The organism is Vibrio sp. 11-4(1) (assembly GCF_013048625.1).
Classification (GTDB): Bacteria; Pseudomonadota; Gammaproteobacteria; order Enterobacterales; family Vibrionaceae; genus Vibrio; species Vibrio diabolicus.
This window is the reverse complement of record NZ_VHSY01000003.1, coordinates 57,672-288,357: the sequence shown is the minus strand read 5'-3', so window position 1 is coordinate 288,357 and position 230,686 is coordinate 57,672. Positions and strand designations below refer to the sequence as shown.

At 45.1% G+C, this 230,686-nt stretch carries 197 protein-coding genes, 1 tRNA gene, 1 other RNA gene, 1 pseudogene, 1 riboswitch and 1 other annotated feature (2 of these 202 only partly in view); of the genes and pseudogenes, 112 read left to right on the top strand and 88 right to left on the bottom strand.

The features are described 5' to 3' along the window. Both FKN16_RS07635 and cysC read left to right on the top strand, forming a co-directional pair. Nucleotides 1–884 carry the 3' portion of an SLC13 family permease gene (locus FKN16_RS07635; RefSeq protein ID WP_170902413.1) on the top strand. 841 nt of this gene lie to the left of the window's left edge, so the window shows 884 of its 1,725 coding nt (coding positions 842–1,725); the start codon falls outside the window, past its left edge; its stop codon occupies nucleotides 882–884. Nucleotides 885–908: 24 nt separating this feature from the next. Continuing rightward, nucleotides 909–1,526 (top strand): adenylyl-sulfate kinase, encoded by a 618-nt coding sequence (gene cysC, locus FKN16_RS07630; RefSeq protein WP_139060150.1) that lies wholly within the window; start codon nucleotides 909–911, stop codon nucleotides 1,524–1,526. A gap of 89 nt (nucleotides 1,527–1,615) precedes the next feature. Here cysC and FKN16_RS07625 read toward each other — a convergent pair whose 3' ends face one another. The 7 genes from FKN16_RS07625 to FKN16_RS07595 form a co-directional block, all read right to left on the bottom strand. After that, nucleotides 1,616–2,521 (bottom strand): TIGR03899 family protein, encoded by a 906-nt coding sequence (locus FKN16_RS07625; protein WP_170902412.1) that lies wholly within the window; start codon nucleotides 2,519–2,521, stop codon nucleotides 1,616–1,618. Between the two features lie 322 nt (nucleotides 2,522–2,843). Then, the gene (locus FKN16_RS07620) at nucleotides 2,844–3,338 is read right to left on the bottom strand and encodes a DUF3299 domain-containing protein (RefSeq protein ID WP_047009028.1); all 495 of its coding nucleotides are present in this window, start codon (nucleotides 3,336–3,338) and stop codon (nucleotides 2,844–2,846) included. Between the two features lie 4 nt (nucleotides 3,339–3,342). Then, nucleotides 3,343–4,602, bottom strand: coding sequence for an ABC transporter permease (locus tag FKN16_RS07615; RefSeq protein WP_047009029.1), 1,260 nt, complete (start codon nucleotides 4,600–4,602; stop codon nucleotides 3,343–3,345). Beyond that, nucleotides 4,599–5,327 carry an ABC transporter ATP-binding protein gene (locus FKN16_RS07610; protein WP_170902411.1) on the bottom strand — a complete coding sequence of 243 codons (729 nt, stop codon included), beginning with the start codon at nucleotides 5,325–5,327 and terminating at the stop codon, nucleotides 4,599–4,601. Before FKN16_RS07610 ends, FKN16_RS07615 begins: the two co-directional genes overlap by 4 nt. Nucleotides 5,328–5,379: 52 nt before the next feature. Then, entirely contained in the window at nucleotides 5,380–6,045 is a 666-nt protein-coding gene (locus FKN16_RS07605) for a DUF2796 domain-containing protein (protein WP_170902410.1), read from the bottom strand. A 134-nt stretch (nucleotides 6,046–6,179) separates the two neighbouring features. Next, nucleotides 6,180–6,479, bottom strand: a complete 300-nt coding sequence (locus FKN16_RS07600; protein WP_161442493.1) for a DUF2607 family protein — start codon at nucleotides 6,477–6,479, stop codon at nucleotides 6,180–6,182. A 236-nt stretch (nucleotides 6,480–6,715) separates the two neighbouring features. Next, entirely contained in the window at nucleotides 6,716–7,267 is a 552-nt protein-coding gene (locus tag FKN16_RS07595) for a YtfJ family protein (RefSeq protein ID WP_170902409.1), read from the bottom strand. A gap of 214 nt (nucleotides 7,268–7,481) precedes the next feature. Between FKN16_RS07595 and FKN16_RS07590 the strand changes: the two genes are divergently transcribed. After that, entirely contained in the window at nucleotides 7,482–7,682 is a 201-nt protein-coding gene (locus FKN16_RS07590) for a DUF1107 domain-containing protein (protein WP_012841164.1), read from the top strand. Nucleotides 7,683–7,768: 86 nt separating this feature from the next. On the opposite strand, the gene msrA is transcribed toward FKN16_RS07590, so the two are convergent. Beyond that, complete coding sequence (gene msrA / locus FKN16_RS07585) at nucleotides 7,769–8,407, bottom strand: peptide-methionine (S)-S-oxide reductase MsrA (RefSeq protein ID WP_005392333.1); 639 nt, start codon at nucleotides 8,405–8,407, stop codon at nucleotides 7,769–7,771. A gap of 167 nt (nucleotides 8,408–8,574) precedes the next feature. Here msrA and FKN16_RS07580 point away from each other — a divergent pair, with 167 nt between their 5' ends. From FKN16_RS07580 to FKN16_RS07565, 4 genes are read left to right on the top strand one after another with little or no spacing between them, the layout of a single operon-like run. Further along, complete coding sequence (locus FKN16_RS07580) at nucleotides 8,575–10,287, top strand: autotransporter assembly complex family protein (RefSeq protein WP_065644947.1); 1,713 nt, start codon at nucleotides 8,575–8,577, stop codon at nucleotides 10,285–10,287. After that, on the top strand, nucleotides 10,284–14,048 hold the full coding sequence (locus tag FKN16_RS07575; protein WP_170902408.1) for a translocation/assembly module TamB domain-containing protein: 3,765 nt from the start codon (nucleotides 10,284–10,286) through the stop codon (nucleotides 14,046–14,048). Before FKN16_RS07580 ends, FKN16_RS07575 begins: the two co-directional genes overlap by 4 nt. A gap of 45 nt (nucleotides 14,049–14,093) precedes the next feature. After that, on the top strand, nucleotides 14,094–14,441 hold the full coding sequence (locus FKN16_RS07570; RefSeq protein WP_012841162.1) for a gamma-glutamylcyclotransferase: 348 nt from the start codon (nucleotides 14,094–14,096) through the stop codon (nucleotides 14,439–14,441). 49 nt (nucleotides 14,442–14,490) lie between these two features. Further along, entirely contained in the window at nucleotides 14,491–14,853 is a 363-nt protein-coding gene (locus FKN16_RS07565; protein ID WP_170902407.1) for a DUF2799 domain-containing protein, read from the top strand. Nucleotides 14,854–14,930: 77 nt separating this feature from the next. On the opposite strand, the gene ppa is transcribed toward FKN16_RS07565, so the two are convergent. Further along, entirely contained in the window at nucleotides 14,931–15,461 is a 531-nt protein-coding gene (gene ppa, locus FKN16_RS07560) for an inorganic diphosphatase (protein WP_012841160.1), read from the bottom strand. Nucleotides 15,462–15,588: 127 nt separating this feature from the next. Further along, the gene (gene fbp, locus FKN16_RS07555; RefSeq protein ID WP_005392321.1) at nucleotides 15,589–16,605 is read right to left on the bottom strand and encodes a class 1 fructose-bisphosphatase; all 1,017 of its coding nucleotides are present in this window, start codon (nucleotides 16,603–16,605) and stop codon (nucleotides 15,589–15,591) included. A gap of 312 nt (nucleotides 16,606–16,917) precedes the next feature. On the opposite strand from fbp, the gene mpl reads away from it, so the two are divergent. The 5 genes from mpl to thiQ all read left to right on the top strand — a co-directional run bounded on the left by mpl (nucleotide 16,918) and on the right by thiQ (nucleotide 22,486). Next, entirely contained in the window at nucleotides 16,918–18,276 is a 1,359-nt protein-coding gene (gene mpl, locus FKN16_RS07550; RefSeq protein ID WP_170902406.1) for a UDP-N-acetylmuramate:L-alanyl-gamma-D-glutamyl-meso-diaminopimelate ligase, read from the top strand. A gap of 4 nt (nucleotides 18,277–18,280) precedes the next feature. Beyond that, entirely contained in the window at nucleotides 18,281–18,916 is a 636-nt protein-coding gene (locus FKN16_RS07545; RefSeq protein ID WP_046874042.1) for a flavin prenyltransferase UbiX, read from the top strand. Nucleotides 18,917–18,953: 37 nt separating this feature from the next. Beyond that, nucleotides 18,954–19,090: riboswitch (TPP riboswitch) on the top strand. Nucleotides 19,091–19,161: 71 nt separating this feature from the next. Beyond that, a complete protein-coding gene (thiB, locus tag FKN16_RS07540; RefSeq protein WP_170902405.1) occupies nucleotides 19,162–20,154 on the top strand; it encodes a thiamine ABC transporter substrate binding subunit in 993 nt (330 codons plus the stop codon). Nucleotides 20,155–20,195: 41 nt separating this feature from the next. Then, nucleotides 20,196–21,782, top strand: coding sequence for a thiamine/thiamine pyrophosphate ABC transporter permease ThiP (gene thiP, locus FKN16_RS07535; protein ID WP_170902404.1), 1,587 nt, complete (start codon nucleotides 20,196–20,198; stop codon nucleotides 21,780–21,782). Next, nucleotides 21,782–22,486: a thiamine ABC transporter ATP-binding protein gene (gene thiQ, locus FKN16_RS07530; protein WP_170902403.1), complete on the top strand. Its 705-nt coding sequence runs from the start codon at nucleotides 21,782–21,784 to the stop codon at nucleotides 22,484–22,486. Before thiP ends, thiQ begins: the two co-directional genes overlap by 1 nt. Before the next feature lie 18 nt (nucleotides 22,487–22,504). On the opposite strand, the gene FKN16_RS07525 is transcribed toward thiQ, so the two are convergent. Next, a complete protein-coding gene (locus tag FKN16_RS07525) occupies nucleotides 22,505–23,452 on the bottom strand; it encodes a LysR family transcriptional regulator (RefSeq protein WP_170902402.1) in 948 nt (315 codons plus the stop codon). A 92-nt stretch (nucleotides 23,453–23,544) separates the two neighbouring features. Here FKN16_RS07525 and FKN16_RS07520 point away from each other — a divergent pair, with 92 nt between their 5' ends. Continuing rightward, nucleotides 23,545–24,621: an alkene reductase gene (locus tag FKN16_RS07520; RefSeq protein ID WP_104971221.1), complete on the top strand. Its 1,077-nt coding sequence runs from the start codon at nucleotides 23,545–23,547 to the stop codon at nucleotides 24,619–24,621. Between the two features lie 63 nt (nucleotides 24,622–24,684). Here the strand turns inward: FKN16_RS07520 and FKN16_RS07515 are convergent, their stop codons facing one another. From FKN16_RS07515 to argR, 4 genes are all read right to left on the bottom strand, one after another. Further along, entirely contained in the window at nucleotides 24,685–25,122 is a 438-nt protein-coding gene (locus FKN16_RS07515; protein WP_005392306.1) for a universal stress protein, read from the bottom strand. Nucleotides 25,123–25,164: 42 nt separating this feature from the next. Continuing rightward, nucleotides 25,165–27,744 (bottom strand): TRAP transporter permease, encoded by a 2,580-nt coding sequence (locus FKN16_RS07510; protein WP_048626597.1) that lies wholly within the window; start codon nucleotides 27,742–27,744, stop codon nucleotides 25,165–25,167. A 295-nt stretch (nucleotides 27,745–28,039) separates the two neighbouring features. Next, entirely contained in the window at nucleotides 28,040–29,008 is a 969-nt protein-coding gene (locus FKN16_RS07505; protein ID WP_005392302.1) for a TAXI family TRAP transporter solute-binding subunit, read from the bottom strand. A 405-nt stretch (nucleotides 29,009–29,413) separates the two neighbouring features. Further along, on the bottom strand, nucleotides 29,414–29,884 hold the full coding sequence (argR, locus tag FKN16_RS07500) for a transcriptional regulator ArgR (protein ID WP_031780246.1): 471 nt from the start codon (nucleotides 29,882–29,884) through the stop codon (nucleotides 29,414–29,416). A gap of 359 nt (nucleotides 29,885–30,243) precedes the next feature. Here argR and mdh point away from each other — a divergent pair, with 359 nt between their 5' ends. Both mdh and FKN16_RS07490 read left to right on the top strand, forming a co-directional pair. Next, the gene (gene mdh, locus FKN16_RS07495; RefSeq protein WP_046874036.1) at nucleotides 30,244–31,179 is read left to right on the top strand and encodes a malate dehydrogenase; all 936 of its coding nucleotides are present in this window, start codon (nucleotides 30,244–30,246) and stop codon (nucleotides 31,177–31,179) included. 113 nt (nucleotides 31,180–31,292) lie between these two features. Continuing rightward, nucleotides 31,293–31,484 (top strand): hypothetical protein, encoded by a 192-nt coding sequence (locus FKN16_RS07490; protein WP_005392299.1) that lies wholly within the window; start codon nucleotides 31,293–31,295, stop codon nucleotides 31,482–31,484. 88 nt (nucleotides 31,485–31,572) lie between these two features. On the opposite strand, the gene ispB is transcribed toward FKN16_RS07490, so the two are convergent. Beyond that, nucleotides 31,573–32,544, bottom strand: coding sequence for an octaprenyl diphosphate synthase (gene ispB / locus FKN16_RS07485; protein WP_005392297.1), 972 nt, complete (start codon nucleotides 32,542–32,544; stop codon nucleotides 31,573–31,575). Between the two features lie 256 nt (nucleotides 32,545–32,800). On the opposite strand from ispB, the gene rplU reads away from it, so the two are divergent. The 6 genes from rplU (at nucleotide 32,801) to folA (ending at nucleotide 36,730) form a co-directional block, all read left to right on the top strand. Continuing rightward, the gene (rplU, locus tag FKN16_RS07480; RefSeq protein ID WP_005383096.1) at nucleotides 32,801–33,112 is read left to right on the top strand and encodes a 50S ribosomal protein L21; all 312 of its coding nucleotides are present in this window, start codon (nucleotides 32,801–32,803) and stop codon (nucleotides 33,110–33,112) included. Nucleotides 33,113–33,132: 20 nt separating this feature from the next. After that, nucleotides 33,133–33,390 (top strand): 50S ribosomal protein L27, encoded by a 258-nt coding sequence (gene rpmA / locus FKN16_RS07475; protein WP_005383095.1) that lies wholly within the window; start codon nucleotides 33,133–33,135, stop codon nucleotides 33,388–33,390. A 206-nt stretch (nucleotides 33,391–33,596) separates the two neighbouring features. Next, nucleotides 33,597–34,772: an Obg family GTPase CgtA gene (gene cgtA, locus FKN16_RS07470; protein WP_005383091.1), complete on the top strand. Its 1,176-nt coding sequence runs from the start codon at nucleotides 33,597–33,599 to the stop codon at nucleotides 34,770–34,772. A gap of 195 nt (nucleotides 34,773–34,967) precedes the next feature. Next, a complete protein-coding gene (locus FKN16_RS07465; protein WP_005392296.1) occupies nucleotides 34,968–35,768 on the top strand; it encodes a threonine/serine exporter family protein in 801 nt (266 codons plus the stop codon). Beyond that, nucleotides 35,768–36,241 (top strand): threonine/serine exporter family protein, encoded by a 474-nt coding sequence (locus tag FKN16_RS07460; protein WP_005392295.1) that lies wholly within the window; start codon nucleotides 35,768–35,770, stop codon nucleotides 36,239–36,241. Before FKN16_RS07465 ends, FKN16_RS07460 begins: the two co-directional genes overlap by 1 nt. A gap of 9 nt (nucleotides 36,242–36,250) precedes the next feature. Then, nucleotides 36,251–36,730, top strand: coding sequence for a type 3 dihydrofolate reductase (gene folA / locus FKN16_RS07455; RefSeq protein ID WP_170902401.1), 480 nt, complete (start codon nucleotides 36,251–36,253; stop codon nucleotides 36,728–36,730). Nucleotides 36,731–36,998: 268 nt separating this feature from the next. Here the strand turns inward: folA and FKN16_RS07450 are convergent, their stop codons facing one another. The 6 genes from FKN16_RS07450 to lptD all read right to left on the bottom strand — a co-directional run bounded on the left by FKN16_RS07450 (nucleotide 36,999) and on the right by lptD (nucleotide 43,760). Further along, nucleotides 36,999–37,805: a symmetrical bis(5'-nucleosyl)-tetraphosphatase gene (locus FKN16_RS07450; RefSeq protein WP_170902400.1), complete on the bottom strand. Its 807-nt coding sequence runs from the start codon at nucleotides 37,803–37,805 to the stop codon at nucleotides 36,999–37,001. A gap of 15 nt (nucleotides 37,806–37,820) precedes the next feature. Then, nucleotides 37,821–38,201 carry a Co2+/Mg2+ efflux protein ApaG gene (gene apaG, locus FKN16_RS07445; RefSeq protein WP_005379668.1) on the bottom strand — a complete coding sequence of 127 codons (381 nt, stop codon included), beginning with the start codon at nucleotides 38,199–38,201 and terminating at the stop codon, nucleotides 37,821–37,823. Nucleotides 38,202–38,276: 75 nt separating this feature from the next. Continuing rightward, the gene (gene rsmA / locus FKN16_RS07440) at nucleotides 38,277–39,086 is read right to left on the bottom strand and encodes a 16S rRNA (adenine(1518)-N(6)/adenine(1519)-N(6))-dimethyltransferase RsmA (protein ID WP_005379669.1); all 810 of its coding nucleotides are present in this window, start codon (nucleotides 39,084–39,086) and stop codon (nucleotides 38,277–38,279) included. Continuing rightward, complete coding sequence (gene pdxA / locus FKN16_RS07435; protein ID WP_170902399.1) at nucleotides 39,086–40,081, bottom strand: 4-hydroxythreonine-4-phosphate dehydrogenase PdxA; 996 nt, start codon at nucleotides 40,079–40,081, stop codon at nucleotides 39,086–39,088. Before pdxA ends, rsmA begins: the two co-directional genes overlap by 1 nt. Continuing rightward, a complete protein-coding gene (gene surA, locus FKN16_RS07430; RefSeq protein ID WP_006742728.1) occupies nucleotides 40,071–41,354 on the bottom strand; it encodes a peptidylprolyl isomerase SurA in 1,284 nt (427 codons plus the stop codon). Before surA ends, pdxA begins: the two co-directional genes overlap by 11 nt. A 60-nt stretch (nucleotides 41,355–41,414) precedes the next feature. Next, nucleotides 41,415–43,760, bottom strand: coding sequence for an LPS assembly protein LptD (gene lptD, locus FKN16_RS07425; protein WP_006742729.1), 2,346 nt, complete (start codon nucleotides 43,758–43,760; stop codon nucleotides 41,415–41,417). A gap of 266 nt (nucleotides 43,761–44,026) precedes the next feature. Here lptD and djlA point away from each other — a divergent pair, with 266 nt between their 5' ends. Continuing rightward, complete coding sequence (gene djlA / locus FKN16_RS07420; RefSeq protein ID WP_005383076.1) at nucleotides 44,027–44,881, top strand: co-chaperone DjlA; 855 nt, start codon at nucleotides 44,027–44,029, stop codon at nucleotides 44,879–44,881. Between the two features lie 100 nt (nucleotides 44,882–44,981). On the opposite strand, the gene FKN16_RS07415 is transcribed toward djlA, so the two are convergent. The 5 genes from FKN16_RS07415 to leuA form a co-directional block, all read right to left on the bottom strand. Next, entirely contained in the window at nucleotides 44,982–45,764 is a 783-nt protein-coding gene (locus FKN16_RS07415; protein WP_170902398.1) for a DUF547 domain-containing protein, read from the bottom strand. A 135-nt stretch (nucleotides 45,765–45,899) separates the two neighbouring features. Next, entirely contained in the window at nucleotides 45,900–46,502 is a 603-nt protein-coding gene (gene leuD / locus FKN16_RS07410) for a 3-isopropylmalate dehydratase small subunit (RefSeq protein WP_170902397.1), read from the bottom strand. A gap of 11 nt (nucleotides 46,503–46,513) precedes the next feature. Then, the gene (leuC, locus tag FKN16_RS07405; protein ID WP_039841408.1) at nucleotides 46,514–47,914 is read right to left on the bottom strand and encodes a 3-isopropylmalate dehydratase large subunit; all 1,401 of its coding nucleotides are present in this window, start codon (nucleotides 47,912–47,914) and stop codon (nucleotides 46,514–46,516) included. Between the two features lie 110 nt (nucleotides 47,915–48,024). Further along, nucleotides 48,025–49,116 (bottom strand): 3-isopropylmalate dehydrogenase, encoded by a 1,092-nt coding sequence (leuB, locus tag FKN16_RS07400; protein WP_170902396.1) that lies wholly within the window; start codon nucleotides 49,114–49,116, stop codon nucleotides 48,025–48,027. Nucleotides 49,117–49,198: 82 nt separating this feature from the next. Continuing rightward, a complete protein-coding gene (leuA, locus tag FKN16_RS07395; RefSeq protein ID WP_006742733.1) occupies nucleotides 49,199–50,746 on the bottom strand; it encodes a 2-isopropylmalate synthase in 1,548 nt (515 codons plus the stop codon). A 514-nt stretch (nucleotides 50,747–51,260) separates the two neighbouring features. On the opposite strand from leuA, the gene FKN16_RS07390 reads away from it, so the two are divergent. From FKN16_RS07390 to FKN16_RS07355, 8 genes are all read left to right on the top strand, one after another. After that, entirely contained in the window at nucleotides 51,261–52,058 is a 798-nt protein-coding gene (locus FKN16_RS07390; RefSeq protein WP_104974536.1) for an SH3 domain-containing protein, read from the top strand. A gap of 152 nt (nucleotides 52,059–52,210) precedes the next feature. Next, on the top strand, nucleotides 52,211–52,759 hold the full coding sequence (locus FKN16_RS07385) for a phosphatase PAP2 family protein (protein WP_005392260.1): 549 nt from the start codon (nucleotides 52,211–52,213) through the stop codon (nucleotides 52,757–52,759). Nucleotides 52,760–52,762: 3 nt separating this feature from the next. Beyond that, the gene (locus tag FKN16_RS07380) at nucleotides 52,763–53,809 is read left to right on the top strand and encodes an MJ1255/VC2487 family glycosyltransferase (RefSeq protein ID WP_005392259.1); all 1,047 of its coding nucleotides are present in this window, start codon (nucleotides 52,763–52,765) and stop codon (nucleotides 53,807–53,809) included. Nucleotides 53,810–54,365: 556 nt separating this feature from the next. After that, nucleotides 54,366–55,325, top strand: a complete 960-nt coding sequence (gene calR, locus FKN16_RS07375; RefSeq protein WP_170902395.1) for a LysR family transcriptional regulator CalR — start codon at nucleotides 54,366–54,368, stop codon at nucleotides 55,323–55,325. A 295-nt stretch (nucleotides 55,326–55,620) separates the two neighbouring features. Further along, a complete protein-coding gene (locus FKN16_RS07370; protein WP_170902394.1) occupies nucleotides 55,621–57,429 on the top strand; it encodes a long-chain fatty acid--CoA ligase in 1,809 nt (602 codons plus the stop codon). Between the two features lie 449 nt (nucleotides 57,430–57,878). Beyond that, nucleotides 57,879–59,603 carry an acetolactate synthase 3 large subunit gene (locus FKN16_RS07365; protein ID WP_005392255.1) on the top strand — a complete coding sequence of 575 codons (1,725 nt, stop codon included), beginning with the start codon at nucleotides 57,879–57,881 and terminating at the stop codon, nucleotides 59,601–59,603. 1 nt (nucleotide 59,604) lies between these two features. Next, complete coding sequence (gene ilvN, locus FKN16_RS07360; RefSeq protein WP_005392253.1) at nucleotides 59,605–60,099, top strand: acetolactate synthase small subunit; 495 nt, start codon at nucleotides 59,605–59,607, stop codon at nucleotides 60,097–60,099. A gap of 109 nt (nucleotides 60,100–60,208) precedes the next feature. After that, nucleotides 60,209–62,089, top strand: a complete 1,881-nt coding sequence (locus FKN16_RS07355) for a diguanylate cyclase (RefSeq protein ID WP_170902393.1) — start codon at nucleotides 60,209–60,211, stop codon at nucleotides 62,087–62,089. A gap of 64 nt (nucleotides 62,090–62,153) precedes the next feature. Here the strand turns inward: FKN16_RS07355 and FKN16_RS07350 are convergent, their stop codons facing one another. Together FKN16_RS07350 and pykF are read right to left on the bottom strand one after the other, a co-directional pair. Next, nucleotides 62,154–62,840: a GntR family transcriptional regulator gene (locus FKN16_RS07350; RefSeq protein ID WP_170902392.1), complete on the bottom strand. Its 687-nt coding sequence runs from the start codon at nucleotides 62,838–62,840 to the stop codon at nucleotides 62,154–62,156. Nucleotides 62,841–62,997: 157 nt separating this feature from the next. Further along, nucleotides 62,998–64,410, bottom strand: coding sequence for a pyruvate kinase PykF (pykF, locus tag FKN16_RS07345; protein WP_005392243.1), 1,413 nt, complete (start codon nucleotides 64,408–64,410; stop codon nucleotides 62,998–63,000). Nucleotides 64,411–64,843: 433 nt separating this feature from the next. Between pykF and FKN16_RS07340 the strand changes: the two genes are divergently transcribed. Together FKN16_RS07340 and glmS are read left to right on the top strand one after the other, a co-directional pair. Continuing rightward, nucleotides 64,844–65,605, top strand: a complete 762-nt coding sequence (locus FKN16_RS07340) for a DeoR family transcriptional regulator (RefSeq protein WP_005392240.1) — start codon at nucleotides 64,844–64,846, stop codon at nucleotides 65,603–65,605. Between the two features lie 114 nt (nucleotides 65,606–65,719). Next, nucleotides 65,720–67,552 (top strand): glutamine--fructose-6-phosphate transaminase (isomerizing), encoded by a 1,833-nt coding sequence (glmS, locus tag FKN16_RS07335; protein ID WP_005392238.1) that lies wholly within the window; start codon nucleotides 65,720–65,722, stop codon nucleotides 67,550–67,552. A gap of 84 nt (nucleotides 67,553–67,636) precedes the next feature. On the opposite strand, the gene FKN16_RS07330 is transcribed toward glmS, so the two are convergent. Continuing rightward, nucleotides 67,637–68,719: a glycerol dehydrogenase gene (locus tag FKN16_RS07330; RefSeq protein ID WP_006742744.1), complete on the bottom strand. Its 1,083-nt coding sequence runs from the start codon at nucleotides 68,717–68,719 to the stop codon at nucleotides 67,637–67,639. 353 nt (nucleotides 68,720–69,072) lie between these two features. Here FKN16_RS07330 and dhaK point away from each other — a divergent pair, with 353 nt between their 5' ends. The 3 genes from dhaK to ptsP are packed head-to-tail and all read left to right on the top strand — an operon-like array spanning nucleotide 69,073 to nucleotide 73,182. Then, nucleotides 69,073–70,131, top strand: a complete 1,059-nt coding sequence (dhaK, locus tag FKN16_RS07325; protein ID WP_170902391.1) for a dihydroxyacetone kinase subunit DhaK — start codon at nucleotides 69,073–69,075, stop codon at nucleotides 70,129–70,131. 14 nt (nucleotides 70,132–70,145) lie between these two features. After that, nucleotides 70,146–70,781 (top strand): dihydroxyacetone kinase subunit DhaL, encoded by a 636-nt coding sequence (gene dhaL, locus FKN16_RS07320; RefSeq protein WP_005379705.1) that lies wholly within the window; start codon nucleotides 70,146–70,148, stop codon nucleotides 70,779–70,781. 1 nt (nucleotide 70,782) lies between these two features. Then, nucleotides 70,783–73,182, top strand: coding sequence for a phosphoenolpyruvate--protein phosphotransferase (gene ptsP / locus FKN16_RS07315; protein WP_170902390.1), 2,400 nt, complete (start codon nucleotides 70,783–70,785; stop codon nucleotides 73,180–73,182). Nucleotides 73,183–73,262: 80 nt separating this feature from the next. Here the strand turns inward: ptsP and dhaR are convergent, their stop codons facing one another. From dhaR to FKN16_RS07285, 6 genes are all read right to left on the bottom strand, one after another. Then, entirely contained in the window at nucleotides 73,263–75,188 is a 1,926-nt protein-coding gene (dhaR, locus tag FKN16_RS07310; protein WP_170902389.1) for a dihydroxyacetone kinase operon transcriptional regulator DhaR, read from the bottom strand. Between the two features lie 148 nt (nucleotides 75,189–75,336). Beyond that, nucleotides 75,337–75,867 carry an MltR family transcriptional regulator gene (locus tag FKN16_RS07305; protein WP_012841150.1) on the bottom strand — a complete coding sequence of 177 codons (531 nt, stop codon included), beginning with the start codon at nucleotides 75,865–75,867 and terminating at the stop codon, nucleotides 75,337–75,339. 57 nt (nucleotides 75,868–75,924) lie between these two features. Continuing rightward, nucleotides 75,925–77,073: a mannitol-1-phosphate 5-dehydrogenase gene (locus FKN16_RS07300; RefSeq protein ID WP_170902388.1), complete on the bottom strand. Its 1,149-nt coding sequence runs from the start codon at nucleotides 77,071–77,073 to the stop codon at nucleotides 75,925–75,927. A gap of 112 nt (nucleotides 77,074–77,185) precedes the next feature. Beyond that, nucleotides 77,186–79,138 (bottom strand): PTS mannitol transporter subunit IICBA, encoded by a 1,953-nt coding sequence (locus FKN16_RS07295; protein ID WP_006742749.1) that lies wholly within the window; start codon nucleotides 79,136–79,138, stop codon nucleotides 77,186–77,188. A 604-nt stretch (nucleotides 79,139–79,742) separates the two neighbouring features. Next, nucleotides 79,743–81,491 (bottom strand): GNAT family N-acyltransferase, encoded by a 1,749-nt coding sequence (locus FKN16_RS07290; RefSeq protein ID WP_170902387.1) that lies wholly within the window; start codon nucleotides 81,489–81,491, stop codon nucleotides 79,743–79,745. Nucleotides 81,492–81,627: 136 nt separating this feature from the next. Then, entirely contained in the window at nucleotides 81,628–81,894 is a 267-nt protein-coding gene (locus FKN16_RS07285) for a hypothetical protein (RefSeq protein WP_041852999.1), read from the bottom strand. 163 nt (nucleotides 81,895–82,057) lie between these two features. On the opposite strand from FKN16_RS07285, the gene FKN16_RS07280 reads away from it, so the two are divergent. Then, nucleotides 82,058–82,777: an SIMPL domain-containing protein gene (locus tag FKN16_RS07280; protein WP_006742751.1), complete on the top strand. Its 720-nt coding sequence runs from the start codon at nucleotides 82,058–82,060 to the stop codon at nucleotides 82,775–82,777. A 53-nt stretch (nucleotides 82,778–82,830) separates the two neighbouring features. On the opposite strand, the gene FKN16_RS07275 is transcribed toward FKN16_RS07280, so the two are convergent. Then, nucleotides 82,831–83,880: a DUF4382 domain-containing protein gene (locus tag FKN16_RS07275; protein ID WP_170902386.1), complete on the bottom strand. Its 1,050-nt coding sequence runs from the start codon at nucleotides 83,878–83,880 to the stop codon at nucleotides 82,831–82,833. Nucleotides 83,881–84,109: 229 nt separating this feature from the next. On the opposite strand from FKN16_RS07275, the gene FKN16_RS07270 reads away from it, so the two are divergent. Next, on the top strand, nucleotides 84,110–84,385 hold the full coding sequence (locus FKN16_RS07270; RefSeq protein WP_012841145.1) for a hypothetical protein: 276 nt from the start codon (nucleotides 84,110–84,112) through the stop codon (nucleotides 84,383–84,385). Nucleotides 84,386–84,479: 94 nt separating this feature from the next. On the opposite strand, the gene FKN16_RS07265 is transcribed toward FKN16_RS07270, so the two are convergent. Then, nucleotides 84,480–85,283: a MetQ/NlpA family ABC transporter substrate-binding protein gene (locus FKN16_RS07265; RefSeq protein WP_170902385.1), complete on the bottom strand. Its 804-nt coding sequence runs from the start codon at nucleotides 85,281–85,283 to the stop codon at nucleotides 84,480–84,482. Nucleotides 85,284–85,857: 574 nt separating this feature from the next. Between FKN16_RS07265 and FKN16_RS07260 the strand changes: the two genes are divergently transcribed. Further along, on the top strand, nucleotides 85,858–87,225 hold the full coding sequence (locus FKN16_RS07260; RefSeq protein ID WP_170902384.1) for a site-specific integrase: 1,368 nt from the start codon (nucleotides 85,858–85,860) through the stop codon (nucleotides 87,223–87,225). 400 nt (nucleotides 87,226–87,625) lie between these two features. On the opposite strand, the gene FKN16_RS07255 is transcribed toward FKN16_RS07260, so the two are convergent. Next, nucleotides 87,626–88,012: a transcriptional regulator gene (locus FKN16_RS07255; RefSeq protein WP_170902383.1), complete on the bottom strand. Its 387-nt coding sequence runs from the start codon at nucleotides 88,010–88,012 to the stop codon at nucleotides 87,626–87,628. 643 nt (nucleotides 88,013–88,655) lie between these two features. Here FKN16_RS07255 and FKN16_RS07250 point away from each other — a divergent pair. The 3 genes and pseudogenes from FKN16_RS07250 (at nucleotide 88,656) to FKN16_RS07240 (ending at nucleotide 91,173) form a co-directional block, all read left to right on the top strand. After that, entirely contained in the window at nucleotides 88,656–89,369 is a 714-nt protein-coding gene (locus FKN16_RS07250) for an AraC family transcriptional regulator (protein WP_006071385.1), read from the top strand. Between the two features lie 109 nt (nucleotides 89,370–89,478). After that, nucleotides 89,479–90,294 (top strand): annotated as a pseudogene (locus FKN16_RS07245) (EamA family transporter); the annotation flags it as partial. A 282-nt stretch (nucleotides 90,295–90,576) separates the two neighbouring features. Then, on the top strand, nucleotides 90,577–91,173 hold the full coding sequence (locus FKN16_RS07240) for a tyrosine-type recombinase/integrase (RefSeq protein ID WP_170902381.1): 597 nt from the start codon (nucleotides 90,577–90,579) through the stop codon (nucleotides 91,171–91,173). A gap of 261 nt (nucleotides 91,174–91,434) precedes the next feature. Here FKN16_RS07240 and FKN16_RS07235 read toward each other — a convergent pair whose 3' ends face one another. Beyond that, nucleotides 91,435–92,427 (bottom strand): AraC family transcriptional regulator, encoded by a 993-nt coding sequence (locus FKN16_RS07235; protein ID WP_170902380.1) that lies wholly within the window; start codon nucleotides 92,425–92,427, stop codon nucleotides 91,435–91,437. 59 nt (nucleotides 92,428–92,486) lie between these two features. Next, nucleotides 92,487–93,269: an SDR family oxidoreductase gene (locus tag FKN16_RS07230; RefSeq protein WP_170902379.1), complete on the bottom strand. Its 783-nt coding sequence runs from the start codon at nucleotides 93,267–93,269 to the stop codon at nucleotides 92,487–92,489. 667 nt (nucleotides 93,270–93,936) lie between these two features. On the opposite strand from FKN16_RS07230, the gene FKN16_RS07225 reads away from it, so the two are divergent. Both FKN16_RS07225 and FKN16_RS07220 read left to right on the top strand, forming a co-directional pair. Further along, nucleotides 93,937–95,562: a DUF4041 domain-containing protein gene (locus tag FKN16_RS07225; RefSeq protein ID WP_170902378.1), complete on the top strand. Its 1,626-nt coding sequence runs from the start codon at nucleotides 93,937–93,939 to the stop codon at nucleotides 95,560–95,562. Then, nucleotides 95,555–95,944: a hypothetical protein gene (locus tag FKN16_RS07220; protein WP_170902377.1), complete on the top strand. Its 390-nt coding sequence runs from the start codon at nucleotides 95,555–95,557 to the stop codon at nucleotides 95,942–95,944. The genes FKN16_RS07225 and FKN16_RS07220 overlap by 8 nt, the downstream gene beginning before the upstream one ends. Before the next feature lie 335 nt (nucleotides 95,945–96,279). Here FKN16_RS07220 and FKN16_RS07215 read toward each other — a convergent pair whose 3' ends face one another. The 5 genes from FKN16_RS07215 to FKN16_RS07195 all read right to left on the bottom strand — a co-directional run bounded on the left by FKN16_RS07215 (nucleotide 96,280) and on the right by FKN16_RS07195 (nucleotide 101,661). Next, a complete protein-coding gene (locus tag FKN16_RS07215; protein WP_170902376.1) occupies nucleotides 96,280–97,359 on the bottom strand; it encodes a hypothetical protein in 1,080 nt (359 codons plus the stop codon). Between the two features lie 33 nt (nucleotides 97,360–97,392). Further along, nucleotides 97,393–98,004 carry a hypothetical protein gene (locus FKN16_RS07210; protein WP_170902375.1) on the bottom strand — a complete coding sequence of 204 codons (612 nt, stop codon included), beginning with the start codon at nucleotides 98,002–98,004 and terminating at the stop codon, nucleotides 97,393–97,395. Between the two features lie 62 nt (nucleotides 98,005–98,066). After that, nucleotides 98,067–99,386: a type II toxin-antitoxin system HipA family toxin gene (locus FKN16_RS07205; protein WP_170902374.1), complete on the bottom strand. Its 1,320-nt coding sequence runs from the start codon at nucleotides 99,384–99,386 to the stop codon at nucleotides 98,067–98,069. Between the two features lie 66 nt (nucleotides 99,387–99,452). Next, complete coding sequence (locus tag FKN16_RS07200) at nucleotides 99,453–99,959, bottom strand: hypothetical protein (RefSeq protein WP_170902373.1); 507 nt, start codon at nucleotides 99,957–99,959, stop codon at nucleotides 99,453–99,455. A gap of 544 nt (nucleotides 99,960–100,503) precedes the next feature. Next, complete coding sequence (locus FKN16_RS07195; RefSeq protein WP_031853610.1) at nucleotides 100,504–101,661, bottom strand: hypothetical protein; 1,158 nt, start codon at nucleotides 101,659–101,661, stop codon at nucleotides 100,504–100,506. A 99-nt stretch (nucleotides 101,662–101,760) separates the two neighbouring features. Between FKN16_RS07195 and FKN16_RS07190 the strand changes: the two genes are divergently transcribed. The 3 genes from FKN16_RS07190 to FKN16_RS07180 all read left to right on the top strand — a co-directional run bounded on the left by FKN16_RS07190 (nucleotide 101,761) and on the right by FKN16_RS07180 (nucleotide 104,375). Beyond that, the gene (locus FKN16_RS07190; protein ID WP_005480576.1) at nucleotides 101,761–101,925 is read left to right on the top strand and encodes a helix-turn-helix domain-containing protein; all 165 of its coding nucleotides are present in this window, start codon (nucleotides 101,761–101,763) and stop codon (nucleotides 101,923–101,925) included. A 393-nt stretch (nucleotides 101,926–102,318) separates the two neighbouring features. Beyond that, nucleotides 102,319–103,269 carry a retron St85 family effector protein gene (locus FKN16_RS07185; RefSeq protein ID WP_212756476.1) on the top strand — a complete coding sequence of 317 codons (951 nt, stop codon included), beginning with the start codon at nucleotides 102,319–102,321 and terminating at the stop codon, nucleotides 103,267–103,269. A gap of 122 nt (nucleotides 103,270–103,391) precedes the next feature. Beyond that, nucleotides 103,392–104,375, top strand: a complete 984-nt coding sequence (locus tag FKN16_RS07180) for a retron St85 family RNA-directed DNA polymerase (RefSeq protein ID WP_170902372.1) — start codon at nucleotides 103,392–103,394, stop codon at nucleotides 104,373–104,375. A gap of 91 nt (nucleotides 104,376–104,466) precedes the next feature. Here FKN16_RS07180 and FKN16_RS07175 read toward each other — a convergent pair whose 3' ends face one another. The 7 genes from FKN16_RS07175 to rpsU form a co-directional block, all read right to left on the bottom strand. Then, nucleotides 104,467–105,873 (bottom strand): HipA domain-containing protein, encoded by a 1,407-nt coding sequence (locus FKN16_RS07175; protein WP_170902371.1) that lies wholly within the window; start codon nucleotides 105,871–105,873, stop codon nucleotides 104,467–104,469. Continuing rightward, nucleotides 105,866–106,201, bottom strand: a complete 336-nt coding sequence (locus tag FKN16_RS07170) for a helix-turn-helix domain-containing protein (RefSeq protein WP_025508603.1) — start codon at nucleotides 106,199–106,201, stop codon at nucleotides 105,866–105,868. Before FKN16_RS07170 ends, FKN16_RS07175 begins: the two co-directional genes overlap by 8 nt. 335 nt (nucleotides 106,202–106,536) lie before the next feature. Then, nucleotides 106,537–106,612: transfer RNA gene (locus tag FKN16_RS07165), tRNA-Ile, on the bottom strand. 155 nt (nucleotides 106,613–106,767) lie between these two features. Next, the gene (gene rpoD, locus FKN16_RS07160) at nucleotides 106,768–108,630 is read right to left on the bottom strand and encodes an RNA polymerase sigma factor RpoD (protein WP_170902370.1); all 1,863 of its coding nucleotides are present in this window, start codon (nucleotides 108,628–108,630) and stop codon (nucleotides 106,768–106,770) included. 99 nt (nucleotides 108,631–108,729) lie between these two features. Then, complete coding sequence (gene dnaG, locus FKN16_RS07155) at nucleotides 108,730–110,496, bottom strand: DNA primase (RefSeq protein ID WP_170902369.1); 1,767 nt, start codon at nucleotides 110,494–110,496, stop codon at nucleotides 108,730–108,732. Nucleotides 110,497–110,645: 149 nt separating this feature from the next. After that, the gene (locus FKN16_RS07150; RefSeq protein WP_170902368.1) at nucleotides 110,646–111,089 is read right to left on the bottom strand and encodes a GatB/YqeY domain-containing protein; all 444 of its coding nucleotides are present in this window, start codon (nucleotides 111,087–111,089) and stop codon (nucleotides 110,646–110,648) included. Between the two features lie 27 nt (nucleotides 111,090–111,116). Next, the gene (gene rpsU / locus FKN16_RS07145; protein WP_001145625.1) at nucleotides 111,117–111,332 is read right to left on the bottom strand and encodes a 30S ribosomal protein S21; all 216 of its coding nucleotides are present in this window, start codon (nucleotides 111,330–111,332) and stop codon (nucleotides 111,117–111,119) included. 230 nt (nucleotides 111,333–111,562) lie between these two features. On the opposite strand from rpsU, the gene tsaD reads away from it, so the two are divergent. Further along, nucleotides 111,563–112,579 (top strand): tRNA (adenosine(37)-N6)-threonylcarbamoyltransferase complex transferase subunit TsaD, encoded by a 1,017-nt coding sequence (gene tsaD / locus FKN16_RS07140; protein ID WP_046874179.1) that lies wholly within the window; start codon nucleotides 111,563–111,565, stop codon nucleotides 112,577–112,579. Between the two features lie 173 nt (nucleotides 112,580–112,752). Beyond that, nucleotides 112,753–113,568 (top strand): alpha/beta fold hydrolase, encoded by an 816-nt coding sequence (locus FKN16_RS07135; RefSeq protein WP_104971245.1) that lies wholly within the window; start codon nucleotides 112,753–112,755, stop codon nucleotides 113,566–113,568. Between the two features lie 37 nt (nucleotides 113,569–113,605). Here the strand turns inward: FKN16_RS07135 and plsY are convergent, their stop codons facing one another. After that, a complete protein-coding gene (gene plsY, locus FKN16_RS07130; protein WP_005379857.1) occupies nucleotides 113,606–114,217 on the bottom strand; it encodes a glycerol-3-phosphate 1-O-acyltransferase PlsY in 612 nt (203 codons plus the stop codon). A gap of 250 nt (nucleotides 114,218–114,467) precedes the next feature. Between plsY and folB the strand changes: the two genes are divergently transcribed. Genes folB through FKN16_RS07115 form a run of 3 tightly spaced genes read left to right on the top strand, consistent with a single transcriptional unit; the run spans nucleotide 114,468 to nucleotide 116,125 of the window. Continuing rightward, the gene (gene folB, locus FKN16_RS07125) at nucleotides 114,468–114,827 is read left to right on the top strand and encodes a bifunctional dihydroneopterin aldolase/7,8-dihydroneopterin epimerase (protein ID WP_170902367.1); all 360 of its coding nucleotides are present in this window, start codon (nucleotides 114,468–114,470) and stop codon (nucleotides 114,825–114,827) included. Beyond that, nucleotides 114,824–115,312, top strand: coding sequence for a 2-amino-4-hydroxy-6-hydroxymethyldihydropteridine diphosphokinase (gene folK / locus FKN16_RS07120; RefSeq protein ID WP_005395976.1), 489 nt, complete (start codon nucleotides 114,824–114,826; stop codon nucleotides 115,310–115,312). The genes folB and folK overlap by 4 nt, the downstream gene beginning before the upstream one ends. 9 nt (nucleotides 115,313–115,321) lie before the next feature. Continuing rightward, the gene (locus FKN16_RS07115) at nucleotides 115,322–116,125 is read left to right on the top strand and encodes an undecaprenyl-diphosphate phosphatase (protein WP_006743204.1); all 804 of its coding nucleotides are present in this window, start codon (nucleotides 115,322–115,324) and stop codon (nucleotides 116,123–116,125) included. Nucleotides 116,126–116,353: 228 nt separating this feature from the next. Here FKN16_RS07115 and FKN16_RS07110 read toward each other — a convergent pair whose 3' ends face one another. Continuing rightward, entirely contained in the window at nucleotides 116,354–117,574 is a 1,221-nt protein-coding gene (locus tag FKN16_RS07110) for a multifunctional CCA addition/repair protein (RefSeq protein ID WP_170902366.1), read from the bottom strand. A 138-nt stretch (nucleotides 117,575–117,712) separates the two neighbouring features. Here FKN16_RS07110 and FKN16_RS07105 point away from each other — a divergent pair, with 138 nt between their 5' ends. From FKN16_RS07105 to ggt, 3 genes are all read left to right on the top strand, one after another. Continuing rightward, on the top strand, nucleotides 117,713–119,329 hold the full coding sequence (locus FKN16_RS07105; RefSeq protein WP_170902365.1) for an ExeA family protein: 1,617 nt from the start codon (nucleotides 117,713–117,715) through the stop codon (nucleotides 119,327–119,329). Next, nucleotides 119,329–120,012: a general secretion pathway protein GspB gene (locus FKN16_RS07100; protein ID WP_170902364.1), complete on the top strand. Its 684-nt coding sequence runs from the start codon at nucleotides 119,329–119,331 to the stop codon at nucleotides 120,010–120,012. Before FKN16_RS07105 ends, FKN16_RS07100 begins: the two co-directional genes overlap by 1 nt. A 279-nt stretch (nucleotides 120,013–120,291) precedes the next feature. Continuing rightward, on the top strand, nucleotides 120,292–122,022 hold the full coding sequence (gene ggt, locus FKN16_RS07095; RefSeq protein ID WP_170902363.1) for a gamma-glutamyltransferase: 1,731 nt from the start codon (nucleotides 120,292–120,294) through the stop codon (nucleotides 122,020–122,022). A 91-nt stretch (nucleotides 122,023–122,113) separates the two neighbouring features. Here ggt and FKN16_RS07090 read toward each other — a convergent pair whose 3' ends face one another. The 3 genes from FKN16_RS07090 to FKN16_RS07080 all read right to left on the bottom strand — a co-directional run bounded on the left by FKN16_RS07090 (nucleotide 122,114) and on the right by FKN16_RS07080 (nucleotide 124,975). Further along, on the bottom strand, nucleotides 122,114–122,725 hold the full coding sequence (locus FKN16_RS07090; RefSeq protein ID WP_031780509.1) for a TIGR04211 family SH3 domain-containing protein: 612 nt from the start codon (nucleotides 122,723–122,725) through the stop codon (nucleotides 122,114–122,116). A 178-nt stretch (nucleotides 122,726–122,903) separates the two neighbouring features. Next, nucleotides 122,904–124,163, bottom strand: a complete 1,260-nt coding sequence (locus FKN16_RS07085; RefSeq protein WP_005395948.1) for an inorganic phosphate transporter — start codon at nucleotides 124,161–124,163, stop codon at nucleotides 122,904–122,906. 131 nt (nucleotides 124,164–124,294) lie between these two features. Continuing rightward, complete coding sequence (locus FKN16_RS07080) at nucleotides 124,295–124,975, bottom strand: TIGR00153 family protein (RefSeq protein ID WP_031780508.1); 681 nt, start codon at nucleotides 124,973–124,975, stop codon at nucleotides 124,295–124,297. Nucleotides 124,976–125,187: 212 nt separating this feature from the next. Here FKN16_RS07080 and FKN16_RS07075 point away from each other — a divergent pair, with 212 nt between their 5' ends. Beyond that, nucleotides 125,188–126,720 (top strand): inorganic triphosphatase, encoded by a 1,533-nt coding sequence (locus FKN16_RS07075; protein WP_005395946.1) that lies wholly within the window; start codon nucleotides 125,188–125,190, stop codon nucleotides 126,718–126,720. A 40-nt stretch (nucleotides 126,721–126,760) separates the two neighbouring features. On the opposite strand, the gene FKN16_RS07070 is transcribed toward FKN16_RS07075, so the two are convergent. Further along, on the bottom strand, nucleotides 126,761–127,534 hold the full coding sequence (locus tag FKN16_RS07070) for a potassium channel family protein (RefSeq protein ID WP_170902362.1): 774 nt from the start codon (nucleotides 127,532–127,534) through the stop codon (nucleotides 126,761–126,763). 105 nt (nucleotides 127,535–127,639) lie between these two features. Here FKN16_RS07070 and FKN16_RS07065 point away from each other — a divergent pair, with 105 nt between their 5' ends. The 3 genes from FKN16_RS07065 to hldE all read left to right on the top strand — a co-directional run bounded on the left by FKN16_RS07065 (nucleotide 127,640) and on the right by hldE (nucleotide 133,351). Then, on the top strand, nucleotides 127,640–128,896 hold the full coding sequence (locus FKN16_RS07065; protein WP_170902361.1) for a methyl-accepting chemotaxis protein: 1,257 nt from the start codon (nucleotides 127,640–127,642) through the stop codon (nucleotides 128,894–128,896). Between the two features lie 113 nt (nucleotides 128,897–129,009). Further along, nucleotides 129,010–131,853, top strand: a complete 2,844-nt coding sequence (gene glnE / locus FKN16_RS07060) for a bifunctional [glutamate--ammonia ligase]-adenylyl-L-tyrosine phosphorylase/[glutamate--ammonia-ligase] adenylyltransferase (RefSeq protein ID WP_012842167.1) — start codon at nucleotides 129,010–129,012, stop codon at nucleotides 131,851–131,853. A gap of 67 nt (nucleotides 131,854–131,920) precedes the next feature. After that, a complete protein-coding gene (gene hldE / locus FKN16_RS07055; protein ID WP_012842166.1) occupies nucleotides 131,921–133,351 on the top strand; it encodes a bifunctional D-glycero-beta-D-manno-heptose-7-phosphate kinase/D-glycero-beta-D-manno-heptose 1-phosphate adenylyltransferase HldE in 1,431 nt (476 codons plus the stop codon). Nucleotides 133,352–133,529: 178 nt separating this feature from the next. Here hldE and tolC read toward each other — a convergent pair whose 3' ends face one another. After that, a complete protein-coding gene (gene tolC / locus FKN16_RS07050; protein ID WP_170902360.1) occupies nucleotides 133,530–134,858 on the bottom strand; it encodes an outer membrane channel protein TolC in 1,329 nt (442 codons plus the stop codon). A gap of 229 nt (nucleotides 134,859–135,087) precedes the next feature. Here tolC and nudF point away from each other — a divergent pair, with 229 nt between their 5' ends. The 6 genes from nudF to parC all read left to right on the top strand — a co-directional run bounded on the left by nudF (nucleotide 135,088) and on the right by parC (nucleotide 142,100). Next, on the top strand, nucleotides 135,088–135,738 hold the full coding sequence (gene nudF, locus FKN16_RS07045) for an ADP-ribose diphosphatase (RefSeq protein WP_170902359.1): 651 nt from the start codon (nucleotides 135,088–135,090) through the stop codon (nucleotides 135,736–135,738). Beyond that, entirely contained in the window at nucleotides 135,738–136,181 is a 444-nt protein-coding gene (locus tag FKN16_RS07040) for a DUF1249 family protein (protein ID WP_005395930.1), read from the top strand. The genes nudF and FKN16_RS07040 overlap by 1 nt, the downstream gene beginning before the upstream one ends. Before the next feature lie 61 nt (nucleotides 136,182–136,242). Continuing rightward, nucleotides 136,243–137,049: a 3',5'-cyclic-AMP phosphodiesterase gene (gene cpdA / locus FKN16_RS07035; RefSeq protein WP_170902358.1), complete on the top strand. Its 807-nt coding sequence runs from the start codon at nucleotides 136,243–136,245 to the stop codon at nucleotides 137,047–137,049. Between the two features lie 47 nt (nucleotides 137,050–137,096). Next, nucleotides 137,097–137,681 (top strand): esterase YqiA, encoded by a 585-nt coding sequence (gene yqiA, locus FKN16_RS07030; protein ID WP_170902357.1) that lies wholly within the window; start codon nucleotides 137,097–137,099, stop codon nucleotides 137,679–137,681. A 249-nt stretch (nucleotides 137,682–137,930) separates the two neighbouring features. Next, nucleotides 137,931–139,811, top strand: a complete 1,881-nt coding sequence (gene parE / locus FKN16_RS07025; RefSeq protein WP_006743361.1) for a DNA topoisomerase IV subunit B — start codon at nucleotides 137,931–137,933, stop codon at nucleotides 139,809–139,811. A 3-nt stretch (nucleotides 139,812–139,814) separates the two neighbouring features. Further along, nucleotides 139,815–142,100: a DNA topoisomerase IV subunit A gene (parC, locus tag FKN16_RS07020; RefSeq protein ID WP_006743360.1), complete on the top strand. Its 2,286-nt coding sequence runs from the start codon at nucleotides 139,815–139,817 to the stop codon at nucleotides 142,098–142,100. Nucleotides 142,101–142,138: 38 nt separating this feature from the next. Here the strand turns inward: parC and degS are convergent, their stop codons facing one another. From degS to zapG, 3 genes are all read right to left on the bottom strand, one after another. Beyond that, nucleotides 142,139–143,203: an outer membrane-stress sensor serine endopeptidase DegS gene (gene degS, locus FKN16_RS07015; protein ID WP_170902356.1), complete on the bottom strand. Its 1,065-nt coding sequence runs from the start codon at nucleotides 143,201–143,203 to the stop codon at nucleotides 142,139–142,141. A gap of 190 nt (nucleotides 143,204–143,393) precedes the next feature. Continuing rightward, nucleotides 143,394–144,761 carry a Do family serine endopeptidase gene (locus FKN16_RS07010; RefSeq protein WP_170902355.1) on the bottom strand — a complete coding sequence of 456 codons (1,368 nt, stop codon included), beginning with the start codon at nucleotides 144,759–144,761 and terminating at the stop codon, nucleotides 143,394–143,396. A gap of 203 nt (nucleotides 144,762–144,964) precedes the next feature. Then, the gene (zapG, locus tag FKN16_RS07005) at nucleotides 144,965–145,408 is read right to left on the bottom strand and encodes a Z-ring associated protein ZapG (RefSeq protein ID WP_005395919.1); all 444 of its coding nucleotides are present in this window, start codon (nucleotides 145,406–145,408) and stop codon (nucleotides 144,965–144,967) included. A gap of 195 nt (nucleotides 145,409–145,603) precedes the next feature. Here zapG and zapE point away from each other — a divergent pair, with 195 nt between their 5' ends. From zapE to sspB, 8 genes are all read left to right on the top strand, one after another. Then, entirely contained in the window at nucleotides 145,604–146,707 is a 1,104-nt protein-coding gene (gene zapE, locus FKN16_RS07000) for a cell division protein ZapE (protein ID WP_170902354.1), read from the top strand. 250 nt (nucleotides 146,708–146,957) lie between these two features. Then, nucleotides 146,958–147,386: a 50S ribosomal protein L13 gene (gene rplM, locus FKN16_RS06995; protein ID WP_012842158.1), complete on the top strand. Its 429-nt coding sequence runs from the start codon at nucleotides 146,958–146,960 to the stop codon at nucleotides 147,384–147,386. A 15-nt stretch (nucleotides 147,387–147,401) separates the two neighbouring features. Further along, nucleotides 147,402–147,794, top strand: a complete 393-nt coding sequence (rpsI, locus tag FKN16_RS06990) for a 30S ribosomal protein S9 (protein WP_005372876.1) — start codon at nucleotides 147,402–147,404, stop codon at nucleotides 147,792–147,794. A gap of 618 nt (nucleotides 147,795–148,412) precedes the next feature. Further along, nucleotides 148,413–149,003 (top strand): ubiquinol-cytochrome c reductase iron-sulfur subunit, encoded by a 591-nt coding sequence (gene petA, locus FKN16_RS06985; protein WP_005396462.1) that lies wholly within the window; start codon nucleotides 148,413–148,415, stop codon nucleotides 149,001–149,003. Next, complete coding sequence (locus FKN16_RS06980; protein ID WP_005372880.1) at nucleotides 149,003–150,268, top strand: cytochrome bc complex cytochrome b subunit; 1,266 nt, start codon at nucleotides 149,003–149,005, stop codon at nucleotides 150,266–150,268. The genes petA and FKN16_RS06980 overlap by 1 nt, the downstream gene beginning before the upstream one ends. Next, on the top strand, nucleotides 150,265–151,002 hold the full coding sequence (locus FKN16_RS06975; protein WP_104969053.1) for a cytochrome c1: 738 nt from the start codon (nucleotides 150,265–150,267) through the stop codon (nucleotides 151,000–151,002). The genes FKN16_RS06980 and FKN16_RS06975 overlap by 4 nt, the downstream gene beginning before the upstream one ends. A gap of 96 nt (nucleotides 151,003–151,098) precedes the next feature. Further along, nucleotides 151,099–151,734, top strand: coding sequence for a stringent starvation protein SspA (sspA, locus tag FKN16_RS06970; RefSeq protein ID WP_005372897.1), 636 nt, complete (start codon nucleotides 151,099–151,101; stop codon nucleotides 151,732–151,734). A 17-nt stretch (nucleotides 151,735–151,751) separates the two neighbouring features. Then, nucleotides 151,752–152,237: a ClpXP protease specificity-enhancing factor gene (sspB, locus tag FKN16_RS06965; protein WP_031780550.1), complete on the top strand. Its 486-nt coding sequence runs from the start codon at nucleotides 151,752–151,754 to the stop codon at nucleotides 152,235–152,237. A gap of 70 nt (nucleotides 152,238–152,307) precedes the next feature. Here sspB and FKN16_RS06960 read toward each other — a convergent pair whose 3' ends face one another. From FKN16_RS06960 to FKN16_RS06945, 4 genes are read right to left on the bottom strand one after another with little or no spacing between them, the layout of a single operon-like run. Continuing rightward, nucleotides 152,308–152,973, bottom strand: a complete 666-nt coding sequence (locus tag FKN16_RS06960; RefSeq protein ID WP_005396458.1) for a BON domain-containing protein — start codon at nucleotides 152,971–152,973, stop codon at nucleotides 152,308–152,310. A 21-nt stretch (nucleotides 152,974–152,994) separates the two neighbouring features. Then, nucleotides 152,995–153,585: a phosphoheptose isomerase gene (locus tag FKN16_RS06955; RefSeq protein WP_005372901.1), complete on the bottom strand. Its 591-nt coding sequence runs from the start codon at nucleotides 153,583–153,585 to the stop codon at nucleotides 152,995–152,997. Between the two features lie 3 nt (nucleotides 153,586–153,588). Further along, nucleotides 153,589–153,957, bottom strand: a complete 369-nt coding sequence (locus FKN16_RS06950) for a YraN family protein (protein WP_012842156.1) — start codon at nucleotides 153,955–153,957, stop codon at nucleotides 153,589–153,591. After that, nucleotides 153,944–155,755: a penicillin-binding protein activator gene (locus tag FKN16_RS06945; RefSeq protein WP_048626628.1), complete on the bottom strand. Its 1,812-nt coding sequence runs from the start codon at nucleotides 155,753–155,755 to the stop codon at nucleotides 153,944–153,946. Before FKN16_RS06945 ends, FKN16_RS06950 begins: the two co-directional genes overlap by 14 nt. Before the next feature lie 68 nt (nucleotides 155,756–155,823). Here FKN16_RS06945 and rsmI point away from each other — a divergent pair, with 68 nt between their 5' ends. The 16 genes from rsmI to lpxC all read left to right on the top strand — a co-directional run bounded on the left by rsmI (nucleotide 155,824) and on the right by lpxC (nucleotide 174,182). Beyond that, nucleotides 155,824–156,687 carry a 16S rRNA (cytidine(1402)-2'-O)-methyltransferase gene (gene rsmI, locus FKN16_RS06940; protein ID WP_170902353.1) on the top strand — a complete coding sequence of 288 codons (864 nt, stop codon included), beginning with the start codon at nucleotides 155,824–155,826 and terminating at the stop codon, nucleotides 156,685–156,687. A 167-nt stretch (nucleotides 156,688–156,854) separates the two neighbouring features. Next, nucleotides 156,855–157,282: RNase P RNA component class A (gene rnpB, locus FKN16_RS06935), an RNA gene on the top strand. A gap of 229 nt (nucleotides 157,283–157,511) precedes the next feature. Further along, nucleotides 157,512–158,462: a 16S rRNA (cytosine(1402)-N(4))-methyltransferase RsmH gene (gene rsmH, locus FKN16_RS06930; protein WP_006743238.1), complete on the top strand. Its 951-nt coding sequence runs from the start codon at nucleotides 157,512–157,514 to the stop codon at nucleotides 158,460–158,462. Nucleotides 158,463–158,467: 5 nt separating this feature from the next. Then, nucleotides 158,468–158,785: a cell division protein FtsL gene (ftsL, locus tag FKN16_RS06925; RefSeq protein ID WP_005396451.1), complete on the top strand. Its 318-nt coding sequence runs from the start codon at nucleotides 158,468–158,470 to the stop codon at nucleotides 158,783–158,785. After that, nucleotides 158,782–160,575, top strand: coding sequence for a penicillin-binding transpeptidase domain-containing protein (locus FKN16_RS06920; protein WP_170902352.1), 1,794 nt, complete (start codon nucleotides 158,782–158,784; stop codon nucleotides 160,573–160,575). Before ftsL ends, FKN16_RS06920 begins: the two co-directional genes overlap by 4 nt. A gap of 62 nt (nucleotides 160,576–160,637) precedes the next feature. Beyond that, nucleotides 160,638–162,119, top strand: coding sequence for a UDP-N-acetylmuramoyl-L-alanyl-D-glutamate--2,6-diaminopimelate ligase (gene murE, locus FKN16_RS06915; RefSeq protein ID WP_170902351.1), 1,482 nt, complete (start codon nucleotides 160,638–160,640; stop codon nucleotides 162,117–162,119). Next, nucleotides 162,116–163,480 (top strand): UDP-N-acetylmuramoyl-tripeptide--D-alanyl-D-alanine ligase, encoded by a 1,365-nt coding sequence (murF, locus tag FKN16_RS06910; protein WP_170902350.1) that lies wholly within the window; start codon nucleotides 162,116–162,118, stop codon nucleotides 163,478–163,480. Before murE ends, murF begins: the two co-directional genes overlap by 4 nt. Further along, the gene (gene mraY / locus FKN16_RS06905) at nucleotides 163,480–164,562 is read left to right on the top strand and encodes a phospho-N-acetylmuramoyl-pentapeptide-transferase (protein ID WP_005458164.1); all 1,083 of its coding nucleotides are present in this window, start codon (nucleotides 163,480–163,482) and stop codon (nucleotides 164,560–164,562) included. Before murF ends, mraY begins: the two co-directional genes overlap by 1 nt. Before the next feature lie 39 nt (nucleotides 164,563–164,601). Further along, the gene (murD, locus tag FKN16_RS06900; RefSeq protein WP_170902349.1) at nucleotides 164,602–165,915 is read left to right on the top strand and encodes a UDP-N-acetylmuramoyl-L-alanine--D-glutamate ligase; all 1,314 of its coding nucleotides are present in this window, start codon (nucleotides 164,602–164,604) and stop codon (nucleotides 165,913–165,915) included. A gap of 18 nt (nucleotides 165,916–165,933) precedes the next feature. Beyond that, nucleotides 165,934–167,130 (top strand): cell division protein FtsW, encoded by a 1,197-nt coding sequence (gene ftsW, locus FKN16_RS06895; RefSeq protein WP_005396444.1) that lies wholly within the window; start codon nucleotides 165,934–165,936, stop codon nucleotides 167,128–167,130. Further along, nucleotides 167,117–168,184, top strand: coding sequence for an undecaprenyldiphospho-muramoylpentapeptide beta-N-acetylglucosaminyltransferase (gene murG / locus FKN16_RS06890; protein ID WP_145533444.1), 1,068 nt, complete (start codon nucleotides 167,117–167,119; stop codon nucleotides 168,182–168,184). Before ftsW ends, murG begins: the two co-directional genes overlap by 14 nt. Nucleotides 168,185–168,206: 22 nt before the next feature. Next, complete coding sequence (gene murC, locus FKN16_RS06885) at nucleotides 168,207–169,664, top strand: UDP-N-acetylmuramate--L-alanine ligase (protein WP_170902348.1); 1,458 nt, start codon at nucleotides 168,207–168,209, stop codon at nucleotides 169,662–169,664. 192 nt (nucleotides 169,665–169,856) lie between these two features. Further along, nucleotides 169,857–170,639: a cell division protein FtsQ/DivIB gene (locus FKN16_RS06880; protein WP_170902347.1), complete on the top strand. Its 783-nt coding sequence runs from the start codon at nucleotides 169,857–169,859 to the stop codon at nucleotides 170,637–170,639. Next, the gene (ftsA, locus tag FKN16_RS06875) at nucleotides 170,632–171,894 is read left to right on the top strand and encodes a cell division protein FtsA (RefSeq protein WP_012842150.1); all 1,263 of its coding nucleotides are present in this window, start codon (nucleotides 170,632–170,634) and stop codon (nucleotides 171,892–171,894) included. Before FKN16_RS06880 ends, ftsA begins: the two co-directional genes overlap by 8 nt. Nucleotides 171,895–171,924: 30 nt before the next feature. Further along, nucleotides 171,925–173,163 carry a cell division protein FtsZ gene (ftsZ, locus tag FKN16_RS06870; protein ID WP_012842149.1) on the top strand — a complete coding sequence of 413 codons (1,239 nt, stop codon included), beginning with the start codon at nucleotides 171,925–171,927 and terminating at the stop codon, nucleotides 173,161–173,163. 101 nt (nucleotides 173,164–173,264) lie between these two features. Beyond that, nucleotides 173,265–174,182, top strand: a complete 918-nt coding sequence (gene lpxC, locus FKN16_RS06865) for a UDP-3-O-acyl-N-acetylglucosamine deacetylase (RefSeq protein ID WP_005381871.1) — start codon at nucleotides 173,265–173,267, stop codon at nucleotides 174,180–174,182. Nucleotides 174,183–174,295: 113 nt separating this feature from the next. Here the strand turns inward: lpxC and FKN16_RS06860 are convergent, their stop codons facing one another. After that, nucleotides 174,296–174,754, bottom strand: coding sequence for a DciA family protein (locus tag FKN16_RS06860; RefSeq protein ID WP_005396436.1), 459 nt, complete (start codon nucleotides 174,752–174,754; stop codon nucleotides 174,296–174,298). 409 nt (nucleotides 174,755–175,163) lie between these two features. Here FKN16_RS06860 and secA point away from each other — a divergent pair, with 409 nt between their 5' ends. From secA to dapB, 3 genes are all read left to right on the top strand, one after another. After that, a complete protein-coding gene (secA, locus tag FKN16_RS06855) occupies nucleotides 175,164–177,893 on the top strand; it encodes a preprotein translocase subunit SecA (protein WP_170902346.1) in 2,730 nt (909 codons plus the stop codon). Between the two features lie 166 nt (nucleotides 177,894–178,059). After that, the gene (mutT, locus tag FKN16_RS06850) at nucleotides 178,060–178,458 is read left to right on the top strand and encodes an 8-oxo-dGTP diphosphatase MutT (protein WP_005396433.1); all 399 of its coding nucleotides are present in this window, start codon (nucleotides 178,060–178,062) and stop codon (nucleotides 178,456–178,458) included. Between the two features lie 110 nt (nucleotides 178,459–178,568). After that, nucleotides 178,569–179,378: a 4-hydroxy-tetrahydrodipicolinate reductase gene (dapB, locus tag FKN16_RS06845; RefSeq protein WP_006742699.1), complete on the top strand. Its 810-nt coding sequence runs from the start codon at nucleotides 178,569–178,571 to the stop codon at nucleotides 179,376–179,378. A gap of 8 nt (nucleotides 179,379–179,386) precedes the next feature. Here dapB and FKN16_RS06840 read toward each other — a convergent pair whose 3' ends face one another. After that, the gene (locus FKN16_RS06840; protein ID WP_167394135.1) at nucleotides 179,387–179,614 is read right to left on the bottom strand and encodes a hypothetical protein; all 228 of its coding nucleotides are present in this window, start codon (nucleotides 179,612–179,614) and stop codon (nucleotides 179,387–179,389) included. Nucleotides 179,615–179,859: 245 nt separating this feature from the next. Here FKN16_RS06840 and carA point away from each other — a divergent pair, with 245 nt between their 5' ends. Beyond that, nucleotides 179,860–180,999, top strand: coding sequence for a glutamine-hydrolyzing carbamoyl-phosphate synthase small subunit (carA, locus tag FKN16_RS06835; RefSeq protein ID WP_104971266.1), 1,140 nt, complete (start codon nucleotides 179,860–179,862; stop codon nucleotides 180,997–180,999). A 16-nt stretch (nucleotides 181,000–181,015) separates the two neighbouring features. Beyond that, on the top strand, nucleotides 181,016–184,249 hold the full coding sequence (carB, locus tag FKN16_RS06830; protein ID WP_047009081.1) for a carbamoyl-phosphate synthase large subunit: 3,234 nt from the start codon (nucleotides 181,016–181,018) through the stop codon (nucleotides 184,247–184,249). Nucleotides 184,250–184,572: 323 nt separating this feature from the next. On the opposite strand, the gene FKN16_RS06825 is transcribed toward carB, so the two are convergent. Both FKN16_RS06825 and FKN16_RS06820 read right to left on the bottom strand, forming a co-directional pair. After that, nucleotides 184,573–184,998 carry a hypothetical protein gene (locus tag FKN16_RS06825; protein WP_145473186.1) on the bottom strand — a complete coding sequence of 142 codons (426 nt, stop codon included), beginning with the start codon at nucleotides 184,996–184,998 and terminating at the stop codon, nucleotides 184,573–184,575. After that, the gene (locus tag FKN16_RS06820) at nucleotides 184,995–185,864 is read right to left on the bottom strand and encodes a hypothetical protein (RefSeq protein ID WP_104974495.1); all 870 of its coding nucleotides are present in this window, start codon (nucleotides 185,862–185,864) and stop codon (nucleotides 184,995–184,997) included. The genes FKN16_RS06825 and FKN16_RS06820 overlap by 4 nt, the downstream gene beginning before the upstream one ends. Before the next feature lie 307 nt (nucleotides 185,865–186,171). Between FKN16_RS06820 and FKN16_RS06815 the strand changes: the two genes are divergently transcribed. After that, nucleotides 186,172–186,951: a TSUP family transporter gene (locus FKN16_RS06815; RefSeq protein ID WP_170902345.1), complete on the top strand. Its 780-nt coding sequence runs from the start codon at nucleotides 186,172–186,174 to the stop codon at nucleotides 186,949–186,951. Here FKN16_RS06815 and FKN16_RS06810 read toward each other — a convergent pair. The 10 genes from FKN16_RS06810 to gltB (FKN16_RS06765) all read right to left on the bottom strand — a co-directional run bounded on the left by FKN16_RS06810 (nucleotide 186,893) and on the right by gltB (FKN16_RS06765) (nucleotide 204,002). Continuing rightward, complete coding sequence (locus FKN16_RS06810; RefSeq protein ID WP_170902344.1) at nucleotides 186,893–187,747, bottom strand: LysR family transcriptional regulator; 855 nt, start codon at nucleotides 187,745–187,747, stop codon at nucleotides 186,893–186,895. The two genes, FKN16_RS06815 and FKN16_RS06810, sit on opposite strands and share 59 nt — an antisense overlap. 129 nt (nucleotides 187,748–187,876) lie before the next feature. Beyond that, entirely contained in the window at nucleotides 187,877–188,497 is a 621-nt protein-coding gene (locus FKN16_RS06805) for a TRIC cation channel family protein (RefSeq protein ID WP_005387377.1), read from the bottom strand. Nucleotides 188,498–188,566: 69 nt separating this feature from the next. Beyond that, nucleotides 188,567–189,391, bottom strand: a complete 825-nt coding sequence (btuF, locus tag FKN16_RS06800; protein ID WP_170902343.1) for a vitamin B12 ABC transporter substrate-binding protein BtuF — start codon at nucleotides 189,389–189,391, stop codon at nucleotides 188,567–188,569. Next, nucleotides 189,391–190,344: a cobalamin biosynthesis family protein gene (locus FKN16_RS06795; RefSeq protein ID WP_170902342.1), complete on the bottom strand. Its 954-nt coding sequence runs from the start codon at nucleotides 190,342–190,344 to the stop codon at nucleotides 189,391–189,393. Before FKN16_RS06795 ends, btuF begins: the two co-directional genes overlap by 1 nt. A gap of 11 nt (nucleotides 190,345–190,355) precedes the next feature. Beyond that, the gene (mtnN, locus tag FKN16_RS06790) at nucleotides 190,356–191,051 is read right to left on the bottom strand and encodes a 5'-methylthioadenosine/S-adenosylhomocysteine nucleosidase (RefSeq protein ID WP_170902341.1); all 696 of its coding nucleotides are present in this window, start codon (nucleotides 191,049–191,051) and stop codon (nucleotides 190,356–190,358) included. A 63-nt stretch (nucleotides 191,052–191,114) separates the two neighbouring features. Beyond that, nucleotides 191,115–191,543, bottom strand: coding sequence for a DUF1499 domain-containing protein (locus FKN16_RS06785; RefSeq protein WP_170902340.1), 429 nt, complete (start codon nucleotides 191,541–191,543; stop codon nucleotides 191,115–191,117). 91 nt (nucleotides 191,544–191,634) lie between these two features. Then, nucleotides 191,635–193,047: an FAD-dependent oxidoreductase gene (locus FKN16_RS06780; RefSeq protein WP_005396322.1), complete on the bottom strand. Its 1,413-nt coding sequence runs from the start codon at nucleotides 193,045–193,047 to the stop codon at nucleotides 191,635–191,637. A gap of 20 nt (nucleotides 193,048–193,067) precedes the next feature. Further along, nucleotides 193,068–197,531 carry a glutamate synthase large subunit gene (gene gltB / locus FKN16_RS06775; RefSeq protein ID WP_170902339.1) on the bottom strand — a complete coding sequence of 1,488 codons (4,464 nt, stop codon included), beginning with the start codon at nucleotides 197,529–197,531 and terminating at the stop codon, nucleotides 193,068–193,070. 451 nt (nucleotides 197,532–197,982) lie between these two features. After that, the gene (locus tag FKN16_RS06770; RefSeq protein WP_006742690.1) at nucleotides 197,983–199,452 is read right to left on the bottom strand and encodes a glutamate synthase subunit beta; all 1,470 of its coding nucleotides are present in this window, start codon (nucleotides 199,450–199,452) and stop codon (nucleotides 197,983–197,985) included. Continuing rightward, a complete protein-coding gene (gltB, locus tag FKN16_RS06765) occupies nucleotides 199,452–204,002 on the bottom strand; it encodes a glutamate synthase large subunit (protein ID WP_170902338.1) in 4,551 nt (1,516 codons plus the stop codon). The genes FKN16_RS06770 and gltB (FKN16_RS06765) overlap by 1 nt, the downstream gene beginning before the upstream one ends. 552 nt (nucleotides 204,003–204,554) lie before the next feature. On the opposite strand from gltB (FKN16_RS06765), the gene FKN16_RS06760 reads away from it, so the two are divergent. The 4 genes from FKN16_RS06760 to FKN16_RS06745 all read left to right on the top strand — a co-directional run bounded on the left by FKN16_RS06760 (nucleotide 204,555) and on the right by FKN16_RS06745 (nucleotide 210,345). Further along, nucleotides 204,555–205,514, top strand: coding sequence for a TIGR01212 family radical SAM protein (locus FKN16_RS06760; protein ID WP_006742689.1), 960 nt, complete (start codon nucleotides 204,555–204,557; stop codon nucleotides 205,512–205,514). A gap of 35 nt (nucleotides 205,515–205,549) precedes the next feature. Next, nucleotides 205,550–207,298 carry a sensor domain-containing diguanylate cyclase gene (locus FKN16_RS06755; RefSeq protein WP_170902337.1) on the top strand — a complete coding sequence of 583 codons (1,749 nt, stop codon included), beginning with the start codon at nucleotides 205,550–205,552 and terminating at the stop codon, nucleotides 207,296–207,298. A gap of 241 nt (nucleotides 207,299–207,539) precedes the next feature. After that, nucleotides 207,540–209,894, top strand: coding sequence for an aerobic respiration two-component sensor histidine kinase ArcB (gene arcB / locus FKN16_RS06750; RefSeq protein WP_047009095.1), 2,355 nt, complete (start codon nucleotides 207,540–207,542; stop codon nucleotides 209,892–209,894). A 1-nt stretch (nucleotide 209,895) separates the two neighbouring features. Further along, nucleotides 209,896–210,345, top strand: a complete 450-nt coding sequence (locus FKN16_RS06745; RefSeq protein WP_006742686.1) for a hypothetical protein — start codon at nucleotides 209,896–209,898, stop codon at nucleotides 210,343–210,345. A gap of 83 nt (nucleotides 210,346–210,428) precedes the next feature. On the opposite strand, the gene arcA is transcribed toward FKN16_RS06745, so the two are convergent. Then, the gene (gene arcA / locus FKN16_RS06740; protein ID WP_005381824.1) at nucleotides 210,429–211,145 is read right to left on the bottom strand and encodes a two-component system response regulator ArcA; all 717 of its coding nucleotides are present in this window, start codon (nucleotides 211,143–211,145) and stop codon (nucleotides 210,429–210,431) included. 361 nt (nucleotides 211,146–211,506) lie between these two features. Here arcA and FKN16_RS06735 point away from each other — a divergent pair, with 361 nt between their 5' ends. Together FKN16_RS06735 and FKN16_RS06730 are read left to right on the top strand one after the other, a co-directional pair. Further along, the gene (locus FKN16_RS06735) at nucleotides 211,507–211,914 is read left to right on the top strand and encodes a DUF3293 domain-containing protein (RefSeq protein WP_031780532.1); all 408 of its coding nucleotides are present in this window, start codon (nucleotides 211,507–211,509) and stop codon (nucleotides 211,912–211,914) included. 55 nt (nucleotides 211,915–211,969) lie between these two features. Then, the gene (locus FKN16_RS06730; RefSeq protein ID WP_005396309.1) at nucleotides 211,970–212,452 is read left to right on the top strand and encodes a putative 4-hydroxy-4-methyl-2-oxoglutarate aldolase; all 483 of its coding nucleotides are present in this window, start codon (nucleotides 211,970–211,972) and stop codon (nucleotides 212,450–212,452) included. Here the strand turns inward: FKN16_RS06730 and FKN16_RS06725 are convergent. After that, nucleotides 212,449–212,919 (bottom strand): ribonuclease regulator, encoded by a 471-nt coding sequence (locus FKN16_RS06725; protein ID WP_065645163.1) that lies wholly within the window; start codon nucleotides 212,917–212,919, stop codon nucleotides 212,449–212,451. The two genes, FKN16_RS06730 and FKN16_RS06725, sit on opposite strands and share 4 nt — an antisense overlap. A gap of 426 nt (nucleotides 212,920–213,345) precedes the next feature. Between FKN16_RS06725 and thrL the strand changes: the two genes are divergently transcribed. The 5 genes from thrL (at nucleotide 213,346) to FKN16_RS06700 (ending at nucleotide 219,027) form a co-directional block, all read left to right on the top strand. Further along, nucleotides 213,346–213,423, top strand: coding sequence for a thr operon leader peptide (gene thrL / locus FKN16_RS06720; RefSeq protein ID WP_074192076.1), 78 nt, complete (start codon nucleotides 213,346–213,348; stop codon nucleotides 213,421–213,423). Further along, nucleotides 213,359–213,478 (top strand) — a sequence feature (Thr leader region). It overlaps the preceding gene by 65 nt. A gap of 53 nt (nucleotides 213,479–213,531) precedes the next feature. Further along, nucleotides 213,532–215,991, top strand: coding sequence for a bifunctional aspartate kinase/homoserine dehydrogenase I (gene thrA / locus FKN16_RS06715; RefSeq protein ID WP_074192050.1), 2,460 nt, complete (start codon nucleotides 213,532–213,534; stop codon nucleotides 215,989–215,991). A gap of 20 nt (nucleotides 215,992–216,011) precedes the next feature. Further along, entirely contained in the window at nucleotides 216,012–216,968 is a 957-nt protein-coding gene (thrB, locus tag FKN16_RS06710) for a homoserine kinase (protein ID WP_170902502.1), read from the top strand. Next, a complete protein-coding gene (thrC, locus tag FKN16_RS06705; RefSeq protein ID WP_170902336.1) occupies nucleotides 216,965–218,245 on the top strand; it encodes a threonine synthase in 1,281 nt (426 codons plus the stop codon). Before thrB ends, thrC begins: the two co-directional genes overlap by 4 nt. A gap of 122 nt (nucleotides 218,246–218,367) precedes the next feature. Next, entirely contained in the window at nucleotides 218,368–219,027 is a 660-nt protein-coding gene (locus tag FKN16_RS06700; protein ID WP_170902335.1) for an NAD(P)H-dependent oxidoreductase, read from the top strand. A gap of 91 nt (nucleotides 219,028–219,118) precedes the next feature. Here the strand turns inward: FKN16_RS06700 and grcA are convergent, their stop codons facing one another. Then, nucleotides 219,119–219,496 (bottom strand): autonomous glycyl radical cofactor GrcA, encoded by a 378-nt coding sequence (gene grcA / locus FKN16_RS06695; RefSeq protein WP_170902334.1) that lies wholly within the window; start codon nucleotides 219,494–219,496, stop codon nucleotides 219,119–219,121. 326 nt (nucleotides 219,497–219,822) lie between these two features. Here grcA and nfo point away from each other — a divergent pair, with 326 nt between their 5' ends. The 3 genes from nfo (at nucleotide 219,823) to FKN16_RS06680 (ending at nucleotide 222,338) form a co-directional block, all read left to right on the top strand. After that, nucleotides 219,823–220,710 (top strand): deoxyribonuclease IV, encoded by an 888-nt coding sequence (nfo, locus tag FKN16_RS06690; RefSeq protein ID WP_046873969.1) that lies wholly within the window; start codon nucleotides 219,823–219,825, stop codon nucleotides 220,708–220,710. A 283-nt stretch (nucleotides 220,711–220,993) separates the two neighbouring features. After that, nucleotides 220,994–221,674: a uracil-DNA glycosylase gene (ung, locus tag FKN16_RS06685; protein WP_005396298.1), complete on the top strand. Its 681-nt coding sequence runs from the start codon at nucleotides 220,994–220,996 to the stop codon at nucleotides 221,672–221,674. A 112-nt stretch (nucleotides 221,675–221,786) separates the two neighbouring features. After that, a complete protein-coding gene (locus FKN16_RS06680; RefSeq protein WP_005396296.1) occupies nucleotides 221,787–222,338 on the top strand; it encodes a hemerythrin domain-containing protein in 552 nt (183 codons plus the stop codon). A gap of 234 nt (nucleotides 222,339–222,572) precedes the next feature. Here the strand turns inward: FKN16_RS06680 and FKN16_RS06675 are convergent, their stop codons facing one another. Then, nucleotides 222,573–222,758, bottom strand: a complete 186-nt coding sequence (locus FKN16_RS06675) for a DUF3545 family protein (protein ID WP_005396294.1) — start codon at nucleotides 222,756–222,758, stop codon at nucleotides 222,573–222,575. Between the two features lie 721 nt (nucleotides 222,759–223,479). Here FKN16_RS06675 and FKN16_RS06670 point away from each other — a divergent pair. Further along, nucleotides 223,480–224,913 carry a sodium:alanine symporter family protein gene (locus FKN16_RS06670; protein WP_170902333.1) on the top strand — a complete coding sequence of 478 codons (1,434 nt, stop codon included), beginning with the start codon at nucleotides 223,480–223,482 and terminating at the stop codon, nucleotides 224,911–224,913. A gap of 111 nt (nucleotides 224,914–225,024) precedes the next feature. Continuing rightward, the gene (gene yaaA / locus FKN16_RS06665; protein ID WP_170902332.1) at nucleotides 225,025–225,801 is read left to right on the top strand and encodes a peroxide stress protein YaaA; all 777 of its coding nucleotides are present in this window, start codon (nucleotides 225,025–225,027) and stop codon (nucleotides 225,799–225,801) included. A 109-nt stretch (nucleotides 225,802–225,910) separates the two neighbouring features. Here yaaA and srmB read toward each other — a convergent pair whose 3' ends face one another. Together srmB and FKN16_RS06655 are read right to left on the bottom strand one after the other, a co-directional pair. Beyond that, on the bottom strand, nucleotides 225,911–227,134 hold the full coding sequence (srmB, locus tag FKN16_RS06660) for an ATP-dependent RNA helicase SrmB (protein ID WP_104971280.1): 1,224 nt from the start codon (nucleotides 227,132–227,134) through the stop codon (nucleotides 225,911–225,913). Between the two features lie 107 nt (nucleotides 227,135–227,241). Further along, nucleotides 227,242–227,961, bottom strand: a complete 720-nt coding sequence (locus tag FKN16_RS06655; protein ID WP_170902331.1) for a tRNA1(Val) (adenine(37)-N6)-methyltransferase — start codon at nucleotides 227,959–227,961, stop codon at nucleotides 227,242–227,244. A gap of 330 nt (nucleotides 227,962–228,291) precedes the next feature. Here FKN16_RS06655 and brnQ point away from each other — a divergent pair, with 330 nt between their 5' ends. Continuing rightward, nucleotides 228,292–229,602 carry a branched-chain amino acid transport system II carrier protein gene (gene brnQ, locus FKN16_RS06650; RefSeq protein ID WP_006742676.1) on the top strand — a complete coding sequence of 437 codons (1,311 nt, stop codon included), beginning with the start codon at nucleotides 228,292–228,294 and terminating at the stop codon, nucleotides 229,600–229,602. Nucleotides 229,603–229,687: 85 nt separating this feature from the next. Here the strand turns inward: brnQ and fldB are convergent, their stop codons facing one another. Beyond that, on the bottom strand, nucleotides 229,688–230,206 hold the full coding sequence (fldB, locus tag FKN16_RS06645) for a flavodoxin FldB (RefSeq protein ID WP_005397338.1): 519 nt from the start codon (nucleotides 230,204–230,206) through the stop codon (nucleotides 229,688–229,690). Nucleotides 230,207–230,364: 158 nt separating this feature from the next. Between fldB and xerD the strand changes: the two genes are divergently transcribed. Next, nucleotides 230,365–230,686: the 5' end (the start) of a site-specific tyrosine recombinase XerD gene (gene xerD / locus FKN16_RS06640; protein ID WP_005397336.1), read on the top strand. It continues 596 nt past the right edge of the window; the window shows 322 of its 918 coding nt (coding positions 1–322); its start codon is at nucleotides 230,365–230,367; its stop codon lies beyond the right edge, outside the window.

Here is a 230,686-nt window from a genome sequence, read left to right as displayed (position 1 = left end):
TGTTTGGTCAGCAGCACTTGAATGGGCAAAACTTTATCGAAGTTGTGGTGAGCTCATCCGCGACGTTTTGCTATAAAACACTCAAAGAGAGCCGATTCCGCGATCGCTTTGATGCCGTTGTTGTCGCTATTCGTCGTGGCCATGAGCGCTTAGAGGGCGGTTTGGGTAGCATTACCTTAGCGCCAGGTGACACGTTAGTTCTGGTTCCGGGCAAGCGTTTTGAATCGGAGCGCCGAGCTCATCGTAAAGAGTTTGTTTTAGTGCATGATTTGGACTCTAGCGCTCGGCTTGATACGAATAAGTCCTCCATCGTACTACTGGGCTTTGCTGCCGTAATTGGGTGTGCGTTATTAGAGCTAGTACCAATTATTAAAGGCCTTGCCGCGTATCTTATCGCACTTATCGCGTTTGGCATTGTACAGATTTCAGAACTGCGCCGCCGTTTCCCAATTGATATCGTTGTGATTGTCGGCTCTGCTTTGTCCATCGCTCAATTGATGATCTCTTCCGGCTTGTCAGAGAGAATGGGAGCGATGTTTATTGAAGCGTTCAATGGCTGGGGCGTGTTTGGAGCCTTGGTCGCAACTTACATCATGACATTAGTTCTTACTGAACTGGTGACGAATAATGCCGCGGCTGCGCTTTCTTTTCCTATTGGCTATAGCATGGCGGTCGGTTATGGCGTTGATCCGATGCCATTCATTATGGCGGTCTTGTTTGGCGCCAGTGCGAGCTTTATTTCTCCCTACGGTTATCAAACCAACTTGCTGGTGTACAGCGTAGGAAATTATAAATTGACCGACTATGTGAGAATTGGTGTGCCGATTTCGATTGTGTACTCTGTATTAGTACTTACTTTGATTCCGGTCTTCTTCCCGTTTTAATTCCGATATTTACAAGGATACGTTATGACTGCCGAAACGACGGTAAAAGATGAAAATATTGTTTGGCACCAGCATTCGGTCGATAAACAGTTTCGTGCTGAATTAAAGAAGCAAAAACCTGCCGTATTGTGGTTTACTGGCTTATCTGGAGCGGGTAAATCAACCATAGCAGGGGCGTTGGAAAATCGCCTTGCAACATTGGGTTACCACACCTATTTATTGGATGGTGACAATGTGCGACATGGCCTGTGTAGCGATTTGGGCTTTTCTGAACAGGATCGTCGCGAGAACATTCGTCGTATTGGTGAACTGGCTAAACTGATGGCGGATGCAGGCTTAATTGTGTTGTCGGCGTTCATTTCACCGCATCGTGCAGAGCGACAGCTAGTGCGCGACTTATTGCCAGAAGGTGAGTTTATCGAAGTGTTCGTCAATGCATCTCTAGAAGTCTGCGAAGGTCGCGATCCTAAAGGTTTGTACCGCAAAGCACGTGCGGGAGAAATTCCTAACTTCACTGGTATTGATTCTGAATATCAAGCACCGAAGAATCCGGAAGTCGATTTACCAGCGGGCGAAAAAAGCGTCGATGAGCTGGTGGACTTGTGCTTGGAAGCGCTTAAGTCGCGTGCAGTGATCCGATAAATAAGCATTTGGATCATTGGTGACCTCAAGCTCTTTGAGCGGCTTAAGAAGCATTTAGATCATGGGTGGTCAAATGCTTCTCGAACTGCCTACACGGTATGATGAACCGTACTTTTAGCGTCACTATGGACACTAAATCTATGATTTAAAAGCGCAAGCATTTGGTCGTAGTAGTCGGCATGTGGTTTGTTACCGAGCAAGGTACAGAGCTCATTGCCTGTTGGCGTGAAGCGGTAATATAAAAGGCGGACGCCTTTGCTGTTCACGTTCAGCGACAAGTTTTTACCTTGGTAGGTGAGGATCAATGGCGTCTCGATACCAATTTCGCCAGATTCAAGCTCGGTACTATGCAGTAACCCTAGTTCAATCAACAGCAACAAACTTGAATAGGGCAGCTGAAAACTTCCCATGTTTAAGCTGTTGGCGATGTCTCGTTTGCCGAAGCTAAATATTCCTCCTTGCGCTTTATAACCAATTAACAGCTTGCGACTGTGATCCCCTCCAAAACTGCACGCCAGAGAGGCGGCTCTTTGCAGAGTTTGCGCTTCTTTTGGTGACATATCTTTGAGGATTTTGAGCGCTTTCATAGACGTCGAGCCTGGGTTTGTCACTTCACGCTTCATCACTTGAGCCCATAACTTTTGCATCGCGCTGTTATGGATGTCTTGAGCCATTTCAAAAAAACGATACAACCAGTCTTGGTCGGGCTCTCCGGCAGTTTCATCTCGGCATGAACTGTGTGCTAGCTTTAAAATCTGCTCTAGGTTTTTTTGTCGCTGTTCTTGGCGTCTCTGTTCACGCAGTTGGGCTCTTTCAAGCGCGGATTTGGCTGGTGGATCGGTTTGCAGTAAGGCATCAAGACTGTGTATTTGGGCAATGGTTTTTACCTTGCTGGCACTGTCTTTGATGTAGCCCTGCTTTTTTTCTTGTTGCGTATTTTTTTGTGCGTTTGACTGATGTTCGATGACAACAGGTTGCTTTGTCGGTTCTGCCATTAATTTTCCTACCAAGAACTGCGCTGTTCGCTTGTTTAAATTTACACCTTATCTAACCAGGCGACCAGATAGGAGTTCTCAGTTTTTGAACGAATAGGGCTATCCAAAATGATAATGAGTTGTTAAAATTGTTATCGTTATTTTGGAGGGACAATGAAGTTCTCAGAAGCAGGTAAATTAAAAAAGCACCTGTCGATAGCGTTTCTTTTGGTTATTTATGTTGGCGTATTAGCGTATTTGTCTCGTTATATCGTGTAACACAGAACTAAAAAAGGCGCCGATGTGACGCCTTAGGTGTACCGATGCATGTCAACGACTTAAACTACATATCGTCGTAGGCTTCTATTTTCGATCCCTCAATAACGTAAGCCGTTTCAGCCAGCTCGTGGCTTATCGTTTCGGTTTTCAACTCCCCAACCACATATATGACGTCCCACAGTTCTTGAACGGGTGCGCCTTTGGGAAACTTCACGTAAATGATTTGGTTTGGTGGCGGTGGTGGTACGTGGATACAAGCTCCAAAGTATGGCACCAACAAAAACTCGGTGACGGTATTCGCGTCACCTTCAAGCGGGATGACAAAGCCTGGGATTTTAACTTGGCTTCCATTTAGCTCTGGTCGAACGTTACCAATTTTAGACTGTTGCGCTGCGCCGCCACTGTGATCAGAAGCTGGCATGCCCATACTGTCGAACAGTTTGCGTTCTTTCTCAGGTACTAGATCAATCCAGTCGAGCGTTAATGGCTCCTCGCTTGCGAGTACTGGTGCTATAAATGAGACGATCAGCAAGCAACTTGCGAGTATTTTTCTCCACATTTTATTAAATCCTTATTGTCATTCCGTCACTTAGTGACTGTCGGTAGGCGCGAAAAGCCGGGATGAAACCAATTACAATTCCAGCGCATTGTACGAAACCTAATAGCATCCATTCATAGGGCGATAAGAGGCTTAAAGTCAGATGTATTCCATAATGCTGTTGAATGATGGGTTGCACGATGGCGAGAATGGCATACAGCCCTGCCACTCCGGTCACAATTCCGGCAGCAGTAAGTAGACTGGCTTCGCTGATCAACAATGAGAAAACATGACGAGGTCTTGCTCCCATAGCGCGCAAAATCGCCATTTCACGGCGGCGCTCCTGTAAGCTAGTTAATAAGCTGCTTAGCATGCCGAGTAATCCTGCAATCACCACAAAGCCAGACACTGCCATTAAGGCTTGCTCGGCAACAGACATCATTCCCCACAGTTCATGCAACGCAACCCCGGGCATAATCGCGCTAAGCGGTTCTTTGGGATAAGTGTTGATTTGCCTTTGTAGGGCGAAAGTTTGAATACGAGATTTCAAACCGACCAGCATCGCGGTAATTTGCTTGGGCTGAAAGTCTCTGTTTTTGAGATCTTGTGCTTTGGGTGTTGGGCCTAAACGTGCACCGCTTTCCCATCCGACGTGAATCGCTTCGATAGCTTCTAGCGAGACATGAACGGTTTTGTCGACTGGCGTGCCTGTGGGCGCAAGAATCCCGACAACTTTGAATGGCAGGTTGTCATGTCGGCTAAAGCCTACATCACTAATGCCGTGGGCAATGATGATTTCACTACCGACGTGATACCCCAGCTGTTTTGCGACATCAGAACCGAGCACGGTTTCAAATAAGCCATTGAATTCTCGGCCTTCTGAAAAGGTTAGTGATTGCTTACTTCCGAATTTATAGTGTTCAAAATAGCTGTGGTTGGTTCCCATGACTCGGAACCCTTTGTGCGAGTCGCCAAGTGAGATTGGAATCGCCCAATCTACTGCTCGATGATTGGCAAACTCTTGGTAGCTCTTCCAGTCAATGTTGTTGGTGGCATTGCCAATGCGAAATACAGAGTAGAGCAGCAAGTTCACTTGTCCAGAACGGCCACCAATGATGAGGTCGGTGCCTGAAATTGTATTGGCGAAGCTATCTTTTGCCTGAGTACGAATGCGTTCTACTCCTAAAAGGAGTACGACAGAAATCGCGACTGTCATGATGGTTAATATTGCCGTCGCCTTACGATTGATTAAGCTCTTCCACGCGAGCTTTGCAACAGCGCTCATGATGCGGCTCCTAGGTTAGATGCTTGGTTAATATCTGGTAGGTTAAGTGTGCGGTCAAATAAGGGCTCAAGCGTTGGATCGTGACTGACGAAGATCAGCGTAGCGTTGGCTTGATTCGTTTGCTCCATCAGGAGTTCAATAAACGCTTTACGGTTATCGTGGTCTAGAGCGGAGGTTGGCTCGTCAGCAATCACTAACCCCGGATACCCAATGAGTGCTCGTGCAGCCGCAACACGTTGTTGTTGGCCAATGCTCAGTTCCGATACCGGACGAGCATGAAGCTCGCTGGGTAGGTGGAGCCTTTCAAGCAGAGCTTGAGCTTGCTCTTCTAACGTTTGAGATGACGTTCTTGAAAGCGCGCGGCCACGTCGTGTTTGACTGAATTGGCAAGGCAGTAGTACGTTTTCAAACACGTTTAAATAAGGCAATAAATTGAACTGCTGAAAGATATAGCCAATGTGATCGGCGCGAAATTTGTCTCTTTGACTTGCACTTAAACTAACAAGGTCAGTATTCAGTACGGATAGAGAGCCTGATGTTAACGTGTTGATGCCAGTTAGTAGGGCAAGCAGCGTAGATTTACCGCAGCCACTGGGACCTTTGATAAATACGTGCTCACCTTGGGCAATGTGTAACTGTGGAATATGAATGGTTGCGTGTGTTGAACCGGGCCAGACAAACTGGGCATTATTTAGCTCAACAACGTTTGACATGATTTCAGTCATACTAAATCACCAAAGCATTGGCGTGTAAGTGTGTACTTACACGCCACTCGTGTTATTTGATTACGATTTGGGAGTTATCTTTGCTCAGTTTGGTGGCTGATTGCATGGTGTCAGTGAATATATTGACGTTGATTGACTCAGTCGTTGGAAATTGATTAAACCAGTCGGTTTGAATGTGACTGAGTTGGTTAACTTGGTCACAGCTGAAGCGATATTGCACCGAAAACTCACCATGTCCGCCATTTTCATGCTCCTCATGGTGAGTATCGTGACCGTCATGGTGCTCATGTTCATCATGATGTTCATTGTGGTGATCATGGTGTTCGTGCCCTTCATGATCGTGATTTGCATGGTCATCATGGTCGTGCTCGCTATGATCATGGTCTTCATGAGGGTTGCTGAGGTTATGGTTTACGTAAGCTTCTTCAATATCACAATTGGCTTGCGCGTTAATAGCAAACAGTGTGTTGCTGTCTTCTAGGGTGGCAATGGCTTGTTTAAGTGCTTGCTCTTGTTGTTCATTTTCTGGAGCATGCTCGAAACCGACCACATCGGCACCGGGAGCAGTAATCTCCACTAACAGATCCTTTCCATCTTGGGCGATATTAAATTCGACGTGACCATGCACATGAGCACCGTGCTGGCGGTATTCGTCCGCATTTGCTGCTGTCGATAAAGAGAGACCAATGACAAGCGCTAAAACATGTTTCGATGACATTTTGTGTTTCCTAATTTTGCTGGCACTAACCCGAGCAATACCGGATCAGATTTGTATTTACTAAGGTGCGATTCGTTGACACGTGAGGTGCAGGAATACGCACAAATTATGTTGAGTGTGGAATAGTTTGGAAATTAAGCAAAATAAGGCGGGGCACGAGCTGCACCACGAATGTCTTCACTATTAACAAGGCGCTGAAAGACATCATGGTATTGGATGCGCGTAAATGTTGGCGTCGATAGGGTCGGTTGAGCTTTGGCTATGCCGTGCTGAACCCCAGAAAATAGCTGGCAATGATGGTGTGTGTGGTGTTCGGGAGTCAGATCAACTTGATGAAGGATTACCGCAAAGTTCCAAGCGATCAGCAACGCGGCACTGAAAAATAAAACAGTGCGATGCCAATGCTTCCGTATCTTTTGCTGGTGGTGGTACATCTGAGCTCCTCTTACCGACTGTTATAATATAACACCCATAATGAGTAAAAGTTCACTCTTTTGTTGGCTAGTGGGAAAATTTACGTCAACACATGCGATGTCGCCGAATCTGAGACAGTCTCCTTGGTGGAATCACTGAGCGTTAAACTAGGGGCAACAGAAGTCTCAAGCTTTAAGTTTGGTCGCATGGCTCCTTATACTGCGTACTACGGATATTAAGGAGCCAAGCAACGAGACTAGATGTTCTGTTTAATTAGCTCGATCACCTTTGCAATTTCATCTTGCTTAAGTGCGCCTTCTTTTACAAACAGCACTTTGCCTGTTTTGTCTTGAACAATAATGGCCGAGCTTTCTTCTTTAAGAGCCCAAGTGTTGGCGACTACGCCATTTTCATCCAGAACCATAGATGACCAAGGAAACTCTTTTTTGCTGTCTTGGGCTGAAGATTTCACGAACGAACCTGTCCCCCAGATTGCATCATCTTGGTTAATGATCGTCGTTGTTTGGTAGCTTTCTTGCGGGAATTGCGCGGCGGTTATTGCTGACATCAAAGGAGCGTTCATTTCTTTTGAACTGCTACGACCTGCGATTGCTTGAATAACACGGACCTTACCCTGCATATGCTGGGTTGCCCATGGTTGGTATGCCACGCCCTCACCTTGCAAAACAATCTCGCCATAAGCCGCGACCTTGGCAGAAGGAACGGTCTCACCGACAGATAGGTTGTGTGCAAACGCAAAGCTTGGCGTTATAGCCAATAGTAGAGGTAGGAGAGTCTTAGTTTTCATATTGTTATATTCCGTACGAGTTGGAAGTTTTCCAGTATATATCCAGATCTAGGAAATTTGTAGAACTGTTGATAACATTTATTTAACGTATGGGGTGGTGTAATATTGCGTTATATTTAGAATTTGCTAAAATGAACCTCGTCGCAGATTGCGCATCAAGATTGCAGAGGATAAATAAGCAATCCGTGTTTTCTCAAAGGAATTGAGGTGAGTTATGCTACGTGAGTTTGCTGTATACCGACCATTACAAGTGGCACGTTTCGTTAAAACGTTGTTCAAAGGTCAATTCTTTATTGCTGGGGTTGGATGTTTTCAGTTCGACAATGGCAAAGTTTTGCTCCCTGACGTCAACGATCAGAAAAGACTCACCATCTTTAAAGAAGTTAACCAAGTGATTGCTTCGCTGTCTGTTTAAGAGCCCGTTGGCTTGAATTTAGTTTTCGATTTCAAAAAAGAGCGACCGAATAGGTCGCTCTTTTTGGTTTCAGTTAGTCCTAGGAACTAACTTTGTAAGCTGGGTGGAAAGCAAACACCTGTACCACCGATACCGCAGTAACCGTCAGGGTTTTTAGCCAGGTATTGCTGGTGGTAAGTTTCGGCAAAATAATACGGGCCCGCTGGCTGTATCTCAGTGGTGATATTCGCGCGTAGTTCCTCTTGCAGTGCTTGTTGATACAAGAGCTTCGATTTTTCTGCGCTCTCTTGCTGCTTCGCGGAATAAGTGTAAATAGCCGAACGGTATTGTGTGCCCAAATCGTTACCTTGACGCATCCCCTGGGTTGGGTCATGTTTCTCCCAAAAAACGGCCAGTAGTTTTTCTAAGGAAATCACGCGTTCATCGAAGACGACTCGTACTACCTCTGTATGGCCTGTTTTACCCGTACACACCTCTTCATAAGTAGGATTGGGTGTATATCCACCGGCGTAGCCAACCGAAGTGGAGATAACCCCATCCAGTTGCCAAAATACGCGCTCAGCACCCCAAAAGCAGCCCATTCCCAGCAGAATTTGTTGTTGATGCGGCTCCAATGGTGCCTTTAAGTTAGATTTATTTACAAAATGATGATCTTCAACCTGCATCGGTTGATCTCTACCTGGCAAGGCATCTTCTATACTGATCAATGTTTGTTTGTTGAGCATGGTATTTGTCCTTCAATACGTGTCTTAAATTTGCGAACTTTTTCATTTCGTCTGTATCTGATGCTGTGATGACATAGACCGCGTTAAACCTATTAATATTACAGACTTAGACTTTAATTGGCGTTATCATTATTTACGTTTACTTAACCTCATTCAGCCAAAAAAGCATGATAAAAAAAGCTCTCCTCACCATTGTTGGCCTGTTTGCCTTTTCTCATGGTGCCTATGCCGATGTTTCTTTGACTTTAAAAGGCATCGATGGCGCTTTAGAAGAGAATGTCAGTGCGTACCTGTCGTCCATTCCAACGAAGGACTACTCCACTTCTCTGCGTTTTCAAGCGAGATTAGATCAAAGTATCACTGAAGCTCTTAATGCGCTTGGGTATTATCATGCAAAAATTTCATACTCTATTCCGGAAGGGAATGATGAGTTGATCGTCAGCATCAAGCCGGGTTTACCTGTGAAAGTGAAAGTCATGGATGTAGTGATCACAGGTGAAGCAAAAGACGATGAAGAGTTCGCCAAACTTATTGAACGTTCACCGCTTAAAGTCGGCAAAGTATTGAATCAAGGTGAATACGATAGCCTGAAATCGGGTATTCGTAACTTGGCGTTGCAGCGTGGTTATTTTAATGGTGATTACAAGCTCAGCAAACTTGAAGTGATTCCTGACTTCAATGAAGCGAATGTGCGTTTGCATTATGACAGTGGTATTCGTTATCACTTTGGTCCGATTAACATTACTGGCAGTCAGATTTGGGAAAACCGTGTTGAATCAATGCGACCTTTTGAAATTGGTGAACCTTACTTAGTTTCGCAAGTGGGAGAGTACAACCAAAACCTGTCTAATACCGATTGGTTTTCATCGGTTTTTGTGGAGCCTGATTTAAGTAAATTGGATGAGGGACGCGAATTGCCAATTAAGGTCTCGCTCGCGCCAGCGTCAAAAAACCAAATAGAAACCGGCCTTGGTTACTCGACCGATACTGGTGTGCGTGGCACGTTAAAATGGAAAAAACCATGGGTTAGTTCACGTGGTCACAGCTTTAATACGGCGTTATCACTATCAAAGCCAGAACAGACGATCACGGCAGGCTACAAAATCCCGCTTGATGATGTATTGCGTGAATACTACCAACTGCAATTTGGTTTAAAGCACCTTGATAACCGAGATACGGAGAGTTTGGAATCCAACCTGGCAGTTGAACGACATTGGCTAACCGATGGCGGCTGGCATAAAACTATTTATGTTCGTCACTTGTACGAAAACTTCTCTCAAGGTCTGCAAGATGATGGGGTGCAATTTGTTTTACCCGGAGCCACTTTTTCACGAACTCGTGTCCGTGGTGGCAACATGCCAATGTGGGGGGATAAGCAAAGTGTAACGATCGAATATGGTGATCCTGCTTTGCTGTCAGAAACGCGAGTATTGCGCCTATTAGGGCGATCATCTTGGATCCGCGGGATCGGTGATAATCATCGTGGTTTGTTCCGCTTAGAAGGTGGTGCGAACATCACTGACGAATTTGAAAAGCTTTCACCTTCCCTGCGTTTCTTCGCTGGTGGTGATAACAACATTCGTGGTTATGGATACGAGTCTATTTCACCTGTGGATGAAAGTGGCGCCTTGACGGGTGGTAAATACATCGTCAGCAGCACATTAGAGTATCAATATCGCGTGTATGGAAACTGGTGGGCAGCCACCTTCTACGATATTGGTGATGCATTTAATGAAACACCTGAATGGAAATCGGGTGCTGGTGTGGGTATCCGTTGGGCGTCTCCGGTTGGACCGGTTAGCTTTGATTTTGCGTGGGGACTGGATGAAAAACCAGAAAGAGAGTTCCGCATCCACTTCTCATTGGGGCCTGAGTTATGATCAAAATGATGTTTAAGTGGACCAAATGGCTGTCGCTAAGTTTGATTGGTCTATTGCTGTTGCTCATCATTTTTGTTGCGACAGTGCTATTTACTCACCCTGGTCTTAAGCTCGCGTTGTGGGGAGCAGAAAAGGCTTTACCGCAACTACAGATAGAGAAAGTTCAGGGTTCATTATTTCCTCGTTTTGAGCTACAGAACGTCAGTTTTGTCGACGAATCTTTGAACATCGACGCAAAAGTCGATCGTTTAGCGTTAGCGGTTAACTTCCGTTGTTTCTTTGATCCTAAAGTCTGTGTCGATGAGCTAACCCTGCAAGGTGTTAACTTTCAGATGCCAGAGCTCCCTCCGGCAGGCGAAGAGCCAGAGGAGACACCGCCATTACGTACAGTCAGTACACCAGTCCCTATTTTTGTTAATAAGGTCAGTTTTGATGACATTAACTTAAACATTTTGGGCAACCAAATTGACTGGCAAGATTTCTCTACCGGGCTTTCTATGCAAGGCGACCGTTTAGTGATTGCGCCGACGGCATTAAAAGACATCAATGTTGCACTGGCTCCAAGTGAAGCTGAACCTGAAGCCGCCACCGACGAGCCGAAAGACGCTGACGTTCCGCCGCAAGATATTGTGTTACCTGAGGTGTGGATTCCACTCACTGTGGAAGCAAGACGCCTCGATGTTCATAACTTCAAGCTTGCAGGTGAGAAGCCGGTGATCGTTCACCACCTTGGTGCTGTAGCGAAAGCGGGGGGCGACCGTGTTGATGTGAAAACATTAGAGCTCGATATGCCTGAAGTGGAAGGTAAGTTAAGCACGCAAGTAACGCTTTCTGCTGACTATCCTCTCGAAGCTCAGCTCGATGCGCTGGTGAAGCAAGCGGATGCGAAAGGGCAAAAGCTGTCTCTGTCAGCTGCTGGCACGGTGGGAGACCTTTCTCTCACTGCGACCTTATCTGAACTAGTCGAAGCGGAGATCAAAGGTGAACTTCAGCCCCTGAAAGCTCAGTTACCCTTTGATGTTGCAATCAAAAATGTGCAAGCGCAATGGCCGTTAATCGGTCAAAGTGATTATCAAGTATCGGTACCAAGTTTATCTGCAAAAGGTTCCCTGGACGGATACACCGTGGCACTAGAAACACAAGCTTCGGGTAAAGATATTCCTGCTGTAGATGTTGTACTAAACGGCAAAGGCACATTAGAGCAAATCGATCTTGAAAGCCTGGTAGTCAAAACATTGGGCGGCGAGCTATCCGGTCAGGTGATGGCGAATTGGGCTGCGCCAATCAACTGGCAAGCTGACCTTAATTTGCAACATATTCAACCAGGGATTCAATGGGAAGAAGCGGAAGGCGATATCAGTGGCAGCCTCTCGACTTCAGGTTCTTTAACAGAACAAGGCGGTTGGCAAGTCAGTTTACCTAAGTTAGATATCGATGGCATTTTGCGCGGCTATCCGCTGAATGTGGAAGGCCAACTGGAAGCGTCTGATAAGAATGGCAAAGGTGAAGACATTCAGCTTACCACGCAAGGTTTAGCGCTTTCTCATGGCCCTAACCAATTGAGTGCCAAGGGTAAGATTGATAAACAGATATTAATGGATGTTGAGGTTAACTTCCCCGATTTTTCGAAAAGTGTTCCGGATCTAGCGGGTAAGATGCAAGGCAACGTGGCGCTGCGTGGTAGCTTGAAAGAGCCTGACATCAAATTAGACCTAGCGCTAAACCAAGTGAACTGGCAGCAGCAAGCGAACGTCGAAAACATAACTTTGAAGGGGGATGTGACGCCTCTGCCAGCACCGAAAGCGAATTTAAGCCTCATTGCGAACAACATTACCTACGACGACATTAAAGTTGATAGTGCAGACCTTGAAGTTTCTGGGGATGAAAAACTGCACCAACTGACGCTAGATGTGGTGTCTGACATTGTATCAACCAGCTTAGAAATTGAAGGCTCATTCATACAGAAGCCGCAAATGATCTGGGATGGTGCATTGCGTCGTCTTACTTTGAGCACGCCGCAGGGACCTTGGGCGTTGCAGAAATCGACGGCGGTTAAAGTCAACATTGATAAACAAATCGCTGATGTTCAAGCACATTGTTGGCTGCAAGCCAATTCGAGTGTTTGTTTGACCGAAGATATTAGTGTTGGTCAAAGTGGCGAAGCCAAGTTAGCTGTGAACGACTTTGACTTTGAACAAATCAAGCAGTTCCTGCCGCCAGAGACGAAATTACAAGGGTCGGTCAACGCGCAAGCGACAGCAAAATGGGCACCAGAGATGAAGCCGGAAGTCACGGTGAACGTTGATATGCCTAAAGGTCAAGTAGAGCAAGCACTAGAGCAGCCGATAACTCTTGGTTGGGAAAGCTTTAGCTTTAAAGCGGCGCTGGCAAAAGACAAGTTAGATGCTGAGTGGTTATTTGATGTGAGAGACAATGGTGACTTATCAGGTCAGGTTTCTTTGGTCGATGTAACGTCTGAGCAGCCTGAGATTGACGGTAAGGTCTCGCTATCGACATTCCATCTGGATTTCTTAGCGCCGTTGATAGGTGAGTACAGCCTATTCAAAGCGAACATGAATACTGATTTGGCGATATCTGGTGATGTTATGCACCCTAAAGTCAACGGTCAGTTCTTGATTGATCAAATGAAGCTACAAGGTGAAGTCACGCCGATAGACATTAACTCCGGTCAGGTCGCGATCAACTTTAAAGGTCACCAAGCGGATCTTGATGCGGGTATCATGACGCCAGATGGTGAGTTGGAAGTGACCGGTGAGGCCGATTGGCAGGATCTACAAAATTGGCATACCAAAGCGCGCGTATTTGCGAAAGAGCTTCAGGTGGATCTTCCACCAATGGTAAAAATCAAAGTTGAGCCGGACATGACTATTGATGTCACACCACAGCTTGCTAAAGTCGAAGGTAATATTAATCTGCCTTGGGGACGAGTTGTGGTTGAAGAGCTGCCACCAAGTGCGGTTGGTGTTTCAAGCGACACCGTGATTTTGGACCAGAACTTACAGCCTGTGAGTGATATCGAGCCAATGCCATTTGATGTTGAAACGGATATCAACATTAAGATCGGTGATGACTTTCAACTGGCCGCCTTTGGCTTGAAAGGTGGTCTGAAAGGTAACCTCAATGTGACACAGAAAGATAAAGGTCCGTTCATCGTTGGTGAGGTTAATATCGTCGACGGTTCTTACCGCTCTTTTGGTCAGGATTTGGTGATTGAAGAGGGTAAGATCTTAATGAATGGCCCGGCAGATCAGCCGTACGTTTCTATTAAGGCGATTCGAAATCCAGATAATACCCAAGATGACGTGATTGCTGGTGTGCGTGTAACAGGACCAGCATCGGATCCAAATGTGGAGATATTCTCTGAGCCAGCGATGCCTCAAGCGAATGCGCTCTCTTACCTACTTCGCGGTCAAGACATTGATGGCGAAGCGGGAGGCAATGCTATGACGACCACGTTGATCGGCCTAAGTTTGGCAAAGAGTGGACGCGTGGTTGGTGAAATCGGCGAAGCCTTTGGGGTTCAAGATTTACAATTGGATACAGCGGGGTCGGGCGATGATTCTCAAGTGACCGTCAGTGGTTACATTCTGCCGGGATTACAGGTGAAATACGGCGTCGGCATCTTTAACTCACTAGGCGAGTTCACAGTGCGTTATCGATTGATGCAAGATCTGTATTTAGAGGCGGTTTCTGGTGTAGATAGTGCGGTTGACCTACTCTATCAATTTGAGTTCGATTAGAGCTTGTTCACCTGCGTACATAAAGTTCATGACTAAGGAGTGGTTATGCAGCATTTAGTTTTTGTATATGGGACCTTGCGTAAAGGAGAGTGTAATCATCACTTTCTGAGCTCGGCCCAGTTTCTTGGTCAGCATGAAACGGATGCTCAGTTCGCACTGTATGACTTAGGTCCTTATCCCGCGTTGTCTGTTGGGCAGCGTTCGATACAAGGTGAAGTGTATCTGATTGATGATGAAACCTTATCCGAGCTAGATAAGTTGGAAGATGTGCCAGTAGAGTATCGTCGAGAGAGCATCGTCACGCCATTTGGCCAAGCTTGGATCTACTTGTATCAAGATACTGAACAACTGACCGAAGAAATCGCTTCCGGAGATTGGTGTCAAAAGGTGTGAGCTATACTGACATTATCAATAGCGACGAGCTGGTCACTAAGGAGTCATGATGAAGGTATTCGTAATTGGATCAATGGCGTTGATTCTTGCCGCATGCGCGCAAACAACCCTGCCGACCTCGAGTAATGCTACCGACTGGCAAGCGTTTGGTAAGCAGTCTGCCTTAGATGGATTAAGAGTTTTATCTGAAGATCGTATCGCTGCACTGGATGGTACTAATCATGCTACGCCTGAACTGATCATTGCCTATCAAACGGGTTATCAGCAAGGGAAGCAAGAGTATTGTGAACAAAGCGCGTATATGCTTGGTGTTATCGGGCGTCCGTATTTTGGTATTTGTGATGACCTAGACCCTTTCTTTCAGCATGACTATGACGCTGGCCGAATGTCATCTGCAGGCGCACCTATCTAGTTGACTTACACAAGATGAAAAGCAAAAGAGCAGCCCTAAAGCTGCTCTTTTTAATTTTGTATCAGCAGCAGTGATGCTTATTTTTTCTGAGCGCGCTCGTAAGATTCTAGGATTTCAGCTTTAGCGGCAGCAACATCTGCCCAACCATCCACTTTCACCCATTTACCTGCTTCAAGCTCTTTGTAACGCTCAAAGAATTGCGTGATCTGCGCTTTCAGTAGTTCTGGGATATCGTCCACATCTTGGATGTGATCGTACTCTTTCGAGATTTTGGTGTGTGGAACCGCAAACACTTTTGCGTCTTCACCTGACTCATCCGTCATCTTCAAAACGCCAACAGGACGGCAGCGAATCACTGAACCTGGCATAAGTGGGTATGGTGTTGGTACCAGTACGTCAACTGGGTCGCCATCAAGAGACAGCGTATTGTTCACGTAGCCATAGTTACATGGGTAGAACATCGGTGCAGACATGAAACGGTCAACAAATACCGCACCAGAGTCTTTATCTACTTCGTACTTGATTGGATCTGCATTTGCAGGAATTTCGATCACGACATAGATATCTTCAGGCAGTGACTTGCCTGCTGGCACATGGTTTAAGCTCATTAGAATATTCCTTTTCATTAACGATGAGTCACACTGAAGCGGCTTCATCTGATGATAAATTCGCGTTTCACTTTAGCGACAAAAACGCGGCAGGTAAACACCTGCCGCGTTGGACAAAGGTCTGAAATTATTCTTCGTCGCGGTGCAGTTCAAGGAACTCTTCAACTTTGCGAACCATGTTCTTAGAACCAACAAAGAAAGGCACACGTTGGTGCAATTCGGTTGGTTTGATATCCATGATGCGATTGACGCCGTCTGATGCAATACCGCCCGCTTGCTCAATTAAGAACGCCATTGGGTTACATTCATAAAGTAGACGCAGTTTGCCCTGAGGATGGCTTTGCGTACTAGGGTAAAGGTAGATACCACCTTTCAGTAAGTTGCGGTGGAAATCAGCAACCAATGAGCCAATGTAGCGAGAAGTGTATGGACGACCGTCTTCTGGCACATTCTCTTGGCAGTACTTGATGTACTTCTTCACCCCTTGAGGGAAGCGAATGTAGTTACCTTCGTTGATCGAATAAATCTTGCCTTCTTCTGGAATCATCATGTTTTCATGAGAAAGGCAGAAGCTGCCGATAGATGGGTCGTAAGTAAAGCCGTTTACGCCGTTACCCGTGGTGTAAACCAACATGGTTGATGAACCGTAAATCACGTAACCAGCGGCAACTTGCTTATGACCAGGCTGAAGGAAATCTTCTTCTGTCGCTGGTGTGCCAATAGGTGAAACACGGCGATAAATAGAGAAGATAGTACCGACAGAGACGTTCACATCGATGTTAGAAGAACCATCAAGTGGGTCCATCAGTACCACATATTTGGCGTTTTGGTTGAGCTCTTTGTTGAAAGCAACCGCTTCGTCTTCTTCCTCACTGGCAACGCCACACACTTGGTCACGAGCTTCAAGCGCGGCTTTGAACTTATCGTTCGCGTAAACATCGAGCTTTTGCTGGTCTTCACCTTGGACATTTTCCGTGCCTACAGCACCAGTGATATCACCGAGACCCGCTGCGTTGATTTCGCGGTTAACGATTTTTGCAGCTAAACGAATGGAGGCTAAAAGGGATGATAGATCACCGCTAGCGTGGGGGAAATCCGCTTGTTTTTCGACAATGAACTCGCCTAGGGTGCGCAGTCCTGACATGGTTAATCCTTACATTTTCATTTCATTGGGGGTAGTGCGCAAGTGAGCATCTCTTTATGGATGTTAAACGATTGCGCTGGATGTAAGTTTAAGTCGCAGATCTTTTTAATGGTAATGAAGTAACTGTTTGAGATCTCAATTTATTTGTAGACTTGTTTGAGGGATTCATCAGTAAGCAAGAGGTTGTACAGTCTGTGTTCAACCTTGTCATATTTGTGAAAGGGACTGCAAGAAGAAGGCTAAAGTCTCTCGCTTTTCTGGTTGTGATCGCGATAATGAAAGCATTAAAGAACGCATTACAAGGTTTAGTTTATGCACATTCATATCTTGGGTATCTGTGGCACATTTATGGGCGGCGCTGCGATTTTAGCGCGCCAATTAGGGCATAAAGTCACTGGTTCTGATGCCAACGTTTACCCACCGATGAGCACGTTGCTTGAGTCTCAAGGTATTGAAATTATTGAAGGCTTCGACCCGTCTCAACTCGACCCTCAACCAGACCTTGTGGTGATCGGTAATGCCATGAGCCGTGGTAACCCATGTGTTGAACATGTGCTCAATACCAACATGCGCTACACCTCTGGTCCGCAGTGGCTCAACGAGTTTTTGCTGCACGATCGCTGGGTATTGGCGGTATCGGGTACACACGGTAAAACGACTACGTCGAGCATGCTGGCTTGGATACTCGAAGACTGCGGTTATCAACCTGGTTTCCTAGTTGGTGGAGTACTTGGTAACTTTGGAGTCTCTGCTCGTTTGGGCGAAAGCATGTTTTTTGTCGTTGAAGCGGACGAATATGACAGTGCTTTTTTCGATAAGCGTTCTAAGTTTGTGCACTACCATCCTCGAACCTTAATCATGAACAACCTTGAGTTTGATCATGCTGACATCTTCGATGATCTAGAGGCGATCAAGCGCCAATTCCATCATTTAGTGCGAACGGTTCCCGGCAATGGCTTAATCTTAGCTCCGAAGCAAGACCAAGCTTTGGCGGATGTATTAGAGCGTGGTTGCTGGACAGAAAAGCAGTTTTCAGGTGTTGATGGCGACTGGCAGGCGCACAAATTAGTGGTCGATGGCTCAAAATTTGAAGTTGCTCTACAAGGAGAGAAGGTCGGTACCGTCGAATGGGATTTGGTGGGTGATCATAACGTTGATAATGCGTTAATGGCGATTGCCGCGGCGCGACACGTTGGCGTAACGCCGGAGCTTGCGTGTCAGGCTCTGGGCCGTTTCATTAACACCAAGCGCCGTCTTGAGTTAAAAGGTGAAGAGCAAGGTGTGACGGTTTACGATGATTTTGCGCATCACCCAACGGCAATTGAACTCACCGTCGGTGGTTTGCGTAACAAGGTAGGCGAAAAACGCATTCTTGCCGTGTTGGAACCTCGTTCTGCCACTATGAAGCGCGGCGTGCACAAAAACACACTCGCGGATTCACTACACAGCGCAGATGAAGTGTTCTTATTCCAACCAGACAACATCGAATGGTCGGTGCAAGATATCGCGGAACAATGTCAGCAACCTGCTTTTGTTGACGCTGACATCGATAACTTTGTAGCGAAAATCGTTGAACGAGCGCAGCCAGGTGACCAAATTCTGGTGATGAGTAATGGTGGCTTTGGCGGTATTCACGGCAAGATCCTCGAGCAACTTAAACAAAAAGTCTGATTTTATGCAAAACAAACAGCAGCAAGCAGAAAAAGCCATCACTTTAGCGTTAACTGGAGCATCTGGTGCGCCTTATGGTCTGCGACTTTTAGAATGTTTGGTCGCGGCGGATTATCATGTCTACGTTCTGATCTCTTCGGCGGCTCGTGTCGTGATGGCAACCGAACACAACCTTAAGCTGCCAAGTGGGCCAGAAGCCGCAAAGCAAGCGTTGGTAGAGCACCTGAACTGCAATCCCGATAACATCACCGTTTGTGGTAAAGATGACTGGTTCTCACCGGTAGCATCTGGCTCTGCGGCACCAAAGCAAATGGTGGTTTGCCCATGTTCTGCGGGAAGTGTTGCGGCGATTGCGCATGGTATGTCGGATAACTTGATTGAGCGCGCCGCTGACGTGGTGATGAAAGAGCGTGGGCAGTTGTTGCTCGTCGTTCGCGAAACGCCATTTTCAACGCTGCATCTGGAGAACATGCACAAGCTATCGCAAATGGGCGTGACCATCATGCCAGCGGCTCCGGGCTTCTATCATCAGCCAAAGAGCATTGAAGACTTAGTGGATTTTATGGTGGCGAGAATTCTCGACCACTTAGGTATTGAGCAAGGTTTAGTGCCTCGTTGGGGTTATGACCAGCGTTCGTGAGCTGATTGTGTAACCACTCAAATACCTTTACAATCCATCCAACTCATCGGGGAGCAAACCCATTTAGCATTGAGTCAATCAATGCATTTGGGCGCTGAGACCTAAGTTCTTAACTAGGGACCCGTATTACCTGAACCAGATAATGCTGGCGTAGGAATTGAGTCTGGATATTGGAAGTCCTTAATAGCCGCCTCAACCCTGTGCCGCTCAACTTATTTCTCTGAAATACTCATGGAGAGCGAGCAGTGAAACCCACTCTAAATCTGATTGCCCTAGCTGCAATCACCTCTACTTCAGCGTTTGCCGCTGAAAACACATTAACCATCTATACCTACGACTCTTTTGCCGCAGATTGGGGGCCGGGTCCTAAAATCGAGCAAGCTTTTGAAGCAATATGTAGCTGTGACGTTAACTTCGTGGCGTTGGACGATGGTGTGTCGATCCTGAATCGTCTTCGTCTTGAAGGCGGTAATAGCAAAGCCGACATCGTGTTAGGTTTGGATAACAACCTGATGGCCGAAGCGAAGAAAACCGGTCTGCTTACCGAGCACAATGTGGATACGGCCAACACAGTGCTACCAAATGGTTGGAGCGACACGACGTTTGTACCGTACGATTACGGCTACTTCGCGTTTGTGTACAACACAGAGAAAATGGCTAATCCGCCGAAAAGCATGAAAGAGCTGGTGGAAACGCGCGACGATTTAAAAGTGATTTATCAAGATCCGCGTACGTCAACGCCTGGCCAAGGCTTGATGCTGTGGATGAAATCCATCTATGGCGACGATGTGACGCAAGCGTGGCAGAAGCTAGCGAGCAAAACCGTAACGGTCACGAAAGGTTGGTCAGAAGCGTATTCCATGTTCCTTAACGGCGAGTCGGACTTAGTGCTTTCTTACACTACGTCACCTGCGTACCACTTAATTGCGGAAAACGATTCAAAGTTTGCGACGGCGAATTTTGCTGAAGGTCACTACATGCAAGTTGAAGTCGCCGCTAAAGTGAAAGGGGCAAAAAATTCAGAACTTGCTGATCAATTTATGAATTTCATTTTAAGTGATGAGTTCCAGTCAGCGATGCCAACGGGTAACTGGATGTACCCTGTTACAGACGTTGAGTTACCTAAAGGTTTTGAAACCTTGAGCGTTCCAAACAAGTCGTTGAGCTTTAGTGCTGATGAAGTGGCAAAAATGCGTAAGTCTTGGATTCGCGAATGGCAAAGCGCACTGACGTTTTAGCTGACGTTCCACCCCTCATCTGAATGAGATAGGTTTTACCTTTGAATTCTGTTCCAAAAATAGGTTTAGGGGTCGCGATGATCATCGCGGCCTTTGTTGTTTCTGCCCTAGGTGCTTTGATTGTTCAAGCCCCTTCACTTGATGTGTCTGTGGTATGGGACGACCCGTATTATCAACATGTCACCAAGTTCAGCTTCTACCAAGCTTTTCTTTCCACATTGCTCAGTGTTGGCTTTGCCATTCCAGTTGCGCACGCGCTTTCACGTCGCCAATTTTGGGGTAAGTCATTACTGCTTAAGCTGTTTGCATCGACGCTAGTTTTGCCTGTTTTGGTTGGTGTTTTCGGGCTGTTAGCGATTTATGGCAACAGCGGTTTGTTAGCGCAGTGGTTGCAAAGTTTCGATACTAAACTGCCATTTTCTATTTACGGTTTGAACGGAATTTTACTCGCCCATGTGTTCTTTAATTTACCTTACGCGGCGCGCTTGCTGTTGCAAGCATTAGAATCTATTCCTGCCGAGCAGCATAAGCTGTGTGCGCATTTAGGTATGAACCATTGGAATAAGTTTCGTTGGGTGGAATGGCCGCGTTTAAGACAGCAACTTCCCCACGTTTGTGGTTTGGTATTTATGCTGTGCTTCACCAGTTTCGCCACTGTAATGGCATTGGGAGGCGGGCCAAAATCCACCACCATTGAATTGGCAATTTACCAAGCGATTAAGTTTGATTTTGATTTACAAGCTGGGGCGTTATTGGCGCTGTGGCAGATGCTGTTATGTGGACTGCTTGCCATTGGAGTGCAGAAGTTAACAAAGCCTGTTTCTATCAGTGCTGGCAGCACATCGGTACAGCAATATTTAACGAAGGATCATGGGTGGTCAAAAGCTTGGGATAGCTTTTGGATCATAGGTGCCTTTTTACTGGTGATACCACCGTTATTGATGGTGTTACTGAGTGGCATCAACCAACAAGTTTGGACGGTGTTAACCGATGAACGTTTTTGGTCTGCGTTATTTAACTCACTCAAAGTGGCAGGGTTAGCCAGTGCGCTTGCGGTCGCTGCGGGCGTGTCTATATTGTTGACCAGTCGCCGTTGGCGGTTGCAGTACAAAAACACGCGAGCCGATCAGATTGAGCTAATCGGCACCATTATTTTGGTGACGCCAGGTTTGGTGATTAGCACCGGATTATTCTTGCTGTTGCGATCATTTACCGATGTTTTTAGCTTGGCGTTTTTTGTTGTGATTTTGGTAAATGGTTTGATGGCTTTGCCTTACGTGATCAAAACGCTGGCACAGCCAATGCTGCACATCGAGCAGCAATACCAGTATGTGTGTGCCAGCTTAGGCATGCGTGGCTGGCAACGCTTTAAAGTGGTGGAGTGGCAGGCGCTGCGCAAGCCATTCGCACATGCGTTTGCGATCAGCTTTATGTTTGCGATTGGCGATTTAAGTGCTATCGCGTTGTTTGGCGGGCAAGAGTTCCGCACTTTGCCTCTGTATTTGTTCCAGTTACTTGGCAGCTATCAGATGGAAGCGGCTGCGGTGGTATCGGTGACCTTGTTGTGGTTGAGTGTGGGCTGTTTTGCCTTGATTGAGAAAGTATTGAAAACGAAGGAGAGAGCGTAATGTTAGTGTTGGATGATGTGCAGTACACCTACCAACGTGAGCTGTTTCGTTTTGACTTAACGATTGAGCAAGGTCAGATAGTGTCGCTGATGGGACCAAGTGGGGCAGGGAAATCAACCTTGCTGGCTCTGGTTGCAGGATTTATCCATCCTGACCAAGGTGACATTCGGGTTGATGGTGAGTCGATTGTGCGCAAAGAGCCTTATCAGCGTCCTTTCTCCATGCTGTTCCAAGAGCATAACTTGTTTTCTCACTTGTCGGTGCGTGACAACATTGGCTTAGGTTTACACCCAGGGCTAAAGCTTACGGTAGACCAAAAACGTCAGGTTGAACAAGCGGCGCAGCAAGTTGGCGTTGCAGAGTACCTCAACCGTTTGCCTGAGCACCTTTCTGGAGGGCAGCGTCAACGTGTTGCCTTGGCGCGTTGTTTTGTTCAGCCTCATCCCATGTGGCTGTTGGATGAGCCTTTCTCGGCGCTTGATCCGGTTTTACGTGAAGAGATGCTGAGCTTGGTAAAAAAACTGGCGGCAGAGCGGGGAATAACCGTATTGATGGTCACGCACCATTTAAGCGATGCCAAAGCCATTGCCAGCCACTTTGTGTTTGTGGCTGATGGCAAAGTGGAAGCGGCGGATAGTATGTCTGCATTGAGTGAACAGCATGCTAGTGAGAAGCTTGCGGCATTTATCCGAGCCGCACGCTAATGCTCAATGGTGGCGGGATTATGCTTCACCGCAACACAAACCATGTCGAGGACCAAATTCAAACTGAGATCTTAGGCTCATGATATGGTCAATCATCGCTTGTACTCGTCGCGTTCGGTTTGCGCCAGGACGATAGACTAAATAAATGGGCATTGGTACCGTGTGCCATTGAGGTAAGACTCTGACTAAGGAGCCATTTTCCAGCTCTTGCGTCATGTTTTGCATAGGTAAGTTAGCGATTCCCAATCCTTTGAGCGCGCCTTTTAATACCGCTTCTACGGTGGTGCTAGAGAAGTTACTGCTTACCGAGACGTTGACCGTGTTGTCCTGAGAAATCAACGTCCAAGGGCCTATCTCTGAAACATACTGATATCTTAAACAGTTGTGTGTTGTCAGATCTTCTGGCGTTTTAGGTACGCCACACTCAGCTAAATACTCAGGACTGGCGGCCAATACTCGGGTGGTGTAACCCAATTTTTTAGCAATCAGTCGATCATCGACGATCTGGCCGACTCGAATTGCCATATCAAAACCGTGTGAAAACAGATCAACAAAATCGTTCGATGCTTCTAACGCAATTTGTACTTTTGGCCGTTGTTTTAAAAATGGTAAAAAGATGTGCTCAGCCATATACGCATCCAAGGCTGGTGGCGCAGCAATGCGAAGCCGACCTTGGATCTGCTGTTCCATTTCCTGAACGTCTTGACCAATCGAGTGAAATTCCTCAACTAAGCTTGCAGCACGCTCTAAAACCATTTGACCAGCTTCGGTAATAACCAACTTTCGGGTCGTGCGCTCTAGGAGCTTGGCTTCAAAGTGTTGTTCGAGTTTGGTTATGGCTTTACTAACAGTAGATTTTGGTAGGTTTAACTCCAGCGCGCACTTGGTTAAGCTCAGTAGTCGACAGCTTGTGACAAAGATAGAGAGCGTCCTAAAGTCAATTGTTTCTAAATTTCGAACAATCACTTTCAATTATCCATATTGTTTCAATATTGATCTGATTATAGTCTGGCTCCTCATCCTTAGCCATCAAGTTATTGTCATTTGAGGTAAACAACATGTCCAACTCTGTAGACTTATTTTCTCCTATCGAACTCGGTCAATTAGCATTAGATAACCGTGCCATTATGGCCCCTTTAACGCGCGCTCGTGCCAGCGCAGATCATATCCCGAATGACCTTATGGTTGAGTACTATGCTCAACGCGCGAGTGCTGGACTTATCATTGCAGAATGCACCATGGTGATGGAAGGAACGTCTGCTTTTATGGCTGAACCGGGCATTTATAACGAAGAACAAATTGCAGCTTGGAAAAAGGTAACGGATGCGGTTCATGAAAGAGGCGGTAAGATTGTACTGCAAATTTGGCATGCGGGACGCGCTTGTCATCCTGAACTGAATGATGGGAAAACGCCTGTTGCAGCGAGCGCACTAGCCATTCGTGATGAGTTAGTCCATACCCCTTCAGGTAAGCAAGCATATACGGTACCACGAGCACTCGAAGTGGATGAGATAGCTTCCATTGTGGCAGCGTTTAAGCAAGGTGCGGAAAACGCCAAGAGAGCAGGCTTTGATGGTGTGGAGATACATGGCGCCAATGGTTATCTTATCGATAACTTTCTTCGTGATGGATCGAATTTACGTACTGATGAGTACGGTGGCTCGGTCGAAAATCGTGCTCGTTTCTTACTTGAGATAGTTAAAGAAGTGGTCGAGGTATGGGGACCTGGAAGAGTAGGGCTGCGCACATCACCATTAAATGGATTTAATGATATGAAAGACAGCGATCCGGTTGGCTTGGTTCGTTACTTAGCTAAGCAACTTAATGCTTTCGATCTTGCTTATTGGCACGTGATGCGTGCGGATCTAAAGGGCGTACAAAAAGCAGATGTTCTCAAGCCAGCACGCGAAAACTACCAAGGTCACTTAATGGCGAACGTGGGCTACAGTGCACAAGAAGCGACAACGGCAATTGCAGAAAATCAAGTTGATGTGGTCGCATTTGGCGTTCCATTTATCGCCAACCCTGATTTAGTTGAGCGATTTAAGAAAAATGCACCTCTTAATGGGGCAAAACCTGAGCACTTTTATTTAGGTGGAGCAGAAGGTTATACCGATTACCCAGTAATGGCATAATCCTTACTTGTTCAATATAAAAAGGACGCTAATGTTAGCGTCCTTTTTCGTTTCTTTAGTTGTTTAACCTTGCGGTTTCACGACCATCACATTGATTGGAGAATATTCCACGACCTTACTTGCGACAGAGCCAAGCATTACTTTATTGATTTTAGAACGCTTGTGACTTGGCATAATGATGAGATCAGCGCCCAAGCGCTCTGCATAATCAAGAATCGTCGCGTAGGCTTTGCCCTCAGCAACATGCACTTGGTACACAACATCTTCAGCAATATGCTTATTGGCGAAAGCTTTTAATTGCTGCTTCACGTCTTGCTTCATTTTGGCTGCTGCATCTTTTGGGAAGTATGTAGCAACCATCGACATGTGAATTCCAGGTAATACTGTTAGAAGGTGGATTTGCGCATTCGCTTGCTTTGCCTGCCAAACCGCTAGTTCAACCGCTCGGTCTGAAAAGCCTTGGTCATTTAGATCAACCGGAACAAGAATTTGTTTGTACATTCAATGTCTCTCACTAAGGCCCCTTCCTCGGGGCCAAATCGGTTATGCGCTCAATTGTTCCTTACGAGCACGACGTTTTTGGTTCATGGCAAGCACCAGCAAAATCATTAAGCATGGCACAAATACCCATTCTTTCATCGGACGTTCTGCGTCTTGGATAACCCACTTGATCTCCCAATCAAAGTCGATACCTGCAGACTCTGCCGGGCTACCAAACTCGACCATATCGACAATCATTTTGTTGTCGCTTTCGGTCAGCATCAGACCCATAGACGAAATGCGTGCTTCCGCTGTTGTCGCACTGTCTTCGAATGGAAGACGAACCGTTTTCTCGATGTAGTCGCCCTCAAGGTTTTCGCCGGCAACACGTAGCTCCAATGATTCTCCTACATTTAGCGTTTCCGTGATTTGAGCTACCTCAACGCCAGGAGAAAGAACTTTCGCTGGATACAGCATGTCCCACCAAAAACCAGGACGGAAAAACGAAAATGTCAGTACTAATAATAGAACGGTTTCCCACCACTTGTTACGCGTGAACCACCATCCTTGTGTAGCGGCGGAAAAGATCAGCATCGCAATGATCGATGAGATGACCGTGAGTGCTAAATGCCACCAAGAGTCTATCCCCATCAACAGTAGCTGGGTATTGAACACAAACATGAATGGCAAAATGGCGGTTCGAATATCGTAAGTAAAGCCTTGGATACCGGTACGAATTGGGTCTGATTTAGCAATCGCAGCCGCCGCAAATGCCGCAAGACCTACGGGTGGGGTGTCGTCGGCCAAAATACCAAAGTAGAAAACGAACAAGTGCACCGCAATGAGTGGGATGATCAAGCCATGTGCTGCACCTAGCGTGACAATAACCGGTGCCATCAACGTAGAGACGACGATGTAGTTCGCCGTTGTCGGTAGACCCATCCCAAGAACCAAGCTGATTATTGCAGTAAACAGCAGCATAAGAATGATGCTACCGCCAGAGATAAACTCAACGAAGTCCGTCATGACCAGGCCGATGCCCGTTAGGGTGACGACCCCAACTACGGTACCTGCCGCTGCCGTTGCAACGCCGATACCAATCATATTGCGAGCGCCAGCAACCAAGCTCTCAGCCAGATCGACGAAGCCATCTTTGGTTTGCTGCATCATGTCACCTTGCTTTGATAACAGAGCAATCAATGGACGCTGAGTCAGCAAAATGAAAATCATGAACACCGTTGCCCAGAATGCTGAAAGACCTGGCGAGAAGCGCTCTACAGTCAGACACCAAACCAATACAACGATAGGCAGTAGATAGTGCAAACCAGATTTAACCGTTGGGCCAGGATCTGGTACTTCTGTTAACTCTGCATCAATCTCAATTGCGCCATCTTGCACATGATTTGCTGAGATCTTCACCAAGCCAACGTACGCAATTAACAGGGCAACCGTAACAATTGGCGTCGCGGCATCACCAAAGACATCTTTCGTCCAACCCACTCCGTAGTAAACCAATGCGCTGATCACACACAGTCCCAAGATTGTGCCAGTAAAGGAAAGCAAACTTTGTACTAACGTTGGGTTGTGGCGACGAGGAAGACCTGTCATACCCGCTTTACACGCCTCAAGGTGAACGATGTAAATCAAAGCGATGTAAGAGATAAGTGCCGGAAGTAGGGCAGCCTTAATCACCTCAACGTATGAGATACCGACATATTCCACCATCAAGAATGCCGCTGCGCCCATGATTGGTGGTGTTAACTGACCATTAGTTGAGGCGGCAACTTCAACGGCTCCCGCTTTGGTGCCCGGAAAACCGACACGTTTCATCAATGGGATGGTAAAGGTACCAGTGGTTACCACGTTTGCGATTGAAGAGCCAGAAACAAGCCCGGATAAACCAGATGCAACAACGGCCGCTTTTGCAGGACCACCTTTCATATGACCCAGTAAAGAAAAGGCGACTTTAATGAAGTAAGCACCTGCGCCAGCACGTTCCAGCATGGCGCCAAACAATACAAACAAGAACACAAAAGAGGTTGAAACGCCTAATGCGACACCGAATACACCTTCCGTTGTTAGCCATAAGTGAGACATGGCCTTGTTTAAGCTCGCTCCTTTATGCGCGATGACATCGGGCATGTAAGGGCCTGCAAAGGTGTAAGTAAGGAAGACAGCAGCAACCACCATCAGTGGTGGACCGAGCGCTCGGCGTGTTGCCTCTAAAAGGAGAACCATACCGATGACAGCAACGACGATATCTGCCGTTGTTGGTGCACCGGAACGTCCAGCTAGCTCGGTATAAAAAAGGTAAATATATGCCGCAGAAAAACTACCTGCTAGCGCCAATATCCAATCGACAAGAGGGATATGATCGCGAGGGGAATTTTTCATCGCTGGATAAGCAGTGAAAGCCAAGAAGATCGCGAAAGTGAGGTGGATTGATCGCGCTTCCGTGTCGTTCAGTACGCCGAAATTAAAAATAAATGGTAGCGGAGATGCGTACCATAATTGAAATAGTGACCAACACAGAGGAACAAACCAAAGGATTCGTCCTTGCATTCCCGAGGGGCTACGTGCACCTGTGTCTGCCTGAGCCACCATTTCTTGCACATCTTGTGACGGAGCTTGATTCGTCGCCATGTACTTTTTCCTTATTATTGATGGTCCTGTCGGATTTTTATCGAGAACCACACTTCGCCTTTATCAGTGTAGCGAATGGAGCGAAGTTTGCTTTCGAGTATTTTGCTGCCTGAACTCAAAGTGTTGAATTTTGGAGACTCTGCTAGGCGGCGTTTAAGTTTTTCTTGGGTATGAACTCGCAATTTTCGGAAGAAAACTGGCGAATGAAGCATGCAGTTAGCACGTGCTACAACCTGCATGCTCAAACAGGCAGAAAACCATCTTTTCCTGCCTGTGAGTTTGGAGTCTGAGGAAGTTACTTAAGTAGACCCACTTCTTTGTAGTATTTTTCTGCACCTGGGTGAAGAGGGATAGATAGACCCGCTTTCACCATGTCTTCTTTTTTCAGGTTTGCAAACGCAGGGTGTAGACGTTTGAACGTATCGAAGTTTTCAAACACGGCTTTTGCAACGTTGTAAGCGACATCGTCTGAAACGTCTGCTGTTGTAACCATCGTTGCTGCAACACCAAAGCTGTTTACGTCTTTGTCTGTGCCACGATACATGCCAGCTGGCACTGAGCTAAAGGCGTAGTATGGGTTATCAGCAACAATCTTATCGATTTTCGGGCCTGTTGCAGAAACTAGCTTAGCATCACATGATGTTGTTGCTTCTTTGATTGAACCGTTCGGGTGACCCACCATGTAAATGAATGCGTCAATTTTGTTGTCACAAAGTGCTTGAGAACGCTCAGAGCCCTTTAGCTCAGAAGCCAATTTGAAGCTGTCGTTTGTCCAGCCCATCGCTTCCATAACAACGCCCATGGTTGCACGGTCACCAGAGCCAGGGTTACCGATGTTTACGCGCTTACCTTTTAGGTCTTCAACGTTTTCGATACCTGAATCTGCACGAGCAATGATGTTGAAAGGTTCTGTATGAAGAGAGAACATTGCACGTAGCTTTTTGTACGGGCCTTGTTCCGCAAACTTACTCGTACCATTGTAGCCGTGGTACTGCCAATCCGATTGCACGATACCAAAATCTAACTCGCCAGCACGGATAGTGTTAACGTTGTAAATAGAGCCGCCAGTCGATTCTACTGAACAACGAATGTTGTGTTCTTTACGACCTTTATTGACCAATTTACAGATAGCACCACCAGTAGGGTAGTAAACACCTGTAACAGAGCCAGTACCGATAGTAATAAACTCTTGAGCGTTAACTGCGCCTGCACCCATTACTGCTGCAGCGATAGCGCCTACTTTGAGAAGTTTGTTAAATGCCATGAATTTCCCTTCCTTATATTCATTATTTACCCGGAAATAACCATAAATCACTTCTGGAGTTTCCTATTTGGAAACGGCATCTTTTCCAATCCAATCGTTTGAAAAAGCGAGCGAATCATAACAAAAAATTGGCAGAAAATTATCCAATTGTTAAATGTTATAGTTGATAAGTCTGAATCTTGTGCAGGAGGATAGTGTTAGATTTGTGATTTAATTCTTTTTATAACAAACACTTAATAAGCATTAAGTGAACGGAGTGAAAAAGATCAATTGCGTGATGTTAATCACAAAATAAGTGGTTAAATAACGGTCAGGATAAGCAAAAAATTTACATAAATCATGGGCTACAAAATGAGATTTCTTTTATAGCCCACAAAGAGTTAGCTGATCTAAATGTGAAAGAACTTAGCCAGTGTATTCGAACAGTTCACACACTGATTTGAACAACTGTTCAGTCGTAATCGCCATCGTTGGAGTGATAAAGATAGTATCATCACCTGCAACAACACCAAGAATACCTTCGGATTTACCCAGTGAGTCAAGCAAGCGAGCAATCAACTGCGCAGCACCAGGGCCTGTATGGATAACAACTAATGCCGCGTTATGGTCAATGTCTAGCACCAGTTCACGCAAAGAGCTGCTTACAGTCGGTACGCCTAGCTCAGCAGGAAGGCAGTAAACCATTTCCATTTTTGCATTGCGTGTGCGGACGGCGCCAAATTTAGTCAGCATGCGTGATACTTTCGATTGGTTAATGCTTTCAAATCCTTGTTGTTTGAGTGCATCAACAATCTCACCCTGTGAGCCAAAGCTCTCTTCTTTTAATAGGGCTTTAAAGGCGCGGACTAAGTTGTCTTGTTTTTCTGAATTGCGCATAGTCATTACGAATCTCTTATTACGGGTCAGCAATTTTGCATATTCTCGCATATATATTCATGCGGTGCCAAAGAGTCCCAGTATTATGTTAGTTACGTCACTGTAAACTATATACCACATGGAATTCTTTAACTATATGAAGTAGGGCTGTTTTTGTTTTCTTGAATTCCTTGTCATTTCAACAGAATAAAAGAATAATCCAAGCCCCATTTGTAGCACGGTAACAGCGAGTTGCGCGAGGTCGCAAAGCTAGCGTTAATTGATTGTAATCAAGTTGTGATTCCGATAGCTTTATTTAAGTTGGTTACAAACTACCCTACGAATACGTTTATAAGAGAAATACTCTCAAGGAGAACTACATGAAAGTAGCCGTTATTGGTGCCGCTGGTGGCATCGGTCAAGCCCTGGCCCTTCTACTTAAGAACCGTCTTCCTGCTGGTTCTGATTTAGCCCTATACGATATTGCTCCAGTAACTCCTGGTGTGGCTGCTGATCTTAGTCACATCCCGACGCCAGTTTCTATCAAAGGTTACGCGGGTGAAGATCCTACTCCAGCACTAGAAGGTGCGGATGTTGTGCTGATTTCTGCAGGTGTTGCTCGTAAACCTGGTATGGATCGCGCGGATCTATTCAATGTAAATGCTGGTATTGTTAAGTCGCTAGCGGAGAAGATTGCGGTTGTTTGTCCGAAAGCTTGTGTTGGTATCATCACAAACCCGGTAAATACAACAGTGCCAATTGCCGCTGAAGTACTTAAGAAAGCGGGTGTTTACGATAAGCGTCGCTTGTTCGGTGTAACAACACTTGACGTTATCCGTTCAGAAACATTCGTTGCAGAGCTTAAAGACAAAGATCCAGGTGACATTCGCGTACCTGTTATCGGTGGTCACTCTGGCGTAACGATCTTACCTCTACTGTCTCAAGTGGAAGGCGTTGACTTTACAGCTGAAGAAGTAGAAGCATTAACGAAACGTATTCAAAACGCAGGTACCGAAGTTGTAGAAGCGAAAGCGGGTGGTGGTAGTGCAACACTATCAATGGGCCAAGCTGCATGTCGCTTTGGTCTGTCTCTAGTTCGTGCTCTTCAAGGTGAAGAAGGCGTAGTTGAATGTGCATACGTTGAAGGCGACGGTGAGCACGCGACTTACTTTGCACAGCCTGTGAAACTAGGTAAAGAAGGCGTAGAAGAAGTACTAAGCTACGGCAAACTCAGCGACTACGAAAAGTCTGCACTAGACGGTATGCTAGAAACACTAAATGGCGACATCAATATTGGTGTTGAATTCGCAAAGTAATCTAGAAAGCTCGAATAAGAAGAAAGCCGATCAAAATGATCGGCTTTTTTGATCTTTGGCTTCTCTGCTTCGTAAAACTACTTGATCAAAACAACGTGGTGAAGGAGAAGATGATGGAAGCAAGTCGAATCCGTAAAGGCATGGTTGTTGAATGCCAGCAGGGCGTAGGTACGATATTGGTGGTCGACCGTGAAGCAGAGACGGTACTGTTGTCGAAACAAGGTTCTGATCAGCAGATTGCGGTTAGCTTTGATGAAATAGAAGATGACCCACAACTGCATGGCGGTAGTGACAGATATTACTAGCGCTTATCACGGCATTAGGTATCAGATACAAAAAAGGAAGAGCTTGCTCTTCCTTGTTGTTTTAAGTCTTGCGTATGGGTTGCTATGATTACTTCGTGCGTTGTACCGCGACATGAGCCAGAGTAATAAGCGCTTGCTTGTATTCAGATTCCGGCAATACTGATAGTTCTTCGATTGCTTTGTCTGCTTCTTCTAGTGCTTTTTGCGTCGTGTATTCCAGAGATCCGGCCTCTTTCATCACCGCGAGAATTTCTTCTAAGCGATCCATGCCATTGGCCTTCTCAATTGCTTCGCGAATCATGAGGGCATTGTCTGGCGTGGTATTACGCATAGCGTGAAGTAGAGGTAAAGTTGGCTTGCCTTCAGCCAAATCATCCCCCACATTTTTACCCATGTCTTCGCCATCAGAGGTGTAATCCATGACGTCATCAATAAGCTGAAACGCAGTACCCAAATACTTACCGTAATTTTGCATTGCGATTTCAACATGCTCAGGAGCATCGTTTAAGATTGCGCCAATTTGAGTTGCGGACTCAAATAAGCGTGCCGTCTTAGAGTAGATGACTTGCATGTAGCTTTCTTCTGTCGTGTCAGGATCGTTACAGTTCATCAACTGCTGAACTTCACCTTCGGCGATCACGTTTACGGCGTTGCTCATTAGCTTAAGGATCTTCATGGATCCTAGCTCCGTCATCATTTGGAATGAGCGAGTATAGATAAAGTCCCCAACTAACACGCTAGCAGCATTGCCAAATGCAGCATTCGCAGTTGCTTTACCGCGGCGCATGTCTGATTCGTCGACCACGTCATCATGCAGCAAAGTCGCTGTATGGATGAACTCAATAAACGCAGCTGCCATGGTATGACCGTTGCCTTGGTAACCAAGTGCGCGGGCTGACAGTATCGCTAAAAGCGGTCTCAGACGTTTGCCTCCACCACTCACGATATAAAAACCGAGCTGGTTGATTAAAGAGACATCAGAATTAAGTTGGGCTTGAATTGTTTCATTCACTTTTGCCATGTCATCGGCAGTAAGCGCTTGGATAGTTTTAAAATCCATCGTATATCCGGCTGAAGTTAGACCCTGCAAGGCTTATTCGATTTATATAATTGTCGAATAATACACTAAAAAACGTTGATTAATACATTACTAAAGGGCATGATTGCCGCACTTTTCTTTGGCGATTAGCTTTTCGCCAATTTTTTCAAAATATGGCTTGTCATAGGAGCATCTATTCTGTAGAATCTGCGCCCTATTGATGATTAGTTTAGCGCACACCCTCAAGAAAGGCTGTGCGGAAAAAGCGGAGTAAAATATGTACGCTGTTTTCCAATCTGGTGGTAAACAACACCGTGTAAGCGAAGGTCAAACTCTTCGTTTAGAGAAATTAGACGTTGAAACTGGTGCAACTGTAGAATTTGATAAAGTTCTTCTTGTTGCTAACGGCGAAGACATCAAAGTTGGTGCTCCTCTTGTAGAGGGCGGCAAAATTGTTGCTGAAGTTGTACAACACGGTCGTGGCGATAAAGTTAAAATCGTTAAGTTCCGTCGTCGTAAGCACTCTCGTAAGCAACAGGGTCACCGTCAGTGGTTCACTGAAGTGAAGATCACTGGTATCAACGCTTAATCTATTAGGAGAGTTTAACAATGGCACACAAAAAAGCTGGTGGTTCTACTCGTAACGGCCGCGATTCAGAAAGCAAACGTCTAGGTGTTAAGCGTTTCGGTGGTGAATCTGTACTTGCAGGTAACATCATCGTTCGTCAACGTGGTACTAAGTTCCACGCTGGTAACAACGTAGGTATCGGTAAAGACCACACTCTATTCGCTCTTACTGAAGGTAAAGTGAAGTTCGAAGTGAAAGGTCCTAAGAACCGTAAGTTTGTAAGCATCGAAGCTGAGTAATTAGGTTTTTACCAAGTTACTTAATAGCTTTAAGCTGAATTCAAAAGCCCTGCCGAATCGGCGGGGTTTTTTATTTATGGCAGTCGACATATCGAAGTTTCTCGTTTCCACGTTATTTGTGGGCTGGGAGCTTAGATCTGTCATCTGCTAAAATTGTCAGATGACAAAGTAGATTTAATCCACGCACGAAGTAGTCGGAGTAAAAGATGAAGTTCGTAGATGAAGCGGTAGTAAAAGTTCAGGCTGGCGACGGCGGTAGCGGCGTTGTGAGTTTCTGGCGTGAAAAATTCATCACTAAAGGTGGCCCTGATGGCGGTGATGGTGGCGACGGTGGTGATGTTTATATCCAAGCCGATGAAAACCTTAACACTCTGATTGATTATCGTTTCCAGCGCTTCTACGAAGCGGAGCGTGGTGAGAATGGCCGCGGTGGTAACTGTACTGGTAAACGTGGCAAAGACATCGTTCTTCGTGTGCCTGTAGGTACGCGCGCAGTGGATATCCACACAAATGAAATCGTGGCAGAAGTTGCTGAACACGGTAAGAAAGTGATGATCGCAAAAGGCGGTTGGCACGGTCTAGGTAACACGCGTTTCAAATCTTCAGTAAACCGCGCGCCTCGTCAAAGAACATTAGGCACAAAAGGTGAAGTACGTGAAATTCGCCTTGAGCTATTGCTTCTTGCTGACGTTGGTATGCTTGGTCTACCTAATGCAGGTAAATCAACCTTTATCCGCGCAGTATCAGCAGCAAAACCAAAAGTCGCTGATTACCCATTCACGACGTTGATCCCAAGCTTGGGCGTAGTGAGTGTCGTACCAGAGAAAAGCTTTGTTGTTGCAGACATTCCAGGTCTTATCGAAGGTGCAGCAGATGGCGCTGGTCTTGGTATTCGATTCTTGAAGCACTTAGAGCGTTGCCGAGTGTTGCTGCACATGATCGATATTATGCCAATTGATCAGTCTGATCCGGTGCAAAATGCACTGACGATCATTGATGAGCTAGAGCAATACAGTGAAAAACTGGCAAGCAAGCCACGCTGGTTAGTATTCAACAAAGTTGATTTAATGCCTGAAGAAGAAGCGAATGAGAAGATCCAAGAAATCTTAGACGCACTAGGCTGGGAAGACGAGTACTTTAAGATCTCGGCGATCAATCGTAACGGTACTAAAGAGCTTTGTTACAAATTGGCTGACTTTATGGATAACCTACCTCGCGAAGAGGAAGAAGTGGCTGAAGAAGATAAAGTTAACTTCATGTGGGATGACTACCATAAAGATGCGATGGCGGGTAAAGACGTTATCACTGAAGATGATGACGACGATTGGGATGACTGGGACGATGAAGAAGATGACGGTCACGTTGTCTACGTTCGTGACTAATCAGAACCGTCAAATAATGCCTGTTTGTCTATAATTCATTAAGCCGCAATTATTTATTGCGGCTTTTTTTGTATCTAAATCATATTTAGATGGTGTGATTTACGGCACAATAGCCGATACGTCGTGATTTTTGAGGGCTAGTTTGGACCTCTCGCGTATGAATGAGCAACACCCTAAAAGGAATTAGACTGATTTATGACTCTAGAAACCATACCGTCTGGAGAGTTGGCGGTATCCACTCAACGATCTATTTCTCGCCTTGTTGCCCAAGCCGGGCAAATGCTACTCGCTCATGGTGCTGAAAGTACTCTGGTGAGCGATATTATGCGCCGTATTGGCCTTGCTTGTGGGGTTAATGAAGTTGCGGTTGCGCTATCAGCCAATGCACTGGTTGTAACGACGGTAATGGATGGACACTGCATCACCACTACCCGAAGTTGTGCCGATCGTGGCATTAATATGCGCGTTATTACGCAAATTCAACGTATCTGCATCATGATGGAGCGTGGGCTGCTCGATGCAACCATGGCGCAGAAAAAGCTGAACGCCATCAGTCCAGAGCGTTATAACCGCTGGCTGGTGGTGTTTATGATTGGCTTGTCATGTGCGGCATTCAGTCATCTGGCTGGTGGCGATTGGGGGGTATTTGTTATGACCTTTTTAGCATCAGCTGGTGGCATGATCGTTCGCCAAGAAATTGGTCATCGTCACTTTAATCCTTTACTGAACTTTGCAGCGACCGCCTTTGTCACGACCTTAATTTCTGCGCAAGCTGAAATCTACCAAATCGGCAACCTGCCCACCGTTGCAATGGCATCGTCGGTATTAATGCTCGTACCGGGTTTCCCGTTGATTAACTCGGTGGCAGACATGCTGAAAGGGCACATTAACATGGGTATTGCCCGGTTTGTGATGGCCAGCTTACTGACGTTGGCGACGTGTTTGGGCATCGTTGCTGCGATGAGCGTTACTGGAATTTGGGGGTGGGCAATCTAATGAGTTTGTTTGATTTGATGCTTGGACTGCTGAATGACATGTTTTTCGCTGCGATTCCCGCAGTTGGATTTGCACTGGTTTTTAACGTGCCACAAAGAGCTTTAGTGTATTGCGCTGTTGGCGGCGCGATTGGACACGGCAGCCGTTATTTGATGATGCAGTTTGGTATTCCCATTGAATGGGCGACCTTTTTTGCCGCGACGCTAGTTGGGATGATCGGGGTATACTGGTCTCGCCGCTTTCTCGCGCACCCAAAAGTGTTCACTGTGGCAGCTTTGATTCCGATGGTACCTGGCGTGTTTGCTTACAAAGCAATGATAGCCATGGTTGAGATCAACCATATTGGTTATTCACCTGAGCTCGTTGCAACTTGTATGGAGAACTTTCTTAAGGCCATGTTTATTATTGCAGGTTTGGCTGTTGGTCTTGCTGTTCCAGGGCTGTTATTCTATCGCCGCAGACCAATTGTATAAGGACCTAACATGATCATTAGTATGATTGCCGCGATGGCCTACAATCGCATCATTGGCAAAGACAATCAAATTCCTTGGCATCTTCCCGCCGATTTCGCTTGGTTTAAGCGTTGTACCATGGGAAAACCGGTTGTGATGGGACGCAAAACCTATGAGTCTATTGGTCGCCCTTTACCTGGTCGCTTGAATATTGTTATCAGCCGTGATGAGACACTAAAGATCGAAGGCGTCACTACCGTAACATCGATTGAGCAAGCTTTGGACGTGGCTGGTGACGTGGAAGAAGTGATGATCATTGGTGGTGGGGCGATTTACGCAGCTTGTCTGCCGATGGCCAATAAACTGTATGTAACACACATTGAAGCCGCGATTGATGGTGATACTCAGTTCCCAGACTGGGGAGATCAATTTAAGGAAACCTACTCAGAAACGTATCAAGCGGATGAGAAGAACGCCTACAACATGCGCTTTACTGTGTTAGAAAAGTAATTCGAGATTAAAACAGCGTAGTTAATACGGTAATGCCGTTCGTATAACAGCGAGCGGCCATCCCGGCCTGCCATCATCCTGAAAGCGACGGAGGAGCGTGATTCAGGATCTTCTATACGAGTACTTTGTTGTCAAAGGTATCTCTATCTACCCGCAGCGTGCGGATATTAGATTCCTAGTCTCGCTAAGGCTCGCTGGAATGACCCTACAGGAGATGTTAGGTGACAGGCATTCTCCCTACGATGGATTATCGACTATTATTCCGTGTTTAACTTAACGCATCCTGAGTAAAGATTTTCTTATCGTCCCAACGGATCATGGTTAGGCTTCCGCCCCAAACACAGCCAGTATCCAGACCGATGATCTCTTCGTCTACATGGCCTTGTAGTGCAGCCCAGTGACCAAATAACACCGTTTTATTGAGGTGAACGCGCTGAGGTACATCAAACCATGGAATAAGTTCGTTACCGGAAACTTGTTGTGGTGGTAGTTTACAATCCATATCCAAACGACCATCGGGGAAGCAAAAGCGCATCCGCGTAAAAGCATTGATAATATAACGGTATCGGTCCAAACCCTGTAGAGAGTCATGCCAGGAATCAGGTTGATTACTGTACATGTTTTTTAAGAGCCAAGGCAGCTCTTCACTTTGGATGATGCGTTCAACTTCGCGGGCACATTTTCTTGCGGTTTTTAGATTCCACTGCGGTGATATCCCAGCGTGACACATCACGAACTCGTCATGCTCGGCCATAAGAGGTTGCTGAGCTAGCCATGCCAATAGATCTTCTTTATCGGGTGCAGTGAAAATAGGCGCGGTTTTATCTTTATCTTTGACCTTTTTTATCCCGTGAGCAACGGCGAGCAGGTGAAGGTCGTGATTACCAAGCACCACGGTTGCGCTTGTGCCAAGCGACTTCACAAAGCGTAAAGTTTCTAGTGATTTAGGCCCTCTGGCGACCAAATCACCAGCGAGCCAAAGTTGGTCTTTTTTCGCAGAGAAAGAGACTTGTTCTAGTAGTCGCTGCAATTCATCAAAACAGCCTTGAATATCACCAACAATATAGGTAGCCACTGAATCTCCAATTTACTAATTTAAAACATTTGGAACAGCAAGACGAAAGGGTTCAATTTCGGTGATGAACTCCTGTCCTTTTTCATCCAGCATTTTGTAGTGCCCTTGCATAACGCCGACAGGGGTTTCTAACGCGGTTCCGCTACTGTACGTGTATTCATCATTGCTTGGAATAAAAGGTTGTTGACCCACCACGCCATCACCTTCAACCGTCATTTGCTTGCCATTCGAGTCTGTGATTAACCAGCGACGGCTCACTAACTGCACAGTTTGTTGGCTAAGGTTTTTGATGGTGATGATATAGGCGAAAACGTAGCGTTGTAGCTCAGGATTGGACTGTTCTTCGATGTATTTGGTGTGAACTTGAATTTTGATGCAAGGTTGAATGACGTCCATGTGCACTCCTCAGAAACGTAATATCCCAATAATAATAAGCCAAACCGGCAAGGGTTTGGCTCATTGTTTGAGTTCTTAGTGCTGCGGGTTATCCGCAAGCCAGTTCGCCATCGCGACGAATTGTTCTAGCGTCAGGTTCTCTGGACGCATGCTTGGATTAACACCTAGCTCTTCTAGTACTTCTGTGCTTAACAACGATTTGTAGCAGTTACGAACTGTTTTACGACGTTGGTTAAAGCCTTCACGACAAACGCGATCCAGCAAACGCAGATCTTTCGCAGGGCATGGTAGCTCTTCGTATGGCACTAGACGAACGACAGCAGAGTCCACTTTCGGTGGTGGAACGAATGCCGTTGGCGGCACTTCCAGTACTGGTACCACTTTACAGTAGTACTGAGCCATTACCGTTAAACGGCCGTAAGCTTTGCTGCCAGGACCGGCAGCTAAGCGGTTTACCACTTCTTTTTGCAGCATAAAGTGCATGTCTTGAATGTCTTTATGGAATTCAAAAAGGTGGAACATCAATGGTGTAGAGATGTTGTACGGCAAGTTACCGAAAATGCGTAGCTTGTTGTTTGGCTTCACTAATTGAGTGAAGTCAAAACGCATAGCGTCACCCTCATGGATGGTCAACTTATCCGCCAGTTCAGGGTGAGTACGTAGGCGTTCTGCCAGATCGCGGTCTAATTCGATAACTGTGAACTTATCCACTTCACGACCTACCGGCTCAGTGATTGCACCGAGACCAGGACCGATTTCAACCAGGTTTTGACCTGGTTTTGGGTTAATCGCTGATACGATTCCATCAATAATGTATGGATCGTTCAGGAAGTTTTGACCAAAACGTTTACGCGCTTTGTGTCCTAAATGGACATCATTTCTCATTATTTCTTCTCTACCAAATCTATCGCATGCGTGAGCGCTGTTCGGAAACTCCCTGTATCCGCTTGACCTGTCCCTGCCAGGTCTAATGCAGTACCGTGATCCACCGATGTTCTAATAAAAGGTAGACCAAGAGTAATGTTTACTGAACGACCAAAGCCTTTGTATTTTAATACTGGCAACACTTGATCATGGTACATGCCTAAAACAGCATCAGCATCATTTAAATATTTTTCATTGAAAATGGTATCAGCCGGCAGAGGGCCGATCAGGTTGATACCTTTTTCTTGTCGAATTTTTTCCAGTGTCGGAGTGATGGTTTCGATCTCTTCACGACCTAAGCAGCCATCTTCGCCAGCATGAGGGTTAAGCCCGCAAACGTAGATGTTTGGTTGTGCGATAGCAAACTTTTCTACAAGGTCTTTATGAAGAATATCGATGATTTTTTCTAATCGCTCTTCGGTGACCGCTTTGGACACATACGCTAAAGGAATATGTGTTGTGACTAGCGCCACGCGTAGTCCTTCCGTTGCTAGCATCATGACGACTAGCGGCGTTTTTGACTTCTCGGCGAAAAACTCAGTATGACCACTGAATGCAACACCTGCGCGATTAATCACCCCCTTATGAACAGGGCCGGTGACAATAGCATCAAATTCATCATTCATACAGCCTAAAGCGGCTCTTTCTAGCGTTTTTAGTACATAGTGACCATTCGCTTCGTTGAGCTCGCCTGCGACCGCAGGTTCCGATATTTGGATATGATCAACGATAAGCGTGCCTGCTTTTTGTGCTTTAGGCGTTTCTTCTGGATTGTAATCAGACAGTTGGACTTCAATGCCAAGCTGCTTGGCTCTGTCCATCAGCATATTTTTATCGGCGCAGACGACAATTTGGTGCGCCCAATCTTCCTTCGATAAGGCAAGCACTAAGTCTGGGCCGATACCCGCAGGTTCCCCTGCGGTTACGACAATTCTACGAATTGTATTAGTTGTCATTGTTGTCATCCACGATTTCAACAAACGCACTTGCGCGTAGCTCTTGCATCCATGCGCCCGCTTCTTCATTAAATTTACGGTTAAATAGAATACGGTAAGCCTTATTCTTCATCGCTGAGTCAGTGCGGTCAACTTGGCGACGATCCAACACTTCAACGATATGCCAGCCGTGAACGGTTTTGAACGGTTCGCTGATTGAGCCAACAGGCAGAGTTTCTACTTGGTGTTTAAATTCTGGCACGTACAGATCTGGCGTTTGATAACCTAGCTCACCGTCTTGCGCTGCCGAGCCAGGATCTTGACTGTATTGTGTTGCCAGTTGAGCGAAAGTGGCTTCGCCAGCTTTGATGCGGCGTACAAATTCATTCAGTTGCTTCTTCGCCCCTTCGTCACTCAGAATCACCGTTGGTTTGATCAGGATATGACGCGCATTTACTTCCGTTACTGCAACCGTTTCTAAGCCTTTTACATCCTCAATTTTTAGGATGTGGAAACCGACGCCACTGCGGAATGGGCCAATGATGCTGCCTTTGTTTTGCATTTTGATCTGATCGGCAAAGATGGTTGGCATCTCTTCTTTACGCATCCAACCCCAGTCACCACCTTGTAAAGCTTTAGGACCTTTTGAGTAGGTGTAGGCCATCTCCGTAAAGTCTGCACCTTCGTTTAGCTTTTTAGCTAGCGCTTTTGCTTCTGCTTCTACAGCAGACTTTTCTTTGTCATCAGAGAAGCGCAGTTGAATGTGTCCAATTTTGTATTGAACGGTCGCATTGGTTTCTTGTGATAGTTGCTCAGCAAGGCTGTCGACTTCTGCTGGAAGGATATTAATACGGCGACGAACCAGTGCATTACGGGCTTCTGAAGCGGCGATTTCCTTACGAATTTGTTCGCGGAATTCTGGGTAACTCAAGCCTTCACTTTCTACAGAAGCGGCGAGTTGTTCTACCGATTGCTCATTATTACGTGCGATCTCCGCAATCGCTTGGTTTAAGCGGTTATCGTCAATACGCACACCGATACGGTCTGCTTCTTGGCCTTGCAACGTGTCAATAATCAGCTTTTCAACAACTTGTTCTTTTAACACGCTAGCAGAAGGTAAGCTCTTTCCGCTTTGACGTGCGTTGGCTTGCAGCGTTTTCATCGCTGTTTCGATGTCGCTTTGTAGAATTACACCGTCGTTCACGATGACCGCAACCTTATCGATCTCTACTGGTGCTGCAACCGCTCCGCAAGAGAGTAGGGTCGTGAATAAGATTGATTTCCAAATTTTCATTTAAAATTCCGTCAGTATTTTTTGAATAGGCGTCTTATTCATTTAAGACGCCTATTTCGATTAATTGTTCAGATAGAATGGGCGGCCGTACTTAATCGCGTTGTCAGAACCATCCAGTTCTTTGACTGCAGTGTCTTCACGCTGATTGGTCGCAAAGCCTTGAATACCGAAGTTAACGCTAAAGTTATTTTCGTATTCAGGTGATGCGCCAGTGCTGCCGATAGTTTGGTTTTCCCAACCAAGCAATTGGTTGGCGTAAGTCACACCAATGTACCAACAGTCAGACTGGTAACGCAGGCTCGCTAGCCATTCTAGGTCCGCATTTTCATTTAGGTCGTAGTAGTATTGACCACTTGCAGACCAGTTCGGGTTGAACTCGTAGGCCGCTACAATACCTGCTTGTGAAATGCCTTTACGAGTAATTGTGTCTAGGTTTTCGAGAATGATCGTATCTTCGATGTATTCACGCGTGACGTAACGATAGTTACCCTGAATAAAGCCACCGTTAAATTGGTACTCTAAGGTACTGTTCGCCAACTGCATGGAGCTCAAATCGATATCGTATTGAATTCCACCGTGATAGAACAAGTAATCGTTGTAGTTGAAATCAGCTTCAATCGCCCATGATGAGTAGTTGGTGGTCTCATCCGGAAGATTTGGGCTGTTGCTCAGTTTGGTCTTTTTATCGAAGTAGTAAATCTGACCAAATGAAACGTTAAGACGCTCTTTATAGTCATCATCAAAGAAGCGCGTACTTGCACCGTAGCTTAACTGGTTCGCAGAGGCGATTTTATCAATGCCACTGTACTTACGACTGCGGAATAGCCCGTAGTAGTCGGTTTGTAGCAAGGTGGTATCGTAGTTGTAGATATTGGTTTGATCTTCTTCAGGTACGTACAAGTACTGCAGCTGAGGTTCCAGTGTTTGTGTGTAGCCCTTGATCCAACTCGTGTCTCGCTCCAAGTAAAGTTGCGCATGCGTACGGAACTCGGGGATAACACGAGAAACTTCGTCATCTAACTGGTTTTGTAAGTTTACATCTGTCAGACCCGTTAAGTCTTGAGAGTAGTACGTGGAAAGCACGCGAGCTTCCGTTGTCCACGTTGCCCATGAATTTGAAAGCGGCAATGTAAGCCCTGGTTCAATATGAACACGGGTCGCATTTGGTCGCGCAGCATCGCTCGTATCGAAGCGGCTCACTTGGCTCTTCACGTCAAAGTTGAGGTAATCTCCCCACAATGGCGTGTAGTAGTTCAAGTCTAACTGAGGAAGCAGGCGATAAGGGCGGTTCTCTTCTTTCAATAAGATTTGGAAGTCACGAACGGTTAACGAGGCATCCCAGAAATCAGAACGATATTGTACTTGTCCTTCTTGAACCAGTTGACCATCTTCACGGTTACCAATATCGGAGTCGAGATCGAGGAAGTAATCAATATCACTCACTTTTGAGTAATCGACTTTGACTATCCACTGCTTATTGATAATACCGTCGTGTTTAACTTGGTAGCCCCAACGAGACTCGTCTTGATATTTGCGATCGCTATTGAGGTATTCGCCTTTGATTTCACCATTCCCCCAACCATCCGTTAGGTAGCGGAAATCAGTATCGAGTTTTGTTCCACGCTGCTGCATATAGAGCGTGGTGAGCGTCATGTCATATTGAGGCGCGATGTTCCAATAGAATGGCACCTCGACTTCCATACCATCGCTAGAACCATACGATAAAGAAGGGAAGAGGAAACCCGTTTTACGCGTATCTCCAATTGGCATGGTTAGATACGGCACATAGAAAACAGGAACGTCTAACACTTCAAATCGAGGATGGTGCAGCGTCGCCGTCTCTTCATCTTGGTCAACGTCAATACCTGATGCCACTAAACGCCATGAATTGTCGCCTTGAGGACATGATGTAATAGAACCATCTTCGAGTTCATAAACCGACTGACCTGTACGCGCGATGTATGCTGCTGTGCCTCGACCTTGTTGGCAAAGGAACTGATAATCGGTGTTCTCCAGTGAAAACGTGTCTTGGTTGATGTCATTAGTAACACGATCAGATCGAGCTTTGACTTGGCCGTCATTGAAAGTCACGTTGCCTTCGGCAACCACGACGTTGTCTTGTTGGTGCAGCGTTACGCTATCTGCGGTGATTTTCTTCTGGCCTTGGGTGACTTGTACATTACCTGAGTACTGAGCTTTGTCACCATTGATGGCTTGCAGGGTGTCAGCTTCTACCACTACTGGGGTATTAAGAGCGTCCTCCTCGCCACTGGTATCGACCAAACATTGATCTGTGGCGGGCATTTCCTGCACACTATCATGGATATTCGCTTCAGCTTGAGTGGTGGGTACAAACAAGGCGGTGCTGATAGAGGCCGCTAAACATGTGCGGGAGAAATGTTGCATTGAATTGAACTTTCCTGTGTCACTACTACTCGATGGCTATAGGGCTTGTTGTACCCTAGCGTAATAGCCAAATGAATCAACTATAGTCGCATTTATCCCAGCGTATTGATTCACTGTGGCATAATGACGACAAAATAGCTGCAAAGATAAGCAGGCGAAATGGCCTAGCCGAAATAAAACTAATTCCATTATCATAAAGGAAATCGTTGCATCCGGCACTATAAGACCGCCGTCGTCGATAAAAATTCATTGATAGAGAACACATAATGCATATTTTTGGCAAAATTCTGGGTGCCTTTTTTGGCTTGTTACTTGGCGGGCCGCTAGGTTTACTCTTTGGCTTATTTATTGGCCATCAATTCGATAAAGCACGTCGCTTGAGTCAAGCCGGGTTCTCTACTGGCGGCTTTGGAAAAGGGCCGAGCCAAGCTCAGCGCCAAGAAGAATTTTTTAAAGCGGCGTTTGCGGTAATGGGACATGTGGCAAAAGCGAAAGGCCAAGTTACCAAAGAGGAAATCCAACTTGCTTCTGCAATGATGGACCGCATGAATTTGCATGGCGAACAGCGCCGCGCTGCGCAAGATGCGTTTCGTGAAGGTAAAGACAGTGACTTTCCGTTAGAAGACGTTCTTGTTCGTGTGAAAATTTCGACAGCAGGCCGCTTTGACTTGTTGCAATTTTTCCTTGAACTACAAATCTCGGCGGCCTTTGCTGACGGCTCGATTCATCCTAGTGAACGAAATGTGTTACACAAAATAGCACGTGGTTTGGGGTTCTCTTCTGAGCAGCTAGAGCGTCGCTTGCAAATGCAAGAAGCCGCATTCCGTTTCCAAAGCCAAGGTGGTTTTCATGGTCAGCATCAAGGCCAATCTTCTGGTGGTAGCTGGCAACAAGCTTCACAAGCGGATCAACTGGCTGACGCGTACAAAATTCTGGATGTGTCTTCAGATGCCGACAGTAAAACCGTCAAGCGTGCTTATCGTAAACTGATGAACGAGCACCACCCAGACAAATTGATGGCTAAAGGTCTACCACCAGAGATGATGAACGTAGCGAAAGAAAAATCTCAAGAGATTCAAAACGCTTACGATCTGATTAAAAAGGTCAAAGGCTTTAAGTGATTTTGTCAAAATCTAGAAAGTAAAAAGGGCACTTGGTGCCCTTTTTAGCTTTTGGGTTACGGGTGACCAAAAGCGTTGCAAGCTGAACGGTGACGATAAATTAGTCAGCTTGATTCAAACTCCAATCGTATTCGTACTTCACTTTACCAGAGAAGTTTTTGTACTGTGGCGCGTACTTTGCGATGTGGTTGAAGACTTGTTTTTCTCCACCAAAGTCCGCTGAAAACCAATCATAAATGGAAGACAGCTGTGCCGTGTTTCCTTGGATAGATACGCCTTTGTTGCTGTTGATAAACGCTTTGGCAGCACTTTCAAGTAAGGCTTCAGTTTTTTCGGCAGTGAATGCTTGAGCTTGTAGGTTAGGGCATCCCAAACTTGCACAATTTACGGCGTAATGCGTTCTTGGATCATTCCAAATTGGACGCAAAATTCGATGTTCAATATCGTTTAAAGTCAGATCCTTGCCGTTGACCACGACCACATCATCTCCCCAAGGACCAAAACTAAATAAGCCACCCAGCTTGGTGATGGATTCGACTGGATAGTTATCCAAAATAAGATCTACCGTGATGGCGTTGTAAAGGTTTACCCAATAGGCATATTGCTCCGCTTGGCTGTATTGTAGAGGGTCTAGTCTTGCCAAACGCTGGATGTATTGTTTCAGCTTAGTTTTATCGACAGAGGTAACTTGGCTATAACGAAACAAGGTACTCTCGCCTTGTTCAACTAAATAAGTATCGAGCAGTTGTTGCCATTCCTGGTGGGAAATGTGTGTTTGGTTGGCCTGATTCGACTGTTGCCAATACGGCCATAAATCAGATTTAGGAGCAGCGAACGCCGAGAAAGAAACTAGAGCACACAATAGCAATAACAGACGCTTCATAGAGATACCTTTGGGTTAAAACCTTATTGATAGTGTAGACCTGCATAAGGCGAAGTTTCTTTCTTGAGGCAATGAAAATAAAAGAAAAAAGGCTGACATAAGCCAACCTTTTGTTTGTTTAAATTGCGATTTTAATTAGCTTAAGAAGCTTGGGATATTCGCTTCGTACTCAGCAATCTTATATTCGTGCTGAAGGGTTAGGCCAATGTTGTCCAAACCGTTTAGTAAGCAGTGACGACGGAACGAATCGATTTCAAAACCATACTCTTTGCCGTTGGCACGAACCACATTCGCTTCTAAATCGACTTCGACTTCTGCGCCTTCATTTGCCTCAACAAACTGGAAGATCTCATCCACTTCTTGCTCAGTCAAACGAACTGGCACCATTTGGTTGTTGATCGAGTTGCCGTAAAAAATATCGGCAAAGCTAGGTGCGATCATCGCTTTTATGCCGTAATCCGCTAGCGCCCACGGTGCGTGTTCGCGAGATGAGCCACAACCGAAGTTCTCACGTGCCAGCAAGATGGAAGCGCCCTGGTAGCGTGGGGCGTTCATCACGAACTCTGGGTTCGGTTGTTCGCCAGCATCATCTAGGAAGCGCCAGTCATGGAACAAGTGTTTACCAAAGCCTAGGCGAGATACCTTTTGTAGGAACTGTTTTGGAATGATGGCATCAGTATCAACGTTCGCTGCATCTAGAGGAACAACTAAGCCTGTATGTTGTTTAAAGCCTGACATTTGTTTGCTCCTTAGTCTAGTTCACGAATATCTACAAAGTGACCAGCAATTGCTGCTGCCGCTGCCATCGCAGGGCTCACTAGGTGGGTACGGCCATCACGACCTTGGCGGCCTTCAAAGTTACGGTTTGAAGTAGACGCACAACGTTCATGTGGACCCAAACGGTCGTTGTTCATTGCTAGACACATCGAGCAACCTGGTAGGCGCCACTCAAAGCCCGCTTCTTTAAAGATGACATCTAGGCCCTCTGCTTCCGCCTGCGCTTTTACTTGCTCAGAGCCAGGAACGATGAGCGCCTGAACGTGAGACGCGACTTTGCGACCTTTCGCTACTTCAGCGGCTGCACGCATGTCTTCGATACGTGAGTTAGTACAAGAACCAACGAAGACTTTATCGACGTTGTAATCAGACAATGATTTGCCCGCTTCTAGGCCCATGTAAGCCAATGCTTTTTCTGCCGATGCTTTCTCTACTGGGTCGGCAAAACTTTCTGGTGCTGGGATCGGTTGGTCTACCGCGATCACTTGGCCTGGGTTAGTACCCCAAGTGACTTGCGGTTTAATGTCTGCTGCGTTTAGGGTTACGACAGCATCAAACTGGGCATCATCGTCAGTTTTTAATGTCTTCCAATATTCTACAGCGGCATCAAAATCCGCACCTTGAGGTGAGAACTTACGGCCTTTGATGTATTCGAATGTGGTTTCATCTGGCGCAATCAAACCGGCTTTTGCACCTAACTCAATCGCCATATTACATACGGTCATGCGACCTTCCATTGAAAGGTCAGTGATCGCTTCACCACAGAATTCAACTACGTAGCCTGTACCGCCTGCTGCTGTCGTTTCACCGATGATTGCTAGCACAATGTCTTTCGCCGTAATGCCCGGAGCCACTTTGCCTTTCACTTCGATCTTCATCGTTTTAGCACGCGCTTGTTTTAGCGTTTGAGTTGCTAATACGTGCTCAACTTCAGAGGTACCAATACCAAATGCTAGCGAGCCAAATGCACCGTGTGTAGCAGTGTGCGAGTCACCACAAACAATCGTCATGCCCGGTAGGGTAATACCAAGCTCTGGGCCCATAACGTGCACAATACCTTGGTATTTATGGTTGATGTCGTAAAGCGTAACGCCAAACTCTTCACAGTTTTTCGATAGCGTTTCCATCTGGATACGTGCCATCTCACCGGATGCGTTGATATCTTTGGTGGTTGTCGAAACGTTGTGGTCCATGGTGGCAAAAGTTTTGCTGACCTGACGCACTTTGCGACCTTTTTCACGCAAGCCATCAAAAGCCTGCGGAGAGGTCACTTCATGTACCAAGTGACGGTCGATGTACAAGATAGGGTTTTCCCCTTCTGCTGCGACGGCAACGTGTGCGTCGTAGACTTTTTCGTATAGTGTTTTGCCCATTGTTTGCTTCCTTTCCTCGTTATCCTTGTTGCTTTGTTTTAGCACCAATGACTTAGAGGTAAGTCATTGGTGGATAGAGGATTTGGTATTTATTATGAATCTGTTCTGTATTACGAGTTTAAGATGTACTCAGCGATCTTATCGCCCATCTCTGATGTTGTAAGTGCCGGGTTGTTGCCTGCAAGGTCGCCTGTTAGCTCGCCAGCTGAAAGTGCTTTCGACACCGCTGCTTCGATGTCTTGTGCTGCGGCTTCTTCGCCAAGGCTATAACGTAACATCAGTGCCGCAGATAGGATTTGCGCCACTGGGTTGGCGATGTTCTTACCTGCGATATCTGGTGCGCTGCCGCCTGCTGGCTCGTACAGACCGAACTTACTTTCGTTAAGGCTTGCTGAAGGCAGCATACCCATTGAGCCAGTGATCATCGCGCACTCATCAGAAATGATGTCGCCGAAGATGTTCGAACACAGCATTACGTCGAACTGTGCTGGGTCTTTGATAAGCTGCATGGTTGCGTTATCAATGTACATGTGTGACAGCTCAACATCTGGGTAGTCTTTTGCGATTTCTTCGACCACTTCACGCCATAGGATTGAGCTTTGTAGAACGTTCGCTTTGTCGATAGAGCATACTTTCTTACGGCGTAGACGAGCAGACTCAAAAGCGATTTTTGCAATACGTTCGATTTCGTAACGGTGGTACACCTCAGTGTCGAACGCTTTCTCTGTTGGACCTTCACCTTCACGACCTTTTGGTTGGCCGAAGTAGATGCCGCCCGTCAGCTCACGGACTACAACGATGTCAAAACCGCGACCTGAGATGTCTGCACGTAGTGGTGAGAAAGCTTCAAGACCTGAGTGGATTTGCGCTGGGCGTAGGTTACAAAATAGTTGGAAGTGTTTACGTAGCGGCAGTAGGGCACCGCGCTCAGGTTGGTCGTTTGGTGGTAAGTGCTCCCACTTAGGACCGCCAACTGAACCAAATAGGACTGCATCAGACTCTTCACACGCTTTCACGGTGCTTTCTGGAAGTGGACAGCCGTGATTATCAATCGCGATGCCGCCTACATCATGCTCGTCACGCTCAAACGCAATACCATGCTTCTTTTCGATAGCATCCAATACTTTGTGTGCTTGCGCCATTACTTCCGGGCCGATGCCGTCACCGGGTAGGACGGCAATTTTGTATGATTTGTCTGTCATGTTAATCCTTTAAGTTTTCTAATTTTGAGCTTAATTATTTCAACGAGCGTGTTCTTTCCTGAGCCATGCAGCCCAGTTGTTATTACACAGTCGCAATCTTTTTCTGCTTCATTTCTTCGATTTTGTCTGCACGGTGGATGCTATTAATAACGTGCAATAGTGCTTGACCGGAAGCTTCAACGATATCGGTAGAAACGCCCGTGCCGTGGTATTTACGACCTTTGTAGTTGGCAATGATGTCAGCTTGACCCAAACCATCTTCACCTTCGCCTTTCGCGGTTAGGTCGAATTTATCCAGTACGATGTCGTAGCCTGTCACGCGGTAGATACATTGGTATAGCGCATCAACTGGGCCATTACCGACTGCCGCTTCACACATTTCTTCATCGCCACATTGCATTTTGATGCTGGTGGTGGCCATTACGCTGCCCGATTGCACGCTTAGGTAGTTCAGTTTGTAGAAGTCATCTTCTTCACGCAGGTTCGAGAAGTGCATTAGGGCTTCTAGATCGTAATCGAACACTTGGCCTTTGCGGTCGGCAAGTTTCAAGAAGTCCGCGTATAGAGCGTCTAGGTTGTACTCGTCCTCGTTGTATCCCATGGTGTCCATATGGCTCTTCACGGCTGCGCGACCACTACGGCTGGTTAAGTTTAGTGCTTGGTTTTTAAGGCCAATCGACTCAGGGGTCATGATTTCGTAGGTATTCTTATTCTTTAACATGCCATCCTGGTGGATACCTGAAGAGTGGCTAAAGGCATTCGCGCCCACAATCGCTTTGTTGCTCTGAATTGGCATGTTGCATAACTGGCTCACCAATTTACTGGTGCGGTGAATTTCATCATGTTTAATGCCAGTGTGAACGCCCAAGAACTCTTGACGCGTCTTGATGATCATTGCGATCTCTTCAAGTGAACAGTTTCCCGCTCGCTCACCAATGCCATTGATGGTGCCTTCTATCTGACGCGCGCCGGCTTGAACGGCGGCAATAGAGTTGGCAACTGACATCCCCAAGTCGTCGTGACAGTGAACGGAGATGATCGCTTTATCAATGTTTGGAACGCGGTTGAAAAGGGTTTGAATAATGCCACCAAACTCGCTTGGTACTGTGTAGCCAACGGTATCTGGAATGTTGATTGTGCTCGCACCTGCATTGATGGCAGCTTCTACCATGCGACATAGGTTGTCGATAGGAGTACGCCCTGCATCTTCACAAGAAAACTCGACATCATCGGTGTAGTTACGCGCATGTTTAACGGCGTTGACCGCCATTTCAAGTACATCGTCGTAGCTGCGGCGTAGTTTGTCTTCTACGTGAATGGTGGAAGTGGCTAAAAACGTGTGAATACGGAATTGGTCGGCCACTTTTAATGCTTCAGCGGCGGCATCAATATCTTTCGCAACGGCACGCGAAAGGGCACAAACTCGACTGTTTTTGATGTTTTTTGCAATGGTTTGTACCGACTCGAAATCACCAGGTGAAGAGATTGGGAAGCCAGCTTCGATAACATCAACGCCGAGTCTTTCCAGCGCATAGGCAATTTGCAGTTTTTCTTTAACCGTCAAGCTTGCTGACAACGCTTGCTCGCCATCACGCAATGTGGTGTCGAATATAATGACCTGATCGTTCATGTTTGCTTCCTTCCTGATTTCTGCACTTTACGTGCAAGTTAATCGTTTACTTCCAGTATTTAGATATAAAAAAACCCGCATTCTCATGCGGGTTCTTAGAAATTGGTGTGGTTATTTTTCTTCCACAGCCTACCCGCGCGAACTGGTCACGATCAGGAGGAGGCTAAGCAGAATAGAAAAATGAGCTGACATAGTTGTTAAGCTTTCCACATAATTAAGTTAACAAATTAGTACCGCACTCCATGGAGCGCGTCAACCCTAAAGTCGATTTTTTATTCATATCGGATGAGTCTTTTCATTTGCTCGAGAAAAATGATGCGCTAAGTGAAACAGCATGGTGCGATAGAAACGTGCTAGAAGAGGCAAGTTCTCATCAAGTTTGCGACGTTTCATTACCAAAACAAACATTGGGATTGCGACTTGTCACACAAAGGCCCGAATTGTTTGGCAAAAGTTTTGAATGACCATTTATAGTAGTGCAGTTGCACTAGGTAAAAAGAAGGGTTAAGGAATAATGAGGTTAGCAAAACAATTTGGACGTTCAGCCGCAGTATTTACTCTGGTCAGCTTATCGGGTTGTCAGCTGTTTCAAGCTCAAACCTATATGGCAGAGATTTCCCCTGTTGCTATTAATGATCACTCTCAGAGTGTCATGGTGATTAATGATCAAATGGATCGATTCTTGAGCTACGAGGGACGTGAATCGTTTTTGAATCAAATGCTCGTTGCTCTTGAGTCGGACAGTCGAGATAAATTTAAAGGCAAAGATCCGGAAACCTATTCATGGTGGAAGATCCGAGTGCAACCTAGTGAGAAACAACAAGCGGAAGTCTTCCGACCAACAGCTGATGGTGTGGATACCTCAAACCCCGTTGAGTTTATGGATGTCTCCTATCGCTCTAAGACCACATTAAACCTGCGATCCAAGCCGAGCCTAGAAGGAGAAAAGCTTGGCGTGTTATCGAAAGGGGAAGTTTTTAATGTGTTGGCAAAAGTGGTGGATCAACCTTGGTTTCTCGTTGAACAGAAAGGCGTGATAAAAGGTTACGTCCATAAGGATTATGCGCGCAGCAATGTGGTAAATCGTGACATTCTATCGACACAGCCTAATCCTCTTTTAGAGTCTGCTTCGAGCACAACTGAGCAAACGGGTATAGAGCATGAACTGTCAGGAAATTACACTTGCCGCTCCCTTAGCTACGAGCTGACAAAAGATGGCGACATGACGATGGGCTCTTTGCGCGCCTGTCGTAAGAAGAGAAAAGTCTGGTACATCGATACGCCTCAACCGCAGCAAGCAAACCCTTCTTAATCGTTCTCTCCTGCGATTGTGCTCAATAGATAGATTATTGGGCACACTCTAATTTGGCATTTGTCATTAATTGTCCAAACTCCCGTCATGCAGTTGTCACCTAAACCTCCTACTTTTCACACAACGGCGTTGTCAAAGTAAGGAAAGGCCACATGCGAACCATAGAGACAATTACACAGCCAATTGCAACCATTGCTAAGTTTGATTTAGCGCTCTCTAGTGTTTGTCTTAAGCACCGTTTTAATCAGCAAGTTGCCAACATCAGTAAAGGAGTCTCCCACAGTGGTGACGGACATCTTTACTTGGTGTTGGGTTTATTAGCTTGGTATTTAGATAAGGAGCAAGGAGTCTGGTTTTTACTGGCGGGTTTACTTGCTTTTGCAATCGAGTTGCCAATTTATTGGACGCTGAAAAACAGTTTTAAGCGTCGTCGCCCTGAAGAACTCAGTGCACTCCTTCCTGCTTTTATTACCCCATCAGATCGCTATAGCCTTCCTTCAGGACATACCGCCGCAGCGTTCGTGATGGCGACGTTGATTGAGCACTTCTATCCGAGTTTAGGTATTGCTGCATTCTTTTGGGCAAGTTTAATCGGAACTGCGCGAATCTTATTGGGGGTGCACTTTTTTACCGATGTCATCATTGGTGCACTGCTAGGTAGCCTTTGTGGTGGGTTAGCGATTGCGATGTTGGGAGGCTAATTGATGAAAATCTTATACGGTGTTCAAGGTACAGGAAACGGACATATTGCGCGTGCGAGGGCGATGAGTCATGCGTTTAAAGAGCACGATGTTGAGGTCGATTTTTTGTTTTCTGGACGAGCGCCTGAAAAGTACTTTTCAATGGAAGCGTTTGGCGATTATCAGACTCGCCGAGGCTTCACCTTTATCACTGAAAAAGGTTCAGTGAACTATGCGAAAACAGCATTGAGTAACAATTTAGTGCAATTTTGCAAAGAAGTTAAACAGCTTGATTTGTCGTCCTATGATCTCGTGCTCAATGATTTCGAGCCTGTTACGGCATGGGCGGCAAAACAACAAAATAAGCCGTCGATTGGTATCAGTCATCAAAATGCTTTCCGTTATCCAGTGCCGTTAAAGGGAGCGAGTTGGTTAGACAAATCCGTCATTGAATACTTTGCGCCTTCTCAACACCACCTTGGTTTGCATTGGCATCATTTTGATCAACCTTTGTTGCCGCCAATTGTACATACCGTCGATAGCCAAGCAGAAAATGATGATTTTGTTTTGGTGTATCTACCGTTCGAATCCATTGAAGACATCTCGGATTTACTGTTCCATTTTAACCAGCAAGCGTTCATCTGTTATCACCCCGATGTGATCGAATGTGAGCAAGTGGAAAACATAGAATTACGCCCTTTATGCCACAGCAACTTTCAGCATCATTTGCATCGCTGTAGTGGTGTCATTGCCAATGGTGGATTTGAGCTCCCTTCGGAAGCTCTGTCTCTAGGGAAAAAATTATTGCTTAAGCCACTCGCAGGTCAGTTTGAGCAACAAAGCAATGTCGCGACCTTAGAAGACTTAGGACTTGCGATGTCGATGGAGAGCTTAGATATTTCTGCAGTACGTCAGTGGCTAAAGGAGCAGCAAGCCGAAAGTGTGAAATATCCAGACGTTGCTCAGGCCATTGTCCATTGGGTATTGCAAGGCGCGTGGGATTCACAAGCGGAGTTATCCAAACAGTTGTGGGAGCAAGTTGATTTCCCAAGTTACGTGTCGAACATTTAAGTACGTTGTTCTAAGTACATTGTTCCTTCCTATTTTTGACACGATTTTGTTGCAGCCTTTCAATCTAGAAGGCTGCATTTTTATTCCCTCTCTTTCATTTCTATTCAATGTGTATTTGCTGATAATTTGACTGATAAGTGCAAATTTCATGCAGAGATATAGTCGTCATCTGTTGGTTTGCTCTCAACTAATAGCTGAGGTAAATGCATGCGTGTGGTGACCATCCGTCTCATCAATTTGCTAAATACTTCCTCAAAGAATGCGCTTTTACGTGTTTTATAGTTTTTTATGTTTTTATTAAGTAATTGTTATTTAAAGGATAAATACCTAATCAGCTAAAATTTACTGATTAAATATCAATCTAGTTGCGAAACCGCAATCGATTAGTTGATAGTACAGTTCGAGCCGGAAGTATCCGGACGGCAAATATAATAAAAAGTTAGGTTATCTATTCGTAAAATGATTCGAATCCAGCCGCCGTCTTTTGTGCGAGATGGGATTCTATTCGTTATGAATTTAATGAACAAAGTTGACGATTACAAAAGAGGCGCACTCAATGTTAGAGAAGAAAGATGCGATGAGCGCAATTGCTAGCTACCGTATGGAAAGCACTTTGCGTGGTGTAGATTTAAACCTACTGACTGTATTTGATGCTGTGATGCAAGAGCAAAATATTACTCGTGCAGCACATAACTTAGGCATGTCTCAGCCGGCAGTAAGTAATGCCGTGGCACGTCTAAAAGTGATGTTTAACGACGAGCTGTTTATGCGTCAGGGCCGTGGTATTCAGCCAACGCAACGCGCTCGTCAGTTGTTTGGCCCAATTCGCCAAGCATTACAGCTGATTCGTAATGAACTTCCTAGCTCCGTATTCCAACCAGAATCTTCGACTCGCTTATTTAAGCTGGCGATTTGCAGCCCTTGTGACATGCGTTTTGCTCCGAAGATCATGGCAAAAGTGAATCAACAAGCACCAAACGTTCAGCTTCACCTAGATGCAGAATTTGACCGTCTGTTGTCTGAGCGTATGCGCTATCAAGAAATTGATTTCGTGATCGATTATGCTCGCTTTGATGAGCAAGGTTTCTCAAGTACTGAAATCTTCAAAGATGAATTAGTAGTTATCGCGTCAAAAACACACCCACGCATTCAAGGTGGTGTAACGGCCGAGCAACTGCTTAACGAAAAACATGCGAAGTTATCGAAAGTGCACGGTCAACGTAGTTTCTCAGAACAAGCATATCGTGAACTGGATTGCCAAGCCGCGTACGAAGGCTCTAGTCTAAGCAACCTACTATATGTGGTAGGCCAATCTGAGCTTGTGACTATCGCGCCACGTTGGATGGCAGAAAATGCGGTAAACAGCGATCAGCTGCAAATTCTAGACTTCCCATTTGCAAACAAGGAAATCAGCGGCTTCTTAAGCTGGCATGAATCAAGTGAAAAAGATAAAGGCCACATTTGGCTACGCGATCAACTGATGAGCACTTGTGGTGAAGTGGTTGCCGAAAAATAAGATGACGTTTGGTCTTATCGGTTAAGACCATATTGGTAATCATCAATTTTTACAATTCATTGGTCCCCGAGAGATTTTTTGTCTCTCGGGGCTTTTTGTTTTAGCAATCAACAATCGAAACAGTAAGTTAAATAGAGTAATCATTCAGCAGTTTTGGGTATGTTCGCGACGTATAAGTGATAGTTGTCTCTTATTAGTGATAAGTTTGATACTGGTCAGTTGCGTTTTAGCAAGCCGTGAGTACACTTGTTCGCTCAATTAGCTTACGCCTGTAAGCCAAAAGGTAAGTAAAAGAATGGCCAAGTTAGATTTTCATATCGTTAAACGTATTCGTGAACAAATTGCGAACGGTGGTACACGCGTTGCACTCAAGCATAAAGTGGGTGAGGAATGGCAAGGTATTACGTGGACGCAATTTGGTCAGCAAGTTGATGCTTTATCACTTGCACTTTTGGCTCAGGGATTAGGAGTCCAAGATAAAATCGGCATTTTCTCGAACAACATGCCGCAATGGACGATTGCTGATATTGCAGCGCTACAACTACGCGGCGTAACAGTACCTATTTACCCAACCAATACCGCCGCTCAGTCGGCGTACATCATTGACAACGCAGACGTCAAAGTGCTGTTTGTTGGTGAGCAGCCACAATTTGACGCAGCAGTGAGCATTTTCGACCAGTGCGAGCAGTTAGAGCTCATTGTTGCCATGTCTGATGATATCGAACTTGGCGAGCATGATTTCGTTATCTCTTGGCAAGCATTTATCGCCAAAGGCGATGCCACATACCAAGTTGAATTAGACGCACGTTTAGAGCAAGCAAAGGAAGATGATCTACTCACACTGATCTACACCTCGGGCACAACAGGCCAGCCAAAGGGTGTCATGTTGGACTACGCAAACATTGCGGCGCAATTGGAAGGGCACGATCAACGTTTGAGCCTTTCTCAAAGTGATGTGTCACTGTGTTTCCTTCCGCTGTCACACGTATTTGAACGCGCTTGGACCTTTTATGTATTGTACAAAGGGGCGACCAACTGCTATTTGCAAGACACCATGCAGGTGCGTGATGCACTGAGCCAAGTGCAACCTACCGTGATGTGTGCCGTGCCGCGTTTCTATGAGAAGATCTTCTCTGCGATTCACGAGAAAGTGTCTCGCGCGCCAATTCATCGCAAGATCATGTTTACTTGGGCTGTGAACATGGGCGCAAAAATGGCCGCTTGTCATCAAGAAAAACGTCAGCCATCGCTCATGCTGCGCAAGTCATATGCCTTGGCGGATAAATTGGTTCTGAGCAAGCTGCGTGCGTTACTTGGCGGACAAATCAACTTTATGCCGTGTGGCGGTGCAAAGTTAGATGAAACCATAGGTCGATTCTTCCACGCGATTGGTATCAATGTGAAGTTAGGTTACGGCATGACTGAAACCACGGCGACAGTATCGTGTTGGGATGATAAGTGCTTTAACCCAGACTCTATTGGTATGTCTATGCCTGGCGCGCAAGTGAAGATCGGTGAGAACAACGAGATTCTGGTGCGTGGTCCAATGGTGATGCGTGGCTATTACAAAATGCCAGAAGAGACCGAAAAGACCTTTGATGAGCACGGTTTCCTAAAAACTGGCGATGCGGGTTACATTGATGAAAATGGCAACCTGTTCATCACTGATCGTATCAAAGAACTGATGAAAACCTCTGGCGGTAAATACATCGCTCCGCAAATGATTGAAGGTGCGATTGGTAAAGACCACTTCATCGAGCAAATCGCGGTTATCGCGGATACGCGTAAGTTTGTCTCGGCGCTGATTGTGCCGTGTTTTGATTCTCTTGAAGAGTATGCGAAAGAGCTGAATATCAAGTATCACGATCGCGTTGAATTGATTAAGCATCACCAAGTGGTCGAAATGCTTGAGAAGCGTGTTAACGATCTCCAAAAAGAGTTGGCAAAGTTTGAACAGGTGAAGAAGTTTAAACTGTTACCAAGAGCTTTCTCTATGGATGATGGTGAGTTAACGCCAACTCAAAAACTGCGTCGTAAAGTCATCAATGACAAATACCAAGATGAAATTGAAGAAATGTATAAGGAAAAGTCAGAGAAAAAGTAACTTAAGCTGACTTAGATTTTATATTGATGAAAAAATCCCCAGTGATGTTATTGCGCATTGCTGGGGATTTTTGTTTGTGTTGATTCTTTCTATTTTGCTCACCAAATACAGCTATTTAGCACCCTATACTTAAAAGGTTCTGAAATAATGTTCTTTTTTTGAACGTTAAATTTTTAGGTTGTACTGTGAAATAAGGTATGTGTGGCTGCTATTCCTACTAACATTCTAATTACTAGCATCTTGTTTAAAAAGTAGACCAATCTCTCATTAGACCCGTTGATAATAAAACGTTACATTTGTTGGGTAACCTTGCGGGATGTTATGACGAACGCAAGACATAGCCGAAAACGTGGAAGTATTTCGATTAGGCTACGAATAAGACCTAGACTATGTAAAACCAGACCAATCCGTTGACCTTACGGTGAGGAAACTGGCTAAGGAGAGCAATTATGACAGCAATGTTGTCAGGCGCAGAGATGGTGGTTCAATCTCTGATAGAAGAGCACGTAGAGCAGATCTTTGGCTACCCAGGTGGCTCCGTTTTGGATATCTACGATGCACTGCATGCCAAAACCGATCAAATCAAACACGTACTTGTAAGGCATGAGCAAGCCGCCACTCATATGGCAGATGGTTACGCTCGCGCTACCGGTAAACCGGGTGTCGTACTGGTATGTTCAGGTCCGGGCGCGACCAATACCATTACTGGTATTGCCACGGCTTATATGGACTCCATCCCAATGATCGTTATTTCGGGTAACGTACCTAATAGCCTAATTGGTAATGATGCTTTCCAAGAATGTGACATCGTTGGTGTCTCTCGCCCAGTGGTCAAACACAGCTTTTTAGTGAAAAAAGCGGAAGATATTCCTGAAACGATCAAGAAAGCGTTTTATATCGCGACCACAGGTCGACCTGGTCCAGTAGTGATTGACTTGCCGAAAGATGTAATGAATCCGCAAATCAAACTGCCTTACCAATACCCAGAAACGCTTTCAATGCGTTCTTACAAGCCGACGACGTCGGGTCATAAAGGCCAGATTAAAAAAGCCCTTAAATCGCTGTTAGAGGCGAAAAAACCAGTGCTTTATATCGGTGGTGGTGCTGTGATTTCTGGCGCTCATGAACATATTTTAGAGCTCTCCGACAAGCTGAACCTTCCAGTAGTCAGTACGTTGATGGGACTAGGCGCATTCCCTGGAACACATAAAAACTCACTGGGCATGCTGGGTATGCATGGTACTTACGAAGCCAATATGGCGATGCATGAAGCGGATCTCATTTTTGGTATCGGTGTGCGTTTTGATGATCGCACGACGAACAACCTTGAAAAATACTGCCCAAACGCAAAAGTCATGCATATTGATATCGATCCATCATCGATCTCGAAAAACGTGAAGGTGGATTTACCTATCGTAGGTTCTGCGGAAAAAGTGCTTACAACCATGCTTGGCCTGCTGGCAGAGCAAGAAGGTGGGAACGATGAAGATGCCATCACCGCATGGTGGGATGACATTCAAGTGTGGCGTGACCGCAACTGTTTGGCTTATGAGAAGTCACCAGAGCGAATTAAACCACAGCAAGTGATTGAAACCTTGCACAAGCTGACCAATGGTGATGCGTATGTTGCTTCTGATGTGGGTCAGCACCAGATGTTTGCAGCACTTTACTACCCATTTAACAAACCACGCCGTTGGATCAACTCGGGTGGATTGGGCACTATGGGATTTGGCCTTCCGGCTGGTATGGGTGTTAAGTTTGCCATGCCACAAGAAGAAGTCGTGGTTGTTACGGGCGATGGCAGTATTCAAATGAATATCCAAGAGCTTTCGACAGCCATGCAATACGATATTCCAGTGAAGATCATCAACCTGAACAACCGATTCCTAGGCATGGTAAAGCAGTGGCAAGACATTATTTATCAAGGTCGTCACTCTAATTCTTACATGAGTTCTGTTCCTGATTTTGCAGCGATTGCAGAAGCTTATGGTCACGTCGGTATTCGTATCGAAACGCCTGATCAGCTCGAAGAAGGGCTACAAAAAGCGTTGGATATGAAAGATCGTCTGGTGTTTGTGGACATCAACGTAGACGAAACCGAACACGTATACCCGATGCAAATCAAAGGTGAGGGTATGGATAAAATGTGGCTAAGCAAAACGGAGAGAACTTAATATGAGACACATTATTTCATTGCTATTGGAAAACCAACCGGGTGCGTTGTCTCGTGTTGTTGGCTTATTCTCTCAACGTGGTTACAACATTGAATCTTTGACGGTATCACCGACAGATGATGAAACGCTGTCGCGAATGAACATTACCACGACGTCTGATGAGATGCAGTTGGAGCAAATTCAGAAGCAGTTACACAAATTGATCGATGTGCTGAAAGTACAAGAAGTCACCGAGTATGAGCACATCGAACGTGAACTGATGATGGTGAAAGTGAAAGCCAGCGGTTTTGCGCGGGCAGAAGTGAAACGGACGGCAGACATCTTCCGTGGCCAGATCGTGGATGTCACTGCTGCTCAATACACGGTACAACTTGCGGGCACGAGTGAAAAGTTGGATGCCTTCATTCAAGCGATATCTGAAGTAACTGAAGTCGTCGAAGTTGCTCGTAGTGGGGTAGTGGGCATTGCCCGAGGTGAGCGCGCACTCAAACCTTAATCATCTAACTGCATATAGAAAAGCCACTTAATCTAAGTGGCTTTTTGTTTAGAAAATAACAATTAATGATATAATTGTCGTTTTAGTAAGCATTATAGGCAGTAGACGCGTGAAAATACCTAAGCGAGTCGGCACATTGTTGGCGACAGCACTATTTTTTAGTGCGCTCACTGCAGTTTACTATTATCAGAAATATCTGACGTTATTAGAGAGTAACGTTGAGAATACCGCTCAAGAAGCATTACACCAACTGGCTTATACTGGTCGCGAATACAACAATATTCAGGATCAAATTGAGACGATCAGCGATCTTCTCGGTCACAGCCAAAGTCTTTACGACTATCTACGTCAGCCAAACCGGGTCAACCTTTCTATCTTAGAAGATATGTGGATCTCGGTTGCGATCAACCAAAAGCTATATAAACAAATTCGTTTTCTTGATGTTACCGGTCAGGAAAAAGCACGGATTAATTACGATTTCAAAACGGGTATCGCTGCACCCGCCCTTAAATTACATGACAAGTCAGAGCGGGATTATTTTCATTACGCGCAAGGTTTAGGTAATGATGAAATTGCGTCGTGGGGGATTGAACTGGAGCGGGAAAATGGTGAGCTTGTTTACCCTTATAGCCCTTCATTGCGTATTCTGATGCCGATTTCTCTCAATGGGAAACGCGAAGGGTATCTTGTTCTTAATGTTGATATTGAGTATTTATCTTCTCGACTCAACTACTCACCGGTGCGGGATTTTCATATTGAGTTAATTAAAAGTGATGGCTTTTATATCGCGAGTCCTAAGTCATCACGCTTGTACGGCAACATTATTCCAGCTCGTTCTCAATTTAATTTTGGCCGGATGTACCCCAACATTTGGCGCACGATGATCTCAGAAGTTTCGGGCTATGAGTACAACGGCTCGAATTTGATTGCGTATAGCACGATCCAATTTGTTTCTAGTGAACCACTTCATCTAGTGATTGATCTCACGAATGAGCAGTTACTATCTCGATCTCAGCGGGATATTGATGACTTAATCCAAGAAGCGTTTTTTGTATTAAGTTTGGTGTTTGGTTTTACTTTACCAACGACCGCGTTGGCCCTGCACTATCGACGTCATAGTATGGAGTCGAAGTTAGCTCGGGCTGCACTTGATGGCATGACTGCGGTGATGATCTCAGATGCGTCGCACCGAATCATTATGGTGAACCAAGAATTTGAAAACATGATGGGCTATTCCACCAAGCATACTCAAGGCTGGAATGCGCATAATCTAATTTTCTTACCGGAAGATCTCGAGTCGACCCTCAATATTTGGAATAAGCTTGCGAACGAGCACGTTTGGGAAGGTGAGGTTCGTTGTCGAACCAAGTTTAATCACGTATTTACCGCCATTATGCGCATTCAGGCAAACTTAACCAAGTCAGGTAAAGTAAGCTATTACATCACGTCGCTGGTGGATATTTCCGAGCAAAAAGAGCTGGAAGAAAAGCTACGCAACCTCAGTGAAAAAGATGGTTTGACAGGCTTGTGGAACCGTCGAAAATTTGAAGAGCAATTAGCGCAATATGCCGGGATTATTGAGCGTTATCCTGACAGTCCCCCTGCATGTTTGGCGTTGTTTGATATTGACCACTTTAAGCGTATTAACGATGAACTTGGGCACGATGAAGGGGACAAAGTGATTTGCAGTGTCGCTGAGACTCTTCTTAAAGAGGTGCGCAGTACTGACTTTGTGTCTCGCGTCGGTGGTGAGGAGTTTGCGGTGATCATGCCGCACACTACACTCGAAGAAGCAGAAGTTGTATTGAACCGGTTACGTGTGGCGGTTCAACTGCGCAGTGATAGAGCTATTACCGTTAGCGCCGGGTATAGTGATTTAACCTCCGATCGCACGCGCACTTATAAATGTGCTGATATTGCCTTGTATGAATCCAAAAGTGCAGGGCGTAACTACGTATCGCTATGTCATAGTTTCGATGATATTGCTTAGCTCTTTTTCAAAAACAAAAAATCGGGGATAGATCCCGATTTTTATGCTTATTTTAGCCTCAGCGTTATTCGCTAGCCAGTATGCGATATTGGTTGTCGATGGCCGCTTCGATACACTGCATTGACTGTCTCAAATAACGCTCTAGATAAACTAAAGCATCCTGGCTCTTTTTATCTAACGACGTCTTCATCAGCATTTCTTGTTCATCGATATTACAGTGCCCTGGGTTTCCAGTACCTAACATTTGCATAGCAAAATATTGGTAACGCTTAATTTGCGTGAGTAGATCGCGGAAAAAACCAAACATATTGGCAGAGCCAGCGCCTTCAAACAGCGCAGTAAGAAACTGATTATGGCGTTCTTCCCATTCCTTCCAGCAAAAGCTTTCGCCAGATTTAGAGCGGGATAACTTGTGATAAGCGGTTAGGACGTCCAGTTCCCAATCTTCATCGCCAATCACAATTGCTTTATTTAGTAGGCATGCAGAGACCATTTGTAGGCTCTCGTACAAGTCATTCAACTCATCTTTACATACAGGTGCAACCCAGCAGCCTTTTTGCGGCTCGAGTTTGACGTATTTGCTCCACGATAACTGCACCAAAGCTTCGCGAATGGGTGACGCTCCTACGTTGTACTTCTCTTTGAGTTCCACAACCACGAGTTTTTGACCCGGTTTAAGCACGCCATCGAGAATATCCTGACGGATCATTTTTGATACTTTGTCGGTAAGAGTGGGACTGGACACATACACCTCATAGAAATTTTAATCGTGACGACAAAATTAAACAGTACGCAATTCTGCGCATGGTGAATGATACAGTTAGGCTATTATTAGAGCAAGAAAGCCATATAAAAAAAGAGGGCATAAGCCCTCTTTATCAATCAACTGAAGTATGAAAAGTTCAGTCTTATAGTACGTGTACAGAAGCTGTGTTTGTAGTGCCTGAAGCGACTAGAGCACCAGAAACCATCACTACGATGTCGCCTTTGTTACCCAGACCAGATTCTAGAGCAAGCTCTTTACCTGCTACGTAGAATGCGTCAGTGCTTTCGATAGAATCAACAACAACTGGCGTCACACCTTTAGTTAGAACAAGTTGTGCTGCTGTTTTCTTGTTTGTTGTTAGTGCTAGGATGTTTGCAGTTGGGAAGTATTTACGTACTGAACGTGCAGATTTACCACCTTCAGTTGCAACAACGATAAGTGGAGCAGCCAGTTTCTCAGCTGTGTCTACTGCGCCTTTACATACAGCTTCAGTGATGCGTAGACGTGGGCTGTCTAGACGAGAACCTAGTTCAGCTTTTAGCGCTGAATCAGTACGGTTCGCGATTTGAGCCATGATAGTTACCGCTTCAACAGGGTACTTACCTTTCGCTGTTTCACCAGAAAGCATTACTGCGTCAGTACCGTCCATTACCGCGTTAGCAACGTCGCCTGCTTCCGCACGAGTAGGACGTGGGTTGTTGATCATAGAATCAAGCATTTGAGTTGCAGTGATAACCATCTTACGTGCACGGTTACACTTCTCGATCATCATTTTCTGAGCGAAGATTACTTCTTCAGCTGGGATTTCAACACCTAGGTCACCACGAGCAACCATGATGCCGTCAGAAAGCTCTAGGATCTCGTCGAAGTTATCAACACCTTCTTGGTTTTCGATCTTAGAGATGATGTGGATGTTCTCGCCGCCGTTTGCAGCAAGTACTTCACGGATTTCTTGAACGTCAGAAGCTTTACGGATGAAAGAAGCAGCTACGAAGTCAACGCCTTGCTCACAACCGAATTTAAGGTCGTTTTTATCTTTTTCAGATAGAGCAGGTAGGTTTACAGAAACGCCAGGAAGGTTCACACCTTTGTTCTCGCCTAGTGCACCGTTGTTAAGTACTTTACATTTAACTTCTGTTTCAGTCTTAGAGATAACTTCCATCTCGATTAGACCGTCGTCGACTAGGATAGTGTTACCTACGTTTAGGTCTGCTGCGAAACCTGCGTAAGTTACTGCAACTTTATCTTTGTTACCTACAACTGAAGTGTCAGTTGTGAAAGTGAATTCTTGACCAGCTACTAGATCAACGTCGTTACCGCCTTCTAGCTTAATAGTGCGGATTTCTGGACCTTTAGTATCTAGAAGAATTGCTAGTGGTTTGCCAGTAGCTTCCATTACTTTACGGAAGTTCGCGATACGAGTGCCGTGTTCTTCGTAGTCACCGTGAGAGAAGTTAAGACGCATTACGTTCATGCCTGCGTTTACTAGCTCAGTTAGCTTCTCTACAGATTCAGTTTTAGGGCCAATCGTACATACGATTTTGGTCTTTTTCATGGAAGATACTCTCCGGTAAGTATAGTTACAATTTGAAAGTCGGTTGTTTACTCTGAAGTTAGGGCGTTATTGATGACATTTAGTGCCTGTCACCCACCGATTTTTCGCCTCATTATCAGTACTTCAGATTCTGAAAGTCTTTCACCAAGTTTAGTCATTTTATGACTAAAAGATCGGCGATTTTGGTTACCTTTTTGTGACTAATCCCACTTTATATGCAGAAAGTTGCAAAAAAATAGCCTTCAATTCTGTAATTTTTTTTCTTTTCGGTGGCGAATTCTACCACTGAATGAATCCAATATCACTGTTTAAGAATTGTCTTAGGACAAGGTTTTATCGAGAAATATTAATTTTTTGGATCGAAATAAATGGACTTAAAAGTTTCGGTTTGACTATAATAAGTTTCACATCGAAACTTAGATTCAAAACGTAAATGTCGAAACGAAACACTCAACTAAGAAGACACGCCATTTCTAACTTGGTTTCTGAGCTAGGAGAAGTCAGCGTTGACGAACTCGCTCAGAAATTCGAAACCTCAGAGGTCACGATTAGAAAGGATTTAGCTTCTTTAGAGAAAAATGGCCAACTTCTACGCCGCTACGGCGGTGCGATTGCTATCCCAACAGAAGTCATTCACGAAGAATTGAGCGCTAATGTTTCGACTCGAAAGCTAAACTTGGCAAAAGCAGCGGCATCACTGATTCGAGACCATAATCGCATCGTGATCGACAGTGGCAGTACGACGGCTGCGTTGATTCAACAGTTGAATGACAAACGTGGCTTAGTTGTCATGACCAACTCGTTGCATGTTGCTAACGCCCTTAATGAATTAGAGAGCGAACCAACACTGCTGATGACTGGCGGGACTTGGGATACGCACTCAGAATCTTTTCAAGGCAAAGTAGCCGAATCTGTGTTACGAGCTTACGACTTTGACCAGCTATTTATCGGTGCGGATGGCATCGATCTCGAACGCGGCACCACAACATTTAATGAATTGGTTGGTTTGAGTAAGGTAATGGCGGAAGTGTCGCGCGAAGTGATCGTCATGATCGAATCGGAAAAAATCGGCCGTAAGATCCCGAATTTAGAGCTCGCTTGGCATCAAATTGATGTGCTAGTGACGGATGCTGATATTCAGCAAGAACACAAAATACAGATTGAACAACATGGCGTGAAAGTTATTTGCGCCTAATCTAATAATGTAATCAGTTTCATATTTCACTTCCCTCTGAATACAGGCCTTTGCTTGCTGCCTCTATCTGAAACATGGCTAGGGAAGAACAAAACTACAAACGGAGATAAACACATGTGTGGAATCGTAGGTGCAGTAGCACAACGAGATGTTGCAGAAATTTTGGTTGAAGGTCTACGCCGCTTAGAGTACCGCGGTTACGACTCTGCTGGCGTTGCTGTTGTTGATGGCGAGTCAAACCTAACGCGCGTTCGTCGCTTGGGTAAAGTGCAAGAACTGGCTGATGCAGTAGAAGAAGCAAAAGTGATCGGCGGAACGGGTATTGCACACACTCGCTGGGCGACGCACGGTGAACCATCTGAAGTTAATGCACACCCACATATGTCTGGCGATATTGCTGTTGTACATAACGGTATTATCGAAAACCACGAAGAGCTTCGTGAATTGCTTCAATCTCGTGGTTACGTGTTTGAATCTCAAACGGATACAGAAGTTATCGCACACATGGTTGAGTGGGAACTTCGCACTTCAGAAACGCTACTAGAAGCAGTACAAAAAACAGCAAAACAACTTGAAGGCGCATACGGCACGGTAGCGTTGGATCGCAAAGATCCTTCACGCATCGTAGTTGCACGTTCAGGCAGCCCGATCGTAATTGGTTTTGGTGTGGGTGAAAACTTCCTGGCTTCTGACCAACTTGCGTTACTGAATGTAACGCGCCGTTTCATGTACCTAGAAGAAGGTGATGTGGCAGAAATCACTCGCCGTGAAGTTACTGTCTTTGACGCAACGGGCGAGCTGGTTGAGCGTGAAATCGTAGAATCCAACGCAGAACATGATGCTGGCGATAAAGGCCAATACCGCCACTTCATGCAAAAAGAAATCTATGAGCAACCTAAAGCGTTGATCAACACAATGGAAGGCCGTATCACGGCAGACTCTGTTGTAACTGATGCGATCGGTGTGCATGCGGCAGACATTCTAAGTAAAGTAGAGCACGTACAAATCGTTGCGTGTGGTACGTCTTACAACGCAGGTATGACAGCGCGTTACTGGTTTGAAGATATTGCTGGCGTGAGCTGTGACGTAGAAATCGCCTCTGAATTCCGTTACCGCAAGTTTGTGACTCGTCCAAACAGCCTATTGATCACGTTGTCTCAGTCTGGTGAAACCGCCGATACGCTAGCAGCACTTCGTCTTGCGAAAGAAAAAGGTTACATGGCGGCGATGACCATTTGTAACGTAGCAGGTTCTTCTTTGGTTCGTGAATCAGATTTTGCTTTCATGACTCGCGCTGGTGTAGAAATCGGTGTCGCTTCAACCAAAGCGTTCACGACTCAGCTTTCTGCACTATTGATGCTGGTAACGGCACTAGGTAAAGAGCAAGGCCGCGTCAGCAAAGAGAAAGAAAAAGAGATTGTTGAAGCGCTACACGCACTTCCTAAGCAAATCAACGCGGCACTTTCTTTCGAGAAAGACATTGAAGCACTAGCGACGGATTTCGCAGACAAGCACCACACACTGTTCCTAGGTCGTGGTGAATTCTATCCAATCGCGATGGAAGCGTCTCTAAAATTGAAAGAGATCTCTTACATCCACGCAGAAGCTTACGCGGCGGGTGAACTGAAACATGGTCCTCTAGCTCTGATTGACGCTGACATGCCTGTTGTTGTGGTTGCACCAAGTAACGACCTACTTGAAAAGCTAAAATCAAACGTTGAAGAAGTACGTGCACGTGGCGGCCTTCTATACGTATTCGCAGATGCAGACGCAGGCTTCGAAGGCGATGAAACAATGAAGATCATCACGATGCCTCACGTTAGTGAAATCACGGCGGCGATCTACTACACCATCCCAATGCAGTTGCTGTCATACTACGTAGCGCTGATCAAAGGTACGGACGTAGACCAACCACGTAACCTAGCGAAAGCGGTAACGGTTGAGTAATTACGCTTAACAGCAAAAATCCTGAGCGGCACATGCGAGAGTATGTGCCGCTTTTTTATTTAAACCCATTTTAAGGTTTGTGAGTTATTGACCCAACTGGTGAGCGGTTAGAATTGCAGAGTAGACATTTTCTGCCGTCACTGGGAATGGCATATTGTGGATTGTTTCTCCCTCGGCCGTTGAAGCTTCGGCGACCTCGCGCAACTTATCGTGATTAAGCTCTTTAACGCCCATATCAAATAAGTTGGTTGGTAGACCTACCGATCGGCAGAAGGCGAGAACCGTATTAATCTCTTCCATCGCTGCGTTTTCTAGCACCAATTGAACAAGTGTGCCGAACGCGACTTTCTCACCATGATAGAGATGATGACACTCTTCAAGCTTAGTTAGGCCGTTATGAATAGCGTGAGCACCCGCTAGACCACTGCTTTCAAAACCGATACCGCTTAGGTATGTATTGGCTTCAATAATATTTTCTACCGCTTTGGTGCTCACACCATTTTCTACCGCAGCTTTTGCTTTTACACCATCTTCAAGCAAGGTTTCATAGCAAAGTTTCGCAAGCGCTTGTGCTGAACGCGTCGCTAACCCACCAGCCATTGTTGCCTTACCAGAAGTCATGTTGGCACGAGCTTCAAAGTAGGTGGAAAGCGCGTCGCCCATCCCCGATACAAGTAAGCGAACTGGGGCTTTGGCGATGACAGACGTATCCATGATGACCATGTCTGGGTTTTTAGGGATCATCAAGTATTCCGCAAATTCACCTTCAGGTGTGTAAATCACCGCAAGTGCTGAGGTTGGCGCATCCGTCGAGGCAATCGTAGGAACCACCACGACAGGAATTTTGGTGTAAAACGCAACAGCCTTTGCTGTATCTAACGTTTTACCACCACCAATACCGACAATGACATCGTGTTTTTGAGTGGCACAAATGTCCGTGATGCGTTCAATCTCAACGCGCGAACATTCGCCACCAAAAATGTTCATAGTGAGTGGAAGCTTTTCGTCAGCAAAACTTTGTTTGACGTCATCACCAACCAGGTTAGTCACGAACTCATCGGCAATGACTAACGGACGTTCACCCAATGTTTTCACATAGTGAGCGATAGATGTAAGTACTTGTTCACCTTGGACGTATTTGCTTGGGCTGATAATAATTTTGTCCATAATTCAAACCTTTAACCTTTTTTATGTGTGTTTTGGACTGCAATGAATATCCATTGTAGGGATAAGGTTTATATTAGGTTTGGTGTGGTAAGTGGTGAAGGATATCTCTGGTTTTGTTCCATGCTTTTATGACCTCTGTGTCAAACCGACTGTCAGAAGTAATAAGTATCAGCATGCTTTATGGCGACGATCACTATTCAGGAAAATTTGTCGTTTTTCGTTTCATATTGAAACAATAATGCCGAAGATTTCGTTTCAATATGAAACGGATTGATTTTTGTTGAGCACGCTTTTTCTCTGTTTAAGATGAATTCATACCCTACATCAAAATATAAATGGAATGAGATAGAACGATGAAAAAATTAATTAACCAAGTTGATGATGTTGTATTGCAGCAAATGGAAGGCCTAGCACTGTCCCGCCCTGAACTAAAAGCCAACTACGAACCTCGTTACATGTGGCATGAGGAAACGCCGGGGCAAGTGGCACTGGTTTCTGGTGGTGGCTGTGGTCATGAACCTTTGCACGCAGGCTTTATTGGTAAAGGTATGCTGACAGGCGCCTGTCCTGGTGAGGTGTTTACTTCACCAACGCCAGATCAAATGTACGAATGTGGTAACCAAGTGAATACCGGTGAGGGCGTGCTGTTTATCATTAAAAACTACACCGGTGATGTGTTGAACTTTGAAACGGCTGTGGAGCTGCTTCATACCGATGGTATCAAAGCTGGGTCGGTGTTGGTGGATGACGATGTTGCAGTCAAAGACAGCCTATACACCGCTGGTCGCCGTGGCGTTGCTGGAACGGTATTGGTTGAAAAGTTAGTTGGGGCTGCCGCGAGCAAAGGTTATTCGTTGGAGCAATGTGAAGCGCTGGCTCGTCGCGTTAATAATCACTGTCGTTCATTTGGCGTGGCGCTTAATGCTTGTGTTGTGCCCGCAGCAGGTAAACCATCTTTTGTTCTGGAAGATGATGAAGTGGAGTTTGGTGTTGGTATCCATGGCGAACCAGGTATCAAGCGAGTGAAATACACCGATGTCGATACGTTAGTGGATGAAATGTTTGCTGAAGTCGCAGAAAACACACCTTATCAGCGCACATTGCGTATTTGGAATCGTGACGAAGGTGAATGGGATGAAGTGGAATCCAGTATTGAGCCTTTCGCCGCTGAACACGACTACATTGTTATGGTGAATGGTATGGGTGGTACGCCAACTTCAGAGCTTTACGGAGTGTACCGCCGTCTGGCTCATAACTGCGAGCAAGCAGGGTTCCGTATCGTGCGTAATATGGTCGGTAATTTTTGTACGTCACTTGATATGGAAGGCGTTTCAATTACGTTGCTGAAAGCAGATAAAGAGATGTTGGAGCTGTTTGATGCTCCTGTCGATACGGCTGCGATCAAGTGGTAACAGGGGGAGCAAACATGCAAATTGAAAAACAACATATCGTTCACTGGTTAGAGTTATGTGCAAAAACGTATCAAGAGAATCAAGATTTTCTGACCGACCTTGATCGTGATATTGGTGACGCAGACCATGGTCTCAATATGAACCGCGGCTTTAAAAAAGTTGCTGAAAAACTGCCGCAATTTGCGGACCAAAATATCGGCAGCATTCTCAAGAATACGGGCATGACCTTGCTTTCTAGTGTCGGTGGGGCAAGTGGCCCTCTGTATGGCACGCTGTTTATTCGCACGGCCGCCGCTGTCGGAACTCGAGAGCAACTAACGTTTGAAGAGTTGGTTGATGCACTAAAAAGCGGTGTGGATGGCGTGGTGTCTCGTGGTAAAGCGGAACTGGGTGATAAAACCATGTGTGATGTTTGGTTACCCGTTTTAGTTAGCGTGAAGGCGTCGTTAGAAAATGGCATGAGCGCCGATCATTTACTGAATGAAATGGTTGAGCTAGCAGAAACAAATGCGGTTGCCACGATTGAAATGTTGGCGAAAAAAGGGCGAGCAAGCTATTTAGGTGAACGCAGTATTGGTCACCAAGACCCCGGCGCAACCTCTTCTTTGTTAATGATTAAAGCACTACAGCAGGCAATAGCAGGGAATTAAGATGGTGGGAATTGTAGTTGTATCTCATAGTCGTCGCCTTGCAGAAGGGGTGGCCGAACTTGCCACCCAAATGACGCAAGGCAAAGCCAAGCTTGCGATTGCGGCTGGGATTGATGATCCAGAGAACCCGATCGGAACTGATGCTATTGCCGTGATGGAAGCGATTGAGCAGGTACAAGATCAACAAGGGGTTGTTGTATTGATGGATCTTGGCAGCGCGTTGCTTAGCACGGAAATGGCTCTGGATCTGATTGATGATCATGTGAGGGAAAATGTCACCCTTATCTCGGCCCCCATTGTTGAAGGGACCATGGCGGCGTCGGTGGCTGCTGCCGCTGGACTACCTTTATCGACGGTAGTCGAAGAGGCACAGAATGCGTTAAGCGTAAAACGAGAGCACCTTGGTGATCAGCCACTAACATCCGCTGAGATAGCGCCAGTATCAGAGAACTTTGAGCAAGAGCGGACATTTGATTGGGTAGTGCAAAATCCGCATGGATTACATGCTCGTCCCGCTGCGGCCATTGTTGGTGCACTCGCGCCTTTTGACTGCCAATTATGGTTGAAAAAAGGCGAGCGCCGTGTGAACGCGAAAAGCTTAAACAGCATTGCGAAACTTGGCGTTCGTAGCCAAGAGACGATCACGCTGTGCGCACTCGGCTCTCAATCCAGTGAAGCAATCAAGGCATTTGAAGCCTTAGCTAGTGAGCACTTTGGAGAAAAAGAGGCGGTTGAGCAAGGCATTATTGAATCTGAAGAGAGCACGGATACTCTGCTCGATGATATGGCCTCAAGTCAGATTGAAGGTGCTGTTGTTGGTATTCGAGTCAATGACGGTATCGCTACTGCTCCAGTTGTCCTTTTTACTCATGAAATGCCAGCAGTGCCTGAACGTGATTTCCAAAGTGAACAAGATGAAATTGAACGGGTTAAGCGTGCGATAGGCGTGGTTGTTCAACATCTGCAGGAGCAAGCGAAGCTGCCGAAAGGGGAAATATTTTCTGCTCATAGCATGATGCTCAGTGACCCAGAATTATGGGTATCGGTCGAGGCGCGAATTCAAACGGGCATGATAGCCGAGCAAGCTTGGATAGAATCACTGCAAACGTTAGCCGACGAGTTTCGCCAGGCTGAAAGCCAGTACATGCGGGAACGCGAAGCTGATGTGCATGATATCGCACGCCAGGTTATGGTTGAAATGACAGGCGTAACGCCTAATGCCATCGACATTCAGGAACCGAGTATTTTGTTGGCCCGTGACCTGATGCCTTCTGATGTGGCCGGGCTTGATAAATCGAAAGTGCTTGGTATCTGTTTGAGTGAAGGAGGAAAAACCTCTCACAGTGCGATTCTTGCTCGTGCGATGGGGATTCCTGCCATCGTTAAAACTCAGGGCTGCCTTGATGCTGTGCGTGCTGGTCAAGTGGTGACTATTGATGGCTTCCGAGGACATTTATGGTTCTCTCCTTCGGATTCCGTACAGCAGGAATTAGAAGCGCAACAAATTGAGTGGCAAACCTCCCGACAAAGTGCACTAGCGAGTGCTCAGCAAGCCGCAGTCACCTGTGATGGTGTCCATATTCCAGTATTCGCCAATATTGGTGGACCGAAAGATATTGATGATGCACTAACATCAGGAGCTGAGGGCGTTGGTCTATTCCGGACTGAGTTTCTATTTCAAAATAGTGATGAGTTGCCGACTGAGGAAGCGCAATACCAAGTGTATCGTGATATTGCCGCCGCACTTGGTGATAAGCCACTTACGATTCGTAGTCTAGATGTTGGCGGTGATAAGCCTTTAGCCGCTTACCCTATGCCATCGGAAGATAATCCATTTTTAGGTTTGAGAGGGGTGCGGTTGTGCCTTCAACATGAGTCATTGTTTACCGCCCAACTTCGAGCCATTCTGAGAGCTTTTCACGAGCAACCGAATATTCAATTGATGATACCGATGGTGGCTCAGGTTGAAGAAGTGAGAAAAGTAAAAGCGCTGTTGGCACATCAAGCAACCCAACTCGGCTTGGATGCGACTCATTTGCCTGTTGGTATTATGATTGAGGTACCAGCCGCGGTATTAAATGCAGATGCGTTAGCCCAAGAAGTCGACTTTTTCTCTATTGGCACCAATGATTTGACTCAATATGTTATGGCAGCTGATCGAGGCAACGCCGCCGTTGCCGAATTGGTGAACTACTTTGAACCATCGGTACTAAAAGCCATTGAGCTCACGTGTGCAGCAGGCAATCGCGCGGGCATACCGGTTAGTATGTGTGGTGAGATGGCTGGCGATCCAAATGCCACAGAAACATTGCTTCGCGTGGGGTTGCGAAAATTCAGCGCCAGTTCGAGTATGCTCCCGGGACTAAAAGCGCAGATTCGTCAGTTGTCTGTTGATGTTTAATCGATATCTTATCGTTAGTACATCTGTACCGGCGTGCTTACGCCGGTTTTACTTTTGTTATAGGAACGCCACTTCACGGCTTAATACAGCTTCATTTGCTCCTGCAGCCCAAACTTATTAATTTTTCTCCATAAGGTTGTGCGGCCAATTTGCAATGCTTTCGCCATATCATGCATTTTGCCATCACACTGATTCCAAGCCTGAACAATCGCTCTTCTCTCGGCTTCTTCTAACGTGATTACTGGCGTATTTTCTGCGGTATGGCGAGAATTCAGTTTAATGTCTTCAGGAATATCGTTCAGCTTGATTAAGTTGGAACTGCGGTTAAGCAAAATTCGCTCAGTTCGATTTCTTAATTCAGAGTTGTTGCCTGACCAACGAAAATTCATCAACGCTTCCAGTGCGACTGGCTCTATCGAGATCGTCACATTGTGGCGGCGTTCATAATGGCTGATAAGTTGCTGGACGAGAAATTCAATGTCTTCTTTACGCTTTCGTAGTGGTGGAATATGCAGCTCGTTCGAGGAGATTTCATAATAAAGTTGCCGACCAAATGAGCGCTGAGTGACATACTCGCTGATCTCTGAAGCGGTGCTGGTAATAAGTTGAAAATCTACGGGGATCAATCGCAAACTGTCGCTGCGGCTGACGAGCCCAGTTTTTAACAACTTAAGTAGCACGGCTTGTAAATCGGGCGACAGATATTCCCCCTTTTCTAAAAAGAGCGTACCGCCATGGGCGAGCTCAAACTTTGAAGGCATGCCTTGCCCTTCGTCGTATCCCAAGGTTTCTTTGACCAGTTGCTCTGTATTGATGGAGCGGCAGTTGAGCGTAATGAATGGTCCTTCTTTGTAGGCGCTTTCGTTATGAATCGCCATGGCGAGAGTGGCTTTTCCTACGCCTTCTTCACCTGTAATTAGAATCGGTGATTTTGACTTTATGGCCCGTTTTGCCACGGTAATGACATGCTTCATTTTTCGTGAAATGACGGGCAAAGTGCTGAACGTATAGCGCGCACTGCCACCTATTTGTTGTTGAGCAAGTTCGCGAATTTTATCGATAGGGTGCAAGAACAATAAGTGTGTGCCGTCGTTGAGTGGACGCAAGGTGATGATCGCTTCAACAAACTCGCCACGAACCTCTACCGTTGTGAGTTTACGGTTTATGCTCGCACCTGACTCAATACTAGTAAGGACATTCGGTGGGAAGCGCAAAACAGAAAAGACTTCTTTATCCAAGACCTGACTGGCTTCAATGTTTAACAAACGCTCGGACTGGTGATTTACCATGGTTATACGGCTTTCTTCATCCCAGGCCAGAAGGCCGTCATCCATGCACTCTAACGTTGCGTTATGCGCACAAGTGAGGCGGTTCATGTTTTCTTGTTCCGACTGAATGTGGATTTGCAAGCTGACTTCTTTCGCGCTCGACGCGATGATGACTAAGTCTTCTTTCTTATAGCTTTCCGCTTTTCTGAAAAGGCATGTTGTACCGCGTAATTTGCCAAATTGGTCGAAAACAGGCGCCGCTACAGAGGCATAAGAGTGCAAGTGGCGATTGAAATGTTCGGCAGCAAAAACTTCACACGGGATATGAGTGTTGATACAGAGATTGACTGCATTTGTGCCTATCTTTCCTTCGGAGAGAAAACAGCCTTGTTTTATGCCGAGCGCTTGCATCTCTTGTCGCATAGAGTCGTGCCCGACGGTGGAGAGAATGCAGCCGTTGCCATCGGTTACCATCAATACCAGGTCTTCGTCACCAAGCATATCGTACGTATCTTCAAGTACGGTCGTGGCGCATTCGATGAGGTGCTCGTTGCGTTTCATCAGAGATGAGAAGGTAAAGCCAGAGGCAATATGTGGTTTTGACCAGGTATAAGGGCTGCATTGCTTTATGCAACGCTCCCACGACTCAAGTACGGGAGTGCGGGAAAATTCTGGAGATACCCAATGGTGTTTCTGGAAAAACGCCCATTTGGTTTTAGTGTCTTCGATTGAAATCATGCCATACCGTTTCAATACCAGCGATAGATTGGTCTGATATTACAGAGACATACGAATATGGACTGTGATGGCTTTCACGCACGTCATACAGAAAGGATACGCAAAGAAAAGAGGCTAGTAGAGAAGGCGTTCCTTGCCGGAGGTTGGGTTAAAAAGGGCTGTCTTTGCCCAGTTCGTTACAGATCTCGACAATGGCGAGCGAGAGACCTGATTTTATTATTTGTTGCTGGCGTTGAAGTTGGAGTTGATAAAACTCAAGGTCGATGTCGTCATCAGGTTCGTTGACTTCTAATTGCACCATGCCCATTTTCTTTACCAGGTGCAGCTTTTTGATTGGCTCTAGAATATTTGGATCAGTGAACTCGTAGTCGGATGCATCGCTATTGAGTCGGTTTTTAAGCTTAATGATGTCTTCAATATCATGATAAATATCGTCTGGGAGGACGCCTAAGCCAAATAGGAGTTTCAAACGAACGGAGAGATCGCCCAGCGGTCCGGAGTCTTGCAGTAGGGGACCAACAACCGATTGCACGGCGAAGTTATCTTTACGAAAGATCCTTTGTATTAGCCCGTCGATGGAATCGTTGAACACATCGACTGCTGCAATAAAAAAGCCTCGTACCGATGGCGCGCTGTTTAATCGTTCAATGATCTCGGTTTCGTTGATGTTATCTGCCATATACTGAGTAACTGTTTAAAATTATATTTATGGGGAGCAGAGCTCCCCTTGATTCGATTAAAGCTGGTGGTAAATCGCTTCTATTTGAGCCACTTCAACACTGTCTTCAGCCAGACCGGTGTATTTTGCTAGCGTTTTTGTCACGCCAACCTCTTTTAATGAGGTCTGTAGCTCAACCGCTTGCGGATCGGTGTCGTTGGTGTATTTCAAAGCCGCCGCGATCCCTTTCAAAAGTGTTTGATTTTCAGTGCCATACTCGATTGTACCGAGTAATGGCTTCACTAATCTATCATTTGCACCCAATTTACGAATTGGTTGTCGTCCAACGCGATCCACTTCATCCACTAAATATGGGTTGGCAAAGCGACCTAAAATCTTTTCGATGTAAGCGTTGTGCATGTCGCGATCAAAACCGTAGCGCTTGATCAGTACTTCTCCGCTTTCGTGCATTGCTTGTTTTACTTCAGCATGAATGCTTGGGTCTTCAATTGCTTCACGAATGGTACGGTGCCCTTTCAAACAACCTAAATAAGCGGTAATGCAGTGACCTGTGTTTAGGGTGAACAGCTTACGCTCTACGAATGCCATTAGGTTGTTGGTTTTTTCCATGCCTGCAATGTTTGGGATATCGCCCTTAAACTGTTGCTCATCCACAATCCATTCACTAAAGCTTTCTACCGTGACTTCTAGTGGATCATCGTTGGCGGCTTCTGCTGGTGGCACGATGCGGTCTACCGCTGAATCAACAAAGCCAACCAACTCGTCTGCTTTTGCGTGCAGTGATTCATCCAAGTGTTTGTACACCTCACCTTTTAGGTGTGTGGTACCACGCACCATATTTTCACAGGCGATGATGTTAAGTGGCGCGTCATTGCCAGCTTCAAAACGTTTGGCGATGCCTTTCGCGATGGTTTTCGCGATGATATCTAATACGTTTGGACCGACCGCTGTGGTAACTAAATCGGTTTTGACGATGCGATCAATCACGTCATCACTGGCTGAGTTTACGGCTGTGACGTGGGCAACAGTATCGATTTGGCACTCGGTGCCCACGACTTTCACTTTGTATTCTTGTTTGTGGCTGAGCTGGTCTACCAACGGCGCATCAACGTCAGCGAAAGTGACCTCGACTTCTGCGTCTGCTAAGAGTTTACCGATGAAACCACGACCGATGTTACCTGCACCAAAATGAACTGCGTTTTTCATAATGCTTACCTACCAATATCTGAAAATGTTGACTTACGAAACTAGGGTGAGGCCAACCGCATAGGGGGTGACAGCTGACCTCATTTGCCTCAGGAGCAAATTAAAGGAGTAATTAAGCCGCTTGTTGACCGCCAAGGATGTTAAGAATTTCTTCTACATCGTTGGTGCTGGTTAGCTTCTCAATTGCTTCCGGCTCATCGAGCGCGTTCGTAATGGTGGTGATCACCTGGATGTGCTCATCGTTCTTAGCGGCAATGCCGATAACCAGTTTCGCGACATCGTCGTCATCTTCAGTAAATTGGATACCCGATGGGTATTGGCAAATTACAATGCCAGTTTTCTTCACGCGGTCTTTCGCTTCCACGGTACCGTGAGGTACTGCGATAGACTCGCCAAGGTAAGTTGGAACCAACGCTTCACGCTCAAACATCGCGTCTACGTATTCTGGTTCTGCGTAGCCAAGTTCAACCAATTTGTTGCCTGCAAAGCGAATGGCTTCTTCTTTGTTGGCTGCTTTCAAACCTAGGTGAATGTTCTCACGCTGGATTTGGAATACCGATGGCTGCTGTGGCTCAAAGCAGTCGTCGTTCGCCGCCATGACTGACACTTTCACCATTTGGTCGTCATTGGCTGCGGATTGGTTTTGTGCTGCCAGTAACTTGGTGACTAGCTGGTTATACATTTCGCTGTCTAGGAAGTTCGTCAATGAAATGTGGTGTGCGTTTGGAGCATGTTTACGTGCACGATCCGTTAAGTCTTTATGAGTAATCACGATATCTGCACTCTCTGGTAAGCTGTTAATGGCAAGGTTGGTTACGTGGATGTTCAGACCTGCGTCCTGAACCTTTTTGCGTAGCATGCTCGCGCCCATTGCGCTAGAGCCCATGCCCGCATCACAAGCGACAATAATGCTTTGTACTGTCGCTAGGTCTACGTCACCTTTGCTTTGGCTGTTTACCACCGCATCGTTTTTAGATGCAGATTTCATGTCTTTCATTTGTGATGTTGCTTTTTCTAGTGCTGCTTCATCACCGTCTTCTTCTGTTGACGTTTGTGTCTTCATTAGCAGTGCTGCTACGGCGAATGACACACCTGTTGCTGCTGCGATAGACGCTAGTACACCAACAATTGAGCCTTTTTGAGTCATCAACAAGATGGCGAAGATGGAACCTGGAGAGGCTGGAGAAACGATACCTGCGTTAAACATAGTGAGAACGAATACGCCCGTCATACCACCTGCGATAGCCGCAAGGATTAGGCGAGGGTTCATTAGGATGTATGGGAAGTAAATCTCGTGGATACCGCCGAAGAAGTGGATGATTGATGCACCACCTGCCGTTTGACGAGCCGTACCTTTACCAAACACCATGTAAGCTAACAGGATACCTAGACCAGGACCTGGGTTTGCTTCGATTAGGAAGAAGATCGATTGACCAGTCTCTGACGCTTGCTGAATACCCAGTGGAGAGAAGATGCCGTGGTTGATCGCGTTGTTTAGGAATAGGATCTTCGCTGGCTCAACAAAAATAGAAGTCAGTGGCAGAAGGTGCGCTGAAACAAGGAAGTTTACGCCTGCTGCCAATGCGCCTGAAAGCACTTTGACAAATGGACCGATAAGGAAGAAAGCCAAAATGGCGCACAGCATACCGATGATGCCAGCAGAGAAGTTGTTCACCAACATCTCGAAGCCACTTTTTACTTTACCGTCGATGTAGTTATCGAATTTTTTGATAGCCCAGCCGCCCATTGGGCCGACCATCATTGCACCCATAAACATTGGGATGTCGGTACCGACAATCACACCCATGGTAGTGATTGCACCAACGACCGCGCCGCGATCGCCGCCCACTAATTTACCACCGGTGTAACCGATCAGTAGTGGCAGCAAGTAAGTGATCATAGGACCAACCATGGAAGCTAACGTCTCATTTGGTAGCCATCCGGTTGGGATAAATAGAGCAGTGATAAAGCCCCACGCGATAAACGCGCCGATGTTAGGCATTACCATGTTTGACAGAAAACGACCAAAATTTTGTATCTTGATCTTGGCATCTGGTGATATCATAACAATTCCCCGTTCGATGTTCTGATGAATCTTGTTGTAGTAAACGGTTCGCCAAAACCGCTTGTTTGATTGCTTAGTACCCAATCAATTTACCACACATTTTCCAATTGGAACTGACGACGGGTTTTTCGTGATCAACCCCCGCATTTCTTCGGATGAAAAGCATTTTTTAAGTGATGATGATCAATTAATTGATATGTAACTTAATAACAAAAAATGACTTTCAAATCTGTCAATAAAAATATTAGTGATCAATTCGATCTTCTGACAAATATAAAATCAAAATTCATTGTGATTAAGATCACCTTTAATTTCTTTTCCAATTCAAATTAAATGCTCGAGATGATCAATATCACATTTTGTTTGACGTCAGGTTTGATTAAAAATGTGATCTATGACCATTTTGAGGTTTTGTGAAAGTTTATAACGTGAACGTTTGTGCGATGTTGGCGTTTTGTGGATTAAAGCTTGAGATGACTGGCCTTTTTGCGATGAGTTTAACTAAACACTTTGTTTTTAATGTCTTATGGGTAAATAACGCATCACGCTGCTCGCGTTGTGTTGTTTAGAGCGATTTTGAGCAGCGCGATACCTCCGACGACGGTTAATGGTTCAGAGCTAAATACTCGCGCGCGTTTCCACTGCCCATGTAACGTGCAAGCGTTTTCTCAGGCACATCGCGTAGATCCACCATAATCAATCCATCCAGTGCGTTGTTAAACGCCGGATCGACGTTAAAACACACCAACTTACCATTCAAACTCAAATATTGGCGCAGTAATACCGGAACGCCTTTGCCTTCGTCAATCCGAGCGATCACGCGAGATAGCAACTGTAAATCTCCCAATGCGGTTAGCATGCTGGTATTCCAGTTTAAGTTGGTTTCTGGCAGTGGGTTTGATGGAGTGACGTATTCGGCGCAGTTGTTGTCGTAGTGGTGTAGGGTCATCGATTGTGCCAGCAACTGACGCGCGGTATGGCTGTAATCGTTGCTGATGCTCACTGGGCCAAATAAGTGCGTGTATTCGGGATTTCGATGCACGAAGGTTGCGATGCCTTTCCACAGCAATAGTAGCGCGCTCATGCTCTTTTGATATTGCTGCGCAATCACAGAGCGCCCCATCTCAATGGATTTACCCATTTGATCGAGAAAGCCTTGGTCATAGTTGAATAAGGTGCGCGAATACAATCCTTCTACGCCATATTTCGCCAATAATTGATCAACTAATCCAAGACGGTAAGCACCTACCATGCATTGGTTCTCACGATCCCATACAAATAGGTGCAGGTAATCATGATCGAAATGATCGATGTCTATCGCTTGTCCGGTCCCTTCGCCAACTTGACGGAAATTATGTTCTCGCAAGCGGCCAATTTCATGCAGGAGAGATGGGATCTGCTGCGCGCTGGCGCAATATACGTCGAACTCGCCACTTTGAAGCAATTGGGTTTCTGTCGGTAAGCTGTGCAGATCTTCAAGCAATTGGCTTATGGGTAACCCTGCTGCAATAGGTAAGAGATCATTGTCTGAGACCGTTTGCTGAGTGGCACTTACATCGCGGTTAAGCAGGTAGGTGTTAAGCCTCAGATAATTGACGATCTGATCATCGTTGAGGTTATTGAGTTCTTTAAACTTGATTGCTTGCCCAAAGGACAATTCAATGGTTTTTGCGCTCTTGTTGAGCAGCTCTCTTCCCAACATCAAGGTGCGTAAAAGAGGGTGGATTTTACCTGCCATGTAGAAGCGTTTTGAGTTCTGCCCACGAATGAAGACGGGAACAGTGGCGGCTTTGTTCTTACGAATTAACGCACTGACACTGCGGCTCCATTCTTTGTCTTCTAAACGCTGTTGTTTGGCATCCACTAACTGCGACACTTCACCCGCAGGGAAAACCAATAACAAGCCGCCATTCGCAAGGTGTTTGTTGGCTGCTCTGAGGGCCTTCATATTCGATTTGACGGCGTCTTTGCCTTCGAATACGTCGACACCAATAAAAAGTTGGTCGAGCTCTGGTACGGTTTTTAGGTACTGATTCGCTAAAATTTGGATATCGTCTCGTATCATCAATAGTAGCTCGGCGAGAATCACGCCTTCAACACAACCGAGAGGGTGATTCGCCACAATGACGGTTGCGCCTTGCTTTGGCACTGCGTCGAGCGAACCATGGGCAATGCGATAGTCGATCCCCAAAATATCCAGCGTAAATCGCAAGAAAGTTTTGGTATCCGCATTCACGGGGCGTTGGGCGTAGAATTTATCGAGCTGACTTAAACCTGTTGCCCATTCTGCAACGTTTTCACCAATGCCAAACGGCGTTTTACGAGGGAGACGAAAAGGGGTCGAACTATCCATATTTACCTCAGCGTACAAGTGGCTGATCGGATAGTAGAAATTACAGATGACAGTTCAGAGGCAAATCCATGAGCCTTTGGTGACAAACTGGTGAAGCTTTGTTGACCAAAGGCGAGGGGATAGGGACGTATTAGCGTTACGTTTTGTCGCCAGCAAACATCAGGATACTCAGAGAGTTGAGCGTTTCACCGAGACTTTCTAGTGAGCTCAAGACCTGTTTGGTCGGCTCATTGTCTAGCAGAATGCGACCATCAAAGCGTTTCCCTTCGCATTGATCTTCATCGCACATACCCGCTTGGGGTTCTTGTGTTGAGTTGTCATCCATTACTAAGTCGTCAGTACTCAAACAAGCCGTTGAGACAAATAATCCGCTCAGAACTACCAGCCATTTTATTTTCAACATAATCTTAAAACTCACAATAAAACACCGTTCAATTGTAATTTATTCTATTTACCATTTCGAACGATATGACAAAAACTTGGCTTTAGGTCGCCATTTTCTGGCCATAGTTGAGCTATGTTATCGATACGACGAATTGTTACTTTTGGCGAAATTAGGAGGATGAATGGAGAAGATTTCCAATAGAGCGTCAATATGGCTCGGGCTGTGTCTGATAATTGGTTTAGGAGTATTGGGCTTTTTTATTCAGCAAACGGCAGTCAAATACAAAGCCTATGAGCGAGTGGTAACGGTGAAGGGATTGTCTGAACGAGAGTACTCTGCCGATACAGTGATCTGGCCAATTCAGTTCACCTTAGCGAGTAATGATATGGGGGCTATGTTTGATGACATCGATCAGCAAACGCGTTTGATTCTGGATTTCTTAAGTGCCAAAGGGCTCCCTGAAACGAGCGTTTCCCTTTCTTCTCCTGCTGTCATTGACCGAAAAGCACAGCAATACGGGAGTGAGCAAGATATCGAGTTTCGTTATTTAGCCTCGCGGACCGTTACGGTTTATAGTCAAAGTGTCGATGTGGTTCGAGCGGCAATTAATGAGATTGGTGAGCTAGGAAAACAAGGCGTACTGCTGAATCAGGACCCGTACGCGAACCGCATTGAGTACAGCTTTACTAAGCTGAATGATGTAAAGCCAGACATGATTGAAGAGGCGACCAAAAACGCCCGAGAAGTGGCGCAAAAGTTTGCCAAAGACTCACAGAGTTCACTGGGTAAGATCAAACGTGCCACGCAAGGGCAGTTCTCGATTTATGACCGAGATAGCAACACGCCTTACATTAAGAAAGTACGAGTGGTCTCAACAGTTCAGTATTACTTATCGGATTAAAATAATAGTCAAAAAGCCGCTCATCGTGTGAGCGGCTTTCGATAAGACGAGAGCTATAGGATAGGATTAATATCTTGCTCTGTATGCTCACCTTCGACCACATCAACAGGTGTGTAATGTTGATAAATCAGGAAGCCATCTTCTGATGTTTCATGGTTATCTGGTGTATCAACATACGCGGTACATGTGTACCCAATACTGTAGGTGCCTGGGCCAATGTAACCAAACTCGTAGCTGTAGGTTGTATTACCTTCTTCGTCTTGCGATTCATTCACGTTAGCTACTGAAATTGGCGCTTGGAGTGGTTCCATCGCGCCCATATCGCCCATGGTTGAGCGATCCATCGAACCTGCGTAAAGATAGACTGAGTGAACGGCAGGAACGTCATTTATTGCATTTGATGCTGCACTGTCTGCTTCACACGCTTGATACTGAATTTCACTGACTTCACCACCGATATGACCTGATTCTGATGCATTTACTAAGCTTACCGCATTAGAGTTCATGTTCATGTAATCTTTGCCCGTTGGATCTGCCAGACCTTTGCGTAAGTCAAACTCGACAACATAGCTATTATGACCAGTATGAACTTTTACATACTGACCTTTTTGCGAAAACTTCAAGCGACCTTGCTCGCTCGTATCTGGTTTAAAACCAAAACAACTGCCTCGGCTAGGCACAACTAAGCCTTTGATGTTGCCGTCTGTCTTCTCTACGTATGACAGCGTTGTATCGTTTAATTGTTTGCCGTCTTTAGCGTACACACACATAGCATAATCACCAGGAGCGATGTCTTGCTCGCTAATGATCGTTTTAGCGTTACTTCCCTGATATTCCATTAGATCAACTTGGTGTAGTGCTCCATTGTCACTAACATCTAACAGAATATGTTCTCCAGTTTGTTCGCCAGTTTCTGGGTCAAATGGTACAAGGACAACATCTTTAAACGCTAAGACGACTTTGTTGGCATCGTCGACAGGCGCATCGGAAACGCTGAGAGAAAAAGTGGCTGCTTCTGTATCGGATGAAGAGTCGTCGCTACCACAGCCCGTCAATAAAAGACCGCCTGAGATGGCAAGTAAAGGGTAGGTATATTTTTTCATTATGACCTCTTGTTTACACTGCTGATAAATGTAAAAGGCTAGTCTCAAAGTCGAGAAATGATGTCATTGTATTGTGATAGAGAGGTCAATCTTCGATGGCGCTATATACAAGTCCTTTTTTATAAAACTAAGTTCTTAACTGTGATGAGGGGAGTTTGATAATAGTCAAGCTGGCTTGTTTCTTATGAGCGTAAGTTAGTATGACTTACTGCTAGAAGGAATTAGTATCATGGCATACAAGCACTTTATTAGAGAACTATTGGGTTTAGCGATTGTTGTCTCTGTCGTCTTTGGCGTTTTAGGTGTGATGTTAGAGCTCTTTGCACTGACGGCACTCTGGGAGCATCAGCAAGCGATAGCCGATGTATTCTTTCATGAATCTCTCTACTTTGTCGTATTTTTAATCCCACCATACTTCCTTTGGAAGTTGATTAACCGCCCTGAATTGGTTTCTGCTGACCAAGCTTATTTGGCAATGAAGTTAGAGGCTGAAAGTCGACAATGAGTCGATTTAGTGAGTAATGAAAAGAAGAGGCTATGAGAAAACATTAGCCTCTTTTCTATCTGATTCGTGGGCAAAGTATTCGCTGCTTTATTGATTAAAAAGCTGCTTCGATTGTGCCTTTGAAAGTACGATCGAGATAATCACGAATTGCTTGAGATTGATAAATAGAAACGAACTTTTTATACGCTTCATTATTTTTGTCTGCTTCACGAGTAGCGATGACCATGACGGCCAGCGGTGCGTCTTTTGCTTCAAGATAGATACTTTGTTTCTTCGGATCTAAACCAGAAGACATTACGTAGTTCATTGTGATCGCGGCCGCGTCTACATCATCTAATGTTCTTGGTAGCTGAGCGGCATCTACCTCGACAAATTCAAATGACTTTGCGTTTTTTGTGATATCAGTTAGGGCGGCTTTATGGCCAACACCCTGTTTCAGCTCAATTAAACCTGCATCGGCGAGTAGCAACAGACCACGACCACCGTTGGTAGGGTCATTTGGAAGTGCTATACGTGCATTGTTTGGAAGCTCTTGCAGTGAGCGATACTTATTGGAATAAAGCCCCATACGCATCAGAATGGATTGACCAATCGACACTAATTTGGCGTCATGGCTATTGTTGAAGTTGTCTAAAAATGGTTGGTGCTGATAGCTGTTAATGTCGATGCTACCATCGCTAAGCGCGGCATTGGGTGTCACGTAATCAGAAAACTCGATGACTTCTACATTCAAGCCTTGCTTCGCTGCTTCCTTCGCTACTGCTTCAACTACTTGAGCATGAGGTCCTACGGTTGCTCCCACTTTAATGACAGAGTCATCTTTTTCTCCACAAGCGCTTAAGCCAACTACTGCCGTGAGAACCAAAGCTAGTTTCTTTAGGTGACGAATACTTTTCATTGTAACTCCATTTTTGTTTTAGACGTCCATACGTTTACATGTCCATCCTATCAGAAGTCGAAAAAGGGTCAATGGTTTAAATAGCGAGCAGACATTTTGTTTCTACGACTATATAGAAAACTTGGTAATAAGCGAAAAGAAAGAGAGGGTAGAATCGAGGAAGATGATAAGTTTGAAGTTGTTGAGGATATGAGCAACGAATTACTACACTCACAACTGCACCCAAAGTCAGCAGACACAAAAAAGGCGTAGTAGGTACTAACCTGCTACGCCTTTCGAAATTTGGTGGCCCCTCGCAGACTTGAACTGCGGACCAATCGATTATGAGTCCTACCAGGTTCATTTTTACGAGTATGCAATACTTGGTAATTTCTATTAAATTCAAATATTTACCTGTTTGTCTTTGTTGCGTTAGTTTGTATTGATTTTCATGTCACTTTTCTCTTGTCTGACCCATTACCTGACCTAGCTTTGCTTAGGCAGGAAATCTGTCAATATCATTTTTGGCTGCTTTTAGGTTATGTCTATTGGCCTAGAAAGTTAACTTCGCCAAAAAAGACAAGAGAAAATCAGAATGTTAACTGTTACTAAAATTCAATCCGCGACCAGTAGTAAAAATTCCTATTATCTCTGGGATCAGTCAGGTCAACGAGGTACAGGGCGTTTGGGAGTAAAAATTTTCACTAGTGGGAAAAAGCAGTTCGTGTTTCGCTACTACCAGCAACAGAAAGAAAAATTTATCTCAATCGGTTTATTCAGTACACGTGCTGGCAGTATGACTCTTACAGAAGCTCGCGAGAAAGCCCAGGTCTTCTCACAACTCTTGCTCGGCGGAAAAGATCCTAAATTGCATCTTGAACAACAAGAGAGCGAGCAGAAAAAAATTGATGCAGAGAGTAAAAGCTTAGGAACCATTGATGAGCTATTTCATAGCTATACGGAGCGCATGAAAATAGATGGAAAGAGAACGTATGAAGATGTGCGAAATGCGCTGGTACGAGAATTCTATCCATATATAGACAAAAACACCAAAGCGTGTGATGTAACGACAGATGATATTAAATACGTTATTAGTAAGATGATCCAGCGCGGAGCTATCACCCAAAGCAACCGATTACGTAGCTATGTGATGGCGGCGTTTAACCATGGGATGCGCTTTGATAACGATCCTCGTTATTTCTCTTTAGAGTCGAAATTTGGCATAAAATACAATCCAGTAGCACCAATTCCTAAGCAAAAAGATGGAGAGCGCATTGGTGAAAGGTTCTTAGAATGGCGAGAGTTACGGTGTCTGCTAAAAGATCTTCGTGAAAACTATGATCTTGTACCCATCGGACAAGATTTGAGGCACTTACTTCAACTGTGCATCTATCTAGGGGGGCAACGACCATATGAGGTGATTACGCTTGAATGGTGGAATGTTGATTGGGAAGAGAAGTTTATCTGTATCACTAAAGAACGTTCCAAAAACAAAAAAGATCATATCGTACCGTTGAACGGATTGGCTTTTGAAATACTTCAGAAACAATATGAGCTTTCTGGTGGTGGACGATATGTTTTTCCAAATCCCAAAGATGCAGAAGAACCCATGAGGACTAGCTCAATTTGTCGTGCAGTGACTCGTTATCGCGATGCCGTGGGGTTCGATAAGTTTGTGCCTAAAGATTTGCGCCGAACCTGTAAAACTTTGATGGGGGCATGTCGAATCAGCAAGGAAGTTCGAGATCGTATTCAAAATCACGCCTTACAAGATGTAAGTACACGTCACTATGATCGCTATGACTATTTTGACGATAAGTTAGGTGGGCTTGAAACCTGGAGCAGTAAATTGAAAGAGTTGATTGGGTATGTTCCACCAGCTTTGTCAGTTGTACCTTCTGCTGAAACGTTACCTTTTCCAGACATTAAAAGTACTCAGTCGCTAAGAGCTAACCTTAAATAAATATTGTTTTTGAAAGCCCCGTTGGGGCTTTCTGTTTATTAGTTGCTTCAATCAAAGCCGCTTGATGAATTTAGTTCGTTCTGTACTGCTATGACGTCTAACTTTTAGTGTCTAACTTCTAGTTGTACATAATTATATGATATTTAGTGTTTTTTTTACTTTTGTGTGTATTTTGATTAGTACGTTTATATTTTGACGTATTAACCTTAAATTACTGGTGTTTTTTTTTAATGCTATGATTTATATCTTTTTTATCTGACCTAAAATGATTTTATTGGTTATCAGGGAGCCTAAGAAGTATTTTTATTCACCTGTATAAGCTATCTTAATCAAGTCTACGAGCGATCTCGGTGTACAGAAAAAGCCAAGCAGAGTATGTCGCAGCAACGAGCGAAGGGGATTATGTAAATGGACCTTCTTGCAGTTCATTCTCTAATTCTTTGCCCAGAAGAATCTCAAAGTCAGTAAACAAAGCGACGGGACGGGAGGCATTATCTTTCTTCTCTATTTGGATAAAGCCTTTCGATGATAGTAAGTGGACTGTACGTGACAGTTTACGAATATTATGACCGCTGATGTCCGCAAGTTTAGCTAGATTTGCAGGCTTTTCCCTACTCATAAGGAGCATTAGCTCGATATTTTCATTACACAGTAACTTTGACACTTCATCTAGTGATGTGAACCAAAATGTCGGTAGATGCTTGTTATGATTAATGTTGCCTGCGGCCACACGAATCATGTGCCTACGAATGAGATCTTCTGACATAACTCCAATGCGAGCTTTCATTACTATCCTTCTTAAAACGAAACAGTAAACATAAGAAAAACCTAGTATATACAATGCTATTCTTAAAAAAAGTGGATAGTAATATTCACTATACTAATGGACGTCATTTTTATGAGCAAAAGGTCAAGAGAAACAACGATGTCCTATTCTCATCGAATCCCTTTTGATTCAGCCCCCTAAGGTCTACGAGCGATCTCTATAAGCAAATTTTTATGGTCTAGGAGTGATCCTCTTCTAGACGAATGTAGCTATAAACTATTGTATTGCAAATATTATTTCTTTAAAGGCTGCTGGTTTACGTGCGATCTCAGAAGCAATTTTCTGTGCTCTATGAGCGATCCTCTCCATAAAAGCCGAGGTGCAGGAGCGAGCTGAACTCGGTATGTGAGTGGTTAGATAAATAGAGGAGCAACGATATCAAAGTGCTGTGGAAAGCCACCGACTTTATAGACATGCTTCAGTTAGACTTGTTTACTTGGTTTTACTTAATTCAACTTATCCGAAGTGCACGATTTTGAGCATCGACTATAACTAGTTTCTGCCCCATTGTGAGCTACGTGAACCATCTGCTTGACCTAATTTTTGTAATGAGTGAAAGTTGCTGGAAATACCTGATATTGTCTTTTGCTAACTTGTTGTTGATATGAAAACTAGTTTAAGTATTCGCACTTACACAAAGCGCTTTAGTCGCCATGTTCACGATAGCTATCATCAACTGGTACTGCCTATTCAAGGTAATATTCATATTGATATGGATGGTTTCTTGGGTAAGGTGAGTGTCGGTGAATGCGTGGTGATCCCAAAAGGTGTAGCACATGGATTTAATGCTGATGAAGCAGCACGATTCATTGTAGCTGATCTTGATGAACTGCCTTCTCATTTGATCAGTGAGGAACTAGCTGTTTTTTCGATCTCTCCCCCTCTGTTGAGCTTTATTCACTTTGTTGAAAAGCAACTTGAATATCAGGTGGATAGTGCAATTGAAGCATCTATGGTAAGTATCTTCACCTTATTGCTGGGACAGCAAGAGTTGTCTCAAACTAACGATCCACGGATTCGAGCAGTGCAGTTGATGATCAGTGAACGGTTAGCCGAGCCTCATACCATTCAGTCGCTTGCTAAGATTGCGTATCTTAGTCCAACTCAGTTCAAGAAGCTCTTCAAAGAAAACATAGGGGTGAGTGTACTCAAATACATCACTGAGCAACGTATGGAGAAGGCTAAGGCACTGCTAACCCATACTGACTTACCTGTGCAGTGGGTAGCTGAGCGAGTAGGATACAGCGACCTTTCAGCTTTTAGCCGACGCTTTTCCGCCCACTATGGAATGTCTCCAAGGGAGTTCGCGCGCTCTTGAGTTCGTCTATTTAAACAACTATTGCGTCCTTTTAGCAAAAACATGATGTAATTAATCGCCTAAAATCTCTGCCTTGTTATGAGTTTTTCGGTAGAAATAATTATGTTGTACAGTCGCTAGTTTAGCTCCAGATATTAGCTCTCTAGCAATAGGCGCTTTTTCAATGGGTGTTGGTGGGCTTTTTCAAGCCGCACTATCTCGCAAACAATTGCTAAATGATTTCAAAAAGATTCTGATTCACAAGAGAAAATTAGCGATTAGCGCAATTGCTTTGGCTGCCTACCCATTAGCATTTTATTCCTCGATGAGGCTGGCTGGTGTCGCAATTGGTACCGTGATTTCTATTGCCACAGCACCGTTTTTTGCGGCCATACTTGAGTGTCTATTTAGCAAAGGCAAAAGAATTACGAAAAAATGGTTGCTAAGTTTCTCTGTAGGAATTGCAGGCATCATGTTGTTGGTTTTCTCTGAGTCACCTGCAACCCATACAGTTAATAACTTGAGACTGATTGGCATCTTGTTGGGTTTTATTGCGGGTTTGTGTTATGCCGTCTATTCGTGGATTGCTAAGACACTGATTGAACAGGGTGTCCAATCCCAATCGGCTCTAGGCAGTATTTTTGGTTTTGGTTCGTTAATTTTACTCCCAACACTTTTGGTTACTGGAGATAATCTTTTTGCATCAACAACCAATATTCTGGTAGTTGGCTATATGGCGTTGATTCCAATGGGGTTGGGTTATATTGCTTATGGATTTGGCCTAAGGTTTGTAACCGCTAGTAGTGCAAGTTTGATTACACTTTTTGAACCTGTTGTAGCAGCAGCTTTGGCAGTGGTGGTGGTTGGCGAGTCGATACCAATGCTTGGATGGAGTGGCATCGGTTTAATCCTAATTTGTTTGTTGATTCAAGTGAAAGGTAGATAGCCACCTACGAACCAACAAGTATAGATATTATCGTGTCTAGTTGTTCATATGTTAAGCAACTAGGCTGACTGCTAACAAAGCTGTTCGATTATGATATATAAAGTCACACTAGGAAATGGCCCCTCCAAGCGATTTTCCAATACCTATAGTTATTCGTATATTACTAAATTAGCAACCTCGGTAACTCATTTACTGTCCACCGACGTTTCAGATCTTCCTAAACCCTACTTAAATGTGACTGCCAAACTTCATGTTGACCAAAAACACTGAGAGGAGGTCATCATGAGAAAGTTATCTTCTGGAAAATGCAGTGGCATCAAAAGGCCATTTAAGCTTGAAGAGATCTGGCGGATCAGAACTAGGCTGGAGATTGAAAATGATCTGATGCAGCTCGCACTACTGAACCTAGCTATAGATAGCAAGTTAAGAGCGAGTGATTTGCTAAAGCTACACGTTTACGATGTTTCTTCGCAAGGAGTTATCTATGAAAGGGGTCAGTGCATCCAGCAAAAAACTGGAACCGATGTCCATTATGAGATTACTCCGAGAACACAGCAAAGTATTAGCCGATGGATTTTTGCAGCATCCCTAGAGGCAAGCAGTTTTCTATTTCCGAGTAGCCGACGCTTTGGGCAACCTATCAGCTACTCATTCTATCGTTCAATTATCAGGATCTGGGCTGCAAAACTGGGACTGAATGCTGACTATTACGGCACTCATTCCATGCGCCGCACCAAAGCCACTTTAATCTATGCCAGAACGAAAAACATCAGGGCCGTACAGATTTTACTTGGACATTCGAAGCTAGATAATACAATTCGATACCTTGGCGTTGAGCTAGAAGACGCTCTGAGGTTGTCTGAGAAAACAGACTGCTGACAGGAGCTGAAACAGGCTTTTCTTCTGAAAAGCCTGTGCCCCAAGACGTGTTTAGTGCGCATGAAACCAACATGAGATTTATTTGTGCAACAAGCTGCTGCACAATTAATAAATTGCCTGCTTCATCGAATGTCCAACAGGCTGCTGGACAAACTCCAACCCCAATTTTGCAACAGCCTGTTGCAAAATTCACTATGAAGCACTTCTGCCCCAAAGCTTGCCAGAGGTATGTAATCAACAATTATATAATCTAATCACAATCTAGGTACGAACTTGTCCTGGTGACACTCCAGTCCATGAACTGTACGCGCGAATAAACGAGTTTGGCTCTTGATAACCCAACAAGAAAGATACCTCAATGAGTGGTAGCTCGGTTTCATTCAAGTAATGTTCGGCTAATTGCAGCCGTACTTGCTTTAAGACGGCTTGATAACTAACCCCTTCACTAGTTAGTTTTCTTTGTAAAGTGCGCTTACTTATTGCCATGTGAGACGCAACAGATTCAATAGAGCTTTCACCTTGAGGAAGTAAATCTAATAAAATTTTAGAAACTGCATCAGAAGTCGTACCACGATGGGACACTGCCTCCAACCTCTGTTTTAAATCACCATCAAAAACAGACAGCATCATCTGATTATCAGTCAGGAATGGCATTCGGGCGTCTTCAGCACGAAACGCAATGCTTGTTTTGGAGCCTTGGCGAATAGAGCAACCAAAGTAAGCTTGATAGGCATTCAGGTTATTCGGCAGTTCTGGCAGTATAACCTCAACGGGCTGTACGTTTGACCGAGTAGCAAGCCGTGTCAATTGAGTGAAAAATACTAGCTCCGTAAGGGAAAGCATGCTCGGCAGTTCGCCGTCATAGCCGTAGCAACCGATATCAACACGAGTATGTTGCTCAGTTTGTTCGATGGTAAGTAACATTGGCCCGATTATAGGTTTATATTCCTGAAGCCGTTTGACTGCTGCATTAAGGTTCGCGCTGCATATTGCGGCGAATATTGGAGCGTCAAATGATTCAAAACTCATAACTTGTGCAAACTTTAGCGCGATATCAATGCCTTTCACCTGAGCGGCAGCTTCTATACCATGCCATAGTTGGAAGTATTGAGACGGGGTTAATTGCACTTTGTTTTGCTCAAACAACCTTGGTGGCAGTTCGGCAAAACCTAATATGTGGTGAAGCTCTATTCCCAAGTCTTTAAATAGCACTTTCCAGTTTGGAGATATAACAAACTTACTCGCTCTTTTCATCGCAACACTTTAACCTATTGACACTACAGATTCCGACTATATCAAATTAGCCCGTTACTTTATTTAGTGCTCTTTTCCATTGCTTGGCGTGAGATTTTTAACACGAGCTTGCGCGGTAAAAACGGGATAATCCAGTTAAGCATAAACTTCAACGAAGACTCATTAAACGCCACTAGCTCACCTTTTTCCATAGCGTTATAGCCACACTCAGCAACGGAGCTAGGTGTTTTTGCATTTTTCCACGCATCAACGCCTTCTAAATTTCCCGCTTCTACAAACCCAGTTGCCACAGTACCAGGGCATAGTGCTGTAACGGTTACACCATTATCTTTAACTTCTTCTGCGACCGCCTGACTGAAAGAGGTGACATATGATTTTGTTGCGTAATACACCGCCTGCAAAGGACCTGGCATAAATGAAGCGGTTGATGACACATTAAGGATTTTTCCTTGTTTACGTTCAACCATGCCCTTTAGATAAAGGTGCGTCAGATTAGTCAATGTAACCATGTTCACTTGCATCATTGCTTGTTCATCGACCAGAGAACGTTCATGGAATTTGCCGTGACCACCAAAACCTGCGTTGTTAATTAGCGTATCGACTTGTAGAGAACGCGCTTCGGTTTGTTCAAATAGCGCTTGAGCTGAGCTAGGTTGAGATAGATCTAAAGCAATGACTGTGACCTGAATACCATGCTGATTTTCTAGTTCTGTTTTAAGGTTATTGAGTTTGGACTCAGAGCGAGCCACAAGTATCAAGTTACCACCTTTGCTTGCGTGAATTTTTGCCAGTTCAAGACCGATACCGCTTGATGCGCCAGTGATTAGTGCTGTGTTTGTCATGCTGAATGCCTCTATTAGTGTGCTTACTCTTTGCTAAACGTCGTACTGATGGAGATATTATAGACTCTCAAATTGCGCCACTAGACATCCAATGACGACAGCATTCAATCAGATCGTGCCAATTATTCGTTCAGTATTGAAACGAAGCCTTCATCTTTTGTTTCTCTATCTCATTTTCTACTGGGAATGTAGAGGATAAGTGAATTTGGCTACATTCATGTCTGCTGAGTATATAGTGGTAATAGCTGAGGTAATCCAAAGAATCAAAGTATGTTTTTGTTCGTGACTCACTTTTGTCCAAGGACGTGCTAGCCCGATCTTCCCCTTTCTTTTTTACGTAATTACTCAGAGGTAGGACAGTTCCACTGAAATCACAGTGCATTTCCTTATTACTGACAACAAAGGTGCGATACGCACTTTCTCCCAATTCCGTGAAAAATTGCCATTATGAGCAGCACTTACCAAGTGCAAGTTTATGCAAATCACAATCCTCTATATTGCCTGACCGCTCTACCTTTTTGCTCCTTGTGACTCAGCTCCATGTCGATGCCTAAACAATATCTAGTTCAGGTGATACATATAAATTCTTATTGCATCACATATTAATCAATATCTAGCATATAAAGTATTATGAACAATTATTTATTATGGCTAGGGTGAAAATATTATGTTTGGATTAGTCAAAAAGTCCCTTTTGATGGAGGCTCAAGCTAAGCTCGCAGCGCTTGAAAAGGAGTTGGGCGGAGTAAAATCAGAATTATCAGGTGTCCAAAGAGTTTTAACCTCTCCAGAGTACATAAAGGCTACAGACTTGATAAAGCTGGAAGAAGAACTACTTGCTCTTCGGGCAAACTGCCATGACATTAGAGTTCAATGTGAGGCAGAAAAAGAGGCAGCCAACAAGCACCTTATTGAGATTGAAGAACAGTGCGTCATCGCATTAAAAGAGAACGAAAACACCATCGAGTTAGCGAAGTCAGAACTGGCTAAAGAGGTCGAGGGTGTACATAAGCAAAAAAAACATATTCTTGCGGAAGCTAAAGATGAAAGCGGAAAAATCCTTAGTAGTGCAGAAGCTGAAGCTCAATCAATTATAGATAAAGCAACGGCTACCGCAGACCAGAAACTAGCTAATGTTGAGAAAAAAATTGAGACATGTAAAACACGAGAAAAGGTTCTTTCTGGGAGCATTGAGAAACTTCGAGAAGAATTAAAAGATTTAGAGTTAACCAAAGAGCATCAAGACCTTCTTTCGACAATAACACCATTTGAGCACCTTCTCGACGGTCCAACCAGCGATGAAATTAAAGTCTGTCTACAAGAAGTAAAAAACAAACAGAAGGAACTTATAAAGCAAGGGAAGGCATTCGATATTCTCCAAGATATCCTTTGGAACGACAACCTTGCTAAAGGAAAGGCAAGACAAAAAAGACACGGTAAATTCCTGATAACTGCCTTCAATGCAGAGGTAGACAATATTATCGCCAACACAAATGCACGTAACTTCACGTCCAATGCAAAGAAAATAGATAAGTGGTTTCAAAAAGTAAATAAGAGTGGTGATGATAGCTATGTTGAGTTAAATCGAACCCTGTTGTTTTTGCGTCTAGAAGAGCAGCGCCATGCATTCGAATACAAGTATAAGAAAGAAATGGAGATAGAAGAACAACGGTTTATGAAAGAGTCTCTACGCGAGGAGGCTAAGGTCAAAAAAGAAATAGAAAATTTTGTTACTGCTCGTGAAAAAGAGGAAAAAGCCTATCAGAAGGATTTGAATAATGCTCTGGCGGAGGTACAAACCGCCAACCAAGAAGAAGTAGAAAAACTTAATGCTCACATCGAAGAGTTGAGACTGAAGCTAGAACGTGCGACCTCTGAGAAAGAGCGGGCGCTAAGCATGGCTCAACTTACCAGATCAGGATATGTTTACGTTATTTCAAATAAGGGGTCATTCGGAGAAAACGTTTATAAGATCGGCATGACTAGGCGTTTGGAGCCTATGGACCGTGTTAAAGAATTGGGAGATGCGTCTGTTCCGTTCTTTTTTGATGTCCACGCACTAATTCCCTCTGATGATGCTCCAGCTCTGGAAAACAAACTTCACTCTAAGTTTGCCTCTCGAAGAGTAAATAAGGTCAACCACCGAAGAGAGTTCTTTAATCTCACTTTTGAAGAGGTTGAAGAGGCTCTAAATGAGTTTGTTGAAGGAGACTTTAACTTGGTTCGTGATGTTGTTGCGGAGCAATATGAAGAATCGCAGTTTTTAGAGCAGAAGGAAGTGGCTAATGGCTAGCATAATAAATGATCTAAAGCGTATTCAGCGTGTAACCTCTGTTGTAACAAGGGCTACTGAGCGTTGTTTTTATAATGCTGAAGTATCGCGAGTGACGTGTGAATATAGTGGTAGTGAGTTTACTCTTAAACTGTCAGCTACTGTTCTGGAGTATTACGATCTTGATGCCGATATATGCTGTGTTAGTGCTGATAAGTGTGCATCAATGTTTATCGAAAGTATCTTAAACTCAGTAGAAAGGATCATTAGAAGACTAGAGAAAGAAGAGGAAGAATTCAGAAGTGATGTAAAAGAATATGGGGAGGCATTTTCAGAAAGCCCAGCTGCATACCTATCTTCTGCATTAATGTTCAAACAAATTGTAAGTGGGATTAAGCCATAAATGGTGTTGAAACATCGCGAATAGGTATACCAGTTAATGTACTCTCTGATGTGATCCAGTTCTGTATAAATAGACCTCCGTCGATAATGGTGGTCTATGAGGTTTTTGGATATAAAAAGTTATTCAAGGGCAACTAAATAAGAGAAATCACTGACTCATTTTTGTCCAAAGGTGTGCCTGCGCCGATCATGATAAACACACCTTTGCCACTAAATGTGTTACGACCTACATATGTACGTGTCAAATTTAAATTGTTTAGCGCAAGCGATTCGGGAAATGACGTTACACTTTGTATGCCTTGGAGTCCTACAGTAACATTTCAGTACTACTAATTATTAAGATGATAGGTTTCTTTGTCTGATGGCTTTCATTTTCTTTGACCATTCAACAGCGAGTCGATCTTTGCTTGGCTGCACAACTTTGACTGGATCGCCTTTAAATTCAAGACTAGTTGAATTTATTAGAGATCTTAGATAAGAATGAATGAGCTTACTCGTAAACAAAGGCCAGTGTCTTATATCCTCAGGCTTAACGTACACAGCGTCTAAATAGTGTAGAAACCCTAATACAATATGCTTCCTGATAGTGTTTTGGGATAAGTTGTACTTTGTTTTTAAGTCCTCATAAGAAGCCTTATAGATGATGTAATCAACAGCAACTTTTTGTGCAACGGTTTCCTCTAAACAAGAGTCGTGTGAGGATTTTAAGTACATTAAGCAACCAGATAAGTAGAGTTCTTGGTTCGCTATCGCATTTTCAAGTTCACCGATTGAGTAATGCCAAAGGTACTTTTCGGTTTTATGCAAGTGAGATAACTTCCAGATTTGAGCTAATGCTTCCCCACGATTTTTCTTTGCCTCATCTCTCTTGGCTAAGTCCCGTATCCGTTTTATGTTGACTCTTATCGGTTTACTTAGTGCAGCTAGTTTCTCTTGGTATACCCTTTTAGCAGCCTCTTTTATTCTATTGTCAGCTTTCACACGTGCTTTATCTTCTAAATAAGCCTCTATTTCTGCCCGTCGAACAGCTTGTTCTCCAGATTTAGCTAACAATGTCCTCTCTGAGTCACCAAAGTTCAGCTCGCCTTTGAGATCTTTAGTTAATTTATCATAAGAATACGCCCTAAATTCATTCGGGAAAGACAGCCTTACTAATGAGGTATTCGCTTTACGTTTAACTTCATAGGGGCTGTAATCTAATAATCCAAGTTCCCTAATACAGTCAATACAAACCCACTTACCAGTGCCAACTACGCTCTCAATAGATATGTGTAGTTTCTTTCTTTTTCGTTCACTGAGGTTTAACAGTACTCGATTGCAGCATGTTGTTAATGGCTTTATACCATCATGAGTCGTTGTTTTTTTGATGATACAAGCCATTGTTGAAAATCTTCTCGCGCATAGTTTCTTAGCCACTATAATCCTAAAAAGCTTCTCCGATTGGAGGGGCTACTTCTGGCTGAACAGGCCACTACATTGAAAACGATTTTCTACTATTTCATCTGCTACATCTTTTAAATACTCAAACCATTCGTCATTGACGATGTTAGTCACTAATACATACTCTGTATCAGCAATGCAGAGTAATTGGTTTACTAACTTAGTGAAAAAACCTTGCCCTTGCAGAGTAGGGTGTAAATCTAATCTCTCAATCTGAGCCACTTTCTGCACGGAAAAATTCATTAATAACTGGAGCCACGCTTCAGAGTCAGCATTGTTTTTGCACATAACTAATACCTCATCGTTAGGTAGAACTAATTCCTTAGTAGGTATGTTTTTTTCGTTAGCATATTTAATAATGTGAGTTTTGGTTTTCTCGAATTGTGTTAGGTAAGTTATATCACTACGATAAGCAAGATGAATTACTTCCTCTCCGTTGCTGTCATGAATTAGTAAGCCGAACTCCCCATTTTTTCCTTTTTCTAATGAGGAAATATATTCTTTTGCTGCAAGCTCAATTAATTGCTCAACTAGATTCTGCTCTTGAGCATTTGGAACTAGATGTGCTGTAGATGCCTGAAACTCATGGATAGGGGACTCTAATTTAAATGTGAATGCCATAGGTTTTTCCAAAAAAGTTTAATGATGAAGGGATAAGCCGCTTTTAACATACAGCTTGTACTCTACTCGGATGCTTGTAAGGAGAGTCTTTTAAGCATTTTCAATGCATTGTCGAAAATAGGAGTAGAGATGTGCTCTGGAAACTCTTTTGGCAACCTCGAATTTAAACGTTCTATAGCTTTTGGAAGCTCGGTTTTCATTGTGTCGAGAATTTCCTGCATTATCTCTTGTTCAAAGCGGACATGCTGTGCGGTTGCCAGAAAATGGCGAGGGTAAATCTTGTGGATTTCGTATTTTTTACCCCTTGATGCTCTTAGCCCCATGGCTAGCTTTAACTGCCTGATGTTAAGCCCTTTTTTACCTAATAAAGGGTAAGCAGACAAAATGTCATAGAAAGGTGTTAAGCGGTAGCTCCCCGATTGCTCAATTGTGATCGAATAGTTTTTTGCATGACCATCAGTCGCTCCAATGACCCATTGATACACCTGGAACTTCATAAAATTGTATCGGTCGGCAAAGGCATTTGAAGACCCAGATAACAAGTCCATAATTTCCAAGATTCCAATACCGCCATCAGATTCGTACTTGATTGATGCAGGCAGCGAAGCTGCCTGACACATATCTTCTTGTGGTAAACGTTGAATGTGAGTCTTCTCATTCGTCCATTTTCGGTCAAAACGTTCAACAGTCAATGCTTTGAAGTTCAGAGTTTGAATAATTTCAATATTAGGTACATCAAACCCTAGCTCTCGTGCGAGTTCGATACAGAGATATTCATTCTCAACGCTATCCGTTAGGTCTAACGTGCAGTTTGGTTGTTGGAGAACTCCCATTGGGAGTTTGATGATGTGAGTTGTCGGAGTATTGCCACTTGGTAAACACCAATGGCTATCCACTTTCAGTAACGCAGTTTTAGCTTGTGCGCCAGCAATGGCTATACGGAAATCATCGGATTTTTCAATCATTCCATGTGGTGTTCCTGCCTGTAGTGCTGACAACATGAGTTCGAGCGTTTTTTCATCTAGGATTTCATACTCCAAGTCTGACTTATCATTTTTCGTATCAGGTGGCAATAGAGTAAGAGCACCTACAACATCACGACCAACTGCTGTGAGCAAATCGAAAGGTTGTTTAGTGGAGGTTTTAAATCTGGCGGCTAAACGGCTTCTTGTATCAGTTGAGTCTGGGAGAAGATTGTCAAAGTAGTTGAAGACCGCTTCAGAAGATATAGTGTTTTTCTGCATTTTAAGAGACAGAGATAAAGGCCGAGCGTTGTCATTGTTCAGCCAGGAAGAATCATATTTAAAGCTGAGTCTGTTGTCTGGATACTTTGCTAGAGTCCCGACAAGCTCGTTGTTCATATATGCAGTTAGCGTTTCCATTACCAGTGAGCCTTTTTTGCTATACGGTTTTGTCTCGTTTATCAAAAGAGTGTTGGCAAGAGCCACTTAGCGAGTGATTTGACTAACGACGTCACCGAATAAGACTGGTCTAAATTGAGTCTGATCTACTGATACATTGATATAGCGGGGATCTGGTTTGCCTGCATCATCTAGAATGATACTGTCATGTAAATGTCCGTGAACATTGATCTTTCCATGTAATTCCTGAGGATGTATAGGGCAGTGTGTAAACCAGGTATTTCGTTTAGATAGCATCGAGTGAATCTCATCGAAGCCATCTGCGAGCATCTTGCCGCTGATCTTCATGTTTGTACAATGATTGCCAAGTACGAGTACTTTCTTCGTACATTGAATACTTGCAACCCTCTCTAGCCAAAACGGGGTCGTTGCAATATCTCCTAGCAGGATTAACGTGTCACGACGTTGTACAAATGATGCAAGGTTATCAAATAGAATATTATGGTGCTCTTCAGGAGAATCGAATCCTGAACGATATTTCAATATATTATCATGTCCTAGGTGTAAGTCTGCGGAGAGTACAAATCTACTCATAAGAATATTCTCAGTAACAATATTACGAATAATATACACTTGAACTGTAGCATTATTCAAATAAATATTTTTCTTTACCTTGAATATAATATATAGAAAATAATAAACACAAAGTGTTACTTTTTATTTATTAAAATAATGCACTGTATGTTTGCCTAAGTTTTTTAAACCAAAATTTCTTGGCACATTGTTTTGCCAAGATTGGCAGCGAAACTGTCAAGGATGGCAGAGGAAATGCCACGGTGGGCAGCGAATGAGCCAATGGTGGCACTAAAATTTAGACCTAAAAATTAGAATATTCCGTTTAAGAATCCAAATTTTAATAGATGAACGTTATATTAGAATTATAACTTTATAATAATTATAACAGTTATAATAGTTATAACATGAAACAGTTAATAAGTAAAAACCATTTTATTGCCATAATTATCTTGGCTCAACTTAATAATTAAATTATTCGTAATTATATTTATGATTTTTATTTGATTTAATAATTAAAAATGTAAAATAAATTCGATTGTTTTTTGCACAGTCACTTTGCTGCTTAGGAGAGCAATTGATGTTTTTTAATGATCTGGTGTATGCGTTGTCTGCTAAGCCCAAGCGTTCTGGCGATATCACTTAGGTTAGTTTTGTTATTCGTGGCTAGTTGTTGTGTTAACAGGTCTTTGATCTGCTGGTGTTGTTTTAGATTCGCTCCATATCCAACGCTCGGGCCACGTCTAGTTTCAATGCTATTGATTCGTTCTACACACTCAAAGCGATGCAAGATCCCAATCAGTGTGGTCCAAGTATTCAACTCATTGAAAAGCGTCAGGCACTCTTTTTCGTTCCAAGCATTTGGCTCCGTAGGATCTAAACATCTCACTATCGCGATACACCACGAGGGCCAGTTTCTAAAATCATCTGGTTTGATTTGTTTTATTTTTTTATAGCTAGCTGGATAAGTCACTTTGCATGTCTGAACAATGTTCTTTGATAGTGTGATCCAGTCCCCTGACATAGCGCTATCTTTACAGTGACGTAGAAATACTCGTGGATGCGGCGCATAGCCGCTGACCAGATCATACAGTTGTCGTCCTAACTTTTTCTGTTTGTTAGGCTGTGCAAGATACTTTTCGTAAGCAGTGCTGTTCTGGTTGGGCAGGTGTTTCAATGCAGTGATAACTGCGTATTTTTGCTGTTTATAAAGTTTAGTGGATTTAATGGGATGGTGTTTTTCGCAGTAGTAGTGAGATCGGCTGCGTAGACGCCAGCATAGTGCGCAGTAAGGTAGAACACTGTTCCAACGAACCTCTTCCTCTTGATGTTGTGGAGTGAGTGAACGCAGATCCTTTAATCCCCAGAGCACTTGATCTAAATAATCAGTGTGTTGCTGGCTATCAAGCCCGAACCCCCGCAAATCTAGCACCGTTTCAATAAGTTTAATTGTTTTATTTAATCCGCCATAAATTTCTACGATATCTGCAAGCTTGATAGCGTTGGAGCTACGGTGCTTTTGGAGTACAGAACCATGTTGACTGAGTAACGTGTTAAACCATGGTTCGAGAACAATGTTCCGAAAGGCATCGACAGCGTATAAATACCCAGAACGACGTCGCTGAGCAATTTTACAACCTTGAGATTCGGCCTGGTTTTTTAAGTCATTAATTGCTGTTTCTAGCTGTACTCTCAATGCATTGCGTTTTTGATCTAAGCTCATTAGTTATCATGTCAATATGGTTTGTTGCTTATTCTATATTATGAGTCAGGTGATGAGAATCTAAGATGCGACTAAATAATAGGAAATAAAGGTAATAAAATGTTTGTAAGACAAGAGCAGTTAGCGAAAGAAATCGGGGTAAGCGTAAGTACTTTGTGGCGTTGGCGTCGGGATGGAAAAATGCCACCCGTTGTTACGCTTAGTTCTAGGGTAGTGGGCTGGCAGAGAAAAGACATTGAGCGATGGCTAGAAGAACAAAAATAGATGCAACTTGTTACTGCGAGAACAGTGTTCTCGCTCAAATCATCAAAAACTAAAGTTTGCTCATTTAATTAATAAATAAAAAATGCTCTTGCTAGAACAGTGTTCTAGCTGTTTGTATGCCCCTAAATACCTGATTTTAATCCATGTATCAAGTCTGGTAATTATGCTTTAATGACTTGTATGTTTATTGAGTGGTGTGATGTTGTTGATCTTGAAAATGCACCAAATTAGAAAACTGTTGGGTGGTATAACAGGATATAAAAGTTCTGTCATATTGAGACTCGCAAGAGTTTGCTGACTCTCGATGTGTGAATGAGATCGATATCGTAGTTGGAGCATTAATCGACATAGTATAGTGTAATGATTCATAAGGGTTTCATCAGGGACAAGGTAGTGAGAAAGACATTTTCAACATCACAACTAGTAGATATTGCAAACGTGATAAAAGAGCGGATTTATGTCCCTGTCTTTGCGAAAAAAAGGACCATTTTCTTATGTGGTGCTGATATCAAAGATAAAACTAAAGGCCGTTTCAAAATGGCATCTTTACTTAAAGAGAATCAAAGTCGGATTCAGTATGAGCTACTGTATCCTGAGAGTTTGTTTGATGATTTACTTGCAGGGCAAGGTCAACACAGTTTACTTGCTCTCGAAAACATTTTGGCTAGTTCTGTTGATGCTATTGTCATTCTTCCTGAAAGTCCTGGCTCTTTTGCTGAGCTAGGCGCTTTTTCTAGCAACCCAATGTTGGTGAACAAGCTAATATGTGTTGCTAATCAGCGTTATAAAAATAAAAGAAGCTTTTTAAACTATGGGCCTAATAGGTTAATCAAAGCTTCAGCTACTGGGAAGGTTATCAACGTAGATTACGATAAACTGGATTGTCCTTCAGACAGTATCAAAAATTTCAGGTTGGTATCTGATTCGGTCACAAAGATTCAAAAGCACAATCCCGTGAAGAAAAATGTGACGAATATTTTGGAGGCAGAAAACTTTATTCTTCCTTGCATATATTTAATAGAGGACATTGATTTTAATAGTTTAAAAACATTGCTCAAAATAGCTACCGAACAAGATGATGTGATGTCTGATATAGCAACACGCTCAGCACTAACAAGACTGCAATCTAAAAGAATGATAATGAAAACAACTATAGGCTATGACATGACAAAAAGTGGTGAGACACATGTACTATCAAAGTTTACAAGTCATCGTCTAGATCTTGTCCGTATCGAGGTCATGAATTTTCAATATCGTAGAAAATCAGGCGTTTGTTATGATAGGATGAGTGAACGCACCTTTAGCGAGTTGATTTTCGAAAAAGTCGGGAATACAACTGGGTAGTGATTCGCTGTCCTTCAGGAAAACAGATATATTAGCTCATTTAGTTCTTGCTCGCTAAAACTTCGTTTTAGACTCGCAAGTTCTAAATGTGAACTTTTGACGTAAAGGTGCGTACCCTTATCATGACAACGTTACAAGATTCCAAAAATTTAAGTAGGCTAAAAAATTTAGGATTACCTCCAGTAACCAATCTAGATGAACTATCCAGCCAGATGCGTTTGTCTACGGGACTAGTCCAACAGTTAGTTTATAAATCTGATGACCACTACAAAGTCTATCATCTAGATAAAAAAACAGGAGGGAAAAGAGAGATAGCCCAACCTTCAAGAGCAATGAAAGCTGCTCAATCATGGATTTTAAGGAACGTTTTGTCTCGTTTAAATTCCTCCCAAAATTCCAAAGGATTCGAGATAGGCGAGTCAATATTAAGTAATGCTGCCCCTCATGTTGGTGCTCATGTTTTATTAAATATTGATTTAGAAGATTTTTTTCATTCTGTCCCTGCATCCCATGTTTACAGTATTTTTCACTCTATCGGATACAATAAAAGCATAAGTCACATTTTTACTTGTCTATGTACGTTTAACGGTCGCCTACCTCAAGGTGCTCCAACTTCCCCCAAATTATCGAACTTAGCTTGTCAACGTTTAGATTCAAGAATACAGGGGTATTCTGGCCCTAAGGGTATTATGTATACGCGATATGCAGATGATATTACCTTGTCAGCTTTTAATGAGGCCAAAATCAGAAAAGCACAACCAATGATAGAAGAGATACTACAAGATGAAGGCTTTATTCTAAATCCCCGAAAAACTAAGATTTGTGGAACCAGAAAACGCAAAGAAGTAACAGGATTAGTTATCTCTACTGATAGCGTTGGGATTGGTCGTAAGAAATATCGTCAAATGCGAGCGGAAATTTATACAATGCTAAAAAGTGATACATCGAAACTTGCTCAAGTAAATGGCTGGCTGGCGTACATTAAAAGTGTTGATGAAAGCAACTTCAATCGGTTGATAAAATATATTATAGCTCTGAAGAATGCTTTTCCTAATAATGATATTTTTGATTCAATTCCTTTCATCAAAGCAACGTCACCTAAATAGAATAAATAAAGATATTGTAGTAACTAACTAATCAAATCAGGTATGTCGCTGTAGAATCTAATTTGATTAGTTACTAGGTTTTACATTTACATTAAAGAAGCTCACTCATTTCTGGCACACCGTCGGCTTGCGATAGCAAGTATTCACACTCTGTTTGGATGAGTGAGACACATAGTTCTATGTGTTCACGTTCTCGATCCTCGATTCCTTGAGCTTCGGTAAGTTCAATCGCTTCCTTCAGGGTGTTTTTTATAGCACCAACGGTTTCTACCATTATGGAAGCCATTTTGGTGCCTGAATAACCCAGCAGAGCGCCGAATTCAGCTAAATCATAGCTGGTGATAGGGCGTTTGAAGTTACCTTTCGGCGGATTTTGAAAGTCTTCACTTTCCCAATCTCCAATCGACATTGCAAAATATTGAGGGATACTGGCGGCACGACCCTCATCAGCGGACAATTTACCGCTTCGTGAGTTGCGTTTTGCTCCCTCTTGAGCGATAGCTTCTATGTTTACTAAGTCATAAAAAGGGGTTAGTTCCAGCCCTTTAGGGGTGACGAAGAAGCTAATATTTTTACCATGGGCATCGTAGTTTAGCGTTGCTAGATTAAAGAGCATCCATTGGGTGAGCTTTAGGTTGGTGATTACCGTGTCTATGGTTTTTACGCTCAGTAGGCGTGGGAAAGAAACGCCATCACGCATATATACGCCATCGCCTTCATCCCCATTCTGACGCTCGTATTTGTAACCTGGAGGTAAGTCAGTTGCCTGACAGCCATCAATCACATGTTTTCGTTGAACGACATCACGAGTCGCGATATAGGCACGATCGAACCGCTCTATTATCAGTGTCCTAGTCTTCCCAATGCGGGTTAACTCAACATTAGCGACGTCCAAACCTGCTAGCTTGGCTAATGTCATGCAAAAGAACTCATTAACAGCAATACACGGTGCTTTACCGCTTTCAAATTTCAGAATGTAGTTCGAACTTAATTTGCTTTCACCAAACCCCCACTCATCACCGCGCTTAAGTAAGTTTAACTTGTTTTGAACACCAGCAACCGAAAGGCGAACCTTACCGTCCCAATACACTAATGGCGCTAGATTTCGCTCTAGTCGTTCTATTAGTTCATCATCAGGTACAGCTCTAAAACTAGTTTCCCCAGGTTCTGAGTCTGGAACTCGAAAAGACAATGCGCCAGATGTTTCCGCACCAAGCTTACGAATCAGCCCGAACGTGTTGCTTTTGGATATAGTGGTGTTTTGTATCATCTCCTCAAAGGCTTCTCCTTCAGGAAGGAGATTTCTGAGGTAGTTCTCAATACTACGTGGTGAAGCCCGATCATCGAAAGGGATGTGTGGCGAAATCGGGAAACCAGAGTGTTTCCATTCATCTTCATAGATGAATGAGAACTCTGTTTCTGTTCCGACAGGAAGAATCAAACGACCAATTTTGGTATTCGTACCGATAAACACGTCTAACTGTTGTAACTTACTCATACCAACCGTCCTCATTGCTTCTCACGCTGTTTTCAGCTTGGGAGGGTATTTGGCTATGTGGACGAACAAATAGGTTTACATCGATAAGGCGTAACGACAGCCCTAAGATGTCCATGAGGATGAGTACATTGGCAAAGGTGACACTGGTATCGCCTTTTTCTACTTTCATGACTGTTCTACGAGATAAGTTGGCTTTTGAAGCGAGATCATCAATACGCCAGCCTCTATCGGTGCGTTTTGAGCGAATGGCGCTCCCCAGCGTTTCCATACTGAACTCGGTATTCAAATCAGGCATAGGTTGTGCCTTTACCATCTTACCTTTTTTCATAAGTGCCTTTTAATGTACTTTTGTCACTATTGGGTTCGTCTTAATATATAAGTTCACTATAACTCACTTTTGTCGTGACTGTATAAGAAATTAGTTATAAGTGCAATTTAAGTTACTTATGGCTGGTTTGCGAGTTTAATACCTCTCTTTGTTCTCTATGAGAGAGTTTTATCAGCCAGAAGGACACATTTGGCAACAGCGTAGTATTCGGATTAATATTGGGAGAAGACAGAGAAGAGTGCGTGATTGGGGCTTACCTGACCCATTACCTGACCCAAAATCGTCAGGTACAAAAAAAGGTTAGTAAACACTACGCTTACTAACCTTCTGGAATTTGGTGGCCCCTCCCAGACTTGAACTGGGGACCAATCGATTATGAGTCGACTGCTCTAACCACTGAGCTAAGGGGCCTTAATAGGACAACGATTATAGGGGAAGCGTTGCAAGGTGTCTAGATACCAACTAGGGCAATTGCGCTTAGTTTTTATCCACTTAGAACAGTAGATAATAAAAAAGGTGACTTAAAGTCACCTTTTTTGATTTCTAAAAGCTTATATACGCTGCGTTTATTCGTCTAGGAAGCTGCGCAGAGTCTCTGAGCGGCTTGGGTGACGAAGTTTACGTAGTGCTTTTGCTTCGATCTGACGGATACGTTCACGAGTAACGTCGAACTGCTTACCAACTTCTTCTAGAGTATGGTCAGTGTTCATGTCGATACCAAAGCGCATACGAAGTACTTTCGCTTCACGTGGCGTTAGACCTGCAAGCACGTCTTTTGTTGCCACTTTAAGGCTAGTTGCAGTTGCAGAATCTAGCGGCAGTTCTAGCGTTGTATCTTCGATAAAATCACCTAGATGCGAATCTTCGTCGTCACCGATTGGTGTCTCCATTGAGATAGGTTCTTTAGCGATTTTCAGAACTTTGCGAATCTTGTCTTCTGGCATCTGCATGCGCTCAGCCAGTTCTTCCGGTAGTGGCTCGCGACCCATCTCTTGCAGCATTTGACGAGAGATACGGTTTAGCTTGTTGATCGTTTCGATCATGTGAACCGGAATACGGATAGTACGAGCTTGGTCTGCAATCGAACGAGTGATCGCCTGACGAATCCACCATGTCACGTAAGTCGAGAACTTGTAACCACGACGGTATTCGAACTTATCTACCGCTTTCATCAGACCGATGTTACCTTCCTGGATAAGATCCAAGAACTGTAGGCCACGGTTGGTGTATTTCTTCGCGATAGAAATTACAAGACGCAAGTTCGCTTCAACCATCTCTTTTTTCGCACGGCGAGCTTTTGCTTCACCGATAGACATACGACGGCTGATGTCTTTAATGTTTTGTACGTTTAGAGAAGTCTCTTCTTCAATCATTTTTAGCTTAGCGATTGAACGACGGATTTCTTCTTCGTTACGTTTGATCTTTTCAGCGTATGGCTTGTCTGAAGCAAGAACTTCATCCAACCAAGCTTCGCTTGATTCATTACCAGTGAACAGCGCGATGAATGATTTCTTCGGCATTTTGCCGTATTCAACCACAGACTTCATGATAAGGCGTTCTTGAGTACGAACGCGATCCATAGCAGTACGCAGTTCATTCACTAGGTGATCAAACTGTTTAGGCGTTAGACGAAACTCGCGGAATACGTCTAGCATCATTTCATTAGCAACGGTTGCTTTCGGGCTGTTATAGCCGTACTCGCTGATTGCTAATTGAAGATTTTGATAGGTGCTGCGTAGTTGGTTGAATTTCTCTAGCGCTAACTCTGGATCGATACCTACATCTTCTTCAGAATCATCTGAATCGTCATCGCTATCTTCGTCGTCATCAACGTCTTCATCGTCTTCTTCTTCTAACTGAGATTCAGTCAGTTCAGAACCGATGTGTGTTGCCGTTGGTGCAGCGGTGTCGTCAGCATCTGGGTCTACAAAACCTGAAATAAGGTCAGTAAGACGCAGTTCTTCAGCTTGAACTTTGTCAAATTGCTCAAGAATGTACGGAATCGTACCTGGGTATTCAGCAACAGACGATTGAACTTGGTTAATACCTTCTTCAATACGTTTTGCGATGTCGATTTCGCCTTCGCGAGTTAGAAGTTCGACAGTACCCATCTCACGCATGTACATACGTACTGGGTCTGTGGTACGACCAATCTCACTCTCTACGCTAGACAGTGCAGCGGCTGCAGCTTCGGCTGCATCTTCATCGGTAATATTTGTGTCATCGTTCAGTGCTAAATCATCAGCATCAGGAGCAGTTTCTACTACCTTAATGCCCATGTCGTTGATCATCTGAATGATGTCTTCTACCTGTTCTGAATCTACGATTTCAGCAGGTAGGTGGTCATTTACTTCGGCGTAGGTCAGATAGCCTTGTTCCTTGCCTTTAATAACAAGTGACTTTAGCTGTGACTGCGGATTGTGATCCATAGACGGTATCCAACTTCGTAATCTGGTGAAGGAATCAGTATGCGAAATGCAAACCACTTACTATAACAAATTAAATCGTTGCTGACTAATTAAACAGGGTTACGCTTTTAAATCTAGCATAAGTGCTAGCAGCTCCCTTTTCTCTTCGGCTGATAAACCGACACTTCTTGCTTTGGCCTGCAGGTTTTCAATTTGTTTTTCTACGCACTGGGCAATAATTTTATCCAGTGAGTCTAAAAATATTTCTTCTTGGTTGTCCTCATCGAGTGGAATGTCCCAACTCGCGAGACGAGACAGAAGGGTCTCATTTTGGCTGTTTCGCCAATGCTCTAATAATTGGCCTGTGTTGATATGGGGATGCGCTTGGCATTTATCAAGTACATCAACAAATAAACTTAGACCAGGAATGGGTAAATCTCTAACGCTAGTTAGATCTGGCACCATACTTACGTATTGTGGGTTTTGAATCAGTAACGCGATCACTTCTCGCATCGGCGTTCGCTTGATTTCTTTATGAGGTTGAGGTCTTTTATCCTCTTTACCTTGTTTTGAAATTAGCTGCTGTAGTTGGCGTTCATCAACCAAACCCAAACGGCGGCCAAGCAGTTCTCTCAAGTATAGTCTTAAAGTGCCGCCAGGGACTTTGTCGATGAGAGGAACAGCAAGGGTACTCAGCTTTGCCATGCCTTCTTTCGTGCTCATATCGACTTGCTGAGTCAATAAGCTGAACATGAATTCAGACAAGGGCATCGCATTAGACACTTGTTGTTCAAATGCTTGTTTTCCGTTTTGTCGGATGTAAGAGTCGGGATCTTCTCCATCCGGCAAAAACATGAATTTTAACTGGCGACCATCAGTTAGGTAAGGCAATGCATTTTCCATGGCACGCCACGCGGCTTCACGGCCTGCGCGGTCACCGTCGTAACAACATACGACGGTGCTTGTTTGCCTGAATAACACTTGCAAGTGCTCGCCCGTTGTAGAGGTACCCAATGAGGCAACGGAATAATCTACGCCATATTGAGCAAGCGCGACAACATCCATATAGCCTTCAACCACTAAAATTTGTGGTGGCTCACGGTACGCTTGTAGTACTTCATAAAGGCCATACAACTCTTTACCTTTATGAAATATCGGGGTTTCGGGTGAGTTGAGATATTTCGGTGTCCCATCACCTAATACTCGACCACCAAAGCCTATCACTCGGCCGCGTCTGTCTCGAATAGGAAACATCACTCGACCACGGAATCGGTCGTAGCGGTTGCCTTTGTCGTTTTCGATCAACATGCCGCCTGTGACGAGCATGTCTTGGTTTTCTTTATTCTGGCCAAAGTTCTTACGAACTAAATCCCATTCATCAGCCACATAGCCGATGCCAAACTTCTGGACGATTTCACCAGACAGGCCGCGATCTTTTAGATACTCAATCGCCACTTTACTTGCTGGCTGCTTGAGTTGGTTACGATAAAATTGAGCAATGCTGCCCATTAAGTCGTATAGATTACGTTTTTCACTGCTGCTTGCTTGTGGGCCTGACTGGAACGAACCATTACCGCCACTACGTTGTTCGCGAGGAACATCTAAGCCCAAGTATGAAGCGAGTTCTTCAATGGCTTCGACGAATTCTAGCCGGTCGAATTCCATCAAAAAGTCGATGGCATTTCCGTGCGCACCACAACCAAAACAATGGTAGAACTGCTTTTCTTGACTGACACTGAATGAGGGTGTCTTTTCGTTGTGGAACGGGCAGCATGCGCCGTAGTTTTTGCCTTTTTTCTTAAGTTTCACACGTGCGTCGATGATATCGACAATATCAAGTCGAGCTAGAAGGTCATCGATAAAACTGCGAGGGATGTGTCCAGCCATAAAACCTAACAAAAAAAGAAGATGATGAGTGGAGTGAATGCTTTAAAAGAATAAGCGTGTTGCTCACTTATTTCATTCCATTCATCCAGATACAAACAAGCCGTGCGTTCCAAAGGATAGCACGGCTTGCTGCAATTGGGTGGGGTATCTTAAGCCAGTTTAGCGCGAACTAAACCGCTTACTTTACCCATATCTGCGCGCCCTTGAATTTGCGGTTTCAGAACGCCCATTACTTTGCCCATGTCTTGCATGCCAGCTGCGCTAGATTCAGCAATCGCGTTCTCGATAAGAGCCGCTACTTCTTCGTCTGTCAGTGGTTGAGGCATAAAGTCCTCAAGAACGGTAATTTCTGCTTGTTCCGCATCAGCAAGATCTTGACGACCCGCTGCTTCATACTGCGCTACAGAGTCGCGACGTTGTTTAACCATTTTGGTCAATACTGCAAGAATGTCGTCATCGTTCAGAGTAATCTGCTCGTCAACTTCACGTTGCTTGATTGCTGATAGGGCTAAACGAATAGTACCAAGGCGCAATTTGTCCTTGGCTTTCATCGCTAATTTTTGCTCTTCTTTGAGTTGATCAATCAGAGCCATAACTAAATTCCTTTTGGAGCTCAGTTATTAGTACAGGCGAACGCGACGAGCGTTTTCGCGAGCTAGCTTCTTAGCGTGACGCTTTTGAGCTGCTGCTTTAGCGCGTTTGCGAACTGTAGTTGGTTTTTCGTAGTGCTCACGACGACGCACTTCAGAAAGGATACCTGCTTTTTCGCAAGAGCGCTTGAAACGACGTAGAGCAACGTCGAACGGTTCGTTTTCACGTACTTTAACTACTGGCATATGCCTTTCACCTCAGGGGTTATTCGTTAACGCTGGCATTCAACAGACCAAATCACAATTGTTTGGTCTCTTACCAGCTTGATCAAAAATGGTGCGGAATTTTAATCCGATCACAACTACTTTGTAAAGCCTTTTGTCGATTATTGTCTGTACAAAATTTGTTTGCAGCACCAAGGCGAGGTAATATGACGCCCAAATTTCCTCTATACAGAAAGCATACTGAGAAAACCATGCGCATTATCGGTATTGAAACCTCTTGTGACGAGACTGGCATCGCGATTTATGATGATGAAAAAGGTCTGCTGTCACACAAGCTTTACAGCCAAGTAAAACTGCACGCAGATTACGGTGGAGTGGTGCCTGAGTTGGCTTCACGTGACCATGTAAAGAAAACCATTCCTCTTATTAAAGAGGCACTAAAAGAAGCGAACTTAACTTCGAAAGACATTGATGGTGTCGCGTACACCGCGGGGCCGGGTCTCGTTGGTGCACTATTAGTGGGCGCTACTATTGGTCGCAGTATTGCTTATGCTTGGGGAGTGCCAGCGGTACCTGTTCATCATATGGAAGGTCATCTGTTGGCTCCAATGCTGGAAGATAACCCACCGCCATTCCCGTTTGTGGCAGTGTTGGTGTCGGGTGGTCACTCGATGATGGTCGAAGTGAGAGGCATCGGTGAGTACAAAATTCTAGGCGAGTCGATTGATGATGCTGCGGGCGAAGCGTTTGATAAAACGGCGAAGCTAATGGGGCTGGATTACCCAGGTGGCCCGCTGTTGTCTAAACTAGCAGAAAAAGGCACGCCGGGTCGTTTTAAGTTCCCGCGCCCAATGACTGATCGCCCTGGCTTGGATATGAGTTTCTCTGGCCTGAAAACCTTTACAGCAAATACGATTGCTGCGAATGGCGATGACGAGCAAACTCGCGCAGACATCGCTCTGGCATTTGAAGAAGCCGTGTGTGCAACATTGGCGATTAAATGTAAACGCGCGCTTGAGCAAACAGGTATGAAGCGTATTGTTATTGCTGGTGGTGTGAGTGCTAACCGTCGTTTACGTGCAGAGTTAGAGAAGCTAGCGAAGAAAGTTGGCGGCGAGGTTTACTACCCACGAACTGAGTTCTGTACGGATAATGGTGCGATGATCGCTTACGCTGGTATGCAGCGTTTGAAGAATGGCGAAGTGGCCGATATGTCGGTAGAGGCTCGCCCACGTTGGCCGATTGACCAACTGACGCCAGTCGCTTAATCAAACTTATGCGGTAGGTTTAATAGATTCACTACGATAAAGGTCTCTGCTCATCAGAGGCCTTTATTTTTAGCTATTCAATGAAAAGCTTCGTTTACACTCTGACTGATGCGAGCAGTTCGGTATCGTTTCAGTGATAGGATAGTGCGGAAGAATAAGAAATGGATATAACAATGAATAAGTTTGAAATTGAAGGTCAGCAACTTGCTTACCTTGATAAAGGTGATGGTCCAGTATTACTGTTTGGTCACAGTTATTTGTGGGATAGCCAAATGTGGGCGCCACAAATTGAAGTTTTAAGCCAGTCATATCGTTGTATTGTGCCAGATTTGTGGGCACATGGTGAGTCAGAAGCGGCCCCTGCATCGACAGAGTCATTAGTTGATTATGCACAACATATGTTGGCGTTGATGGATCATTTGGACATTGAAGAGTTTTCGGTGGTGGGCTTATCTGTTGGCGGCATGTGGGGAGCGGAACTGACGGCTCAAGCACCGCAACGTGTGAAATCACTGGTATTGATGGATACCTTCATTGGTTGGGAGCCAGAAGTTACGTATAAAAAGTACTTTGCAATGCTTGATACCATCAGCCAAGTCCAAGCGGTGCCTGCGCCAATTATTGAAGCTGTCGTGCCATTGTTTTTTGCTAATAACGCTGAGCAGGTGAATCCTGAGTTGGTCGCTGCATTCAAACGCAGTTTAGAAAGCCTGAGTGGTGAGCGTGCGGTTGAAGTGGCTCGCATTGGTCGCATGGTGTTTGGTCGCCGTGATGTGATTGAAGATTCGGAAAAATTCGCTCTGCCGACGTTAATTGCGGTGGGCTGTGAAGATAAGCCTCGCCCGGTTTTCGAATCGTATTTAATGAAAGACTGTATCACGGGCAGTGAGTTGGTAGAAATTCCGCAAGCGGGACACATCAGTTGTTTAGAACAGCCGGAATTCGTCAACCAAATGTTGTTGAACTTCCTGAATCGAGTTCATGCATAACCAATGAATGCATCGTTCTCTAAACAAAAACTCGGCATTAAGCCGAGTTTTTTTGTGTCAGTTTCTTTTCGCCAATTTTGGGCTCGTCGCCAGACAAAAGCCGACGAATATTTTGATGATGCTTAAATACGATTAAGCAACACAGCATAGCAACAGGTAACGTGTATTGCGGTTTAAACATCCAGGTATAAAACGGAGTGACCAAAACCGTGACGAGAGCCGCTAACGATGAATAGCGGAATAGCGCGGCTACTGACAGCCAAGTTAACATCACTAATCCTGTTAAGTCCAAACCAATTGGAGCGATAGCGCCAAGCGCGGTTGCGACACCTTTTCCGCCTTTAAAGTGGAAAAAGATGGGGTACATGTGCCCGAGACAGGCGGCAATGGCGATGACGCCAAGAATAATAGGGTCGATACCAAGAAAGTATCCGCCCCATACGGGGATGGTGCCTTTGAGCATATCGCACAACAAGACTGAAACAGCGGCTCCTCGTCCGCCAATACGCAATACGTTCGTTGCTCCAGGGTTGTTGGAGCCTACACTGCGTGGATCTGGCAGTTTTAAGAGTCGACAGATCAAAACCGCACTGGAAACCGAACCCAGTAAATAGGCGGCCATTGTCATTATCAGTGCCAGTGCGTCCATAGAAGTCCTTGATGGATTGGAATTTAATGCTCGGTTCCCGCGTAGTTGCTATCATACCTCGAATTCACATAATGCAGAAATCCTCACTGTGATAGAGCTTGCATTATGTGATTTCTTGTATATAAAGATGCTTTCGCAGTTTATACCTAAGTAACATTGTGATGACCCAAGGAAATGTTACTTAGGTATAGAATACTACGATCAAATTACCCCTCACGGGTATCCGACCTCTGTAATAGAAGGACATAAGATGGCTCTGGATAAAGTTTTTATTGAACAATTAGAAGTAATCACCACGATTGGCGTGTACTACTGGGAACAACAAATTAAACAAAAGTTGGTTCTGGATATCGAAATGGCGCACGACAATAAGCCTGCGGGTAAAAGTGATGATGTGCAAGATGCGTTGGATTACTCGCAAGTGAGTGAGGCGGTACTGAGCCATATTGAAAATGGTCGTTTTCTGTTGGTTGAGCGCGTAGCCGAAGAAGTGGCAGAGCTTATCATGCAGCGTTTCTCTGTGCCTTGGGTGAAAATCCGTTTAGCAAAACCTGGTGCAGTGCCACAAGCACGCGCTGTTGGTGTCGTGATTGAGCGAGGTCAAGCATGATCACCACCTATATCGGTGTTGGTACGAATGTAGAAAGAGAACAACATGCGCTCGCTGCGTATCAGGAGCTGCTACAGCTTGGAGAAAGTCTCCTCGTATCGCCGGTATATGAATGTGAACCTATTGGCTTTAGCAGCCAGAACTTCTACAACTTTGTCGTTGCAATGCGTACCGAGTTGTCATTAGAAGAGTTGAGTCATCAGCTACGTGAGATTGAATTTAAGTGGGGACGCGAAGAAAATGCGCAAAAGTATCAGGATCGAACACTGGATCTCGATATAGTGTTGTTCGGTGAATGCGTCTCCACGAAAAAACCTGAGCTACCTCGCAGTGATATCTACAAATATCCTTTTGTCACAAAGCCTCTGTATGATCTCGAACCTCAATTAGTGATCCCAGGCGATGGACGCACAGTCGCAGATATTTGGCATGCAATGCAGCCAGTCGATTCACTCAAACCTGTTTCTTTTTCATTTTTAATTTGAGTTGTTTACATGAGTTATTTTGAAGCCTTTATTCTGGCTCTGATTCAGGGTCTGACAGAGTTTTTGCCTATTTCGAGCTCTGCCCATTTGATCCTGCCCTCCGCCATTTTGGGATGGGAAGACCAAGGTCTAGCTTTTGATGTTGCTGTTCACGTCGGTACATTAATGGCGGTAGTGATCTATTTTCGCCATGAAGTGATCACTCTGTTCCAGGCATTATTTGCTTCGATCTTTAAAGGAGATCGGAGTAAAGAAGCAAAACTTGCTTGGATGATCGTGATCGCCACGATTCCAGCTTGTGTGTTTGGCTTGTTGATGAAAGACATCATTGAAGTGTATCTACGTAGCGCTTATGTCATCGCGACCACAACGATCGTATTTGGTTTGTTGCTTTGGTGGGTAGACAAAAACGCTAAGTTGGTTGCGGATGAATACCAAACGGGTTGGAAGAAAGCCGTGTTTATCGGTATTGCTCAAGCCTTAGCGATGATTCCTGGAACGTCGCGTTCAGGGGCGACCATTACGGCTGCACTTTACCTCGGCTTTACTCGAGAAGCGGCTGCGCGCTTTTCATTTTTAATGTCGATCCCGATCATTACATTAGCTGGTAGCTATTTAGGCATGAAGCTAGTGACCAGTGGTGAACCTGTCCATATTGGCTTCTTGCTGACTGGTATCATCACATCGTTTATCAGTGCATATATTTGTATCCACTTTTTCTTAAAGATGATTTCACGAATGGGCATGACACCGTTCGTGATTTACCGTCTGATTCTAGGTTTCGGTTTGTTTGCGTTCTTGCTTAGCGCCTGATAACGCGACGGATTGGCAGCTTGCTTAACCGCAAGCTGCATACCTAAACCACAACGTCATTCTGAACAGCGACGAAGGAGCGAGGTTCAGAACCTTCTCTCAGAGTTTCTTGTGGCGTTGGCCATTTCTAAAACTGCCCTGCGTGCTGATATTAGATTCCTAGTCTCGCTAAGGCTCGCTGGAATGGCCTGGCATGAATACAATTCGGTTAATTAATCTGAGCTCAGATCACTTATTCAAAGCGACTCTTACCGCTTCAATCCGTCTCTTTTCTTGTTCATCACGTATTGCTGGGCCTTTAAATCCATCCTTAATGATGCTCTGAACATCTACGGCGGCTGCGGCTTGATAAGCGTGGGTAAAAATCTCAGCTTGAGGATAAGGCTTCTCTTCTAACCCTTTTCGACCCGCATGGTCAGCCTGACAACATATTAAAATATCTTCTAAGCGCTCAGCTTTGCGCCACACATCGAATTTGTTGAGTATTTTTATGATGGTTTGCGGCTTTAACTCGGCCGCGCGATGGATATTGGAGTGCTGTTCGCACACCATCAAGGCTAAATCACGAAACTCATTCGGTACACGGACACGTTCGCACAGCTTTTTGATCAGTTTTAATCCTGTATGACAATGCATTTTGTGGCTTGGCCATTCGCTCTCTGGTGTTACCCCTTTGCCTAAGTCATGCACTTGAGCGGCAAATCTGACGGGGAGTGAGTTACTCAGTCTTGCAGCTTGCTCTGCCACCATCAAAGTATGGATGCCCGTATCGATTTCTGGATGCCATTTTTCTGGTTGAGGTACGCCAAATAGTGCATCAATTTCAGGTAAAACAACGGTCAATGCACCACAATCTCTTAGAACCGATAAGAAAATATCAGGGCGAGGAGTGGAAAGGGATTTATGCCATTCTTGCCAAACACGCTCGGGAGTCAGTGTGCTCAGCTCTCCAGATTCTGCCATGTGGCGCATTAACTGCATGGTTTCGTCGGCAACCGTAAAGTCTAGATCAGCCAGCTTGGCAGCAAAACGAGCGACACGTAAAACGCGTAGAGGATCTTCGACAAAAGCGTCTGAGACATGGCGTAGTAGTTTATTATTGAGATCTTTCTGGCCACCATATGGGTCATGGATCGTACCATCACTCTCCATTGCCATTGCATTAATAGTTAAATCACGACGAATTAAATCTTCTTCTAAGGTTACGTTTTGATCAAAGAAACACTCAAAGCCAGTATAACCAGACCCTGACTTTCTTTCCGTTCGCGCAAGTGCATGTTCTTCTTTACTTTTTGGGTGCAAAAATACAGGAAAGTCTTTGCCAACGGCGGTGTACCCTTGGGACAGCATCATATCGGGAGTCGCACCTACGACCACCCAGTCGTTGTCATAACTATCAATTCCGAGCAATTTATCTCGAACTGCGCCACCTACTAAATAAACTTGCACGAATTACCTCTTAATTTATTGATATGCCGTTGGACATTGTAGCAAGCAATGGTACTTTTCTTTACTCCCGAGAGTAGATGCAGCTATGTTTATATTATATCTGACTATTCCCTGGTGGTTTTTTAGCTGGAGAGCCTAATGTATAAGGACTTTTTTGGGTTTGTAGAACAACCATTTTCGATTGTTCCAAACTCGCGTTATTTGTATTTAAGCCAACGTCACAAAGAGGCAATCACACATCTCCAAGTCGGGCTAGGCGATGGCGGTGGTTTTGCTATGCTTACTGGCGAAGTGGGTACAGGCAAAACGACCGTCGCAAAAGCGATGCTGGCGAATTTAGGTGATAACACCAAAGCGGGTCTGATCCTAAATCCCACGTTTTCGAGTCGAGACTTGCTCGAAGCTATTTGCGATGAATTCAAAATTACTTACCCGCCAGATGCAAACCTCAAACAGCTAAACCAAGTGATTCACAAATACTTGCTGCGTAATTATCGCTCAGGCTGGCAGACATTGCTGGTCATTGATGAGGCTCAACACCTTGCTGCCGACGTTTTAGAGCAGTTACGTTTGTTGACCAACTTGGAAACCGATACCAGAAAACTGCTCAAAGTGTTGTTGGTCGGACAGCCTGAATTACAGCGGCTATTACAAACGACGCAACTACGCCAGCTCGCTCAGCGCATTACTGGGCGTTATCACTTGTTGCCGTTGGATGAAAAAGAGACAGAAGATTACATCGCGTTTCGATTACATACGGCAGGTGGTGACCAGCAACTGTTTAATCGTGCTTCTTGTAAACTCATTGCCAAATACAGTCACGGCATCCCGCGCTTGATTAATCTTATCTGTGATAAATCTCTCAACATCAGTTATCACCAAGGTAATGCGGTGGTGGATAAGCAAACCGTTCAGCAGGCCTGTGAAGAGGTAATGCAGTTTCAGGCAGATATTTATCAGCAAGATAAAAAAGAGCGCCGTACTTTCCGCTGGCCTGCTTGGGGCTCTGTCACGGTGGGTCTTATTGCGGCATTAGGTACGGGGTGGGCGGTCGTGAATTATATGCCAGCTCAAGCAACGTCAGTGTTAGCGCAAGTGAGTGCACCAAGAGAGGAGCCAACGCCAATAGTCGTCAACCAACAATTGACAGATGATCAGCGTGACTTATTGTTAGCACAAAAACAGTCGAATCTCGCCGTGAATGATTTGTATCGTTTGTGGGGTTATCAAGCATCGGTTCGCGACAATCTTTGTTTATCAGAACCCCAATCGACCATGCGTTGTGAGCGTAAAATGGCGACCTGGCCGCTGCTGATGCAACAAAATCGCCCTGTGATTTTGGAGTTGAATTATCAAGGTGATGTTGGGTATGTCATTTTGTACGCCGTCGGCAATGACAAAGTCGAAGTGCTCAATGGCAAGCAGCGTCTGCGTCTGCCTATTTCGTGGCTAAAGCCGATGTGGCAAGGCAATATCATTGAACTGTGGCAAGCACCGTTGAAAGAGACATTACGTTTAGACATGGAAGGCCCTGCGATCGAAGTATTAGACCGATTATTAGCAGAAGCGGTAAGTGAGCCGCTGCTTGAAACGTCTATTTTTGATGGTGCGATGAAAGAGCGCGTTGAGTTATTCCAACGTTGGCAAGGTATTGGGGTCGACGGCATTGCAGGTAAGCGGACGCTAGATCGTCTTCAACAAAACGTGCAGCCAGATGCGCCTCAACTGGCACGAATCGAGAAGGAGGACGCATAATGTCAGCCATGAAACATATTGGTTTGTTCTTGTTGCCGATCACCGTTGCTGCAATCGGAGTTGCTTGGTATTTAGATCTCCTTACGCCTCATGCTGAAGCTAGTACTTCCGCCCCTAAGGCTAAGATGGAAGCGGAACAACCGTTCAAAGCATTGGACTACCCTGAAACTACTCAGTTGGCGCAATTGCCAAGAGAGTGGCCAAGTGCAGAGCTGTCTCGTGATTTTGGTACGTTTGCAACATCTGATGAATATGTGAGTAATACAGCAAACAAAGACGAGATAGAAACATCTGTATCAACTCAAGGCACTTCAGTAGTTGAAGAGGACCTAGGTTTGTCTCTGGATGATCTTGACTTGTCCTCATTATCTCCTGATTTGGCGCGAAAGGTCGAAAATGCGTTATCCCGAGATGATGCGCCTTCACCACAAACGGTGCGCGTGAACGATTTAGAGCGCAACGCTCACCAATGGCAAGGGCGTTTACCTGCGCTCAATTTGCAAACTCACATGTATGCCAGTGATGAAAATCGCCGCTGGGTGAAAATTAACAATGTTGAATATCATCAAGGAGACGTTGTTGATGGGCAGGTCACATTAAGAGAAATACAACCGCAAGCGGTGATTGTCGAGTTCCAAGGTGAGAAAATTCGTATCCCAGCGTTGTATGAGTGGAAAGGGTAGCCGTTTTTTATAGTAAATCATCAAGCCAGCGAGGTCATGTCGCTGGCTTTTTTGTTTCTCATAAGGTCTTTTTTCATCTATTTGAGTGATGATTTTTAGGGACTCACACAAGCTAAATATAGCTTTTCTAAGTCGTTTAAATAGCACCAATATCGTTCAACTATTGATAGCGCGATTCCAGTCAGCGTTGTGTAAAAAAGCGCCATATTCACGAACTTCGTCATCACGACCTGGTCCACGTTAGACCCCATGAAATAACAGGAGTCTACACAGAGACACATGCGTATTCTGATTTTTTCTTTAAGTGTTGTTGCGTCGTTAAGTTACGCAGCAAAGCCGACCCCTTTCCCTATAACACCAGATAATAACGGACAAGATTTTATGGTCAGCGCGACCAACCCTTACGTGAGCAGCAATGGTTATTCAATATTGAAAGAGGGCGGGAACGCCGTTGATGCCATGGTCGCGATGCAGATGGTGATGTCTGTAGTTGAGCCAGATATGACGGGAATTGGCGGCGGTACTTTCGCGCTGTTTTATCAACATGACAAGCAGAAGTTTTTAGCCCTTGATGGGCGAGATGAAGCGCCGTCTAGCGCTCACCCTGAGATGTTTATTGAAAATGGGAAAGCACTCAGCCGCGATGAAATTTTGGGGCCTCGCTCCGTTGCGGTACCGGGCACCTTACGTTTGCTTTATTCCACTCATGAGCAATACGGCAAATTACCATGGTCTGAGTTGGTTCAACCTGCGATTAAGCTCGCGCGTGATGGGTACGCGATGAATAGCTATACCTATGATATCGTCGTGCGAGAGCAAACGCGTTTGGCTCGCGACCCAGAAATTAAAGCCTTGTATTGGCAAGATGATGAAGTGAAGCCAACAGGGACGTTAATGAAGAACCCTAAAATGGCTGAGACGCTAGAGAAAATAGCTCAGCAAGGCGATCGCTATTTGTATGGTGGTGCACTTGGTCAACATATTGTTGATACGGTGAATAGTCGTATTAACGATCAGCATGAGAAATTGTCGTTAGAGGACTTTAAAAACTATCAGGTGAAATCTCGCGATATTATTGAAAGCGATTATCGAGGCAACAAAATCGTTTCGTTTGGTTACCCGGCCTCTGGCGGTGTGATGGTTGCTCAAAGTCTGAAATTGCTGGAGCCGTACGATATATCTCAGATGGCATTAACTGATGTAGAGCCTTGGCGTTTAATGACCGAGGCGATGCGCTTAGCAAAAGCTGATCGTATTGCGTATGCCGGAGATCCGGATTATTTGGAAGCGCCAGTTGAACAGTTGTTGTCTAAAGCCTATCTAGATCAGAGACGTGATTTAATCCCTGATAATGGCACCTCAAAAGAGGATCCAAAAGCAGGACAGATAACGCAAACTCAGTATGCGCAATATCAAGGCTTCGAGAGCAAAGATACAGGGCACATTTCTATCGTTGATAGGGAAGGTAATGCGATTGCTATGACCAGTACCGTTGGCACGGGAATGGGATCTGGTGTCATGGTTGATGGCGTTATCTTGAATGCACAAATGGCAAACTTTTCACCTCAACCAACGGTTAACGGCAAGCCTACTCAAAACTCGATTGAAGCGGGTAAGCGTCCACGCTCAGCCATTACGCCATTAATGGTGATGGACAGTGATGATAACTTGCGTTTGGTTGTCGGTTCACCAGGAAGTTCGCAAATCCCGGGGTATGTACTCAAAACCTTGGTTGGCGTGCTGGATTGGAACTTATCAGCGCAAGAGGCTATTGACTTACCAAACATCCAGTACGGTACCAAGATAGACCGCACCAAGTCTTATGACCCGACAGGCTTGCTGGTGGAAAAGAAAACTTTCGCAGAAATGCTGGTGCCGGAGTTTATGGCGCTTGGCTACCCAGTACACGTTATTCCAGTGGTAAGTGGTTTGAATGCAATTGAGCTAAAAGATGGCAAGCTTTATGGCGCAACGGATCGTCGTCGAGCGTCTAGTTCAATGGGGGAGTAGTACAGATTACCGTAGAACTAAGCAAACAAAAAAGCCAGTCGAATATCGACTGGCTTTTGCATTCTTTTTTATAGATAAAAGGGCGAAGGACTTATGCCCAACCCGCAGGTGAACGTTTTCTACGAGGCATGACATGCGGCAGAATCAAACCAAATAGCAAACCTAAACCTGCAACACCGCCGCCATAAGTGAAGTACTTAAGCAGCATGTCGTCTTTTTGTGTATCCAGTTTAGCGCGCAGCTCGCGGTTTTCTGTTTCAACAGAAGTAAGCTGGTCGCTGATCTCAGAGTATTTATTCTCAAGATCGGAAATTTGTTGGTTGCGCGTTTCTAGAGAGGTAACAAGGCCAGCTTTCTCTGCATCAGAAGTTTTACGAGCGTTAGCAAGCTGCTCTTTCACTTCTGCTAGCTCTTTCTCAATGCGAGGAAGGCGAATCGCCATGCTTTCTTGGTTTGTCACAAACTTGCTTTGTACCCAACCAGTACGACCGCGGTCATCACGAACTTGCGTATAGCCAGTATCTCGGTTGGTTTTAATCAGTTGTACTTTAGAACCGGCATTAACACTACCAATAATACGGTAGGTGTTATTTGGACCTGAGTGCATAAAAGTGAAGAGGTCATCAGAAATATAACGGTCTGCTGCTAGGGCCGCTGGCGCTGCTAGCAAAGTAAACAAAACCGTGATGATTAGTTTTTTCACAGTAAATCCCTTAACGATTTTTCTTGGAGACAGCGTTGGCACCGAATGATTGGAGCCGGAAATAGACGAATAGTATGCAGTTTCAAACTTCGGTGCAACAAAGAAGGGAGGCAAAGCCTCCCTTTCTGTGCGTTTGAGTCAATAATGACAAAGCGCTTACATTCTATTGACGAGTGTCTTAAGCGAACATCGCTTGAAGTCCGTAGAAGAATACAACGGCCAATAGCGCACCTGCTGGTAGTGTAACGATCCATGATGCCACGATGTTACGAACTACGCCCAGGTTTAGTGCCGCGATACCACGAGCAAAGCCAACACCGAGAACCGCACCAACCAATGTTTGAGTGGTTGAGATTGGCAGACCAGTACCAGAAGCTAGAACAACAGTACAAGCGGTTGCTAGCTGAGCTGCAAAACCACGGCTAGGAGTTAGCTCAGTGATGCCTGTACCAACGGTTGCCATTACTTTGTGACCCAGTGTCGCAAGACCGACCACGATACCAATACCACCAAGAGGTAGAATCCACCAAGCGATGGTGCTTTTCGTGCTGATTTCGCCCATATGTTCAACAGTCGATACTACAGCAGACAGTGGACCAATGGCGTTTGCAACGTCGTTTGAACCGTGTGCAAATGCCATTGCACAAGCGGTGATAACCATCAGAACGCTGAAGATACCTTCCACGCCAGAAAAGCTGCGGTCTTCTTCGCGATTAGCGAATTTTTTCTGGATGTATACATAGCCGCCAACCATCACGAGTGCTGAAACTGCTGCTGCCCACATCCAAGCTTCGCCATTGGTTAGGTGAAGACCAACGTGTTTTAGACCTTTTTTGATAGTTACAAGTGCAATCACCATTGTTGTGATGAACATGTAAACAGGAACAAAACGTTTGGCGTTGAATAACGGGTTTTCAGTATCAAAAATCAGACGTTGTGCGCTGACAAAGATAACGTAAGCAAAGAAACCTGAAATCACTGGCGTAATAATCCAGCTACCAACAATGCCTTGAACGCTGCCCCAGTCAACCGCTTCAGTGCCTACTGATACGCATGCAAAACCAATGATTGCACCGATGATTGAGTGAGTCGTAGATACTGGCCAGCCCATGTAAGAGGCAAGAAGTAACCATGTACCCGCAGCCAAAAGAGCAGACATCATACCGTAGACAAGAACGTCAGGTTGACTAGCAAATAAAGAAGTTTCGATTACACCTTTACGGATAGTGTCGGTTACTTCACCGCCTGCAAGGTAAGCACCTGCAAATTCGAAGATCATCGCAATGATGATAGCTTGTTTTACGGTTAGCGCTTTTGAACCTACTGATGTACCCATCGCATTAGCAACGTCGTTCGCGCCAATACCAATCGCCATCATGAAACCAAAAATCGCTGCAACAATAATCAGGACAGTGCCGTAGTTCGCAAGGATATCCATCGTAATACCTAGTTGTTTTATAACAAGCGGAACAAAATTTTACGCGCGCCAAACCATAAGACGATGAAAATAGTCATCGTCCCTATGACACGTGTTTATTATGCTCTTCGTTATGTCGTTAACTTTATGTTTTAAGATCGAGATAGCATGACTTCCAAACGAGCACCTACGCGCTGCGCTTGGTCGGCAATACCACCTACCCATTCAAGAATCTTGTACAAGAACATGACATCGATAGGGTTCATGTCAGACTCAATCGCCATCAACTGTTGACGAAGTTCAATCTGCATAGCATCGGTATCATCTTCGATGACATCTAATTGATGAATCATTTCAGCGACGAGCGTCACTTCACGACCTTTGAAGCCGGTTTCTAGCAATTCATCAAGTTCATTGATTACCTTTTGCGCCTGATCGGCAGCATCAAGACAACGTTGAACGTAAGCGAGGAAGTTTGGTTGGAGAGCCTCAGGAATGACAAGTTGACGACCATATACACGGCCAGCAATGTCTTTTGCCAGGTTTGCAAGTTTGTCCTGCTGAGTCAGAAGCTCAAGCATGTCAGTACGGTCTACTGGCATGAACAAACCGCGAGGCAGTTTTAGACGGATTTCACGTTTCAGCACGTCCGCTTCTTTCTCTAGGTGAGAAATTTGTGCACGGATTTCAGATGCTTTTTCCCAGTCACCCTTTGAAGATACTTCAAAGAATTTCACCAAGTGTGAACAACATTCGTTGACACACACAACGTGGCGTTGCAAAGGCTTAATTGGGGACTTTGCAAATAACCCCATAATTGTATTTACTGGCATGGTCATTCAACCTAATAACTATAACCTTAAAAAAACATACACCATTTCTGAGTGCTTGGCGAAATGTTGAACGATGGCTATAAAGGCGCGCATGGTAACGCATTAAATCGCTCATTAAAACTGTTTTAGATCATCATTCCGGCGATATTTCTCTCTTGCCGTGCGAGAAATTACGCAATATCCTGTTTCTATCTGCTTTGAAAGGTATAGCTATGGAAACCGAAATAGAACTGAAGTTTTTTGTTTCTCCTGAATTTTCAGAAACTTTAAAAGAAAAAATTTCTGAGACAAAAGTACTTCAGCATAGTTGTCGTGACTTGGGTAACACCTACTTTGATACCGCCGATAAATGGCTGAGAAAGCACGACATTGGTTTAAGAATTCGCCGTTTTGATGATGTATTCGTCCAAACCGTAAAGACAGCAGGACGCGTCGTCGCAGGCTTACATCAAAGACCAGAATACAATGCTGAGCACACTAGCGACGAGCCTAATCTGTCGCTTCATCCTGTAGACATTTGGCCGCCAGGTAAAGACGCAGCAACGCTGCAATCTGAGCTTATGCCGTTATTCTCGACCAACTTCACACGTGAACAGTGGCTGATTGGCATGCCAGACGGTAGCCAAATAGAAGTGGCGTTTGACCAAGGTATGGTCGTCGCCAAAGGTGAAGATGGGGAAGAGAAACAAGAACCGATTTGCGAAGTTGAACTGGAACTTAAATCGGGCCAAACCGATGCCCTATTTACACTAGCACGTAGCTTTTGCGAGCAAGGTGGCATGCGTTTGGGTAACTTGAGTAAAGCGGCGAAAGGCTATCGACTTGCAAGTGGCTATGCAGGTGATGAAGTAAAATCGTTGGCGCTTGTGGACAGTAGCCCGACGGATACCGTTGAATACTGCTTGATCAACTCTTTAGAACACGCCCTATCTCACTGGCATTATCACGAGCAAATTTATGCTGAGCGTGACAATGTGGAAGCGCTACGTGAAATCAGCAATGCCATTCGTTTTATTCGTCAAACATTGACCATTTTTGGTGGTGTTGTCCCTCGTCGCGCGAGTGCGATTCTGCGCCAAGAGCTTAAATGGTTGGAAGAAGAACTGAGTTGGTTGGATGAGCATGCACACCTTGAAGAGCTCTTAGATGACAAAGGCAATGTGCTGCGTAAGTTGGATGCGCGTAAGTTCTTAGTATCTGAGTTGACTCAGCAGTTACAAGAGCTGCCAAGCCGTGAAGAAGTGCTAGGGTTGCTCAATTCCGCGCGTTACACCGGGTTATTGCTGGATCTTAGTCGCTGGATCTTAGCGCGTGGCTGGCAGCCGTTTCTTGATGAAAAAGCGCGCGAAAAAATGGCAAGTAATATCATGCCGTTTTCAGTCACTCAGCTCGATCGCACTTGGGCAGAACTAATGGAAGCTTTCCCTGCAGAGCGCGACCTGACGGCGCAAGAGTACGTTGATCAGCGCTATCGCTTGCTACGTAATCTCTATACTGGTATTGGTTTCGCGAGTCTATATAACTCGGATGAGCGTAACAGCTTCCGTTTGCCATGGGCGGATCTGGTGCATGGTATCGATGATCTGCTAATGCTGAACCACTTACTTCCGTTGGTTGATATGTTGGAAGACGCAGAAAAAGAGCAGTTAGAACGCTGGTTGCACCGTCAAGAGCGTTCAATTTTGCATGCAATGGATCAAACCCGAGCGATCAGTGTGGAAGTTCAGCCTTATTGGCGTGAATGATCACCTTGAGTACCTGTACAAAAAATAGGACCGCATGGTCCTATTTTTTTGTCTCTGTTTTGCTTTGTTGCAGCTCTTTTTCCATGAAATCGAGTCGTTCTAGTATTTGCGCTTGTTGGTTTAGAAGCTGCTCGAGCATACGTTCTTTATTGATTGAGCTGTGCGTCTGTTGTTTTGTCGGGGCAGTAAGGATAGAGGTGATAAGACCCGAAATCATACCAAAGATCCCCACACCACAAACAATGATGATGACGGCTAAAAACTTTCCTACTGAGGTCACCGGATAATGATCGCCGTAACCAACGGTTGAGATCGTTACGAATACCCACCACAAAGCATCGGCGCCAGTGCGAATATTTGCTTCTGGGTTTTTCGCTTCGATAAACAGCATTGCACTAGAGCCGAGCGTAATGAGGATCACCATCAACAGTAATATTGAGGCGACCGTGGTTTCGCGGCGGTTTTCTTTGAGCTGATGCAAAATGAACTTCGACGAGCGCAGTACTAATACCACTCGAAGAATATGAAAGATACGAGCAAAGCGCAGTGGCTCTATTAATGGGATGCTCGCCACGAAATCTATCCAATGACGTTTAAGAAATAGCCACCGATCTGTGGACCGGATCAAATCAATGGTGAGCTGTAATAGAAAAATACTACAGATTATGAAATCCAGACCGATAAGAACTTGACGGGTTTCGTGATCGATCGGGAAAAACAACAAGCCAGAGATCACAAATAGTGCCATAAAAGACAATATTAGTGACAACAGGCCCATCGGTCGTGTGCTGTCTTTGATATCATTGTTTTTCATACGAAGCTCGAAATAAATCGCGTAACCACGCTAAACGCGAACATAACTATAAGTAATATAAAGATTATAGATAAAGACTATATAAGACTCGGTGGAGAACTGACAATGGAAAAGCTGGCATTTAAGCCATGGGAAAGGGTCATATCCGACATTCGACTGGTTCCTAAAATGGTCATGTTGATGGTCTTCAGTACTGTCCTGATAGTGGCAAAACAACTGTGGGACGCGAACACCTTTTACGATTCACTTTTAGCGGCGACACAAAACGCGCAAGTTGCCCAACAGCATTACGAAGCATACTTAACGCAAGTTGCTTGGCAAACCGCCTTATTGATTGTGGTTTTTGTCGTGCTCTTATTAGCGGCGGCTAGAGTGATGCTGCGTCAAACACAGTATCTGAGCGACGCAATCAAACTGATGGCGAGCAAGAACCTCTCCGTGCCATTTGGTATGGATTGTAAAGATGAATACGGAGACGTGGCACGTGAATTAGAAAAGACACGTTGCCAATTGCACGATGTGATTCAAATGCAAATTAATGCTTCTGATGAGTTATCCACACTCACGGAAGTGATGACGCTGAGCATGTCGGAAACGAAGGAATCGGCGCAAGAAGAGTTTAACGAAATTGACCAACTTGCGACGGCGATGAGTGAAATGTCGTCGACGGTGCAAACCGTCGCAGAACATGCTCAGACGGCGTCTTCTCTTACAGAGCAAGCTTCCTCACAAGCGATTTCTGGTCAACAGTTCTTGCAAAGTACGATGGCGAAAATGAGTGAACTCTCGTCGGACATCGCTTCATCGGCGCAGGCGGTTAACCAGGTCGAAGAACGTGTTGAATCCATTGGTAGTGTTGTGGGTACGATTCAAGGTATCTCTGAACAAACTAACCTGCTTGCACTGAATGCGGCTATTGAAGCGGCGCGAGCTGGCGAGGCGGGTCGTGGTTTTGCGGTGGTTGCAGATGAAGTTCGTAACCTTGCACAGCGTACACAACAAGCGACGGTAGAAATTCAAGAGATGATTGCTCAGCTGCAAACCAGTGCAGAATCTGCTGTAGAACTCATGGAGAAAAGCGTAGTGGAAGCGGCCGACGGAAACGAGCTGGTTTCTAATGCTGGATCTGAGCTCGATGGTATTGTTGGGCAAGTGACGCAAATCAATGACATGAACTTCCAGATCGCGACGGCGTCTGGTCAGCAAAGCAGTGTTGCAGAAGAGATGAGTCAAAACCTCACCAATGTACGTGAGCTAGTGGAGGCCTCGGTTGTGGTTGTGACAGAGCTGCTAGAAACTTCTGAAATGATGCAAAATAATGCTGGCGAGTTAGACAAGAAGATCAAATCTTTCCAAGTTTAATATTCCATCCAGAACTTTTGATAAAACGCCCACAAACCTTTTGTGGGCGTTTTTATTTGCTTTAAGTCTGGTATAAAGAATGAGTTACCGTGCTTTTCAAACAAGGAAGAAAAATGCAGCTGCCTTCGCCACTGATTTCTATCGCTGAATCTGCCGTACAAAATGCTCAAGAGGCAGGTTATTTTCCCCTTTGGCCAGATGAGATTGCGCAGCAATTTCGCTATGTGGCGGGCTTAAGCCAGTTTATCACCGAAGCCATTCATCGCGATGAAGTCCTAGCGCGTGAGTTGCCAAACATGTTAGCGCAACCAAGTCGTCAAGAGTCTTACCGCTCACGTCTTGCTGCACTGTTGGGACAATGTCCGGATGAGATGTCTGGTCATCGCGTGTTGCGTCAGTTTCGCAACCGAGAAATGGTGTACATTGCGTGGAAGGATTTCACGCATGCATGGTCGCTAGAAACGTCTTTAAGCCACTTATCCGAGTTGGCAGAAGCGATGATTTTTGAAACCTATCAATGGCAATATCAAGCGTGTTGTCAGGAGTGGGGAACGCCGACGAGTGAGGAAGGTGAAGTACAGCCGATGTTGATTATCGGCATGGGGAAACTGGGTGGCGGCGAGCTAAACTTTTCATCCGATATCGATCTGATTTTCACGTATCCAGAAAACGGTGAGACACAAGGCGCGCGCCGCAGTATTGCCAATGCCCAGTTCTTTACTCGCCTTGGTCAACGCATCATCAAAGCGCTCGATCAACAAACCTTCGATGGTTTTTGTTACCGTGTCGACATGCGACTGCGTCCGTTTGGTGAGAGTGGTCCATTAGTCATGAGCTATGCTGCGCTTGAAGATTATTATCAAGAACAGGGACGTGACTGGGAGCGTTACGCGATGATCAAAGCTCGAGTGATGGGGTGCGAAATGTACCCGCAATACCAAGAGCTACGCCAAATGCTGCGTCCTTTTGTTTTTCGTCGCTATATTGATTTCAGTGCGATTCAGTCTTTGCGTCGGATGAAATCGATGATCAGTAGTGAGGTTCGCCGCCGAGGTTTGAACAACAACATTAAGTTAGGCGCAGGTGGTATCCGAGAAATTGAATTTATCGCCCAAGTTTTTCAATTAATTCGGGGTGGTCGCGAGCCTTCTCTTCGTAATCGAGGGTTGTTGGAAACGCTGCAAGGCATTGAAGAGCTGGCGTTACTCACTTCGCAAGAAGTCAGCAGTCTAGAAGCCGCATACAAGTATTTACGTCAATTAGAAAACTTGTTGCAAGCGATGGCGGACAAGCAAACCCAGACGCTGCCTGATTGCGAAACCGAACGCTTAAAGCTCGCTACCGCGATGCAAATGACCTCTTGGGACCAACTGATTGAGCAAACTCAGCAGCACATGGCGAATGTCCATCAAGTATTTGAGTCGTTAATTGGTGATGATGAAGAAGACGAGGGTACTACGGTTGCTCGTCATTTTCATGAGCTATGGGATATGGCGAACAAACAAGATGTGCTTGAGCATATCTTACAGCAGGATATTCAGGTTGAAGACTTTGCTTCATGCGCGAAAACCATCATCAACTTTAAAACCGACCTGGCTAAAAAAACGTTAGGACCGCGTGGACGCGAAGTGTTAAACCGTTTAATGCCGAAGGTATTTGATGCGGTGTTTGCCCACCCTGATGCACAGTTTGGTTTACCGCGAGTGCTGCATTTACTGCACAATATCTGCACTCGTACGACTTATCTGGAGTTATTGGATGAGCATCCAGCTGCTCTAGTACAGCTCGTGCGTTTGTGTACCGCAAGCCCAATGATTTCAGAGCAGCTATCTCGGTATCCGATCTTACTCGATGAGTTGATCGACCCTGCACAGTTGTACAATCCAATCCCATTAGACAGTTACCGTACAGAGCTGCGTGATTATCTGGCCCGTATTCCAGAAGATGATATGGAGCAGCAAATGGAAGCGTTGCGCCAGTTTAAGCAAATCTGCATTTTACGTATTGCGGCGGCGGATATTGCTGGTGCATTGCCGGTGATGAAAGTGAGTGATCACTTAACCTATTTGGCGGAAGCTATCGTTGATGCTGTGGTCAGTCAGGCTTGGTTGCAAGTGTCCGAAAAATACGGCGAGCCAACGCATGTAAAAGATCGTGAAGGCAAGGGTTTTGCCGTCATTGGCTATGGCAAAGTCGGTGGTTGGGAACTCGGCTATAACTCCGACTTGGATATCGTCTTCATGCATGACTGCCCAGTCAATGTCTATACAGATGGCAAGAAGGAAATCGACGGTCGTCAGTTCTACCTTCGCCTAGCGCAGCGCATCATCCATATTTTCTCGACTCGCACCGCTTCCGGCATTTTGTACGAAGTCGATACCCGCTTGCGCCCGTCTGGCGCGTCAGGTTTGTTGGTTAGCCCAACCGATGCGTTTGACGATTATCAGCATCAAGAAGCCTGGACATGGGAGCATCAAGCACTTGTGCGCGCGCGCTTGATTTACGGCGATGAACCCCTTGCTATTGCATTTCACAATACGCGACATGATGTGTTGTGCAAAGCGCGCGATCGGGCGGAACTGAAAAAAGCCGTTGTCGAAATGAGAGAGAAAATGCGCGGTCATCTTGGGGGGAAAAAGCCCGGCCGTTTTATGCTCAAGCAAGATGTGGGAGGGATTACCGATATCGAATTTCTCGCTCAGTACTTAGTGCTCAACTATAGTCACGATAAGCCGAAATTAACGCGTTGGTGTGATAATGTGCGCATCTTTGAAACGCTGATTGCACAAAATGTCATGGACGAAGACCAGGCAATGCAGTTGATACGTGCCTACACGACAATGCGAAACGAAATACACCGAAGAAATCTACTCAATTTAGATGCTGATGTGGTGGAAGATAAGTTTGTTGCCGAAAGGGAGTGGGTAAAACAGGCTTGGAATCAGTGGTTCAGTTAAGACCATATATTTAGCCTCGATAAGGGCTGTGATAAACTCACTTCGATTTAATTTTTGGAGACCAATAATGAAACCAATTCTACCTGATTACAACAGCGCTGGTGTGCTCATCATCGGTGATGTCATGCTAGATCGTTACTGGTATGGCCCAACCGGACGTATTTCTCCTGAAGCGCCGGTTCCTGTTGTAAAAGTAGAAAACAATGAAGAGCGTCCTGGTGGTGCTGCGAACGTTGCGATGAATATCGCATCACTAGGTGGCCATGCTCACATTGTTGGTCTAACAGGGGAAGATGAGCCTGCAAAAGTGCTGACGGAGACGCTGAGCTCACTCAATGTGAAATGCGATTTCGTTGCACTGCCGGATTACCCAACGATTACGAAGCTTCGCGTAATGAGCCGTGGACAACAGCTTATTCGTCTCGACTTCGAAGATAAGTTTGAAAACACGGATTCTGCACCTGTGCTATCGCGTATGGATGCCGCTCTGCCAAACGTTAAAGCCGTGATTATGTCTGACTACGCAAAAGGCTCGTTAGAGCATGTTCAGGCATACATCCAAAAAGCGCGCGCAGCAAACATTCCAGTTTTCATTGACCCTAAAGGTGCGGATTTTGAACGCTACCGCGGAGCAACACTCTTAACACCAAACATGAAAGAGTTTGAAGATGTCGTTGGCAAAGTAAAATCAGACCAAGAGCTGGTTGAAAAAGCACTTCAGCTTGTTGAAGAGTTTGATTTTGAAGCGCTACTGGTTACGCGTAGTGAAAACGGCATGACGTTGATCCGCCGTGGTCAAGAGCCATTCCACCTTCCGACTCAAGCGAAAGAAGTGTACGACGTGACAGGTGCTGGTGATACGGTGATTTCTGTACTTGCAGCTTCAGTTGCGGCGGGTAAATCCTTCGAAGAAGCGTGTGCACTAGCGAATGCTGCGGCAGGCGTTGTTGTTGGTAAGCTTGGTACCTCGACCTTGTCTGAAATTGAACTGGCAGAAGCGGTACATGGCAGCCAAGACACGGATTACGGTGTGATTTCAGAAAAAGCGCTGATTGAAGCAGTGAAAAAAGCCCGTGCACGTGGCGAGAAAGTCGTTATGACAAACGGCTGCTTTGATATTCTTCACGCTGGGCATGTTTCTTACCTCAATCACGCTGCAGAACTTGGTGATCGCCTGATTGTTGCGGTGAATACCGATGAATCAGTGAAGCGTCTTAAAGGGCCTGGTCGTCCTGTGAATCCAACCGATCGCCGCATGGCGGTATTGGCAGGTTTGGGCGCTGTGGATTGGGTTGTACCATTTAGTGAAGATACGCCGCAACGTTTGATCTCGGAAGTTCTGCCAAGCTTGCTAGTAAAAGGTGGTGATTACAAGCCAGAAGAGATTGCTGGTGGTAAAGAAGTCATTGCTGCAGGTGGCGAAGTTCGTGTATTGAACTTTGAGGATGGTTGCTCAACCAGTGAAATCATCAATGCAATCAAAGGCGGTAAGGGCTAAGCCTACGATTTGTTGGCATTGAAACGCTATTTGTTTGTAAAAGGTCGCCAAGTGCGGCCTTTTTGATACTTGATGTTCTGAGATACTTTTCGTCTCTTAACGGCAAGCAATAAAAAACGCCAGCTGATAAATCAACTGGCGTTTTTATTTATTGAGAACTGAAGCATTCAGTCAGCAATTATTTTGCCGCTTTCAAACCTGCATCAACGTCTAAGATGTCTTGTTCGCTTAGCGTACCAACGGCTTGGCGTAGCTGAAGAACACTTAAGATGTAGTCGTAACGAGCGTTCGATAGGTTTTTATTCGCATCGTATAGACGACGAGTTGCGTCTAGCACGTCAACGATAGTACGAGTACCCACATCAAAACCTGCTTCTGTTGCTTCTAGTGCAGAGCGCGCAGAAATAACGGCTTGCTCATAAGCACGTAGTGCGCCGATAGAGGCGTTAATGTTGTTGTTTTGTGCGCGAACATCTTTTACTACGCTGCGGTATTGTGCTTCAAGATCTTCACTTGCTGCCACGTACGCGTATTCAGCCTGTTTGGTTTGAGAGGTGACGTTACCACCCGTGTATAGCGGCACCGCAAGGTTCACACCGATATTGAAGTTGTCTGTGGTGTTGTCACGAGAGCTATGAGACGTATCACCGTAGTTGTAACCACCGTCTAGAGACAGCGTCGGTAGATGACCAGAACTTGCTAGTGAAATATTGTCACGTGCGATATCTTGAAGAATACGTGAAGATAGCAAGGTCAGGTTTTTGGTTTTTGCTTCTTCAATTAGTGATTCAGCAGGCACGGTCGATGGGCTAGCAGTGAAGCGGCGAGTGTCCAAGATGTTGAGATCTTTGTGTTCTTGACCGGTGATTTCACGTAATGACTCGTAGCTGTTAGTCAGTGCGTTTTCTGCTAACACTTCATCCGCCAGTACTTGGTCGTACTGAGCTTGCGCGTCGTGTACGTCAGTGATCGCAGATAAACCTACTTCAAAACGCTGTTTTGTTTGCTCTAGTTGACGACCCACTGCGGCTTTTTCTGCACGGACGAAAACAAGGTTGTCTTGTGCGCGTAGAACTTCAAAATACGCTTGTGAAACACGAAGAATTAGTGCTTGTTGAGTCGCAGCGTAAGTTGCGTCTGCTTGGCGAGCACTTTTCTCAGCGGTATCTAGCGAGATCCAAGATGCGCGGTTGTAAAGTGCTTGTGAAAAGCTAACACCAGCGGTTAGAGCGTTGGCATCGTTTGATACGTCATTGACTAGATTTGAGTCGTATTCAGTATCACCACGAGTTAAGTTGTAACCTGCTGTTAGGTTAATTTGTGGTAATAGAGCACTACGGCTTGAGGTGATTGCTTCGAAAGCTTGGTCACGTTGTGCTGCTACACTGAGCAATTGTGGATCATTTTGTTTTGCTAAGTCGTAGATTTCAGCCAAAGAGTCTGCGAACGCAGACGTACTCATGCTACCTAGCGCTGCACTGATAAATAGTGGAAGCAATTTTTTCATTTTCTATTCCCGCGGTCAATAGATTGGTTAATTCTCAGTAGTTTAACTCAATTTGCACGATATTTACTCTAAAGTTTGCACTTTTTTACACGTAATTATCCAGTTGTGCAATAAATTTTCACCAAAGACTTAAATTAATTTGTAACTATTGTACAAAAAGTTGAGCCAAGTCCTTTGAGCAAGCGAATAACAATGAGTAAACTACAAGATTCACTCAGAGAGGTGTCGAATGCAACAGTGTGACAAACAACAAAAGGATTTTACTTCGCAAGATGTAAAAGTCATCTCGAAAGAAACCTTATTTGAAGGCTTTTTCAAAATGGTGAAATATCGCTTTCAGCATAAGCTATTTGCTGGAGGTTGGAGCGAGGTTGTCGAACGAGAGATGTTCGAGCGTGGTCATGCTGCAGCGATGCTTCCTTATGATCCAAATACGGATCAAGTGGTTATCATTGAACAGATTCGAGTAGGAGCCTTAGAGCATCAACACCCATGGCAGCTAGAGGTTGTCGCGGGTATGATTGACCGTGATGAATCAGCTGAAGCCGTCATTCGCCGAGAAGCTGTCGAAGAGGCGGGGATACAAGTGGGGCGTGTTGCGCCAGTCACTTCTTATTATCCTTCAGCTGGCGGTTGCTCGGAAAAGTTGGACGTATTTGTTGGTGAAGTGGACGCATCTAAAGCGCACGGCATTCATGGTTTAGACTATGAGAATGAAGATATTCGCGTACATGTTTTGAGTCGTGAGCAAGCATATCAATGGGTGAAAGACGGAAAATTTGAAAATGGTGCGTCGATTATTGCGTTGCAATGGTTGCAATTAAACCATCAAGAGTTGAAGTCGCAGTGGGGGCAACCCCAAATGGTGGAGAGTAAGTAATGGCACAAGTGGCTGAAAAACAGAGGTATCATGTTGATTTAGCGGGTCTAATGAGAACCTATGAGACCAACTACGCTAAATTGAACGCCTTATTGCCTGCTTCTGCCGAAGTTGGGGATGTACGCTGCTATCAAGCGGCGAACATGGTTTATCAACTGACCGTGAATGAAATCACAAAATACACCACAGTTGTTGAGATATGTCAGAGTGATGAAACGCCAGTGTTTCCTTTACCGACGATGTCTGTCAGGCTTTATCACGATGCGAGAGTAGCCGAAGTATGCTCAAGCGGAGAGTTCTCTCGCATAAAAGCTAAGTATGATTATCCCAACGACCAACTGATGCAGAAAGATGAAAAGCATCAACTAAACACATTCCTCGGTGAATGGCTGACGTTTTGTTTACGAAGTGGTATCAGTAGAACACCACTTGCCTTCAATTGATCGTCACGTCACTAAAGGAAAATAACAAATAACGATATAGTGGACGAATCAGGTTTTCATTTTGCAATCATCTAGTGACAGCATCAAACTTTTACAAATTACGGATACTCATCTGTTTGCTGCCGATGAGGGAAGTTTGCTGAGCGTAAAAACGGCCGATAGCTTTAACGCTGTTGTTGCTGATGTTTTACGCCGCAACGTGGCGTTTGATTACATCTTGGCGACAGGGGACATTTCCCAAGACCATAGTGCAGAATCTTATCAGCGCTTTGCCGAAGGCATTGAACCGCTAGAGAAAGACTGCTTTTGGCTGCCTGGTAATCATGACTACAAGCCCAATATGGGCAGTGTATTACCTTCGCAACAAATCAAAGCGGCAGAGCATGTATTGCTTGGCGCGCATTGGCAGTTGGTTCTTTTAGACTCGCAAGTTGTTGGCGTTCCCCACGGACGCTTGAGTGATCAGCAGTTAGCGTTACTCGAAGAAAAGTTAGCAGAACACCCAGAAAGGCACACACTTGTGTTGTTGCATCACCATCCATTATTGGTGGGAAGCGCGTGGCTTGATCAACATACCTTAAAAGATGCCGAAGCGTTCTGGCAGGTTGTCGATCGTTTTGATAACGTGAAAGGCATTCTCTGTGGTCATGTTCATCAAGATATGAATGTGCTTCATAATGGCATTCGAGTGATGGCAACACCCTCGACGTGTGTTCAGTTTAAGCCTAACTCGGATGATTTTGCCCTCGATACGACTTCGCCTGGTTGGCGTGAACTGCAGTTGCACGCTTGTGGTGATATTACGACCCAAGTGGGCCGACTTCCTGACGGCCAGTTCCAACCAGACTTCTCTTCTAACGGATACTAACGCGCCCGAGCTCTATGTTCGGGCTCGCTTTTTTGTGCGAGATATCTATGAGTAAACCTTCACTTCTTCTGTATATCCATGGCTTTAACAGTTCTCCACTCTCAATGAAAGCCAATGTGATGAGAGCATACTGCGAGCAGTATCGTCCTGATATCAAAGTGATTGTTCCCCAGTTACCTTGTTATCCTCAACAAGCGGCGAAAATGTTGTTGGATATCATCGAGCAATATAAAGACGACTATAACATTGGTCTGGTAGGCAGCTCATTAGGCGGCTTTATGTCAATGTGGCTAAATGACAAGTTTGGATTTAAAGCGGTTGTGGTCAACCCCGCAGTTAAGCCTTATGAGTTGTTAGTAGATTATTTGGGTGAGCAAACTAACCCTTATACGCACGAAACCTATACACTTGAAGCTTGTCATATTGACGAGTTAAAAGCTCTTGATGTACAAAGCATCGCGTCGCCACATTCTTTCTGGTTGTTACAGCAGACAGAAGATGAGGTTTTAGACTATCGACAAGCGGTAGATAAGTTTGCAGACGCTAAGCAAACAGTAGAACAAGGCGGTGATCACAGTTTTGTAGGCTTTGAGCGTTATCCTGCACAGATTATCGAATTTCTAGAACTGTAATTCGAAAGCGATTGGAAAAGGCTCATAGTTTTTATTGATATATCCAACCGTTTCTTGACATGGGCGGTATGCTTTCCGACTATGTTTTGCCAAAAGATCTTAAGGGTCGAGGACCCTGGCTACTTTGTTATGCATCATGTTTACAATCACTTAGTGATGTGAACAGGGTGGCTTTTTCGTTTCCTGAGTATGGGTTCACCCATTGGTGATATTCAGGCAACAAGTAAACTTTGAGAATAATTCCGTATTATGACTGAACAATATAATGCTGGTGCCATTGAAGTACTGAATGGCTTAGAGCCAGTACGTCGCCGACCAGGGATGTATACGGATACAGCGCGCCCAAACCATTTGGGCCAAGAAGTTATCGACAACAGTGTCGATGAAGCGCTAGCCGGACATGCCTCAAAAGTACAAGTCATCCTACATGCCGACCAATCACTAGAAGTGATCGATGATGGTCGAGGCATGCCTGTTGATATCCACCCAGAAGAGAAAGTGTCGGGCGTAGAGTTAATCCTATGCAAGCTGCACGCAGGTGGTAAGTTCTCTAACAAAAACTACCAATTCTCTGGTGGTTTGCACGGGGTAGGTATTTCGGTAGTAAACGCGTTGTCAAAACGCGTTGAAGTAACCGTTCGTCGTGATGGCCAAGTGTATGAAATTGCGTTTGAGCACGGTGATAAAGTCTCTGACCTGACCGTAACCGGCACATGTGGTCGTCGCAATCGCGGTACCAGCGTGCATTTCTGGCCTGATGCGAAGTACTTCGATTCGGCTAACTTCTCTGTTACGCGCCTAGTCAACAACCTGCGCGCAAAAGCGGTTTTGTGCCCGGGCCTAGAGATTACATTAACCGACAAAGTTAATGGTAAAGACTATAAGTGGTACTACGAAGACGGTCTTAAAGACTATCTTGCGGAAGGCGTAAAAGGCTACCCAGTTATTCCTGAAGAACCATTTACTGGTGAGTTCTTGGCGGATACCGAAGCGGCAAACTGGGCGGTAATTTGGCAGCCAGAAGGTGGTGAGATGATCACCGAAAGCTACGTTAACCTGATCCCAACCGCTCAAGGTGGTACGCACGTTAATGGTCTACGCCAAGGCTTGTTAGAAGCGATGCGCGAATTCTGTGAGTTCCGTAATCTATTACCTCGTGGCGTGAAGCTAACGGGTGATGACGTTTTCGACCGCTGTTCTTACGTGTTGTCGGTTAAAATTCAAGATCCGCAATTTGCAGGCCAGACCAAAGAACGTCTGTCTTCTCGTCAAACCGCGGCATTTGTCTCTGGCGTAGTCAAAGATGCGTTCAGTCTTTGGTTGAACGAAAAGCCTCAGCTAGCAGAGCAATTGGCAGAAGTCTGTATCGCTAACGCGCACCGTCGTATGCGTGCAGCGAAAAAAGTCGTACGTAAGAAAGTGGCGTCCGGCCCGGCACTGCCAGGCAAGTTGACCGACTGTTCAGCACAGGACTTAAGTCGCACTGAAATCTTCTTTGTGGAGGGGGACTCTGCGGGTGGCTCGGCAAAACAGGCACGTGACCGTGAATTCCAAGCCGTGATGCCACTGCGTGGTAAGATCTTGAACACGTGGGAAGTCTCTGCCGATCAAGTTCTTGCGTCTCAAGAAGTACACGATATCTCAGTGGCTTTGGGGATTGATCCTGACAGCGATAACCTTGAGGGGTTGCGCTACGGTAAGATCTGTATCCTTGCCGATGCGGACTCGGATGGTCTTCACATCGCAACGCTGCTTTGTGCTCTATTTACTCGTCACTTCCGCGCGCTGGTTGAAGCGGGCCATATCTATGTGGCGATGCCGCCTCTGTATCGAATCGATTGCGGGAAAGAAGTGTTCTACGCTCTCGATGACGATGAAAAAGATGGCATCTTAGAGCGCTTGTCGAAGAAGAAAGCCAAAATCAACGTGCAACGATTCAAAGGTCTGGGTGAGATGAACCCACTTCAGTTGCGTGAAACCACCATGGATCCTAACACGCGTCGCTTAGTGCAGCTAACCATTGACGACTCTACGGCGACCATGGAAATGATGGACATGCTGCTAGGCAAAAAGCGTGCAGATGACCGTCGTTCTTGGCTACAAAACAACGGCGACTTGGCAGAGGTGTAACGGATGTCTACAGAAATTACCTACGATGGCGTCGAACAATTGCCAATGCGCAAGTTCACTGAAGACGCTTATCTGAACTACTCGATGTACGTCATCATGGACCGCGCCTTGCCATACATTGGTGATGGCTTAAAGCCGGTTCAACGACGCATCATTTATGCGATGTCAGAGCTTGGTCTCTCTGCATCAGCAAAATACAAAAAATCTGCACGTACCGTTGGTGACGTGTTAGGTAAATACCATCCGCACGGTGATTCAGCGTGTTACGAAGCGATGGTATTGATGGCTCAGCCATTCTCTTACCGCTATCCATTAGTGGATGGTCAAGGTAACTGGGGTGCGCCAGATGACCCGAAATCATTCGCGGCAATGCGTTATACCGAAGCAAAACTGTCTAAGTTTGCTGAAGTATTGCTAGGCGAACTGGGCCAGGGTACGGTTGAATGGCAACCTAACTTTGATGGCACAATGAAAGAGCCACAAATGTTGCCAGCACGTCTGCCTCATATCCTGCTTAACGGTGTAACCGGTATTGCGGTTGGTATGGCAACAGATATCCCACCGCATAACGTTCGTGAAATCGCAGATGCGACTATTCATTTGATCGACAACCCGAAAGCAGAACTGCCGGACGTGATGCAATATGTTAAAGGTCCGGATTACCCAACAGAAGCAGAAATCATCTCGCCGCAAGCGGATATTGAGAAGATTTACCGCAACGGTCGCGGCAGCATCAAGATGCGCGCGGTATGGCACAAAGAAGGTTCTGATATCGTTATCACCTCTCTGCCACACCAAGTATCGGGTGCAAAACTGCTTGAGCAAATCGCCAACCAGATGCGTGCGAAGAAGCTACCAATGGTTGACGATCTTCGTGACGAGTCGGATCACGAGAACCCAACGCGTATCGTTGTGGTACCTAAGTCAAACCGCGTCGATTGTGATTTGTTGATGAACCACTTGTTCGCATCAACGGATCTTGAGCGCAGCTACCGCGTTAACTTGAACATGATTGGTTTGGATAATCGTCCTCAAGTTAAAGGTCTGGTGCAAATTCTGTCAGAGTGGATTGAGTTCCGTCGCACGACCGTACGTCGCCGTCTACAACACCGCCTAGACAAAGTCATGGCTCGCTTACACATTTTGGAAGGTTTGTTGGTTGCTTACCTAAACCTAGATGAAGTGATTGAGATCATCCGTACTGAAGATGATCCTAAAGCGGTATTGATGGCACGTTTTGGTATTACCGATATCCAAGCGGATGCGATTCTAGACACCAAACTTCGTCACTTAGCCAAACTAGAAGAGATGAAGATTCGTGGTGAGCAAGACGAGCTAGAGAAAGAGCGCGAGAAGCTAGAACAGCTGCTCGGTTCTGAGCGTCGTCTAAACACACTACTGAAAAAAGAAATCAAAGCAGACGCAGAGAAATACGGTGATGACCGTCGATCTCCATTGGTTGAGCGTGCAGAAGCAAAAGCGCTTACTGAACGTGATCTTGTTCCAAGCGAACCAATCACGGTTGTGCTTTCTGAGAAAGGTTGGATTCGTCACGCGAAAGGCCATGACGTAGATGCAGAAGGCCTGAACTATAAGTCGGGTGATAAATACTTAGCGCATGCGCGAGGTAAGAGTAATCAGCCTGCGGTATTCCTAGGTAGTGACGGTCGAAGTTACTCTCTGGAATCGCACTCGCTGCCTTCTGCTCGTAGTCAAGGTGAGCCGATTACCGGTCGTTTGAATATTACGGCTGGTAGCAGTATTCGCCAAGTGATCATGAGTGAAGAAGATCAGCTGTGGCTGGTGGGCTCTGATGCAGGTTACGGCTTTGTATGTAAAGGGGCTGATTTGCTGTCTAAAAACCGCAGTGGTAAAGCGCTGGTCACTTTGCCGGCTAACTCTGAGGTCATGACGCCAAAAGCGATTGAAGATTTAGATTCTGATGAAATCTTAGCAATTACTAACCAAGGTCGCATGCTGCTGTTCCCAATCAAAGACCTGCCACAACTGGCGAAAGGTAAAGGGAATAAGATCATCAACATTCCTGCTGCTAAAGCAAAAGAGCGAGAAGAAGTACTATCTCACTTAATGTCTTTACCAAAAGGTGCATCGTTAACGTTGTACGCGGGTAAGCGAAAATTGGGTCTTAAACCGTCTGACCTTGATAACTTCCGTGGCGAACGTGGTCGCCGAGGTGGGTTATTACCAAGAGGTTTGCAGCGAGTCACTCGCATTGAAGTTGAGCTGGATGATTCCGATACGACGGAAGCACCGAGCGATAGCGAGTAACGCACAAATAAAAAATCCCAGCCAATGGCTGGGATTTTTTATGCTTCTTGCTTGTCTTCGGCAATGGTGACTTTCAAGCTCATCTCTTTTCCTTTGCGAATGATGCCGACGTCCACGGTGGTGCCAGGACGTAAATCGGTGACGATATCCATGACGCTCTGACGCCCTTGCACTTTATTGCCATCAATACTGATAATGATGTCCTGCTTTTGGAAGCCTGCTGCATTGGCTGGGCCATTTGGATCAATACCAAGCACGACAATACCACCTATGTGTTCATTTCCAAGTAGGCGAGCAGTGACCGCATTAATATCTTGGCCGTCGATACCAATATAGCCACGAATCACGCGACCATCAGCGATGATTTTCTGCATGATCTTGCTGGCTAGTGGCGCAGGGATCGCAAAGGAAATACCGTAAGTTTCTAAATCAGTCGCTTGTTGGAAAGAGGCGGTATTGATGCCGACGAGCTCACCTTGTGTATTCACTAGAGCACCGCCAGAGTTCCCCTCATTGATGGCGGCATCGGTTTGAATAAATGCTTGGCGACCGTCGCTAATAGATGAGCGTCCTGTTGCTGAAATAATGCCGAACGTTGTGGTTTGACCAATGTTGTATGGGTTGCCGATGGCTAGGACCACATCACCCACTTGTGGCTTGTAATTAGAGTTCAGAGGGATAACAGGTAAGTTCGAACCTTCGACACGCAGTACGGCAATATCTGTGCGTTTATCCGTGCCAACTAGCTGAGCTGCCGCGGCTCTACCGTCTTGTAATGCGACAACAATTTGGTCTGCTTGAGCAACCACGTGGTAGTTGGTAATGATGTAGCCTTTCTCACTGACAATGACACCTGAACCCAGACCTTGAGTCGAGAGTTTACTGCGATCATTTTCAACATATTTACGGCTGTAGATGTTTACTACGGCAGGTGCTGCTCTTCGCACCGCCTGATTAAATGTCAACTCAACGGACGCGATATTAACAGGTTGCGGATCTAGCGCGGCAGGAATTACGTTGTGGCGCAAAGATGGCACCGCCAGTAATACCACTGCGGCAGTAGCCAAGCCTAAAAAGACAGAACGTAATAAAAAGCTGAGCATATCCTCTCCATGCATGAGCGCCAAAATGGCATAGAAGATGAAGAATAGCATTACATTGAAAAATAACAAAAGGGCAGCACGGAATCGTGCTGCCCTTTTCATTAGCTATTGAGCGATAAGGAAAAGTATTCGAGGCTTATTACTCGATGCTATGCATCGAAAACCTTATTTCCTATCACTTTGAAAGTGACTAACGAATAACAAGATAAATAGTACGTTCGCCACGCTGAATATTCAGAGCCAATACGCCTTTGTGCTTATCCACTATTGCACGAAGCTCAGCAAGGTTTTTCACGCGCTGGCGGTTCACACCGATAATGATGTCACCTTGCTGTAATTGATATTGAGCAGCCGGAGAGTTATCTGCAACGCTCGATACTTTAACGCCTTGAATTGCATCACTTGGTGTCGTATTGCTTAATTCCGCACCCTTGAGCCCTTCGTGTAATGTTTCGGCTTTGGCTTTCATATTTGTAGATTCGCCAAGCGTTACATCAAAGGTTTTATTCTTACCATCTCGAACCACACCTAATGTGATTTCTTTTCCTGCGCCCAGCGTTGCTACTTTTGCGCGGAGCTCTGAGAAAGTATTAATCGCTTTGCCGTTTACCGATACAATTACATCACCGGCTTTCAATCCAGCTTTATCGGCTGCGCTGTCCGGTACGACTTGACCAATAAAGGCCCCTTTACTCGACTCGTAACCCAGTGCATCAGCTAGCTCAGAGGTTACTTCGCCACCTTGCACACCCAACATGCCGCGTTTGACTTCACCAAACTCTAGAATTTGGTCGGTGAGGTTTTTCATCATGTTTGATGGAATCGCAAAGCCAATCCCCACGTTACCGCCGTTAGGGCCTAAAATCGCAGTATTAATACCGATCAGCTCACCATTAAGGTTGACCAATGCACCACCAGAGTTACCGCTGTTAATTGCGGCATCGGTTTGGATGAAGTTTTCGAAGTTTTCAACGTTTAAGCCACTACGGCCTAACGCTGAGACGATGCCCGACGTCACGGTTTGACCGAGTCCGAATGGGTTACCAATCGCAACCGTAAAGTCACCTACGCGAAGTTTGTCGGAATCTGCGACTTTAATTTGCGTTAAGTTTTTCGCTTTTTCTAATTTAAGCAACGCAACATCGGCCATCTCATCGCCGCCAACGAGCGTAGCGTCATACTCGCGACCATCATAGAGGCGAACTCGAATCTCATCCGCGCCCTTGATTACGTGGTAGTTAGTGACGATATGCCCTTTTTTCGCATCAATAATGACACCAGAACCTAAACCTCTGAACGGGCGCTCGCGCCTTTGCTCCATCGGAAAGTCCGGTCCAAAGAAGAATTGAAATTGTTCGGGAATACGGCTGGTTTGTACTTGTTTGCCTTCTACAGCAATACTCACAACAGCAGGGGTTACTTTCTCAAGCATGGGCGCCAAGCTAGGTAACTGTTGGCCATCCACATTTAAAGGTAATGCGGCGGTGGCTTGAACTGGCGCAATAATAGAGCCCAAACTCAGAGATAGAACGGTGAGCGCAAGCAGTGGTTTTTTCATCCAATAACTCCTCTTGAAACATGTCTGCCAAAAAGAAATATCCGAACGGTTAGTTCACTTTGTTAATAACTAATATAGGGCCTAGTTCGGATAATCAAAGGGGGAGGCAGTTCACATCCAAGTTAGAGCAAAGGTAAGAAGAAAAAGTTCAAAAAAGGGCCGATACAAATGTATCGGCCCTAGTAGGTAGAGGTAAGAGAAGGTTATGATGCTTTTGCGGTTACCGCTTCGGGAGCATTAATGATTTCTTTCTCTTGATCCTTTAAAAGACCCGTTGCGCCATTGGCGTAGTCTTTTGGCTGTTCGTTAAACTCTGGTTGATCTTCTGCAATAGCTTCAGAAGACATTGCCGTTTTCTTATCAAACGGGTTGTCTTGCTCTGGCAAGTTTGGCAAAAGCTCAGAAGAGGTCTTAGCCATATGTTGGTACAGCTTGGTGTAATCTTTACCTAGTGTATCCAACATTTCTGCGGTTTGTGCAAAATGATCGACGAGCTCTTGACGTTGTTGCTCTAGTTCAAACTTGGCCGCTTCAAGTTCTTTCTGCACAGACTTTTGTTTCTTGTATTCAGGGGTGGTTAGTCTACTAATGACTACGCCTACGATTGTACCGACCAGCAAACCCACAATGGCATAAATCCAAGGCATAACTGCTCCTTATAGTTGTTTTAACAAGTCTTTTACTACTTAGTTACACGCGGTGCTAGTCCATGTTACTATGGCTTGAACAGCCGATAAAGAAAAATAGCAGTATGTCTTCGGGGACTGATAACTACTTCTCTCTATTCTCAAAGTTGACCCCGAGGTAACCCTTTTCCCAGTACCTCTATACGACTTAATACGATGACACCACTACAACAATATCAAAAAGACATAGCAGAACACGGGTTTCAGCGTGATGAAGCTCAGTATCAAGCGGTCGTTGCATTAGATAAGCTTTACCATGCTATCGTTGAATTTCAGTCAGCTCCTGTGCCCCAGCTTTCCAAATGGCAAAAGCTCATGGGGAAAAAAATCGACATGCCTGAACCCCCAAAAGGTCTTTACTTTTGGGGAGGAGTCGGACGCGGTAAAACGTACCTCATGGATGCGTTTTTTGATGCTTTACCAACCCAAAGAAAAATGCGCGTACACTTTCACCGCTTCATGTATCGAGTACATGATGAGTTGAAGCTGTTAGGTGATGTCGAAAATCCGCTAGCAAAAGTAGCGGATAAATTCAAAGAAGAAGCGGATGTGGTTTGCTTTGATGAATTTTTTGTCTCTGACATTACGGATGCGATGATCCTTGCAACGTTACTCCAAGAGATGTTCAAGCGGCAGATGATCCTAGTCGCGACTTCAAACATCGAACCGCAGAACTTATATCGTAATGGCTTACAAAGAGCGCGCTTTTTGCCTGCAATTGATATGATTTTGGCACGCTGTGACGTGTTGAATGTTGATAGTGGCGTTGATTATCGCTTAAGAACGCTTGAACAGGCCGAAATATACCATTATCCACTTGATGAACAGGCCAACATTAACCTCAACAAGTATTATCAGCAGCTGACGGGCGAACGTCAGATCGTCGCTCATCAAATCGAAGTTAATCACCGTCAGCTTGAGGTAATTGAAGCGAGTGATGGGGTTCTGCATGCGTCTTTTACTCAGTTATGCCAAACCGCTCGCAGTCAAAATGACTATATTGAGCTATCCCGAATTTATCACACGGTATTACTGGCGGACGTTCAACAGATGAATCGTAAAATAGATGATGCAGCGAGACGTTTTATTGCACTGGTCGATGAGTTTTACGAGCGCAATGTGAAGTTGATTATTTCTGCTGAAGTGCCAATGGAAGACTTATATATTGAGGGGCAGCTCGAGTTTGAATTTAAGCGCTGCTTGTCTCGGCTCACTGAGATGCAAAGTCATGAGTACCTCGCGCGTGAGCATTTGGCCTAAATCTAGTGGGTTCTTAAAAAGTGAAGAAAAAATTAGTGATTTGGCGCAAAAAAAGGTGATTTTTTCTTCGCTCTTCTCTATAATCCTGCGACCCACCGTTACTGCAGACCGGATTATCGAAGTTATTTCGAAATTGAAGGTCGAGAGTACCAACGACTCGAAGGGGTGATGACTGGGCTCTTAGACAGTGTGGGAGCACCAGAACGGTGTTCCTTAAAGTTTAAATTTTAATTAACGGGTTATTATTAGCATGAAAACTTTCGTTGCTAAACCAGAAACTGTAAAACGCGACTGGTACGTTGTAGACGCTGAAGGTAAAACTCTTGGTCGTCTAGCAAGTGAAATTGCATCTCGCCTACGTGGCAAACATAAAGCTGAATACACTCCTCACGTTGACGCTGGTGACTACATCATCGTTATCAACGCTGAGAAAGTTGCTGTAACTGGTAACAAAGCTAAGAACAAAGTGTACTACCGTCACTCTGAGTTCCCAGGTGGTCTAAAATCTATCACTTTTGAAAAGTTGATCGATCGTAAACCTGAGATGGTTCTTGAGCTTGCAGTTAAAGGCATGCTTCCACGTGGTCCTCTAGGCCGTGCTATGTACCGTAAGCTTAAAGTTTACGCAGGCGCTGAGCACAACCATGTTGCTCAACAACCACAAGTACTAGACATCTAATTGGGGATTTCGAAAATGGCAGAGAATCAATACTACGGCACTGGCCGTCGCAAAAGCTCAGCTGCACGTGTTTTTATTAAACCAGGCAGCGGCAACATTGTAGTAAACAAGCGTAACCTTGACGAATACTTCGGTCGTCCAACAGCTCGCATGGTTGTACAACAACCTCTAGAACTTGTTGAACTAACTGAAAAGCTAGACCTTTACGTAACAGTTAAAGGCGGCGGTATTTCTGGTCAAGCTGGTGCTATCCGTCACGGTATCACTCGCGCGCTTATGGAATACGATGAGTCTCTACGTCCTGCTCTACGCGCAGCTGGCTACGTTACTCGTGACGCTCGTTGCGTTGAACGTAAGAAAGTTGGTCTACGTAAAGCACGTCGTCGTCCACAGTTCTCTAAGCGTTAATTTCCTCTTATTGGAAATTCTGCTTTTCAGAGTTACTCTGGAAACTGTGTACCAAAAGCTCGGCTCTATGCCGGGCTTTTTTGTTTTTAAAGAAATAATACCTGCCTATCAATATCCATTTGTATTCACTTATAACTAGGCTCAGAGTAAGTCTTCTTCCTTACCATACGTTATAAGCTTATTTATCTGCTGTGGGTGCCTTTACGTCTTAATATCCCTGCAACATGTTTTAAAATGCCTACTCGTCTTTTTTGCGTATGCGGCGTGCTACAAAAGTGAAAATACAAACAACGTAAGTTGAATGCGCACTAAGAAATATTTTGCTGTGTAATTAACTGAAAACTACCAAGATAAAAGGTTTGAATAGCTTTCAGCAGAACTACCATGTTGTGCTTTCTTGTTACAAATCACATCAATTTTTTATAATTCTGCCGCTTTTGTGACGACGCGAGCGATTTGCCTCACAAATGTTACAAAAAGGTAGCTTTATCTTGTCAAAAAGTAGGGTTTTCTTTATCATTTCCCTCCAATAAATAGAACTAAATTCATTGTTTGTTAGCCATGCTCTTATAAGCGGAATAATAACGATCCAAAGGGAGCAAATGGGAGAATGTTTGGATGAGCAACGCGCCTTTAAATAACGGTCGCAGGCGTTTTCTAACCGCTACAACGGCAGTTGTTGGTGGGTTAGGGGCAGTCGCCGTCGCCGTGCCTTTTATCAAATCATGGAATCCGAGTGCTAAAGCCAAAGCGGCAGGTGCTCCGGTGGAAGTGGATATAAGTAAAATTGAACCAGGTCAGCTGGTTCGTGTCGAGTGGCAGGGGAAACCTGTATGGATTGTTCGCCGCACTCAAAGCGTTCTAGATAACTTAAAAACGATCGGCGATAAGCTTCGTGATCCGCAATCTGAAATGGAACAGCAGCCTGAGTACGCTCAGAATGAGTTTCGTTCGATTAAGGAAGAGTTTTTTGTCGCTGTTGGTTTCTGTACTCACCTAGGTTGTTCACCAACCTATCTACCAGACTCTTTCTCAGAGCAGGTCCAGGGCGTAAGATCTGGCTTCTTCTGTCCTTGTCATGGTTCTAAGTTCGATATGGCTGGTCGAGTGTTCCAAGGGGTACCTGCTCCATTGAACCTTGTCGTTCCTAAGCACATGTATTTGAGCGACACCAAGCTCATTGTGGGTGTTGATGAGGGGGATGCATAATGCAAGCAATGTTAGACTGGGTTGAAAAGCGTATTCCTGCAATGAATGCTTATAAAAAGCATTTGTCTGAATACCCAATGCCTAAGAACTTCAACTTTTGGTACCTTTTCGGTTCTCTGGCGATGCTGGTTCTGGTTAACCAAATCCTAACGGGTATTTGGCTAACGATGAACTACGTTCCTTCTGGTGACGGTGCGTTTGCTTCTATCGAGTACATCATGCGTGATGTAGAGTACGGTTGGCTTCTACGTTACATGCACTCAACTGGCGCATCTGCGTTTTTCGTTGTTGTGTACTTGCACATGTTCCGTGGCCTGATCTACGGCTCATACCAAAAACCTCGTGAACTACTGTGGATCTTCGGTATGTTGATCTTCCTCGTTCTAATGGCTGAAGCATTCATGGGTTACCTACTGCCATGGGGTCAGATGTCATACTGGGGTGCGCAGGTAATCATTTCTTTGTTTGGTGCGATTCCTGTTATCGGTGATGATCTAACGCTTTGGATCCGTGGTGACTACATCATCTCTGGTGCAACGTTAAACCGTTTCTTCGCACTACACGTTATTGCACTGCCTATCGTTCTGCTTCTTCTTGTGGTTCTGCACGTATTGGCGCTGCACGAAGTCGGCTCAAACAACCCTGATGGTATCGAAACTAAGCTACCAAAAGGTTCAATGGGCGATGATTACAAGACACAGTTCAAGTTCCACGATTACTACACGAAGAAATACGACATTATCGACTCTATTCCTTTCCACCCATACGGTACGGTTAAGGACTTAGTTGGTGTGGCTGGTTTCTTGTTCTTCTTCTGTTACGTGCTGTTCTTTAACCCAGAAATGGGAGGATACTTCCTTGAACCGCCTAACTTTGAAGCTGCAAACCCACTGAAGACACCAGAGCACATTGCTCCGGTATGGTACTTCACGCCGTTTTACGCAATCTTACGTGCGGTTCCAGACAAACTATTAGGTGTTATCCTAATGGGTGCGTCAATTGCAGTGCTGTTTGTTCTACCTTGGTTGGATCGTTGTAAAGTTCGTTCATACCGTTACCGTAGCAAACTTCATCTGTTGAATATTGTACAGTTCACTATCGCCTTTATCGCTCTGGGTATTTTAGGTGCGTTACCTGCAACACCAACGTACACACTACTATCTCAGATCTTTAGCTTGTGTTACTTCATGTTCTTTGTGTTGCTGTTCTTCTACAGCAAAAATGAAGCAACCAAACCATTACCAGAGAGGGTGACATTCAAATGAAGAAGTGGATTGTAATTCTATTTGCTATGTTGCCATCACTAGCGATGGCAGCGGGGGCTAACGTTCCGCTTGATAAAGCGAATGTTGACCTAACGGATAAAGCTTCGCTACAAAACGGTGCGAAGTTGTTCATGAACTACTGTTTTGCTTGTCACTCAACGCAGTATCAGCGTTATGAGCGTGTAGCAACAGACTTGGAAATTCCAGCAGACTTAATGAAAGAAAACCTGATTTTCAATCCTGAAGCGAAAATCGGTGATCTAATGGTCAATGCAATGCCACCGAAGCAAGCGGCAAACTGGTTTGGTGCTCCACCACCAGATCTTACGTTGGTTGCACGAGTTCGTGGTGCTGATTGGTTATACACTTACTTACGCTCTTTCTATGTTGATCCATCTCGTCCATTCGGCGTGAACAACATTGTCTTCCCGAGTGTTGGTATGCCACATGTGCTCGAAGAGCTACAAGGTATCCCGACGCCGATTTACGATACGAAAATCGTAGATGGCGAAGAAGTACAAGTTGTTGTTGGTACTGAAACAGATGGTACGGGTGAGCTGAGCGAAGGCGAATACGACAAAGCGGTTGGTGACCTAGTGAACTTCTTGGTTTATTCAGGTGACCCAGTGCAGCTTGAGCGTCATGCTTTAGGTTGGTGGGTAATGGGCTTCTTAGTGCTTCTAACCATCGTTGTCGTGATGCTCAAGAAAGAGTATTGGCGCGATGTGCATTAATTGTGCTAAAATACCGTGCTAATTCCCAATTTTAATTGATGTACAATGGAGGCTTAGCCTCCATTGTTTTTATTTGTAAGTGTACTGGAGGGCTCCATGGCTGTAGCTGCCAATAAACGTTCTGTGATGACTCTTTTCTCAAGTGCATCAGATTTGTATAGCCATCAGGTTCGCATTGTACTAGCTGAAAAAGGCGTAAGTGTTGAAGTTGAGCTTGTTGACGAAGCAAACCTTCCTGCTGAGCTTGTTGAGCTAAACCCATATAAATCAGTGCCAACTCTTGTTGACCGTGAGCTAGCTCTTTACGATTCAAAAATCATCATGGAGTACTTGGACGAGCGTTTCCCTCATCCACCTCTAATGCCGGTTTACCCTGTTGCTCGTGGCAACAGCCGCTTGATGATGTACCGTATCGAACGCAACTGGTATTCACTCGCTGAAAAAGTGATGAAAGGTAATGCGGAAGAATCAGAAAAAGCACGCACAAAGCTGCGTAATGATCTTCTAACATTAGCGCCAATTTTTGCTGAATATGAGTACTTCATGAGCGAAGAATTCAGCTTGATCGACTGTTACCTAGCTCCATTATTGTGGCGTCTGCCTCAACTTGGTATCGATCTGGTTGGCCCTGGTTCAAAAGAAATCAAGGTGTACATGAACCGCGTATTTGAACGTGATTCGTTCCTTGCTTCTTTAACTGAAGCTGAACGTGAAATGCGCCTAGTTCGCTAAGTGATTTTAAACACGTTATGGATATTGCAAAAATGACTGCTCGCCGTCCGTATATGCTTCGTGCATTTTACGATTGGCTAGTAGACAATGACTTGACTCCTCACTTGGTGGTGGATGCAACGATGCCGGGCGTACGTGTACCGGTTGAGTTTATTCAAGATGGTCAAATTATTTTGAATATTGCACCACGTGCGGTGGGTAATCTTGAGTTAGGTAATGATGCGATTACCTTCCATGCTCGCTTTAGCGGCCGTCCACACTCAGTAATTGTGCCTGTGTATGCTGTCCAAGCGATTTACGCCCGTGAAAATGGTGCTGGTACTATGTTTGAACCAGAAGAAGCGTACACTCACATCGAAGAAGAAGCGATGACCGAGGAAGAATCATCCCCATCGTTTACAACGGTTAGCGATGAGCCTTCTGAGTTAGCCTCTGATTCGGATGCCGAAGAGGACGATGCTCCTCGACCAAAAGGCAAACCAAGCTTAAGAGTGATTAAATAATAAAAAAGCAGCGTAACGCTGCTTTTTTTCTTTTTAGTGTCTTGACGTGTTTTCAAGTGATGTTTCGCAATTACTCAATCGTAAATGCTTCGACGTTGGCTTCATTTTCCGCGTTTGTCTCACTTTCTATTGTTTGTACACCGTCACTCGGTAAGTCCACTTCAACAGGTTCCATTTCGCCATATTGGAACCCTTTAATGACTTGTTTTACGCCAGAGATATTACGCGCGATTTCTGTCGCTCGCTCGCCTTGCTCTGGTGTGACATAACCAAACAGAAAAACGTCGCCGTCTTCAGTGATCACTTTAACCTTAACGCCATTGAGTTCAGAGTCGGTCAGCAAGGCTGATTTTACTTTGGTTGTGATCCAACTGTCGTTGCTAATTTGAGTGACAGTGAGTGGCTCTTTTTGTTTGATTTGATTGTGTATGACTTTCACACCACTAACTTCTCGAGCTCTTCGCTCTAAAGCATGAATAAGGTCTTGCGTTGGAGCCTGACCCATAAGAACAACCGTACCGTTGTAGGAGCTGGCAACCACACGAACTTCACCTTTAAACGGCGCCTTATTACCGATCGCCGCAACTTCGAATTCGATGTTGTTGTCTTGCCAAATTTGTTTTGTACTGCGTGTGTCCGTGACAATATTTGCTGTGGTTGCAGCGCCAGCGATAAACAAGCCAGCGCAACCACTTAAACTCAATGCTGTTAATAAGATAACGAGGCTACGTATCATAATTCTGACCCTCAGTCTTGGTTACTCTTCATGAGCAGGGAAAAGCACCTGGTCAATAAGATCACAAAGACAATGGAGTGTCACCATATGTACTTCGTGAATACGTGCAGTGCGGTGTGATGGAATGCGAATTTCGACGTCGTTCTCACCAAGCAGTCCTGCCATCTCACCGCCATCTTTGCCTGTTAGCGCGATAATCGTCATGTCTCGAGTTACGGCCGCTTCCATCGCTTTGATAATATTTTTGCTGTTACCGCTAGTCGACATGGCAAGCAGAATGTCGCCTGGCTGGCCAAACGCTCGTACCTGTTTTGAGAAAATTTCCTGGTAGTGGTAGTCGTTTGCAACAGCGGTCAGGGTTGTATTATCGGCTGTTAAGGCCATTGCAGGTAGGCTAGGGCGCTCAGTTTCAAAACGGTTTAAAAGACAAGAAACAAATTGTTGAGCGTTTGAAGCACTGCCGCCATTACCACAACATAAAATTTTGTTGCCATTGAGCAAGCTTGAGACCATCGCTTGGGCCGCGTGAGTAATGGCATCGGGCAGCGCCTCTGCTGCTGCGATTTGAATTTGAATACTTTCTGTAAAGCTGTCTTTAATGCTGTCTAGCATCGCTTATCCTTCAGAGATTGCGTTTTCTATCCAGTTGATATCTCGCCCATTGTCATGAATAGCGATGACATCAAACCGATAATCGATATTGTGTTTTAAGCGCTTTTGTTGGCTAAGCCAAACTTGTGCAGTTTTGATTAGCTTGCGCATTTTTGCGTGCGTTACCATTTCTGCTGCTGAGCCAAAGTGATCGTTCTTACGATATTTGACTTCAACAAACACGATAGTTTCACCTTGTTGGAAGATTAAATCAATCTCACCGACCTTGGTCAGGAAATTTTGTTCAATAAAGCGCAAGCCCTGGCGTTGCAAATAGTGCTTCGCCAGAGCTTCATATTGATTTCCGATTTGGCGCTTACTAAAGAGCCCCACGCTCAGCCCAGCTCAATTCACGCTGTACAACACAGTTGTTGTCGATACTTAAAATACCGGTTTGGCCACCGACTGAGTAACCAGGAACGACCTTCATTTGTGGAAGTTCACCGATCAATTTATATGCATCCATACCGAGTGCTTTCAAACGTTTTTCCATGTTAGATTGCTCTGACCAAAGCTCGTTCATTTCAGCGGTCACGCTAGGATCTGGGTCAATCAGCAATGGAATGTCGCTGTAGATGATGCCTGTTAGATCTTCGTATGTCGCGCCGCCACTGTTGCTACGCGAACTAGAGAAGATTTGTGGTGCTTTCGCATCAGGGTTAATCGCTACTTCGATAAACGGCTTGATCAAAGTCAGCTCAGTGCTTCTAGCTACGATATAAACCGCATCAACATCACGACGGCTACGTGGCTGTGTTTCAAGCTTAATTCGCATTAATGATTGCATCTGGGCGATACGCTGCTTGCTCTCTTGCAGGCCAAATACTTCATTGATGTCTTTTTGAAGTTGGCGCTTGTCACCAAAGTAACTTGCTGCGACTTTGTTAGAGCTGTACTTTCGCCATTCTTTGTTGAAAGCCTCAGTTACACGCTCTCCAAAGCTGCCTTTTGGTGCAAGAATAAGAGGGAAGTTGTAGCCTTCGCTGAACAAGTGTTTTGCAGCTTGTGCGGCTTCTTGTTCCGGTGATAATGCCAAGTAGCAAATATTGCTATCTGGTTGCACATCCTCGGGGATATTTAGCGCAAGGGCTGGAATGGTAGGGCCATTTGCTGAGCCATCCATGGTTGTGTGCAACAACTCCACGTTCTCTTTTTCTAGAGGGCCAACAACAAAATCGATGTTTTCATTGATCAAGCGTTGTTTAATTTGGTCAGCGTTATACGCATTGGTGTCAATCACCGTAAGTGTTGCACTAGGATCTCGATTACGATCATTCATCATCGCAAACACAAAACCATCACGAATTAATTGCGCTTGTGGCGAGAACTTACCCGTCAGCGGCAGCAATAAAGCAGTATTGTTTGGCTTCACGATATCAAGAGAGAGAATGTTTTGAATCTCTTCTGGTGTATAGATAGCAGCAGGGTGCGAAGGGTTTTCGCTTAACCAGCGCTCTAGCGTATTTTTAAGTTGGGACAGGTTGCCCGATAGCGTTTTTGCATAAACAGCCAGCTGAAGCCAGCCGTCTAGAACATCCTCATTCGGCTCTGTTTCTAATGAGGTGAGTTCATATTCTGAGTAGCTGCCAAAGTTCATCCAAATACGGCTAGAGATTTCCCTCTGCTCTGCTGACGAGGCGTATTGACCAAATGCAACCAGCTGGCGGTTTGCTTCAAACGCTTGGTTAAGGCCTTGATAAGCGTCGGCACGCATCAAGTAATAGTCTTTCCATTGCTCGTTTGGCAATTTCCACCAAGGTTTAAAGTTTAACAATTGCAGCAACTGCGAGTAATTACCTTGCTTTTGCTGTATGGTCGCACGCGCCAGTTGCCACTCCGCTTGCTGAACTTCGGTCAACTGTTGTCGAGCCAGACGTTTGATCAACAGTTCTGCTTGATCAAACTGGTTCGCTTGAATAGCGGCTTTGGTTGCCATGATCAACCAGTCATTTTGTAAACTGCCTTCCGTGCTATCAGCTTGGATCATATAGTTCTGAACAGACTGAGTAGGCTCAAGTGTTACATCAACGCCATCAGGCTGTCTTGGACCTGAAGAACAGGCGGCGAGCGTAATTGCTAGTGCAACAGGAGTAAGTATGCGTGGTACACTGAGTCTCTTATGGTTAATCATTGCCGTGAGTTCTCTATAATTTTGTACAAAATTGTCTCTATATTAATCGTTGAAGTGATGGTAAACAAATGACAGATAAAAATAAGTTGCCGAATGAGGGGCCAACTCTCTATATCGTACCGACTCCAATCGGAAATTTAGCGGATATCACCCAACGTGCTATCGAAATTCTGTCGACGGTGGACATCATTGCTGCTGAGGATACTCGACATACGGGTAAATTACTGTCTCACTTCAATATTCAAACCAAAACTTTTGCTCTGCATGATCATAATGAGCAGCAAAAAGCACAGGTTTTGGTAGAAAAGCTGCTTTCCGGTCAGTCTATAGCGTTAGTTTCTGACGCTGGTACGCCACTTATCAGCGACCCAGGATACCATTTGGTGACAAAATGTCGTCAAGCGGGCGTTAGAGTTGTGCCGCTTCCTGGTGCTTGCGCGGTCATTACGGCGTTAAGTGCATCAGGCTTGCCATCCGATCGCTTTAGCTTCGAAGGCTTTTTACCACCGAAAAGCAAAGGCCGTAAGGATAAATTCCTAGAGATTGCTTCGGTAGAGCGTACGTGTATTTTTTACGAGTCACCGCACCGTATTTTGGACTCTCTACAAGACATGTTAGACGTTCTTGGCCCAGATAGAGAAGTCGTGTTGGCGAGAGAACTAACGAAAACTTTTGAAACCATTCAAGGTATGCCATTAGGCGAGTTAATTGAGTGGGTGAAAAATGACGATAACCAACAGCGTGGCGAAATGGTATTGTTGGTACATGGTCATCGTGAAACCGCGGACGATTCACTGCCAGATGATGCCTTGCGTACATTAGGGATTTTAACCAAAGAGCTGCCTTTGAAAAAAGCAGCGGCTTTGGTGGCAGAAATTCATAACTTGAAGAAGAATGCGTTGTATAAGTGGGGCTTAGAAAACTTAGACTAAGCACGGCTAACGAGACACATGGTAAAGCGGGTCGATGTGAAAATATCGGCCTTTTTTAGGCTCAATGCTTGATGGTTAGGTTAAAAAAACACCACTCAATGCATTCATTTCATCATATCTGTGATCTCACTAGACTCTGAGTAGATAACTCTATACAATCCGCCCTCGGAGTTGACTGGGTAGTCGCTGCTTTACTGATGTCCTTCGGGAGACTGACGTTGAAGTCCTTTGGGAGACTGACGTTGACGTCCTTCGGGAGACTGGTAAAGGGGAGGAAAGTCCGGGCTCCATAGAGCAGGGTGCCAGGTAACGCCTGGGGGGCGCAAGCCTACGACAAGTGCAGCAGAGAGAAGACCGCCGATGGCCCTAGGGCACAGGTAAGGGTGAAAGGGTGCGGTAAGAGCGCACCGGACGACTAGCAATAGTTCGTTGCAGGGTAAACTCCACCCGGAGCAAGACCAAATAGGCCTCCACATTGCGTTGCTCGCGTAAGGAGGCGGGTAGGTTGCTTGAGCCAGTGAGCGATTGCTGGCCTAGACGAATGGCTACCGCCGCGCAAGCGGAACAGAACCCGGCTTATGTGTCGACTCCAACTATTCGAGACCCATCACTACTTTTTGTAGTGATGGGTTTTTTGCATTTTATTGACGCAAACCCTGTCATTACCAATAAACTTGGCGTTAAATCACGTCTGACTTTAGACTTGAGGTGGCGATGATGTGGGAAATCAGTACACTATGGTAGGTTGATCTTTTGCTATAAATATTCAGCATGAGAGAGCAACATATCTTAAAATCGCTTCAAGATCATTCAACGAGAAAGCTATGACCGAAACCTTCCAACATATTTCCGTGTTATTAAATGAATCCATTGATGGCTTAGCTATCAAACCTGACGGTATCTATATCGATGGAACATTTGGCCGTGGCGGTCACAGCCGGACTATTTTATCTAAACTCGGCGAAAACGGCCGACTGTACAGTATCGATCGTGACCCTCAAGCGATAGCTGAAGCAGGCAAAATCAATGATCCTCGCTTCACCATCATTCATGGTCCATTTTCTGGTATTGCTGAGTATGCTGAAGAGTATGACTTGGTTGGCAAAGTTGATGGCGTTCTACTGGATTTAGGTGTTTCTTCTCCGCAGTTAGACGACGCAGAGCGTGGCTTTAGCTTTATGAAAGACGGCCCGCTAGATATGCGTATGGACCCAACATCAGGTATTCCCGTATCTCAATGGCTAATGGAAGCTGACTTAGATGATATTACTTGGGTGATTCGTGAGTTTGGTGAAGACAAACACGCGCGCCGCATTGCCAAAGCGATTGTTGCCTACCGTGAAGACGAAGAAAATGAACCACTGGTACGTACTGGCCAGCTCGCGAAGCTGATCTCAGATGCTGCACCCAAAAGCTTTAAAGAGAAAAAACACCCTGCGACTCGTGCGTTCCAGGCATTTCGTATTTACATCAACAGTGAGTTAGAAGAAATTGATACGGCACTAAAAGGTGCGGCAAGCATTCTGGCTCCTGAAGGTCGTTTATCTGTCATCAGTTTCCACTCTCTGGAAGACCGTATGGTCAAACGTTTTATCCGTAAAGAGAGCAAAGGACCTGAAGTGCCACACGGCATTCCAATGACTGAAGAGCAAATTCGTGCTCTTGGTAGTGCGAATATGAAAGCGGTGAGCAAAGCGATTAAGCCAAGCAAACAAGAAATTGAAATGAACCCTCGTTCGCGCAGCTCTGTGCTAAGAATTGCAGAAAAGCTTTAATTATTATGACGAAACCCACTCCTAACCTTGCTAAGTTGATTGCAACGGATCTTATCACCGTTGGTCGCTGGCCATTAGTGTTGTTGCTATTGATCGTGGCATCGGCAATGGGAGTGGTATTTGCTACCCACCATGCGCGTCAAGCGATCACCGAAAAAGATCACACTTTGGTTGAACGAGAGCGTTTAGATAGCGAATGGCGCAACCTGATGTTGGAAGAAACGGCCCTCGCGGAACACAGTCGTGTTCAAGACCTTGCCAAAAAAGAACTTGAAATGAAACGACCTGATGGCGATAAAGAAGTGGTTGTCACGCTCAAATGATTAGAAAGAAAACCAACACGAAACCAAGCAACAAGCGTAAACCTGTCGCGAAAGAAAAAAACGCTTCGGGGGATACGAAAACCGAGAAAAAAGCAGTGAAAGTGGCGGTTGAAGAATCCTTTCTGATTCGTTGGCGCTTCCATCTATTACTGTTTTTTGTCTTTTGTGCATTTGCACTTTTGGTGGCGCGCGTAGCCTATATTCAAATCATTGAACCGGATAACCTGATTAAACAAGGTGACCTACGCTCGGTTCGTGTGAAATCCATTCCTTCTGCACGCGGTATTATTTCGGACCGAAATGGTGAGCCGCTCGCTGTCAGTGTGCCTGTTGAGGCCGTTTGGGCGGATCCCGCGACGATATTTAAAGAAAATGCCTTAAGCCAGACCAAGAGTTGGTATGCATTAGCGGATGTTCTTGGTGTTGACCGACAAGGGTTGATAGACAAGATCAAGCACAATGAAAAGCGCCGCTTTATTTACTTGCAGCGCCAAGTGAGTCCAGCCATGGCGAACTATATTCGTGAGCTAAAGCTGCCTGGTGTGGGTCTTAAGTCAGAATCTCGTCGTTACTATCCTGCCGGTGAGGTTAGTGCTCACTTAGTTGGGGTGACGGGGATTGATGGGCATGGTCTAGAGGGTGTTGAGCGTAGCTACGATGAGTGGCTTACTGGCGCCGCAGGTAAGAAAACCATTCGTAAAGACCGTTATGGTCGCGTCGTAGAAAACATTGCGTGGCAAGACAAGCAAGAAGGTAAGTCACTCCAGTTGACAATCGACCAGCGCCTACAGGCGATTGCTTATCGTGCGATTAAACAAGCCGTTGCGGACCATCGCGCCACGTCAGGCTCCGTTGTTATGTTGGACGTGAAAACCGGCGCCGTATTGGCCATGGTGAATGCGCCTTCCTACAACCCTAACAATCGTAGCGACTGGCAAAGCTATAAAATGCGTAACCGAGTGATCACGGACTCGATGGAGCCAGGCTCCACCATTAAGCCTTTCGTTATTTTAGCCGCCTTAGAAAATGGGGTAGCCGATAAAGATACCGTCGTAGATACCGGTAATGGTGTACTTCGTTTAGGTGGTAGCCGAGTAAGAGATGTATCCCGCGTGGGTAAAGCGAGCTTGACCACGATCCTCAAAAAATCGAGTAACATCGGTGTGACGAAGCTGGCAATGCAAATGCCAGTAGAGGCGCTGCTCGGTCTGTACAGCTCTGTGGGTTTTGGTGAGCTTTCTGGTCTGAACCTCGTTGGGGAAGTGACTGGTATCTTCCCGACACGAACGCGATGGTCTCCTATTGAACGTGCCACTATTGCGTTTGGTTATGGTCTATCGATAACGCCAATCCAGTTAGCGCATGCCTATGCGACGCTTGGAAATCTCGGCAAATACGAGCCAATCCATATTATCGAAAGCAATGATCATGACATGTCGCGCCAAGTAGTGAGTGCAAAGTACGCACGCCAGGTCTTGGACATGCTGGAAACCGTAACCCAAAAAGGAGGCTCAGCTCGTCGAGCGGCAGTTCCTGGTTATCGAGTGGGAGCCAAAACAGGTACCTCACGTAAAGCGTCTGCTGGTGGATACAGCGATGAGTACATCACTTATACGGCAGGGCTTGCTCCGGTTAGCGATCCGCGAATTGCATTGGTTGTGATCGTAAACGAGCCTCAAGGTGATGATTACTATGGTGGTTCGGTAGCGTCTCCTGTCTTCTCTGAAATCATGAAAGGCGCGCTACAAATACTCAATGTTGCACCAGACGAAAACAAATTCCAGCAGTAAGCCGAGTGGCTTACTGAGCAAACAAAATTAAGAAAACCTGAGCCAAAGCTCGGAGAACAAATATGACTAAAGCCATCAGTATGGACGTGCTGCTTTCCCCTTGGGTGGATTGCCCTAGCTTATCGTCCGTTCTTGTTTCTGAATTGGAGCTCGACAGCCGAAGAGTTCAACCTGGAACCACGTTTGTCGCGGTGATTGGCCATGTTGTGGATGGGCGTAACTTCATTGCTTCTGCCATTGAGCAAGGGGCCAATGCGGTTCTAGCGCAAGCCTGTGATGTAAAAGCACACAGCACGGTGGAAATCATCGATGACGTTCCCGTTATTTACCTCGATACGTTGGATCAACGTTTATCTGCAATCGCTGGAAAGCTCTATGCTTACCCAGATATGGATTTGATTGGTGTCACCGGTACCAACGGCAAAACCACCATTACTCAGCTAATTGCACAATGGCTAGAGCTACTTGGCCACAACGCGGCAGTGATGGGCACGACGGGAAATGGTTTTCTCGACAATTTACAGCAAGCCGCGAATACAACAGGGAATGCTGTAGAAATTCAGAAAACGCTCTCTTCTCTCGCAAATCAACAAGCCGCATACACCGCGCTAGAAGTCTCTTCTCATGGCTTAACGCAAGGCCGTGTCAAGGCGTTGTCGTTTGCGGCGGGTGTGTTTACTAATCTAAGTCGTGATCACCTAGATTATCATGGCACGATGGAAGAGTACGCCAATGCAAAGCTGGGGTTGTTTACACAACATCAATGTGAACGTGCCATTATCAATATCGATGATGAAGTCGGTCATGCATGGGCGTCGCAGTTAAGCAATGCGATTGCGGTGTCACTCAAACCGAACACTGAATTTGAAAGCGCTATTTGGGCGACAGATGTCCGTTACGCGGAGTCGGGGATTACTATCCAATTTGATGGTAAATTTGGCTCAGGTCAATTGCACGCGCCACTGATTGGTGAGTTTAACGCAACCAACATAATGCTCGCTTTTGCGACCTTATTAAGCTTGGGTAAGGATAAACAAGCGTTACTCGAAACCGCAGGTCAGTTACAACCTGTACTCGGCCGAATGGAGTTATTCCAAACCGAGGATCGTGCCAAAGTCGTGGTCGATTATGCCCATACTCCAGATGCACTAGAAAAAGCACTGCAAGCTTTACGAGTTCATTGTGAGGGGCAGCTGTGGGCTATTTTTGGTTGCGGAGGCGATCGCGATGCAGGTAAGCGCCCAATGATGGCGGAAATTGCAGAGCGTCTAGGCGACAGAGTGGTGTTGACTGACGATAACCCACGCAGTGAAGATCCGGTTCAGATTGTAAAAGACATGTTATCCGGGCTGTCAAAACCTGCCGAAGCGATTGTGCAGCATGATCGTTTCAAAGCACTGTCTTATGCGGTTGAGAATGCTTCGCCAAAAGACATCATCTTGTTAGCGGGTAAGGGCCACGAAGATTATCAAATTCGGAATGGCGAAACGATTCATTACTCCGACCGTGAGTCTGCTATGCAGCTTTTAGGATTGTCCTTATGATCAAAGTAACGTTATCTCAAATTGCCAACATCACTCGCGGTGAGCTATTCGACGATGATCTACTTATCGACGCGGTTTCTACTGATACACGAGCGATTGACAACGGTGCTTTATTTGTTGCGCTGGTGGGTGAGCGCTTTGATGCGCACAACTTTTGCCAGCAAGCGGTGGATGCAGGCGCTGGTGCTTTACTCGTACAAAAACGTTTAGATGTGAATGTGCCACAAGTCGTGGTGTCGGACACCAAAATGGCACTGGGTGAGTTAGCCTCTTGGGTGCATCAAACTTGCCAAACACCTACCGTTGCCATCACAGGCAGTTGTGGTAAAACGACCGTCAAAGAAATGGTCGCGAGCATTCTGCAATTGAAAGGCAAAGTGCTGTTTACTGCAGGTAACTTCAATAATGATATTGGTGTTCCGTTGACGTTATTGCGCTCACAGCAGGATGACGATTATGCCGTGATTGAGCTTGGTGCTAATCATATCGGTGAAATTGCTTACACAACGCAGTTAGTAAAACCAGATATCGCGTTAGTGAATAATGTAGCCGCCGCGCACCTTGAAGGCTTTGGTTCTATTGATGGCGTGAAACAAGCCAAAGGTGAAATTTACCAAGGTCTTGCTGCAGGTAGTATTGCTATTGTCAATTTAGACAGCAATGGCGAAACAAAGTGGGAAAGCGTGCTGGCGGATAAGGAAGTTATCACCTTCTCACAAAGTAATTCTGCGGCTGATTACTATGCATCAAATATCGTGATGAATGCCGCGGGAGAGGCCAGCTTTAACCTACATATCGCAGCAAGCTCACAAGAAATTGAACTGTCTCTGGGTATTATAGGTCAACACAACGTGGCGAATGCAATCGCAGCTTCTATCATTGCGTTACAAATGGGCGCCACATTAGAAGAGGTTCGCGCTGGCCTTAAACATTTAAACAAAGTGAAAGGTCGCGTCGAGGTTGAAGCGCTGAGCGAAAAAATCAAATTGATTGATGACAGCTACAACGCAAGCGTGCCAGCCATGAAAGCGGCGGTTGACTTATTGGCTGCTTTCCCAGGTCAGCGCTGGCTGATTTTAGGTAATATGGCGGAATTGGGCGAGGAAAGTCTTGCACTTCATCGTCAAGTCGGGGAACATGCTGCCCCACAAAAATTTGAACATGTTCTCACATATGGTGCAGACGCCAAGGTGATCAGTGAGCTTTGCCAAGGCATTCATTTTGAGACGCACCAAGAGATGATTGAATACATCAAGCAGCATCTAGACCAAGCCGTTCCTGAAAACCATACGATTTTGGTGAAAGGAGCGAACGGTGCACGTATGTTTGAAGTCGCTGCTGCTTTGAAGGAGTATTATTAATGATTATTTGGCTTGCCGAGCTGCTACAGCCATACCTGTCTTTTTTCCGATTGTTTGAATACTTGTCTTTTCGAGCAATTCTAAGCGTATTAACCGCTCTGGGTCTGTCATTATGGATGGGACCAATCATGATCAAGCGTTTGCAAATGCTGCAAATTGGTCAGGTGGTACGTAACGAAGGTCCTGAATCTCACTTTAGTAAGCGTGGTACTCCAACGATGGGCGGTATCATGATCTTAGCGGCCATCTCAATCACAATCTTGCTTTGGACTGACTTATCCAACCCATATGTATGGGCAGTATTGACGGTCTTGCTTGGCTACGGTGCAGTCGGATTTGTTGATGATTATCGTAAAGTGGTGCGCAAAAATACCGATGGTTTGATCGCGCGTTGGAAGTACTTCTGGCAATCGTTGATCGCGTTTGTCGTGGCTTTTGCATTGTACGCTTACGGTAAAGACACTGCAGCCACTCAGCTCGTGGTGCCATTCTTTAAAGACGTCATGCCGCAACTTGGTTTGATGTACATTATCCTGACTTACTTTGTGATTGTCGGTACGAGTAACGCGGTTAACCTGACCGATGGTCTAGACGGTTTGGCAATCATGCCAACGGTTCTTGTTGCTGCAGGCTTCGCGGTTATTGCATGGGCGACGGGTAACGTTAACTTCTCTGAATACCTTCATATTCCATACCTACCACATGCTTCTGAGTTGGTTGTCGTATGTACAGCAATCGTCGGTGCAGGCCTTGGTTTCTTGTGGTTTAACACGTATCCAGCACAAGTGTTCATGGGTGATGTCGGCTCACTAGCGCTTGGCGGCGCATTAGGCACTATTGCTGTTCTCGTTCGTCAAGAGTTGGTGTTGGTGATCATGGGCGGTGTGTTTGTGATGGAAACGCTGTCGGTAATTCTACAGGTGGGTTCATACAAACTGCGTGGTCAGCGGATCTTCCGTATGGCACCGATTCACCACCACTACGAATTGAAAGGTTGGCCAGAACCTCGCGTAATCGTGCGCTTCTGGATTATTTCTATGGTTCTTGTTCTGATTGGTCTTGCGACATTGAAAGTGCGTTAATCGCACTTTCCAAGAACAAGATTTACAGTGTGATCAAATATGGAACGTTGGCAAAACATACATAGTGTTGTCGTCGTAGGGCTCGGTATTACCGGGCTCTCTGTCGTTAAACACCTAAGAAAAAATCAGCCACAGCTTGTGGTCAAAGTCATTGATACTCGCGTAAACCCTCCGGGTGCAGAGCGCTTGCCGGAAGGTGTTCAACTGCATAGTGGTGGTTGGAATACAGACTGGCTTTCTGACGCTGATCTTATCGTGACCAACCCTGGTATTGCGCTAGCGACATCAGAGATCCAAGCCGTATTAGCAAAAGGCACGGCAGTAGTTGGTGATATTGAGTTATTCGCCTGGGCGGTGCAGAAACCGGTGATTGCGATTACGGGCTCAAACGGTAAGAGCACAGTCACCGATCTCACTGGCGTGATGGCCAAGGCCGCGGGTTTGGAAGTTGGCGTTGGTGGCAATATAGGCGTTCCTGCATTGGATTTACTAGAACATGACGCAGACCTGTATGTGCTTGAACTCTCAAGCTTCCAGTTAGAAACGACGTCAAGCTTAAAGCTCAAAGCCGCTGCGTTTCTGAATCTTTCTGAAGATCATATGGACCGTTATCAAGGCATGTCTGACTATCGACAAGCCAAGTTGCGTATTTTTAACCATGCTGCTCTTGCGGTCGTGAACCGTGATGATCTGGAAACCTTCCCAGACGCAGAGATGCCATTGGTGACATTTGGCAGCGACAATCAGGACTTTGGTCTCGAGGTGGATGGCAACCGTACTTGGCTACTCGATCACGGTCAACGAGTTGTCGCAAGTGATGAGCTTAAGTTGGTTGGTAAGCACAACTTATCTAACGCTCTGGTTGCTTTAGCGCTATTAAAAGCTGCGGACGTAGACTATCACAACGCATTGAATGCACTTAAAAATTACACGGGACTGACACACCGATGCCAGGTGGTTGCGGATAATCAAGGCGTAAAATGGGTGAATGACTCTAAAGCAACTAATATAGCCAGCACTATGGCTGCGCTATCTGGTTTGGAGTCGACAGGTAAGCTCTACTTGCTCGTTGGTGGTGTTGGCAAAGGTGCTGACTTCTCGCCATTAAAACCGATCTTCGCGACGCTTAACTTGCAACTGTGCTGCTTTGGCGCTGATGGCGATGACTTTATGCCACTGCATGAATCTGCAATACGTTTCGACACCATGGAAGATGTGATTCAACAAGTATCTTCGCAGTTAAAACCAGGTGATATGGTGATGCTGTCTCCTGCATGTGCTAGCTTTGATCAATTCGACAACTTTATGGCAAGAGGTGATGCTTTCGCTACTCTTGCTCAGAAATATGCATAATTAAAGGTTACACACTTCGTGGGTTTAGGTAACGTTAAACGCAGTATTGGTAATTGGCTCAAGCATCCAGCCCCAGAGGCGATGTTTGATCGTCAGTTAGTGTGGATTGCACTGGGTTTGATGTTGACTGGTTTGGTCATGGTAACCTCTGCATCATTTCCAATCAGCTCTCGATTAACGGAACAGCCGTTCCACTTTATGTTTCGTCATGCGACGTTTCTCGTGCTGGCGTTAGGGACCTCCGCTGTTATTTTGCAAGTGCCTTTGCAAGAGTGGTTTAAGAAGAGCCATTACTTACTTTGGGCTTCTTTCGCACTGCTGATCATCGTGCTCTTGGCGGGTAAGTCGGTCAATGGTGCGTCTCGTTGGATACCTCTTGGGCTGTTTAACCTTCAGCCAGCAGAGGTCGCGAAGCTATCGCTGTTTATCTTCATGTCTGGTTACTTAGTTCGAAAACAAGACGAAGTACGACAAACCTTCTTTGGTGGCTTTATGAAGCCAATCATGGTGTTTGCTTTCTTCGCAGTATTACTGCTTGGTCAGCCAGACTTGGGTACGGTCGTCGTTATGCTAGTAACACTGTTTGGCATGCTGTTTATCGCAGGCGCAAAACTGACTCAGTTTCTCGCGTTGATGGTGGCAGGTATCGGCGCTGTGGTAGGTTTGATTTTAGTCGAACCATACCGTATGCGACGAGTAACCTCCTTCCTTGACCCGTGGGAAGACCCATTTGGCAGTGGCTATCAGTTGACTCAGTCTTTGATGGCGTTTGGTCGTGGTGAATGGTTCGGTCAAGGTCTCGGTAATTCAATTCAAAAACTGGAATATCTACCGGAAGCGCATACCGACTTTGTGTTTGCCGTACTTGCTGAAGAGCTCGGTTTTGTTGGCGTTGTGTTGGTCTTAATGTTGATTTTTAGCTTAGTGCTAAAAGCGGTTTACATAGGCAAGCGTGCGTTTGAAGAAGGCGAAATGTTCGGCGGTTATCTGGCTTTCGGTATCGGTATTTGGTTTGCGTTCCAGACGTTGGTTAACGTTGGTGCTGCAGCTGGTATCGTACCAACCAAAGGTTTAACACTCCCGCTAATCAGTTATGGTGGTTCCAGTCTGATTATTATGTCCGTCGCAGTGTCCATATTGCTGCGTATCGATTACGAATGCCGCTTGAAACGCGAGCAACAACAATCAGAACAACAAACTAATGAAACAAAATAAACGTTTGATGGTGATGGCTGGTGGTACTGGCGGTCACGTATTCCCAGGGTTAGCTGTAGCAAAACAGCTGCAAGAGCAAGGCTGGGAGATCCGTTGGTTAGGCACGGCGGATCGAATGGAAGCGGATTTGGTGCCAAAACATGGCATTGAAATCGATTTTATCAAAGTGAAAGGGTTACGAGGTCAAGGCGTAAAGCGTCTGCTTGCAGCTCCATTTCAAATTATTAATGCCATCATGCAAGCTCGGGCGCACATGAAGCATTGGAAGCCCGATGCCGTGTTAGGTATGGGGGGGTATGTGAGTGGCCCCGGTGGTATTGCGGCTTGGTTGAGCGGTATTCCTGTTGTTCTGCACGAACAAAACGCGGTTGCGGGTTTGACAAACCAATGGCTATCAAAAATTGCTAAGAAAGTCTTTCAGGCCTTTCCTGGCGCGTTCCCTGCTGCTGAGGTAGTTGGTAACCCTGTGCGTGAAGACCTAACAAGATTAGAAGCACCTGCAGAGCGAATGCAAGATCGCCAAGGCCCAATTCGTATTTTGGTGATGGGCGGTAGCCAAGGTGCACGCATTCTTAACCAAACTCTGCCAGAAGTGATGGCAAAGTTGGGCGGTGATTACTGTATTCGTCATCAAGCGGGCAAAGGTTCCGCCGAAGAAGTGAACGCAGCATACCAAGCTAATGGTGTGGTAAATGCAGAAGTCACAGAGTTCATTGACGACGTAGCAGAGGCTTATGCATGGGCTGACCTTTTAGTTTGTCGTTCAGGGGCGTTAACCGTTTCTGAAGTTTCTGCTGCTGGCGTTGGTGCGATCTTTATTCCTTTTATGCATAAAGATCGCCAACAAGCACTGAATGCCGATCATCTAGTAGAATGCGGCGCAGCGAAAATGATTGAACAACCAGATTTAACCGTTGAGTCTTTGACTCAGCAGATCCAACAATTGGATCGCCAAGCTTTACTTACGATGGCTGAGCAAGCGCGTGGCGCTGCTAAATTGAATGCCGACCGAGTTGTCGCACAAGCCATTGTCGCTTTGACCGAAAAGCGTTAACGAATTATTGAGAATAGAATTGATGACAATCCAACATACACAAGACTTAGCTCAGATTCGCGCCATGGTGCCAGAGATGCGCCGCGTGAAATCCATCCACTTCATCGGTATTGGTGGTGCGGGCATGAGCGGCATTGCAGAAGTGCTGTTGAATGAAGGCTATCAAATCACGGGTTCTGACTTATCAGAAAACCCTGTGACAGAGCGTTTAGTATCAAAAGGTGCGACGGTATTTATTGGGCACCAAGCAAGCAATGTTGAAAAAGCCAGTGTGGTTGTGGTTTCAACCGCTATCAACGAAGAAAACCCAGAAGTGATGGCTGCGCGGGAGTTACGTATCCCTATTGTACGTCGTGCTGAGATGCTCGCTGAGTTGATGCGCTTCCGTCATGGTATTGCCGTTGCGGGCACGCACGGTAAAACGACGACGACGGCACTCGTGACACAAATCTATTCTGAAGCAGGCCTTGATCCAACGTTTGTAAACGGCGGCTTGGTGAAAAGCGCTGGTACAAATGCTCGTTTAGGCTCGAGTCGTATTCTAATTGCTGAGGCGGATGAGAGCGACGCGTCATTCCTGCACCTGCAACCAATGGTAAGTATTGTCACCAATATCGAAGCCGATCATATGGATACTTATGGTGGTGACTTTGAAACGTTAAAGCAAACCTTCATTGATTTTCTACACAATTTACCGTTCTACGGCCAAGCTATTGTTTGTATTGATGATCCTGTGGTTCGAGAGTTAATCCCACGTATTAGTCGTCAAGTGATTACTTACGGTTTCTCCGAAGATGCTGACGTACGCATTGAAAACTATCGTCAAGAAGGTCAGCAAGGCAAATTTACGGTAGTACGTAAAGGGCGTGTCAACCTAGATATCACTCTGAACATTCCAGGTCGTCACAATGCACTTAATGCGTCGGCTGCGATTGCAGTGGCTACCGAAGATGACATTGAAGACGATGCAATTCTAAAAGCAATGGCCGGTACGCAAGGCACGGGACGACGTTTTGATCACCTTGGCGAGTTTGATACTGGTAATGGTCATGCCATGTTAGTGGATGATTACGGACACCACCCAACAGAAGTTGATGTGACCATTAATGCTGCGCGAAGCGGTTGGCAAGATAAACGTCTCGTTATGATTTTCCAACCACACCGTTATAGCCGTACTCGTGATCTGTACGATGACTTTGCGAATGTGCTAGAGCAAGTTGATGTATTAATCATGTTGGATGTTTATGCCGCAGGTGAAAAGCCAATTGCAGGAGCTGATGGACGTTCATTGTGTCGCACAATTCGCAGCCGAGGTAAGGTAGATCCGATTTTTGTTCCAGAAATCGAGCAATTACCTTCAGTTTTAGCTAACGTTATACAAGACGGCGACCTAATCTTAACGCAAGGTGCGGGTGATGTTGGTAAAGTGGCGAAACAACTGGCAGGTCTTGAATTAAATATAAACAAGATGCTTGGTTAACACAGATTGTTGGCGCGAAGGACAGATAAAGACTCAGATCTCGATTTTGCGTCAATATCATTGTGATTTATTGCTATCAGTGTTTGATAGTTTACAAGAGCTCAGTATAATCCCAAGGTTAAAGTCAAGACTTTTACCTCTGCGTAATTATGTGGGTAAAAAGTACACGACAAAAGTCAGGAAACGAAGACGTTGTTGAATATTGCACTGAATGACGAGCGACCAAACACGGATAATAACCGTGGTCGCCAAGAGAAAATCTTGGGTGCGTTATTTTTCGTTGTGGTTGTGACCTTAATTAGTTCTGTTTTGTACTCGGCGATCAGTTGGATGTGGGATGACCAAAGGTTACCTCTCTCCAAAATAGTACTTCAGGGAAAACTGGAGTATGTTCAAGCTGACGATGTGCAGGCTGCATTTAGTCGAATAGATCACATCGGTACATTTATGTCTCAGGATATTGATGTATTACAGCAAAGTGTCGAAGCTCTGCCATGGGTGGCGCATGCCGCAATCCGAAAGCAGTGGCCGGATACAGTAAAAGTTTTTTTGACAGAGCATCAACCTGAAGCCATTTGGAATGGCAACGAACTGTTAGATAAAAATGGGTTTGTTTTTGATGGCGATGTGGCTCTGTTACAAGAAGAAAAAGTGAAACTGTACGGACCCAAAAACAGCGGACCAGAAGTCTTACAGACTTACCGTGATTTGAGTCCTAAGTTTCAGCAATTGGGTTTAGCGATATCGTCTCTGGTATTAAACGAGCGACGAGCTTGGCAAATCATCCTTGATAACGGTATTCGATTAGAGCTCGGTAAAGAGTCTCTTCTTGAGCGTATAGAGCGATTTTTTAAGCTCTATAACAAGCTTGGCAGTGACACGCAAAGAATCAGTTATATCGATCTTAGGTACGATACAGGAGCCGCAGTTGGTTGGTTTCCTGAACAAGAGTTAGAAGAGAGTACAGATGACTAAGGCCGCTGATGACAACATTATTGTTGGTCTTGATATAGGCACTGCAACCGTATCGGCTCTAGTGGGTGAGGTTCTACCAGACGGTCAAATTAATATTATTGGCGCAGGTAGTAGCCCTTCACGTGGCATGGATAAAGGTGGCGTGAATGACTTGGAGTCGGTTGTAAAATCAGTACAACGTGCAATTGATCAAGCTGAATTGATGGCCGAGTGCCAGATCAGCCGAGTCTTCATTTCGTTGTCTGGTAAGCATATCGCAAGCCGAATTGAAAAAGGTATGGGCACGATTTCAGATGAAGAAGTGTCTCAAGAAGACATGGATCGCGCTATCCATACCGCAAAATCGATTAAAATCGGTGATGAACAGCGAATCCTTCATGTGATTCCGCAAGAGTTCACCATTGATTACCAAGAGGGAATCAAAAATCCGCTTGGTTTATCTGGGGTAAGAATGGAAGTAAGTGTCCACCTTATCTCATGCCATAATGACATGGCACGCAATATTATTAAGGCGGTAGAACGATGCGGCCTTAAAGTAGAGCAACTCGTATTTTCTGGGCTTGCTGCAAGTAATGCAGTAATCACCGAGGATGAAAGAGAGCTTGGAGTTTGTGTGGTGGATATTGGCGCCGGCACGATGGATGTGGCCATCTGGACTGGCGGTGCGCTACGTCACACAGAAGTATTTTCGTACGCAGGAAATGCTGTAACCAGCGATATTGCTTTTGCTTTTGGTACGCCAGTGAGCGATGCTGAAGAAATAAAAGTCAAATATGGCTGTGCTTTGAGTGAACTGGTCAGTAAGGATGACACGGTTAATGTACCAAGCGTAGGTGGGCGACCATCACGTAGTCTGCAACGTCAAACGTTGTCAGAAGTGATTGAGCCACGCTACTCTGAGCTTATGGGACTGGTTAACCAAACTATTGACTCTGTACAAGCGAAATTGCGCGAAGAGGGTATAAAGCACCATCTAGCTGCGGGAGTTGTACTCACCGGCGGTGCTGCGCAAATGGACGGAGTGATAGAATGTGCGGAACGCGTATTCCGCAATCAAGTAAGAGTCGGCAAACCGCTCGAAGTCAGCGGATTAACTGACTATGTAAAAGAGCCGTACCATTCTACGGCAGTTGGATTACTTCATTACGCAAGAGACATGCAGTCTAGCGACGATAGCGATTATAATGAACCTAAACGCTCATCTGTTACTGGCTTTTTCGATAAATTGCGTAACTGGATACAAAAAGAGTTTTAACCTGAGTTGCAGGATAAACGGAGACAACACATGTTTGAACCGATGATGGAAATGTCTGACGATGCAGTAATCAAGGTCGTTGGGGTTGGTGGCGGCGGTGGTAACGCCGTTGAACACATGGTGCGTGAATCCATCGAAGGTGTGGAATTCATCAGCGTCAACACTGATGCGCAAGCACTTCGTAAGACAAGCGTTGGCAATGTTATTCAGATCGGTGGCGATATCACCAAAGGTCTGGGTGCAGGTGCTAATCCACAGGTTGGCCGTGACGCAGCTCTCGAAGACAGAGATAGAATTAAAGATTCCCTAACTGGCGCCGATATGGTGTTTATCGCAGCTGGTATGGGTGGCGGTACAGGTACTGGCGCAGCACCTGTTATTGCTGAAGTAGCTAAAGAGCTTGGCATTCTAACTGTCGCGGTAGTGACAAAACCGTTCAGCTTTGAAGGCAAAAAGCGTTTGGCGTTCGCTGAGCAAGGTATCGATGAGCTGTCTAAGCACGTTGACTCTTTGATTACGATTCCAAACGAAAAGCTGCTTAAAGTACTTGGCCGTGGTGTCACGTTACTAGAAGCTTTTGCAAGTGCGAACGACGTTCTTAAGAACGCAGTTCAAGGCATTGCAGAGCTGATTACTCGACCTGGCATGATCAACGTCGACTTTGCGGACGTAAGAACAGTAATGTCTGAAATGGGTCACGCGATGATGGGCAGCGGTATTGCTAAAGGCGAAGATCGTGCTGAAGAAGCGGCTGAAATGGCAATTTCTAGCCCACTTCTGGAAGACATCGATCTAGCGGGCGCTCGTGGTGTTCTTGTCAATATTACTGCAGGTCTGGATATGCGTCTTGACGAGTTTGAGACGGTTGGTAATACAGTGAAAGCATTTGCTTCTGACAATGCAACTGTTGTTATCGGTACTTCTCTAGACCCAGATATGACGGACGAAATCCGCGTAACAGTTGTAGCGACAGGTATTGGCAATGAGAAAAAACCAGATATCACGCTAGTTGCGGGTGGTAAAGCGAAAGTGGCTCCGACGCCGCAGGCTCAACCACAACAGCAAGCGGCGGCAACGCAAGCTGAAGAGAAACCGGCACAAACCTTGCAAAATAATCAAGTGCAAGAGAAGCCACAGGTAACTCCTCAGCCTACAAATACAGTTTCTTCTTCTCCAGCATCGTCGAGCCAAAGCTCTGCGGCTCCGAAGCAAGAGAAGGAAAGTGGTTATTTAGATATCCCGGCATTTTTGCGTCGTCAGGCTGATTAATCTTTAATCCATAAATTTGACATGGCTCAAAATTATGGTAGCATTCACGGTCGACGTTACAGACGGCCGTGTTTTGTAGCAAATTTTTGAGAGGCAAGCAGATGATCAGACAACGTACTCTGAAAGAAATAGTGAAAACAACTGGTGTGGGCCTCCACTCTGGTCGTAAAGTCACGCTTACTCTGCGCCCGGCTGCTGCAAATACAGGTATCATTTACCGTCGTACAGATGTAAACCCACCTGTAGATTTTCCAGCTGATCCAGCTTCTGTTCGTGACACCATGCTATGTACTGCTTTGGTAAACGACGAAGGTGTGCGTATTTCAACTGTAGAGCACTTGAATGCGGCACTTGCTGGTATGGGCATCGACAACATTGTTGTCGAAGTAGACGCACCTGAAATTCCAATTATGGATGGTAGTGCTAGCCCATTTGTATACTTGCTACAACAAGCAGGTATCGAAACGCAAAATGCGCCAAAACGTTTCATCCGTATTAAAAAGCCAGTTCGTTTTGAAGATGGCGATAAATGGGCAGAGTTTGTACCATTTAACGGCTTCCGCATGGACTTCGAAATTGAATTTAATCACCCTGCTATTGAGTCAGACGAGCAGCGCTTGCTGTTTGATTTCTCCTCAAAAGGCTTCGTTCGTGAAATTTCTCGTGCACGTACGTTTGGCTTTATGCGTGATATCGAATATCTACAGTCTCAAAACCTAGTTTTGGGTGGTAGTTTCGACAATGCTATCGTATTGGATGATTACCGTATTCTTAACGAAGAAGGTCTACGCTTTGAAAATGAGTTTGTGACTCACAAAGTGTTGGATGCGATTGGTGATCTTTACATGTGTGGTCACCCAATCATCGGTGAATTTCGCGCCTTTAAATCGGGTCACGGTTTGAACAACCAACTTCTGCGAGCTGTTCTTGCTGATCAGGAAGCGTGGGAGTGGACTACATTCGAAGAAGAAGTCGGCTCACCAGTAGCATTCGCTGAACCAAATATGGTGCTTGCGTAAATACTCGGGATTAAAATTAATAAAAAACCAGGCTTATGCCTGGTTTTTTGCTATTTGGCTTTAATCTTGGGCTTATTAATAGCATTCGAGCTTTCAGCATATTGAAATAACGGTTACTTACGGTCTTTCTTTTCTGCCATATCGGCCAATCGCTTTAAACGCTCTTGAATTTTAGGCGGTGCCATGTCGGCAATCGTCATCAATGACTTTGCTGCAGATTCTGTTAATGGTGGACGTTTAGGTCTGTCGTCTTGTTCGAAACGATTTCGGTATAATGATGGATTGATCCTCACTTCAACGCTCATCAGTTTGGCAAAGCCTTGAGTACGAAGTTTATTTAGGATCATGAGGCGATCGTAATCGATCTTCATTTTGATCGCGGCACTAGAAACATCGATCAATAGGTGGCCGTTACGAACATTCGCCACCCGGCAATGATCGGCCGTCCCTTTGGGTAAGATCTCTTGCAAAGCTTGGTTAAGCTGTAAGATTTCTCCAGCATGTTCTTGAATCTGCTTGAACTGTGATTCAGCAATAACATCTTCAGTCGAGGTTGGACGGTGATCACGCATAGGTAAAATCTAATTTTGTTGAGATATCAGCTATTCTAGAGCAGCTTTCTATCAAGGTATAGTTTACATTAACGTCTTTCGCTTCAGTTTTACAATGTAGCAAGGTAAAAAGCAAAGTCTGCTCTGAATAGATTACACATATTGTGGTATGCAATATCGTCTAATCAGTCACCACTTTAAGTAAAAACTTCAGAGTGCTTCAAACAAATACGTCTATTTATGGTTGTATCGATGAAAAATCCTTACACTAAGCCACATTGTTTCGAAACTTAGCCTTGAAATATGGATGTTTGAACTCAATATCTTTGATAAATGATTTATCTCAGTATTCTTAGTTCCAAACTGGCAGAGACTGAAGGCATTATGAGTAGATCGGGAACGGTCTGATTTAAAGAGAGATTCACGAAAAATGATAACTAAGCTACTGACAAAAGTGATTGGCAGTCGCAACGACCGAACACTGCGCCGCCTTAGAAAAATTGTAAAAGAAATTAATAACTACGAGCCAACATTCGAAGCTCTAAGTGATGAAGAGTTAAAAGCAAAGACGGTTGAGTTCCGTGAACGCCTAGAGAAAGGTGAAACTCTTGATAAACTACTTCCTGAAGCTTTTGCTACGGTTCGTGAGGCATCTAAGCGTGTCTACGGCATGCGTCACTTCGACGTTCAGCTTATCGGTGGTATGGTTCTAAATGCGGGTCAAATTGCGGAGATGCGTACAGGTGAAGGTAAAACGCTGACTGCAACGCTTCCAGCTTACTTAAATGCTCTTGCTGGTAAAGGCGTTCACATCGTAACAGTGAACGATTATCTAGCTAAACGTGATGCTGAGACGAACCGCCCTCTATTTGAATTTTTAGGTATGACCGTTGGCGTAAACGTGCCAAACATGCCTCCTCAAGAGAAAAAAGAAGCGTACCAAGCTGACATTCTATACGGAACCAACAATGAATTTGGTTTTGACTACCTTCGTGACAATATGGCTTTCCGTAGCGAAGACCGTGTACAGCGTGATCGCTTCTTTGCTGTTGTCGATGAGGTGGACTCAATCCTAATTGATGAAGCTCGTACTCCTTTGATCATTTCTGGTCCTGCTGAAGATAGCTCTGAGCTATACACTCGAATCAACCTTTTGATCCCGCATCTGAAAAAGCAAGATAAAGAAGACTCTGAAGAATACCGTGGTGATGGCCACTACACTGTTGATGAAAAATCAAAGCAAGTATACCTAACGGAAACGGGTCAAGAATACGTTGAAGAACTGTTGGTGAAAAACGGCCTTATGGAGGAAGGTGATACACTTTACTCTCCGGCTAACATCAGCATGTTGCATCACGTGAATGCTGCTTTGCGTGCTCATGTGTTATTCGAGCGTAACGTTGATTACATCGTTACTGATGAAGGCGAAGTGGTCATCGTTGATGAACACACTGGTCGTACAATGCCAGGTCGTCGTTGGTCTGAAGGTCTTCACCAAGCAGTAGAAGCGAAAGAAGGCGTTAAGATCCAAAACGAAAACCAAACTTTGGCTTCTATTACCTTCCAGAACTACTTCCGTTTATACGAAAAACTGTCAGGTATGACAGGTACAGCGGATACTGAAGCGTTTGAATTCCAGTCTATCTATGGTTTGGAAACGGTGGTTATCCCAACCAACAAGCCGATGATTCGTAACGATATGCCAGATGTGGTTTACCGTACTGAAGCAGAGAAGTTTGCGGCAATCATTGAAGATATTAAAGAGCGTGTTGCCAAAGGGCAGCCAACGCTTGTTGGTACTGTGTCGATTGAAAAGTCAGAACTTCTTTCTAACGCATTGAAGAAGGCTAAGATCAAACACAACGTATTGAACGCGAAATTCCATGAGAAAGAAGCGGAAATTGTTGCTGAAGCGGGCATGCCTGGTGCGGTAACTATCGCGACCAACATGGCCGGTCGTGGTACGGACATTGTGCTTGGCGGTAGCTGGCAATCAAAAGTTGAAGCTTTAGAGAACCCAACTCAAGAGCAAATCGATGCGATTAAAGCAGAGTGGAAAGTGGTGCATGACCAAGTACTAGAAGCTGGTGGTCTACATATCATCGGTACTGAGCGCCACGAATCTCGCCGTATTGATAACCAGCTACGTGGTCGTTCTGGTCGTCAAGGTGATGCGGGTTCATCGCGCTTCTACCTATCTATGGAAGACTCTTTGCTACGTATTTTCACTTCTGATCGTATGGCGAGCCTTATTCAAAGTGGTATGGAAGAAGGTGAAGCTATTGAATCGAAAATGCTTTCTCGCTCAATTGAAAAAGCACAGCGCAAAGTGGAAGGTCGTAACTTTGATATCCGTAAGCAGCTGCTTGAATACGATGATGTAGCGAACGATCAACGTAAGGTTGTCTACGAACTGCGTGACGAGTTAATGAACGTTGAAGACATCAGCGGCATGATCGAGCAAAACCGTGAAGATGTGCTAACAGCGGTTATTGATGAGTACATTCCACCACAGTCACTAGAAGATATGTGGGATGTTGAAGGTCTACAAGAGCGCTTGAAAGCGGACTTCGAGCTTGATGCGCCAGTGAAACAATGGCTTGAAGAAGACGACAAGCTTTACGAAGAAGCATTACGTGAAAAGATCATCAACCTAGCCGTTGAAGTGTACAAAGAGAAAGAGGAAGTGGTGGGTGCACAAGTGCTTCGCAACTTCGAAAAATCGGTCATGCTTCAGACTCTGGATACGCTTTGGAAAGAGCATTTGGCTGCGATGGATCACTTGCGTCAAGGTATCCATTTACGCGGTTACGCACAGAAGAACCCAAAACAAGAATACAAACGTGAGTCGTTTGAACTGTTTGAGGGTCTACTAGAAGCGCTGAAAACAGACGTTATTACTGTTCTATCTCGTGTTCGCGTTCAGCAACAAGAAGAAGTTGAACGTATGGAAGAACAGCGTCGTGCGCAAGCTGAAGAAGCCGCTCGTCGTGCACAAGCGCAACACGCTGCAGCACAAAATCCGCTTTCTGAAGGCGAAGAATCTGAAGAAGGTTCAAATCAACCAATGGTACGTGATGAACGTAAAGTCGGTCGCAATGAACCTTGCCCTTGTGGCAGTGGCAAGAAGTACAAACAGTGCCACGGCAAAATCGACTAATCTGTTAGTCGGATTATTTTTCAAAGAGTCGCTTAGGCGACTCTTTTTTTAAATAAATTCTTTGGCTATCAAATTCCATAAGTTTGATAGGTCAGAAAGTTTTTGAGATGTAGAAGCTCGTTGTCACAATAGTAAAGTACAACGGTCTTGAGAGTTAGGAATCCCCATGAAAAGAATTCACATAGTCGCGGCAATTATTTTTAACCAAGACAAATCAAAGATCTTTATTACGAAGCGTCCTGATGATAAGCACAAAGGCGGGTTTTGGGAGTTTCCGGGTGGCAAAGTCGAGCCGGGAGAAAGTATTGAGCTTGCTATTACAAGAGAACTCGAAGAAGAAGTGGGAATTGAAGTTATTGAGCAAGCCCCTTTTGAACACTTGGAATACGACTATCCAGACAAATCACTCAAGTTTGATTTTATTACAGTATCTCAATTCAGTAATGAGCCTTACGGTCGAGAAGGTCAAGAAGGATGCTGGGTTGAGATCAGCGAATTGGGCGACTACACCTTTCCTGAAGCGAACGTACCTATCTTGGAGCGTGTTGTAAAAGAGTTTGCTTAAGCTCGATGAACTTGCTTGTGGTAACCATAGTATGTTGTTAGTTTAAACAGATTAAGCAAAACGAAAGAACGAGAGCAAACCTCGTTATCTAGAGAAGGAGAGAAAGCGCAATGGTTCGTATTGCAATCGCAGGAGCAGCTGGCCGAATGGGCCGTAATTTGGTTAAAGCTTCACACCTTAATCCTGAAGCGACAGTGAGCGCGGGATCAGAACGACCTGAGTCTTCACTTGTCGGCGTCGATATCGGTGAACTTTGTGGTGAAGGTAAATTCGATGTGCTCTTAACAGATGATCTTGCTAAAGACGTCGATAATTTTGATGTAATCATCGATTTCACCGCTCCAGTAAGCACATTAGCGAATCTCGAGTTGTGTAAGAAATACGGCAAGAGCATAGTGATTGGGACGACTGGCTTCAGCGATGCAGAGCGTGATCTTATTGATGAAGCAGCCAAGCAAGTGCCTGTTGTGATGGCACCAAATTATTCTGTAGGCGTAAACCTTGTCTTTAAGCTTCTTGAGAAAGCGGCCAAAGTGATGGGGGATTACTGTGATATCGAGATTGTTGAAGCACACCATCGCCATAAAGTTGATGCCCCCTCTGGTACCGCTATCGGAATGGGAGAAGCTATTGCTGGTGCGATGGGTAATAAGCTGAATGATGTAGCTGTCTATGCCCGAGAAGGCATTACTGGTGAACGAACAAAAGATGAGATCGGCTTTGCTACGATTCGCGCTGGCGATATCGTCGGTGAGCATACAGCTATGTTTGCTGATATCGGGGAACGAGTGGAAATAACGCACAAAGCGACTGATCGCATGACGTTTGCTAATGGGGCCGTAAAGGCTGCCGTTTGGTTGAGTGCTAAACCTGCGGGCTTTTATACCATGACAGATGTTTTGGGATTGAATGAACTCTAAATACATAATTATTCGCCGGCGCTAGCCGGCTTTTTTATATCTATAGAATTATTTGTAAATAAAATGATTCTGATAGAGAAGATTTTAGCACTTACTTTTGTTGTGTTTTTGTCTGTTTTGGTTTTATTTTTAGGTGTAACCGTTAAAAGTGTTCCTGTTTTTGTCTTAGTGAACGTTTGCGTTAAAAACTCATAATTTTTTGTGATCCCTAAAAAGTTCAAATTTGTAAAATTCATTAAACCTCTATCCCTCCCTATGTAATAGCATTCAAAAGTTGTCTTTTTGAGCCTTACTGATTCGAAATGACCTTACTCGCTAGAAATTGATAATTTATTTTTGATTGTAGGTTGACAGGTTTCCAGTCCAACTTTAGAATACCGCCAATTTGTCTGAAATACCTATTTATGTAGATTTTATAGGTAAAGGAAGGCATGTTTGCAGTTTGATTTATTTTTTTTGCATTTTTATTCTGGAGGTTGTCTTGGGTAAATTAGCACTGTTAGTCCTAGAAGATGGGACAGTGTTCCACGGAGTGTCCATAGGGGCAGATGGTATTTCCGTTGGTGAAGTCGTTTTTAATACCTCGATGACGGGGTATCAAGAAATCCTCACTGATCCTTCCTATTCTCAGCAAATCGTCACCCTTACTTATCCTCACATTGGCAATACCGGAACCACTTCCGAAGATGAAGAATCCTCTTCCATTCATGCACAAGGCCTTGTGATTCGCGATCTTCCTCTTATCGCTTCTAACTTCCGTAATGAACAATCCCTCTCTGATTACCTTAAGTCTCAAAATATCGTTGGCATCGCTGATATTGATACGCGAAAGCTCACTCGTATCTTGCGTGAAAAAGGTGCTCAAAACGGCTGTATTGTTGCGGGCAACAACCTAGACGAAGCTTTGGCACTAGCGAAAGCAAAAGAATTCCCAGGCTTAAAAGGAATGGACCTTGCGAAAGAAGTTACAACAAAAGAAGCGTATCAATGGAAGCAAGGTTCGTGGACGCTTGAAGGTGGACTTCCAGAGGCGAAAGATGACAGCGAGCTGCCATACCACGTCGTTGCTTACGACTTCGGCGCAAAACGCAACATCTTACGAATGTTGGTTGACCGCGGCTGCCGCTTAACGGTTGTACCTGCAGAAACGTCAGCGGAAGAAGTTCTGGCACTAAATCCAGATGGCGTATTCTTATCGAACGGCCCTGGTGACCCAGAACCATGTACTTACGCGATTGAAGCAACCAAAGTGTTCCTAGAAAGAGGCCTGCCAATTTTTGGTATTTGTCTAGGTCACCAAATTCTGGCGCTAGCATCAGGTGCGCAAACGGTGAAAATGAAGTTTGGTCACCACGGTGCAAACCACCCAGTAAAAGATTTAGAGCGTAACGTTGTGATGATCACTTCGCAAAACCACGGCTTTGCGGCAGATGAAGCAACGTTACCGGAAAACTTACGTGCTACTCACGTATCGTTATTTGATGGCTCTTTGCAAGGTATTCACCGCACAGACAAGCCAGCATTTAGCTTCCAAGGTCACCCAGAAGCGAGCCCTGGTCCACATGACGCGGCACCGCTATTTGACCACTTTATCGAACTAATCAAAAAACACAGCGCTTAATTCGGAGTAGTAGATAATGCCAAAACGTACTGACATTCAAAGTATTCTAATTCTTGGTGCTGGTCCGATTGTTATCGGTCAGGCATGTGAGTTTGACTACTCTGGCGCACAAGCCTGTAAAGCACTTCGTGAAGAAGGCTACCGAGTTATTCTGGTTAACTCGAACCCAGCAACGATCATGACTGACCCAGAGATGGCTGATGCGACTTACATCGAGCCAATCCAATGGGAAGTGGTACGCAAGATCATTGAAAAAGAGCGTCCAGATGCAGTTTTGCCAACCATGGGTGGCCAGACTGCACTTAACTGTGCGTTAGACTTAGAGAAACACGGCGTACTAGAAGAATTCGGCGTAGAGATGATCGGTGCAACGGCTGATGCAATCGACAAAGCGGAAGACCGTTCTCGTTTTGATAAAGCGATGAAGTCTATCGGCCTTGAGTGTCCTCGCGCAGATACAGCGAAGAGCATGGAAGAAGCTTACAAAGTTTTAGATATGGTTGGCTTCCCTTGTATCATCCGTCCATCGTTCACCATGGGTGGCACTGGTGGTGGTATTGCGTACAACAAAGAAGAGTTCGAAGAAATCTGTCGTCGCGGTCTGGACTTATCTCCGACCAACGAACTTCTTATCGATGAGTCACTAATCGGCTGGAAAGAGTACGAAATGGAAGTCGTTCGTGACAAAGCGGACAACTGTATCATCGTATGTTCAATCGAAAACTTTGATCCAATGGGCATCCACACGGGTGACTCAATCACAGTAGCACCAGCACAGACACTGACCGACAAAGAATACCAGCTAATGCGTAATGCATCGCTAGCCGTTCTACGTGAAATTGGTGTTGAAACAGGTGGTTCAAACGTACAGTTTGGTATCAACCCGAAAGATGGCCGTATGGTTATCATCGAGATGAACCCACGTGTATCTCGTTCTTCTGCGTTAGCGTCAAAAGCAACAGGTTTCCCAATCGCTAAGATTGCCGCGAAACTGGCTGTTGGCTTTACTCTGGATGAACTACAAAACGACATCACCGGCGGTGCAACACCAGCATCATTCGAACCAACTATCGACTACGTCGTAACTAAGATTCCTCGCTTTAACTTCGAGAAATTTGCTGGCGCAAACGACCGTCTGACTACTCAGATGAAATCGGTTGGTGAGGTAATGGCAATTGGTCGTAACCAACAAGAATCTCTTCACAAAGCACTTCGTGGTCTAGAAGTTGGCGCAACTGGTTTTGACGAGATGGTCGATTTAGAAGCACCAGATGCACTGACTAAGATTCGTCACGAACTTAAAGAAGCAGGCGCTGAGCGTATCTGGTACATCGCCGATGCATTCCGAGCTGGCATGTCAGTTGACGGCGTGTTCAACTTGACTCAAATTGACCGTTGGTTCCTGGTTCAAATCGAAGAAATCGTAAAACTCGAAGAGCAAGTCAAGGCGGGCGGCTACGCAGGTTTGACCAAAGAAGTGCTTCGCCAGATGAAACGTAAAGGCTTCTCTGATGCGCGCTTGTCTAAACTGCTAGGTGTTGCTGAAAGTGAAATTCGCCGTGCTCGTGAGCAGTTTGATATTCACCCGGTTTACAAACGTGTGGATACGTGTGCCGCAGAGTTTTCTTCTGACACGGCTTACATGTACTCATCTTACGATGAAGAGTGTGAAGCAAACCCAACAGACAAAGACAAGATCATGGTTCTTGGTGGCGGTCCAAACCGTATCGGCCAAGGTATTGAATTCGATTACTGTTGTGTACACGCATCACTTGCGCTGCGTGAAGACGGTTACGAAACCATTATGGTTAACTGTAACCCAGAAACGGTATCTACTGACTACGATACGTCTGATCGTCTGTACTTCGAACCAGTAACTCTGGAAGATGTACTGTCTATCGCTCGCGTTGAAAAACCAAAAGGTGTGATTGTTCAGTACGGTGGTCAAACGCCACTTAAACTGGCTCGTGCTCTAGAAGCGGCTGGTGTTCCAATCATTGGTACTAGCCCAGATGCTATCGACCGTGCGGAAGACCGTGAACGCTTCCAGGCAGCTGTTGACCGTCTAGGTCTACTTCAGCCAGAAAACGCGACAGTAACAACGATGGAACAGGCGGTTGAAAAATCGAAAGAAATTGGCTTCCCATTAGTTGTTCGTCCATCTTATGTACTCGGTGGTCGTGCGATGGAAATCGTATACGACGAGCAAGACCTGCGTCGCTACTTCAACGAAGCAGTAAGCGTATCGAACGAGTCTCCAGTTCTACTAGACCGTTTCTTGGATGATGCAACCGAAGTTGATATTGATGCTATCTGTGACGGTGAACGCGTCGTTATCGGCGGTATCATGGAACACATCGAACAAGCGGGTGTTCACTCTGGTGACTCTGCATGTTCACTGCCTGCATACACGCTAAGTCAGGAAATTCAAGACAAGATGCGTGAGCAAGTTGAGAAGTTGGCGTTCGAACTCGGTGTACGCGGTTTGATGAACACGCAGTTTGCTGTGAAAGACAACGACGTTTACCTAATCGAAGTGAACCCTCGTGCTGCTCGTACGGTACCATTCGTATCGAAAGCGACAGGTGCTCCTCTAGCGAAAATTGCTGCACGTGTAATGGCGGGTCAATCTCTAGAGTCACAAGGCTTTACTAAAGAGATTATCCCTCCTTACTACTCAGTGAAAGAAGTGGTTCTGCCGTTCAACAAATTCCCTGGTGTTGACCCTCTATTGGGCCCTGAAATGCGCTCAACAGGTGAAGTAATGGGTGTGGGTGCAACGTTCGCAGAAGCTTACGCGAAAGCAGAGCTAGGTTGTGGTGCGGTTTATCCTGAAGGTGGTCGTGCGCTACTGTCTGTACGTGAAGGTGATAAAGAGCGTGTTGTTGACCTAGCTTCTAAGTTAGTGAAACTGGGTTACCAGTTGGATGCGACACACGGTACTGCTGTAATTCTGGGCGAAGCGGGTATTAACCCACGTTTGGTAAACAAAGTACACGAAGGTCGTCCACACATTCTTGACCGCATCAAGAACAATGAATACACCTACATCGTAAACACGGCTGCTGGTCGTCAAGCGATTGAAGATTCGAAAGTTCTACGCCGTGGTGCACTGGCAGAAAAAGTGAACTACACAACGACACTGAACGCAGCGTTCGCCACATGTATGTCTCATACTGCAGACGCAAAAGCGTCAGTAACTTCGGTTCAAGAGTTACACGCTAAAGTGAAAGCGAGTCTAGACGCGTAACAGATAAAAATCAGTAAGCTCGTTAATCAGGGCTTACATGACAACCTCATTGCCCGCTCATTTGAGCGGGCTTTTTTATATCGAGGTTTTTCTAAAGTGAAGAGTATTAAAATGTGCTAGGAACGATTGGTATGCTTTGCTTTTGAAGATCATCAAGCTAATTATGGCAAGCAATATTCCCAAAGATGAAGAAATAGTACTACCACTTGCTACAACAAAGTTGACCCTGTAGGCCTGAGGGATTAAGCCGATCATAATTCTTTAAACAGATAGGTAATTAGCAAAAGTTAAAATAAGCAGTGTTGAGCTTAAAAACATACTAACTATGGAGCTATTCGGTATATTCTTTTTTCTAAGACTAAGTTATAAGTTGATTCTTCAGTATCAAGAGAGTATCCGTTACTTTTTGCAAAAATATCTGCCGCTATTAGTGAAGGATAAAGAAGAAAAAAACTAGTTACCGATATGATTAGAAATACCTTACTAGAATTTTTAAACTCACTTTTAGTTAGGAATTTATTTGATTTTAATGTTTTTACAGACATTCTAGAGCATTCAAATAAGATCAAACTAGAGCCTATGATCAAAATATCAGCCTGATCAAAAGATGAATAACTTTCATTATTATAGATTTTAATATAAAAATCTGACAATCCATCAAAACCACATATTAACAGTGATATTGCGGATACTAATAAAACTATTAAATAAAAAAATACTTGCGTTCGGTCGTAACTCTCTTTTTTCACCGTAACAAACCTCGCTGTATTTCTTGAGAGAAGATCATACTTTGAGTCTTACGTTGAATCTCATTATATTCTTCTTTTGCTCTTTTCTTTGCTTCTATATCTCTTTGCTTTAAGTAAATATCTATAGAGGTTATTAACTTCTGTGTTAAACCTCGTTTATCATTTTCTCTATTCAATAAAAGACCTACAGCCGAGCTTATCAAAATAGCCCCTAATAATGGGCCAGCGCTTAAAGTTACAACACTGCCACCCACTGCTGCGGCAAAGTTTACAAATATAGCTGCTGCAGCTGACGATAACCCGATAGTGATTATATCACTAGCTAAAGTACCAAATAGTTTGGCTAAGGTTTGACGGTCATTGAGGAAAAAGTCAATCACTCTGTATGTGGATATTAAGATAATTGTTATTATGCCCCCACTTCTAATGGATTGTAATGCCCCTTCTGGTCCAACAGCGAACTTTGCCACAGTTGGTGTGGGAAGAAACTTTCCTAATCCAGAAAGCTTTGAGTGCATAGCAGGGGAGCCTGTGAGTATGATATGTGGAGCTCCAGAATAATTTTTGACGATAACAGAGCTATTATTTCCGTACAAATAGTTTGATAAGTTGGTTATAAAAACTAAGTCCTGTCCTGTAGCATAATAGTTTGCTGAATTTTCAAACATTCCCTTTATGTTTTTCCAACGTTCTATTTTCGCTTTGTCTTTTACTTTGTTCTTGACAACGATATCAAAACTCTCGATAGATAAGATAATGGTTTCTTTATCTCGATGTTGATTATTTGATTTATAAAGTGGGTAGGTGCTTATACTACCAGTACTTTTTGAGGATTGATGTCGTGATAAAGGGTAGTTGCTAGTCATGTATTTTCCTCAGATATCGGACTTCGAACGCTGACAATGTAAACTCTACATGCTGAACAGATTTTTTATATTCGTCTAGTTTTATATTTAAAGGTAAGCGTTTGATCTCATTATTAGGAATCGATTTGTGACAGTGATTCAATTCTTCCTAACAACTAAATTTTATATAAAAGTTTGGAATCAAGTTTATGCATTAATTCTATGAAAATTAGGAATAGATTGGTGTCTTGACTTTCCATTGGTGGTTTTGTGAATAAGTGCTACCGTTTTTCCTCTTTGATGCCTCTTTAAATAAAAAGGATGTGTAGTGGAAATCACGGTTGAGATTTTGTTGGCCCTATTTTTTGTTGCGACTGCCGCAGGCTTTATTGATGCGATGGCTGGTGGGGGAGGGCTCATTACGCTCCCTGCGCTTTTGGCTGCGGGGTTGAGTCCGACTCAAGCTCTAGCAACCAACAAGTTACAAAGTTCGTTTGGCAGTTTCTCTGCTAGCTGGTATTTCGTGCGTAACGGTATTGTCAGCTTAAAGGAAATGCGTTTTGCGATACTCTGCACTTTTATAGGTGCTGCAATCGGTGCCGAGGCTGTGCAGTTTATTGATGCTAGCGTACTCACCAGTTTGATCCCTGTTCTTTTGATAGCCATTTCCCTCTATTTTTTACTCGCGCCAAGTACGCGAAAAATCGATGGAGAACCAAAGTTATCTGAAGCGATGTTTGCGCTATGCATTGGTGGCGGGATCGGCTTCTATGATGGCTTTTTTGGCCCTGGGACTGGATCTATTTTTACTGTTTGTTTTGTTGCACTAGGTCACTTTTCTTTGGTCGAAGCCACAGCTAGAACCAAAATCCTCAATTTCACGTCAAACATAGCGGCACTACTCTTTTTTATCTTAGCTGGGTTGCCAGTGTGGAAGCTTGGCTTAACTATGGCTGTTGGCGGTTTTCTTGGTGCTCAGTTAGGGGCGAAGGTCGTGGTAAGTAAAGGACAAAAATGGATTCGTCCTCTAGTTATTGTGATGTCGATGCTTATGGCAACGAAACTTCTTTGGCAACAACATCAGCAATGGATTTTGTTAGTGCTTTAACTCGTTCGCTACGATATGTGCTGTGGCGCAAGCAGATATGTATTGGTCGAATTAACTGTCCTAGTTCTTCAAAGTCATAGCAGAATTTGGGTGTGATATTAAGTGTCTTCAGGATAGATTTAGGAATTAAAGCGGGAGCCATTCCGCCCAAAGCCAGTTGTGCTGCCGCAGTGTATGAATCCATTTCCATCAAAGGCTCAATTCCGTATTTTGACAAAATAGCTTGTTGGTAAGTATTGGCAGGATTGGTTAAGTCATTGGTCAAAATGGCTTTGGGTAGTTGCGAAAGTGGGTATCTACTGACGATTGAAAAAGGTTCATCAGTGAGGTGAAAGCTCATTAATCCATGGTGAGGCGGTAAATAACCAGCACAGAATCCCAGTGTCGCTTTACCTGATTTGATGTTCTCAATAATGCGTGGTGTATGATTGGTCGATATTCGTATGTACTGGTCATGGGCAAAGCGTTCTGCCATGATCACACTGAGGTATCCAGCGACTAAGGTTTCAGAGCAGTCTATCTTGATCAAAGAAGTATCTTCTATTTCTTGCTGATCATAGATCTGACCTCTTAACTCATTGAACGTTGGCTCGATCGTGTTGATGAGCGCGAGGCCATCGGAGGTCAGCTTTATGTGCCGACCACTTGGCTCAATCAATTTTTTTCCTAACTTCTTCTCTAGATTCGAAATGCGCTTACTCACCGCAGATTGACTAATATAGAGTTGGCTGCCCGTACGGCTCATGGTTTTTTCTTTACTGAGGACAAGTAACGTCTCAATACCTTCAAGCAACATAATAATTAATGAAAGTTAGGAATGGTTGAAATAATTTAGCGAATTGTACAAGAATTGGCGAATCAAATGAGTATAAATGAGAGGAGCCGACACTCAGTCGACTCCATGACCGAATCATGTAATTTGTGTTTAACGATTAATTGCGAAAGTTGGCAGGGATAGATGCCAACGAATAGCACCGAGACGTATAATGAGCGTTGAGATTACACCAGCGAGTAAAGCCGTTGAGTGGTCATAACCCATGTTTACCGCCATCGTATGGAAGATGCCGCCAATAATACATGCCGTAGCGTAGACTTCGCTTCTTAATACCATAGGAACTTCGCGAGCCAGCACATCTCGTATAATGCCACCACCACAACCAGTAATGACTCCCATGATCACTGCGACCATCCCAGACGCGTTGTAAGCGAGGGCTTTCTCTACACCTATTCCTACAAATACTGCAAGGCCGATCGCATCACAAACGGGTAAGACCCACCATGAGAGTCGCTTGGGTCTTCGAATAACAAGCATGGTTAGTAGACACGTAACAAATATCACCCATAAGTACGTCGTATCTGTTATCCAAAATACAGGAGTGGCACCTAGCGCCATGTCTCGGATTGTTCCGCCACCAATAGCAGTCACACTGCCGAGAACGATAACGCCGAATGGATCCATTTTTAAACGGCCCGCCAGTAACACGCCAGAGATAGCGAAAACTGCGGTACCGAACAAATCGATCATATAAAGCAGCATGGAGTCCATGTTACTTAGTACCTTTATATAGTGTGAGAAAAAATGGGCGGAAATTGTACGGTATTTGCCACGAAATCGTTAGCGTTTTTGACGAACGCTTTTAAAGTGCTCACACACTTCTGTGATCGCATTTAGTGTGCGTGGGGTTGGGCGGTTAATCCAATCTGAGTTTAGAGACCAGATGTGTTTATTTCTAAGTGCGGGAAGCTCATTGCTCCACACTGCCCACATACCATCGTTACTCATTGCGTGACGAGAAGTAAAAATAACCTCTGGTTGGCGAGTGATGACCTGCTCGATGCTGACCTGAGGATAAGGCGCGCTGGATGCTGCGAAAATGTTTTCACCACCGCAAAAAGTAAAGACTTCACTTGGCCAGTTCTTCCCGGCGACAGTGATGATAGGCTTTTCACTCAACTGATAAAAGTAACGAACTTTCTCGTGCGTGTTGTACTTCTCTTTTAGTGTATTCAGTTGCGTTCTAAAATCTTCAGCGGCCTTTTGTCCTATTTGCGGGGTTTCGCTGTATTGGCCTAGCTGCTCGATATTAGTGGCGATATCTTCCAGTGAACCTGTAGTGGAATAATAGATAGGAATGCCGAACTGTTTAATTTTTTCCAGCTCTTTGACCGGGTTTCCTGCTGGCCAAGCAATGACTAAATCCGGTTGAAGAGCAATAATGCGCTCTAATTTAATTCCTTGGTAATTAGAGACTCTTTCCAGCTGCTTTGCCTGCTCTGGATAATCACTCATTTCGCTGACAGCAACAAGCTTGTCTCCTAGCCCTGCCGCAAAGGCAATTTCAGTGGCATGCGGAGCTAAACTTACAATGCGTTGTGCTGGTGTTTGAGCGAAGGTCGCTGTCGAAACAAACAGCGTTAATGCGAAGCATAGTTTATTCATCATAATCCTTGATAAATCATTCCTAAAAGCAGACTTTGGATAGCTATCCAAACGAAGACTCGCCAAACGAGCAGCGTATGTATTTGTGAAAGGTGAATAGCCGATGGGGCAATGCGTCCACCGATTTTAGCGCGTTCCGCACGTATACCTTGATAGATAGCAGGGCCGCATAAAGAGAGTTGTAGTTTGTGTCCGATGGTACACAACACCCAGGCAGGCCCGGGTAGTGGCCAAGAGTTAGCTTGTTGCTGTACACCAGAAAGCACATTGCTTACGTTCTTTCCTACAGCTAAAAGTATGGCAAAGAGACGAAGTGGAATAATATCCAGAGCGGCGACCAGCTGAACGGCAGGTTTACCAAAGGGCAAATATTGGCGTCGGCTAGGGGACCAAACTCGAGCTAACTCTGTGGTTAGTCGATACATTAACGCACCAATACCACCTGCTAGTGCGTACCAAAATAACACACCGATTACGTTGCGGCTGTATCCCATAATCACAGCTTCTGAGCTTGCTTTACCTATGCCGATGATCGAGAGGCTGTCAGTATCGCGATTAAGATATGGTCTCAGTAATTGTCGGCACTGGGCTTTGTCTTCTCTCGACATACTTGTGACGAGTTGTTTTGTTAAGGCTTCACTGTTGCGCCAGTCCAAAGCAATGATCAATAGCACTAGTTCGTATAAAGGCACTTGCCAAACGAATGGCTCCACGGCAATCAGCAAGATCAAGCAAGGCAATAGCATCAAGCCCAATGCAAGACTGCCGGAGGTCAGGCTCTGTGTGTAACTATGATTATTGTTTACTTTGTTGGCGAGGTTCTCAGCTAACTTTCGCCATAAAGTGATGGGATGCGATGAACGGGGGATTGGTAAAAGAAGGTGAAAGAGCAGTGCGCCCCACATAATAAGGAGCGCACCGTTGGCATAAAATGACTGAAAAACTTCTTCCATGAATGAGTCGTTTACTTAATGAGTTCCAGCATTTTGAATACCATTTCGGAAGAGCTTTTTGCTGCTAGCGGTAGGAACTCATCAAAGCTCATTGGTGACTCTTTATCAGCGACATCTGAGATTGCACGCACAACAACAAACGGCGTGTTGAATTGGTGACAAGTTTGAGCGATAGCAGATGCTTCCATTTCTACCGCGATAACGGATGGGAAGTGCTTACGAATAAACTCTTGACGCTCAGCAGTACAAACAAACGCATCGCCAGTACAGATCAGGCCGCGAACTGCATGAGTGTTTTCCATTTGCACTAGTGCCTTTTCTGCTAAATCCATTAGCTTTTCATCCGCTTTGAATGCAGCAGGCTGACCAGCCATTTGGCCAATTTCATAACCAAAAGCGGTCACGTCTGCATCGTGATGACGAACTTCTGTTGAGATAACAACATCACCTAGATTTAGGCTTGAATCGAAGCCACCAGCAGAGCCTGTGTTAATCACAACATCTGGCTGGTATTCATCAAGAAGAATGGTAGTGCCTACTGCAGCTGCAACTTTACCAATACCTGATTGTAGTACGACTACTTCTACATCATTAATTTGACCAGAGAAAAACGTACAACCTGCTTTATTTACGGTTTTGCAGTTTGTGATTGCTTCTTTCAGGATGGTCACTTCTTGTTCCATCGCACCGATGATACCAACTTTCATAACACTCTCTTTCGGTAAATATTTTAGTTGGCCGAGAGTATAGCACTCCCCGTGAGCAGTTTTCTATTTGATGAGCTTAGCTTGAGTGAGCTTTTCTCGTAATTGTTCGGCGCGCTTTCTGTTTACGCCAAAGTCAGAATAGCCCACACGTGACTCTGAGCGAACAATCAGTTTGTCTCCTGCTACTTTTAATTCGAGGTCATCCACGAAGCGCATGATTTTAGATGTGCATTCTATCCGAAGGTAATCACCCTCTTTTACCGCGGTTTTGGCGCCAGGAAGTTGAAGCGCGGCTTGCTCAATGGCATCTAACGTCGCGGACTCAGTGAGCAAAAAAGGTGCTAATTGAAACTTGTCTCTTGAGTCATGAGTTGAAACGCAATTTGGTTTGTCACCACAAGGTGATTGAGAACGATCTGGCATACTGGTGACTCCTTGGCTGCAGGCTGTAAGGCTGAGTAAAGCGATGGAAAGGAGAGCGGCTTTTTTCATTGTATTTACTCTTATAATTTTGCTTCTAATTATATGGATACAAAAGAAAAAGGATCCAATAATAGGACCCTTTTTGTGATGTTAGCTGTGATTAGACTTCTAGGTAATCAAGAATGCCTTCTGCCGCTTTTCGCCCTTCATCAATGGCGGTTACGACGAGGTCTGAGCCACGGACCGCATCACCGCCAGCGAAGATTTTCGCATTGCTGGTTTGGTACATGAACGCTTGCTCAACAGGTGCCTTGATACGTCCCCATTGGTCTAAATCGACACCATACGGTTCTAACCAGTCCATTTTGTGTGGCTGGAAACCAAATGCCATGATCACGGCATCCGCAGGCAATACATGTTCACTGCCTTCCACTGGTTCTGGTCTGCGACGACCTGCATCATCGGGCTCACCTAAAGCAGTTTTTACCACTTTAACGCCCGATACGTTACCTGAGGCGTCGACCTCCACACCGAGTGGTTGCAGGTTAAACATAAACTTCACGCCTTCCTCTTTAGCGTTTTTCACTTCTCGACGTGAACCTGGCATGTTGGCTTCGTCACGACGATAAGCACAAATCACATTGGAGGCTCCTTGGCGAATAGAGGTTCGTACACAGTCCATTGCGGTATCGCCACCACCAAGCACGACCACTTTCTTTCCTGCCATGTCGATAAACGGTTGGTTGTTCTCAAGCTCCATGACTTTGTAGGTATTCGAAATTAAAAATGGCAGCGCGTCATACACACCCGGCGCATCCTCATTTTCTAGTCCTGCACGCATGTATTTATAGGTGCCAACGCCTAAGAAAATGGCATCGTACTCATCGATTAGATCTTGCATTTGTACATCTTTACCGACTTCCACGTTCATGCGGAACTCGACGCCCATTTCAGTGAACACACGGCGACGATTTTCCATTACCCCTTTTTCAAGCTTGAACGAAGGGATACCGAAAGTCAGTAGTCCGCCGATTTCTGGGTAGCGGTCAAACACGACTGGCTTAACGCCATTGCGCACTAGGATATCAGCGGCTGCCAAGCCTGCTGGGCCAGCTCCAATGATTGCGACCTTTTTATCGGTCCACTCCACCTTGGACATATCTGGCTTCCAGCCCATTTCAAAGGCTTTGTCGGTAATGTACTTTTCTATATTACCGATGGTGACGGCACCAAAGTCATCATTAAGCGTGCATGAACCTTCACATAGACGGTCTTGAGGACAAACGCGTCCACATACTTCAGGTAAACTATTGGTTTGATGCGATAGCTCAACAGCTTCAAGAATACGTCCCTCATTTGCCAGTTTTAGCCATTGAGGGATATAGTTGTGTACTGGGCACTTCCATTCACAGTATGGGTTACCGCAATCTAAACAGCGGTCTGCTTGCGCAGTGGCTTGTTGCTTAGTAAACGGCTCGTAGATTTCAACGAACTCGATCTTACGAACTTTGATCGGCTTTTTGGCCGGATCGACACGTTGAACATCGATAAATTGATAAACGTTCTGGCTCATGATTCAAACATCCTCCATGATTACTGTGCTTGAACGCGCAGCTCTGCGGCACTGCGGCTCTGGTGACCAAGTAGCGTGCGAAGATCTGCCGCTTGTGGTTTCACCAAATAGAACTTTGGAATCCATTCATCAAAGTTCGCCAAAATATTTTCTGCGTGGCTCGACCCTGTTTCTTCAAGGTGTTCCGCAATCAGGCCGCGCAAATGCTCTTGGTGGATGTATAGATCGGACAATGAAATGGCTTCGACAGATTCAGTATTGACTCGACCTTCAAAGCTCTGGTTTTCATCCAGAACATAGGCAAAGCCTCCGGTCATACCTGCACCAAAGTTCACGCCTGTTGCACCTAGAATGGCAACAATACCGCCAGTCATGTACTCACAAGCGTTATCTCCCGCACCTTCAATGACGGCAATCGTACCTGAGTTACGTACCCCAAAACGTTCACCCGCTTTACCTGCCGCGAACAGTTTACCGCCCGTTGCGCCGTACAAACACGTGTTACCAATAATGGTGGCTTCATGACACTTGAACGCTGTACCTAAGTGAGGCTTAATGGCGATCTTGCCGCCAGCCATGCCTTTCCCTACGTAGTCATTCGCATCACCTGTGAGGTAAAGCTCTACGCCACCCGCATTCCAAACGCCAAACGACTGGCCGGCAGTGCCGTCAAGATAGATTTTGATAGGGTAAGCCGCCAATCCTAGGTTGCCATAGCGTTTTGCTATTTCGCCAGATAAGCGAGCACCCACAGAACGATCAGTGTTGATGACATTGTAGAAGAAACTTGCCGATTGACTGTTTTCGACCGCATGCATGGCATCATCAACGATCTTTTGATTGAGCTCTGCTTTATCAAACGGTTTATTTGGTTCCGTCCAAAACAGCGGATGATCTTCAGGCGAGACGGGAGCTTCTAGAATGTTGGATAGATCCAATTTGGTTTGCTTCGCGGTAAACCCTTCTACTGCTTCAAGTAAATCGGTACGACCAATCAAGTCCGTCAGTTTTTCAACGCCTAGCTCAGAAAGCAGCTCGCGCACTTCTTCTGCCAGTCCGGTGAAGTAGTTCATCACCATTTCAGGTAAGCCTTTGAAGTACTCTTTACGCAGCGTTTCGTCTTGAGTCGCAACCCCTGTTGCACAGTTGTTGAGGTGACAAATTCGTAGGAACTTACAACCCATAGCTACCATTGGCGCTGTACCAAAACCGAAGCTTTCTGCACCTAAAATTGCGGCTTTAACTACGTCTAAACCAGTCTTTAGACCACCGTCTACCTGTAGGCGGATCTTATGACGCAGACCATTAGCAACCAGTGCTTGTTGTGTCTCGGCCAACCCCAACTCCCAAGGGCTACCAGCGTATTTTACCGAAGTTAATGGGCTTGCTGCGGTACCACCGTCGTAACCCGAAATGGTAATAAGATCAGCGTAAGCCTTGGCTACGCCCGTTGCGATGGTGCCGACACCTGGCTCGGAGACGAGTTTCACCGAAACCAGCGCATTTGGGTTGACTTGTTTAAGGTCGAAGATCAACTGGGCCAAATCTTCAATCGAATAGATATCGTGGTGCGGAGGAGGGGAGATCAGAGTCACGCCTTGTACCGAATAACGCAGTTTTGCGATTTCAGCGGTGACTTTGTGTCCTGGTAGCTGTCCACCTTCACCCGGTTTCGCACCTTGTGCCACCTTGATTTGCAGTACATCAGCATTAGTCAGGTAATGAGGCGTTACACCAAATCGGCCAGAAGCAATTTGCTTGATGCGCGAGTTACGTTCAGTGCCGAAACGGCGAGGATCTTCACCACCTTCACCGGAGTTTGAATAGCCACCAAGACGGTTCATCGCAGTCGCGAGTGCTTCATGCGCTTCAGGGCTAAGTGCGCCAATGGACATGGCCGCAGAGTCGAAGCGTTTGAACAGTTCGGTTTTCGGTTCTATTTGATCAAGTGGCAGCGGTGAGTCTGATTTTTTCAGCGACATTAAGTCACGCAGCATGGCAACAGGGCGTTGGTTTACCTGCTTAGCAAAGCTCTGATAGTCGTTACTTTCGCCAGATTTAACGGCCTGTTGCAGCGTGCCGACAACATCCGGGTTGTAAGCATGATACTCACCTCCATGGACATACTTTAACAAGCCGCCATGATCAATCGATTTGCGTTTCGCCCATGCTTTGCGAGATAAGTTTGTAAGATCTTGCTGGAAGTCGTCAAAATTCGCGCCTTCAATACGAGTTGTGACGCCTTTAAAACACTGGTCGACCACATCTTGGCTCAAGCCAACTGCTTCAAACAGTTGTGAGCAGCGGTAAGAGGCGATGGTTGAGATCCCCATCTTTGACATGATTTTATACAGGCCCTTGTTGATGCCGTATTGGTAGTTCTGCATCACATCGCGATAGTCTTTCTCTAGTGCCTTATCATCAATCAGTTTACCTAACGCTTCATAAGCAAGGTATGGGTAAACTGCAGTAGCACCAAAGCCAAGCAAGACAGCAAATTGGTGTGGGTCACGTGCAGTTGCGGTTTCGACTACAATGTTGGCATCGCAACGTAAGTTCGCATCAATCAAACGAGTTTGAACTGCGCCGACTGCCATTGCCGCTGGAATTGGTAACTTGCCTTTGACCAAAGCGCGATCTGAAAGTACCACTAAAACCGTGCCTTCACGTACGACTTGCTCTGCTTGCTCACAGAGATCATTAATGGCTTGTTTAAGATCTTTCTCTTGTGGGTCGTAGTTGATATCTAGAATGGTATTACGGTAGTGATCGTCACCAAGCTCGAGCAGTTGCTGCATGTCTGAATAAAGCAGTACAGGCGAATCAAATGTTACGCGATGCGCGTGGCCATCGGTTTCACAGAAGACATTCATTTCCTTACCGATACTAGTCGCCAGTGACATCACGTGTTTTTCACGCAGTGGATCGATCGGTGGATTGGTGACCTGAGCGAACTTCTGGCGGAAGTAGTCAGTTACCAAGCGCTCTTTTGAGGAGAGCACTGCCATTGGAGTATCGTCCCCCATGGAACCGACGGCTTCTTGGCCCATTTCTCCGAGTACACGCAGAACTTGGTCGACTTCTTCGTTCGTCATCGCGAATTGCTTTTGATAAGTCTTAAGTAAGTCTTCATCAAAGCTGCGCTCGCCTACTTGCTCCTCAGGTAGCTGAGAAAATGGTGTGAGTTTGCGAACGTTGTTTTCCATCCATTCGCGATAAGGGTGACGAGATTTCAGATCATTATCGATCTCGCTAGACTGCCAAAGCTTACCTTTACGAGTGTCGATGACAAGCAATTCCCCCGGACCTACACGCCCTTTTTCGGCAACTTCATCTGGGGCGTAATTCCAAATCCCTACCTCAGATGCCAGAGTGATCAACTTGTCTTTGGTAATTACATAACGCGCAGGACGCAGACCGTTTCGGTCTAGGTTACAAGCAGCATAACGACCATCGGACAGTACGATACCTGCTGGGCCATCCCATGGTTCCATGTGCTTGGAGTTGAAATCGTAAAACGCCCGTAGATCCGGATCCATATCTGGGTGGTTTTGCCAGGCTGGCGGCACAAGCATACGCATGGCACGGAAGATATCCATACCGCCTGCTAAAAAGAGATCCAACATATTATCTAAGCTGGAAGAATCTGAACCTGTCTCGTTCACAAACGGTGCTGCGGTTTGTAGGTCTGGCAGTAATGGTGACGAGAACTTGTAAGCACGAGCGCGTGCCCATTGTCGATTACCTTCAATGGTATTGATCTCACCATTATGAGCAAGGTAGCGGAACGGTTGAGCTAATGGCCAACGCGGTTGAGTGTTGGTAGAAAAACGCTGGTGGAACAGACAGATAGCAGATTCCATACGTAGATCGGCAAGATCAAGATAAAAGCGCGGTAAGTCCGCAGGCATGCACAGGCCTTTGTACACTAAAACTTGAGTCGACAAGCTACAGATGTAGAAATCCGGATCTTCGGTGATTTGTTTCTCGATGCGACGGCGTGCGATGTAGAGACGACGTTCAATGTCACGCTCTCGCCAACCAGCCGGTGCAGAGATAAAGACTTGCTGAATATTTGGAAGCGAGTTAGCCGCAATTGGACCGAGTACTTCTGAATTAGTTGGTACTTCACGCCAACCGGCCACTGTTAGCGTCTCTTGCGCAAGTTCTCTGTTGACGATGTCTTTAGCGAGTTGAGCTTTGACCGGATCTTGGTTGAAGAAAATCATCCCTACGGCGTATTGCTTGCCAAGGTTGAAACCATTTTCTTCGGCAATAAGACGTAAATAGGAATCGGGCTTTTGTAATAGAAGACCACAACCATCACCGGTTTTACCATCGGCGGCAATACCACCACGGTGGGTCATTCGGTCAAGTGCAGAAATTGCTGTACGAACCAGCTTGTGGCTTTGTTCGCCTTCCATATGCGCGATCAAGCCAAATCCACAGTTGTCTTTCTCAAGACTTGGATCATAAAGAGCCATTGCAATTCTCCCTTTGCTTATCCGTCATCCCGACAGATATATCAACACTGCTTACGTTGATAGTGATGACTGAATATGCGTCATCTTTTATGGTTTTGTGTATATTTATTCAATAAAAGCTGTGAAATATTTAACATTTTTTGAGTGTTTTATTTTCATCAACTTCACAAGCTATAGCTTATTGTAAAAAAGGTCAAGTTATTAGTGGATAATCACGTGAATATGCGATTTACCATTTAATAAGCTAAAATAGTTTAATGATTTCAAATAGATAGAAAATTGATTGTTACAAAAAAGTAACATTTGATTCTGTGGGAAATAAAAAAGACCAGCATAAAATGCTGGTCAAAATAGAAAGATTGGAAGGAATTGTTTTCTTTCTTTGCTAATAGCCATCGATATCGCTGATGGCTATTTATGGCATTGAAAGAGGGAAGCGTGAATACTTCCGTTAAGCAGAAAGCATCAGTGAATCTGCTTTTGCTTCTAGGTTTGTGCCATCCATTAGGTAGTCATCGATAGCACGAGCACATTCGCGACCTTCGTTGATACAACGAACCACCAAAGATTGGCCTGTTCGCATATCACCAGCAGCAAATACGCCTTCTTGGTTAGTAGCAAAACCTTGAGTTGCTACGTTACCGCGATCATCTAGCGCGATATCCAGTTGAGCAAGCACGCCTGTAGGTTCTGGGTGTAAGAAGCCCATTGCTAGGAATGCCATATCACATGGGATCACTCGCTCGCTGCCTTCTACTTCTTTGAAACTTGGGCGCTCGCCTGGTTTTGCATCTTGCCAAACGATATCAGCAAGACGAAGGCCTGTGACTTCACCTTTATCATTTCCGATGAACTCTTTGGTCAGGATGTTCCAGTGACGATCGACACCTTCTTCATGAGAGGTCGAAGTACGTAGGATCATTGGGTATTGAGGCCAAGGCATATTGGCTGGGCGCTTCTCTGGTGGAATCGGCATGATTTCCACTTGAGTTACGCTTGCTGCGCCGTGACGGTTTGACGTACCTACACAGTCTGAACCGGTATCACCACCACCAATGACAACCACATGTTTACCTTTTGCGTGAATCTCTTCCGTTTTCAGGTCCATGTTATTTGCACGTCGGTTGTTTTGACCTAGGAATTCCATTGCGAAGTGAACGCCTTTGAGCTCACGACCCGGAACTGGCAAATCACGTGGAACCGTTGAGCCACCCGTCAGTAGAACCACATCGAACTCTTGACGCAGTTGCTGAGCATTTACATCAACACCGACGTGTTGGTTTACTTTAAACTCAACGCCAGCTTCTGCCATTAGATTGATCTTACGATCAATGACTTCCATGCTCAGTTTAAAATCTGGAATACCGAAACGCAGCAGACCACCAACCTTCTCGTCTCGCTCGAATACTGTCACAGTATGACCAGCGCTGTTTAGCTGCTCAGCAGCCGCAAGACCAGCAGGTCCAGATCCAATGATCGCTATCGTTTTACCAGTGCGAGAACGTGGCGTTTTTGGCTTGGCGTACCCTTCACGATACGCCGTTTCTACGATGGTTTTCTCGATGTTACAGATGGTGATTGGGTCTTGGTTGATGCCAAGTACACAAGCACTTTCACATGGAGCAGGGCAAACACGACCAGTGAACTCTGGGAAGTTATTGGTTGAGCTTAGAATGTTCCATGCTTCTTCCCAGCTATCACGATAAACCGCATCGTTAAACTCTGGGATGATGTTACCGATAGGGCAGCCGTTATGACAAAACGGCACACCACAATCCATACAACGAGACGCTTGAGTATTGATCTTGTCACCAAACTCCTCGTTCAGAACGAACTCTTTGTTGTTCTTGATGCGTTCAGCTGGGTCGATCTTCTGTGGTAGTTCACGACCGTGCTCTAAAAATCCAGTAGGCTTACCCATTATACTGCCTCCGCTTGAGTTTCGTTTCCTTGAGACTGTGCTTCAGCTTTACGCTTTTGAAGCACCGCTTTGTAGTCACGCGGCATTACCTTAACCATAGAGGCTAGGCTTGCTTCAAAGTTGTCTAGGAAAGACTGAGCGACTTCACTTCCTGTGAATTGAACATGCTTAGTTAGCATGTCGAGTAATAGATCTCTGTCTTCTTGCTCGATTGGATCTAGGTCTACTAGCTCTGGGTTCAGTTTCGACTCAAAGTCGCCTGATTTATCCCATACGTAAGCCACGCCGCCACTCATACCTGCGGCAAAGTTACGACCTGTTGAACCAAGGATAATTGCTGCACCGCCCGTCATGTATTCACAACCGTGGTCACCGACGCCTTCTACTACTACTTTCGCGCCTGAGTTACGAACACAGAAACGTTCACCAGCCATACCGCGGATGAAAGACTCACCCGAAGTAGCACCGTAGAAACACACGTTACCAACCACGATGTTGTCTTCTGCGACAATGCTTGATTTCGCATCTGGGTAAAGTACTAACGTACCGCCAGATAAGCCTTTACCCCAGTAGTCGTTCGCGTCGCCTTCTACTTCGAACTTCACGCCCTTAGCTAGGAATGCGCCGAATGACTGACCCGCTGAACCTTTGAACTTCACGTTCATTGGTCGAGGTAGGCCGGCATCTTTGTACACTTTCGAGATTTCGTTCGACAGCATGGTGCCCGCAGAACGGTCAGTGTTGACGATAGGGAATTCGGCATTCACCGCCTCGCCTTTCTCGAGAGCAGGAATCGCCGCTTGAATCAGCTTACGGTCTAGTACCGATTCAAGATTGTGGTTCTGCTGAGCTTGGTTGAATACACCATCAGCTTCACGTGGTTGCTCAACGTGAAGAACAGGAGACAGATCTAGGTTCTTGTATTTCCAGTGAGAAACGTCTTGGCGGATCTTCAATTTCTGACCTTGACCGACCATCTCATCGATAGTGCGGAAGCCAAGTTCAGCCATGATTTCACGTAGACCTTGTGCCATGTATTGGAAGAAGGTTACGACGTCTTCTACGCGACCATCAAAGCGCTCGCGAAGCGTCTTGTTCTGAGTTGCGATACCAACAGGACAGGTGTTCTTATGACACTTACGCATCATGATACAACCTTCAACCACCAATGCTGCGGTTGCTACCCCCCATTCTTCTGCACCAAGTAGTGTTGCGACTGCAAGATCACGAGGTGTCTTCATCTGGCCATCCGCTTGAACCACGATACGGTTACGTAGACCGTTCTTCAGTAGCGTTTGGTGCGTTTCTGCCAAGCCAAGTTCCCAAGGAAGACCAGTATGACGGATTGAAGACATTGGTGATGCACCAGTTCCGCCGTCGAAACCTGCGATAAGTACAACGTCCGCTTTCGCTTTAGCAACACCAGAAGCGATCGTACCTACGCCAGCTTCCGATACCAGCTTCACGTTCACACGACCTGCGCGGTTCGCATTCTTCAAGTCGTAGATCAGCTGAGCCAAATCTTCGATTGAGTAGATATCGTGGTGTGGCGGTGGTGAGATAAGACCGACGCCCGGAGTTGAGTGACGTGTTGCACCGATCCAATCATCTACTTTATCGCCTGGTAGCTGACCACCTTCACCTGGCTTCGCACCTTGAGCCATTTTGATTTGCAGCTCTTCAGCGTTAGTTAGGTAGTAAGAGGTTACGCCGAAACGACCGGAAGCCACCTGCTTGATTGCAGAGCGTTCCCAATCGCCGTTCTCTTTGCGCTCGAAACGCATTGGGTCTTCACCACCTTCACCAGAGTTCGATTTCGCGCCAAGACGGTTCATCGCAACAGCTAGTGTGGAGTGTGCTTCGTAAGAAATAGAACCGAATGACATAGCACCGGTCGCGAAGCGTTTCACGATGCTTTCAATTGGCTCGACTTCGTCGATAGAGATAGAACCAGCTGGGTTCTTAATGAACTCAAGTTGGCTACGCAGGGTTACCGCGTTATCACCTTGTTTATCTACGGCTGTCGCGTACTGCTTGAACTGATCGTAGTTCTTGTTGCGCGTAGACTCTTGCAGTAGAGAAATGGTTTCTGGGTTGAAGAGGTGCTTCTCACCACGCTGTTTCCATTGGTAAACACCACCAACATCCAGCATTTGAATTGGGATTTCGCGTTGCGGGTAACCGATGCGGTGACGGATCAGCACTTCTTTGGCGATATCATCAAGGGTGAGACCTTGGATACGAGAAACTGTACCTGTGAAGTATTTGTCGACCACTGACTTGTGGATGCCCAAGGCTTCGAAGATTTGCGCGCCATGGTACGACTGTAGCGTAGAAATACCCATCTTCGAGAAGATTTTCAGAAGACCGCCATTGATCGCTTTACGGTAGTTGTTGAACAGATCGCGAGGGTTCGCTTCTGGATCCAACTTCTTAGTACGTTGAAGCTCAATGATGGTTTCAATCACTAGGTAAGGGTTAACCGCATTCGCACCGTAACCAAGTAGCGTTGCAAAGTGGTGCGTTTCACGCGCGTCACCAGTTTCAACCACGATGTCACACTTCGCACGTAGACCTTTGCGGATCAAGTGGTGGTGCACTGCGCCAACTGCCAGCATTGCTGGGATCGCCGCGTGGTTTGAGTTCACTGCACGGTCAGTTAGTAGGATGATTGAGTAACCATCGATAACCGCGTCTTCTGCGTATTGGCAGATACGTTTTAGTGCGCGCTCAAGCTTGCCTTGATCTTCATTGGCTTGGAACACGATATCCAGCGTCTTCGCTTGTAGGTGCTCGTTATCGATCGCACGCAGTTTTTCAAGCTCAGAGTTCGCCAGAACAGGCGATTCCAATTCTACTTTCTGACAGTGAAGTGGTGTTTCAGTCAGAAGGTTTTGGTCTTTACCCAAGTAAGTGTTCAGCGACATAACCATACGCTCACGGATCGGGTCGATCGGTGGGTTGGTTACCTGTGCAAACAGCTGCTTGAAGTAGTTTGAAAGGTGCTGAGACTGATGAGAGAGAACCGCAAGCGGCCAGTCGGCACCCATTGCTGACAATGGCTCTTTCGCGTCATTCGCCATTGGAACGATGATTTCGTTCACTTCTTCAGTGCTCACACCGAAAGCTTGTTGACGGTGTAGCAAACGTTCTGGAGAAGGTTGGCTGAACTGGTTGCTCGCATCTGGCAGCTTCTTCAAGCTCAGTAGGTTTTCTTCTACCCACTTCTCGTAAGGCTGCGCCGTTGCGATGGTGTCTTTCACTTCTTCATCAGAGATGATGCGACCTTGCTCTAGGTCTGCAACAAAGATACGACCTGGTTGTAGACGACCACGGAACTCTACGTTCTCTGGTTCAATATCCACAACACCAGATTCAGATGCCATCACTAGGAAGTTATCTTTGGTCACTGTGTAGCGAGAAGGGCGCAAACCGTTACGGTCTAGTGTTGCACCAACTTGAACACCATCAGTAAAACATACTGAAGCTGGACCATCCCATGGTTCCATGATGTTCGCGTGGTACTGATAGAACGCGCGACGCTTAGGATCCATGTTTTTGTTTTCTTGCCATGCTTCCGGGATCATCATCATCAATGCGTGTGGCAGGCTGCGACCAGAAAGAACTAGGAGCTCAAGTGCCATGTCAAAGTTAGATGAATCCGAGCTGCCTTCCTGACAGATTGGAAGAAGCATGTCGATTTCAGCCTGAGTAAACAGGTCTGATTCTAGGATTGCTTCACGGGCTTTCATCCAGTTCAAGTTACCGCGAACTGTATTGATTTCACCGTTGTGGGCAATGTAACGGAAAGGCTGTGCAAGACGCCATTTCGGGAAGGTATTGGTAGAGAAACGAGAGTGTACCAGTGCTAGTGCAGTCACCATGGTCGGGTTTTGTAGATCAAGGAAGTACTGAGGTACTTGCTCGGTCGTTAACTGACCTTTGTACACCAATGTCTTGTAAGACATTGAGTTAATGTAGAAGTCGTCACCAATGTTCGAAACGCTTTCTAGGCAAACACGTACAGTGTAGTTACGAAGTACGTACAGTTTGCGCTCTAACTCTTCAGGTGTGATGCCAGGGCCACCAGAGATAAACACATGCTCAAACTGAGGTTCTGTGCTTAGCGGGTCGGCACCGATCATCGAGTTATCGGTTGGCAAAACGCGGTAGCCAATAACTTCAAGGTCTAGACGCTGAGCGTTGCGTTCTAGAATGTCACGACATTGCTCGCGTTTGTATTCGTCTTTCGGGAAAAGTACGACACCCACACCATACTTTTCAAATGAAGGCAGTTTAATGCCGAGCTTAACGGCCTCTTCTAATAGGAATTCATGAGGTTTTTGTAGCAAGATACCCGCACCATCACCGCTGCATGGATCACAACCTTGACCACCACGGTGCTCCATGCGAGCTAGCATATCCAATGCTTGAGTCACTACTTCATGAGATTTACGGTTTTTAAGGTGAGCAACAAAACCGATACCACACGCGTCATGCTCCAATTCAGGAGTATATAGCCCCTGTGGATTTTGCTCTCTATCTACCATAGATACATCCTTCCAGTTCAATGTCGACGCAAAAGCACCAGGCAGGCAAATGCCACCTAGACCATTGATTACGTCTTGTCCTTTATATTTATTATCGCCACCGATCTAGGTTGACCGATCTTGATTCCTTTCCGTATCTCGCAGGAAAAGTTTTGCGAGAAAAACAATCCTTGGTGGTATCCCTTTATTTATTGCCACTATTTAGTGATTTATATAGGTAGGAGTGGGATAACACCGACAAATCCCGCAGTGTACTTTGTAATAAAAGTCACAAAAATAACGGGGTTGTGTAAGTATCCTACAATTTTGTCACTTCAGAATGCAATGAAAAAGTCGACGTTGTGACCCAATTTTTTCGTTTAATTATGCATTTTTAGTTTAACATTTACGCAACATGAACGTTTTTTATCTGTATTTATGCAGGTTTATTGATTTTGAGCCGTATGATGTTTGTTTGAATTGACTAGTATTGTGTGTTTTTTCTTGCAGGGATGTAATTTATTTACATAGATCGTAGTGAGATTGATTACGGTTCATTGTTGGTGGGAATTTATGCAGTTACATGAGTTGGTCAATACAATCGGCCAAGATCTTCAGCGTCGATACGGTGAAAAAGTCCATAAACTAACGTTGCACGGTGGATTTAGTTGCCCTAACCGAGATGGCACGATTGGTCGGGGAGGATGTACTTTTTGTAATGTGGCTTCGTTTGCGGATGAAGAAGTACAGATAAAAAGTATTCACGATCAGTTGAAAGATCGTGCGGGCGAAATTCATCGAGCGAAGAAGTATCTCGCTTATTTTCAGGCTTACACCAGTACTTATGCGGAAGTGCAAGTGCTGAAAAATATGTATGAAGAAGCACTAAAAGCGGCTGATATTGTGGGATTGTGTGTCGGGACTCGTCCAGATTGCGTGCCTGATGCCGTATTAGATTTGCTGTCTGACTATGTACAGCAAGGTTATGAAATTTGGCTAGAGTTAGGGCTTCAAACCGCTAATAACGACACCCTTAAGCGCATCAATCGCGGTCATGATTTCGAATGTTATGCCGAGATCACCAAGCGTGCGCGTGCGCTAGGTATTAAAGTCTGTACTCATTTAATTGTTGGATTACCGAAAGAAAGCCGCGACGATAACATTGAGACGCTGCAAAAAGTGTTAGCCGTGGGTACGGATGGCATTAAGTTACATGGCTTGCATATTGTGGAAGGCAGCACGATGGCGAAAGCGTGGCGTGCAGGACGATTAGAGGCGCCAGAGCTAGAAGAGTATGTCGCAATTGCCAGTGAGATGATTCGTATGACACCACCGGACGTGATTTACCATCGCGTTTCATCAGCAGCTCGTAGACCTACCTTGTTATCGCCACTGTGGTGTGAAAACCGCTGGCTGGCGATGACTGAAATTGGTCGCTCCCTCAGTGAACATGGTGCTCAAGGAAGCCTAACGGGAAACGCTTTTATCTATACTAAACCGGAATTAATAGCAGATCGCTCAATAAATAACTGATATATTTTAACCAGTTTTCTTTAAAGGTTTAAACGATGGATCAGTTACTCAATTGGCTTTGGGATGGTCAAGGCGGTTATGGCTATGTCGTCTTGTTATTAATTGCTAGCGTGTGCGCGTTAGCACTGATCTATTTGCACTTTCAAACATCACTTAAGCAACTCGTAACGGATTCACCCTATCCAGTCATAGTGCTGGATACTGGCCATGCTCAGATCTTGTTATCTAACCAAGCTGCGATGCAGTTATTAGGTATTCGCTCTCTAGGCACGGGATATTTGTATCCCGCTTTATTCGATATTCGTGAGCTTGAGTCGTTTCTCGACAGTGTCTCTAGTCGTCATTTTAGCCAGCAGGTATTTGACTGGAGCTTATCTGAAAGCGAATCTATCAAGGTGGAGTTGTCAGGAAGAAAGAGTTTGCTGCGCAATCACCGTGTTTGGATCATCTACGCGCAGCCATATCAAGCCACTCATCAAGAGCAGCAACAAGAGCTTGCGCAATTAACGATTGCCCGTTCGGCACTAGACTCACTCTCTGAGTTAATTTGTACCCAAGATCGCCAAGGGAATTTATTAACGACGAACCGAGCATTTGATCAATTTTGGGAAGGGCGAAGGGAAGAGGCCTGTGCATCAAAGGCTTCCATGGGCGAGGCTACCAGAAAGAGTGAGCGCAAGTGGACGACGGATCCACAAGGTCGCAGTTGCTTATTGGAAGTGAATCAAAATTCCCTTGTGTCACCGAGTGGTGAGCTGATCGGTACATTATCCATTAGTCATGATGTGACCGAGTGGCACAAAATGCAGCAAAACCTGAGAGATGAAATGGAGCGCCGTAAAGATACAGAAGTTGCGTTGGCGCAAAGGGATACTATCTTACAAACTATTCTTGACGCTAGCCCTGACTCTATCGGTATCTTCAATGAGAATATGGTCTATCAAGCGTGTAATAAACCGTTCGTTAATGCATTAGGTATTTCAGACGTGTCTGATTTGATAGGTAAGCGCCTTCAAGATGTCATTCCTGAAGAGATGTACGCTCGCTTAGCCGCTAGTGATTTAGATGCATTGCGCCAGTCAGAACCTGTCCGATACATAGATAAAGTCGTTAGCAGTGATGGCAAAAGTACGTGGTTTGATGTGGTGAAATCGCCCTTTAAAGATAAAGCTTCAGGAACGAATGGTGTGCTGATAATGGCGCGTGATATTTCTGAACGTTACCTTGCCGAACAAAAGTTGGAGAGAGCCAATTTAGAGTTAGAAAAGTTGAGCTTTATGGACAGCTTAACTCAGGTATCGAACCGACGCCGCTTCGATGAACAACTGCAGGTACTATGGTACCACCATGCCCGCGAAAAGCTGCCGCTCACTATCATGTTGTGTGACATCGACTTTTTCAAAGATTACAACGACTGTTACGGCCATCAGCAAGGTGATGAAGCATTGGTCAGTGTTGCTACCGTATTCACAAAAGTCATCAATCGCTCCTCGGATTGTGTTGCGCGTTATGGTGGTGAGGAGTTTGGATTTATCCTGCCGAATACCACAACGGAAGGCGCGAGCAATGTAGCGCAGCGTATTCATGAACAAATTCGACAACTCGATATGGAGCACGACAGCTCAGAAGCATCGGAACGTCTCACGGTCAGTATCGGTCTTGTCTCTTATATTCCTCAACATGGTGATGAACCGGAAATGGGTATTGCCATGGCTGACAGTGCGCTATACCAAGCCAAAGCGGATGGACGTAATCGCACCTGTATTCACCCAAGTTCTTGCTAACGCTTTGTGACCGCTTGCTCTAAGTTGATAGCTGATTGTTTAAATCGCCGTATTAAACACGTTAAACTTACCGAAGCCTGTGCGTTCGTTGGTTAACTTATCTTTTTATCTTGTTTAGCAAGCGCAGTTCGCACTACGTATTTTTCACTAATCACACAGACCTAAATTGCGTTAGGCCGAATATGTCTGCTCGTTTTTTATCATTGAAGGGCAACATCTAGCCAGCACCATGGAGTAGTTAATGAAACCCATGAAAAATCTCGCCCAGTATTATGTCGACTTGCTAGTCAAACTGGGGATTGTTCGTTTCTCGATTTTGCTGGCCCTTGCGCTGGTGGCATTAGCCGTTGTGGTGCAGGTGGGGATTACTTTAGCTCTCAAGGGGCGAGTCGACGATATCGACATTGTCCGTTCGGTGTTTTTTGGTCTCTTGATTACACCTTGGGCGGTTTATTTTCTTTCTGTTGTTGTTGATCAGCTAGAAGAGTCTCGCCAGCGTTTAACCAAGTTGGTGTCCAAACTGAAAGACATGCGCTCGCGAGACCAAGAACTGAATTATCAACTGCAACAAAACATCGAAAAGCTCAACCAAGAAATTGAAGAGCGCATTAAAGCAGAAGAAGCTCGAGAAGAGGCGATGCAAGATCTCGAAAACGAGGTGTTCCAACGAGAGCGTACTCAGTTAGAGCTTGCGGAACGCACTGCACTACTGCGTTCATTTATTGATGCCTCGCCAGACTTAATTTACTACCGCAATGCCGATGGTGTGTTCTCCGGTTGTAACCGGGCAATGGAAGAGCTAACGGGCAAGAAAGAGCACCAGTTAGTCGGATTAAGCCCTTGGGATGTGTATAGCAAAGAAATCGCTGAGCACATCGTTGATACTGACCAAAAGGTCTTCGCCGATAATCAAGCCATCACTTACGAGCAGTGGCTAGAGTATCCTGATGGACGCAAACATTACTTTGAACTGCGTAAAGTGCCGTTTTACAGCAAAGATGGTCGTCACCTTGGCTTGGTAGGTTTTGGCCGTGATATCACTGAACGTAAACGTCATGAAGAGTCGTTAGAGAAAGCAAGCCGTGATAAAACTACTTTCATCTCAACCATCAGTCATGAACTGCGAACGCCACTAAATGGCATTGTGGGCTTAAGTCGCATGCTTCTCGATAGTCCGTTGACAGAAGAGCAGCGCAAACACATGCAGACCATCAATGTGAGTGCGATTACGCTAGGTAACATCTTCAACGATATTATCGATATGGATAAGTTTGATCGCCGCAAGCTAGAACTATTACCTGCGCCACTTAACTTCGAAGACTTCGTCGCTGAGATTGAAAGCATCTCAGCTTTGATGGCGGAGCAAAAAGGGCTGCGCTTTGACTTAGAACGTTTGAGTGATTTACCAAAAGCAATTGAAGTGGATGCGACCCGTTTGCGTCAGGTAATTTGGAACTTGGTCAGCAACGCAATGAAGTTTACCAAAGAAGGTGGCGTTGTGATGACGGTGAGTGCGGATGTCGAAGACGATTTTGCCACCATTATTATGGAAGTGGAAGACACAGGTATTGGTATACCGGAAGATGAGCTTGATAAAATCTTCGCCATGTATTACCAAGTGAAATCAGGTAAAGACAACCTACATGCTGTCGGGACTGGTATAGGCTTGGCGGTGTCAAAACAGCTGATCAATATGATGGATGGTGACATTACTGTCGCTAGTGAAGAGGGTTTTGGTAGTACTTTTACCGTATCGATTCACGTTCCTATTGTGGAACTCGAAGAACCTGTCATTGATGCAAAACGCGACAATATGCATCTCAACATCTTTATGGTCGAAGACATTGAGCTTAACGTCACTGTTGCCAAATCGTTGCTTGAGAGCTTAGGGCACTCCGTTACCGTGGCGATGACGGGACAAGAAGCGCTCGTGAACTTTGTGCCAGAAAAATATGACTTGGCGTTGTTGGATATTCAGCTGCCTGATATGACGGGGTTTGATGTCGCAAATTATTATCGCGAGCATTATAACAATCTGCCTCCATTGGTCGCCCTAACAGCTAATGTGATGAAAGATCGTCGTGAATACTTAGATAACGGCATGGATGATGCCATCAGTAAACCGCTTGCTGTGAACGCCATTCAGTCTGTAATTGATAAATTCTTCGCGCATCAGGTAGAGCAGCAAGAGCAACCTGAGAGCGTTCCAGAAACAGTGGAAGAGCCGACTCCTTCTCCTGTGATTGAGACACACTTGCTCGATATGGATATGTTAGAGTCTTACGTCGACATTGTTGGTGCCAAGCCGGTCTACGACAGCATAAAAATGTTTGAAGACATGATGCCAGACTATATTGATGTCTTAGACTCAAACATGACGGCAAAAGATCAAGATGGGATTGTTTCTGAAGCGCATAAAATTAAAGGTGCTGCAGGTTCGATTGGCCTCAAACGTATCCAAAGTGTGGCGCAGAAAGCGCAATCTCCCGATATGCCAGCATGGTGGGAAAACATTTCAGACTGGGTTGAAGAGATCAAAAATGAATACCAAAACGATATTCAAGTCCTCAAAAGTTGGTTGGAACAAAGGAAATAACATGAAAAAAATCGCACCGTTGGCGTTGGTTATAGCATTGATGGCAGGTTGCAGTTCCGTTCCAAGTGTGAACTGGCAACAAAACAGTCAGATTACGATTAACCAGGTGAATGTCGAGCTCAAAAGTAACTTATGGGTGAACCTGATGCCGACTGTTGGGGAAGTACAAGAGCAAAGCATTCAAGGATCACTTTACCTTGAAGGAGACCAGTTACTCCCAGCCAACCTGACTGCCGAAGCGCTTATCATCAAGCAAGGGGAAAAAGAGTGGTGGGTGGATGAAGACTCTTTAGAAACTCGAACTCATAGTGAGAGCCAATGGGAAGTAGCCTTCACGTCTCAGGTAGACGCGGACACAGAAAAATCGGTTGATATCGCGGTACTTTTAGACGACGCAGGTAAACAGCGCTGGTTAGTGGAAAAGTACGTGAAGATTAACAAGGTTTATTAGATTCAGTGATTGTCCGCTAATTGCTAAACCCAAAATAAAAGGGCTTGCTCAATGAGCAAGCCCTTTGCGTATTAGCGATTCAATTAGTCTTCTAGATCGCCACAGAAGCGGTAACCTTCGCCGTGGATAGTCGCGATGATTTCAGGAGTACCTGAAACAGACTCAAAGTGTTTACGAATACGACGAATCGTTACGTCTACAGTACGGTCATGCGGCTTAAGTTCACGGCCAGTCATCTTCTTAAGAAGATCGGCACGAGTTTGAATCTTACCTGGGTTTTCACAGAAGTGCAGTAGAGCTCGGAACTCAGAGCGAGGGAGCTTGTAGCTATCACCAGCAGGGCTAACTAGAGAGCGGCTGTTGATGTCCAGTACCCAACCATTGAATTCATACTTTTCTACTGAGCGCTTCTCTTCTTGCACCGCGTTAGAGCTCATTGAGCGGCTAAGTAGGTTGCGAGCACGAATAGTCAGTTCACGTGGGTTGAATGGTTTAGTGATGTAGTCATCTGCACCAATCTCAAGACCTAGGATCTTGTCCACTTCATTGTCACGGCCTGTCAGGAACATTAAAGCAATGTTCGCTTGTTCGCGTAGTTCACGCGCTAACAGAAGGCCATTCTTGCCTGGAAGATTAATGTCCATAATAACCAAGTTGACTGAGTTGTCAGACAACACTTGGTGCATCTCTTCACCGTCACTGGCTTCAAAAACAGCGTATCCCTCTGCTTCAAAAATACTCTTAAGAGTGTTACGAGTTACTTGCTCATCTTCAACGATAAGAATCTGCGGGGTTTGCATTGGCGGTACCTAAATTTGTGACAAAATTGTGCTAATAGAATAAATTCTAGGCAAAAATATAACATACAGGTAATGTGATTTTGATAATAAATCAAGTTGATCAAAAAAACACTTCTTTCAGTTATCCGCCCTCCATGGAATTTTGCCAACTCACCAGTATCCAATGGCGACGTTTATTCTAAAGGGCTTGTTTACCTTTCATTTCCTGCTTTCTGTGGGGCCTGAAACGTAAACACCCTAAGATATGGAGCGGATTTTATATTGTTAACAGCATGCTAACAATGCTCAAATGTTAATTCCATTCAGTTTGTTGATTTATATCAATTGATGAAATGTAACTGTTATTAATCGTTTAAGACTTATGATAGAAAAAAGTAATACGAACATAGACGCATCGTTATGGAATGCTTATTCAGAATCTTTTTTCAGATTCGAGGCCGAGTGGTGCGTTTCAAACTACGCTGTGATAACCGCTTGGAACCCATACAGTAATTTGCGGTCCAAAGAAGAGAACTGCATAAGCAATCAAGCATTAGAAACACTGCTACAGCACGTTAATTACGCGCCTATCACAGTAGGTGACAGCTCTTTTACATGGTATGAGGAAAGCTTTGCCGTCGAGTTATCACCAGAGGCGGCGGTCGCATTGGCGAATGACTTTCAACAAAACGCGATTTACTACGTCATTGATGATCAACTTTACCTTATTGCGTGCTCACAGCCGAAAGTGTTGCATAAGTTAGGCTCCCTTAAGCCTCGACTCGTATAGGAAAGGATACTACTCACCGAAGCACTGCTTGGGTGAGAAAATTCACGGAGGAAATATGAGAGACATTACACCCGATATTTGTGACCAATTTGAAGACCAAGTTACCCTGCTTACTTTGCCACTGCAGAACTTTGGTCAACGCACCGCTTTTTACGGAGAAATTGTCACAGTGCGTTGCTACCACGACAACTCAAAAGTACGTGAAGTACTGGGCGAAGATGGAACGGGGAAAGTATTGATTGTTGACGGACATGGTTCGTGTCAGAAAGCATTGCTTGGCGATCAATTAGCAATACTCGGAATAGAAAATGGGTGGGAAGGCATTATTGTCTATGGTGCAATACGCGACGTAGCACAAATATCTCAGATGGACATTGGCGTGCAAGCACTTGGTACCAATCCGTTTAAGACAGAGAAGCGAGGTATGGGAGAGGTCAATGTGACCTTAACGATGCAAAACCAAATCGTGCAGCCGAAGCATTATGTGTACGCTGATTGGAATGGTGTGTTGATTTCAAAGCAAAAATTAGATTTCTAAAAACGAAAGCCTAAACCTACCTCAATACCTTGTTGCCAATCTTGGTAATCAAGAGTCGCGTGAAGATCAAGTTTATCAGTGATTTTTACGCGACTTGAGACTTCAGCTGCGAGGCTGCTGTCTTCTTGGCGAATACCTTCCGCAGTCTCATTCTTGTAAGAGCGAACCGTACTTTTTAGTGTGACACGATCATTGAAGTGATAGCTGATCCCACTTAAAAAACCGCTTTGGTTTTGGGTCGGAGAGTTGTTGACTCGTGCACCGACGTAAACGTCTACTGAGTCAAAAAGTTCGTACGCATAACCCGTGTCGATATTCCAAACATCGAAACTGTCAGATTGATAGCTGTCGCTGGAAATAAATAGTTTATGAGGAGAAGGGGATGTTTTGCCTGGAAGAGGCGGAAGCTCGTTTGCTAGACAAACGCCAGGCACAAAAAACAGCAACAGAAAAAGCCCTCTTTTCATGCTCACCACTCCTTGTGTCAACTTTTTTTATTAGTATGTGCCCAAAGCTTCTCACTATTAAAGCATAGAATATGAAAGCTAGCTCACCTATTTTCTAAATAATTCGATCCTGTGAACATAGGTCACAGTTAAGTTGTTGTTAAGTGTCAACAACTCCCTTTCATAATTTGATCTTACGCTTTATGACGAAGATCAGACTAGTTATGGAGTAAAAAGTGAGACTGATGACGATGGGATGAGCTCCCTACAAAAATTAGCGACAGATTTCCTAACGAGCAATAACATCCAATTAGCTTTAAGTATCAATAAGATTGCTTAGCAGAAATCGCTGTAAGACTGAAAAACAAACAATTTTTTGTTGACTATGAATCGGAAACTCGGTAAACGTAGAGTTAAGCAAACACAATTAACGTTGAATATTTATTTATGCCATCTAACAGCCTAGTAGTAATGACCACGACCATTATTATTACCGACACGACACATGTTGGGGCAGGCTGCTGAGCGAAAGAAATTCACAAAAAAGGCCTGTATCCAACAAGATACAGGCCTTTTTTTATGCTTTTTTATCCAGAATTTAGACAAGTTTGAGAAGATATACCGGAGGAAGGGATGCGAGTATTGAAGTTTGGCGGTTCATCACTAGCTGATGCAGATCGCTTTTTAAGAGCGGCAGACATCATTGCCAATAACGCTCAACAAGAAGAAGTGGCGGTTGTTCTTTCAGCCCCAGGTAAAACAACAAATAAGTTGGTTGCAGTCATTGAAGGCGCGTTGCGCAATGGTGAAGCAGAGCTGCAAATCAAAGAGTTGGATGAATCGTTTAAAACGCTCTTCACTCAAATCCAAGCAGTACTCCCCAATATTGATGGTTCAGCTTTCGATAACCAAGTGAAAACCTCGCTATCTCAATTACGTCAATTTGTTCACGGCATCAATCTATTAGGTATGTGCCCAAACAACGTAAATGCGCGCATTATTAGTAAAGGTGAGCGTGTTTCCATTCAGTTGATGAAAGCTGTCTTGGAGGCGAAGGGACAACAAGCGAGCTTGATCGATCCTGTCGAGTATCTGTATGCCCAAGGTGATCATCTTGAAGCTATGGTTGATGTGGATATTTCAACACAAAACTTCCGTCAAAACCCCCTTCCTCAGGGTCATGTGAACATTATGCCGGGCTTTACAGCTGGCAACGAAAAAGGAGAGCTTGTCACGCTTGGTCGTAATGGCTCTGACTACTCGGCAGCGGTTCTTGCTGCCTGCTTACGCGCAGACTGTTGTGAAATCTGGACCGACGTTGATGGTGTATACAACTGTGACCCACGTTTAGTCGAAGATGCTCGCCTACTTAAATCACTAAGCTACCAAGAAGCGATGGAGCTTTCTTATTTTGGTGCTTCCGTTCTGCACCCGAAAACCATCGCCCCTATTGCTCAATTCCACATTCCATGTCTGATCAAAAATAGCTTTAACCCTCAAGGTGCAGGTACTCTTATCGGCCAAGATACTGGTGAAGATAATCTTGCGATCAAAGGTATAACAACACTTAACGACCTAACCATGGTTAACGTATCAGGCCCTGGTATGAAAGGGATGGTAGGTATGGCGAGCCGTGTATTTGGTGCGATGTCTTCTGCTGGTGTATCTATTGTTCTGATCACTCAGTCTTCTTCTGAATACAGCATCAGCTTCTGTATTGAGGCTGAAGATAAAGCGAAAGCGCAGCAAGTGCTGGCAGATGCGTTCGAGCTAGAACTGAAAGATGGCTTACTAGAACCGGTCGAGTTTATTGATAATGTTTCAATCATTACGCTTGTTGGTGACGGTATGCGCACATCGCGTGGTGTGGCTTCTCGCTTCTTCTCTTCTCTTGCTGAAGTGAACGTGAACATCGTGGCGATAGCACAAGGCTCATCAGAACGTGCGATTTCTGCCGTTATTCCAGAAGACAAAATTTCTGAAGCGATCAAAGCGTGTCACGAAAACCTATTCAACTCGAAACACTTCCTCGATGTGTTCGTTGTTGGTGTCGGTGGTGTGGGTGGCGAGCTGGTGGATCAGATCGAACGCCAACAAGTCAAACTGGCTGAGAAAGGCATTGTGATTCGAGTTTGTGGCTTAGCAAACAGCAAAGGTCTTTTGCTTGATAGCGAAGGCTTACCGCTCGAGCACTGGCGTGATCGTATGTCAGCAGCCACAGAAGAGTTCAGCCTAGCGCGTCTGATTTCTTTGGTACAACGCAATCATATTATCAACCCTGTATTGGTTGATTGTACTTCCAGTGAAGACATTGCTAAACAATACGCCGACTTCCTGGCGGCAGGTTTTCATGTTGTAACACCAAACAAAAAAGCAAACACAGCAAGCATGGCGTACTACCATCAGCTTCGCGATGTGGCTCGTAGCTCCCGTCGTAAATTGATGTATGAAACAACCGTAGGTGCAGGCCTACCGGTTATTGAAAACTTGCAAAACCTAATTTCTGCAGGCGATGAACTGGAGCGTTTCAGCGGTATTCTTTCGGGTTCTCTTTCTTATATTTTCGGTAAGTTAGATGAAGGAATGAGCTTAAGTGAAGCGACGAATATCGCAAAAGAAAATGGCTTTACTGAACCAGATCCTCGTGATGACCTGTCTGGTATGGATGTCGCGCGTAAGCTGTTGATCCTAGCTCGTGAAGCGGGCATGTCACTAGAGCTTGAAGATGTTGTTGTTGACCAAGCGCTACCGCCAGGTTTTGATGATTCAGGCAGTGTTGATGAGTTTATGGCGCGTCTTCCAGAAGCAGACGCTTACTTCAAAGAGTTATCGGCTAAAGCAGCAGAAGAAGGCAAAGTACTGCGTTACGTTGGTGAAATTAACGAGGGCAAGTGCACAGTAAGCATCGCTGCGGTGGATGAAAACGATCCGATGTATAAAATCAAAGACGGTGAAAACGCACTGGCATTTTACAGCCGTTACTACCAGCCAATCCCACTTGTGTTGCGTGGCTATGGCGCAGGTACTGAGGTAACGGCTGCGGGTGTATTCTCTGACGTGATGCGTACTTTAGGTTGGAAACTAGGGGTATAACAAGAATGAGTTCAAGTGATATGAATGTAGTGGTTTATGCCCCAGCATCAATTGGTAATGTAAGTGTTGGTTTTGATGTATTGGGGGCGGCGGTGTCCCCAGTGGATGGGACCTTGCTAGGTGACAGAGTGCAAGTTAAGGCAGGGACTGAGCCGTTCAGTCTGAAAACTGCGGGTAATTTTGTCTCTAAGTTGCCTACAGAGCCAAAAGAAAACATCGTTTACGATTGTTGGCTGGTGTTTTCTCGCGAGCTAGATAAAAAAGGTGTTGAGCTAAAACCACTTGAAATGACGCTAGAAAAGAACATGCCAATAGGCTCAGGTTTAGGCTCAAGTGCATGTTCTATCGTGGCGGCGCTGGATGCCTTAAACCGATTCCATGGTCAACCGCTGAATGAGACTGAGCTGCTAGCACTGATGGGGGAAATGGAAGGCAAAATCTCTGGTGGTATTCACTACGATAACGTCGCGCCGTGTTACCTTGGTGGTGTCCAGTTGATGCTTGAAGAGCTTGGTATCATAAGTCAAGAAGTGCCTTGTTTTGATGATTGGTACTGGGTTATGGCGTATCCGGGAATCAAAGTATCAACAGCAGAAGCGCGTGAGATCCTACCATCTCAATACCGCCGACAAGATATCATCGCTCATGGTCGTCACCTTGCGGGCTTTATTCATGCGTGTCATTCTGGTCAGCCAGAGCTAGCTGCAAAAATGATCAAAGACGTGATCGCAGAACCGTATCGTGAGAAACTGCTTCCGGGCTTTGCGAATGCACGTCAATACGCTGCATCAGCAGGTGCGTTAGCAACCGGTATTTCTGGCAGTGGTCCAACACTGTTCAGTATTTGCAAAGAGAAAGATGTCGCTGAGCGAGTTGCTCGCTGGTTAGAACAGAACTACGTACAAAACGAAGAAGGATTCGTCCACGTTTGTCGTCTGGATAAACAGGGTTCGAAAGTAACAGGAAGTGAGCTATGAAGCTTTACAATATAAAAGAAAATGATGAACAAGTTTCCTTTGGCCAAGCCGTTCGCCAAGGGTTAGGCCGTAACCAAGGTCTATTTTTCCCATCGGAATTACCAAAGTTTGAAGACGTTGATGCGCTACTGGCAGAAGACTTTGTTTCTCGTAGCACTAAGATTTTATCAGCGTTTATCGGTGATGAGCTGGCGGAAGAGCAAGTCAACGCGCTTGTGGACGCAGCGTTCCAATTCCCTGCGCCAATCAATCAAGTCAAAGACGGTATTTACGCGTTAGAGCTTTTCCATGGTCCAACGCTGGCATTTAAAGATTTTGGCGGTCGCTTTATGGCGCAATCTCTTGCGGCGGTATCGGACGGTGGCAAGATCACCATTCTGACTGCGACTTCTGGCGATACTGGCGCAGCCGTTGCGCACGCTTTCTATGGTATGGAAGACATCAACGTTGTGATTCTTTACCCGAAAGGCAAGATTAGCCCACTGCAAGAGAAGCTATTCTGTACGCTAGGCAAGAACATTCACACTGTCGCGATCGATGGCGACTTCGATACGTGTCAGGCACTGGTTAAGCAAGCTTTCGATGATTCCGCACTGCGTGAAGAGATCGGCCTGAACTCTGCAAACTCAATCAACATCAGCCGTTTGATGGCGCAAATCTGTTACTACTTTGAAGCAGCCGCGCAAATGAGTAAGGAAGAGCGTGAAAACCTAGTAGTGTCTGTACCAAGTGGTAACTTTGGTAACCTAACTGCTGGTCTACTGGCAAAAGCGCTGGGTCTGCCGATCAAACGCTTCATTGCTGCAACCAACGCCAATGACACCGTGCCACGCTACTTAGAAACAGGTAAGTGGGAGCCAAAACCAACGGTTGCAACGACATCGAACGCAATGGATGTAAGTCAACCGAACAACTGGCCGCGTATTGAAGAGCTCTGCCGAGTGAAAGAGTGGGGCCTAGAGACACTAGGTAAAGGCGCGGTTTCAGATGAGCAAAGCGCACAATCTGTGAAAGACTTGTACTCATTGGGCTATCTATGTGAACCGCACGGTGCGATTGCTTACCGCGTTCTTGAAGAGCAACTGCAAGAAGGTGAAACCGGTCTGTTCCTATGTACTGCTCACCCAGCGAAGTTCAAAGAAGTGGTGGATGATATTCTAGAATCAGACATCGACCTTCCTGCGCCACTAGCGAAGCACGCGGCGATGGAGTTGCTATCGGAAGATCTCGACGCAGACTTTGAAGCATTGAAACAAGTACTGCGCCGCGTACAGTAATTATTAAAATGATGAACGACGAAAGGTGAATGAGCAATCATTCGCCTTTTTTATTGTCGGTAAGTTTTGACTCTCTTTATGATTGAGAAACGAACTTAACTAAATGAGATGGAAAGAAAAGCATGCATTTTTTGATTTTCCTTGGCTCAGTGAGAGACAGCACGCCACCACGACCAGCCCGTTTAGGAATGCGAGTCAGTAGAGCGTGTGAAAAACTCATCGTGAGTCAGCATTCGCAACATACTGTCGAAATCATTGACCCATTGAACTATGACTTTGGCGATGTGTTTAAGCCCGAGTTTGCTTATCACCGCGCTAAAGTGCCAGCCCACTTGAGAGAACTGGCAGACAAAATTAAAAGTGCCGATGGGTACGTGATGGTCAGCCCGGAATATAACCATTCGATGAGCCCAGCTTTGGCAAACATGCTCAACCATTTTGGCAGTTCGCTGTTTTCTTATAAGCCAAGTGCTATCGTGACCTATTCTGCTGGACAATGGGGTGGTGTTCGAGCTGCAGTGTCGATGCGTACCTTCTTATCTGAACTTGGATGTTTACCTGTCTCGGCGATGATTCACATTCCGAAAGCGCAAGAAGTGTTTGACGAACAGGGTGTCGTTGCGGATGAATTGCAGCAGACGCAGTGGGACAGCTATATGAATCGCACAATACATCAACTCATTTGGTGGGCAGAAGGCGCTTCACAACAAAGAGAAAGGCTTGACCCAACCTCACTGGCTGAAGTGTTTAAGAAGGATCCGTCACAGAGAAATGCTCCGTAAAGGAACAAAACGGTTAGATGCATGGAAAAACAAAAAAGCTTGGCCATTGAGACCAAGCTTTTTAAATGTGAGTAAGTCGATTTTATTGAGATTATAGCGTCTCAGTAAAAGTACGAGCGATGACATCACGTTGTTGCTCTGGAGTTAGCGAGTTGAAACGTACTGCGTAACCAGAAACACGGATTGTTAGCTGTGGGTATTTCTCTGGGTTTGCAACTGCATCTTCTAGTGTTTCGCGTTTAAGCACGTTCACGTTAAGGTGTTGACCGCCTTCGATGCGAGGAGCTGTTTCGATTGCTACTTCACGGCTTTCGTATTCACCTAGATCGCTGATTGCGATAACTTCGTCTGCTTCGTAGCCAGCAGTTGCAGCAACACAACGAGCTTCTTTTTTTTCGCTATCTAATAGCCAGATAGAGTTTAGTAGGTCGTCGTTTGCCGCTTTTGTAATTTGGATACCTTGGATCATCACTATCTCCTAGACCACTTACGTGGTGATTATTGGTGTTAATTTTCGAATTTTCGTTGAGCTGAGTATTATATAGCTAATATCCACTATTTTAATATTGATTTAAGTCAAAAAACAACCAAAAACATTATTTTCATTAAGGTGATTTTGTTGAGTTAAATCAATAAAACCTTTGAAAACAAACTAATTACAATTTATTTGATAATATAAAAAATATTTAATAACTCAATTTGTTGTAAATTTACTACAAATTGAGCTTAAAGTTTAAACTGATTAACGCAACTATCTGTATTTAGGTAGCAATACTGAAAGTCTAAAGTGATTAAATGACAAACATGAAAAACAAGCTTGGGAATAAACTCATTGGTGCACATGTCTCTGCTGCTGGTGGGGTCGATCAAGCGCCGTTGAGAGCTCGCGAAATTGGGGCGAATGCGTTCGCACTATTTACAAAAAACCAACGCCAGTGGGTGGCGAAGCCTTTAGAAGCAAAAACCATCAGTGCGTTTAAAGCGAACTGTAAAATGCTGGGTTTCGGTGCAGAACATATTCTTCCCCATGACTCTTATCTAATTAATTTAGGTGCACCAGAAGCGGATAAGTTGGATAAGTCACGCGCGGCATTTATTGATGAGATGGAGCGTTGTAATCAGTTGGGGCTGACTTTGCTTAACTTCCATCCGGGTAGTCATCTAAAGAAAGTCTCGGAACAGGAGTGCTTAGCGACGATCGCAGAGTCGATCAATCTTGCGCACAAAGCGGTGCCGAATGTGATCGCGGTAATCGAGAATACGGCTGGTCAGGGTACAAACTTAGGTTGGAAGTTTGAGCATCTTGCTGAAATCATCGATCAAGTGGAAGACAAAGAACGTGTTGGTGTATGTCTCGATACTTGTCACACGTTTACCGCCGGTTACGATCTGCGTACTAAAGAGGATTGTGAGCATACCTTTGCTGAATTCGACCGTATTGTTGGGATGCACTATTTAAGAGCAATGCATCTAAATGATTCAAAAGTTGAGTTTGCCAGCAAAGTGGATCGCCACCACTCTTTAGGCAAAGGAGAGATCGGGTGGGATTGTTTTGAGTACATCGCTAAAGACCCTCGCTTTGATGGTATCCCTCTGATTTTAGAAACAATTGATCCGGACATCTGGCAGCAAGAAATCAACGCACTGCGTCAGTTTCATCTAGCGGCGATAGATAACCAATGATGTGATCACAGAGTTGGCACCTTTCTTTCTTAGCCACTTAAGTCAATTTGAATTAAGAAAGAAGGATGCCACTATGTCTCGACCACTCTCTTTTGCTTCTTACGCATATAACCGCCGCGTGCTTCGTTTGCCGATGCCTAATCGTCACATTACAGGACAGGGACATTTTCGAACGCCACAGAAGCATTAGTCTTTTATTACTGTTCTCAAGTTTGTGGTAAGTTTTTGTTTGTTGGGGTTTCGCTCGTTAGAATAGAAGCAAAATTTAGGACAGGAACTTTCCATGAATCAGTCACCAACTTGGCACGATGTGATCGGCGAAGAGAAAAAACAGAGCTACTTTGTAGACACTTTGAATTTTGTAGAAGCAGAACGCGCCGCAGGCAAAGCGATTTTCCCGCCAGCGAAAGATGTCTTTAACGCGTTTCGATTTACCGAGTTTAACGATGTTAAAGTAGTGATTCTGGGGCAGGACCCATACCATGGTCCAAATCAGGCGCATGGTTTGTGTTTTTCCGTTCTTCCTGGAATCAAAACGCCACCATCACTCGTTAATATGTATAAAGAGCTGGCTCAAGATATTGAAGGGTTCCAAATCCCTCAGCATGGATTCTTACAAAGCTGGGCAGAGCAAGGTGTATTGTTGCTCAATACAGTATTGACGGTTGAGCAAGGTAAAGCGCATTCACATTCAAAAACGGGGTGGGAAACGTTCACTGACCGAGTGATTGAAGCGATAAACCAGCATCAGGAAGGCGTGGTGTTTTTATTGTGGGGCTCTCACGCTCAGAAGAAAGGGCGCTTTATTGATCGCAATAAACATCATGTGTTAGCCGCACCACATCCATCACCACTCTCAGCACACCGAGGTTTTTTTGGTTGTAAGCATTTCTCTCAAGCAAACCAGTTACTTGCCTCGCAAGGAAAAGCACCAATCAACTGGCATTTGCCATTAACTGTATAAAAGAAGAGACAGCGATAATGCTGCCATTATCGCTGTTTTTTTGAGCACGCTCGAGGCTGATGGCAAATTTCTCATGTACACTTATTAAAAGTAGGTGTTAAGGAGAGACGCTATGATGATCGAAAGAATTCGACGCGAACACGGCTATATGGTTCGTCTGTTGGCGATACTGCGCCATAAACTTAATGAGATAAAAGAAGAACGTGCGATCAACTACGCATTAGTAAGCGAGATAGTTGATTACCTCTCTAATCATTCAGAAAAAGTTCACCATCCGAAAGAAGATATTCTCTATCACCACTTTCTTGAGCACTATGGTAAGCAACAGACCATGGAAAACTTAGAGAAAGAACATCAAGAGTTAGCAAGTAAAACCAAAGAGTTTGCTTCCTTGATAGAGATGATCCTGCAGGATGCAGTTGTGCCTCAAGACATGTTTGTGGCCCACCTAGAGGACTTCATTGAATCACAAAGACGCCACCTGGAGCTAGAGGAGCGAAAAATCCTGCCTCTCATTGAGGAGCTGTTCACTACCGAGGATTGGCAGCATGTTGAAAGCTTATGGAGCGTCAGTGAAGATGACCCAGTTTTTGGTGACACCATCGCCGATCGTTATAAACAGTTAGCTGAACGTGTGCGTCAAAGTGATGCTGAGTATGTTTAAGTGTGTGCGATAAAACCTGAGCGAGCGAAAGTATCACTCGGGTTTGTTAGCTGCATTTCTTATTTATTGAGAATTGGACGTAAATTTATCGTTTGCGCTTCTCGACCAAAAGACAGGAAAATTCTTATTGAGTAATAACGGTACTCATACTTAAATCCTGGCGCTTAAACTCAAGTCGTTTACGGTTACTGTAAACAAAAACAAAAGGCACCCTTAAGGTGCCTTTTGTTTGAATTAGAGTTTAATGTCTTCCAAGTTGTAGTCGGTACAGGCATCAAGTTCGCGTAGCTCTTTAAGCAAATTGCGCCTGTCGTTCATCTCTTCTATTTCACGCCACTTTCGCTTTACTGGTTTGGCACGAGATTTGGTTGTTGAGGTAGTATCCAGATTAAAAATGTCATCTAGTTGAAAGCCTTCCATAAGCCACCTTTACCTTTCTTAAGCTAAACTGTTGTAACCAGTCCTTGTGGAGTTTTTTAAGTACCACAATAGCCGTGAGAATAACCATGATATATTTCGCATTTGTGTCGGTAGCATGACATTTTCGTGCAAAAATATTCTCAAAATCACACTTTTCATGGCAATGTGGTGGCTAAAAAATGCACAAACGATCTCAAGAAAACGATTAAATAGAGAGATTTTCAATGTTAATTCGATTTGGCGAGTGGGGAGACAGTGCAAAGGTCAAAGTTGCATAAAACCAGTTTGATGAAATAGTGTTCAATTAGATGGTAAGGCACTAGAGCAAATTTATGTAACACCTTGTGAATACTAGCTTGGTCTTAATTATATGGGTCTCCGTTCTGTTTGGTGGGCGATAATTATTTATGTTGGCATTTGGTAATTGAAATGTTGCGGTTTATGGGTGTTAAGTCTTCCGTTTATGTTATTTTTTGGTGACTTTATAGTGAAAAATAACAACGTTATTATCATAGTTGCATATTGATTTTTGCGCTCCTAGGTTGCATTATCCGCCCGTCAAAAAATACGCTGGTACGTAAAATGGATGCATGAAGCGACGTTTACGATTCTAGATTGCCCATAAACATTACTTAAAAAGCTAAGCACACTTTGACACTTAGCAGGCAATTTGGTGGATGGCTTGGACGCATAGACCGGCGCAACTCACTTTGAGGTACACATGACAGACTTAATCAATTTGATGAACGATCTCCTTTGGGGTTCGATTCTGGTTTATCTTCTTGTTGGTGTTGGTATTTACTTCACCGTTCGATTAGGGTTCATTCAGTTCCGCCATTTCGGCCACATGTTCTCTGTTCTTAAGAACAGTCGTAAAGCAGACAAAGCTGGTATTTCTTCTTTCCAAGCGCTTTGTACTAGTCTTGCTGCACGTGTTGGTACAGGTAACATGGCGGGCGTTGCAGTTGCATTGACTGCAGGTGGTCCTGGCGCGATCTTCTGGATGTGGCTGATCGCAATGCTTGGTATGGCAACGTCGTTTGCAGAGAGTACTCTGGCGCAGCTATACAAAACCAAAGATGATGATGGCAACTACCGTGGTGGTCCTGCCTACTACATGGAAAAAGGCCTGGGCATGCGTTGGATGGGCGTATTGTTCTCAGTTTTCCTAATCATCGCTTTTGGTTTGGTATTCAACGCCGTACAAGCTAACTCAATTGCAAATGCAATGAGCACCGCATTTGGTTGGAGTGACCTGTACGTTGGTATCGCGGTTGTAGTACTGTCTGCGATTGTAATTTTCGGTGGTATCAAGCGTATCGCAAAAGTCGCAGAGATGATCGTTCCGATCATGGCGCTGCTTTACTTGGCTCTAGCACTGTTCATCATGTTCTCTAATCTAGAGAAGCTACCTGATGTATTAATGCTTATCTTTAAGAGCGCATTTGGTCTGCAAGAAGCGGCGGCTGGTGGTCTTGGCTACGCGATTGCACAGGCAATGATTAACGGTATTAAACGCGGTCTATTCTCGAACGAAGCGGGTATGGGTTCTGCGCCAAACGCGGCGGCTTCAGCAACGCCTTACCCACCACACCCTGCATCTCAAGGTTATGTTCAGATGCTAGGTGTATTTATGGATACGATCGTTATCTGTTCAGCGACAGTGACTATCATCCTGATGTCAGGTGAGTATGTCGGTCAAGCAACAGAAGTGACGGGTATCGAGCTAACTCAGCGTGCATTGAGCTCGCAAGTTGGTGATTGGGGTGGCATCTTTGTTGCCGTGGCAATCTTCTTCTTTGCATTTACATCAATCATCGCGAACTACTCGTACGCTGAAACGAACCTAATCTTCCTAGAGCACAACCACAAGGCGGGCCTAAGCATTTTCCGCGTTGTTGTTCTTGGCATGGTGATGTTTGGTGCACTTGCTTCGCTCCCAGTCGTATGGTCACTTGCTGATGTTTCGATGGGGCTGATGGCGATAGTCAACTTGGTGGCAATCATCTTGCTATCTGGCATCGTGATTAAGCTAGCAAAAGATTACAACCGCCAACTTGGTGAAGGTAAAGTACCAACGTTTGATGCGAATGACTTCCCTGAGCTGAAATCTCAGCTTGAAGAAGGCATTTGGTACAACGATAAAAAAGACTAAGTGAGCTATCACTCATAGTTGAAAGCTATTAGTACGATGTAAAAAGCCATGCAGACAATGCATGGCTTTTTTTGTACCCTATTAAAAAACAAAATTAGAGAAGGGAAAGTCATGCTTATCGTAGTTTCTCCAGCGAAGACTCTTGATTACGAGTCTCCGTTAGCGACAGAAAAATTTACTCAACCTGAGTTGGTCGAATACTCAAAAGAGCTTATCGATGTTTGCCGCAAACTGACTCCTGCTGATGTTGCCTCTTTAATGAAAGTGAGCGACAAGATTGCCGATTTGAATGTCGGGCGATTTCAAGAGTGGAGTGAAACGTTTACCACAGAAAACTCACGACAAGCGATCCTAGCGTTTAAAGGTGATGTTTACACAGGACTAGACGCCGAAACCTTATCTGATGCGGACTTCGAGTATGCCCAAGATCATTTGCGCATGTTGTCTGGCCTCTATGGTATACTAAAACCACTCGATTTGATGCAGCCATACCGTCTTGAGATGGGTACCAAGCTTGCAAACGACAAGGGCACAAACTTGTACCAGTTTTGGGGCAATGTGATTACGGATAAGCTTAACGAAGCGATTTCTGCTCAAGGTGATAATGTGCTTATCAACCTTGCATCAAATGAATACTTTAAAGCGGTGAAGCCAAAGAACTTAGATGCGCAAGTGATCACGCCAGTATTCAAAGATTGTAAGAATGGCCAATACAAGGTCATCAGCTTCTACGCGAAGAAAGCGCGCGGCATGATGGCGCGTTACATCATCGAAAACCGTATTGAGAGCGTGGCAGACCTGACTAAGTTTGATACGGCGGGTTACTACTTTGTTGAAGATGAATCGACACCAACAGAGTTAGTATTTAAACGCGAAGAGCAAAACTAAAACTGATTGAGACGTAGTCTACGTTAATCTCAATAAACACAAACGAAAAAGGGTTGGCAGTGCCAACCCTTTGTTATGTTTTAGCTTAGGCTATTTCGCCCCAACAAGATTACTTCTTCTTAGCGGTTTTCTTTTTCGCTGGCTTCTTCTTGTCTTCTTTTTTCTTTTTCTTCTTAAACACAGGTTTTCTGTGTTTCGGACGCATCTCTTTCACGAAACGCTCTTTGATGTCTTCTTTCACGTAACGTGCAACGCGATCCATCATTGGTTGGTCGTGTGCTTCTACGATTGAGATAGCATTACCTTTCTTACCCGCACGAGCCGTACGGCCAATACGGTGAAGGTAGACATCAGCCGTGCGTGGCATGTCGTAGTTAATAACGTGTGACACATCCGGAAGGTCGATACCACGCGCAGCAACGTCCGTTGCGAGCAGCACGTTTACAGTACCATCGCGGAAGCGAGAAATCGCATTGTTACGACGATCTTGAGGCATTTCACCTTGAATCCAAGAACATGGAATCTGTGCGCTCTCAAGCTGCGCTCGTAGCTCTGCCAAACGCTCACGTGTCTTCAAGAAGACAATGGTGCGTTCTGCTTGCTGAGTAATAATGTGTTTTAGTAATTCAAGCTTGTGTTCTGCATCATCAGCACGGTGGTACCACTGAGCAATCTTCTTACGCTCACGCAGTGGCGATTTTGCATCAATTTCTGCTGGGTCATTCAACAGATCAGCGGTAAAGCCTTCTACGCCTTTACCCTCTAAAGTTGCTGAGAACAGAAGGGTTTGTTTACGCCAGCGGCACTCGTTAGATAGACGATCAACAGTAGGAGCAAAACCCATGTCTAGCATACGGTCTGCTTCATCCAGAATTAACCATTCAATCGCACGGCAATCAAAACGCTCTGCATCAATGTATTCTTTTAAACGGCCAGGCGTTGCAACCACAATGTCTTGTGTTGTCGCAAGGATATCGGCGTGCTCTTGGTATTGAACACCACCTGTGATGGTGAAAATGTTCAGTTTAGTGTTTTTTGCCAAAGCTCGTGCTTGATCGGCAATTTGCATCGCCAATTCGCGCGTCGGCGTTAGGATCAAAATACGCGCAGGTCCAGGCTTGCGACGAGGGAAGTCTTGCAAGTATTGCAATGCTGGCAGAACGAAGGCTGCCGTTTTACCAGTACCTGTTGGCGCTGACGCTAGAATGTCACGACCATCCAACGCTTGTGGAATCGCTTCTGCCTGAATTTTTGTTGGGCGTTCGTAACCCATCTCTTCAATGGCTTCAAGTAGGTTTTGGTCTAGATCAAGTTCAGCAAAGGTTCTGATCACAATGAGTTCTCCACAAGCAAAGCTTGGTTAATGGTTCGCCACAACAGCATAGAATACAAAAAGGTCGCACATTATAAAGTGATTGGTGATAAGGATCACATGTTATTTCACATCTTAAGATAAAACTCGCGGGTTAATTGGACGAAATCGTCACTGTAGCCGTCATGCGAATGAATTATTAAATGTGATTCTTGAGTATCGCAAGGCTGCTTCGCCAGTTCAAATAACAGTCGATGTACCAGTTTCTTTTCTGATGGCTGTACACGACAGACTCGCGATAGATGCCAACCTTGGTGTAATGCTAGTTCAATAAACCGTTCGCCTTCGGTGATTGGTAACACAAAATTAGCTTTCCCTTGTTCATCAAGCAACTGATAGCAATGTTGTAGCAATGCGTTGTGGCGTAGCGTATCAGTGTGCCTCGCGGTTGCACGTTGACTGTGTTTCGATTGCTCGCCGCTGTTGAAGTAGGGTGGATTACAAATGATGCGTTGGAATGGATGCGTCGGCGTAAAGTCTAGTATGTCGGAATTATGCACACTCACACGATCTGACCAAGGCGACTGAACTACATTTTTTTGCGCAGCTTCAATGGCTGTTAATTCAATATCGACCGCGGTTATTTGAGCTTCTGTAAAGCGTTGGGCACACATCAGGGCAAGCAATCCGGTGCCAGTGCCAATATCGAGAATTTGAGCGTTGTTCGGGCTTTGAATCCAAGCACCAAGCATTACCCCATCAGTGCTGACGGGCATACCACTCTCGCCGCCCTCAATACAAAATTGCTTAAAATTGAAGCCTTTAGTTTTCAGTTTTTTGCTCTTCATGATTGTTTTATGTTTGCTCAATAATTAAGTGAATTTCTCTATTGTTTCTTAATTGTATAGATTGTTGTTTTGTTGGTTATTAAATTGTATTGTTAATTGATCGAGATAAAGAACTGGTCTGTTATTTAGATCTGGTTATATCCACTGCTTTTAAGTTTGAAAACTAAATTAATATGGTGTTTTTTTCTTAAAGGTTGCCAAATGATGAGTCTTTCGTCATTATGCGGCGAAAATTTTATAGATTGAACCACGTGTACTTATTGACTTTAGGTATACAAAAAGTGGTCTAAGCATACACAACATTCATTAATTAAAAGACAAGGGTTATCTGTGAAGCAGACGTTAAAACTAACAGATATTATCGCAGTAGGCTTTATGCTATTTGCGTTCTTTTTAGGTGCGGGCAATATCATCTTTCCACCTCTAGCGGGTCAGCTAGCCGGTGAAAACTTAATGCCAGCGATGTTTGGTTTCTTGCTAACAGCGGTAGGTCTACCTCTTATTACTATCGTTGCTATTGCTGTTGCTGGTGGTTCTTGGGATCACTTAACGCAAGACCTTCCGAAAAAAGCAGCGGTTATTATGGCTGCGTTGATCTTCATCATCATCGGTCCTGCGTTTGCTGCGCCTCGTACTGGCCTAGTGGCTTACGAGATGGCGGTGAAACCTTTCTTCCTTGAAGCGTCACAAACGCATCTCACTGCATTTTCAGTGATCTTCTTTATTGCGGCGATGATGTTCTCATGGTTCCAAGGCCGTTTGATTGATCTTATCGGTAAAGTACTAACGCCGGCATTGTTTGTGGGTTTGATCATTCTTGCTGTCGCGGTATTTATTGATCCTCAAGGTGACATGCTGGGCGCGCACGGTGAGTACTTAACGCAACCACTGACCAAAGGCTTCCTAGAAGGCTACAACACAATGGATACGTTCGCGTCATTGATGTTTGGCATGCTGATGGTTGATGCACTGCGCGGTAAAGGCATTACTGAGCGTTCTGCAACCACTAAGTATCTGATCTATGCAGGTTGTATTGCAGCTGCCGGTCTTGCGTTTGTTTACATCTCACTATTCTACTTGGGCGCGACGAGTGCAACTGTTGCTGCTGGTGCAGATAACGGTGGTCTGGTACTTAGCCAATACGTTCAAGCGCTGTTTGGTCCATACGGTCAAATCGTTCTGTCTGTCATTGTATTACTAGCGTGTTTGACAACGGCTATTGGCTTGATTTCTGCGTGTTCAGACTTCTTCAGCTCGAAAACGCCACTGTCATACAAGCAATGGGTACTTATTAACGGGTCTGTTTGTGCGTTGGTTGCGAATGTCGGCCTTGCACAACTGATTTCTCTGTCAGTGCCAGTATTGTTTGCGCTGTACCCTGTGGCGATCGCGTTGGTTGCACTAACATTTGTACGCAGCAAACTGCCAAATCCACGTTTTGCTTACCGCGCGGTACTGCTTGTATCTCTACTGTTTGCGTTGGTTGATGCGGCAAAAGTATCGGGTGTTGATGTTTCTGCGTTTAACATGTTGCCACTATTCGAAGTGGGCATGGGTTGGGTGCTTCCAACATTTGCGGCTATCGTGTGCATGTTCTTCATCGCGAAACCTCGTCCAGAGCTAGCACAAGAAACAGCGTAATAACTTCGCACTATCAAGATATTAAAAAGCCCGATGAATGACTTCATCGGGCTTTTTATTTTTTATCTTTGAAGCGTTCACACTATTAAAGTGTGTCGTGGAACTCCACAAGAACTTGTTCACACCATTTTTCGATGCGCTCATCACTCAGTTCGTACTGCGAGTCTTCATCTAACGCTAGTCCAACAAACTTGCTGCCATCTTCAATCAGTGCTTTCGATGCTTCAAATTCGTAGCCTTCATTTGGCCAGTAACCGATAAAGGTTGCGCCGGTCGCTTGTAATTCATCGTGAAGTAAGCCCATCGCGTCCAAATACCACTCACCGTAGCCTTCTTGGTCACCCAGACCAAACAGCGCGACAACTTTACCTTTTAATGGTGTTGTTGCGATGTCTTGCCAAATCGCATTCCAATCTTCTTGAATTTCACCAAAGTCCCAAGTTGAGATGCCAAGGAGTAATAAGTCGTAGTCCGCCATTAGTGATAACGGTGTCTCTTTCACATTGTGAATGTCGACAAGGTCTTCACCAATAATGGTACGAATTTTCTCTGCTGCCATTTCGGTGTAGCAGGTCGTTGAGCCGTAAAAGAGTCCGATTTTCATTATATTCATCGTTATTTGTGTTGCTGTTGTGGAAGATTCTAACCATAAATTGAGGAAGATTGCAGCGAATATCCTAAGCGGGATGATTTTTTTATGGTATTGGATCGGTAGGTGCCTTAATCTAAGTACTGTAAATATAAACAGATAAGGAAGCGTTCATGACGGCACAACAGCCTGTCAATCAACAAGATTTTTCGCTTGTTGAACAATTCTTAGATGCGATGTGGATGGAGCGTGGGCTATCAGAGAACACGCTGGCCTCCTATCGAAATGATTTGATGAAGCTGCTCACGTGGATGGAGAAACATCGCTACCGTCTTGATTTCATTAGTTTGTCTGGCTTGCAAGAATACCAAAGCTACCTTGTAGACTTGGATTACAAGCAGACGTCCCGTGCGCGTATGTTGTCGGCAATTCGCCGTTTATTCCAATATCTGCATCGTGAGAAAGTACGTGCTGATGATCCGAGTGCGCTCTTGG

What these genes read in the sequence shown, in the direction of transcription:
- FKN16_RS07190 (WP_005480576.1), top strand. Translation starts at nt 101,761, where the DNA reads ATGTTTGTAAGACAAGAGCAGTTAGCGAAAGAAATCGGGGTAAGCGTA.
- dapB (WP_006742699.1), top strand. Translation starts at nt 178,569, where the DNA reads ATGGTTCGTATTGCAATCGCAGGAGCAGCTGGCCGAATGGGCCGTAAT.
- FKN16_RS06955 (WP_005372901.1), bottom strand. Translation starts at nt 153,585, where the DNA reads ATGCTAGACAGCATTAAAGACAGCTTTACAGAAAGTATTCAAATTCAA.
- cysC (WP_139060150.1), top strand. Translation starts at nt 909, where the DNA reads ATGACTGCCGAAACGACGGTAAAAGATGAAAATATTGTTTGGCACCAG.
- FKN16_RS07065 (WP_170902361.1), top strand. Translation starts at nt 127,640, where the DNA reads ATGGAAAAGCTGGCATTTAAGCCATGGGAAAGGGTCATATCCGACATT.
- rplM (WP_012842158.1), top strand. Translation starts at nt 146,958, where the DNA reads ATGAAAACTTTCGTTGCTAAACCAGAAACTGTAAAACGCGACTGGTAC.
- FKN16_RS07260 (WP_170902384.1), top strand. Translation starts at nt 85,858, where the DNA reads ATGTTAACTGTTACTAAAATTCAATCCGCGACCAGTAGTAAAAATTCC.
- FKN16_RS06795 (WP_170902342.1), bottom strand. Translation starts at nt 190,344, where the DNA reads ATGGAAGAAGTTTTTCAGTCATTTTATGCCAACGGTGCGCTCCTTATT.
- thiQ (WP_170902403.1), top strand. Translation starts at nt 21,782, where the DNA reads ATGTTAGTGTTGGATGATGTGCAGTACACCTACCAACGTGAGCTGTTT.
- FKN16_RS07565 (WP_170902407.1), top strand. Translation starts at nt 14,491, where the DNA reads ATGAAGGTATTCGTAATTGGATCAATGGCGTTGATTCTTGCCGCATGC.
- ilvN (WP_005392253.1), top strand. Translation starts at nt 59,605, where the DNA reads ATGAGACACATTATTTCATTGCTATTGGAAAACCAACCGGGTGCGTTG.
- folA (WP_170902401.1), top strand. Translation starts at nt 36,251, where the DNA reads ATGATCATTAGTATGATTGCCGCGATGGCCTACAATCGCATCATTGGC.
- FKN16_RS07175 (WP_170902371.1), bottom strand. Translation starts at nt 105,873, where the DNA reads ATGAGTAAGTTACAACAGTTAGACGTGTTTATCGGTACGAATACCAAA.
- murC (WP_170902348.1), top strand. Translation starts at nt 168,207, where the DNA reads ATGACAATCCAACATACACAAGACTTAGCTCAGATTCGCGCCATGGTG.
- rpoD (WP_170902370.1), bottom strand. Translation starts at nt 108,630, where the DNA reads ATGGATCACAATCCGCAGTCACAGCTAAAGTCACTTGTTATTAAAGGC.
- rsmH (WP_006743238.1), top strand. Translation starts at nt 157,512, where the DNA reads ATGACCGAAACCTTCCAACATATTTCCGTGTTATTAAATGAATCCATT.
- FKN16_RS06810 (WP_170902344.1), bottom strand. Translation starts at nt 187,747, where the DNA reads ATGTTGCTTGAAGGTATTGAGACGTTACTTGTCCTCAGTAAAGAAAAA.
- surA (WP_006742728.1), bottom strand. Translation starts at nt 41,354, where the DNA reads ATGAAAATTTGGAAATCAATCTTATTCACGACCCTACTCTCTTGCGGA.
- FKN16_RS07605 (WP_170902410.1), bottom strand. Translation starts at nt 6,045, where the DNA reads ATGTCATCGAAACATGTTTTAGCGCTTGTCATTGGTCTCTCTTTATCG.
- FKN16_RS07490 (WP_005392299.1), top strand. Translation starts at nt 31,293, where the DNA reads ATGGAAGCAAGTCGAATCCGTAAAGGCATGGTTGTTGAATGCCAGCAG.
- tolC (WP_170902360.1), bottom strand. Translation starts at nt 134,858, where the DNA reads ATGAAAAAATTGCTTCCACTATTTATCAGTGCAGCGCTAGGTAGCATG.
- FKN16_RS07380 (WP_005392259.1), top strand. Translation starts at nt 52,763, where the DNA reads ATGAAAATCTTATACGGTGTTCAAGGTACAGGAAACGGACATATTGCG.
- argR (WP_031780246.1), bottom strand. Translation starts at nt 29,884, where the DNA reads ATGCGCAATTCAGAAAAACAAGACAACTTAGTCCGCGCCTTTAAAGCC.
- FKN16_RS07505 (WP_005392302.1), bottom strand. Translation starts at nt 29,008, where the DNA reads ATGGCATTTAACAAACTTCTCAAAGTAGGCGCTATCGCTGCAGCAGTA.
- petA (WP_005396462.1), top strand. Translation starts at nt 148,413, where the DNA reads ATGAGCAACGCGCCTTTAAATAACGGTCGCAGGCGTTTTCTAACCGCT.
- FKN16_RS06920 (WP_170902352.1), top strand. Translation starts at nt 158,782, where the DNA reads ATGATTAGAAAGAAAACCAACACGAAACCAAGCAACAAGCGTAAACCT.
- lptD (WP_006742729.1), bottom strand. Translation starts at nt 43,760, where the DNA reads ATGCAACATTTCTCCCGCACATGTTTAGCGGCCTCTATCAGCACCGCC.
- FKN16_RS07295 (WP_006742749.1), bottom strand. Translation starts at nt 79,138, where the DNA reads ATGATATCACCAGATGCCAAGATCAAGATACAAAATTTTGGTCGTTTT.
- FKN16_RS07135 (WP_104971245.1), top strand. Translation starts at nt 112,753, where the DNA reads ATGAATAAGTTTGAAATTGAAGGTCAGCAACTTGCTTACCTTGATAAA.
- FKN16_RS07210 (WP_170902375.1), bottom strand. Translation starts at nt 98,004, where the DNA reads ATGGCATTCACATTTAAATTAGAGTCCCCTATCCATGAGTTTCAGGCA.
- FKN16_RS07520 (WP_104971221.1), top strand. Translation starts at nt 23,545, where the DNA reads ATGTCCAACTCTGTAGACTTATTTTCTCCTATCGAACTCGGTCAATTA.
- parE (WP_006743361.1), top strand. Translation starts at nt 137,931, where the DNA reads ATGACTGAACAATATAATGCTGGTGCCATTGAAGTACTGAATGGCTTA.
- FKN16_RS07620 (WP_047009028.1), bottom strand. Translation starts at nt 3,338, where the DNA reads ATGTGGAGAAAAATACTCGCAAGTTGCTTGCTGATCGTCTCATTTATA.
- FKN16_RS07595 (WP_170902409.1), bottom strand. Translation starts at nt 7,267, where the DNA reads ATGAAAACTAAGACTCTCCTACCTCTACTATTGGCTATAACGCCAAGC.
- zapG (WP_005395919.1), bottom strand. Translation starts at nt 145,408, where the DNA reads ATGCCTTGGATTTATGCCATTGTGGGTTTGCTGGTCGGTACAATCGTA.
- lpxC (WP_005381871.1), top strand. Translation starts at nt 173,265, where the DNA reads ATGATCAGACAACGTACTCTGAAAGAAATAGTGAAAACAACTGGTGTG.
- hldE (WP_012842166.1), top strand. Translation starts at nt 131,921, where the DNA reads ATGAAACCAATTCTACCTGATTACAACAGCGCTGGTGTGCTCATCATC.
- pdxA (WP_170902399.1), bottom strand. Translation starts at nt 40,081, where the DNA reads ATGACAACTAATACAATTCGTAGAATTGTCGTAACCGCAGGGGAACCT.
- FKN16_RS07290 (WP_170902387.1), bottom strand. Translation starts at nt 81,491, where the DNA reads ATGGATAGTTCGACCCCTTTTCGTCTCCCTCGTAAAACGCCGTTTGGC.
- FKN16_RS07330 (WP_006742744.1), bottom strand. Translation starts at nt 68,719, where the DNA reads ATGGACAAAATTATTATCAGCCCAAGCAAATACGTCCAAGGTGAACAA.
- thrA (WP_074192050.1), top strand. Translation starts at nt 213,532, where the DNA reads ATGCGAGTATTGAAGTTTGGCGGTTCATCACTAGCTGATGCAGATCGC.
- pykF (WP_005392243.1), bottom strand. Translation starts at nt 64,410, where the DNA reads ATGAAAAAGACCAAAATCGTATGTACGATTGGCCCTAAAACTGAATCT.
- FKN16_RS06755 (WP_170902337.1), top strand. Translation starts at nt 205,550, where the DNA reads ATGGATCAGTTACTCAATTGGCTTTGGGATGGTCAAGGCGGTTATGGC.
- FKN16_RS06725 (WP_065645163.1), bottom strand. Translation starts at nt 212,919, where the DNA reads ATGAAAAGAGGGCTTTTTCTGTTGCTGTTTTTTGTGCCTGGCGTTTGT.
- FKN16_RS07240 (WP_170902381.1), top strand. Translation starts at nt 90,577, where the DNA reads ATGAGAAAGTTATCTTCTGGAAAATGCAGTGGCATCAAAAGGCCATTT.
- fbp (WP_005392321.1), bottom strand. Translation starts at nt 16,605, where the DNA reads ATGTCAGGACTGCGCACCCTAGGCGAGTTCATTGTCGAAAAACAAGCG.
- FKN16_RS07010 (WP_170902355.1), bottom strand. Translation starts at nt 144,761, where the DNA reads ATGAAAAAACCACTGCTTGCGCTCACCGTTCTATCTCTGAGTTTGGGC.
- FKN16_RS07170 (WP_025508603.1), bottom strand. Translation starts at nt 106,201, where the DNA reads ATGAAAAAAGGTAAGATGGTAAAGGCACAACCTATGCCTGATTTGAAT.
- FKN16_RS07230 (WP_170902379.1), bottom strand. Translation starts at nt 93,269, where the DNA reads ATGACAAACACAGCACTAATCACTGGCGCATCAAGCGGTATCGGTCTT.
- gltB (WP_170902339.1), bottom strand. Translation starts at nt 197,531, where the DNA reads ATGGCTCTTTATGATCCAAGTCTTGAGAAAGACAACTGTGGATTTGGC.
- FKN16_RS06805 (WP_005387377.1), bottom strand. Translation starts at nt 188,497, where the DNA reads ATGGACTCCATGCTGCTTTATATGATCGATTTGTTCGGTACCGCAGTT.
- FKN16_RS07570 (WP_012841162.1), top strand. Translation starts at nt 14,094, where the DNA reads ATGCAGCATTTAGTTTTTGTATATGGGACCTTGCGTAAAGGAGAGTGT.
- ftsA (WP_012842150.1), top strand. Translation starts at nt 170,632, where the DNA reads ATGACTAAGGCCGCTGATGACAACATTATTGTTGGTCTTGATATAGGC.
- apaG (WP_005379668.1), bottom strand. Translation starts at nt 38,201, where the DNA reads ATGGACGTCATTCAACCTTGCATCAAAATTCAAGTTCACACCAAATAC.
- folK (WP_005395976.1), top strand. Translation starts at nt 114,824, where the DNA reads ATGATCACCACCTATATCGGTGTTGGTACGAATGTAGAAAGAGAACAA.
- FKN16_RS07085 (WP_005395948.1), bottom strand. Translation starts at nt 124,163, where the DNA reads ATGGATATCCTTGCGAACTACGGCACTGTCCTGATTATTGTTGCAGCG.
- rpsU (WP_001145625.1), bottom strand. Translation starts at nt 111,332, where the DNA reads ATGCCAGTAGTTAAAGTACGTGAAAACGAACCGTTCGACGTTGCTCTA.
- ftsZ (WP_012842149.1), top strand. Translation starts at nt 171,925, where the DNA reads ATGTTTGAACCGATGATGGAAATGTCTGACGATGCAGTAATCAAGGTC.
- rpmA (WP_005383095.1), top strand. Translation starts at nt 33,133, where the DNA reads ATGGCACACAAAAAAGCTGGTGGTTCTACTCGTAACGGCCGCGATTCA.
- FKN16_RS06700 (WP_170902335.1), top strand. Translation starts at nt 218,368, where the DNA reads ATGCATTTTTTGATTTTCCTTGGCTCAGTGAGAGACAGCACGCCACCA.
- FKN16_RS07610 (WP_170902411.1), bottom strand. Translation starts at nt 5,327, where the DNA reads ATGACTGAAATCATGTCAAACGTTGTTGAGCTAAATAATGCCCAGTTT.
- FKN16_RS07385 (WP_005392260.1), top strand. Translation starts at nt 52,211, where the DNA reads ATGCGAACCATAGAGACAATTACACAGCCAATTGCAACCATTGCTAAG.
- FKN16_RS06730 (WP_005396309.1), top strand. Translation starts at nt 211,970, where the DNA reads ATGAGAGACATTACACCCGATATTTGTGACCAATTTGAAGACCAAGTT.
- thrL (WP_074192076.1), top strand. Translation starts at nt 213,346, where the DNA reads ATGCCATCTAACAGCCTAGTAGTAATGACCACGACCATTATTATTACC.
- rpsI (WP_005372876.1), top strand. Translation starts at nt 147,402, where the DNA reads ATGGCAGAGAATCAATACTACGGCACTGGCCGTCGCAAAAGCTCAGCT.
- FKN16_RS07180 (WP_170902372.1), top strand. Translation starts at nt 103,392, where the DNA reads ATGACAACGTTACAAGATTCCAAAAATTTAAGTAGGCTAAAAAATTTA.
- FKN16_RS07100 (WP_170902364.1), top strand. Translation starts at nt 119,329, where the DNA reads ATGTCAGCCATGAAACATATTGGTTTGTTCTTGTTGCCGATCACCGTT.
- FKN16_RS07195 (WP_031853610.1), bottom strand. Translation starts at nt 101,661, where the DNA reads ATGAGCTTAGATCAAAAACGCAATGCATTGAGAGTACAGCTAGAAACA.
- rplU (WP_005383096.1), top strand. Translation starts at nt 32,801, where the DNA reads ATGTACGCTGTTTTCCAATCTGGTGGTAAACAACACCGTGTAAGCGAA.
- FKN16_RS06680 (WP_005396296.1), top strand. Translation starts at nt 221,787, where the DNA reads ATGATGATCGAAAGAATTCGACGCGAACACGGCTATATGGTTCGTCTG.
- FKN16_RS07515 (WP_005392306.1), bottom strand. Translation starts at nt 25,122, where the DNA reads ATGTACAAACAAATTCTTGTTCCGGTTGATCTAAATGACCAAGGCTTT.
- FKN16_RS06785 (WP_170902340.1), bottom strand. Translation starts at nt 191,543, where the DNA reads ATGAAAAAAGCCGCTCTCCTTTCCATCGCTTTACTCAGCCTTACAGCC.
- FKN16_RS07625 (WP_170902412.1), bottom strand. Translation starts at nt 2,521, where the DNA reads ATGGCAGAACCGACAAAGCAACCTGTTGTCATCGAACATCAGTCAAAC.
- FKN16_RS07070 (WP_170902362.1), bottom strand. Translation starts at nt 127,534, where the DNA reads ATGAAAAACAATGATATCAAAGACAGCACACGACCGATGGGCCTGTTG.
- mdh (WP_046874036.1), top strand. Translation starts at nt 30,244, where the DNA reads ATGAAAGTAGCCGTTATTGGTGCCGCTGGTGGCATCGGTCAAGCCCTG.
- msrA (WP_005392333.1), bottom strand. Translation starts at nt 8,407, where the DNA reads ATGCTCAACAAACAAACATTGATCAGTATAGAAGATGCCTTGCCAGGT.
- FKN16_RS06840 (WP_167394135.1), bottom strand. Translation starts at nt 179,614, where the DNA reads ATGAATTTTACAAATTTGAACTTTTTAGGGATCACAAAAAATTATGAG.
- secA (WP_170902346.1), top strand. Translation starts at nt 175,164, where the DNA reads ATGATAACTAAGCTACTGACAAAAGTGATTGGCAGTCGCAACGACCGA.
- FKN16_RS07150 (WP_170902368.1), bottom strand. Translation starts at nt 111,089, where the DNA reads ATGGCTCTGATTGATCAACTCAAAGAAGAGCAAAAATTAGCGATGAAA.
- dhaL (WP_005379705.1), top strand. Translation starts at nt 70,146, where the DNA reads ATGCAAATTGAAAAACAACATATCGTTCACTGGTTAGAGTTATGTGCA.
- FKN16_RS07340 (WP_005392240.1), top strand. Translation starts at nt 64,844, where the DNA reads ATGTCGAAACGAAACACTCAACTAAGAAGACACGCCATTTCTAACTTG.
- mutT (WP_005396433.1), top strand. Translation starts at nt 178,060, where the DNA reads ATGAAAAGAATTCACATAGTCGCGGCAATTATTTTTAACCAAGACAAA.
- FKN16_RS07300 (WP_170902388.1), bottom strand. Translation starts at nt 77,073, where the DNA reads ATGAAAAACGCAGTTCATTTTGGTGCAGGTAACATCGGTCGTGGTTTC.
- ispB (WP_005392297.1), bottom strand. Translation starts at nt 32,544, where the DNA reads ATGGATTTTAAAACTATCCAAGCGCTTACTGCCGATGACATGGCAAAA.
- rsmI (WP_170902353.1), top strand. Translation starts at nt 155,824, where the DNA reads ATGACAGATAAAAATAAGTTGCCGAATGAGGGGCCAACTCTCTATATC.
- FKN16_RS07390 (WP_104974536.1), top strand. Translation starts at nt 51,261, where the DNA reads ATGAGGTTAGCAAAACAATTTGGACGTTCAGCCGCAGTATTTACTCTG.
- FKN16_RS07370 (WP_170902394.1), top strand. Translation starts at nt 55,621, where the DNA reads ATGGCCAAGTTAGATTTTCATATCGTTAAACGTATTCGTGAACAAATT.
- FKN16_RS06975 (WP_104969053.1), top strand. Translation starts at nt 150,265, where the DNA reads ATGAAGAAGTGGATTGTAATTCTATTTGCTATGTTGCCATCACTAGCG.
- ftsL (WP_005396451.1), top strand. Translation starts at nt 158,468, where the DNA reads ATGACGAAACCCACTCCTAACCTTGCTAAGTTGATTGCAACGGATCTT.
- FKN16_RS07465 (WP_005392296.1), top strand. Translation starts at nt 34,968, where the DNA reads ATGACTCTAGAAACCATACCGTCTGGAGAGTTGGCGGTATCCACTCAA.
- plsY (WP_005379857.1), bottom strand. Translation starts at nt 114,217, where the DNA reads ATGGACGCACTGGCACTGATAATGACAATGGCCGCCTATTTACTGGGT.
- gltB (WP_170902338.1), bottom strand. Translation starts at nt 204,002, where the DNA reads ATGGTAGATAGAGAGCAAAATCCACAGGGGCTATATACTCCTGAATTG.
- glmS (WP_005392238.1), top strand. Translation starts at nt 65,720, where the DNA reads ATGTGTGGAATCGTAGGTGCAGTAGCACAACGAGATGTTGCAGAAATT.
- FKN16_RS07575 (WP_170902408.1), top strand. Translation starts at nt 10,284, where the DNA reads ATGATCAAAATGATGTTTAAGTGGACCAAATGGCTGTCGCTAAGTTTG.
- leuA (WP_006742733.1), bottom strand. Translation starts at nt 50,746, where the DNA reads ATGAACGATCAGGTCATTATATTCGACACCACATTGCGTGATGGCGAG.
- dnaG (WP_170902369.1), bottom strand. Translation starts at nt 110,496, where the DNA reads ATGGCTGGACACATCCCTCGCAGTTTTATCGATGACCTTCTAGCTCGA.
- FKN16_RS07285 (WP_041852999.1), bottom strand. Translation starts at nt 81,894, where the DNA reads ATGTTGAAAATAAAATGGCTGGTAGTTCTGAGCGGATTATTTGTCTCA.
- mtnN (WP_170902341.1), bottom strand. Translation starts at nt 191,051, where the DNA reads ATGAAAGTTGGTATCATCGGTGCGATGGAACAAGAAGTGACCATCCTG.
- FKN16_RS06675 (WP_005396294.1), bottom strand. Translation starts at nt 222,758, where the DNA reads ATGGAAGGCTTTCAACTAGATGACATTTTTAATCTGGATACTACCTCA.
- FKN16_RS07265 (WP_170902385.1), bottom strand. Translation starts at nt 85,283, where the DNA reads ATGAAAAGTATTCGTCACCTAAAGAAACTAGCTTTGGTTCTCACGGCA.
- FKN16_RS07205 (WP_170902374.1), bottom strand. Translation starts at nt 99,386, where the DNA reads ATGGAAACGCTAACTGCATATATGAACAACGAGCTTGTCGGGACTCTA.
- FKN16_RS06860 (WP_005396436.1), bottom strand. Translation starts at nt 174,754, where the DNA reads ATGCGTGATCACCGTCCAACCTCGACTGAAGATGTTATTGCTGAATCA.
- ung (WP_005396298.1), top strand. Translation starts at nt 220,994, where the DNA reads ATGAATCAGTCACCAACTTGGCACGATGTGATCGGCGAAGAGAAAAAA.
- FKN16_RS07280 (WP_006742751.1), top strand. Translation starts at nt 82,058, where the DNA reads ATGGAGAAGATTTCCAATAGAGCGTCAATATGGCTCGGGCTGTGTCTG.
- thrC (WP_170902336.1), top strand. Translation starts at nt 216,965, where the DNA reads ATGAAGCTTTACAATATAAAAGAAAATGATGAACAAGTTTCCTTTGGC.
- FKN16_RS07305 (WP_012841150.1), bottom strand. Translation starts at nt 75,867, where the DNA reads ATGGCAGATAACATCAACGAAACCGAGATCATTGAACGATTAAACAGC.
- FKN16_RS07080 (WP_031780508.1), bottom strand. Translation starts at nt 124,975, where the DNA reads ATGCCAGTAAATACAATTATGGGGTTATTTGCAAAGTCCCCAATTAAG.
- FKN16_RS07580 (WP_065644947.1), top strand. Translation starts at nt 8,575, where the DNA reads ATGATAAAAAAAGCTCTCCTCACCATTGTTGGCCTGTTTGCCTTTTCT.
- folB (WP_170902367.1), top strand. Translation starts at nt 114,468, where the DNA reads ATGGCTCTGGATAAAGTTTTTATTGAACAATTAGAAGTAATCACCACG.
- sspA (WP_005372897.1), top strand. Translation starts at nt 151,099, where the DNA reads ATGGCTGTAGCTGCCAATAAACGTTCTGTGATGACTCTTTTCTCAAGT.
- FKN16_RS06655 (WP_170902331.1), bottom strand. Translation starts at nt 227,961, where the DNA reads ATGAAGAGCAAAAAACTGAAAACTAAAGGCTTCAATTTTAAGCAATTT.
- dhaK (WP_170902391.1), top strand. Translation starts at nt 69,073, where the DNA reads ATGAAAAAATTAATTAACCAAGTTGATGATGTTGTATTGCAGCAAATG.
- FKN16_RS07235 (WP_170902380.1), bottom strand. Translation starts at nt 92,427, where the DNA reads ATGAAAAGAGCGAGTAAGTTTGTTATATCTCCAAACTGGAAAGTGCTA.
- leuC (WP_039841408.1), bottom strand. Translation starts at nt 47,914, where the DNA reads ATGGGCAAAACACTATACGAAAAAGTCTACGACGCACACGTTGCCGTC.
- rsmA (WP_005379669.1), bottom strand. Translation starts at nt 39,086, where the DNA reads ATGAGAAATGATGTCCATTTAGGACACAAAGCGCGTAAACGTTTTGGT.
- thrB (WP_170902502.1), top strand. Translation starts at nt 216,012, where the DNA reads ATGAATGTAGTGGTTTATGCCCCAGCATCAATTGGTAATGTAAGTGTT.
- ppa (WP_012841160.1), bottom strand. Translation starts at nt 15,461, where the DNA reads ATGAGCTTAAACCATGTGCCAGCAGGCAAGTCACTGCCTGAAGATATC.
- FKN16_RS07270 (WP_012841145.1), top strand. Translation starts at nt 84,110, where the DNA reads ATGGCATACAAGCACTTTATTAGAGAACTATTGGGTTTAGCGATTGTT.
- dhaR (WP_170902389.1), bottom strand. Translation starts at nt 75,188, where the DNA reads ATGATTTCAATCGAAGACACTAAAACCAAATGGGCGTTTTTCCAGAAA.
- FKN16_RS07510 (WP_048626597.1), bottom strand. Translation starts at nt 27,744, where the DNA reads ATGGCGACGAATCAAGCTCCGTCACAAGATGTGCAAGAAATGGTGGCT.
- arcB (WP_047009095.1), top strand. Translation starts at nt 207,540, where the DNA reads ATGAAACCCATGAAAAATCTCGCCCAGTATTATGTCGACTTGCTAGTC.
- leuD (WP_170902397.1), bottom strand. Translation starts at nt 46,502, where the DNA reads ATGTCAGGCTTTAAACAACATACAGGCTTAGTTGTTCCTCTAGATGCA.
- FKN16_RS07200 (WP_170902373.1), bottom strand. Translation starts at nt 99,959, where the DNA reads ATGAGTAGATTTGTACTCTCCGCAGACTTACACCTAGGACATGATAAT.
- ptsP (WP_170902390.1), top strand. Translation starts at nt 70,783, where the DNA reads ATGGTGGGAATTGTAGTTGTATCTCATAGTCGTCGCCTTGCAGAAGGG.
- FKN16_RS06820 (WP_104974495.1), bottom strand. Translation starts at nt 185,864, where the DNA reads ATGACTAGCAACTACCCTTTATCACGACATCAATCCTCAAAAAGTACT.
- murG (WP_145533444.1), top strand. Translation starts at nt 167,117, where the DNA reads ATGAAACAAAATAAACGTTTGATGGTGATGGCTGGTGGTACTGGCGGT.
- FKN16_RS07275 (WP_170902386.1), bottom strand. Translation starts at nt 83,880, where the DNA reads ATGAAAAAATATACCTACCCTTTACTTGCCATCTCAGGCGGTCTTTTA.
- mpl (WP_170902406.1), top strand. Translation starts at nt 16,918, where the DNA reads ATGCACATTCATATCTTGGGTATCTGTGGCACATTTATGGGCGGCGCT.
- FKN16_RS07105 (WP_170902365.1), top strand. Translation starts at nt 117,713, where the DNA reads ATGTATAAGGACTTTTTTGGGTTTGTAGAACAACCATTTTCGATTGTT.
- murE (WP_170902351.1), top strand. Translation starts at nt 160,638, where the DNA reads ATGACTAAAGCCATCAGTATGGACGTGCTGCTTTCCCCTTGGGTGGAT.
- sspB (WP_031780550.1), top strand. Translation starts at nt 151,752, where the DNA reads ATGGATATTGCAAAAATGACTGCTCGCCGTCCGTATATGCTTCGTGCA.
- calR (WP_170902395.1), top strand. Translation starts at nt 54,366, where the DNA reads ATGTTAGAGAAGAAAGATGCGATGAGCGCAATTGCTAGCTACCGTATG.
- FKN16_RS07460 (WP_005392295.1), top strand. Translation starts at nt 35,768, where the DNA reads ATGAGTTTGTTTGATTTGATGCTTGGACTGCTGAATGACATGTTTTTC.
- carB (WP_047009081.1), top strand. Translation starts at nt 181,016, where the DNA reads ATGCCAAAACGTACTGACATTCAAAGTATTCTAATTCTTGGTGCTGGT.
- murD (WP_170902349.1), top strand. Translation starts at nt 164,602, where the DNA reads ATGGAACGTTGGCAAAACATACATAGTGTTGTCGTCGTAGGGCTCGGT.
- arcA (WP_005381824.1), bottom strand. Translation starts at nt 211,145, where the DNA reads ATGCAAACCCCGCAGATTCTTATCGTTGAAGATGAGCAAGTAACTCGT.
- mraY (WP_005458164.1), top strand. Translation starts at nt 163,480, where the DNA reads ATGATTATTTGGCTTGCCGAGCTGCTACAGCCATACCTGTCTTTTTTC.
- FKN16_RS07250 (WP_006071385.1), top strand. Translation starts at nt 88,656, where the DNA reads ATGAAAACTAGTTTAAGTATTCGCACTTACACAAAGCGCTTTAGTCGC.
- FKN16_RS07075 (WP_005395946.1), top strand. Translation starts at nt 125,188, where the DNA reads ATGGAAACCGAAATAGAACTGAAGTTTTTTGTTTCTCCTGAATTTTCA.
- yqiA (WP_170902357.1), top strand. Translation starts at nt 137,097, where the DNA reads ATGAGTAAACCTTCACTTCTTCTGTATATCCATGGCTTTAACAGTTCT.
- FKN16_RS07600 (WP_161442493.1), bottom strand. Translation starts at nt 6,479, where the DNA reads ATGTACCACCACCAGCAAAAGATACGGAAGCATTGGCATCGCACTGTT.
- grcA (WP_170902334.1), bottom strand. Translation starts at nt 219,496, where the DNA reads ATGATCCAAGGTATCCAAATTACAAAAGCGGCAAACGACGACCTACTA.
- FKN16_RS07545 (WP_046874042.1), top strand. Translation starts at nt 18,281, where the DNA reads ATGCAAAACAAACAGCAGCAAGCAGAAAAAGCCATCACTTTAGCGTTA.
- FKN16_RS06770 (WP_006742690.1), bottom strand. Translation starts at nt 199,452, where the DNA reads ATGGGTAAGCCTACTGGATTTTTAGAGCACGGTCGTGAACTACCACAG.
- glnE (WP_012842167.1), top strand. Translation starts at nt 129,010, where the DNA reads ATGCAGCTGCCTTCGCCACTGATTTCTATCGCTGAATCTGCCGTACAA.
- FKN16_RS06980 (WP_005372880.1), top strand. Translation starts at nt 149,003, where the DNA reads ATGCAAGCAATGTTAGACTGGGTTGAAAAGCGTATTCCTGCAATGAAT.
- tsaD (WP_046874179.1), top strand. Translation starts at nt 111,563, where the DNA reads ATGCGCATTATCGGTATTGAAACCTCTTGTGACGAGACTGGCATCGCG.
- yaaA (WP_170902332.1), top strand. Translation starts at nt 225,025, where the DNA reads ATGCTTATCGTAGTTTCTCCAGCGAAGACTCTTGATTACGAGTCTCCG.
- ggt (WP_170902363.1), top strand. Translation starts at nt 120,292, where the DNA reads ATGCGTATTCTGATTTTTTCTTTAAGTGTTGTTGCGTCGTTAAGTTAC.
- FKN16_RS07590 (WP_012841164.1), top strand. Translation starts at nt 7,482, where the DNA reads ATGCTACGTGAGTTTGCTGTATACCGACCATTACAAGTGGCACGTTTC.
- zapE (WP_170902354.1), top strand. Translation starts at nt 145,604, where the DNA reads ATGACACCACTACAACAATATCAAAAAGACATAGCAGAACACGGGTTT.
- FKN16_RS06780 (WP_005396322.1), bottom strand. Translation starts at nt 193,047, where the DNA reads ATGAGCCAGAACGTTTATCAATTTATCGATGTTCAACGTGTCGATCCG.
- FKN16_RS07365 (WP_005392255.1), top strand. Translation starts at nt 57,879, where the DNA reads ATGACAGCAATGTTGTCAGGCGCAGAGATGGTGGTTCAATCTCTGATA.
- FKN16_RS06745 (WP_006742686.1), top strand. Translation starts at nt 209,896, where the DNA reads ATGAAAAAAATCGCACCGTTGGCGTTGGTTATAGCATTGATGGCAGGT.
- leuB (WP_170902396.1), bottom strand. Translation starts at nt 49,116, where the DNA reads ATGACAGACAAATCATACAAAATTGCCGTCCTACCCGGTGACGGCATC.
- FKN16_RS06960 (WP_005396458.1), bottom strand. Translation starts at nt 152,973, where the DNA reads ATGATACGTAGCCTCGTTATCTTATTAACAGCATTGAGTTTAAGTGGT.
- nudF (WP_170902359.1), top strand. Translation starts at nt 135,088, where the DNA reads ATGCAACAGTGTGACAAACAACAAAAGGATTTTACTTCGCAAGATGTA.
- fldB (WP_005397338.1), bottom strand. Translation starts at nt 230,206, where the DNA reads ATGAAAATCGGACTCTTTTACGGCTCAACGACCTGCTACACCGAAATG.
- FKN16_RS07115 (WP_006743204.1), top strand. Translation starts at nt 115,322, where the DNA reads ATGAGTTATTTTGAAGCCTTTATTCTGGCTCTGATTCAGGGTCTGACA.
- degS (WP_170902356.1), bottom strand. Translation starts at nt 143,203, where the DNA reads ATGCTCAGCTTTTTATTACGTTCTGTCTTTTTAGGCTTGGCTACTGCC.
- FKN16_RS07615 (WP_047009029.1), bottom strand. Translation starts at nt 4,602, where the DNA reads ATGAGCGCTGTTGCAAAGCTCGCGTGGAAGAGCTTAATCAATCGTAAG.
- nfo (WP_046873969.1), top strand. Translation starts at nt 219,823, where the DNA reads ATGACAAACATGAAAAACAAGCTTGGGAATAAACTCATTGGTGCACAT.
- FKN16_RS06760 (WP_006742689.1), top strand. Translation starts at nt 204,555, where the DNA reads ATGCAGTTACATGAGTTGGTCAATACAATCGGCCAAGATCTTCAGCGT.
- FKN16_RS07040 (WP_005395930.1), top strand. Translation starts at nt 135,738, where the DNA reads ATGGCACAAGTGGCTGAAAAACAGAGGTATCATGTTGATTTAGCGGGT.
- parC (WP_006743360.1), top strand. Translation starts at nt 139,815, where the DNA reads ATGTCTACAGAAATTACCTACGATGGCGTCGAACAATTGCCAATGCGC.
- FKN16_RS06735 (WP_031780532.1), top strand. Translation starts at nt 211,507, where the DNA reads ATGATAGAAAAAAGTAATACGAACATAGACGCATCGTTATGGAATGCT.
- cgtA (WP_005383091.1), top strand. Translation starts at nt 33,597, where the DNA reads ATGAAGTTCGTAGATGAAGCGGTAGTAAAAGTTCAGGCTGGCGACGGC.
- btuF (WP_170902343.1), bottom strand. Translation starts at nt 189,391, where the DNA reads ATGAATAAACTATGCTTCGCATTAACGCTGTTTGTTTCGACAGCGACC.
- FKN16_RS07220 (WP_170902377.1), top strand. Translation starts at nt 95,555, where the DNA reads ATGGCTAGCATAATAAATGATCTAAAGCGTATTCAGCGTGTAACCTCT.
- FKN16_RS07225 (WP_170902378.1), top strand. Translation starts at nt 93,937, where the DNA reads ATGTTTGGATTAGTCAAAAAGTCCCTTTTGATGGAGGCTCAAGCTAAG.
- murF (WP_170902350.1), top strand. Translation starts at nt 162,116, where the DNA reads ATGATCAAAGTAACGTTATCTCAAATTGCCAACATCACTCGCGGTGAG.
- FKN16_RS06945 (WP_048626628.1), bottom strand. Translation starts at nt 155,755, where the DNA reads ATGATTAACCATAAGAGACTCAGTGTACCACGCATACTTACTCCTGTT.
- FKN16_RS07415 (WP_170902398.1), bottom strand. Translation starts at nt 45,764, where the DNA reads ATGAAGCGTCTGTTATTGCTATTGTGTGCTCTAGTTTCTTTCTCGGCG.
- FKN16_RS07255 (WP_170902383.1), bottom strand. Translation starts at nt 88,012, where the DNA reads ATGAAAGCTCGCATTGGAGTTATGTCAGAAGATCTCATTCGTAGGCAC.
- djlA (WP_005383076.1), top strand. Translation starts at nt 44,027, where the DNA reads ATGCATATTTTTGGCAAAATTCTGGGTGCCTTTTTTGGCTTGTTACTT.
- FKN16_RS06670 (WP_170902333.1), top strand. Translation starts at nt 223,480, where the DNA reads ATGACAGACTTAATCAATTTGATGAACGATCTCCTTTGGGGTTCGATT.